This is a genomic window from Pseudomonas sp. LAP_36 (assembly GCF_019456785.1).
Taxonomy (GTDB): domain Bacteria; phylum Pseudomonadota; class Gammaproteobacteria; order Pseudomonadales; family Pseudomonadaceae; genus Aquipseudomonas; species Aquipseudomonas tritici.
Genome location: NZ_JAHZMS010000001.1, coordinates 518,201 through 745,990, shown reverse-complemented (window position 1 = coordinate 745,990; position 227,790 = coordinate 518,201). Strand labels below are relative to the sequence as shown.

213 protein-coding genes (2 of these 213 only partly in view) are annotated in these 227,790 nt (G+C 60.3%); 97 read left to right on the top strand and 116 right to left on the bottom strand.

What is annotated here, in order from left to right:
• Both JBO08_RS03485 and JBO08_RS03480 read left to right on the top strand, forming a co-directional pair.
• Positions 1-1,621: the 3' portion of a TonB-dependent receptor gene (locus JBO08_RS03485; protein ID WP_220074528.1), read on the top strand. 944 nt of this gene lie to the left of the window's left edge; 1,621 of the gene's 2,565 nt are visible here — the last part of the coding sequence; the start codon falls outside the window, past its left edge; the stop codon is at positions 1,619-1,621.
• A gap of 381 nt (positions 1,622-2,002) precedes the next feature.
• Positions 2,003-2,956 (top strand): DMT family transporter, encoded by a 954-nt coding sequence (locus JBO08_RS03480; RefSeq protein WP_225930680.1) that lies wholly within the window; start codon positions 2,003-2,005, stop codon positions 2,954-2,956.
• Here JBO08_RS03480 and JBO08_RS03475 read toward each other — a convergent pair.
• From JBO08_RS03475 to JBO08_RS03460, 4 genes are all read right to left on the bottom strand, one after another.
• Positions 2,904-4,121 (bottom strand): SAM-dependent methyltransferase, encoded by a 1,218-nt coding sequence (locus JBO08_RS03475; protein WP_065874702.1) that lies wholly within the window; start codon positions 4,119-4,121, stop codon positions 2,904-2,906. The genes JBO08_RS03480 and JBO08_RS03475 overlap by 53 nt on opposite strands.
• A 209-nt stretch (positions 4,122-4,330) precedes the next feature.
• Positions 4,331-4,948, bottom strand: coding sequence for a TPM domain-containing protein (locus tag JBO08_RS03470; protein ID WP_065882064.1), 618 nt, complete (start codon positions 4,946-4,948; stop codon positions 4,331-4,333).
• Positions 4,949-4,976: 28 nt separating this feature from the next.
• Positions 4,977-5,705, bottom strand: coding sequence for a YgcG family protein (locus JBO08_RS03465; protein WP_186754352.1), 729 nt, complete (start codon positions 5,703-5,705; stop codon positions 4,977-4,979).
• Between the two features lie 18 nt (positions 5,706-5,723).
• Positions 5,724-6,335: a LemA family protein gene (locus JBO08_RS03460; protein ID WP_049709565.1), complete on the bottom strand. Its 612-nt coding sequence runs from the start codon at positions 6,333-6,335 to the stop codon at positions 5,724-5,726.
• Positions 6,336-6,579: 244 nt separating this feature from the next.
• On the opposite strand from JBO08_RS03460, the gene bglX reads away from it, so the two are divergent.
• The gene (gene bglX, locus JBO08_RS03455) at positions 6,580-8,871 is read left to right on the top strand and encodes a beta-glucosidase BglX (protein WP_220074529.1); all 2,292 of its coding nucleotides are present in this window, start codon (positions 6,580-6,582) and stop codon (positions 8,869-8,871) included.
• Positions 8,872-9,166: 295 nt separating this feature from the next.
• Here the strand turns inward: bglX and JBO08_RS03450 are convergent, their stop codons facing one another.
• The 4 genes from JBO08_RS03450 to JBO08_RS03435 form a co-directional block, all read right to left on the bottom strand.
• Entirely contained in the window at positions 9,167-10,324 is a 1,158-nt protein-coding gene (locus JBO08_RS03450; protein ID WP_065872044.1) for a phosphatidylserine/phosphatidylglycerophosphate/cardiolipin synthase family protein, read from the bottom strand.
• Position 10,325: 1 nt separating this feature from the next.
• Positions 10,326-10,916: a YceI family protein gene (locus JBO08_RS03445; protein WP_065872045.1), complete on the bottom strand. Its 591-nt coding sequence runs from the start codon at positions 10,914-10,916 to the stop codon at positions 10,326-10,328.
• An 83-nt stretch (positions 10,917-10,999) separates the two neighbouring features.
• The gene (locus JBO08_RS03440; RefSeq protein ID WP_065872046.1) at positions 11,000-11,314 is read right to left on the bottom strand and encodes an amidase; all 315 of its coding nucleotides are present in this window, start codon (positions 11,312-11,314) and stop codon (positions 11,000-11,002) included.
• The gene (locus tag JBO08_RS03435; RefSeq protein WP_065890072.1) at positions 11,311-12,384 is read right to left on the bottom strand and encodes a serine hydrolase; all 1,074 of its coding nucleotides are present in this window, start codon (positions 12,382-12,384) and stop codon (positions 11,311-11,313) included. The genes JBO08_RS03440 and JBO08_RS03435 overlap by 4 nt, the downstream gene beginning before the upstream one ends.
• A 185-nt stretch (positions 12,385-12,569) precedes the next feature.
• On the opposite strand from JBO08_RS03435, the gene olsB reads away from it, so the two are divergent.
• Both olsB and JBO08_RS03425 read left to right on the top strand, forming a co-directional pair.
• Entirely contained in the window at positions 12,570-13,325 is a 756-nt protein-coding gene (olsB, locus tag JBO08_RS03430) for an L-ornithine N(alpha)-acyltransferase (RefSeq protein WP_049709576.1), read from the top strand.
• Positions 13,325-14,116, top strand: a complete 792-nt coding sequence (locus tag JBO08_RS03425) for a lysophospholipid acyltransferase family protein (RefSeq protein WP_065872048.1) — start codon at positions 13,325-13,327, stop codon at positions 14,114-14,116. The genes olsB and JBO08_RS03425 overlap by 1 nt, the downstream gene beginning before the upstream one ends.
• 107 nt (positions 14,117-14,223) lie before the next feature.
• Here the strand turns inward: JBO08_RS03425 and JBO08_RS03420 are convergent, their stop codons facing one another.
• Positions 14,224-14,808: an ACP phosphodiesterase gene (locus JBO08_RS03420; RefSeq protein WP_065872049.1), complete on the bottom strand. Its 585-nt coding sequence runs from the start codon at positions 14,806-14,808 to the stop codon at positions 14,224-14,226.
• 154 nt (positions 14,809-14,962) lie between these two features.
• Here JBO08_RS03420 and JBO08_RS03415 point away from each other — a divergent pair, with 154 nt between their 5' ends.
• From JBO08_RS03415 to JBO08_RS03405, 3 genes are read left to right on the top strand one after another with little or no spacing between them, the layout of a single operon-like run.
• Positions 14,963-15,289, top strand: coding sequence for a helix-turn-helix transcriptional regulator (locus JBO08_RS03415; protein WP_065872050.1), 327 nt, complete (start codon positions 14,963-14,965; stop codon positions 15,287-15,289).
• Between the two features lie 13 nt (positions 15,290-15,302).
• Positions 15,303-16,469, top strand: a complete 1,167-nt coding sequence (locus JBO08_RS03410; protein ID WP_065872051.1) for an MFS transporter — start codon at positions 15,303-15,305, stop codon at positions 16,467-16,469.
• Positions 16,470-16,498: 29 nt separating this feature from the next.
• On the top strand, positions 16,499-17,554 hold the full coding sequence (locus JBO08_RS03405; protein ID WP_065880915.1) for an alkene reductase: 1,056 nt from the start codon (positions 16,499-16,501) through the stop codon (positions 17,552-17,554).
• A 360-nt stretch (positions 17,555-17,914) separates the two neighbouring features.
• On the opposite strand, the gene JBO08_RS03400 is transcribed toward JBO08_RS03405, so the two are convergent.
• Positions 17,915-18,547, bottom strand: a complete 633-nt coding sequence (locus JBO08_RS03400) for a TetR family transcriptional regulator (RefSeq protein WP_010212311.1) — start codon at positions 18,545-18,547, stop codon at positions 17,915-17,917.
• 286 nt (positions 18,548-18,833) lie between these two features.
• Between JBO08_RS03400 and JBO08_RS03395 the strand changes: the two genes are divergently transcribed.
• The 7 genes from JBO08_RS03395 (at position 18,834) to JBO08_RS03365 (ending at position 30,830) form a co-directional block, all read left to right on the top strand.
• Entirely contained in the window at positions 18,834-19,982 is a 1,149-nt protein-coding gene (locus JBO08_RS03395) for an efflux RND transporter periplasmic adaptor subunit (RefSeq protein ID WP_065873252.1), read from the top strand.
• A gap of 3 nt (positions 19,983-19,985) precedes the next feature.
• Positions 19,986-23,147 (top strand): efflux RND transporter permease subunit, encoded by a 3,162-nt coding sequence (locus JBO08_RS03390; protein WP_065873253.1) that lies wholly within the window; start codon positions 19,986-19,988, stop codon positions 23,145-23,147.
• Positions 23,144-24,601 (top strand): AdeC/AdeK/OprM family multidrug efflux complex outer membrane factor, encoded by a 1,458-nt coding sequence (gene adeC / locus JBO08_RS03385; protein ID WP_065873254.1) that lies wholly within the window; start codon positions 23,144-23,146, stop codon positions 24,599-24,601. Before JBO08_RS03390 ends, adeC begins: the two co-directional genes overlap by 4 nt.
• A gap of 284 nt (positions 24,602-24,885) precedes the next feature.
• Entirely contained in the window at positions 24,886-26,583 is a 1,698-nt protein-coding gene (locus tag JBO08_RS03380) for a molecular chaperone HscC (RefSeq protein WP_065873255.1), read from the top strand.
• A gap of 11 nt (positions 26,584-26,594) precedes the next feature.
• A complete protein-coding gene (locus tag JBO08_RS03375) occupies positions 26,595-28,205 on the top strand; it encodes a J domain-containing protein (RefSeq protein ID WP_065890076.1) in 1,611 nt (536 codons plus the stop codon).
• Between the two features lie 154 nt (positions 28,206-28,359).
• Positions 28,360-29,610: an OprD family porin gene (locus JBO08_RS03370; protein WP_065873257.1), complete on the top strand. Its 1,251-nt coding sequence runs from the start codon at positions 28,360-28,362 to the stop codon at positions 29,608-29,610.
• A gap of 320 nt (positions 29,611-29,930) precedes the next feature.
• Positions 29,931-30,830 carry a polysaccharide deacetylase family protein gene (locus tag JBO08_RS03365; RefSeq protein ID WP_065873282.1) on the top strand — a complete coding sequence of 300 codons (900 nt, stop codon included), beginning with the start codon at positions 29,931-29,933 and terminating at the stop codon, positions 30,828-30,830.
• 51 nt (positions 30,831-30,881) lie between these two features.
• On the opposite strand, the gene pcaC is transcribed toward JBO08_RS03365, so the two are convergent.
• The 11 genes from pcaC to pcaR form a co-directional block, all read right to left on the bottom strand.
• Complete coding sequence (gene pcaC, locus JBO08_RS03360; protein WP_003189316.1) at positions 30,882-31,280, bottom strand: 4-carboxymuconolactone decarboxylase; 399 nt, start codon at positions 31,278-31,280, stop codon at positions 30,882-30,884.
• A gap of 173 nt (positions 31,281-31,453) precedes the next feature.
• Positions 31,454-32,245, bottom strand: a complete 792-nt coding sequence (gene pcaD / locus JBO08_RS03355; protein ID WP_065873258.1) for a 3-oxoadipate enol-lactonase — start codon at positions 32,243-32,245, stop codon at positions 31,454-31,456.
• A gap of 10 nt (positions 32,246-32,255) precedes the next feature.
• Positions 32,256-33,611, bottom strand: a complete 1,356-nt coding sequence (locus tag JBO08_RS03350; RefSeq protein ID WP_065945398.1) for a 3-carboxy-cis,cis-muconate cycloisomerase — start codon at positions 33,609-33,611, stop codon at positions 32,256-32,258.
• A gap of 10 nt (positions 33,612-33,621) precedes the next feature.
• Positions 33,622-34,917, bottom strand: coding sequence for an MFS family transporter (locus tag JBO08_RS03345; protein WP_220074530.1), 1,296 nt, complete (start codon positions 34,915-34,917; stop codon positions 33,622-33,624).
• Between the two features lie 137 nt (positions 34,918-35,054).
• Positions 35,055-35,621 (bottom strand): protocatechuate 3,4-dioxygenase subunit alpha, encoded by a 567-nt coding sequence (pcaG, locus tag JBO08_RS03340; protein WP_065873261.1) that lies wholly within the window; start codon positions 35,619-35,621, stop codon positions 35,055-35,057.
• Position 35,622: 1 nt separating this feature from the next.
• Entirely contained in the window at positions 35,623-36,327 is a 705-nt protein-coding gene (gene pcaH, locus JBO08_RS03335; RefSeq protein ID WP_065945397.1) for a protocatechuate 3,4-dioxygenase subunit beta, read from the bottom strand.
• Between the two features lie 17 nt (positions 36,328-36,344).
• Positions 36,345-37,547 (bottom strand): 3-oxoadipyl-CoA thiolase, encoded by a 1,203-nt coding sequence (gene pcaF / locus JBO08_RS03330; RefSeq protein WP_175402986.1) that lies wholly within the window; start codon positions 37,545-37,547, stop codon positions 36,345-36,347.
• On the bottom strand, positions 37,544-38,323 hold the full coding sequence (locus JBO08_RS03325; RefSeq protein WP_065880920.1) for a CoA-transferase subunit beta: 780 nt from the start codon (positions 38,321-38,323) through the stop codon (positions 37,544-37,546). Before JBO08_RS03325 ends, pcaF begins: the two co-directional genes overlap by 4 nt.
• Positions 38,323-39,180 carry a CoA transferase subunit A gene (locus JBO08_RS03320; RefSeq protein ID WP_065873265.1) on the bottom strand — a complete coding sequence of 286 codons (858 nt, stop codon included), beginning with the start codon at positions 39,178-39,180 and terminating at the stop codon, positions 38,323-38,325. Before JBO08_RS03320 ends, JBO08_RS03325 begins: the two co-directional genes overlap by 1 nt.
• Positions 39,181-39,377: 197 nt before the next feature.
• On the bottom strand, positions 39,378-40,718 hold the full coding sequence (locus JBO08_RS03315; protein ID WP_065873266.1) for an MFS transporter: 1,341 nt from the start codon (positions 40,716-40,718) through the stop codon (positions 39,378-39,380).
• 142 nt (positions 40,719-40,860) lie between these two features.
• On the bottom strand, positions 40,861-41,703 hold the full coding sequence (gene pcaR, locus JBO08_RS03310) for a pca regulon transcriptional regulator PcaR (RefSeq protein ID WP_065873267.1): 843 nt from the start codon (positions 41,701-41,703) through the stop codon (positions 40,861-40,863).
• A 556-nt stretch (positions 41,704-42,259) separates the two neighbouring features.
• On the opposite strand from pcaR, the gene JBO08_RS03305 reads away from it, so the two are divergent.
• Entirely contained in the window at positions 42,260-42,460 is a 201-nt protein-coding gene (locus JBO08_RS03305) for a hypothetical protein (protein WP_003189295.1), read from the top strand.
• A gap of 314 nt (positions 42,461-42,774) precedes the next feature.
• A complete protein-coding gene (locus JBO08_RS03300) occupies positions 42,775-44,250 on the top strand; it encodes an inorganic phosphate transporter (RefSeq protein ID WP_065873268.1) in 1,476 nt (491 codons plus the stop codon).
• Between the two features lie 163 nt (positions 44,251-44,413).
• On the opposite strand, the gene ccoM is transcribed toward JBO08_RS03300, so the two are convergent.
• Together ccoM and JBO08_RS03295 are read right to left on the bottom strand one after the other, a co-directional pair.
• Positions 44,414-44,530: a cytochrome c oxidase subunit CcoM gene (gene ccoM / locus JBO08_RS28280; RefSeq protein ID WP_305884516.1), complete on the bottom strand. Its 117-nt coding sequence runs from the start codon at positions 44,528-44,530 to the stop codon at positions 44,414-44,416.
• Positions 44,531-44,673: 143 nt separating this feature from the next.
• Positions 44,674-44,835, bottom strand: a complete 162-nt coding sequence (locus JBO08_RS03295; RefSeq protein WP_175406704.1) for a hypothetical protein — start codon at positions 44,833-44,835, stop codon at positions 44,674-44,676.
• A gap of 132 nt (positions 44,836-44,967) precedes the next feature.
• Here JBO08_RS03295 and JBO08_RS03290 point away from each other — a divergent pair, with 132 nt between their 5' ends.
• The 3 genes from JBO08_RS03290 to JBO08_RS03280 all read left to right on the top strand — a co-directional run bounded on the left by JBO08_RS03290 (position 44,968) and on the right by JBO08_RS03280 (position 47,573).
• On the top strand, positions 44,968-45,834 hold the full coding sequence (locus JBO08_RS03290) for a LysR substrate-binding domain-containing protein (protein WP_065910485.1): 867 nt from the start codon (positions 44,968-44,970) through the stop codon (positions 45,832-45,834).
• Between the two features lie 90 nt (positions 45,835-45,924).
• Positions 45,925-46,395: a RidA family protein gene (locus tag JBO08_RS03285; protein ID WP_065873270.1), complete on the top strand. Its 471-nt coding sequence runs from the start codon at positions 45,925-45,927 to the stop codon at positions 46,393-46,395.
• Entirely contained in the window at positions 46,392-47,573 is a 1,182-nt protein-coding gene (locus tag JBO08_RS03280) for an aminotransferase class V-fold PLP-dependent enzyme (RefSeq protein WP_220074531.1), read from the top strand. The genes JBO08_RS03285 and JBO08_RS03280 overlap by 4 nt, the downstream gene beginning before the upstream one ends.
• Here JBO08_RS03280 and JBO08_RS03275 read toward each other — a convergent pair.
• Positions 47,570-47,911, bottom strand: a complete 342-nt coding sequence (locus tag JBO08_RS03275) for an aspartate-semialdehyde dehydrogenase (RefSeq protein WP_065910487.1) — start codon at positions 47,909-47,911, stop codon at positions 47,570-47,572. The two genes, JBO08_RS03280 and JBO08_RS03275, sit on opposite strands and share 4 nt — an antisense overlap.
• Positions 47,912-48,130: 219 nt before the next feature.
• Here JBO08_RS03275 and rapA point away from each other — a divergent pair, with 219 nt between their 5' ends.
• Complete coding sequence (gene rapA, locus JBO08_RS03270; protein WP_065873272.1) at positions 48,131-50,977, top strand: RNA polymerase-associated protein RapA; 2,847 nt, start codon at positions 48,131-48,133, stop codon at positions 50,975-50,977.
• 182 nt (positions 50,978-51,159) lie between these two features.
• Here rapA and JBO08_RS03265 read toward each other — a convergent pair whose 3' ends face one another.
• Positions 51,160-52,506, bottom strand: coding sequence for an MFS transporter (locus JBO08_RS03265; protein ID WP_065880042.1), 1,347 nt, complete (start codon positions 52,504-52,506; stop codon positions 51,160-51,162).
• A 250-nt stretch (positions 52,507-52,756) separates the two neighbouring features.
• Between JBO08_RS03265 and JBO08_RS03260 the strand changes: the two genes are divergently transcribed.
• The 3 genes from JBO08_RS03260 to JBO08_RS03250 all read left to right on the top strand — a co-directional run bounded on the left by JBO08_RS03260 (position 52,757) and on the right by JBO08_RS03250 (position 57,907).
• Positions 52,757-53,122: a YkgJ family cysteine cluster protein gene (locus JBO08_RS03260; RefSeq protein ID WP_186755067.1), complete on the top strand. Its 366-nt coding sequence runs from the start codon at positions 52,757-52,759 to the stop codon at positions 53,120-53,122.
• A 138-nt stretch (positions 53,123-53,260) separates the two neighbouring features.
• A complete protein-coding gene (locus tag JBO08_RS03255; RefSeq protein ID WP_186755065.1) occupies positions 53,261-55,525 on the top strand; it encodes a bifunctional diguanylate cyclase/phosphodiesterase in 2,265 nt (754 codons plus the stop codon).
• 204 nt (positions 55,526-55,729) lie between these two features.
• Positions 55,730-57,907, top strand: coding sequence for a hypothetical protein (locus JBO08_RS03250; protein WP_065880045.1), 2,178 nt, complete (start codon positions 55,730-55,732; stop codon positions 57,905-57,907).
• A 39-nt stretch (positions 57,908-57,946) separates the two neighbouring features.
• Here JBO08_RS03250 and JBO08_RS03245 read toward each other — a convergent pair whose 3' ends face one another.
• Together JBO08_RS03245 and JBO08_RS03240 are read right to left on the bottom strand one after the other, a co-directional pair.
• A complete protein-coding gene (locus JBO08_RS03245; RefSeq protein WP_065873277.1) occupies positions 57,947-59,035 on the bottom strand; it encodes a hypothetical protein in 1,089 nt (362 codons plus the stop codon).
• A gap of 251 nt (positions 59,036-59,286) precedes the next feature.
• A complete protein-coding gene (locus JBO08_RS03240) occupies positions 59,287-59,598 on the bottom strand; it encodes a DUF2288 domain-containing protein (RefSeq protein ID WP_220074532.1) in 312 nt (103 codons plus the stop codon).
• Positions 59,599-59,938: 340 nt separating this feature from the next.
• Here JBO08_RS03240 and JBO08_RS03235 point away from each other — a divergent pair, with 340 nt between their 5' ends.
• The 9 genes from JBO08_RS03235 (at position 59,939) to JBO08_RS03195 (ending at position 67,555) form a co-directional block, all read left to right on the top strand.
• Positions 59,939-61,066: a branched-chain amino acid ABC transporter substrate-binding protein gene (locus JBO08_RS03235; RefSeq protein ID WP_065873279.1), complete on the top strand. Its 1,128-nt coding sequence runs from the start codon at positions 59,939-59,941 to the stop codon at positions 61,064-61,066.
• 226 nt (positions 61,067-61,292) lie between these two features.
• On the top strand, positions 61,293-62,216 hold the full coding sequence (gene livH / locus JBO08_RS03230) for a high-affinity branched-chain amino acid ABC transporter permease LivH (protein WP_003231100.1): 924 nt from the start codon (positions 61,293-61,295) through the stop codon (positions 62,214-62,216).
• Positions 62,213-63,466, top strand: a complete 1,254-nt coding sequence (locus tag JBO08_RS03225) for a high-affinity branched-chain amino acid ABC transporter permease LivM (protein ID WP_065873280.1) — start codon at positions 62,213-62,215, stop codon at positions 63,464-63,466. The genes livH and JBO08_RS03225 overlap by 4 nt, the downstream gene beginning before the upstream one ends.
• Positions 63,463-64,230: a high-affinity branched-chain amino acid ABC transporter ATP-binding protein LivG gene (gene livG, locus JBO08_RS03220; protein ID WP_010212365.1), complete on the top strand. Its 768-nt coding sequence runs from the start codon at positions 63,463-63,465 to the stop codon at positions 64,228-64,230. Before JBO08_RS03225 ends, livG begins: the two co-directional genes overlap by 4 nt.
• Before the next feature lies 1 nt (position 64,231).
• Positions 64,232-64,933 (top strand): ABC transporter ATP-binding protein, encoded by a 702-nt coding sequence (locus tag JBO08_RS03215; protein ID WP_010212366.1) that lies wholly within the window; start codon positions 64,232-64,234, stop codon positions 64,931-64,933.
• A 169-nt stretch (positions 64,934-65,102) separates the two neighbouring features.
• Positions 65,103-65,399 (top strand): DUF2282 domain-containing protein, encoded by a 297-nt coding sequence (locus JBO08_RS03210; RefSeq protein ID WP_012722651.1) that lies wholly within the window; start codon positions 65,103-65,105, stop codon positions 65,397-65,399.
• Positions 65,400-65,421: 22 nt separating this feature from the next.
• Entirely contained in the window at positions 65,422-66,300 is an 879-nt protein-coding gene (locus tag JBO08_RS03205) for a DUF692 domain-containing protein (protein ID WP_065872395.1), read from the top strand.
• Positions 66,297-67,073 carry a DNA-binding domain-containing protein gene (locus JBO08_RS03200; protein ID WP_065872396.1) on the top strand — a complete coding sequence of 259 codons (777 nt, stop codon included), beginning with the start codon at positions 66,297-66,299 and terminating at the stop codon, positions 67,071-67,073. Before JBO08_RS03205 ends, JBO08_RS03200 begins: the two co-directional genes overlap by 4 nt.
• Complete coding sequence (locus JBO08_RS03195) at positions 67,070-67,555, top strand: DoxX family protein (protein WP_065872397.1); 486 nt, start codon at positions 67,070-67,072, stop codon at positions 67,553-67,555. The genes JBO08_RS03200 and JBO08_RS03195 overlap by 4 nt, the downstream gene beginning before the upstream one ends.
• Here JBO08_RS03195 and JBO08_RS03190 read toward each other — a convergent pair.
• Entirely contained in the window at positions 67,552-68,460 is a 909-nt protein-coding gene (locus tag JBO08_RS03190) for a LysR family transcriptional regulator (RefSeq protein ID WP_065872398.1), read from the bottom strand. The two genes, JBO08_RS03195 and JBO08_RS03190, sit on opposite strands and share 4 nt — an antisense overlap.
• 103 nt (positions 68,461-68,563) lie before the next feature.
• Between JBO08_RS03190 and JBO08_RS03185 the strand changes: the two genes are divergently transcribed.
• The 3 genes from JBO08_RS03185 to JBO08_RS03175 all read left to right on the top strand — a co-directional run bounded on the left by JBO08_RS03185 (position 68,564) and on the right by JBO08_RS03175 (position 71,650).
• A complete protein-coding gene (locus tag JBO08_RS03185; protein ID WP_065872399.1) occupies positions 68,564-69,163 on the top strand; it encodes a short chain dehydrogenase in 600 nt (199 codons plus the stop codon).
• Between the two features lie 95 nt (positions 69,164-69,258).
• The gene (locus JBO08_RS03180) at positions 69,259-69,930 is read left to right on the top strand and encodes a COG3650 family protein (protein ID WP_065872400.1); all 672 of its coding nucleotides are present in this window, start codon (positions 69,259-69,261) and stop codon (positions 69,928-69,930) included.
• Positions 69,931-70,036: 106 nt separating this feature from the next.
• A complete protein-coding gene (locus tag JBO08_RS03175; RefSeq protein ID WP_065872401.1) occupies positions 70,037-71,650 on the top strand; it encodes an NAD(P)/FAD-dependent oxidoreductase in 1,614 nt (537 codons plus the stop codon).
• Positions 71,651-71,801: 151 nt separating this feature from the next.
• Here the strand turns inward: JBO08_RS03175 and JBO08_RS03170 are convergent, their stop codons facing one another.
• On the bottom strand, positions 71,802-72,896 hold the full coding sequence (locus JBO08_RS03170; protein ID WP_065872402.1) for a PLP-dependent cysteine synthase family protein: 1,095 nt from the start codon (positions 72,894-72,896) through the stop codon (positions 71,802-71,804).
• A 216-nt stretch (positions 72,897-73,112) separates the two neighbouring features.
• Here JBO08_RS03170 and nhaA point away from each other — a divergent pair, with 216 nt between their 5' ends.
• Entirely contained in the window at positions 73,113-74,306 is a 1,194-nt protein-coding gene (gene nhaA / locus JBO08_RS03165) for a Na+/H+ antiporter NhaA (RefSeq protein WP_065872403.1), read from the top strand.
• Between the two features lie 725 nt (positions 74,307-75,031).
• On the opposite strand, the gene JBO08_RS03160 is transcribed toward nhaA, so the two are convergent.
• On the bottom strand, positions 75,032-75,496 hold the full coding sequence (locus JBO08_RS03160) for a glycine zipper 2TM domain-containing protein (RefSeq protein WP_003189251.1): 465 nt from the start codon (positions 75,494-75,496) through the stop codon (positions 75,032-75,034).
• Between the two features lie 157 nt (positions 75,497-75,653).
• Here JBO08_RS03160 and JBO08_RS03155 point away from each other — a divergent pair, with 157 nt between their 5' ends.
• A complete protein-coding gene (locus JBO08_RS03155) occupies positions 75,654-75,914 on the top strand; it encodes a hypothetical protein (protein ID WP_065872404.1) in 261 nt (86 codons plus the stop codon).
• A gap of 36 nt (positions 75,915-75,950) precedes the next feature.
• Here the strand turns inward: JBO08_RS03155 and pdxH are convergent, their stop codons facing one another.
• The 5 genes from pdxH to dinG form a co-directional block, all read right to left on the bottom strand.
• Positions 75,951-76,598, bottom strand: a complete 648-nt coding sequence (gene pdxH, locus JBO08_RS03150; RefSeq protein WP_065872405.1) for a pyridoxamine 5'-phosphate oxidase — start codon at positions 76,596-76,598, stop codon at positions 75,951-75,953.
• 27 nt (positions 76,599-76,625) lie between these two features.
• Positions 76,626-77,792, bottom strand: coding sequence for an OmpA family protein (locus tag JBO08_RS03145; protein WP_083207064.1), 1,167 nt, complete (start codon positions 77,790-77,792; stop codon positions 76,626-76,628).
• 143 nt (positions 77,793-77,935) lie between these two features.
• Positions 77,936-79,081: a serine hydrolase domain-containing protein gene (locus JBO08_RS03140; protein ID WP_065880126.1), complete on the bottom strand. Its 1,146-nt coding sequence runs from the start codon at positions 79,079-79,081 to the stop codon at positions 77,936-77,938.
• An 82-nt stretch (positions 79,082-79,163) separates the two neighbouring features.
• Complete coding sequence (locus JBO08_RS03135) at positions 79,164-81,461, bottom strand: beta-galactosidase (protein WP_065880049.1); 2,298 nt, start codon at positions 81,459-81,461, stop codon at positions 79,164-79,166.
• An 88-nt stretch (positions 81,462-81,549) separates the two neighbouring features.
• The gene (gene dinG, locus JBO08_RS03130) at positions 81,550-83,694 is read right to left on the bottom strand and encodes an ATP-dependent DNA helicase DinG (protein WP_065880050.1); all 2,145 of its coding nucleotides are present in this window, start codon (positions 83,692-83,694) and stop codon (positions 81,550-81,552) included.
• A gap of 99 nt (positions 83,695-83,793) precedes the next feature.
• On the opposite strand from dinG, the gene JBO08_RS03125 reads away from it, so the two are divergent.
• Entirely contained in the window at positions 83,794-84,258 is a 465-nt protein-coding gene (locus JBO08_RS03125; protein WP_065872409.1) for a CopD family protein, read from the top strand.
• A 113-nt stretch (positions 84,259-84,371) separates the two neighbouring features.
• Here the strand turns inward: JBO08_RS03125 and JBO08_RS03120 are convergent, their stop codons facing one another.
• Both JBO08_RS03120 and JBO08_RS03115 read right to left on the bottom strand, forming a co-directional pair.
• Positions 84,372-85,130, bottom strand: coding sequence for a collagen-like triple helix repeat-containing protein (locus JBO08_RS03120; RefSeq protein WP_065872410.1), 759 nt, complete (start codon positions 85,128-85,130; stop codon positions 84,372-84,374).
• 169 nt (positions 85,131-85,299) lie between these two features.
• Complete coding sequence (locus JBO08_RS03115) at positions 85,300-85,995, bottom strand: OmpA family protein (RefSeq protein WP_220074533.1); 696 nt, start codon at positions 85,993-85,995, stop codon at positions 85,300-85,302.
• 190 nt (positions 85,996-86,185) lie between these two features.
• Here JBO08_RS03115 and JBO08_RS03110 point away from each other — a divergent pair, with 190 nt between their 5' ends.
• The 13 genes from JBO08_RS03110 to JBO08_RS03050 all read left to right on the top strand — a co-directional run bounded on the left by JBO08_RS03110 (position 86,186) and on the right by JBO08_RS03050 (position 98,688).
• Positions 86,186-86,683: a DUF6231 family protein gene (locus tag JBO08_RS03110; protein ID WP_049709632.1), complete on the top strand. Its 498-nt coding sequence runs from the start codon at positions 86,186-86,188 to the stop codon at positions 86,681-86,683.
• 4 nt (positions 86,684-86,687) lie between these two features.
• Positions 86,688-87,158: a YchJ family protein gene (locus tag JBO08_RS03105; protein WP_065872412.1), complete on the top strand. Its 471-nt coding sequence runs from the start codon at positions 86,688-86,690 to the stop codon at positions 87,156-87,158.
• Positions 87,159-87,177: 19 nt separating this feature from the next.
• Positions 87,178-87,660 carry an LEA type 2 family protein gene (locus tag JBO08_RS03100; protein ID WP_065872413.1) on the top strand — a complete coding sequence of 161 codons (483 nt, stop codon included), beginning with the start codon at positions 87,178-87,180 and terminating at the stop codon, positions 87,658-87,660.
• Positions 87,657-87,875 (top strand): SEC-C metal-binding domain-containing protein, encoded by a 219-nt coding sequence (locus JBO08_RS03095; RefSeq protein WP_083224229.1) that lies wholly within the window; start codon positions 87,657-87,659, stop codon positions 87,873-87,875. The genes JBO08_RS03100 and JBO08_RS03095 overlap by 4 nt, the downstream gene beginning before the upstream one ends.
• A 174-nt stretch (positions 87,876-88,049) precedes the next feature.
• On the top strand, positions 88,050-88,694 hold the full coding sequence (locus JBO08_RS03090; RefSeq protein WP_065872414.1) for a glutathione S-transferase N-terminal domain-containing protein: 645 nt from the start codon (positions 88,050-88,052) through the stop codon (positions 88,692-88,694).
• Positions 88,695-88,921: 227 nt separating this feature from the next.
• On the top strand, positions 88,922-91,363 hold the full coding sequence (locus JBO08_RS03085) for a penicillin acylase family protein (RefSeq protein ID WP_220074534.1): 2,442 nt from the start codon (positions 88,922-88,924) through the stop codon (positions 91,361-91,363).
• A 201-nt stretch (positions 91,364-91,564) separates the two neighbouring features.
• Complete coding sequence (locus JBO08_RS03080) at positions 91,565-92,569, top strand: ligase-associated DNA damage response exonuclease (RefSeq protein WP_065872416.1); 1,005 nt, start codon at positions 91,565-91,567, stop codon at positions 92,567-92,569.
• Positions 92,566-94,200 (top strand): ATP-dependent DNA ligase, encoded by a 1,635-nt coding sequence (locus JBO08_RS03075; RefSeq protein ID WP_220074535.1) that lies wholly within the window; start codon positions 92,566-92,568, stop codon positions 94,198-94,200. The genes JBO08_RS03080 and JBO08_RS03075 overlap by 4 nt, the downstream gene beginning before the upstream one ends.
• Before the next feature lie 310 nt (positions 94,201-94,510).
• Positions 94,511-95,290: a transporter substrate-binding domain-containing protein gene (locus JBO08_RS03070; protein WP_065872418.1), complete on the top strand. Its 780-nt coding sequence runs from the start codon at positions 94,511-94,513 to the stop codon at positions 95,288-95,290.
• A gap of 56 nt (positions 95,291-95,346) precedes the next feature.
• On the top strand, positions 95,347-96,075 hold the full coding sequence (locus JBO08_RS03065) for an ABC transporter permease (protein WP_065872419.1): 729 nt from the start codon (positions 95,347-95,349) through the stop codon (positions 96,073-96,075).
• The gene (locus JBO08_RS03060; protein ID WP_065872420.1) at positions 96,072-96,782 is read left to right on the top strand and encodes an ABC transporter permease; all 711 of its coding nucleotides are present in this window, start codon (positions 96,072-96,074) and stop codon (positions 96,780-96,782) included. The genes JBO08_RS03065 and JBO08_RS03060 overlap by 4 nt, the downstream gene beginning before the upstream one ends.
• Before the next feature lie 9 nt (positions 96,783-96,791).
• Positions 96,792-97,910 carry a succinylglutamate desuccinylase/aspartoacylase family protein gene (locus tag JBO08_RS03055; RefSeq protein ID WP_065880054.1) on the top strand — a complete coding sequence of 373 codons (1,119 nt, stop codon included), beginning with the start codon at positions 96,792-96,794 and terminating at the stop codon, positions 97,908-97,910.
• Positions 97,911-97,923: 13 nt separating this feature from the next.
• A complete protein-coding gene (locus JBO08_RS03050; protein WP_065880055.1) occupies positions 97,924-98,688 on the top strand; it encodes an ABC transporter ATP-binding protein in 765 nt (254 codons plus the stop codon).
• On the opposite strand, the gene JBO08_RS03045 is transcribed toward JBO08_RS03050, so the two are convergent.
• Both JBO08_RS03045 and JBO08_RS03040 read right to left on the bottom strand, forming a co-directional pair.
• Positions 98,681-99,829 carry a HAMP domain-containing sensor histidine kinase gene (locus tag JBO08_RS03045; RefSeq protein WP_065880056.1) on the bottom strand — a complete coding sequence of 383 codons (1,149 nt, stop codon included), beginning with the start codon at positions 99,827-99,829 and terminating at the stop codon, positions 98,681-98,683. The two genes, JBO08_RS03050 and JBO08_RS03045, sit on opposite strands and share 8 nt — an antisense overlap.
• Positions 99,830-99,869: 40 nt before the next feature.
• Complete coding sequence (locus JBO08_RS03040) at positions 99,870-100,547, bottom strand: response regulator transcription factor (RefSeq protein WP_065880057.1); 678 nt, start codon at positions 100,545-100,547, stop codon at positions 99,870-99,872.
• 143 nt (positions 100,548-100,690) lie between these two features.
• Here JBO08_RS03040 and JBO08_RS03035 point away from each other — a divergent pair, with 143 nt between their 5' ends.
• The 5 genes from JBO08_RS03035 to pdeM are packed head-to-tail and all read left to right on the top strand — an operon-like array spanning position 100,691 to position 106,569.
• Positions 100,691-101,059 carry a GtrA family protein gene (locus JBO08_RS03035; protein ID WP_220074536.1) on the top strand — a complete coding sequence of 123 codons (369 nt, stop codon included), beginning with the start codon at positions 100,691-100,693 and terminating at the stop codon, positions 101,057-101,059.
• Positions 101,031-101,966 (top strand): glycosyltransferase family 2 protein, encoded by a 936-nt coding sequence (locus JBO08_RS03030; RefSeq protein WP_083224231.1) that lies wholly within the window; start codon positions 101,031-101,033, stop codon positions 101,964-101,966. The genes JBO08_RS03035 and JBO08_RS03030 overlap by 29 nt, the downstream gene beginning before the upstream one ends.
• Positions 101,967-101,989: 23 nt before the next feature.
• Positions 101,990-103,381 (top strand): glycosyltransferase family 39 protein, encoded by a 1,392-nt coding sequence (locus tag JBO08_RS03025; protein ID WP_065880060.1) that lies wholly within the window; start codon positions 101,990-101,992, stop codon positions 103,379-103,381.
• 57 nt (positions 103,382-103,438) lie between these two features.
• The gene (locus JBO08_RS03020) at positions 103,439-105,919 is read left to right on the top strand and encodes a ligase-associated DNA damage response DEXH box helicase (protein WP_220074537.1); all 2,481 of its coding nucleotides are present in this window, start codon (positions 103,439-103,441) and stop codon (positions 105,917-105,919) included.
• Positions 105,919-106,569, top strand: coding sequence for a ligase-associated DNA damage response endonuclease PdeM (pdeM, locus tag JBO08_RS03015; RefSeq protein WP_065945382.1), 651 nt, complete (start codon positions 105,919-105,921; stop codon positions 106,567-106,569). Before JBO08_RS03020 ends, pdeM begins: the two co-directional genes overlap by 1 nt.
• 15 nt (positions 106,570-106,584) lie before the next feature.
• On the opposite strand, the gene JBO08_RS03010 is transcribed toward pdeM, so the two are convergent.
• Both JBO08_RS03010 and dcd read right to left on the bottom strand, forming a co-directional pair.
• Complete coding sequence (locus JBO08_RS03010) at positions 106,585-106,785, bottom strand: hypothetical protein (RefSeq protein ID WP_049709645.1); 201 nt, start codon at positions 106,783-106,785, stop codon at positions 106,585-106,587.
• A 108-nt stretch (positions 106,786-106,893) separates the two neighbouring features.
• Positions 106,894-107,460 carry a dCTP deaminase gene (gene dcd, locus JBO08_RS03005; RefSeq protein WP_010212421.1) on the bottom strand — a complete coding sequence of 189 codons (567 nt, stop codon included), beginning with the start codon at positions 107,458-107,460 and terminating at the stop codon, positions 106,894-106,896.
• A 387-nt stretch (positions 107,461-107,847) separates the two neighbouring features.
• Here dcd and JBO08_RS03000 point away from each other — a divergent pair, with 387 nt between their 5' ends.
• Entirely contained in the window at positions 107,848-108,057 is a 210-nt protein-coding gene (locus JBO08_RS03000; protein ID WP_002554837.1) for a cold-shock protein, read from the top strand.
• A gap of 245 nt (positions 108,058-108,302) precedes the next feature.
• On the opposite strand, the gene rpoS is transcribed toward JBO08_RS03000, so the two are convergent.
• The 8 genes from rpoS to JBO08_RS02960 all read right to left on the bottom strand — a co-directional run bounded on the left by rpoS (position 108,303) and on the right by JBO08_RS02960 (position 115,422).
• On the bottom strand, positions 108,303-109,307 hold the full coding sequence (gene rpoS / locus JBO08_RS02995; RefSeq protein ID WP_025855149.1) for an RNA polymerase sigma factor RpoS: 1,005 nt from the start codon (positions 109,305-109,307) through the stop codon (positions 108,303-108,305).
• 107 nt (positions 109,308-109,414) lie between these two features.
• Positions 109,415-110,251 (bottom strand): peptidoglycan DD-metalloendopeptidase family protein, encoded by an 837-nt coding sequence (locus JBO08_RS02990; RefSeq protein WP_083207061.1) that lies wholly within the window; start codon positions 110,249-110,251, stop codon positions 109,415-109,417.
• 207 nt (positions 110,252-110,458) lie between these two features.
• Positions 110,459-111,094 (bottom strand): protein-L-isoaspartate(D-aspartate) O-methyltransferase, encoded by a 636-nt coding sequence (locus tag JBO08_RS02985; protein WP_010563544.1) that lies wholly within the window; start codon positions 111,092-111,094, stop codon positions 110,459-110,461.
• Positions 111,095-111,135: 41 nt separating this feature from the next.
• The gene (surE, locus tag JBO08_RS02980; RefSeq protein ID WP_065880063.1) at positions 111,136-111,885 is read right to left on the bottom strand and encodes a 5'/3'-nucleotidase SurE; all 750 of its coding nucleotides are present in this window, start codon (positions 111,883-111,885) and stop codon (positions 111,136-111,138) included.
• On the bottom strand, positions 111,873-112,931 hold the full coding sequence (gene truD / locus JBO08_RS02975) for a tRNA pseudouridine(13) synthase TruD (RefSeq protein ID WP_065890103.1): 1,059 nt from the start codon (positions 112,929-112,931) through the stop codon (positions 111,873-111,875). Before truD ends, surE begins: the two co-directional genes overlap by 13 nt.
• Positions 112,928-113,401 carry a 2-C-methyl-D-erythritol 2,4-cyclodiphosphate synthase gene (gene ispF / locus JBO08_RS02970; RefSeq protein WP_025855145.1) on the bottom strand — a complete coding sequence of 158 codons (474 nt, stop codon included), beginning with the start codon at positions 113,399-113,401 and terminating at the stop codon, positions 112,928-112,930. Before ispF ends, truD begins: the two co-directional genes overlap by 4 nt.
• Before the next feature lie 54 nt (positions 113,402-113,455).
• A complete protein-coding gene (gene fghA / locus JBO08_RS02965; protein ID WP_065880065.1) occupies positions 113,456-114,301 on the bottom strand; it encodes an S-formylglutathione hydrolase in 846 nt (281 codons plus the stop codon).
• An 8-nt stretch (positions 114,302-114,309) separates the two neighbouring features.
• The gene (locus JBO08_RS02960) at positions 114,310-115,422 is read right to left on the bottom strand and encodes an S-(hydroxymethyl)glutathione dehydrogenase/class III alcohol dehydrogenase (RefSeq protein WP_065880066.1); all 1,113 of its coding nucleotides are present in this window, start codon (positions 115,420-115,422) and stop codon (positions 114,310-114,312) included.
• Between the two features lie 109 nt (positions 115,423-115,531).
• On the opposite strand from JBO08_RS02960, the gene JBO08_RS02955 reads away from it, so the two are divergent.
• Complete coding sequence (locus tag JBO08_RS02955) at positions 115,532-116,428, top strand: LysR substrate-binding domain-containing protein (protein WP_065880067.1); 897 nt, start codon at positions 115,532-115,534, stop codon at positions 116,426-116,428.
• Between the two features lie 129 nt (positions 116,429-116,557).
• On the opposite strand, the gene ispD is transcribed toward JBO08_RS02955, so the two are convergent.
• From ispD to rpsB, 23 genes are all read right to left on the bottom strand, one after another.
• Positions 116,558-117,265: a 2-C-methyl-D-erythritol 4-phosphate cytidylyltransferase gene (ispD, locus tag JBO08_RS02950; RefSeq protein ID WP_065890107.1), complete on the bottom strand. Its 708-nt coding sequence runs from the start codon at positions 117,263-117,265 to the stop codon at positions 116,558-116,560.
• Complete coding sequence (gene ftsB / locus JBO08_RS02945) at positions 117,262-117,540, bottom strand: cell division protein FtsB (protein WP_049709653.1); 279 nt, start codon at positions 117,538-117,540, stop codon at positions 117,262-117,264. The genes ispD and ftsB overlap by 4 nt, the downstream gene beginning before the upstream one ends.
• 183 nt (positions 117,541-117,723) lie before the next feature.
• Complete coding sequence (eno, locus tag JBO08_RS02940) at positions 117,724-119,013, bottom strand: phosphopyruvate hydratase (protein WP_065880069.1); 1,290 nt, start codon at positions 119,011-119,013, stop codon at positions 117,724-117,726.
• Between the two features lie 157 nt (positions 119,014-119,170).
• Positions 119,171-120,016, bottom strand: coding sequence for a 3-deoxy-8-phosphooctulonate synthase (gene kdsA / locus JBO08_RS02935; protein WP_065880070.1), 846 nt, complete (start codon positions 120,014-120,016; stop codon positions 119,171-119,173).
• 5 nt (positions 120,017-120,021) lie between these two features.
• Complete coding sequence (locus JBO08_RS02930) at positions 120,022-121,653, bottom strand: CTP synthase (RefSeq protein WP_010212443.1); 1,632 nt, start codon at positions 121,651-121,653, stop codon at positions 120,022-120,024.
• Positions 121,654-121,926: 273 nt separating this feature from the next.
• Positions 121,927-123,246 carry a tRNA lysidine(34) synthetase TilS gene (tilS, locus tag JBO08_RS02925; protein WP_065872436.1) on the bottom strand — a complete coding sequence of 440 codons (1,320 nt, stop codon included), beginning with the start codon at positions 123,244-123,246 and terminating at the stop codon, positions 121,927-121,929.
• Positions 123,247-123,424: 178 nt separating this feature from the next.
• Entirely contained in the window at positions 123,425-124,372 is a 948-nt protein-coding gene (locus tag JBO08_RS02920) for an acetyl-CoA carboxylase carboxyltransferase subunit alpha (RefSeq protein ID WP_003172288.1), read from the bottom strand.
• A gap of 138 nt (positions 124,373-124,510) precedes the next feature.
• Positions 124,511-128,032 carry a DNA polymerase III subunit alpha gene (gene dnaE / locus JBO08_RS02915; protein ID WP_065872437.1) on the bottom strand — a complete coding sequence of 1,174 codons (3,522 nt, stop codon included), beginning with the start codon at positions 128,030-128,032 and terminating at the stop codon, positions 124,511-124,513.
• Positions 128,033-128,108: 76 nt separating this feature from the next.
• Positions 128,109-128,741: a ribonuclease HII gene (rnhB, locus tag JBO08_RS02910; RefSeq protein ID WP_065872438.1), complete on the bottom strand. Its 633-nt coding sequence runs from the start codon at positions 128,739-128,741 to the stop codon at positions 128,109-128,111.
• Positions 128,738-129,877, bottom strand: a complete 1,140-nt coding sequence (gene lpxB, locus JBO08_RS02905) for a lipid-A-disaccharide synthase (protein WP_065890111.1) — start codon at positions 129,875-129,877, stop codon at positions 128,738-128,740. The genes rnhB and lpxB overlap by 4 nt, the downstream gene beginning before the upstream one ends.
• Positions 129,878-129,879: 2 nt before the next feature.
• Positions 129,880-130,656, bottom strand: a complete 777-nt coding sequence (gene lpxA / locus JBO08_RS02900) for an acyl-ACP--UDP-N-acetylglucosamine O-acyltransferase (protein WP_065872440.1) — start codon at positions 130,654-130,656, stop codon at positions 129,880-129,882.
• Positions 130,653-131,093 carry a 3-hydroxyacyl-ACP dehydratase FabZ gene (fabZ, locus tag JBO08_RS02895; protein ID WP_003172281.1) on the bottom strand — a complete coding sequence of 147 codons (441 nt, stop codon included), beginning with the start codon at positions 131,091-131,093 and terminating at the stop codon, positions 130,653-130,655. Before fabZ ends, lpxA begins: the two co-directional genes overlap by 4 nt.
• Positions 131,094-131,204: 111 nt before the next feature.
• Positions 131,205-132,260 carry a UDP-3-O-(3-hydroxymyristoyl)glucosamine N-acyltransferase gene (gene lpxD / locus JBO08_RS02890; protein ID WP_065872441.1) on the bottom strand — a complete coding sequence of 352 codons (1,056 nt, stop codon included), beginning with the start codon at positions 132,258-132,260 and terminating at the stop codon, positions 131,205-131,207.
• A 3-nt stretch (positions 132,261-132,263) separates the two neighbouring features.
• A complete protein-coding gene (locus JBO08_RS02885; RefSeq protein ID WP_033902788.1) occupies positions 132,264-132,767 on the bottom strand; it encodes an OmpH family outer membrane protein in 504 nt (167 codons plus the stop codon).
• A 45-nt stretch (positions 132,768-132,812) separates the two neighbouring features.
• A complete protein-coding gene (bamA, locus tag JBO08_RS02880; protein ID WP_049709662.1) occupies positions 132,813-135,200 on the bottom strand; it encodes an outer membrane protein assembly factor BamA in 2,388 nt (795 codons plus the stop codon).
• 74 nt (positions 135,201-135,274) lie between these two features.
• Positions 135,275-136,627 carry a sigma E protease regulator RseP gene (gene rseP, locus JBO08_RS02875; RefSeq protein ID WP_065872442.1) on the bottom strand — a complete coding sequence of 451 codons (1,353 nt, stop codon included), beginning with the start codon at positions 136,625-136,627 and terminating at the stop codon, positions 135,275-135,277.
• Positions 136,628-136,680: 53 nt separating this feature from the next.
• A complete protein-coding gene (gene ispC, locus JBO08_RS02870; protein WP_065872571.1) occupies positions 136,681-137,871 on the bottom strand; it encodes a 1-deoxy-D-xylulose-5-phosphate reductoisomerase in 1,191 nt (396 codons plus the stop codon).
• A complete protein-coding gene (locus JBO08_RS02865) occupies positions 137,868-138,674 on the bottom strand; it encodes a phosphatidate cytidylyltransferase (protein ID WP_065872443.1) in 807 nt (268 codons plus the stop codon). Before JBO08_RS02865 ends, ispC begins: the two co-directional genes overlap by 4 nt.
• Positions 138,675-139,430 carry a polyprenyl diphosphate synthase gene (gene uppS / locus JBO08_RS02860; RefSeq protein ID WP_065872444.1) on the bottom strand — a complete coding sequence of 252 codons (756 nt, stop codon included), beginning with the start codon at positions 139,428-139,430 and terminating at the stop codon, positions 138,675-138,677.
• A 17-nt stretch (positions 139,431-139,447) separates the two neighbouring features.
• The gene (gene frr, locus JBO08_RS02855; RefSeq protein ID WP_049709667.1) at positions 139,448-140,005 is read right to left on the bottom strand and encodes a ribosome recycling factor; all 558 of its coding nucleotides are present in this window, start codon (positions 140,003-140,005) and stop codon (positions 139,448-139,450) included.
• Positions 140,002-140,745 (bottom strand): UMP kinase, encoded by a 744-nt coding sequence (pyrH, locus tag JBO08_RS02850; protein WP_003172271.1) that lies wholly within the window; start codon positions 140,743-140,745, stop codon positions 140,002-140,004. The genes frr and pyrH overlap by 4 nt, the downstream gene beginning before the upstream one ends.
• 210 nt (positions 140,746-140,955) lie before the next feature.
• Positions 140,956-141,819, bottom strand: coding sequence for a translation elongation factor Ts (tsf, locus tag JBO08_RS02845; protein ID WP_065890112.1), 864 nt, complete (start codon positions 141,817-141,819; stop codon positions 140,956-140,958).
• Between the two features lie 192 nt (positions 141,820-142,011).
• Positions 142,012-142,749 carry a 30S ribosomal protein S2 gene (gene rpsB / locus JBO08_RS02840; protein ID WP_049709669.1) on the bottom strand — a complete coding sequence of 246 codons (738 nt, stop codon included), beginning with the start codon at positions 142,747-142,749 and terminating at the stop codon, positions 142,012-142,014.
• 387 nt (positions 142,750-143,136) lie between these two features.
• Here rpsB and map point away from each other — a divergent pair, with 387 nt between their 5' ends.
• From map to dapC, 3 genes are all read left to right on the top strand, one after another.
• Positions 143,137-143,931 carry a type I methionyl aminopeptidase gene (gene map / locus JBO08_RS02835; protein ID WP_065872446.1) on the top strand — a complete coding sequence of 265 codons (795 nt, stop codon included), beginning with the start codon at positions 143,137-143,139 and terminating at the stop codon, positions 143,929-143,931.
• A gap of 64 nt (positions 143,932-143,995) precedes the next feature.
• A complete protein-coding gene (locus tag JBO08_RS02830) occupies positions 143,996-146,698 on the top strand; it encodes a [protein-PII] uridylyltransferase (protein ID WP_065872447.1) in 2,703 nt (900 codons plus the stop codon).
• A gap of 143 nt (positions 146,699-146,841) precedes the next feature.
• On the top strand, positions 146,842-148,041 hold the full coding sequence (dapC, locus tag JBO08_RS02825) for a succinyldiaminopimelate transaminase (RefSeq protein ID WP_065872448.1): 1,200 nt from the start codon (positions 146,842-146,844) through the stop codon (positions 148,039-148,041).
• A 12-nt stretch (positions 148,042-148,053) separates the two neighbouring features.
• On the opposite strand, the gene JBO08_RS02820 is transcribed toward dapC, so the two are convergent.
• Positions 148,054-149,697, bottom strand: a complete 1,644-nt coding sequence (locus JBO08_RS02820) for a Na+/H+ antiporter (protein ID WP_220074538.1) — start codon at positions 149,695-149,697, stop codon at positions 148,054-148,056.
• A 253-nt stretch (positions 149,698-149,950) separates the two neighbouring features.
• Between JBO08_RS02820 and JBO08_RS02815 the strand changes: the two genes are divergently transcribed.
• The 4 genes from JBO08_RS02815 to JBO08_RS02800 all read left to right on the top strand — a co-directional run bounded on the left by JBO08_RS02815 (position 149,951) and on the right by JBO08_RS02800 (position 153,006).
• Positions 149,951-150,259: an arsenate reductase gene (locus JBO08_RS02815; protein ID WP_231984831.1), complete on the top strand. Its 309-nt coding sequence runs from the start codon at positions 149,951-149,953 to the stop codon at positions 150,257-150,259.
• A 32-nt stretch (positions 150,260-150,291) separates the two neighbouring features.
• On the top strand, positions 150,292-151,326 hold the full coding sequence (gene dapD / locus JBO08_RS02810) for a 2,3,4,5-tetrahydropyridine-2,6-dicarboxylate N-succinyltransferase (RefSeq protein ID WP_065872450.1): 1,035 nt from the start codon (positions 150,292-150,294) through the stop codon (positions 151,324-151,326).
• Positions 151,327-151,390: 64 nt separating this feature from the next.
• Positions 151,391-152,596, top strand: a complete 1,206-nt coding sequence (locus JBO08_RS02805; RefSeq protein WP_065872451.1) for an aminotransferase class V-fold PLP-dependent enzyme — start codon at positions 151,391-151,393, stop codon at positions 152,594-152,596.
• Positions 152,593-153,006 (top strand): SufE family protein, encoded by a 414-nt coding sequence (locus tag JBO08_RS02800; RefSeq protein WP_220074539.1) that lies wholly within the window; start codon positions 152,593-152,595, stop codon positions 153,004-153,006. The genes JBO08_RS02805 and JBO08_RS02800 overlap by 4 nt, the downstream gene beginning before the upstream one ends.
• A 44-nt stretch (positions 153,007-153,050) precedes the next feature.
• Here the strand turns inward: JBO08_RS02800 and tcdA are convergent, their stop codons facing one another.
• On the bottom strand, positions 153,051-153,860 hold the full coding sequence (gene tcdA, locus JBO08_RS02795; RefSeq protein WP_405045933.1) for a tRNA cyclic N6-threonylcarbamoyladenosine(37) synthase TcdA: 810 nt from the start codon (positions 153,858-153,860) through the stop codon (positions 153,051-153,053).
• A gap of 217 nt (positions 153,861-154,077) precedes the next feature.
• Here tcdA and JBO08_RS02790 point away from each other — a divergent pair, with 217 nt between their 5' ends.
• The 4 genes from JBO08_RS02790 (at position 154,078) to JBO08_RS02775 (ending at position 159,247) form a co-directional block, all read left to right on the top strand.
• Positions 154,078-156,669 carry a glycosyltransferase gene (locus tag JBO08_RS02790; protein WP_220074541.1) on the top strand — a complete coding sequence of 864 codons (2,592 nt, stop codon included), beginning with the start codon at positions 154,078-154,080 and terminating at the stop codon, positions 156,667-156,669.
• Between the two features lie 191 nt (positions 156,670-156,860).
• Positions 156,861-158,012 carry a succinyl-diaminopimelate desuccinylase gene (gene dapE, locus JBO08_RS02785; RefSeq protein ID WP_065872455.1) on the top strand — a complete coding sequence of 384 codons (1,152 nt, stop codon included), beginning with the start codon at positions 156,861-156,863 and terminating at the stop codon, positions 158,010-158,012.
• Positions 158,012-158,821, top strand: a complete 810-nt coding sequence (locus JBO08_RS02780) for a putative RNA methyltransferase (RefSeq protein WP_065872456.1) — start codon at positions 158,012-158,014, stop codon at positions 158,819-158,821. Before dapE ends, JBO08_RS02780 begins: the two co-directional genes overlap by 1 nt.
• 48 nt (positions 158,822-158,869) lie before the next feature.
• A complete protein-coding gene (locus JBO08_RS02775) occupies positions 158,870-159,247 on the top strand; it encodes a hypothetical protein (RefSeq protein ID WP_220074542.1) in 378 nt (125 codons plus the stop codon).
• A gap of 138 nt (positions 159,248-159,385) precedes the next feature.
• Here JBO08_RS02775 and JBO08_RS02770 read toward each other — a convergent pair whose 3' ends face one another.
• On the bottom strand, positions 159,386-159,595 hold the full coding sequence (locus tag JBO08_RS02770) for a cold-shock protein (protein WP_032891681.1): 210 nt from the start codon (positions 159,593-159,595) through the stop codon (positions 159,386-159,388).
• A 182-nt stretch (positions 159,596-159,777) separates the two neighbouring features.
• Here JBO08_RS02770 and plsB point away from each other — a divergent pair, with 182 nt between their 5' ends.
• Genes plsB through JBO08_RS02755 form a run of 3 tightly spaced genes read left to right on the top strand, consistent with a single transcriptional unit; the run spans position 159,778 to position 163,465 of the window.
• Complete coding sequence (gene plsB, locus JBO08_RS02765) at positions 159,778-162,297, top strand: glycerol-3-phosphate 1-O-acyltransferase PlsB (protein ID WP_065872458.1); 2,520 nt, start codon at positions 159,778-159,780, stop codon at positions 162,295-162,297.
• 51 nt (positions 162,298-162,348) lie between these two features.
• Positions 162,349-162,750 (top strand): YbaY family lipoprotein, encoded by a 402-nt coding sequence (locus tag JBO08_RS02760; protein WP_065872459.1) that lies wholly within the window; start codon positions 162,349-162,351, stop codon positions 162,748-162,750.
• Positions 162,751-162,775: 25 nt separating this feature from the next.
• Positions 162,776-163,465, top strand: a complete 690-nt coding sequence (locus JBO08_RS02755; RefSeq protein ID WP_049713406.1) for a DUF4197 domain-containing protein — start codon at positions 162,776-162,778, stop codon at positions 163,463-163,465.
• A 66-nt stretch (positions 163,466-163,531) separates the two neighbouring features.
• Here JBO08_RS02755 and JBO08_RS02750 read toward each other — a convergent pair whose 3' ends face one another.
• From JBO08_RS02750 to JBO08_RS02740, 3 genes are all read right to left on the bottom strand, one after another.
• Positions 163,532-163,738 carry a hypothetical protein gene (locus tag JBO08_RS02750; protein WP_065880083.1) on the bottom strand — a complete coding sequence of 69 codons (207 nt, stop codon included), beginning with the start codon at positions 163,736-163,738 and terminating at the stop codon, positions 163,532-163,534.
• 153 nt (positions 163,739-163,891) lie between these two features.
• A complete protein-coding gene (locus tag JBO08_RS02745) occupies positions 163,892-166,957 on the bottom strand; it encodes an efflux RND transporter permease subunit (RefSeq protein ID WP_220074543.1) in 3,066 nt (1,021 codons plus the stop codon).
• Positions 166,958-166,963: 6 nt separating this feature from the next.
• Complete coding sequence (locus JBO08_RS02740; protein ID WP_065872462.1) at positions 166,964-168,064, bottom strand: efflux RND transporter periplasmic adaptor subunit; 1,101 nt, start codon at positions 168,062-168,064, stop codon at positions 166,964-166,966.
• A 93-nt stretch (positions 168,065-168,157) separates the two neighbouring features.
• Between JBO08_RS02740 and JBO08_RS02735 the strand changes: the two genes are divergently transcribed.
• Positions 168,158-168,793, top strand: a complete 636-nt coding sequence (locus JBO08_RS02735; RefSeq protein WP_220074544.1) for a TetR/AcrR family transcriptional regulator — start codon at positions 168,158-168,160, stop codon at positions 168,791-168,793.
• Between the two features lie 43 nt (positions 168,794-168,836).
• Here the strand turns inward: JBO08_RS02735 and JBO08_RS02730 are convergent, their stop codons facing one another.
• Entirely contained in the window at positions 168,837-169,619 is a 783-nt protein-coding gene (locus tag JBO08_RS02730; RefSeq protein ID WP_065872464.1) for a class I SAM-dependent methyltransferase, read from the bottom strand.
• Between the two features lie 96 nt (positions 169,620-169,715).
• Between JBO08_RS02730 and JBO08_RS02725 the strand changes: the two genes are divergently transcribed.
• Positions 169,716-170,336 carry an energy transducer TonB gene (locus tag JBO08_RS02725; RefSeq protein ID WP_065872465.1) on the top strand — a complete coding sequence of 207 codons (621 nt, stop codon included), beginning with the start codon at positions 169,716-169,718 and terminating at the stop codon, positions 170,334-170,336.
• A 3-nt stretch (positions 170,337-170,339) separates the two neighbouring features.
• On the opposite strand, the gene JBO08_RS02720 is transcribed toward JBO08_RS02725, so the two are convergent.
• The 7 genes from JBO08_RS02720 to ppc all read right to left on the bottom strand — a co-directional run bounded on the left by JBO08_RS02720 (position 170,340) and on the right by ppc (position 177,565).
• On the bottom strand, positions 170,340-171,038 hold the full coding sequence (locus tag JBO08_RS02720; RefSeq protein WP_065945373.1) for an extensin family protein: 699 nt from the start codon (positions 171,036-171,038) through the stop codon (positions 170,340-170,342).
• A 3-nt stretch (positions 171,039-171,041) separates the two neighbouring features.
• Positions 171,042-171,869, bottom strand: a complete 828-nt coding sequence (locus tag JBO08_RS02715; RefSeq protein WP_065872467.1) for an oxaloacetate decarboxylase — start codon at positions 171,867-171,869, stop codon at positions 171,042-171,044.
• 27 nt (positions 171,870-171,896) lie between these two features.
• Complete coding sequence (locus JBO08_RS02710; RefSeq protein ID WP_065872468.1) at positions 171,897-172,757, bottom strand: DUF72 domain-containing protein; 861 nt, start codon at positions 172,755-172,757, stop codon at positions 171,897-171,899.
• The gene (locus tag JBO08_RS02705; protein WP_049709694.1) at positions 172,757-173,059 is read right to left on the bottom strand and encodes a hypothetical protein; all 303 of its coding nucleotides are present in this window, start codon (positions 173,057-173,059) and stop codon (positions 172,757-172,759) included. The genes JBO08_RS02710 and JBO08_RS02705 overlap by 1 nt, the downstream gene beginning before the upstream one ends.
• A gap of 160 nt (positions 173,060-173,219) precedes the next feature.
• Positions 173,220-173,906 carry a tRNA (adenosine(37)-N6)-threonylcarbamoyltransferase complex dimerization subunit type 1 TsaB gene (gene tsaB, locus JBO08_RS02700; RefSeq protein WP_065872469.1) on the bottom strand — a complete coding sequence of 229 codons (687 nt, stop codon included), beginning with the start codon at positions 173,904-173,906 and terminating at the stop codon, positions 173,220-173,222.
• Positions 173,907-173,996: 90 nt separating this feature from the next.
• Entirely contained in the window at positions 173,997-174,644 is a 648-nt protein-coding gene (gene adk, locus JBO08_RS02695) for an adenylate kinase (RefSeq protein ID WP_049709696.1), read from the bottom strand.
• A 293-nt stretch (positions 174,645-174,937) separates the two neighbouring features.
• Positions 174,938-177,565: a phosphoenolpyruvate carboxylase gene (gene ppc / locus JBO08_RS02690; protein WP_065872470.1), complete on the bottom strand. Its 2,628-nt coding sequence runs from the start codon at positions 177,563-177,565 to the stop codon at positions 174,938-174,940.
• Positions 177,566-177,749: 184 nt separating this feature from the next.
• Between ppc and JBO08_RS02685 the strand changes: the two genes are divergently transcribed.
• From JBO08_RS02685 to JBO08_RS02675, 3 genes are all read left to right on the top strand, one after another.
• On the top strand, positions 177,750-178,094 hold the full coding sequence (locus tag JBO08_RS02685) for a pilin assembly protein (protein WP_065872471.1): 345 nt from the start codon (positions 177,750-177,752) through the stop codon (positions 178,092-178,094).
• A 297-nt stretch (positions 178,095-178,391) separates the two neighbouring features.
• Entirely contained in the window at positions 178,392-178,802 is a 411-nt protein-coding gene (locus tag JBO08_RS02680; RefSeq protein ID WP_175402981.1) for a DUF4398 domain-containing protein, read from the top strand.
• Positions 178,803-178,857: 55 nt separating this feature from the next.
• Positions 178,858-179,643, top strand: coding sequence for an OmpA family protein (locus tag JBO08_RS02675; protein WP_065872473.1), 786 nt, complete (start codon positions 178,858-178,860; stop codon positions 179,641-179,643).
• A gap of 29 nt (positions 179,644-179,672) precedes the next feature.
• Here the strand turns inward: JBO08_RS02675 and JBO08_RS02670 are convergent, their stop codons facing one another.
• From JBO08_RS02670 to JBO08_RS02590, 17 genes are all read right to left on the bottom strand, one after another.
• A complete protein-coding gene (locus tag JBO08_RS02670) occupies positions 179,673-179,867 on the bottom strand; it encodes a hypothetical protein (RefSeq protein ID WP_065872474.1) in 195 nt (64 codons plus the stop codon).
• A 202-nt stretch (positions 179,868-180,069) separates the two neighbouring features.
• A complete protein-coding gene (locus tag JBO08_RS02665) occupies positions 180,070-180,366 on the bottom strand; it encodes a hypothetical protein (protein ID WP_175402980.1) in 297 nt (98 codons plus the stop codon).
• A gap of 205 nt (positions 180,367-180,571) precedes the next feature.
• Positions 180,572-180,898, bottom strand: coding sequence for a hypothetical protein (locus tag JBO08_RS02660; protein ID WP_064451038.1), 327 nt, complete (start codon positions 180,896-180,898; stop codon positions 180,572-180,574).
• Positions 180,895-181,800, bottom strand: coding sequence for an alpha/beta hydrolase (locus tag JBO08_RS02655; protein ID WP_065872476.1), 906 nt, complete (start codon positions 181,798-181,800; stop codon positions 180,895-180,897). The genes JBO08_RS02660 and JBO08_RS02655 overlap by 4 nt, the downstream gene beginning before the upstream one ends.
• Positions 181,801-181,901: 101 nt before the next feature.
• A complete protein-coding gene (locus JBO08_RS02650) occupies positions 181,902-183,179 on the bottom strand; it encodes a flavohemoglobin expression-modulating QEGLA motif protein (protein ID WP_065872477.1) in 1,278 nt (425 codons plus the stop codon).
• 21 nt (positions 183,180-183,200) lie between these two features.
• Positions 183,201-183,749, bottom strand: a complete 549-nt coding sequence (locus JBO08_RS02645) for a hypothetical protein (RefSeq protein ID WP_065872478.1) — start codon at positions 183,747-183,749, stop codon at positions 183,201-183,203.
• Positions 183,750-183,764: 15 nt separating this feature from the next.
• On the bottom strand, positions 183,765-184,481 hold the full coding sequence (locus JBO08_RS02640; protein WP_083207060.1) for a TetR/AcrR family transcriptional regulator: 717 nt from the start codon (positions 184,479-184,481) through the stop codon (positions 183,765-183,767).
• A gap of 105 nt (positions 184,482-184,586) precedes the next feature.
• Positions 184,587-186,089: a lysine--tRNA ligase gene (gene lysS, locus JBO08_RS02635; protein ID WP_220074545.1), complete on the bottom strand. Its 1,503-nt coding sequence runs from the start codon at positions 186,087-186,089 to the stop codon at positions 184,587-184,589.
• Positions 186,090-186,167: 78 nt separating this feature from the next.
• Positions 186,168-187,263, bottom strand: a protein-coding gene (gene prfB, locus JBO08_RS02630; RefSeq protein ID WP_139113184.1) for a peptide chain release factor 2 whose coding sequence is annotated in 2 segments (ribosomal slippage) — positions 186,168-187,190 and positions 187,192-187,263 — 1,095 coding nt in all. Because the reading frame shifts where the segments join, the coding sequence is not laid out codon by codon here.
• 236 nt (positions 187,264-187,499) lie between these two features.
• Positions 187,500-188,501 carry a PleD family two-component system response regulator gene (locus JBO08_RS02625; protein WP_065872481.1) on the bottom strand — a complete coding sequence of 334 codons (1,002 nt, stop codon included), beginning with the start codon at positions 188,499-188,501 and terminating at the stop codon, positions 187,500-187,502.
• 52 nt (positions 188,502-188,553) lie between these two features.
• Positions 188,554-189,564 carry a chemotaxis response regulator protein-glutamate methylesterase gene (locus JBO08_RS02620; RefSeq protein WP_065872482.1) on the bottom strand — a complete coding sequence of 337 codons (1,011 nt, stop codon included), beginning with the start codon at positions 189,562-189,564 and terminating at the stop codon, positions 188,554-188,556.
• Positions 189,561-191,828, bottom strand: a complete 2,268-nt coding sequence (locus JBO08_RS02615) for a hybrid sensor histidine kinase/response regulator (RefSeq protein ID WP_065872483.1) — start codon at positions 191,826-191,828, stop codon at positions 189,561-189,563. The genes JBO08_RS02620 and JBO08_RS02615 overlap by 4 nt, the downstream gene beginning before the upstream one ends.
• Complete coding sequence (locus JBO08_RS02610) at positions 191,825-192,526, bottom strand: chemotaxis protein CheW (RefSeq protein ID WP_065872484.1); 702 nt, start codon at positions 192,524-192,526, stop codon at positions 191,825-191,827. Before JBO08_RS02610 ends, JBO08_RS02615 begins: the two co-directional genes overlap by 4 nt.
• Complete coding sequence (locus JBO08_RS02605) at positions 192,523-193,782, bottom strand: protein-glutamate O-methyltransferase CheR (protein WP_065872485.1); 1,260 nt, start codon at positions 193,780-193,782, stop codon at positions 192,523-192,525. Before JBO08_RS02605 ends, JBO08_RS02610 begins: the two co-directional genes overlap by 4 nt.
• Positions 193,779-194,291 (bottom strand): chemotaxis protein CheW, encoded by a 513-nt coding sequence (locus tag JBO08_RS02600; RefSeq protein ID WP_065880091.1) that lies wholly within the window; start codon positions 194,289-194,291, stop codon positions 193,779-193,781. Before JBO08_RS02600 ends, JBO08_RS02605 begins: the two co-directional genes overlap by 4 nt.
• The gene (locus tag JBO08_RS02595; protein ID WP_065872487.1) at positions 194,291-195,913 is read right to left on the bottom strand and encodes a methyl-accepting chemotaxis protein; all 1,623 of its coding nucleotides are present in this window, start codon (positions 195,911-195,913) and stop codon (positions 194,291-194,293) included. The genes JBO08_RS02600 and JBO08_RS02595 overlap by 1 nt, the downstream gene beginning before the upstream one ends.
• Positions 195,914-196,060: 147 nt before the next feature.
• A complete protein-coding gene (locus JBO08_RS02590) occupies positions 196,061-196,771 on the bottom strand; it encodes a tellurite resistance TerB family protein (RefSeq protein ID WP_065872488.1) in 711 nt (236 codons plus the stop codon).
• 168 nt (positions 196,772-196,939) lie between these two features.
• Here JBO08_RS02590 and JBO08_RS02585 point away from each other — a divergent pair, with 168 nt between their 5' ends.
• From JBO08_RS02585 to JBO08_RS02545, 9 genes are all read left to right on the top strand, one after another.
• Positions 196,940-197,851: a LysR family transcriptional regulator gene (locus JBO08_RS02585; protein ID WP_003209548.1), complete on the top strand. Its 912-nt coding sequence runs from the start codon at positions 196,940-196,942 to the stop codon at positions 197,849-197,851.
• 133 nt (positions 197,852-197,984) lie between these two features.
• Complete coding sequence (locus JBO08_RS02580) at positions 197,985-199,442, top strand: gamma-aminobutyraldehyde dehydrogenase (RefSeq protein WP_065872489.1); 1,458 nt, start codon at positions 197,985-197,987, stop codon at positions 199,440-199,442.
• A gap of 72 nt (positions 199,443-199,514) precedes the next feature.
• Positions 199,515-200,666, top strand: coding sequence for a putative ABC transporter substrate-binding protein YdcS (ydcS, locus tag JBO08_RS02575; RefSeq protein ID WP_065872490.1), 1,152 nt, complete (start codon positions 199,515-199,517; stop codon positions 200,664-200,666).
• A 202-nt stretch (positions 200,667-200,868) separates the two neighbouring features.
• Complete coding sequence (locus tag JBO08_RS02570; protein WP_220074546.1) at positions 200,869-201,903, top strand: ABC transporter ATP-binding protein; 1,035 nt, start codon at positions 200,869-200,871, stop codon at positions 201,901-201,903.
• A 1-nt stretch (position 201,904) separates the two neighbouring features.
• Positions 201,905-202,834, top strand: coding sequence for an ABC transporter permease (locus JBO08_RS02565; RefSeq protein ID WP_016977918.1), 930 nt, complete (start codon positions 201,905-201,907; stop codon positions 202,832-202,834).
• Entirely contained in the window at positions 202,824-203,633 is an 810-nt protein-coding gene (locus JBO08_RS02560) for an ABC transporter permease (RefSeq protein WP_049709717.1), read from the top strand. Before JBO08_RS02565 ends, JBO08_RS02560 begins: the two co-directional genes overlap by 11 nt.
• A gap of 114 nt (positions 203,634-203,747) precedes the next feature.
• On the top strand, positions 203,748-205,172 hold the full coding sequence (locus JBO08_RS02555; protein WP_220074547.1) for a gamma-aminobutyraldehyde dehydrogenase: 1,425 nt from the start codon (positions 203,748-203,750) through the stop codon (positions 205,170-205,172).
• Positions 205,173-205,312: 140 nt separating this feature from the next.
• Complete coding sequence (locus tag JBO08_RS02550) at positions 205,313-207,175, top strand: FAD/NAD(P)-binding protein (protein WP_220074548.1); 1,863 nt, start codon at positions 205,313-205,315, stop codon at positions 207,173-207,175.
• 205 nt (positions 207,176-207,380) lie between these two features.
• Positions 207,381-209,006, top strand: coding sequence for a glucan biosynthesis protein D (locus JBO08_RS02545; RefSeq protein WP_065910507.1), 1,626 nt, complete (start codon positions 207,381-207,383; stop codon positions 209,004-209,006).
• Positions 209,007-209,055: 49 nt separating this feature from the next.
• Here JBO08_RS02545 and JBO08_RS02540 read toward each other — a convergent pair whose 3' ends face one another.
• From JBO08_RS02540 to JBO08_RS02530, 3 genes are all read right to left on the bottom strand, one after another.
• On the bottom strand, positions 209,056-209,241 hold the full coding sequence (locus tag JBO08_RS02540) for a hypothetical protein (RefSeq protein WP_049709721.1): 186 nt from the start codon (positions 209,239-209,241) through the stop codon (positions 209,056-209,058).
• 275 nt (positions 209,242-209,516) lie between these two features.
• Complete coding sequence (locus JBO08_RS02535) at positions 209,517-210,623, bottom strand: NADH:flavin oxidoreductase/NADH oxidase (RefSeq protein ID WP_065880097.1); 1,107 nt, start codon at positions 210,621-210,623, stop codon at positions 209,517-209,519.
• Between the two features lie 126 nt (positions 210,624-210,749).
• Entirely contained in the window at positions 210,750-212,651 is a 1,902-nt protein-coding gene (locus tag JBO08_RS02530) for a potassium transporter Kup (RefSeq protein WP_220074549.1), read from the bottom strand.
• A gap of 412 nt (positions 212,652-213,063) precedes the next feature.
• Here JBO08_RS02530 and JBO08_RS02525 point away from each other — a divergent pair, with 412 nt between their 5' ends.
• The 7 genes from JBO08_RS02525 (at position 213,064) to tsaA (ending at position 217,822) form a co-directional block, all read left to right on the top strand.
• A complete protein-coding gene (locus JBO08_RS02525) occupies positions 213,064-213,387 on the top strand; it encodes a type II toxin-antitoxin system RelE/ParE family toxin (protein WP_220074550.1) in 324 nt (107 codons plus the stop codon).
• The gene (locus JBO08_RS02520) at positions 213,384-213,719 is read left to right on the top strand and encodes an addiction module antidote protein (RefSeq protein WP_049709725.1); all 336 of its coding nucleotides are present in this window, start codon (positions 213,384-213,386) and stop codon (positions 213,717-213,719) included. Before JBO08_RS02525 ends, JBO08_RS02520 begins: the two co-directional genes overlap by 4 nt.
• Positions 213,720-213,899: 180 nt before the next feature.
• Complete coding sequence (rimO, locus tag JBO08_RS02515) at positions 213,900-215,240, top strand: 30S ribosomal protein S12 methylthiotransferase RimO (protein ID WP_046384502.1); 1,341 nt, start codon at positions 213,900-213,902, stop codon at positions 215,238-215,240.
• A gap of 97 nt (positions 215,241-215,337) precedes the next feature.
• The gene (locus JBO08_RS02510) at positions 215,338-215,811 is read left to right on the top strand and encodes a GNAT family N-acetyltransferase (RefSeq protein WP_065872497.1); all 474 of its coding nucleotides are present in this window, start codon (positions 215,338-215,340) and stop codon (positions 215,809-215,811) included.
• Between the two features lie 71 nt (positions 215,812-215,882).
• Complete coding sequence (locus JBO08_RS02505; protein WP_065872498.1) at positions 215,883-216,593, top strand: rRNA pseudouridine synthase; 711 nt, start codon at positions 215,883-215,885, stop codon at positions 216,591-216,593.
• A gap of 68 nt (positions 216,594-216,661) precedes the next feature.
• Positions 216,662-217,123, top strand: a complete 462-nt coding sequence (locus tag JBO08_RS02500) for a DUF1456 family protein (RefSeq protein ID WP_049709728.1) — start codon at positions 216,662-216,664, stop codon at positions 217,121-217,123.
• 3 nt (positions 217,124-217,126) lie between these two features.
• A complete protein-coding gene (gene tsaA, locus JBO08_RS02495) occupies positions 217,127-217,822 on the top strand; it encodes a tRNA (N6-threonylcarbamoyladenosine(37)-N6)-methyltransferase TrmO (RefSeq protein WP_065872499.1) in 696 nt (231 codons plus the stop codon).
• A gap of 147 nt (positions 217,823-217,969) precedes the next feature.
• On the opposite strand, the gene fpr is transcribed toward tsaA, so the two are convergent.
• Positions 217,970-218,749: a ferredoxin-NADP reductase gene (gene fpr, locus JBO08_RS02490; RefSeq protein ID WP_003189055.1), complete on the bottom strand. Its 780-nt coding sequence runs from the start codon at positions 218,747-218,749 to the stop codon at positions 217,970-217,972.
• Positions 218,750-218,874: 125 nt separating this feature from the next.
• Here fpr and JBO08_RS02485 point away from each other — a divergent pair, with 125 nt between their 5' ends.
• Positions 218,875-219,801, top strand: a complete 927-nt coding sequence (locus JBO08_RS02485) for a LysR family transcriptional regulator (RefSeq protein WP_049709730.1) — start codon at positions 218,875-218,877, stop codon at positions 219,799-219,801.
• Positions 219,802-219,804: 3 nt separating this feature from the next.
• Here the strand turns inward: JBO08_RS02485 and JBO08_RS02480 are convergent, their stop codons facing one another.
• From JBO08_RS02480 to JBO08_RS02470, 3 genes are all read right to left on the bottom strand, one after another.
• Positions 219,805-220,167: a diacylglycerol kinase gene (locus tag JBO08_RS02480; protein ID WP_003172176.1), complete on the bottom strand. Its 363-nt coding sequence runs from the start codon at positions 220,165-220,167 to the stop codon at positions 219,805-219,807.
• 75 nt (positions 220,168-220,242) lie between these two features.
• Positions 220,243-220,893 (bottom strand): response regulator transcription factor ErdR, encoded by a 651-nt coding sequence (gene erdR / locus JBO08_RS02475; RefSeq protein WP_220074551.1) that lies wholly within the window; start codon positions 220,891-220,893, stop codon positions 220,243-220,245.
• 252 nt (positions 220,894-221,145) lie between these two features.
• A complete protein-coding gene (locus tag JBO08_RS02470) occupies positions 221,146-221,865 on the bottom strand; it encodes a tRNA-uridine aminocarboxypropyltransferase (RefSeq protein WP_065872501.1) in 720 nt (239 codons plus the stop codon).
• A gap of 179 nt (positions 221,866-222,044) precedes the next feature.
• Here JBO08_RS02470 and JBO08_RS02465 point away from each other — a divergent pair, with 179 nt between their 5' ends.
• Both JBO08_RS02465 and JBO08_RS02460 read left to right on the top strand, forming a co-directional pair.
• Positions 222,045-222,485 carry a PA3611 family quorum-sensing-regulated virulence factor gene (locus JBO08_RS02465; protein ID WP_049709734.1) on the top strand — a complete coding sequence of 147 codons (441 nt, stop codon included), beginning with the start codon at positions 222,045-222,047 and terminating at the stop codon, positions 222,483-222,485.
• A 291-nt stretch (positions 222,486-222,776) separates the two neighbouring features.
• Positions 222,777-223,889 carry a TIGR00730 family Rossman fold protein gene (locus JBO08_RS02460; protein ID WP_065890139.1) on the top strand — a complete coding sequence of 371 codons (1,113 nt, stop codon included), beginning with the start codon at positions 222,777-222,779 and terminating at the stop codon, positions 223,887-223,889.
• Positions 223,890-224,109: 220 nt separating this feature from the next.
• Here JBO08_RS02460 and recX read toward each other — a convergent pair whose 3' ends face one another.
• From recX to JBO08_RS02430, 6 genes are all read right to left on the bottom strand, one after another.
• Positions 224,110-224,577 (bottom strand): recombination regulator RecX, encoded by a 468-nt coding sequence (recX, locus tag JBO08_RS02455; protein WP_220074552.1) that lies wholly within the window; start codon positions 224,575-224,577, stop codon positions 224,110-224,112.
• Between the two features lie 8 nt (positions 224,578-224,585).
• Positions 224,586-225,644 carry a recombinase RecA gene (gene recA, locus JBO08_RS02450; protein ID WP_048720087.1) on the bottom strand — a complete coding sequence of 353 codons (1,059 nt, stop codon included), beginning with the start codon at positions 225,642-225,644 and terminating at the stop codon, positions 224,586-224,588.
• A gap of 84 nt (positions 225,645-225,728) precedes the next feature.
• Positions 225,729-226,229 (bottom strand): CinA family protein, encoded by a 501-nt coding sequence (locus tag JBO08_RS02445; RefSeq protein WP_065945367.1) that lies wholly within the window; start codon positions 226,227-226,229, stop codon positions 225,729-225,731.
• A gap of 81 nt (positions 226,230-226,310) precedes the next feature.
• The gene (locus tag JBO08_RS02440) at positions 226,311-226,781 is read right to left on the bottom strand and encodes a lysis system i-spanin subunit Rz (protein ID WP_065880099.1); all 471 of its coding nucleotides are present in this window, start codon (positions 226,779-226,781) and stop codon (positions 226,311-226,313) included.
• Positions 226,769-227,326 (bottom strand): glycoside hydrolase family 19 protein, encoded by a 558-nt coding sequence (locus JBO08_RS02435; RefSeq protein ID WP_065872505.1) that lies wholly within the window; start codon positions 227,324-227,326, stop codon positions 226,769-226,771. Before JBO08_RS02435 ends, JBO08_RS02440 begins: the two co-directional genes overlap by 13 nt.
• A 330-nt stretch (positions 227,327-227,656) precedes the next feature.
• On the bottom strand, positions 227,657-227,790 hold the final stretch of the coding sequence (locus tag JBO08_RS02430; protein ID WP_139113185.1) for a DUF1983 domain-containing protein. 523 nt of this gene lie beyond the right edge of the window; the window shows 134 of its 657 coding nt (coding positions 524-657); its start codon lies beyond the right edge, outside the window; its stop codon occupies positions 227,657-227,659.

The following is a 227,790-nucleotide window of genomic DNA, read 5'->3' as shown; positions in this document are numbered from 1 at the left end:
GCCCAACAGTGCACAGGATGTAGAGGGCCAACTGTTCAAGGTCAATGCCCACTTTACCGACGAACACAGCATGGGCTTGTCCTACTCCAGTGCCAAAAGCGAGCGCATGGCGCCGTTCTCGGCTAAATCCTACCCGTCACCGCCGACGCAAGCGGCGATCGACCGGTATGGCTACAAAGGCGCGCTGACACGTTTCCTGGCCGACCGTGAAACCGTGGACACCACCTGGTCGGGCAACTACCAGTACCAGCCGCTGAACAACCCATTAATCGACTTGAAGCTCAGCTACTCGTTCTCCAAGACCGACCAGACTGACGAACGCGCCGAAAATGCCGTGATTGGTCTGAGCACCGGTGGACGCAAGATGGAAACGTCTTATGCCGACCGCATCCTTGAGCTGCGCAATATCAGCCTGTTGACCACCGGCCCGCTGGAACACGCAGTGACCACTGGCGTGCAGATCCGCAAGCACGACCGCGAAACCGAAAGCTGGATGCCCGGCGCCACCTACAACACCGCGAGATACAACTATGGGCATTTCCAGCCGTATTTCATGCCCCACGGCAAGGTCGACACAAATTCGTTCTACCTGCAGGACGCGGTCACGCTTGGGGATGTGACCATCACCCCGTCCCTGCGCTATGACCACGTGCGCAACCGCGGCGAAGCCAATGATGCGCCGTACTACAGCAACCCGGACCCGCGCGTCGGCCATGACTACAGCGACCGCACCTACACGGGCTGGTCACCGCGCCTGGCAGCGTTCTGGAGCGTGACCCCGGATGTGGCCTTCTTCGCCAGCTGGAACCGCACGTGGCGTGCGCCGGTCATCGATGAACAGTATGAAGTCCAGGGCGCCGCCAGCACGCGCAGCGCCACAAGCCTCAACCTCAAGCCCGAGCGCATTACGGCGATTACCGCGGGCAACGTCACCAACTTCTCGCGCATTTTCACCCGCGATGACAACCTGCAACTGCGCACCACGCTGTTTCACAACCGCATCGAAGACGAGATCATGAAGGCCACCGGCATCGGCTGCGAACGGCAAATGACCGTGCCGGGCAATATCGATACGGTGTGCAACGACACGGCGTCCAGAACCAACTATCGCAACGTCGGCGGCATGACCATCAAGGGCGTCGAGCTCGAAAGCTACTACGATTCGACATACGTGTTCGGCTCCCTGACTTACTCCTGGGCTACAGGTAAACGCGACAACCCCTACACCAACCCTTGGGCTACCGACCGTCATGTGTGGGCGCGGGATATTCCACCGGCCAAATGGGTGGTGGTGCTGGGTACCAAGATACCGAGCTGGGACGCACAAGTGGGCTGGCAGGGCCAGTTCGTGCGCAAGACCGACCGGGTGCCCACCGACATTTACCCTGGTGGATTCAACTCCAGCATCGGCGACTTTATCTACGACCAAACCGAGAACGCCAGTTACGACACCCAGGGCCTGTTCGCCAATTGGAAACCGCAGCAGGCCGGCCTCAAAGGCACCGAGATCAACTTCACCGTCGACAACCTGTTCAACCGCAGCTACCAGCCGGCGCTCAGCGGCGAGGGTGTCTACAGCGAAGGGCGCAACGCCAAGATCAGCATCACGCGCTTCTTCTAAATGTGGGAGCCGGGCTTGCCCGCGATGCAGACACCTCGGTGGATCACGTAGGCCTAGGTGATGCTATCGCACTTGTAGTGAGCGGGCTTGCCCCGCGCTGGGCTGCGAAGCGGCCCCAACAAAGGCTGCGCCGAGTTCCAGGTAGGACCAGGTCGCCTGGTTTGGGGCCGCTTCGCAGCCCAGCGCGGGGCAAGCCCGCTCACTACAGGGAGATTTTGCAGCCTTGAAAGTTGTGTAGATACCTGTGGCTATCGCAGGCAAGCCAGCCCCCACCGGGACTCAACTGTACGGATAAATCCGCGCCCAGCTGTAGGCCTGCAATCAGCGGGGGTTGTGGCTAGATGGGTTCCCTTGAAGCCCTCCAGATTTCGGTTCTTCCCCATGAGCTCGCGCGAAAACACCGGCATGGCCCTTGGCCTGCTGGGCGTCATCATCTTCAGCCTGACCCTGCCCTTCACCCGCATCGTGGTGCAGGAAATGCACCCGTTGCTCAACGGCCTGGGCCGCGCGCTGTTCGCGGCGATCCCGGCGGCGGCGCTGTTGCTGTGGCGGCGTGAACGCTGGCCGAGCTGGCGTCAGGTGCGCGGGCTGTGCCTGGTAATCGCGGGCGTGATTCTGGGTTTTCCGGTGCTGTCGGCCTGGGCCATGCAAACCTTGCCAGCGTCCCATGGCGCGCTGGTCAATGGCCTGCAACCGTTGTGCGTAGCGCTGTATGCGGCGTGGCTGTCCCATGAGCGACCGTCAAAAGCCTTCTGGGCCTGCGCGGCGCTGGGCAGCGGCCTGGTGTTGAGTTATGCGCTGATCACCGGGGCCGGCAGTATTCAGGCGGGCGACCTGCTGATGCTTGGCGCGATTGCCGTGGGCGGCCTGGGTTATGCCGAAGGCGGACGACTGGCCAAGGAGATGGGTGGCTGGCAGGTGATCTGCTGGGCGCTGGTACTGTCGACGCCGGTGTTGATCGGCCCGGTGTGGTACTTGGCGGCGCAGCATCAAGAGGCGATTTCCATGCGCGCGTGGTGGGCGTTTGGTTATGTGTCGCTGTTCTCGCAGTTTTTGGGGTTCTTCGCCTGGTATGCCGGGTTGGCCATGGGCGGGATTGCGCGGGTCAGTCAGATTCAGCTGTTGCAGATCTTCTTCACCATCGCGTTCTCGGCGCTGTTCTTTGGTGAACACATCGAGCCGATTACCTGGGTGTTTGCGTGCGGGGTGATTGTGACGGTGATGCTGGGGCGCAAGACGGCGGTGCAGCCTGCGCCAGCTCCCACAGGCGACCGTGCTCACTTCAGGTCAGGTACCCATCCGCGCGCAGCAGGGTTTCCAGGCAGTGTTCGGTGATGTGGTAGAACGCCTTCAGCTCCTGGATTTTCTCCAGCAACTGCGCGTTGTCCATCGGCTCTGCACGCTTCACCGCGAGGATCATCTTGTTCTTGTTGGTGTGTTCCAGCGAGATGAACTCGAACACCTTGGTTTCATAACCACAGGCCTCCAGGAACAGCGCGCGCAAACTGTCGGTGACCATTTCCGCCTGCTGGCCCAGGTGCAGGCCGTATTGCAGCATCGGTTTGAGCAGCACCGGGCTCTGGATCTGCAGGCGAATCTGTTTGTGGCAGCACGGCGAGCACATGATGATCGACGCGCCGGAGCGGATGCCGGTGTGGATCGCATAGTCAGTGGCAATGTCGCAGGCATGCAGGGCGATCATCACGTCCAGCTCGCTCGGCGCCACGCTGCGCACATCGCCGCATTTGAACACCAGCCCCGGGTGTTCCAGGCGAGCGGCGGCGGTGTTGCACAGGGTCACCATGTCTTCACGCAGCTCCACGCCCGTCACTTCACCCTCGGCCTTGAGGGTGTTGCGCAGGTAGTCGTGGATGGCGAACGTCAGGTAGCCCTTGCCCGAACCAAAGTCCGCCACGCGCACCGGTTGATCCAGCTTCAAGGGTGACGAGGTCAGCGCATGGCTGAACACTTCGATGAACTTGTTGATCTGCTTCCACTTGCGCGACATCGACGGGATCAGCGCCTGCTTGGCGTCGGTCACACCCAGGTCGGCGAGAAACGGCCGGCTCAGGTCGAGGAAGCGATTTTTCTCGCGGTTATGCTCGGCCGAGGGCGCCTCACGCAGTTGCTGCGGCTTGCTTTTGAACAGCGAGCTTTTGTTCTTCTTGCTGTATTCCAACTGGACTTCGTCGGTCAGCGACAGCAGGTGGGCGTTTTTGAACTGCGCCGGCAGCAGCTCGGCAATCGCCGCCACGGCCTCTGCCAACGGGAAGTTTTTGGTGATGTCACGGGTTTTGTAGCGATAGACGAAGGACAGGCATGCCTGCTCCTTGACCACTACCGGCTTGATGATCAGCCGCTGCAATTCGGCCTCTTCACCGACGTATTTGGCCAGCACCAGCTTGATAAAGGCGTTTTGCGCGAGGCTTGCGCTGAGCAGTTCGATGAACTCGGCGTGATGGTCCGGCGCAGGGCGGGCAGGTTGAGCGGTGACAGACATGAACAAAAACGCCTCGGGCTGGGAATGCCGGGCATTTTAGGGGGGATGGGGGTTTAGGGCACGGGGTTATTTGATCAACGGTTATCTGGTCACCTCAAAACCCTGTGGGAGCTGGCTTGCCTGCGATGGCATCACCTCGGTTTGCCTGGTGGACCGAGTCGTCCGCATCGCAGGCAAGCCAGCTCCCACATAAACCGGTGGTGTCTGGGTTATTCGAGTACGACCAGGCGATTCGGCAGTTCATTACGGGTTTGGGTGACCGGCACATGCACCTTCAACAATTCACCGCAGGCCTCAATGCAACTGATAAACCCGGCCAACGTCTGCCCCTGCTTTACCTGCTGGGTAAACGCCTTGACGATGGCGTCCCAACTGCTGTCATCCAGGTGCCTGGAAATCCCGTCGTCGACCAGAATCTCCACATAGCGCTCGGCCTCGCTGACAAAAATCAGCACCCCGGTGCTGCCCTGCGTGTGGTGCAGGTTCTGCTCCAGGAACTGCCGCCGCGCCAGGTTGGACGCGCGCCAATGGCGCACCGAACGTGGAATCAAGCGCGTGGTGACCTTGGGCAAGCGGAACACCAGGCACAACACGATGAATGTCGCCCATTGCGCCAACAGCAAGGTGTACATGGTCAGGTAACCCGACAAATAATGCACCACGCCCGGCACCACCAACGCGATCAGGCTCGCCCACAGCAGCGGGATATAGGCGTAGTCATCGGCGCGGGCGGCCAGCACAGTCACCAGTTCGGCGTCGGTGGTTTTTTCCACGCGGGCGATCGCTTCGGCGACTTGGCGCTGCTCGTGTTCAGTCAGTAATGCCATGGTTGTAGTTGCTCTCTCATTATTGTCATTACCAGCCGCCCGAGGCCCCGCCGCCGCCGAAGCCGCCGCCGCCACCCCGGAAACCACCACCGCCGCCCCCGCCACCACCGCCGCGCCCGCTGCTGCTGAGAATCGCCAGCAGGATTGCACCGACTGGCAGCCCCATCCGGTTGCACAGCCACAACACGCCGATCAGCAGGACAAACAGGCCGATGGAAAGCCCGGGATTATCCTTGGCAAAGTTGCCATCCGCCACATGGGCTGGCACGGCCAAGGGTTCACCGCCCACCACTTGCACCATCGCAGCCACGCCGTCGCTGATGCCTTTGCTGTAGTTACCGGCCTTGAACGCCGGTGCAATCACCTGATTGATGATCACCCACGACTGCGCATCGGTGAGCACGCCTTCCAGGCCGTAACCGACTTCGATGCGCAATTTGCGCTCATCGCGGGCGACGATCAACAGCGCGCCGTTATCCTTGCCTTTCTGGCCGATACCCCAGTGGCGAGCCAATTGATAACCGAAGTCCTCAATCGGTACGCCCTGCAAGTCAGGCACGGTGACCACTACGATCTGGTCGCCGGACGTCTGTTCCAGCGCCTGCAGCTGCTGTGTCAGTTGCTGGCGCGTGGCCGCGTCGATCATCTGGGCGTTATCCACCACCCGCCCGGTCAGCGCCGGGAAGGTCAGCGCTGCCTGGGCCACGCCCACGCAGGCCAACAGCCACAGCGCCAGGCCTATCCGTAATAAACGCATCGACACCTCAATGCAGCTTTATTTGAACTTCACTTGCGGCGCTTTATCGGCATCGGCACTGGTGGCCTCAAACGTGGCGCGGACCGGCAAGTCGCTGTACATCACGCTGTGCCACAGACGGCCAGGGAAAGTGCGAATCTCGGTGTTGTAGGCCTGTACGGCCTGGATAAAGTCGCGGCGTGCCACGGCGATACGGTTTTCGGTGCCTTCAAGCTGCGATTGCAGGGCCAGGAAATTCTGGTTGGCCTTCAGGTCCGGGTAGCGCTCGGACACCACCATCAAACGGCTGAGTGCGCCACTCAAGCCATCCTGGGCTTGCTGGAACTGCTTGAGTTTTTCCGGGTTGTCGAGGGTGCTGGCATCCACCTGGATCGACGTGGCCTTGGCCCGCGCTTCAATCACGGCGGTGAGCGTGTCCTGCTCATGGGCAGCATAGCCCTTGACCACTTCCACCAGGTTGGGAATCAGATCGGCGCGGCGTTGGTACTGGTTCTGCACCTGGCCCCAGGCGGCCTTGGCCTGTTCGTCCAGGGTCGGGATGTTGTTGATGCCGCAACCGCTCAGCACGCTGCTGATCAATAGCAAAACCGCGGCTTTCAAGCCCCAGCGGTAACCTTGTGCTGCTTGCATGGTGTTTCTCCTGCCCAATCTTGATGGAATGTTACGACTAACCCTATACACCACGCGCTTGGGGCATAATCCGCCACCACTGGAATGCATCGAGCCAATCAGCTACAAAGATGCCCAGCGCGAACAAGAGTTCAGAGTGTGCTGCATTTATCTGAACAACACCCGAACAACAATAGACGCTCCCCACATTTTGGCCGAGCAGCATTTCCTCCAATGCTGTGCAGTGAGCCGAAAAAGGATATTCATGAAAAAGCTGTGTTTGCTCGGCCTTGTTGCCACTCTGGCCAGTCACCCCGTATGGGCAGAAACAAAGCCTGCTGCGCTTAAAGACAAGGACGCGTTTGTCAGCGACCTGCTCAAGCAGATGACCCTGGACGAAAAGATCGGCCAATTGCGCCTGATCAGCATCGGCCCCGAGATGCCCCGCGAGCTGATCCGCAAGGAAATTGCCGCCGGCCGCATCGGTGGCACCTTCAACTCCATCACCCGCCCGGAAAACCGTCCGATGCAGGACGCGGCCATGCGCAGCCGGCTGAAGATCCCGATGTTCTTCGCCTACGACGTGATCCACGGCCACCGCACGATCTTCCCGATCAGCCTGGCCCTGGCATCCAGCTGGGACATGGAGGCCATCAGCCGCTCCGGGCGCGTCGCTGCCCAGGAAGCCGCCGCCGACAGCCTCGACATCACTTTTGCGCCGATGGTCGACATCTCCCGCGACCCGCGCTGGGGCCGTACGTCCGAAGGCTTTGGTGAAGACACGTATCTGGTCTCGCGCATCGCCGAAGTGATGGTCAAGGCGTTCCAGGGCGTGAGCCCCGCGAATGCCGACAGCATCATGGCCAGCGTCAAGCATTTCGCCCTGTATGGCGCGGTGGAAGGCGGTCGCGACTACAACGTGGTCGACATGAGCCCGGTCAAGATGTACCAGGACTACCTGCCGCCGTACCACGCGGCGATCAAGGCCGGCTCCGGCGGCGTGATGGTGGCGCTGAACTCGATCAACGGCGTGCCTGCCACCGCCAACACCTGGCTGATGAATGACCTGCTGCGCCGGGACTGGGGCTTCAAGGGCGTGGCCGTGAGCGACCATGGCGCGATCTTCGAGCTGATCAAGCACGGCGTGGCCAAGGACGGGCGCGAAGCCGCCAAGCTGGCGATCAAGGCCGGCATCGACATGAGCATGAACGACTCGTTGTATGCCAAGGAATTGCCGGGGCTGCTCAAGTCCGGCGAGATCGAACAGAGCGACATCGATAACGCCGTGCGCGAAGTGCTCGGTGCCAAATACGACATGGGCCTGTTCAAGGACCCGTACCTGCGCATCGGCAAGGCCGAGGATGACCCGGCCGACACTTACGCCGAAAGCCGCCTGCACCGTGCCGACGCACGCGACATCGCACGCCGCAGCCTGGTGTTGCTGAAAAACCAGAACAACACCCTGCCGCTGAAAAAATCCGCGACCATCGCCCTGGTCGGCCCGCTGGCCAAGGCGCCTATCGACATGATGGGCAGTTGGGCCGCCGCCGGACGGCCTGCGCAATCGGTGACGCTGCTCGACGGTTTGAACGCGGTGATCGGCGAAAAAGGCAAGATCATCTATGCCCGTGGCGCCAACATCACCAACGACAAGGCCGTGGTCGACTACCTGAACTTCCTCAACTTCGATGCGCCGGAAGTGGTGGATGACACCCGCCCTGCCCAAGTGATGATCGACGAGGCCGTAAAGGCCGCCAAGGATGCCGATGTGGTGGTGGCTGCCGTGGGTGAATCCCGTGGCATGTCGCACGAATCCTCGAGCCGCAACGACCTGAACATCCCGCAAAGCCAGCGCGACCTGATCAAGGCCTTGAAAGCCACCGGCAAGCCGCTGGTACTGGTGCTGATGAACGGCCGCCCCCTGTCGATTGTTGAAGAGAACCAACAGGCCGACGCGATCCTGGAAACCTGGTTCGCCGGCACCGAAGGCGGTAACGCCATTGCCGACGTGCTGTTTGGTGACTACAACCCGTCGGGCAAGCTGCCGATCACGTTCCCACGCTCGGTAGGGCAGATTCCGACGTACTACAACCACCTGACCGTCGGCCGACCGTTCACCCCAGGCAAACCGGGCAACTACACCTCGCAGTACTTCGATGACACCACCGGGCCCCTGTTCCCGTTTGGCTATGGCCTGAGCTACACCACGTTCAACCTGTCGGACATGGCGCTGTCGTCCACTACGCTGAACAAGACCGGCAAGCTCGACGCCAGTGTCACTGTGACCAACACCGGCAAGGTGGATGGCGAAACCGTGGTGCAGCTGTATATCCAGGATGTGGCCGGCTCGATGATCCGCCCGATCAAGGAGTTGAAAAACTTCCAGAAGGTCATGCTCAAGGCGGGTGAGGAGCGCACGCTGCACTTCACCATCACCGAGGAAGACCTGAAGTTCTACAACACCCAGCTCAAGTTCGCGGCGGAGCCGGGTGAGTTCAACGTGCAGATCGGGCTGGATTCCCAGGATGTGCAGCAGCAGACCTTCGAACTGCTCTGATCTAACGCTGTAAACGCAGTCAGTGTGGGAGCTGGCTTGCCTGCGATAGCGGTGGTGAATTCACTACCGCTATCGCAGCATAAGTATCTACATCTTCAAAGTGAAATTGCGTAGCAGCTGTCGAGCCCCGGCGAGGCTGCGTCAGCGGTGTGTCAGACAGCCCGCAAACGCAGCCTCGCCGGGGCTCGACAGCTGCTACGCAGAGGGCTCCCTCAAGATGTGTAGATACCTATGGCTATCGCAGCGGTTCGACGATTCGACAAGCTAGCTCCCACATTTGATCTCAGTGGTCTGGCTAGCCGCGTCGATCCAGCAAATTCACCACCAACCGATCAATCCACCCCCACACCCGCTGCTTCACCCGCCGCCACAACGGCCGCGCCTTCCATGCCTCCAGGCTCACCGCCTGGCTCTGCTCGAAATCCCGCTCAAAACTGCCTTCCACCGCCAGCGTCAACTCAGGGTCCAACGCTTCCAGATTGGCTTCCAGGTTGAAACGCAGGTTCCAGTGATCGAAGTTGCACGAGCCAATGCTGACCCAGTCATCCACCAGCACCATCTTCAGGTGCAAAAAGCACGGCTGGTATTCAAATATCTGCACGCCCGAGCGCAGCAATCGCGGGTAATACCGGTGCCCGGCGTAACGTACAGACGGGTGATCGGTGCGCGGGCCGGTGAGCAGTAAACGCACATCCACCCCGCGCCCGGCCGCACGGCGCAAAGCGCGACGAACGCCCCAGGTTGGCAGAAAATAGGGCGTGGCCAGCCAGATGCGCTGGTGACTGTTATTCAGGGCACGGATCAGCGATTGCAAAATATCGCGATGCTGACGGGCGTCGGCGTAGGCCACGCGGCCCAGGCCCGGCCCAGTCGCCGGCACCTTGGGCAAACGCGGTAAACCAAAGTGGGTGGCGGGCTTCCATTCCCGGCGCGCCGCGTTCGCGTGCCATTGACGGTCGAACAGCGCCTGCCAGTCCAGCACCAGCGGGCCGCTGATTTGCACCATCACTTCATGCCAGTCGGCGGTGTCTTGGCCAGGGGTCCAGAATTCATCCGTCACCCCCGTACCGCCGACCACCGCACTGCTCTGGTCGATCAGCAACAGCTTGCGGTGGTCGCGGTAAAAATTACGCATCCAGCGGCGCCAGCTCAGGCGATTGTAGAAACGCAGTTGTACACCGGCATCGGTCAGGCGTTTACGCAAGCCGAGGGTAAACGCCAGGCTGCCGTAATCATCAAACAGGCAACGCACCTGCACACCACGCTCGGCCGCCAGCACCAGCGCCTGTACCAGCGCTTCGGCGCAGGCTCCGGCCTCCACCAGATAGAGTTCAAGGTCCACTTGCCGCTCGGCACGGGCGATGCCCACCAGCATCTGCGGGAAGAATTGCGGGCCGTCGATCAGCAACTCGAACCGATTGGCGCTGCGCCATGGAAACACCGCGCCGCTCATGTCAGCGTGCCGTAAAGATCAGCACCGCACCCACCGGTACCGACAAACTGATCGACGCAAGCCCCGCCGCCTTGCGCAACGCCGCCACACCCGGCGCCAGATCGAAATCCTCGGCGTGCAGCACCACCGGTTCCAGGGTCACTACTTGGAAACGTCGGTCGTCCAAGCGCGTGGCCAGCAATTCGGCGCTGTAGGTCTGGGTTTTGCCATGCAGGGTCACGGACAGCGGCATGCGCAATTCCAACTGTGCTCCGGGCGCGAGGTCATTGATGGGTTGCAGATTGATCTGTGCGCTGATCAACGCTTCGGGGAAGGTCTTGATCTCGAACAACTGGTTGCGCATGCGCTCATCGCGCAGGGGAATGCCGCTGTTGACCGACTCCATTTCCACTTCCATCTGGGCCGCACCTTTGCTGTCGACCTTGCCGTGCAACACCAGGAAGCGATGGACTTCGGCAATCTCGGTGTTTTTGGTGGTAACGAACGATAGGCGCGAGGATTCGTTATCCAGGTACCAGTCGGCGTGGGCAGGCACAGCGACGGTGGCCAGGAGGGCGAAGGCCAGGGGGTTGAATAGAGAAGCGTTGAACATAAAGACTCGCGGGGGAAAAACCTGAACGAACCTTAAGCGCAATCTCATGAACGGCGCAAATCCAATGTGGGGACGTTTGGGCGTCAGGGCGTCAGGCGGCAGCCCTGGCGGTCGCCCAACCACCGCGCACTGTGGGTACGCCCCAACCCACTCGCCGTCACTTCACTGCGCGCCGGGTTGTCGCTGAATGCGCTGGTCGGCACGTATTGCTTCACATACCCCCGGCAATACTCGGCCGGGTTGTTCGCCACATACCGACACGAGCAATACTCCTTGGCCGTATACGCCGCGATGATGTCGGGGAAGGCTTGCAGGTTGACGCGCTCGTGCCAGATCCACCCCAGCAGGGCGAGAAGCAGCAGGAGAAACAGGCTGGTAAACGGACGACGGCGGATCATGGTTGCACCGCCGCGAGCACGCGTTTGAGCAGTTCGTTGTGGCGGTAGCTGCCGTCGCGGTCGTCGCCATAGCGCACGATCACCAGGCGTTCGTCGGGCATCACATACAGCGCCTGGCCCCAATGGCCGAGGGCGGCAAAGGTGTCGGCGGGGGCGTCGGGCCAGGGCCGTGGGGCGCCTTGATTGAGCCACCAATGGCCGCCGGGGACGGCTTCGTCCTGGCCGGCTTTGTATTTATCGAACGGCTGGCGATTGAAGGTCACCCAATCCTTTGGCAGCAACTGTTGATCCCCCCAACGACCATCCCGCGCCATCAGCAGGCCGACGCGCGCCAGGTCGCGGGCGGTGAGGTAGGCGTAGGACGAGGCGACAAAGGTTTCATCGGCGTCGGTTTCCCACGTGGCACTGCGGATACCCAAGGGCTTGAACAGGGCATCCCAGGGGTAACTCATATAAGCCTTGAGGCCGAGCATGCCTTTGAGAGCGGCGGACAAGATGTTGGTGTCGCCGCTGGAGTAACGAAAGGCCTGGCCGGGTGCGCTGGCCGCCTCCGTGTCCGCGGCAAAGTCAGCCATATCGGCGCGGCCACGGGTGTAGAGCATCGCCACCACTGAAGATTTCAGTGGCGCGTATTCGTAGTCTTCCTGCCAGTCCAGGCCCGAGGCCCAGTGCAGCAAATCGGCCATGGTCACGGTTGGGTGTTGCTTCATCGGCGGGTAGAAGCGCGCGACCGGGTCGGTCAATTTAAAGCGGTTATCGCCATAGGCCACGCCCAGCACGGTGGCCATCAGGCTTTTACTGATGGACCAGGTGAGGTGCGGCGTGCTGGGGGTGGTGGGTGCGGCGTAGCGTTCGTAGATAACCTCGCCGTCGCGGATCACCAGCAACGCGTCGGTGCGAATGCCTTGGCGGGTGGTGTCGTCTCGCGCAGGGAAAGCGTAAGCATCCAAAGCGTCGACGGCAGGACCTGCGAGCGGTGTGCCCTTGGCCCATTCTTTATCGGGCCAGGTTTCAGCGTGGGCAGTCACGGTGACGAGCAGCAAGGCAACGCACAACAAGCCTCTAACCATGGACGCAAACTCAAGGGGGCATTCAAGCCCGCGAGCCTAGCCGAGGGTGATGACAGATTTGCGACAGGGAGGGCTGTCATCCAACCGTCACCGTAACTTCATGGAGATGACACCGAGCCTACATAGCCTGACTTTGGACAACAAAGTCGACCGGCCGAAACGTGGCCGGCACTCGGAGACTCGCCATGACTCAGATCGCCCGCATCAGCGACACCGGCAATGAACGCCGTCTGCAAGCCGAACGCCTGATCGGCGCACAGGCTTTGCAGGAAGCCCAGGCCTTGCGGTTCAACGTGTTCAGCGGCGAGTTCAACGCCAAGCTGAAAGGCGCGGAACTGGGCCTGGACATGGATGACTATGATGTTCACTGCAGCCATATCGGTGTGCGGGATTTGAACAGCGGTCGATTGGTCGCCACCACCCGTTTGCTCGACCACCAGGCCGCCAGCACCCTGGGCCGGTTCTACAGCGAAGAAGAATTCAGCCTGCACGGTTTGCTGCACTTGCAGGGCCCTATCCTAGAAATCGGCCGCACCTGCGTCGACCCCGCCTACCGCAACGGCGGCACGATTGCCGTGTTGTGGGGCGAGTTGGCCGAAGTGTTGAATCAAGGCGGCTACAGCTACCTGATGGGGTGCGCAAGCATTCCGATGCACGACGGCGGCATCCAGGCCCACGCGATCATGCAGCGTCTGCGCGAACGCTACCTGTGCAACGAACACCTGCGTGCCGAACCGAAGAAACCACTGCCGGCACTGGACCTGCCGTCCAACGTAATCGCCGAGATGCCACCGCTGCTCAAGGCCTATATGCGCCTGGGTGCGAAGATCTGCGGCGAGCCGTGCTGGGATGAAGATTTCCAAGTGGCCGACGTGTTCATCCTGCTCAAGCGCGATGAGCTATGCCCGCGTTACGCCCGCCACTTCAAGGCAGCCATGTGATGAGCCGCCTGCGGATCTACGGGCGCATTGCCCGCGTGCTGGTGGTGGTGGCGCTGGGCTTGAGCATGGCCAGCGTGTTTGGCCTGTTTGAGCGTTTGGGCGTGGCCAACTCGATGGTGCGCCGCCAGCGTTGGTCGCGGTTCTTCATGGCGCGCCTGACCAATGCCCTGCCCTTTCGCGTGACGGTGCACGGCGAGTTGCCGACGCAGCCCATGCTGTGGGTGAGCAATCACGTGTCCTGGACCGATATTCCACTGCTGGGCGCTGTGGCGCCGATGTCGTTCCTGTCCAAGGCCGAAGTGCGCACCTGGCCGGTGGCCGGCTGGTTGGCGGCTAAAGCAGGCAGCCTGTTTATCCGCAGGGGTTCGGGTGACAGTCAGTTGATCCGCAAGCAGATGACCCGTCACTTGGAACAACAGCACCCGCTGCTGATGTTCCCGGAAGGCACCACCACCGACGGCCGCAGCCTGCGCACGTTCCACGGGCGCTTGCTGGCCAGTGCGATCGATGCGGATGTGTCGCTGCAACCGGTGGCGATCCGTTATTTGCGCGACGGCCAAGTGGACCCGCTGGCACCGTTTATTGGCGATGATGATTTGCTGTCGCACCTGATGCGTCTGTTTGGCAATGACCAAGGTGATGTGGAGATTCATGTGCTCAAGCCGATTGCCTGTGCCGGGCAGGAGCGCGCGGCGCTGGCGTATCAGGCGCAGCAGGCGGTGCAGAAGGCGTTGTTTGGGCCGTTGCCGGAAGCAGAACAGATCGCGGTTCGGCCGGCATTCGCGGCATAAAGCGGGCACGGTCAAAATGTGGGAGCTGGCTTGCCTGCGATAGCGGTGGGTCAGCAACACAGGTATCAACTGGCAGACTGCAATCGCAGGCAAGCCAGCTCCCACCTTTAAACCCCAGTGGTCAGGTGGTTGCGTGCAAAGGCCTGCAGCTCTGGATAGAACACCCGGAAGTCTTCACTCAAAGGCTCATACAACACCCGCAACTCCTGCATCGCAAACCCCAACGCCTCCGGCTGTGTCAGCCGCCGCGAGATCCCGCGCAACACCTGCTCCATCACCGCAAACTCGCGGTAAGAACCCAACCAATCATCCGCCGCCATATACGGCGCAATCTGCGCCAGCCGCCCTGGCAACTGCGGCTCGGCCGCCAGCACGCGGTACACCTGCGACGTGAAGCGCTCCAGCGGTTGGTCGGCATACAACGCCCAATCCCGCGCCAGGCAGTGGTCGAAAAACACATCGAGGACGATCCCGGCATAGCGCCTGCGGGTCAGGCTGAAGCGTGACAACGCCTCCCCCACCAACGGGTGGCTGTCGGTAAAACGGTCAATCGAGCGGTGCAGCTGGATCGCCGATTCGATTTGCGGGCTGAACTGCCCCTGCAGGCGGCCTTTGACAAAGTCGCCATACAGGCTGCCCAGCAATTGCGCAGGAAGTTGGCCGCCCAGGTGCAGATGTGCGAGATAATTCATGGCGCGCAGTCTATCACTGCCGTCAACGTATCGTTATAACCCGATATACCGATTGAGCCTAGACTCAGATCAAAATCATATTGGTATATCGGGATATAGCGATTTAAAGTTCGCCTCATCGCGATATAACGCTGTAAAAAACCGAGCACCTCCCATGTCCATCGACCTCGACGAAATAATAAAAGCCCTGGCGCACCCAGTACGACGAGACATCCTCACTTGGCTGAAAGACCCGAAAGTGCAGTTCCCCGAGCAACTGCACAACCACGAGTACGGCATCTGCGCCGGGCAGATCGACCAGCGCTGCGGCTTGTCCCAGTCGACCGTGTCGGCCCACCTCGCCACCTTGCAACGCGCAGGGCTGATCAGCAGCCAGAAGGCCGGCCAGTGGCACTTTTTCAAACGCAACGAGGACACCATCCAGGCCTTCCTCGCGGCGCTCATCACTGAACTCAGCGCTGACGAAAACGCAGCGCTGTAACAAGGAAACGATAATGCCCCTCTCGCTACTCATACTGGCCCTCAGCGCCTTCGCCATCGGCACCACCGAGTTCGTCATCATGGGCTTGCTGCCCGATGTAGCGGCGGACCTGGGTGTGTCGATTCCCGGCGCCGGCTGGCTGGTCACCGGCTACGCCCTGGGCGTGGCCATCGGTGCACCTTTCATGGCACTGGCCACCGCCAAGCTGCCACGCAAGGCCGCCCTGGTAGCGTTGATGGGCATCTTCATTATCGGCAACCTGCTCTGCGCCCTGGCCAGTGACTACAACGTGCTGATGTTTGCCCGCGTCGTCACGGCGCTGTGCCACGGTGCTTTCTTTGGGATTGGTTCAGTGGTAGCGGCCAACCTTGTGCCGGCTAACAAGCGTGCTTCGGCCGTAGCCTTGATGTTCACCGGTTTGACCCTGGCCAACGTGCTCGGCGTACCCCTGGGTACCGCGCTGGGCCAGGAAGCCGGCTGGCGCTCGACGTTCTGGGCGGTGACGGTGATTGGTGTGGTGGCGTTGATTGGCCTGATCCGCTTCCTGCCCGCCAAGCGTGATGAAGAGAAACTCGACATGCGCGCCGAACTGGCCGCGCTCAAAGGCGCCGGCATCTGGCTGTCGCTGAGCATGACTGCGCTGTTCGCCGCGTCCATGTTCACCCTCTTCACCTACGTTGCGCCGCTGCTCGGCGATGTCACCGGCGTGTCGCCCAAGGGCGTGACCTGGACCCTGCTGCTGATCGGCCTGGGCCTCACCGTGGGCAATATCATTGGCGGCAAGCTGGCGGATAAACGCCTGGCGGCCACCCTGATCGGCGTGTTCATCAGTATGGCGGTGGTTTCCACCGCGCTGACCTGGACCAGCGTCGCCATCATCCCGACTGAAATCACCTTGTTCCTGTGGGCCACCGCCTCGTTCGCCGCCGTGCCCGCGTTGCAGATCAACGTGGTGACCTTCGGCAAGGCCGCGCCGAACCTGGTGTCCACCCTGAACATCGGCGCCTTCAACATCGGCAACGCGCTGGGTGCCTGGGTTGGCGGCAGTGTGATAGCCCACGGTTTCGGCTTGACCAGTGTGCCGTTAGCCGCAGCGGCCCTGGCGATCCTCGCGCTGGTGGTGACCCTGATTACTTTCCGTCAGAGCGGCGATGCCGGCCTGGCCCCTGCGACCAACTGATCCACTTCAAAGACAAAGGTATTTTCCCGATGACGACTATTTTCGATCCGATCAAACTGGGCGACCTGGAACTGTCGAACCGCATCATCATGGCGCCGCTGACCCGCTGCCGTGCAGACGCCGGTCGCGTACCCAACGCGCTGATGGCCGAGTACTACGTACAACGCGCTTCCGCCGGGCTGATCCTCAGCGAAGCCACCTCCGTGACGCCCCTGGGCGTGGGCTACCCGGACACCCCGGGCATCTGGTCCAACGACCAGGTGCGCGGCTGGGCCAACGTAACCAAGGCGATTCACGGCGCGGGCGGCAAGATCTTCCTGCAACTGTGGCACGTGGGCCGTATTTCCCACGAGTCGTACTTGAACGGCGAAACCCCGGTGGCACCGAGCGCGATCCAGCCTAAAGGCCACGTCAGCCTGGTGCGCCCACTGGCCGACTACCCGACCCCTCGCGCGCTGGAAACCGCTGAAATCGCCGACATCGTCGACGCTTACCGCACCGGTGCCGAGAACGCCAAGGCCGCCGGTTTTGACGGCGTGGAAATCCACGGTGCCAACGGCTACCTGCTCGACCAGTTCCTGCAGAGCAGCACTAATAAGCGCACCGACCAGTACGGCGGCTCCCTGGAAAACCGTGCACGCCTGCTGCTGGAAGTGACTGACGCGGCCATCGAAGTCTGGGGCGCCGGCCGTGTGGGTGTGCACTTGGCACCCCGCGCCGACTCACACGACATGGGCGACGACAACCTGGCGGAAACCTTCACCTACGTGGCCAGCGAACTGGGCAAGCGTGGTATCGCGTTCATCTGCTCGCGTGAAAAGGAAGGCCCTGACAGCCTCGGCCCACACCTCAAAAAGGCCTTTGGCGGCGTCTACATCGCCAACGAACGCTTCACCAAGGACAGCGCCAATGCCTGGCTGGCTGAAGGCAAGGCTGATGCGGTGGCCTGGGGCGTGCCGTTTATTGCCAACCCGGACTTGCCAGCGCGGTTGAAGGCGGATGCTCCGCTGAATGATCCACGCCCGGACACCTTCTACAGCAAGGGCCCGGTCGGTTATATCGACTACCCGACGCTGGCGCTCTGAGGTAACGAGCTGAAATGAAAAAGCCCCGGTTCGCAGGAACCGGGGCTTTTTTACACATATCTTGAATGCATCAGCTGACCCATGTGGGAGCGGGCTTGCTCGCGAATGCAGCGTGTCAGTCACTGAATAATTGACTGAACCACCGCTTTCGCGAGCAAGCCCACACATTTTTGAACGCGTGCCCCCAGGAAAACATTGCTTCACAGAATCGCAACAAAATCGCTACAAAATACTTAGCCGGCTACCTATCAACCACCCGCCAGCCCGTATATAAAGTCACCCCACCAATCAGGCAGAAGGACGATTGACCATCCTTACGCTTTACTGTTGACACAACCTGATGCAATTACGCACTTTGTCTCAATTGCGCAGGCTGGGGCTCCAGCGCAGCATGTCCAGCCCTGCGTCCACCCAGCGCTCGGCTTCCTGATGGAGCTGGAAGCTGTCGGGGACCAGCAGCCACTGGCCGATCAGCCCGTTGATGTAGGCGTGGATACACACCGCGCCACGGGTGGTGTCGAGGTTTTCCGGAAGTTGCCCGCGATGGACCGCGTTACGCAATGTCAGGCCGATGCGCAGGTTGCATTCCAGGCTGTGGGTCTGACGCTGGCGGCGCATGTCGCACATTTCATCGGTGAATTCGCACTTATGGAACAAGATCTCGTTGATGCGCCGGGTTTTCGGGTCCAGGGCCACTTGATGGAACAAATGAATCAGCAGCTTGCGCATGCAGCCCAGCGGGTCAAGTTCGTCCTCGCTTTCACTGGCCCTGGCCAATTCGTCCAGCGGCTCATGCAGCGTATCGAGCAGCGCCTGCAGCAAATCGGATTTGTTGCTGAAATGCCAGTAGATAGCCCCCCGCGTCACACCGGCCAGCGCGGCGATGTCCGCCAGCGTAGTGCGCGCAACGCCGCGCTCATAGAAGGCTTGCTCGGCGGCTTGGAGGATCTGGCTGCGCGTTTCCTGAGCTTCCTCTTTAGTGCGACGAACCATGGCAGTAAAACCTCAATCAGGACACTTGAGACTATCGTTAACGCAGAATTAATAGCCGGTAACGATCATCTGAATATTTGTGGGACGACACCATCATGGGTGCCGAACGTAATGGAATCGAGGCTTTGGGTGTTGCTTTGTCAACAATCCGCAAAGCCTGTCAAGAGTTTACAAACAACCATGAACGTAAGTATATTGCGTAGCAAGCTACTTATCCACTCACCGTTTGTTTTTCACCCTTCCACACTGCTTGTGCGCACTCTGCGCGCCTGACCCGAGGATCTTCATGCAACTTAAGCCAGCTGTTACCGCTCTGGTCACTGCCGTCGCCCTGGCATCGCTGCTCAGCGGATGTAAAAAGGAAGAGGCGGCTCCGCCCGCTCAAATCCCTCAGGTCGGCGTGGTCACCCTTCAACCGCAAGCCTTCACCCTGACGACCGAGCTGCCAGGCCGCACCACCGCCTACCGCATCGCGGAAGTTCGCCCGCAGGTCAACGGCATCATTCTCAAGCGCCTGTTCAAGGAAGGCGCGGACGTGAAGGAAGGGCAACAGCTCTACCAGATCGACCCATCGGTGTATGAAGCCACTCTGAAAAGCGCGCAAGCCACGCTGACCCAGACCAAATCCATCACCGACCGTTACAAGCAGTTGGTCGATGAGCAAGCCGTGAGCCGTCAGGAATACGACACCGCCGTCGCCAATCGCATGACTGCGGAAGCAAACGTTCAAACCGCGCAGATCAACGTGCGCTACACCAAGGTGTACGCGCCGATCGCCGGCCGTATCGGCCGTTCTTCGGTCACCGAAGGCGCACTGGTCAGCAACGGCCAAGCCGACTCCATGGCCGTCATCCAGCAACTTGACCCGATCTACGTCGACGTCACGCAGTCTTCGGCCGAAATGCTGAAACTGCGCCGCGACCTGGAAAGCGGCCAGCTGGAAAAAGCCGGCGCCAATGCCGCCAAGGTTAAGCTGACCCTGGAAGACGGCAGCGACTACGGCCAGGACGGCAAGCTGGAGTTCTCCGAAGTGTCGGTTGACCAGACCACCGGTTCCGTGACCCTGCGCGCCGTGTTCCCCAACCCTGACCACACCCTGCTGCCGGGCATGTTTGTACACGCCCAGTTGCAAGCCGGCGTGAACAGCAAGGCGATCCTGGCTCCGCAGCAAGGCGTAACACGCGACCTCAAAGGCATCCCGACGGCCCTGGTCGTCAATGCCGACAACAAGGTCGAGCAGCGCGTCCTGGTCGCCAACCGCACCGCCGGCGCCTACTGGCTGGTGGAAAAAGGCTTGAACGCCGGTGACCGTGTGATCACCGAAGGCTTGCAGTACGTCAAGCCGGGCGCCGAGGTCAAGGTCAAGGAGGCGGATAACGCCAAGCCTGCCGGAACGGTTGCTGCTCCTGCTGCCACTACGGGCAAAGGGGAGTAATCCATGTCGAAATTTTTTATCGACCGTCCCATTTTTGCCTGGGTAATTGCCCTGGTGATCATGCTGGTCGGGGCACTGTCGATCCTGAAGTTGCCCATCAACCAATACCCGGCCATCGCGCCAACCGCCATCGACATCCAGGTGACCTACCCAGGCGCGTCCGCACAAACCGTGCAGGACACCGTAGTACAGGTGATCGAGCAACAGCTCAACGGTATCGACAACCTGCGTTATGTCGCCTCGGACAGTAACTCCGACGGCAGCATGACCATCACCGCGACGTTCAACCAGGGTACCAACCCGGACATCGCCCAGGTTCAGGTGCAGAACAAGCTGAACCTGGCGACCCCACTGCTGCCGCAAGAAGTGCAGCAGCAGGGTATCCGCGTGACCAAGTCGGTGAAGAACTTCCTGATGGTGATTGGTCTGGTGTCGGAAGACGGCAGCATGACCAAGGACGACCTGTCCAACTACATCGTGTCCAACATCCAGGACCCAATCTCGCGGACCGCGGGTGTCGGTGACTTCCAGGTGTTCGGTTCGCAGTACGCCATGCGTATCTGGCTGGACCCGGCCAAGCTGAACAACTTCCAGTTGACCCCGGTCGACGTCAGCACGGCCATCTCCGCACAGAACGTCCAGGTCGCCACCGGTCAGTTGGGCGGCCTGCCTGCCCTGCCCGGCAACCAGCTGAACGCAACCATCATCGGCAAGACCCGTCTGCAGACGGCCGAGCAATTCGGCAACATCCTGATGAAGGTGAATGCCGACGGTTCCCAGGTTCGCCTGCATGACGTTGCCCGTATCGAACTGGGTGGCCAGAACTACAGCATCAGCGCGCAGTTCAACGGCAACCCGGCTTCCGGTATGGCGATCAAACTGGCTTCCGGCGCCAACGCCCTGGACACCGCCAAGGCTATCCGCGCCACCGTGGCGTCCCTGGAGCCGTTCTTCCCGCCAGGCATGAAGGCGGTGGTGCCGTATGACACCACGCCTGTAGTGACCGAATCGATCTCCGGTGTGGTGCACACCCTGGTCGAAGCGATCGTGCTGGTGTTCCTGGTGATGTTCCTGTTCCTGCAGAACTTCCGCGCCACCATCATCACCACCATGACGGTGCCGGTGGTATTGCTGGGTACCTTCGGGATCCTCGCGGCGTTCGGCTTCACCATCAACACCCTGACCATGTTCGGCATGATCCTGGCCATCGGCTTGCTGGTGGACGATGCCATCGTGGTGGTGGAAAACGTTGAGCGGGTAATGGCCGAGGAACACCTGTCGCCGAAAGAAGCGACGGTCAAGTCCATGGGCCAGATCCAGGGCGCCCTGGTGGGTATTGCCCTGGTACTGTCGGCGGTACTGTTGCCGATGGCCTTCTTTGGCGGCTCCACCGGTGTGATCTACAAACAGTTCTCCATCACCATCGTTTCGGCCATGGCGCTGTCGGTACTGGTTGCCCTGATCTTCACCCCGGCCTTGTGCGCCACCATGCTCAAGCCGATCGACCCTGAAAAACACGGCCAACCCAAGCGCGGTTTCTTCGGCTGGTTCAACCGCACCTTCGACCGTGGCGTACTGAGCTACGAGCGCGGCGTGGGCAACATGATCAAGCATAAGATCCCGGCGTTCCTGGTGTACGCACTGATCTTCGCCGGCATGATCTGGCTGTTCATGCGCATCCCTGCCGCGTTCCTGCCCGATGAGGACCAGGGCGTGATCTTTGCCCAGGTGCAGACGCCTGTGGGCTCTTCGGCTGAACGTACGCAGAAAGTCATCGATGACATGCGTAGCTACCTGCTCAATGACAAGGAAGGCGAGCCTGGCGAAGGCAAAGGCGTGAAATCGGTGTTTACCGTAAACGGCTTCAACTTCGCCGGTCGTGGCCAGAGTTCGGGCCTGGCCTTCGTGATGCTCAAGCCGTGGGATGAACGTGATGCGTCCACCTCCGTGTTTGAAATCGCCAAGCGCGCCCAGGGTTACTTCATGCAGACCTTCCAGGACGCCATGGTATTCGCCATTGTGCCGCCGTCTGTTCTGGAGCTGGGTAACGCCACCGGTTTCGACGTGTTCCTGCAAGACCAGGGCGGTGTCGGCCATGAGAAGTTGATGGCGGCCCGTAACCAGTTCCTGGGCATGGCTGCCCAGAGCAAGATCCTCGCGGGTGTGCGCCCCAACGGCGTGAACGATGAGCCGCAGTATGAGCTCACCGTCGACGACGAGAAGGCCAGCGCCCAGGGCATCACGCTGTCGAACATCAATCAGACCCTGGCAATTGCCTTGGGTGGCAGCTACGTCAACGACTTCATCGACCGTGGTCGGGTGAAGAAAGTCTACGTGCAAGGTGAAGCCGCCAGCCGCATGTCGCCTGAAGACCTGAACAAATGGTACGTGCGCAGCGACTCCGGGAAGATGGTGCCGCTGTCGGCCATCGCCTCGGGCAAGTGGATCTACGGCTCGCCGAAGCTCTCGCGCTATAACGGTGTGGCGGCGATGGAAATCCTCGGTACCCCGGCACCGGGCTACAGCACCGGTGACGCCATGACGGAAGTCGAACGCATCGCCAAGCAATTGCCGGCGGGTATCGGCTACGCCTGGACGGGCTTGTCGTACGAAGAACGCTTGTCCGGCTCCCAGGCGCCTGCGCTGTACGCGTTGTCGCTGCTCGTGGTGTTCCTGTGCCTGGCGGCACTGTACGAAAGCTGGTCGATCCCGATTGCGGTGGTACTCGTCGTGCCGCTGGGCGTGGTGGGTGCGTTGATCGCCACCAGCATGCGCGGGTTGTCCAACGACGTGTTCTTCCAGGTGGGCCTGTTGGTGACGGTGGGCCTGGCGGCGAAAAACGCCATCTTGATCGTGGAGTTCGCCAAAGAGCTGCACGAACAGGGCAAAGGCATCGTCGAGGCGGCCATCGAGGCGTCCCGTATGCGTCTGCGTCCGATCATCATGACCTCCATGGCGTTCATCCTCGGCGTACTGCCGCTGGCGATCTCCTCAGGCGCAGGTTCAGGCAGCCAGCACGCGATCGGCACCGGTGTAATTGGCGGTATGATCACGGCCACAGTGTTGGCGATCTTCTGGGTACCGTTGTTCTTTGCAACCGTGTCCGCCATCGGCGACCGTAAACCGAAAGAAACCAAGCAAACCCCTAAAGAGGCTGGCCAATGAGCAAGTCGCTACTTTCCCTAGCCGTCACAGCATTCGTGCTCAGTGGCTGCTCGCTGATACCTGACTATCAGCGCCCCGAAGCGCCGGTGGCCGCACAGTTCCCGCAGGGGCCGGCGTATTCGTCGGCCCAGGCACCGAGCCAGGCCGCTGCCGAACAGGGCTGGAAGCAGTTTTTCCATGACCCTGCCCTGCAACAGTTGATCCAGACCGCGCTGGTGAACAACCGTGACCTGCGCGTTGCGGCCCTGAACATCGACGCCTACGCGGCGCAGTACCGCATCCAGCGTGCCGACCTGTTCCCGGCCGTGTCGGCCAATGGCAGCGGCAGCCGCCAGCGTGTCCCGGCCCGTGCCTCGCAGACCGGCGAAGCGAACATCACCAGCCAATACTCGGCCACCCTCGGGATCAGCTCTTATGAGCTGGACCTGTTCGGTCGCGTACGCAGCCTGAGTGAAGAAGCGCTGCAGAAGTACTTCGCCACTGAAGAAGCCCGCCGCAGCACCCAGATCAGCCTGGTGGCCAGCGTGGCCAATGCCTACCTGACCTGGCAGGCCGACAAGGAACTGCTCAAGCTGACCCAGGACACCCTGGGCGCGTTCGAGCAGAGCTTCAAGCTCACCTCGCGCAGCAACGAAGTCGGCGTGGCCTCGGCCCTCGACCTGAGCCAGGCACGCACCTCGGTGGAAAACGCCCGCGTGCAGCTGGCCCGGTATACGCGCCAGGTCGCCCAGGACGAAAACAACCTGACCCTACTGCTGGGCACCGGCCTGCCGGCGAATATCGCCAGCAAGCCGCTGTCGGATGACCTGCTCAGCGAAGTGCCGGCCGGGTTACCCTCGGACCTGCTGCAACGTCGCCCAGACATCCTGCAGGCCGAGTACAACCTCAAGGCGGCCAACGCCAATATCGGCGCGGCCCGTGCAGCGTTCTTCCCGAGCATCAGCCTGACGGCCAACGCCGGCACCCTGAGCCCAGACCTCGGCGGCCTATTCAAAGGCGGCTCGGGCACCTGGTCGTTCGCCCCGCAGATCAACATCCCGATCTTCAACGCCGGCAGCCTTCGCGCCAGCCTGGACTACTCGAAGATCCAGAAAGAAATCAACGTAGCGAACTACGAGAAGGCGATCCAGACCGGCTTCCAGGAAGTGTCCGACGGCCTCGCCGCGCGTGAGACCTACAAACAGCAACTGGAGGCCCAGCGGGGCTTCGTCGCGGCCAACCAGGATTACTACCGCCTGGCCGAGCGTCGCTATCGCATTGGTGTCGACAGCAACCTGACCTTCCTCGACGCCCAGCGCCAACTGTTCAGTGCCCAGCAGTCGCTGATCACCGACCGCCTGGCGCAGTTGAACAGCGAGGTCAACCTGTACAAGGCCCTCGGCGGTGGCTGGAACGAGCAAACCGCGAAGAACGAGCCGTTGAAAGAAGAAGCACCGGCACTGAAGTTGTTCTGATGCTGGCGTAAACAAAAAACCGCTTCCCTCATCGGAAGCGGTTTTTTTATGCCGCCTTTTGTAGTGAGCGGGCTTGCCCCGCGCTGGGTTGCGCAGCAATCCAATAGGGCCACACAGATAAGTCAGATTGATTTGAGGCGCCTGGGTTAGGGCCGCTGCGCAGCCCAGCGCGGGGCAAGCCCGCTCACTACATGGCGCGAACGCCCGCTGCCTTGCTTTTCGCCCAACCTTTCAGGATAAAATTGGTCACAGATTCTTACAGACCACAGAGGGAGCTTGTCGTAATGATCGTAGGAATCGACCTGGGGACCACCAACAGTCTCGCCGCGGTCTGGCGCGGTGATGCTGCCGAATTAGTGCCCAATGCCCTTGGCCAGTTGCTGACCCCCAGCGTGGTCGGGCTGGATGATCAAGGCCGTGTCCTGGTCGGCCAGGCGGCCAAAGAGCGCCTGCACACTCACCCGCACCTGACCACGTCGCTGTTCAAGCGCTACATGGGCAGTGCCACCGAAGTGCGCCTGGGCGATCGCTCGTTCCGTCCGGAAGAACTGTCCGCGCTGGTGCTCAAAAGCCTGAAGGAAGACATCGAGCGCACCTACGGCCATACCGTCACCGAAGCCGTCATCAGCGTGCCCGCCTATTTCAGCGACGGCCAGCGCAAAGCCACGCGCATCGCCGGTGAACTGGCCGGGCTCAACGTCGAAAAACTGATCAACGAACCCACCGCTGCCGCCCTCGCCTACGGCCTGCACCAGCGCGACAAGGAAACCTCGTTCCTGGTCTTTGACCTCGGTGGCGGCACCTTCGACGTGTCGATCATCGAGCTGTTCGACGGCGTGATGGAAGTCCGTGCCAGTGCCGGCGACAACTTCCTCGGCGGCGAAGACTTCGACACCCTGCTGCTGGAACACTTCGTCGACAGCCAGCGCAACGCCCAAGGCTTCCCGCCCACCAGCAGCGTACTGCAAGCTCTGCGCCGCGAAGCTGAACGCGTGCGCAAGGCCCTTGGGCAGGACGACAGCGCCGACTTCGCCCTACGCGTCGACGGCCAGCAATGGGTGACGACCATCACCCAACAGGAACTCGCCAAGCTCTACACGCCGCTGCTGGAACGCCTGCGCGCACCGATCGAACGGGCCCTGCGTGATGCGCGGATTCGTGTGGGCGACCTGGATGAAATCCTGCTGGTGGGCGGTACCACGCGCATGCCGCTGGTGCGCAAACTCGCCGCCGGGTTGTTCGGGCGCTTCCCGTCCATCAGCCTCGACCCTGACCAAGTGGTCGCCCATGGCGCTGCGATCCAGGCGGCGCTCAAAGCCCGCTCCGCCGCATTGGAAGAAGTGGTGCTGACCGACGTCTGCCCCTACACCTTGGGCATCGAAACCTCTAACCAGTACGGTAGCCATATCGAGAGCGGCCATTACCTGCCGCTGATCGAACGCAACAGCAGCGTGCCGGTGAGCAGGGTCAAAAGCGTGGTCACCCTGTCTGACGACCAGACCCGCGTACTGCTGAAGATCTACCAAGGCGAAAGCCGCCTGGTCAAAGACAACATCGAGCTGGGCCAACTGGAAATTCCCGTGCCCAAGCGCAAGGCCGGTGAAGTCTCGCTGGACGTGCGCTTCACTTACGACAACAACGGCCTGCTGGAAGCCCAGGTGAGCATCCCGCTGACCGGCGAGCAACATTCGCTGGTGATCGAAAACAACCCTGGCGTGCTCAGCCCCGACGAGATCCAGCAACGCCTGCAAGCCCTGGCGCAGTTGAAGGTTCACCCGCGCGACCAGCAGGTCAATACCGTACTCACCGCGCGCCTCGAGCGGCTCTACCAGGAAAGCCTCGGCGAACTTCGCGAGCAGCTTGGGCACTGGGCCGGGCAGTTCCAACAGGTGCTCGACTCCCAGGATGAACGCCGCATTCGTGAAGCCCGCAGCGAACTGACGCGGCAACTTGAGCAACTCGACAACGGGTTCTGGCGCTGAGGGAACACACCATGGATTGCTGGAACGTGCTGCAACTGTCGGAAGACGCTGACGAGCGCACCATCAAGCGCAGCTATGCGCGGCTGCTGAAAAGCTGCCGGCCGGATGACGATGCCGCAGGCTTCCAGCGGTTGCGCGAAGCCTATGAAGAAGCGCTGGCCTACGCACGCTGGCGAGCCGACTGCGAAGAAGAGCAAAGCAGCGTTACAACGCCCGCCGTCGAACAGGCCTACGGTAACCTCAACGACCTCGCCGAGTTGATGGACGTCAGCGTCCTGCACCCTGCCCCTTTCGAAGCGCCCAAGGCCGACCCGGCGCATGCCCTGCTCAGTGGCCTCAACGCCAGCAACTTCATCGAACGCTGGAACCTGGCCAATCAACAGGACTGCACCGACACTTTCCAGGCTGGCCTGCTGCGCCACTGCTTTGAAGCACCGGGCGAACGCAGCCCCATCGCCCAATGGGCGGTACAACACCTGGAATGGCTGACCCCGTGGCAGCAGGTGGCAATGACCACGTGGCAATACGATGCGCTGACCAGCGAACTGCTGCAGGACTATCGCCACACCTTGCAGGAACGGCTGGAACAAAAGGCCGAACGCGAGTTCATCACACAGCTCACGCAGTACAACAACCAGCCCTGGCTACGGGTGTTCGACCTGCAACAGCAGTGGCAACGCATCATCCTGCACCTGCTCCACGACACCACCTGGAGCGTGCCGCTGTTCGAGCGGGTGTGCCAGGTGTTTGGTTGGGACGACCAGAAAGGCGTCTACCCGGAACCGGCGTGGATGTGGCGCCAGTTGGTGTCGCGCTGCGAGCAGGAAAGCTTCTTCGTCAACCTGCAAGACAAGGCAAACGACACCCGCCGCACCTCTGCCGATGCGTTGGCGGCGCGCCTGTTGCTTACGCCGATGAGCGTGAAGGAACAATACCGCTTGGTCGCAGGCTTTGATGAGAATGCGTGGAATGCCACTCAACACCTGTCTGAAGTCCTGACCTGGCGCTACCCGGACTTGCTCGAACGACTGCCGGATTCGCACGTTTTCTTCTGGCGAAAATTCCTGCCGCGTGGGGTGACCCTGGATAGCTGGATCAGAGTCTGGGCCGGATTAGCCCTGGCCAACGGCCTGGCCTTTCATCAAGTCCTCGACACCTCGCTGCCGGCCAAATTCTTTTTGTTTATCCTGCTGTCGGTCATTCCCGCGCTCTGCGCCCTGCGCGGCGCCCAATTATGGGCCGACTTCACCTCACGCCTGATCGTCCAGGACCTATGGCTCAGCGAACGCCTGTTGCCCAAGCGGCTCAGCGTCCGCCAGTTCAGACTCGTGCTACGCCATGGTATTCCCCAATTGGTGATGCTACTGGTGTTTGGCTACATTCTCGGGGTCATGGGCATGCTGACCTACCTGGGCATGATCCTGATCAGCCTGTTTCACTCGCGGCGAATCGGCAAGGTCAACGAAAACTTCAATGCCAGGATTCCGTGGATCAAAGGGTTGCACTGGGCTTATTGGAGCCCGCTGCAAGTGGTGTTCTTGATGGCAATGGTGGCCGCAACCCTCGCCTGCCAGAAATTTCTGCCCGCCATCCCGTGGACCAGTTTGAACACCCTGCACTGAACCCGGAAAACCGGGCCGGACCTCATGAGTCCGGCCCGGCAACTTGCGTTCGATCATCGCCCACAACCCGCCCTTCCCCGATTGAACCAGTCGCGCACCGCCCCGCACCATGGCCGCCACCTGCATAAACCCAATAACAACAGGTCCTTACGCCATGAGCACTTTCCACCCGCGCCAATTCCTGCTGGCAACCGCTGTCGCCAGCCTTGCCCTGCCCGTCGTCGCCGAAGAACACGGCTTTCTCGAAGACGCCAGCGCCAACCTCAACCTGCGTAACTTCTTCTTCAACCGCAACTTCACCAACCCCACCAAAACCCAGGGCGGCGCGCAGGAGTGGACGCAGAGTTTCATCCTCGACGCCAAGTCCGGTTTCACCCAAGGCACCGTGGGTTTTGGCGTGGATGTGCTGGGGCTGTATTCGTTGAAGCTGGACGGTGGGCGCGGCACCGGGGGTACCCAGTTGCTGCCGTTGGACCATGATGGCCGCCCTGCGGATGAGTTCGGACGCCTCGGTGTAGCGTTCAAGGCGCGCCTCTCCAAGACCGAAGTGAAGGTCGGCGAATGGATGCCGGTGCTGCCTATCCTGCGCTCGGACGATGGTCGCTCCCTGCCGCAAACCTTGCGCGGCGGGCAGATCACCTCCAAGGAAATCGACGGCCTGACTCTCTACGGCGGCCAGTTCCGCGCCAACAGCCCGCGTGACGACAGCAGCATGACCGACATGTCGATGGTCGGTAAAACCGCGTTCACTTCCGACCGTTTCAACTTCCAGGGCGGCGAGTACGCGTTCAACGACAAACGCACGCAGATCGGCCTGTGGAATGCGCAGCTCAAGGACATCTACAGCCAGCAGTTCGTCAACCTGATCCACAGCCAACCGTTGGGCGACTGGACCCTGGGCGCCAACCTTGGCTTTTTCTACGGCAAGGACGACGGCAGCGCCCGCGCAGGCGAGCTGGACAACAAGACTTGGTCCGGCCTGTTCTCGGCCAAGTACGGCGGCAACACCTTTTATGTCGGCCTGCAAAAACTCGCCGGCAACAGCGCCTGGATGCGCGTCAACGGCACCAGCGGCGGCACCCTGGCCAACGACAGCTACAACTCGAGCTACGACAACGCCCAAGAGAAATCCTGGCAGGTGCGTCACGACTACAACTTCGCCGCCCTTGGCGTGCCTGGCCTGACCCTGATGAATCGCTATATCAGTGGCAGCAATGTGCACACCGGGACGATCACCGATGGCAAGGAATGGGGCCGCGAAAGCGAATTGGGCTACACCGTGCAAAGCGGCGCCGCGAAAAACCTGACGGTGCGCCTGCGCAATTCGAGCATGCGGCGTGACTACAGCAACAATGAGTTTGATGAGAATCGGTTGATCATCAGCTATCCAATCAGTCTGCTGTAAACCCGAATTACATTTATGGGGGAACGATCTGGCGCGTCCGACCCATTCCAAGAGAGAGGGTCAACACCTGGCTCCGCGAAAAGGACGACACCTGGACGTTTCAAAACCTGTTACACACGCTCACGCGAGCAACCGAATGTGGCGCACAGTTCGACGACTGCGCGCCCTGCGGTCTTCAGCAACGGCCAATACCTGGGCTGACGCTGATCAGCGCTCGCCTGTCAGACTGTAACCTCACACAGCCGCTCTTGCTGTATCGTGCGCGCCTGCCGCTGCTGATCCCACCCAACAGCGGCCTTCTATTTGAGCCCGCGCCCACCATGAAATCCTTCGCCATCGCATCCGCCATGCTTGCCCTGGCCCTGAGCCTCAGCGGCTGCATCGGCGCGCCCATCGCCCTGACACCGCAGACCGAACAACGCCTGCAAGCCCAGGCGCCGATCCGCTTTCTGCTGACCTTCGATGACGGCCCCAGCGCGTCGGGCTACAACAACCCGAGCCGTTCGGTGGTAGCCGACCTGGCGCAGAACCCGGTGTTGCCGGGGATCAAGGCGGTGTTTTTCCTGCAAACCGAAGCAGCCCGCTCCGGTGGCAGTTCGCGGGGCCGCAAGACCATGGAGCGTGAATACGCGGGCGGGCATATCCTGGCCTTCCACACGGCCACGGCGTTTCATACCAACCATCGTTGGCTGAATGACGCGACACTTGAAAGCACCCTCACCCAGGGCGCCGCCGACATTGCCGCCATCACCGGTGCACCGCCCACGCTGGTACGCCCACCGTTCTGGAACTACGACCGCCGCACCTTCGCCGCCTACAGGCGCCATGGCATGCATGTGTTGTTGACCGACCTGAGCGCCAATGACGGCAAGATCTGGGGCTTCAACGGCAGCCCGCGGCGCCGGGCGAATTTGTATCGGCAACTGTCGGTGGTGCGCGAGCGCATCGCCTTGGGGCAACTGCCGACCGTGGACGGCGTGATACCGGTGGTGGTGACGTTCCACGACATCAACCGCTATACCGCGATCCATATGCAGGAGTACTTGCAGATCCTGCTGGACAGCGCTCGCGTCACCGGCATGAAAACGGCCGCTGAACCGTTCTACACCGATACCGCCCAGCTTCAGCGCGCGGCGCTGGCAAGGACCGTGAAGGATGTGAGTGAAGACGTGCATCTGCCGGGTGTGTGGAACTGGGTGTGGGATGCGGATTCGCACTGATTCCCGGTGCGATGGAGACCGCCAGCTCCCACATTTGATCGTATTTCTGGTTCAGTCTTGCTGGCGCGACTCTACGCCCAGCTCATCCCACACCGATTCAGCCAAATGGAACGTCGCATTCGCCGCCGGAATCCCGCAGTAGATCGCGCTCTGCATCAGCACTTCCTTGATCTCGGCGCGGGTCACGCCATTGCTCGCGGCGGCGCGCAGGTGCAGCTTGAGTTCTTCGCTGCGGTTCATGCCGATCAGCATGGCGATGGTGATCAGGCTGCGGGTGTGCCGAGGCAGGCCGGGGCGGGTCCAGATATCTCCCCAGGCGTGGCGGGTGATCATTTCCTGGAACTCGCTATTGAATTCGGTCAGGGCATTGAGGCTACGGTCGACATGGGCATCACCCAGCACTTCGCGGCGCACCTGCAGGCCTTCGGCATAACGTTGTTTCTCGTCCACAAAAAACTCCTGATTCACTATGAAACGCGACCTGTAGTGAGCGGGCTTGCCCCGCGCGGGGTGGCGAAGCCGCCCCACACCCATTCAACGCGTTCTGTCTGGAAGATTGCGGTGAGTGGGTTAGGGCCGCTACGCGCCCCAGCGCGGGGCAAGCCCGCTCACTACAATGTAGGTCAGCGAGTGAGTAAAAATTCGATAACGCGCTCGCTGAACGCAGCACCGGCCTGGACGTTGGACAAGTGCGCCGCATAGAACTCGGCGTACTCGGCACCCTGTACATGGTTCTGGATAAAGTGGCTGCCGGCCGGCGGTGTGACCGCGTCTTCGGTGCCGGCAATCGCCAGGGTCGGCACTTTGATCAAGGCCAGTTGGTCGCGAAAATCCGCATCCCGCACCGCCGCACAATTGGCGGCATAACCTTCGGGCGATGTGGCCGCCAGCATGTCGGTAATCTGCTTGGCCTGGTGCGGGTTGGCCGCCGCAAAGTCCGCGGTGAACCAGCGTGCAATCGATGCATCGCGCAGCGCTACCATCGCCGCTGCGCCATCACGCAACACCATTTCAATGCGCGGGTTCCATACCTCGGGCGTGCCGATCTTGGCGGCGGTGTTGCACACCACCAGGCGCTGCAAACGCTGCCCAGCATTGATACCAAGCCATTGGCCAATCAGGCCGCCCATGGACAACCCGCAAAAATGCGCGCGTTGGATATCCAGTGCATCCAGCAGCGCGATCACATCCTGACCGAGTTGCTCAATGCTGTAGGGGCCTGGGGTAACCAAGGATTTGCCATGGCCACGGGTGTCAAACCGCAGCACGCGAAAATGTTGGGTGAAGGCCGGGATCTGGATATCCCACATGTGCAGGTCGGTGCCCAGCGAGTTGGAGAGCACCAGTACTGGCGCATCCTCAGGCCCATCCAATTGGTAATGCAGTTCGCCCTCGGCGAGTTGTAAAAATGCCACGGTGGTCTCCTCAAGCAAAGTGTTCGGCTACAGCGCGGGTAACCCAGGTGCGGGCTTGGCCCAGGTAATGGGCGGGATCAAGCAAGCGGTCCAACTCAGCTGCTGACAGCTCGGCGGTGACTTGCGGCTCATCCGCCAATACCGCGCGCAGATGCCGGCCTTCTGCGACGGCGCGCTTGCAGCATTGCTCCAGCAGATGGTGTGCAGTTTCACGGCCAAGGCGCTGGGCGAGCACGATGCTGACGGCTTCGGCCAGCACCAGGCCTTGGGTCAGGTCGAGGTTATGCGTCATGCGTTGCGGGTCGACTTCCAGCCCTTCGCTCACCAGCAAGGCCTGTTGCAACGCGCCGGAGACCAACCGGCAAATCTCCGGCAAGGTTTCCCATTCGGCATGCCACAGGCCCAGGCTGCGCTCGTGCTCCTGGGGCATGGCGCTGAACATTGTCGCCACCAACCCGGGCACGCGGGTCGCGGCGCTGATCAGCACTGCGGCGCCCACCGGGTTACGCTTGTGCGGCATGGTCGATGAGCCGCCTTTGCCCGGCGCGGAGGGCTCAAAGACTTCCGCCGCTTCGGTTTGCATCAGCAGGCTGATATCGCGGCCCAGTTTGCCGAGGCTGCCAGCGACCAGGCCAAGCACGCTCGCGAATTCCACCAGGCGATCCCGTTGGGTGTGCCAAGGCTGTTCGGGCAAGGTCAGTTGCAGCTCTGTTGCCAGCGCCTCGGCCACCGGCATGGCCTGTTCGCCCAGCGCTGCGAGGGTTCCGGAGGCACCGCCGAATTGCAGCACCAGCAAGCGCGGTTTCAGTTCGGCGAGACGTTGCCGACTGCGCGTTACTGCCCCCAGCCAACCGGCGATTTTCATCCCCAGGGTCACCGGCGTCGCATGCTGCAACCAGGTCCGCCCAGCCAGTGGCACAGCAGCATAGCGCTGGGCCTGGGTGGCAAGCATGTCGCCCAGGCGCGCCAAGTCCGTTTCGATCAACGCCACGGCTTGGCGCAGTTGCAGCACCAACCCGGTGTCCATCACATCCTGGCTCGTCGCGCCCAGGTGCACATAACGTTCGGCGCCGGGGTCTTCAGCGGCAATCAACTTGCCCAATGCCTTCACCAACGGAATCGCCGAATTCCCCGCCGTGGCAATCGCCACGCCAAGGGCATCGACGTCATACAGCGACGCCAGGCACGCCTGGGCGATCTGTGCGACCGCGGCCTGGGGGATCAAACCGACCCGAGCCTCGGCCCGGGCCAACCCGGCCTCAAAATCCAGCATGCCCTGCAAGCGTCCCCTGTCGCAGAACACCTCGGCCATGCTGTCCGCCGTGAAATAAGCGTCGAACAATTGATTGCTCGTGCGCAGCGTCATAGCTCATCCCTTAAAGATCGTGATGCAAGTACTCCGCCTGTTTAGGCAGGCGCAAGCTGAACAGGAAAGCCACCGCCATCATGCCGGTGACGTACCAGTAAAAGGTGTTTTCCATGCCCATGGATTTCAGGCCCAAGGCCACGTATTCCGCCGAACCGCCGAAGATCGCATTGGCCACTGCATAGGCCAGGCCCACCCCCAATGCACGTACGTGCGGCGGGAACATTTCTGCTTTCACCAGCCCGCTGATCGAGGTGTAGAAACTCACGATGGCCAGGGCCAGGGAGATCAGCACAAACGCCAGGAACGGGCTGGTCACGGTTTTCAGGGTCAGCAGGATCGGTACCGTGCACAGGGTGCCGAGCGCGCCGAACCAGAGCATCGAGTTACGCCGGCCGATCTTGTCCGAAAGCATGCCGAACAGTGGCTGCATGCACATGTACACGAACAGCGCGCCGGTCATGATGTAGCTGGCGGTCTTGGCATGCATCCCGGCAGTGTTCACCAGGTACTTCTGCATGTAGGTGGTAAAGGTGTAGAAAATCAGCGAGCCGCCGGCGGTGTAGCCGAGCACGGTGATAAACGCCGCCTTATGGTTGCGGAACAGCGCGGCGATGCTGCCGGCGTCCTTGTCCTGGCGCATTTCCTTACTGGTGGTTTCCTTGAGGGTGCGACGCAGCAGCAGCGAGATCACCGCCGCAATCGCGCCGATCACGAACGGAATCCGCCAGCCCCAGGCGCGCAATTCGTCTTCGGTGAGGATCTGCTGCAGGATCACCACCACCAGCACCGCCAGCAATTGCCCGCCGATCAGCGTTACGTACTGGAACGAGGCGAAGAAACCGCGCTGGCCCTTGAGCGCGACTTCACTCATATAGGTCGCGGTGGTGCCGTATTCGCCCCCCACTGACAAGCCTTGGAAAAGTCGCGCAACCAACAGTAACGCCGGGGCCCAGGCGCCGATGTCCTTGTAAGTCGGCAGGAAGGCAATGACCAGCGAGCCGGCGCACATCATCAGCACCGAGATCATCATCGAGTTCTTACGGCCGTGCTTGTCGGCCACCCGACCAAACAGCCAGCCGCCGATAGGCCGCATCAGGAACCCGGCGGCGAACACACCCGCGGTGTTGAGCAGTTGGACCGTGGGGTCGTCCGATGGGAAAAACGCAGGGGCGAAGTAGATGGCGCAGAAGGCGTAGACGTAGAAGTCGAACCATTCGACGAGGTTGCCGGACGAAGCACCGACAATCGCAAAAATCCGTTTGCGGCGTCCTTCTCCGGTGTAGTGACTGGTGGTTGTTGTCATGGTTTTTTCACTCAGTGGGAACGGTTATAGCCTAGACATACTTTGCAACAACCGTGTTCCGCAAGCAGACTTTGGATATGTATCGGCTGAACCGGCCTCATCGGGGGCAAGCCCCCAATGAGGCCCTGACAAGCGACTCAGTAGTCGAAGAACACCGTTTCCTTATCCGTCCCCTGCAACACCACATTCCACTGATGCACACCCGCCGCATCCGGCTTGGTAATCAAGGTGCTACGCCGCTCCGCCGGCACACACGCCAACAACGGGTCATCCCCATTCATCGGCTCACCCTCAAAATAAATCCGCGTCAGCAGGTGCTTCACCAACCCTCGTGCAAACACCAGCACCACCAAATGCGGCGCCTGGGTCGTGCCCATCAACCCCGGCACGGCGCCCGGCTTGATGGTGGTAAAGCGAAATCGCCCTTCGGCATCCACCGGCACCCGGCCGAAACCTTCGAAGTTCGGGTCCAGCGCTTTGTCCTGCTCATCTTCCGGGTGGTCATATTTGCCGGCGGCGTTGGCCTGCCAGACTTCAAGCATGGCGTCGTTGACGACATCGCCGTTGCCATCCACCACTTGCCCGCTGATCGCCACGCGCTCGCCAAGGGTGGCAGCCACGGTCAGGTCTTCGCGGTTCAGCCAGGTCAGGCCAATGTGGTAATACGGCCCGACGGTGTGGGACGTGGTCGCGTTGAGTGTCATCTTATTTCTCCATCGGCGTGGCATCGCGGCCGCGCAGGACGATGTCCCAGCGGTAGCCGAGGGCGTAGTGCGGGATGGTTTTTTCCAGGTCAAAACGGGCGATCAAGCGTTGCTTGGCCGAGGTATCCGGCACGCAGTTGTAGATCGGGTCGTATTCCAACAGCGGGTCGCCGGGGAAGTACATCTGCGTGACCAGGCGCGTCAGCACACTCGGGCCAAACAGCGAAAAGTGGATATGCGCCGGGCGCCAGGCGTTGTGGTGATTGCCCCATGGGTAGGCACCGGGCTTGATGGTCTGGAACTGGTACCAGCCGTCAGCGTCGGTCACGGTGCGCCCGGTGCCGGTAAAATTCGGGTCCAGCGGCGCATCGTGCAGGTCGCGCTTGTGGTTGTAGCGGCCAGCAGCGTTGGCTTGCCAGATTTCTACAAGAATGCCCGGCACCGGCAGGCCGTTTTCGTCCAGCACGCGGCCGTGAATGATGATGCGCTCGCCCTGGGGCTCGCCCTCATGCTGGGCGGTGAGGTCATTGTCCTTCTCATTGATCCGCTCGGCGCCGATGGTCGGGCCGGTGATTTCCGATAAAGAGTGTGGCAAGAACACCAACGGCTGGGACGGCGAGCGCAGGTTCGTCGACTGGTAGGCCGGGTGCAGGTAATCAGGTTGGGTACCCGCTTGCGGGCGCCGGTATCCGGGCTTGTCACTCATGGAACAATCCTCTCTTGTTAGATGCGTTCAATCGCCAGGGCCAAGCCTTGGCCGACGCCCACGCACATGGTCGCCAGGCCTTTGCGGCCGCCGGTTTTTTCCAGTTGATGCAGGGCGGTCAGCACCAGCCGCGCGCCGCTCATGCCCAACGGGTGGCCGAGGGCGATGGCACCACCATTCGGGTTGACCTGCGGCGCGTCGTCGGCGATGCCCAGTTCACGCAGCACCGCCAGGCCTTGGCTGGCGAAGGCTTCGTTGAGTTCGATCACATCAAAGTCGGTGACCGCCAGGCCCAGCCGCTCCACCAGTTTGCGCACCGCCGGCACCGGGCCGATGCCCATCACGCGCGGTGCGACGCCGGCGCTGGCCATGCCCAATACGCGGGCGCGGGCGGTCAAGCCGTGTTTCTTGACGGCGTCGGCGGAGGCCAGGATCAGCGCCGCCGCACCGTCATTCACACCCGAGGCATTGCCAGCGGTGACGGTTTTGTCAGGGCCGTTGACCGGTTTGAGTTTGGCCAGGGCTTCCAACGTGGTGTCACGTGGATGTTCATCCTGCTCGACAACAGTCTCGCCTTTTTTATGGGCGACCCGCACCGGCACGATTTCTTCGGCGAAGAACCCAGCGGCTTGCGCGGCAGCGGTGCGTTGCTGGCTGCGCAGGGCGAAGGCGTCCTGGTCGGCGCGGGATACGTGGTAATCGTCGGCGACGTTATCGGCGGTCTGCGGCATGGCATCCACGCCGTACTGGGCCTTCATCAACGGGTTGATAAAGCGCCAGCCGATGGTGGTGTCTTCCAGCCTCATGTTGCGCGAAAACGCCGCGTCGGCCTTGCCCATCACGAACGGTGCACGGGACATCGACTCGACGCCACCGGCAATCGCCAGCTCCATTTCACCGCTGGCAATGGCGCGGAAGGCCGTGCCGATGGCGTCCATGCCCGAGGCGCACAAGCGGTTGAGCGTCACGCCTGGAATGCTCTCCGGCAGGCCCGCCAGCAACAGCGCCATACGTGCCACGTTACGATTGTCTTCGCCGGCCTGGTTGGCACAGCCGAGGAACACCTCATCAACCGCACGCCAATCCACCGAAGGGTTACGCTCGATCAGCGCCTTGATCGGCAACGCCGCCAAATCATCGGCACGCACGGTGGACAAGCCACCGCCGAAACGGCCGATGGGGGTACGAATGGCGTCACAGATAAATACGTCGCGCATCAGGCTTCTCCCGGCGCTTGGCCATGGGCCGTCGCGGTACGTGCTTCAAGGTCACGCAAAGCGGTCAGCTCTACATCAGTCGGTTCAGCGGTGGTGTCGACCTTGTCGGCAAATCGAATCGCCCAACCGGTGGCCGCCACCACTTGCTCACGGGTAACACCAGGGTGCAGCGCGGTAACCACGAATTCGTGGGTGCCCTCTTCAGGCTCCATGATGCACAGGTCGGTAATAATCCCTACAGGCCCCGCGCCCGGCAGGCCCAGGCGTTTGCGCGAGTCGCCGCCTTCGCCGTGGCCGACCGAGGTGATGAAGTCCAGCTTGTCGACAAACGAACGCGCCGACTGCTTGAGGATGATCAGCACGCTCTTGGCGGAACCGGCGATCTCCGGCGCGCCACCGGCACCCGGCAGGCGCACTTTGGGCTGGTGGTAGTCACCGACCACGGTGGTATTGATATTGCCGAAACGGTCGACCTGGGCCGCACCAAGAAAGCCCACGTCAATGCGCCCGCCCTGCAACCAGTAGCGAAAGATCTCACCGGTCGGCACCACGGTGTCGGCGGTTTCTGCCAGCTCGCCGTCGCCGATGGACAGCGGCAATACGCTGGGCTTGGCGCCAATCGGGCCGGACTCGTAGATCAGCACCACATCCGGCGACGAGGTCAGGCGCGCCAGGTTGGCCGCCTTCGACGGCAGGCCGATGCCAACAAAGCAGACGGAGCCGTTCTTGAGGCGCCGCGCAGCGGCGACGGTCATCATTTCATTGGTCGAGTAAGCCATTACTTGGCCTCCTGCGCGGCGGCCAGCTTGGCCTGGAATTCAGTGAAATCGGCGGTGCCGTGGATGTATTCGTCGATCCAGGCGGTAAAGGTCTCACGGTCGCGGGCGATTGGGTCCCACGCCTGGTAGAAGCGGTTATCACGCTCGTTGTAGCCATGGGCGTAGGACGGGTGGGCGCCACCGGGCACATGGCACACCGCAGTCAGGGCCCAGGTCGGCAACACGCAGCTGTTCATCGGTGCGTTGAGGTCATCGACGATTTCCTCGACGGTGACGATGCAACGCTTCGCCGCCAGTGCCGCCTCCTTCTGCACGCCAAGAATGCCCCAGAGCAACACGTTGCCCTTGCGGTCGGCTTTTTGCGCATGGATCACGGTGACATCCGGACGCACCGACGGCACCGCCGCGAGCACTTCGCCGGTGAACGGACAGGTCACGGTCTTGATCAGCGGGTTGACCTTGGGCAAGTCGGAACCGGCGTAGGCACGCAGTACCGCGAAAGGTAGGCCAGAAGCGCCGGCGACGTAGGCGTTGGCCAGGTCGGCGTGGCTGTGCTCTTCGATCTCCAGCGGTTGCGGCCATTGCTTCTCGACCGCGTCGCGCAGGCGATGCAGGGAGCCCACGCCCGGGTTGCCGCCCCAGGAAAAAATCAGCTTGCGGGCGCAACCGGCACCGATCAACTGGTCGTAGACCAGGTCAGGCGTCATACGCACCAGCGTCAGGTCTTTCTTACCCTGACGAATGATTTCATGACCCGCTGCCGTAGGGATCAGATGGGTGAAGCCTTCCAGAGCGACGGTGTCGCCGTCGTTCACAAATTGCTTCACCGCGTCACGCAGCGCGAGGATTTCAGCCATGGGGTTCGGGCTCCCGGTGTGGATCGAAAAAGGCGCTGAGGTGGCGCCGGAGTGCTTGAAGATTAAGCTGGGGAAGTGGGCCAAACAATCCGATAATCGACTCAGCGTTCGATTATCGAACGGATTGTTGTCTTGCTAATCATCCGGATTAGCACAGTCAATGTGGGAGCTGGCTCCCACATGAAAAGTGATCGGCCTCAGGTCGCGTCGGCGTGGCTGACCATGCCTTTGATCACCACGGCTGACGTCGCCAATGCAGCCGGAATCACCAGCGCGGTGAGCACCTGCTCGAAGTTCCAACCCAGGCCGAGCAAGGTGGCACCCATCCAAGCGCCGAGGATCGCGCCGAAGCGGCCGATGCCGAGCATCCACGACACGCCGGTGGCGCGCCCCTGGGTCGGGTAGAAGCGTGCGGCCAGGGACGGCATTGCCGACTGCGCACCGTTGACGCACATCCCGGCGATCAGCACCAAGGTCGCCAGCACGGTGATATTGCCCAGACTCTGCCCTACCGCGTAGGCAAATACCCCGGCCAGCAAGTAGAAAATGCCGATGACCTTGTGAGGGTTGAACCGGTCCATCGCCCAACCCACGCCCACCGCGCTCAACACGCCACCAAACTGGAACAAGGCGCCGATAAACGCGGCCTGTTCCATGCTGGCGCCGCTGTCGCGCATGAGCGTCGGGAGCCAACTGGTGAGCAGGTACACGATCACCAGGCCCATGAAGTAGGTGAGCCACAGCAATAACGTACCGACGCTGTAGGTGCCGGAGAAAATCACCGCGAACACGTTGCGCGCCTTGACGGTTTTTTGCTCAGGCACGCTGAAGCGGGTGGCCTGGGCAACGATTGAAGGCTCGATGGGTGACAAGGTCTTGCGCACCTTGTCGGTGCCGCGATTGCGCACCACCAGAAAACGCGCCGACTCCGGCAGCCACACCAACAACACCACCGCCAGGATCAACGGCAGGATGCCGCCGATCAGCAGCAGGCTGTGCCAACCGAACGCAGGGATCAGCTTGGCTGAAATAAACCCGCCGCCGGCCATGCCCAGGTTGAAGCCGCAGAACATGCTGGTCACCAGCAGCGACTTATGGCGTTCCGGGGTGTATTCGGACAGCAGCGTGGTGGCATTCGGCATGCCGGCCCCCAGGCCCAGCCCGGTGAGAAAGCGCAGCACCAGCAACTGGTCAACGTTGGCGCTGTAGGCAGACGCCAGGCTGAACGCACCAAACACCAACACCGCGCCTACCAGCACCACCTTGCGCCCAAAGCGATCCGCCAGTGGGCCGGAGCCGAGCGCACCGAAGACCATGCCGATCAACGCGGCGCTCATCACCGGGCCGAGGCTGGCGCGGTCGATGCCCCAATCCTGGGACAGCGCAGGCGCGATAAAGCCCATGGCGGCCGTGTCGAGGCCATCAAGGAAAACAATCAGGAAACACAGGATCACCACGCGCCACTGATAGCGTGACAGTGGCTGGGTGTTGATGAAGGACTGGACGTCCAGCGTGGTACCGACAGAGGGCTGAGTCATTATTTTTATTTCCACACCGATGGCGGGCTGACGACCTGGGGTCGTCGTTATTATGTGGCGCTGACAGCGCTGCCGCACATTAGTAAGCCTGGGGAAACACCGTCAATTGATCAAACCGGGATCTGTGCGGTCACCGAACAGCTTAGGCAAACAGCTGCGCACTCAGCTCGCAGCTGGCACTCAGCATGCTCGGCAAGAAGCGCTGTTCCAGCTCGGCGCGGCTGACCCGTCCGGCGTGGGTGCTGACGTTCAGCGCGGCCAACACCTGGCCCGAAGCGTCATACACCGGCACGGCGATGGAGCGCAGGCCCTGCTCAAGCTCCTGGTCGACGATGCACCAGCCCTGTTGACGCACTTGCTGCAGACATTCGAGCAAGGCCTGTGGCGTGGTCAAGGTGCGGCTGGTCTTGGTTTGCAGGTCGGCGTGGTCGAGATAATCCTGCAGCGAGGCGTCGTCCAGCGCCGCAAGCAATATGCGGCCCATGGAAGTGCAATAGGCCGGCAGCCGCCCGCCCACCGACAGGTCCACGGAAATCAGGCGCTGGGTAGTGGCCGAACGGGCGATATAGAGAATGTCGTCGCCTTCGAGGGTGGCCATGTTGCAGGCTTCGTGAAGCTGCTCACTCATGCGGTCCAGGTAGGGTTGGGCCGAGACCGCCAGTGGCGTGGACGACAGGTAGGCATGGCCCAGGGTCAGGACTTTGGGCAGCAGCGAATAGGTACGCCCGTCGGTCGTGGCGTAACCGAGCTTGATCAAGGTGTGCAGGCAACGGCGCACGGCGGCGCGGGGGATCTCGGTGCGATGACTGATCTGGGCGATGGTGAGATGGCGCTTGCGCTCTTGGAACGCCTGCACCACCGCCAGGCCACGGGCGAGGGAGGTCATGAAGTCCGGATCACCGGTGAACGCCTGGATACGCTTGGCCGGGGACGCAACGATCGGCGGCGCCATTGACGCGAAAGAGTTGCGCAATTGATCGTTCATGTCGGGGTCCTTACTCTTATTGTCAACCGCAGGGGAGGTTTGGCTGCTATTACAAGTCGCGTCAGCCGCGTGCACAAGGCGGGGCCAAGAACATTGTGCGATTATCGGACAGTCATTCGATTATCGCAATTTGTGGGTTCCCTTCCCTGGCCAGCCAGCGGAGCGCAGTAAAATGAAGTCACGCTTAATAACGTCTGAAGTTGGGTTGATTTTATGACGTCAGAATTCATGCAATTACCGGCACGCCCGTGTAACAAAACGCTCACACAAAGTTGACGCTTTTTAACTTTATGCCGATAGTGTTATTCAAATGCGCCGCTATAATGCACCCTATGTGCCGTTCTGCCCGGTTTACTCTCGAGAGCAGCGCTCGCCAGGTGATGCACGTTGTGCATTGTCGACCGCAACTACCTGCTTTGAATGACTGCACTAACAGGTGGCCGCCCGTCCCTATTTCAAACTTGGACGTTTTCACGGTTCAACTTGGAATACCCCAGGAACGGCATTCAGGCATAACGCTGCAACGTATTTACACTCAACTCAATTAGGTAACGATGTGACGAAAGATGAACTGCGCGCGGAACTTGAGCGCCAGGAGCAACGTTACAAGGACGTTTACGGCGGGGAAGTCACCACTTACGCCGCCCAGCCTGAACCTGAACGCAAACCCTGGCGCAAGCGAGCCAGTCTCCTCGACCAGGCGTTCGCCCAGGAAATCCAAAAGATTGAACAGGAACTCAAAACCGAAGAGCCATAAGCGATTCGGTTTGGAACTCAAGGTTTTGGCCTTGGATGCTGGCATATAGCTAGCATCCAGCTACCTTGCATCGCTCCACCAGCGGTAAAATTTCATACAAATGTTTCAGGCGTGACGTTTTTGTGACAATCCCCTGCCCCGCAGCCCCTCTGCTTTATAAATCAAAGACTTGCCAAAGCCCCGAAATCCCTGGGATACGCCCCCTGGCGCCGGTTTTTTTCAAGGAAGATTGTTACCGATGAGCAGCTAGTGCATCGATTACTGAGGTTTTCTGGCATAATCGCGCCCCCTTACGACCGGGTCAGAAAACCTTCATGATCGATTTATTCAGCGGACTGGATGCTTGGGTTCTAGTGAGCCTGTTGCTCGCCCTGGCCTTTGTCCTCGCCTTCGAGTTCATCAATGGCTTTCATGACACCGCTAACGCGGTGGCCACAGTCATCTATACCAAAGCCATGCCGCCGCACCTGGCCGTGTTCTTCTCCGGGGTGTTCAACTTCCTCGGCGTGTTGCTCGGTGGTGTCGGTGTCGCCTACGCCATCGTGCATTTGCTGCCGGTGGAGTTGCTGATTAATGTGAACACCGGCCATGGCTTGGCGATGGTCTTCTCTTTATTGGCGGCGGCGATCACCTGGAACCTGGGCACCTGGTACTTCGGTATTCCCGCGTCCAGCTCCCACACCCTGATCGGCTCGATCCTTGGTGTCGGCCTGGCCAATGCGCTGATCAACGACATCCCCCTGGCTGACGGTGTGAATTGGCAGAAGGCGATCGATATCGGCGCCTCCCTGGTGTTCTCGCCGATGGCCGGCTTTCTGGTCGCGGCCCTTGTGCTGATTGGCCTGAAGTGGTGGCGCCCGCTGTCGAAGATGCACAAGACCCCGGACCAGCGCCGCAAGCTTGATGACAAGAAGCACCCGCCGTTCTGGAACCGCTTGGTATTGGTGATTTCTGCCATGGCGGTGAGCTTCGTGCACGGCTCCAACGACGGTCAGAAAGGTATCGGCCTGATCATGCTGGTGCTGATCGGTATCGTGCCGGCGCAGTTTGTACTCGACCTGGGCAGCACCACTTACCAGATCGAGCGTACCCGCGACGCGACCTTGCACCTGAACCAGTTCTACCAGCGCAACCACGAGACCCTGGGTGAATTCCTGGCCTTGGGTAAAAGCGTGAAGGATGACCTGCCGGGCAAGTTCCGTTGCAACCCGCAGCAGACCGAACCGACCATCAATGCATTGCTGGACACGCTGAAAGGGGTCTCCGACTACCATTCGCTGACCGCCGATCACCGCATTGAAGTGCGCCGCTACCTGCTCTGCCTGGACGATACCGCAAAGAAAGTCGGCAAATTGCCAGGCCTGCCGGCGCGTGAGAAGTCCGACCTCGACAAGCTGCGCAAAGACCTGACCGCCACCACCGAATACGCGCCGTTCTGGGTCATCCTCGCCGTAGCTCTGGCCTTGGGCCTGGGCACCATGGTGGGCTGGAAGCGTGTGGTACTGACCATCGGCGAGAAGATCGGCAAGCAGGGCATGACCTATGCCCAAGGCATGTCGGCACAGATCACCACCGCGACCATGATTGGCTTTGCCAACATCTTCGCGCTGCCGGTGTCCACTACCCACGTGCTCTCTTCGGGCGTGGCCGGCACCATGGTTGCGAACAAAAGCGGCCTGCAAGGCGGCACCGTCAAAACCATCCTGATGGCCTGGGTATTGACCCTGCCGGCAACCGTGGGCCTTTCGGCCGGGTTGTTCTGGCTGGCCTCCTGGGCACTCGGTAGCTGATAACCTAGCAGTAATAAAAAAGGTGCGATCCGCGAGGGTCGCACCTTTTTTTATGCCCCAATTCCATCCCCACAGTTGATCCTCACCGATCAAATAACAGGCAAAAAAAAGGGCGACCGAAGTCGCCCAAAATGCCTTGCGTGCTCATGTAACCCGGAAAAACCTATGATTTTTTACGCTTGTTCGCGTCTTTCCAGATAAAAAATCCAAACCCTACAAAAAACATCACCATGAGGCTCACAGTCAGCACTCCGGCAAACACCACATTATCGAAAAACATGACCGGCCTCCTGCACGTGCCCTGTTGCGATAGGGCTAAGTTAATGGAGAAGGCGGATTGAAAAATTGACGGGGATCAATGTCGCCCACGACGGGGCGTAAAGAAGGGAAATAACTGACCTGCATCAATGGATGCAGGCTGTTTCAACGCTTTTTCGGCTTGTTCTTAGGTTTCTTCTTAACTTTGCCGAGCGGCATTGCCTGTTCAAACGCCTGGCGTACTTCATTCAAGCGCTTGTCATTGAGGTCGTGCACCCGCTTGGCGCGTTCGGCACCCAGGTCGATCAGTTTGGCGTCTTCACTCATGGCTTGGCTTACGTGGTGGCTAGAATGGCTCAATAATGCGGCCTCCCCCGCCCAACGGCAAATCAGCGGGCGACAAAAGGCAGGTCATCCCACAAAATCGGTACTTTTCCCCTAATCAGGAGACGCACTCAGGTGGCACTGCACAAGGACCTTCCGCCGTTGCTGGCGCTGCGCGCCTTTGAAGCGGTGGCGCGGCATTTGAGTTTTATCAAGGCCGCGAACGAGTTGTCGGTGACCCAGAGCGCCCTGAGTCATCAAGTACAGAAGCTTGAGCAACACTTGGGCAAACCGCTGTTTATCCGACGCACGCGTGCGATTGACCTGACTGCCGACGGACAACGTTACTACGACGAAATCAGCCCGGCCCTTGGCGTCATTGCCGCCGCTACCCGTGCCCAACGCGTGACCCCCAGCGCCACGGTATTGCGCATCGGCTTGCTGGCCTCCTTTGCCACCCTGTGGCTGGCACCGCGCCTGGCCGGGTTTCTCAACCGCTACCCGCATATCCAAGTGGAGTTGTTGCCGGCGATCCAGCTGGCGAACGTCGCAGCCGCCGAGGTCGACCTGGCCATCCGCTATGGCAAGGGCGATTGGCCCGATGTGCAGGCCACGCGACTGATGCCGGAAATCCTCTCCCCGGTGTGCAGCCCGGCGTTCAACGCCCGGCATGACGGCCCGCTGCTGATGGCCACTTCGCACCGCCCGTTTGAATGGACCGATTGGTCTGAGCATTACCACGTCGACCTCGCCAACCACCCCCGTGTGATGCTGCACGACTACAACATCGTGGTTGAAGCCGCTGTGGCTGGCCAAGGCATCGCCATGGGCCGTCATCGCCTGATCGAGCGCAAGCTTCTGGACGGCAGCCTGGTACAAGCCTTCGATTGGCCGCCCTATCACAGCGACATTGGCTACTGGCTCATCGCCCCGCAGGGCACTACGAATGAAGCAGCCGCGTGTTTCAGCCAATGGTTGAAGGAAACCTGCGCCGACGCGTGAGTGATTTCGATACGTCGCGTGAGATCTATCCGTTTGTCGCCTTTCTGAGCAACCAACATGCTGAAACCTCCTGACTCAAGAGGATTCATCATGAGCGACTCCATCCGCCAACGCGTGCAAGCTCTCGGCCTCACGCTGCCCGCCCCCAGCCAACCGGCTGCCAACTACATCAGCCATGTCATCAGCCAGCACCAGTTGTTCATTTCCGGGCAAATTCCACTGGTGGACGATAAACCTGCCTACGTGGGCCGGCTGGGTGAATCCTTGAATGATGAAGAAGGCGCCCAAGCGGCGGAACTCGCCGCGTTGAGCCTATTGGCGCAGTTGAGCGATGCGCTGGGTGATGACCTGTCGCGCCTGGTGCGCACGCTGCGCCTGGGGGTCTTTATCGCCTGCAGCGCTGATTTCAAGCAACAGAGCGTGGTCGCCAACGGTGCCTCCAACCTGTTGGTCAACGCCCTCGGCGAAAAAGGTCGGCATGTGCGTACCGCCCTGGGCGTTTCCAGCCTTCCGGCCGGCGTAGCGGTGGAGGTTGATGCGATTTTTGAGTTGCGCCCATGAGCCCGCGCGAAATCCAACAACTGCGGGATGCAACGCCAGGCTGCCAGTCCGGCATCGTGCATTTCAACCATGCAGGCGCCTCCTTGCCCAGCCAGGCAACCCTCGACGCCATCATCGAGCAGCTGCAACGCGAAGCCCGCGACGGCCCGATGGAGGCCGGCGAACACGGCGAGGTGCTGCTAGAAAAAGCCCGCCGAGCCGCCGGGCAGTTACTCAATGCCCCGGCTTCCTCAATTGCCTTTGCCAGCAGCGGCTCGACCGCCTGGAGCATGGCCTTCCAGGCCTTGGGCCGCTGGCAGCCCGGCGACCGCATTCTGGTGGGCCGTCATGAGTGGGGCGGCAACCTGGCGAGCATGGAACTGGCCGTGCAAGCCGGCGCACGGATCGAAGTCATCCCCTGCGATGACAGCGGCGCGGCCTGCCCAGTGGCGCTGGAATCAATGATCGATGCCCATGTGAAGTTGATCGACCTCACTTGGCTGCCGGCCAACGGTGGCCTGATCAACCCCGCCCAGGCCATCGGTGAGGTCGCCAGTCGCCACGCCATCCCCTATTTCATCGATGCAGGCCAAGCCGTCGGCCAGATGCCTGTAGATGTGCACGCGCTGCAGTGTGATGTGCTCAAGTCGGCCGGTCGCAAACACCTGCGCGGGCCACGTGGTACAGCGCTGTTGTATGTGCGGCCGGCGTTTCTCGAGCGATTGAAGCCTGCTCAGCGCGACGTGTTTTCAGCGCCATGGACCGCCCAGGGTTTCGACCTGCGCAACGATGCCCGCCGCTTTGAAACCAGCGAGACATCGTTCGCCTTGCTGGCCGGGCTGGGCAATGCATTGCAGGAGATGAATCGACTGGGCATCGAGCGCGTCTGGGAGCGCGTCTCGCAGACCAGTGAGCGAATTCGCGAAGCGTTGCGTGGGATTCCGGGCATTACCCTGCATGACTTGGGCACCCGTCAATCAGGCTTGATCGCTTTCAACTTGGCCGGTTGGGATGCCTTCGAACTCAAACGGCGCCTGGGCTTGCAGCGCATCAACATCGGCGCCAACGGCGTGGCGTATACCCCGTTGGATATGCAAGCGCGAGGCCTGCAAAGCGTGGCGCGGATCTCAGTCAGCCCGCTGAACAACGAGGACGATATCGCGTTGCTGTCAGCGGCCTTGCGCGAATTGGCCGACTAAACCTCGACGTCGACCCACAAGCCCTGGCGCGGCGCGTCTTCGATCAGCGGAATCACTGGCACGGTGTTGTCGGCGTTGAGCACATCCCCCGGAATGGCCAGGTGCTGTTCCGGATTTTCATCGGCTTCACGCCGGCGCTTCTGTTGTTCCTGCTGGCGGCGTTGTTCTTCGCGCAGCAAAAACGCCGATGTCTCGGCATCGCCCTTTTTCAGGTCGATAGTGCTTTCGTTGGAGCCCGGCTGAACTGGCACCACGGGCGGGATATCCGGCTTCTGTCGCACCGGATCGAGTTGTGACGTCACCGGCACAACGCTGACGGGCAGCATGGGTGGCAGCATAATGATTACTCTCCTGATCAACAGGCTGTCGGCGGGTGGCAGGGCGACTTGAGCATAGGCTCGCCAAGCTGTGACCCAGTCGACACTCGCAAGTGCCCGCCACCCGTCGATTCAGCGCTGGATACGCTCGCCAAAGAGAGTAGTTTTTCTCAGAGTCCTTTGGATGGGGGCCTTGTTCCGTTAAGATAGTCGGCTTTTTCACGGCGGGAGTCAGGCAGCATGGCGCAGCAGTATCAACCGGGGCAACGCTGGATTAGTGACAGCGAAGCAGAGCTGGGGTTAGGCACCGTTCTGGCACAGGACGGCCGCTTGTTGACCGTGCTCTATCCGGCCACTGGCGACACTCGCCAGTATGCGCTACGGAATGCGCCCCTCACCCGCGTGAGGTTTTCGCCGGGCGACACCATCACCCATTTCGAAGGCTGGAAAATGACCGTGCAGGAAGTCGACGATGTCGACGGCTTGCTGGTGTACCACGGCCTCAATGGGCAGCACGAGCAGGTCACCCTGCCGGAAACCCAACTCTCCAACTTTATCCAGTTCCGCCTGGCCAGCGACCGTCTGTTCGCCGGGCAGATCGACCCGCTGGCCTGGTTCTCGCTGCGCTACCACACCCTGGAACACACCAGCCGCCAATTGCAGTCCTCGCTGTGGGGCCTGGGCGGCGTGCGTGCGCAACCTATCGCGCACCAACTGCACATCGCCCGTGAAGTCGCTGACCGTATCGCGCCTCGGGTATTGCTGGCCGACGAAGTAGGCTTGGGCAAGACCATCGAAGCCGGCCTGGTGATCCATCGCCAACTGCTCTCGGGTCGCGCCAACCGCGTTCTGATCCTCGTCCCGGAAAACCTGCAGCACCAATGGCTGGTGGAAATGCGCCGGCGCTTCAACCTGCAAGTCGCGCTGTTCGACGAAGAACGCTTTATCGAAAGCGATGCCGCCAACCCGTTCGAAGACACCCAACTGGCGCTGGTCGCGCTGGAATGGCTGGTGGACGACGAGAAGGCCCAGGACGCACTGTTCGCGGCGGGCTGGGACTTGCTGGTCGTCGACGAAGCCCACCACCTGGTGTGGCATGAAGAGAAAGCCAGCCCCGAATACACACTGGTCGAACAGTTGGCTGAAGTGATTCCCGGCGTGCTGCTGCTCACCGCCACCCCGGAACAACTGGGCCAGGACAGCCACTTCGCGCGCCTGCGTCTGCTGGACCCGAACCGCTTCCACGACCTGGCGGCCTTCCGCGCCGAGAGCGAAAACTATCGCCCGGTGGCCGAAGCCGTGCAGGAGTTGCTGGACAAGGGTCGCCTCTCCCCTGCCGCACACACGACCATCCAGGGTTTCCTCGGCAACGAAGGCGAAGCCCTGCTGACCGCCGTCAACGATGGCGACACCGAAGCCAGTGCGCGCCTGGTGCGTGAGTTGCTCGACCGCCACGGCACTGGCCGCGTGCTGTTTCGCAACACCCGCGCCGCTGTGCAAGGCTTCCCGGAGCGCAAGCTGCACGCCTACCCGCTGCCAAACCCGGACGAATACCTGGAGTTGCCGCTGGGCGAACACGCCGAGCTGTACCCGGAAGTCAGCTTCCAGTCGCAGCCGGACATCGAAGAAGAAAACCGCTGGTGGCGCTTCGACCCACGGGTCGAGTGGCTGATCGACCAGCTGAAAATGCTCAAGCGCACCAAGGTCCTGGTGATCTGCGCCCACGCCGAAACCGCCATGGACCTGGAAGACGCCCTGCGCGTGCGCTCCGGCATCCCGGCCACGGTGTTCCATGAGGGCATGAACATCCTCGAGCGTGACCGCGCCGCCGCTTACTTCGCCGATGAAGAGTTTGGCGCCCAAGTGCTGATCTGCTCCGAGATCGGCAGTGAAGGCCGTAACTTCCAGTTCTCCCACCATTTGGTGCTGTTCGACCTGCCGTCCCACCCTGACTTGCTGGAACAGCGGATCGGCCGTCTGGACCGGATCGGCCAGAAGCATGTGATCGAACTGCACGTGCCTTACCTGGAAACCAGCCCGCAAGAGCGTCTGTTCCAGTGGTACCACGAAGCGCTGAACGCGTTTCTCAATACCTGCCCGACCGGCAACGCCTTGCAGCACCAGTTCGGCCCACGCCTGCTGCCGCTGCTGGAAAACGCCGACGACGGCGAGTGGCAAGCCCTGGTCGACGAGGCCCGCGTCGAACGCGAGCGCCTGGAGCAGGAACTGCACACCGGTCGAGACCGCTTGCTGGAGCTCAATTCCGGCGGCGCGGGTGAAGGCGATGCGCTGGTCGAAGACATCCTTGAGCAAGACGACCAGTTCGCCCTGCCGATCTACATGGAAACCCTGTTCGACGCGTTTGGCATCGACAGCGAAGACCATTCGGAAAACGCGCTGATCCTCAAGCCCAGCGAAAAAATGCTCGACGCCAGCTTCCCCCTGGGTGACGACGAAGGTGTGACCATCACCTACGACCGCAACCAGGCACTGTCGCGCGAAGACATGCAGTTCATCACCTGGGAACACCCGATGGTGCAGGGTGGCATGGACCTGGTGCTGTCCGGTTCCATGGGCAACACCGCCGTGGCGCTGATCAAGAACAAGGCGCTCAAGCCGGGCACCGTGTTGCTGGAGCTGCTTTACGTCAGCGAAGTGGTCGCGCCGCGCGCGCTGCAACTGGGTCGTTACCTGCCGCCGGCGGCACTGCGCTGCCTGCTGGACGCCAATGGCAACGACCTGTCGGGCCGCGTGTCGTTCGAAACCCTCAACGACCAGTTGGAAAGCGTGCCTCGGGCCAGCGCCAACAAGTTTATCCAGGCCCAGCGCGACCATCTGACGCCACGGATCAACGCCGGTGAAGAGAAGATCACCCCGCGCCACGCCGAGCGCGTAGCCGAGGCCAAACGTCGCCTGGCGGCGGACACCGACGAAGAGCTGGCGCGCCTGACCGCGTTGCAAGCGGTCAACCCGACCGTGCGTGACAGCGAGCTGGTTGCCCTGCGCAACCAGCGCGAGCAAGGCTTGGCCATGCTGGATAAAGCGGCGCTGCGACTGGAAGCGATTCGAGTCCTGGTAGCGGGTTGATTACCACCCTGCTCCGCTAAAAAGAAGGCCCGCGCAATGCGGGCCTTTTTTATTCGCTTGAGAATATCTGTGGCATTAATAGCGCCTTCGCGAGCAAGCCCGCTCCCACATTTGACCGAGTTGTCATGTCGATCACCGATCAATGTGGGAGCGGGCTTGCTCGCGAAAGGGTCCACTCGGTCTCAAGCCGTAGCCACAGCAGCCGGCACCTCAACCGCCACCAACCCCTCTTTCATCCGTTTGGCATCCCGCACAAAACAGCGCGACGCCTGAAACAAAAACAACAGGGTCAAGAACAGCGCCACCGGAATCAGGTACATGGCGTCATGTAACCCCACCGCCTTATAGGCCTCCGTCATCTGCTCCGCCCCCGCCGCGTACATAGCCGAATGGGCAAAATGATCGGAAAGCCCACCCACGACGATCGGCCCCATCCCCCCACCCAGCAAGTACAACCCGGCAAAAAACAGCGCCATCGCCGTGGCCCGCAGGCGCGGTTCCACCACGTCCTGAATCGCCGTGTACACGCAGGTGTAGAAGTTATAGGCAAACAACCAGCCCACACTGAACAACGCCACAAACACACCAATCTCAATGCGCCCGGCGTGCAACGCCCAGGCAGTGGTCACGGTGGAGATGATCAGGCTGAACGCGGCGAACAACAGCCGGCCATTGGCTACGCGTTGATGGATCTTGTCGGCGATCCAGCCGCCTAGGGTCAGGCCCACCAGGCCGGTCAGGCCGACGATCACCCCGGTGGCCACGGCGGCGTCCTGCAGCGGCATCAGGAAGTAACGCTGCAACATCGGCACCAGGAACGAGTTACAGGCGTAGGTGGCAAAGTTAAAGCACAGCCCGGCCAGCACCAGCCACAGGAAGGTAGGCACCGCCAGCACGCGACGAATCGGGCGGTCGACGCGTTCCTGGGAAACCTGCACGGTTTCCGCCGCGCCACGCTTGGGCTCCTTGATATAGAACATGAACACCGCAAGGATCAGCCCCGGCACTGCCGCGATAAAGAACGGTGCGCGCCAGCTGTCAAACGCCTTGACCATCCAACCGATGGTGAAAAACGCCAGCAATAGCCCCAAGGGCAGGCCCAGCATGAAAATGCCCATGGCCCGCGCGCGACGGTGCGCCGGGAACAGGTCGCCAATCAGCGAGTTGGCCGCTGGCGCATAGCTGGCCTCGCCGATGCCGACGCCCATGCGCACCAGCAAAAACGTCCAGAAACTGCCGACCAGGCCGTTGACCGCCGTCAGCCCGCTCCAGGCGAACAGGCCCCATCCCATCAGCTTGCTGCGCGAGCCGGTGTCGGCCATACGCCCCAGGGGCAAGCCGGCGATGGCGTAGACGAGGGTAAAGGCGGTGCCGATGATGCCGAGCTGGAAGTCGCTCAGGTGCCATTCCATACGGATTGGCTCAATGATGATCGCCGGAATGGTGCGGTCGAAGAAGTTGAACAGGTTGGCCAGGAACAGCAGGAACAGAATGCGCCAGGCATTCGCCGCTTGGGTCGAGTTCTGCATGGGTCCGTCTCTTTTATTGTTATGAGAGCTGCGATGCCCGCTGCATCCTGCCCGGTACCTGCAACATAGTCAGGCGGGCGGCGGTTGTCTGTAATGATTCGTAAAGCTGATAGGGCATGATTTCACCCGGTGCTGCGGGACTTTGCCTACGAAAATATAAGTCCGCGCCCCCCTTCCCAACAGCCATGGCGCGGATAGAATGGCGAGCCTTCCCGTAGTCCCCCCTCTACTTATCCTATTGATGACGCCCATGTCCGAAGCCAGTCCGTGTCTGAGTTGCGGTGCCTGCTGTTCATACTTTCGTGTGTCTTTCTTCTGGGGAGAGTGCGCCTCATCGGGGGGCACGGTGCCCGACGACCTGGTGGTGCAAATCAACCCAACGCGCGTGGCGATGATCGGTACCGACCAGAAACCCGCCCGCTGCTGCAGCCTTGAAGGTGAAGTGGGTAAAGGGACGAGTTGCTCGATCTATGAGCAACGCTCAAGCCCCTGCCGCGAGTTTGAAGCGTCGTGGAGCCAGGGTGTGCAGAACGTCGATTGCGATGCCGCACGCGCCGAGTTTGGCTTGGCGCCGTTGCATGCGCCATTCGAATTGGAGCTGCCCATCAGCGCTTAGCATCAAACGCTATGAGCAGCATGCAAAAATAATTCAGAGCAAAGTGCCATCATTCCTGGCAAATTCCGTAAGGCTTCTATACTTGACCTCATAGGTCATCGCCGTAGGCAGTGACGTGACGCTATGACGGGACATGCTATGGAATGGCTGGGTCTGCATTTGTTCACCGGGCTTCCGGAAAGCGGGCATTTATTACTCAATTGCAGTCATAACCCCTTTTTGGTGCTGCTGGCCTACCTCGTCGCTTGCGCGGCAGGCTTTGGCACGCTCGACATGGCTGAACGCGTAGGTCATGTCGAGAACCCGACCGCGCAGCGCCATTGGCGCTGGCTCGGCGCCAGTTGCCTGGCGGGCGGGATCTGGTCCACCCACTTCATCAGCATGCTGGCCTTCCAGGCGCCTATCGCGATTCACTACGACCTGTTGATGACGTTCGCGTCCTTGCTCATCGCGCTGATCGCCTCGTTGATCGCCATGCAGACCCTCAGCCATCCTCACCTGCGGTTCCACCAATATGGGCTGGCCTCCCTATGGATGGGTGTCGGCATCGCCTTGATGCATTACGTTGGCATGTCGGCCATGCGTTCCCAGGCCCAGCTGTATTTTGAGACCGAGTTGTTCATAGCCTCGGTGGCCATCGCCATGGGCGCAAGCCTGGCTGCGTTGTTGCTGTCGAGCTACCTGCGCACCGGCACCGGCGTGTTTCATCAACTGCTCAAATACGCCGCCAGCCTGGTCTTGGGTGCGGGAATCCTGAGCATGCATTTTACCGGCATGGCCGCGATGCAATTAATTGTTCCCACTGGGGCTGACCTCTCATTGCCTTCGGATAACAACCCTATCCAGCTGGGTTTGTCGGTGGCGGTCATCACCCTGCTGGTGATTGGCAGCAGCATCAGTGCTGCCCTGGCCGACAAGAAACTGCAGCATAAGGAACGCGACCTGCGCCGGGTTAATGCGTTGCTCAGCGAACTGGATCAGGCGCGCGCTTCATTGCAACAAGTGGCCCATTACGACGCCCTGACCAGCCTGCTCAATCGACGGGGCTTCAACCAAATCTTTGCAGAGAAGCTTGCCGAAAAAACCGCCTCCCACGGCATGATGGCGGTGATTTTTCTTGATATCGACCACTTCAAACGCATCAACGACAGCCTCGGGCATGACGCAGGTGACCAGTTGCTCACCGTGCTGGCCGCGCATATCAAGGGCTCGGTGCGCAGCCATGCCGACGTGGTTGCGCGGTTCGGCGGCGATGAGTTCTGCATCTTGATCAGCATCCACCACCGCGACGAAGCCCGGCACCTGGCCCAGCGCATCATGCAACAGATGAAAGAACCCATCGAGCTGGCCGGTCGACGCATGGTAATGACCACCAGCATCGGCATCAGCCTGTTCCCCGATGACGGCCTCACCTGCGAGGAGCTGCTGAAAACTGCCGACCTGGCGCTGTATCAGTCCAAGGACACTGGGCGCAACACCCTGAACTTCTTCAGCTCCAACCTGAAAACCCGCGCCTTTCTCGAACTGCAATTGGAAGAGGAACTGCGCGGCGCTTTGCGCACCCACGACCAACTGGTGCTGTTCTATCAACCGATCTTTGACATGAAGCTGGGCAAAGTTACGCGGCTAGAGGCCCTCGTACGCTGGCAACACCCAAAGCACGGCCTGCTGGCACCAGATCGGTTTATCGGCATCGCCGAAAGCAATGGGCTGATTGCCGAATTGGACCACTGGGTGTTGCGCCAAGCCTGTCATGACCTGAGCATGCTTTCTGACAGAGGCTATACCGAACTGACGATGTCAGTGAACTGCTCGGCCCTGAACCTGGCCCGTGACGAGCTGGCGGATGAAATCGAAGATGCGCTGCGCTTCAGCGGCGTCGCCGCCAACCGCCTGGAGCTGGAAGTCACCGAAAATGCGCTGATGGGCAATATCAGCAGCACCCTGACGCTGCTGCGGCAAATTCGCGCGCTGGGCGTGTCGCTGGCCATCGACGACTTTGGCACCGGCTACTCGTCCCTCGCCTACCTCAAGCGCCTGCCGCTCAATACCTTGAAGATCGACCGCTCGTTTATCCAGGATATTCCCAAGTCCACTGCGGATATCGAGATCGTTCAGGCGATTATCGGGATGGCCCACACCCTGCACTTGCAGGTAGTCACTGAAGGCGTCGAAACCCAGGCGCAATTCGAGCTGCTGCTCAAGCATGACTGCGATTTCGTCCAGGGTTACCTGCTGAGCCCGGCAGTGGCGGCCAGTGACATCATGGGTGTGATCCAGAGCATCAACATGCGTAACCCGCTCTACCCGCACAGCGTGGTGGGCGCCAAAGACAACAGCTCGCCGAAAGAAACGTCCTCAAGCCGCGGTGGCTCTACGTCCATCGTCAGGCCAATTCGCTGACGCCCAATATTTGGCATTTCGCCATCATTCGCCTAAAGAACACCGACGAACGGCCGATTCATCAGAGTCCGGCCGGGTTTTCCCTGAAGAAACCAGGGTTATCCCCCTTCGGCCAGGACAAGGACGCACTGCAAAGTCGCGAACACCCATTCCGTGATGGCCCTTTGATTTGTTTCAGCCATCCGTTCAGGCACATGGCGCACAATGACCTCTAAAAATAACTCTGCCACCGTGGTATCCGACGTGTTGCTCCCAGCTCCTGCGGACAAGCCCTCAGGCTCAAAGTCATTGAGCACCGCCCGGCCGCTGGCCACCCAGCAATACCTGTACTTCACCGAAACCAATACCGACCGCATCCTCGACAACCTCGATGGCCTGCGCGACATGGTGTTCCCGCGCCCGCCCCACCTGGAAGGCGACAGCGATCCGCGCAACGAGCAGGAATTCCCCTCGGTGTGCCTGATCGGCCTGGGCCGCTGCGGTTCGAACATCGCGCTGGACGTGGCGGAGCTGGTGTACAACGCGCGCAAGTTCTATTTGAACGAGTTCAGCAACGAAGACAAGTCGCAGGACAAGGGCTACAGCCCGGCCCAGTGGATCCGCAACAACCTGCGCCTGGGCAGTGGCAAGGCGAGCAAACCGGTGTTCCTGGTGGAACCGCTGGTGATGCTCGGCGACCTGGACAAGGACATCGCCGGGCGCATCCGCTTCTCGCGCAAGGGCGAAAAAAGCGGCTTCCTGCGCGATTACAGCAAGATGAAAATCATGGACCTCTCGGAAGTCCATGCCGGCGGCGCCGGTAACGCGCCGATCCTCGGCCAGTACCTGGCCAAGATCATCCTCAATAAAGACACCCAGCGTTTTTCCAGCCCCGATTGGAAGATGATCCACTCGTACCTGATCGACTCCTGCGGCATCAAGGCCAACCAGTCGCGCCTGTACTTCTCGATCTTCAGCGCCGGCGGCGGCACCGGCTCGGGCATGGCCTCGGAATTCGGCCTGGCTCAGCAACACTCGTACATGAACAAGACGTTCGACACCAAGCCCGCCGACGAGCATGACAGCAAAAGCGGCCACGCCTTTGTGTTTGAGCCGATCTTCACCAGCGGCATCTGCGTGCTGCCGAATATCTCCGACCACCGCAGCGAAATGTCCGAGGCGTTGCACATCAACGCCGGGCGACTGCTGTGCAAATACCTGTCGGAAGAATGGGACTTCTCTTACAACTTCGACAACGAAGACAGCAGCGAAGCCAGTGTGAAGGGCCGCATCCGGCCGTGGAACGCGATGATGCTGATCTCCAACGACATCATGCGTTACGCCGAAGAAAGCGATGACGGCAATATCCAGAACATTGACGTCAATGCCATGGAAAAACACGCCAACCAATACATTTCCCAGCAGATCTTCAACATCCTCACGGCCCAGGCCGTCACCACCGACTACGACCAGAACTACTTCCGCCGCGCCGGTATCGACATCGGCGAAACCATTCGCCTGGATGCCAACGACCTGTTCATGAGCCTGGCCGGACCGGTAGCGATTGCCTACGCCGAGTCAGTGGTTCCGGAAACACCGGCACCGTCGAATGACAAATTCAAGGTCTTCGAGAAAGAGCCACAGCGCCTGAACATCGACGACCTGTTCTTCCGTTCCATCGACCTGCCGCACTTCAACAAGGTCACCCAGGCCATCGAAGGCATCAGCCTGTTGCCGATCGAATCGAAGCGTTACAAGGCTTCCTTGGAGCAGTACAAGAACTCCGGCTACGACGCGGCGGCGCTGCATGACCTGCACTTCTTCAAAAATTGCTCGTCAGTGGTGTCGATCGTGTCCCTGCCCAAGGACTACAAGCTGTCCTACATGGACCTGAACCGGCTCAAGACCCACCTTAACAGCCTGTTCCCCAACACCACCCTCAAGCGCTACGCCTTGGTGATCGGCGCCTCAGCCAACTTATCCCTGACCACCCTGATCGCGAAAAGCCCGTGCCTGTCGGATGACTTCCTGACGTTGATCGTGGCGTTCATCAAACGCTGCTTTGCGCGCAACCCGTACCGTTTCGACGACACGCTGGACAACTCGATCCTGGACTTCATCATCCACGAAGACTTCGACGAAGACCGTATCGATGAGCTGCTCAACGAGTTCGAGAACCCGGCGAAGATCCTCGATACCAACTGGTACGCGATCAAGCCGATGTATGAGAAGAAGTACCGCGAGTTGATCAACGACAAAGACAAGTTCGTGTCAATCAATGACATCCGCCTGTCGCGGGATTGTGTGAAGAAGGCGATCAAGTACTTGCGTGAGATTTATCGTCACCGGATCGGGAAGACCAAGGTTATTTCGTTGAATAACCACACCGGTAAGACCGGCTGAGGCATTGCGACGGTACCGCTCGGTACCGTTACTGTTTCATCAGGCTCTTCGTTTCTGCAGATAATCGACGATGACTTGTTCGTCTGCAGGCTTAGCTGGCCGGGGCAGCTGCTCTGGCCAACCGGCACCCTGCGTGCCGAAAAACTGCTTCTGCTCAGCCTCATCCCAGCCGCGGATTTCACGCGAAGCCGACTCCCACCAGCCCTGCCGGCACACGTCGTAATAGGGGTTCTCTGGTGCCGCGCTGCCGTAGAGCAAGTCGCGGCCGACTCTTTTCAGGTGTTTGCGCTGATTGCGCAGTTTCCATTTGATGAGCAGCCGCTGCCAGGCTGATGGCAAGGGCTTGACCTGCGGCACGTCCAGGCAACGCATGACCAACTCAGGCCCGAAGGTTTCACCGTGAAGGCTGAAAAAATGCGCCTGCATGGCGTGAAAGAAGCGTTTTTCGGCGTAATAGTGATGAACGATTTTCTTCGACTCGCGCACCGTCTTGCCACGCATCGCAAAGGAAATCGCGATTTGCTCGATGGTGTGGATATCAAAGGAACCCTGGGTCCACTCGTCGATCAAGCGGATCGACGTTTCGAGCAGCGCGGTATCACTGGCGCACACACCGCACAGGCCACTGTTGTAGAGCTTGAAGCTGTTGCTGGCAGAGACTCCATGGGAGTGCAGGTGCTGGCCCAGCTTGAGGTAGTCCGGGCGTTTGCAGACGTAACGCCAGTCGTACTCGAGCTCGTCCATCACATACTGGCCAGGCTTGATGAGTTCAAACACGCAATGGGGGGATTTGAGGAACAACGTGTCGGTGTCGACGAACAGGGTTTTGTCCGCCAGCTTCAACCCTTGTGCGATTGCACATGCCTTGCGCCGGTGGAGGTAGCCGTTTTCGCCCTGCCATTGGGTCAGGGTCTGCTCATCCAGCTCGATGGTTTCCACCGGCCAGCCGATGAAGTCCTGGGGACGATCAGTCATGACCCGGATGCACAGCGACTCACCCTGCTTGAGCTGCGCCAGGGCAGTGAGAATGCTGAATTTGGCCTCACGCCGGTAAACATCCTGTTTACCGTAGATAAGGTAAAGCAACTGGTGCGAGGGTTTCGCTGAGAGGGGCAGCGTTGAAGGCATGACTGGCTCCGAGTAACAAGCCGCGGACTTTACCGGATTTCAGTCTTTCCTACCCTGCGATCTGACAGCTGCCGGGCATATATTCACACCGAGAAACAATTCTCCGGCCTGTTCGGTCATCGGAAAACTGTTCCCATGACGTGCCCGTCACCCTGCGCTGTGACCTTTCTCCACGGCAAGGTGCCATCACCGCGCCAGCGGTTACCCCGCTACACACTTTCAAACGGGCAAAGCACGCACCATTTCGGTGCTCAGCCTGCGGGCACTGCCCTTTCCTGGATCAGGATCCAGGGCGAAACCACCACCGCCCATAAGCTCGGGTCGCGCTCCACCAAGTCCAATGCCCGCGTCGCAGACACTTCGCCAAGGCTCCCGGCAGCCAGCCAGGCAGCGACTTTGTCGCGGTTGTCCTCAGCCACTCCCTCGGCAGCCTCGATCAAATCCAGGCCGGCATCGACCCACAATAGGGCACCCTTGGCAAAGAACGGTTCAAGCTCCTTCCAGGATATTTCGGCGGTTTCACCGAGCAGCTTGGCATAGAGGGTGCTAGGTTCTTGCGTCATGGGACTTCACCTGAAGAAAAAAACGGCGCAATCATAACGTCACGCATCAGGTAGAAAAACCCAGTTGCAAATGAGTCATCGATAGAAAGTGTCAGGAAAGCCAAGGATTGCCCGGAACTCTGGCATCACCTCGCCGCAATTCTGTCTTTTTCTTTCATTTATGCGACACCCCCGGGTTTTGCCCCCAGCAGCCAGCTTTTCAAGCGATCAACCGGCGCTCTACACTGTACCGGTACAGTTGCCAGGGCACTGCCGGGGGATATCCGAGATATCTGATCCGGTTCTGCAGCTCACAAGGCCGCTAGAACTATAAAAAATACAACAGTAAGAGTGGAGCACTATGAATAAGGCTACTAAGCAGATTTCCAAACTGTTTGCCGCTATGGTCCTGGCTGGGGTTGCCGGCCATTCGTTCGCAGCCGACACCATCAAGATCGGTATCGCAGGCCCTAAAACCGGCCCAGTGACGCAATACGGCGATATGCAATTCATGGGTGCCAAGCAGGCAATCGCCGACATCAACGCCAAAGGCGGCGTCGATGGCAAAATGCTCGAAGCCAAGGAATACGACGACGCTTGCGACCCTAAACAAGCCGTGGCTGTCGCCAACAAAGTGGTCAACGACGGCGTCAAGTTTGTGGTCGGCCACCTCTGCTCCAGCTCCACTCAGCCAGCCTCCGACATCTATGAAGACGAAGGCGTGATCATGATTACCCCGGCTGCCACCAGCCCGGAAATCACTGCACGTGGCTACAAGCTGATCTTCCGCACCATTGGCCTGGACAGCGCACAAGGCCCAGCGGCCGGCAACTACATCGCCGACCACGTCAAGCCGAAAATCGTTGCCGTACTGCACGACAAACAGCAATACGGTGAAGGCATCGCCACCGCCGTTAAACAGACCCTCGAGAAAAAAGGCACCAAGGTTGCCGTCTTTGAAGGCCTGAACGCCGGCGACAAAGACTTCTCCTCGGTCATCCAGAAACTCAAGCAAGCCAACGTCGACTTCGTCTACTACGGCGGCTACCACCCTGAGCTGGGCCTGATCCTGCGCCAAGCCAAGGAAAAAGGCCTGAACGCCAAGTTCATGGGCCCAGAGGGCGTCGGCAACGACTCCATCTCGCAAATCGCCCAGGGCGCTTCCGAAGGCCTGCTGGTGACTCTGCCTAAATCCTTCGACACCGATCCGGCCAACAAAGCCATCGTTGAAGAGTTCGCCAAGAACAAGCAGGACCCAACCGGTCCATTCGTGTTCCCAGCCTACTCGGCTATCGAAGTGATCGCCGGCGGTATTGCCGCAGCGAAGAGCGAAGACACCGCCAAAGTGGCAGCCGCCATCCACGCGGGCACCTTCAAGACCCCTACCGGCGAGCTGAGCTTCGACGCCAAGGGCGACCTGAAAGACTTCAAATTCGTGGTCTACGAATGGCACTTCGGTAAGCCAAAAACCGAAGTTTCCCCTCAGTAAGCCAGGCATTACTGGTCCAACAAGCCCACTGTGAGAGCAGTGGGCTTTGTTTTACGAGGTTTATGGGCCTGTCACCCGCGATCCGGGCGCTGGCTCACCTGAAAATCTTAAAACCGTCACCAGCGGTTCGCTGGCAAACGCTTTGTGCAACCTGCTCACAGAACAGGGCACAGGCCGGAAATGACTCCACCAGTGAAATGCGTATCGGGTTTTTAGGAGCGCTGTAATGCCTGAGATCTATCATTTTTTCCAACAGCTGGTTAATGGCCTGACCATTGGCAGCACCTATGCCTTGATAGCCATTGGCTACACAATGGTTTACGGCATCATTGGAATGATTAACTTCGCCCATGGCGAGGTGTACATGATTGGCTCCTACGTGGCCTTTATCGCCCTTGCCGGGTTGGCCATGATGGGTATCCATTCCCTGCCGCTGTTGATGACCGCCGCGTTCCTTGCGTCGATCGTCGTGACCAGTGCCTATGGCTACAGTATCGAGCGCGTTGCCTATCGCCCCTTGCGTGGCAGCAACCGTTTGATCCCGCTGATTTCCGCCATCGGCATGTCGATTTTCCTGCAGAACACCGTATTGCTGTCCCAGGACTCCAAGGACAAGTCCATTCCCAACCTGATTCCGGGGAGCTTCTCCTTCGGCCCAGGTGGCGCACAAGAAGTGCTGATTTCGTATATGCAGATCCTGGTCTTCGTCGTCACCCTGGTGGCCATGCTGGGCCTGACCCTGTTCATCTCTCGCTCCCGTCTGGGGCGCGCCTGCCGGGCCTGCGCCGAAGACATCAAGATGGCCAACCTGCTGGGCATCAACACCAACAACATCATCGCCCTGACCTTCGTGATCGGCGCCGCATTGGCGGCCGTCGCGGCGGTGCTGCTGAGCATGCAGTACGGCGTGATCAACCCTAACGCCGGCTTCCTGGTAGGCCTCAAGGCCTTTACCGCGGCGGTGTTGGGCGGCATCGGCAGCATCCCGGGCGCGATGCTCGGCGGGCTGGTGCTGGGCGTGGCCGAAGCCTTTGGCGCCGATATCTTCGGCGACCAGTACAAGGACGTCGTGGCGTTCGGCCTGTTGGTTCTGGTGCTGTTGTTCCGTCCGACCGGCATCCTGGGCCGTCCGGAGGTTGAGAAAGTATGAGCAGATATCTTAAATCGGCGTTTTTCAGCGCCTTGCTGGTGTGGGCCGTGGCCTTCCCGGTACTCGGCCTCAAGCTGAGCATTGTCGGCATCAACCTGGAAGTGCATGGCACCGGTCCCGTGACCCTGACCATCATCGCCCTGTGTTCGGTGCTGATGTTCCTGCGCGTGCTGTTCACCCAGCAGGTCGGCGCCTTGCTCAAGGGCAACCGTGCGCCGTTGGTGTCGCCCAAGGTCAGCCAATTCCTGACCCTACCGCGCACCCAGCGCTACATCATCATCGGCCTGATCGTGGCCGCGTTGATCTGGCCGTTCTTCGGCTCGCGCGGCGCGGTCGACATCGCCACCCTGATCCTGATCTACGTGTTGTTGGGCCTGGGCCTGAACATCGTGGTGGGCCTGGCCGGCCTGCTCGACCTGGGTTATGTGGGTTTTTATGCGGTGGGTGCCTACACCTACGCGCTGCTGTCGCACTACCTGGGCTGGAGCTTCTGGATCTGCCTGCCGCTGGCCGGCATGGCGGCGGCCACGTTCGGCTTCCTGCTGGGCTTTCCGGTATTGCGGTTGCGCGGTGACTACCTGGCCATCGTGACCCTGGGCTTCGGTGAAATCATCCGCTTGTTCCTGCGTAACCTCACCGATATCACCGGCGGCCCCAACGGCATCAGCAGCATCCCCAAGCCGACCTTCTTCGGGCTGTCGTTCGACCGCACCGCCGCAGAGGGCATGCAGACGTTCCACGAGTACTTCGGGATTGCCTACAACCCGGTGAGCAAAGTGGTGTTCCTGTACCTGGTGGCGCTGTTGCTGGCACTGGCAGCCTTGTTCGTGATCAACCGCCTGTTGCGCATGCCGATAGGCCGCGCTTGGGAAGCATTGCGCGAAGACGAGATCGCCTGCCGTGCACTGGGCCTGAACCCGACCATCATCAAACTCTCCGCCTTTACCCTGGGTGCTGCATTCGCCGGTTTCGCCGGTAGCTTCTTTGCCGCTCGCCAAGGTCTGGTGACGCCGGAGTCGTTCACCTTCATCGAGTCGGCGATCATCCTCGCCATCGTGGTACTGGGTGGCATGGGCTCGCAACTGGGTGTGATTTTGGCCGCGATCGTGATGATCCTGTTGCCGGAAATGATGCGTGAGTTCAGCGAATACCGCATGTTGATGTTCGGCGCCATGATGGTGCTGATGATGATCTGGCGTCCTCAAGGCCTGCTGCCCATGCAACGTCCACACATGGAGCTGCGCAAATGAGCCGCGAGATCCTGAAAGTCGAAAATCTGAGCATGCGTTTCGGCGGTTTGCTGGCGGTCAACGGCGTGGCCCTGACCGTGAAAGAGAAACAGGTTGTAGCGTTGATCGGCCCGAACGGCGCCGGCAAGACCACGGTGTTCAACTGCCTCACCGGTTTCTACAAGCCGAGTGGCGGCAGCATCCTGCTGGACGGTCAGCCGATCCAGGGCCTGGCCGGTCACGAGATTGCCCGCAAGGGCGTGGTGCGGACCTTCCAGAACGTGCGGTTGTTCAAGGACATGACGGCGGTCGAGAACCTGCTGATCGCCCAGCACCGTCACTTGAACACCAACTTCTTCGCGGGCCTGTTCAAGACCCCGGCGTTCCGCAAGAGCGAACGCGAGGCCATGGAGTACGCCGAGTACTGGCTGGACAAGGTCAACCTCACCGAGTTTGCCAACCGCCCCGCCGGCACCTTGGCCTATGGTCAGCAACGTCGCCTGGAGATCGCCCGCTGCATGATGACCCGCCCGCGGATCCTCATGCTCGACGAACCGGCCGCCGGCCTGAACCCCAAGGAAACCGAAGACCTCAAAGCGCTGATCAGCGTGTTGCGTGAAGAAAACAACGCCACCGTGCTGTTGATCGAACACGACATGAAACTGGTCATGAGCATTTCCGACCACATCGTGGTGATCAACCAGGGCACGCCTTTGGCCAACGGGACACCGGAGCAGATCCGCGACAATCCTGAAGTGATCAAAGCCTATTTGGGGGAAGCGTAAAATGCTGCAATTCGAAAACGTTTCCACTTTCTACGGCAAGATCCAGGCCCTGCACAGCGTCAACGTGGAAGTGCGCCAAGGCGAGATCGTGACGCTGATCGGCGCCAACGGTGCCGGCAAGTCGACCTTGCTGATGACCCTCTGCGGTTCACCGCAGGCCCACAGCGGCAGCATCCGCTACATGGGTGAAGAACTGGTGGGCCAGCAGTCGTCGCAGATCATGCGCAAGAGCATTGCGGTAGTACCGGAAGGCCGTCGCGTGTTCTCGCGCCTGACCGTCGAAGAGAACCTCGCCATGGGCGGGTTCTTCACCGACAAGGGCGACTACCAGGAGCAGATGGACAAGGTGCTGCACCTGTTCCCTCGGCTCAAGGAACGCTTCAGCCAGCGCGGCGGCACCATGTCCGGCGGCGAGCAGCAAATGCTCGCCATCGGCCGGGCGCTGATGAGCAAGCCCAAGCTGTTGCTACTCGACGAACCTTCGCTTGGCCTGGCGCCGATCATCATCCAGCAGATCTTCGACATCATCGAACAACTGCGCAAGGACGGTGTGACGGTGTTCCTGGTGGAGCAGAACGCCAACCAGGCGCTGAAGATTGCTGACCGTGCCTACGTGCTGGAAAACGGCCGGGTGGTGATGCAGGGTACGGGCGAGCAGTTGTTGACGGACCCTAAGGTGCGCGAGGCATACCTCGGCGGCTGATCAGCTTTCAATGTGTGTGCAAGCCAGCTCCCACATTTGCTTCGTGTGATCTCTGGAATGGCGTTGCTTGAAACTATTTTCGGCTGATTTGTAACGAACCCCACCCCCCTCTCTCTAGTGGTACAAGCAGGCATTCAAGCCCGCCAACCCACCCCACTGGAGAGACACCATGACCACCAAACTGTCCGCTGCCACCCTCGTCCTGGCCCTCGGTTCCGCGCTGAGCCTGTCGGCCCTGACCACCACCGCTCACGCCGCCGACGACATGCAAAAGTGCTTCGGTGTCGCCGAAGCCGGCAAGAACGATTGCGCCGCAGGTGCTGGCACTTCCTGCGCCGGCACCTCGAAAACCAAGGACCAGGCCAACGCCTGGAAACTGGTTCCGGCCGGCACCTGCCTCAAGACCCCAAGCTCCACCTCGCCGACCGGCTTCGGCCAGGAAGCAGCCTTCACTGCCAAGTCCTGATCCTCGAAAAACCTGAGTACTGATGATGACCCTTTCATCCCTGCAAGCCGTCTCCCAGGCTCAGGCGCCCGGCCTCCCACGCCGGGCCGGGCTGGGGCTCAAGCATGAGCACTTCATTGCAGTGCTGCAGACCTCGCCCGACATCGGTTTTTTTGAAGTGCACGCCGAAAACTACATGGTGGATGGCGGCCCGTTTCATTACTACCTGGGGTTGATCCGCGAACAGTACCCGCTGTCATTGCACGGCGTAGGCCTGTCCATCGGCGGAGAAGGCCCGCCGGACCGTGAGCACCTTGCACGGTTGGCAACGCTGATCGAACGCTATCAACCCCACTCTTTTTCCGAACACCTGGCCTGGTCAAGCCACGGCCCGGTGTTTCTCAATGACCTGCTGCCCTTGGCCTATGACAGCGCGACCCTGCAACGGGTGTGCGAACACATTGACCACGTGCAAAATACCCTCAAGCGACCAATGTTGCTGGAGAACCCGTCGACTTACCTGCAATTCCAGCGCTCAACCCTGGATGAGACCGACTTCATCAGTGAGATCATCCGCCGTACTGGCTGCGGTTTGCTGCTGGACGTGAATAACGTCTATGTGTCGTGCATCAACCATCAACGCGATCCGGTTGCCTACATCGACCGCCTGCCGATGCATGCGGTGGGCGAGATTCATCTGGCCGGTTTTGCCGAAGACACTGACAGCCTCGGTGATCGCTTGTTGATCGACGATCACGGCGCGCCTATCGATAACGCCGTATGGCAGCTGTACGAAAAAGTATTGGCGCACGTAGGCCCAATAGCCACGCTGATCGAACGGGACAACCAAGTGCCCGCGCTCAGTGTATTGCTGGCCGAGGCTCAACAGGCTCAATGGCACCTGTCGCAGGTGACTTCATGAGCCTTCATGACGACTTTGCCGCAGCGCTGCTGGCGCCGAACCAGGCGTGCCCCAATGGCCTGTACAGCAGCAACGGTGCCGACCCGAGCAGTCGTTTTGCGGTGTATCGCAACAATGTGCACAGCTCGTTGATCAACGCACTCGCAACGGCCTACCCCGTGACATTGCAATTGGTGGGCGAGGACTTCTTCCGTGCGATGACCGGCCTGTTTATCCAGGCTTGCCCACCCACCAGCCCGCTGATCAGCGGGTACGGCAGTGCGCTCGCCGCATTTATCCAGGACTTTGAGCCCGCCGCCAGCGTGCCCTACCTAGCCGATATGGCGCGTTTGGAACGACTGCGTGTGCGCGCTTATCACGCGGCGGACACCCAGCCACTCGACCAACCGACTGTTCTTCAAGCACTGCAAGGCCAAACAGCCCTGGGGAAATTGCGCCTGCAGCTGCATCCCTCCCTTGCCACCTTGAATTCTGCCTACGCGGTGGTGGCGGTATGGGCCGCGCACCAGACCGAAGGCGGCCTGGCCACCCTGAATCCCTGGCACGCCCAGAGTGCGCTGGTAATACGTCAGGGGCTGGAGGTCAGGGTATTTGCCACCGACAGTGGCTCAGTGGCGTTTATCAACAGCCTCGCCCATGGCAATACCTTAGAAAAAGCCGTGGAGCATGCGCTTGACGCAGCGGCCGAGTTCGACCTGCACCAATGCCTGACGCTGCTGATCAGCCACAACGCCATTACTCATTTGCATCCAGAACAAAAGGTATCGCCATGAACACTCGTCCATCAGGCCTGATCAATCGGGCCATCGCGCTTTTCGAACAAATCCCTTACAGCTTGACTGCCTTTCTTGCGCGTTTTTCGATTGCTGCGGTGTTCTGGAAATCCGGGCAAACCAAGGTCGAAGGATTCGTCATTGATTTGGTCAGCGGCACCTTCCAACTGGGCGAACCGAAACTGGCCGCCTCGACATTGCCGTTGTTTCGCAGCGAATACCACGTGCCGCTGCTATCACCGGAGGTGGCGGCGCATATGGCGGCGTTTGCCGAGCACTTCTTCCCAGTGTTGATCCTGGTGGGCTTCGCCACGCGCTTCTCGGCCTTGGCCCTGATCGGCATGACCCTGGTGATTCAGCTGTTCGTCTACCCGGACGCCTACCCGACCCATGGCACCTGGATTGCGCTGCTTTTGCTACTCGTAGCCAAAGGACCGGGGCGCCTGTCCATCGATCACTTGATCGCGCGTCGCTACGCTTAGAGTCGGTCGAGGGCCTCGCCGCTGCGCTTGAACCAGTCCACCAAGTAGTCAGCCAGCACCTGGGTGCGACGCGGCAGGCCGCCCTGGTAGGGATGCACCAGGTACATTGGCATGCTCCGCGTCTGATAATCACGCAGGAGCCAGCGCAAGCGGCCGTCAGCCAATTCCGCAGGCAGAACGTAGGACGGCAGGCGCGCGATACCAGCGCCCACTAACGCGGCCTTTTTCAACAAATTGTAGTGATTGGAGGCAAAGGTACCGCTGACCCGCACCCGCAGCAATTCGTGCTGCTGGTGGTACAACCACTCTTCACGGCCGCTGTAGTGGCTGTTGAGCAGGCAGGTGTGGGCGGCCAAATCGGCCGGCGTCTCTGGTTCGCCATGCTTCTCAAGGTACGCCGGGCTGGCGCAGGTCATTTCATGCCAGGCCAGCAGAGGCTTGACCACCAGGCGCTCGTTTTCAATCGCGCCTGAGCGTACCCCCAAATCAAAGCCATCCCGCGCCAGGTCGCGGTAATTGTTGTTGAGCTCCAGCTCGATCTGCACCTGCGGGTACTGCTTGGAAAACTCCAGCAACAAGCCATCGAAGAAGGTTTCGCCCAAGGAGACCGGAACCGTCATACGCACCGGCCCGGCCAGATCGTCCTTTAGCCGGGCCAACGCCTGACGGGCGCGATCCACCTGCACCACCAATGCCTGAGCCTGGGGCAGCAATGCCGCACCGGCTGCAGTCAGGCTGAGCTTGCGCGTCGTGCGGTGCAGCAGCACCACGGCATGCTGTGCTTCCAGCTGGCTGATTCGCTTGGACAACTGCCCTTTGCTACAGCCCAGTTTCTCCGCGGCCACGGTAAAACTTCCGGCGTCGATCAGCACGGCGAAGGCCGCCAAGTCATCCATTTCGCTCATGGATTGTTTCCATTTTAAAACCAAAGGTTGCCCATTAGTACGTTTATCTGCCTAAAAAGCCACTCTACACTGAACCCTCACTTACCCTTGGAGGAACAGCACCATGAAAATCCTATTGATTGGCGCCAGCGGCACCGTCGGCTCGGCAGTCAAGGCGGAACTGGCTCAGCGTCACGAAGTGATCAGCATCGGCCGCAGCAGCGGCGACTTCCAGGTGGATATCAGCGACAGCGCGTCGATCCGCCAACTGTTCGAACAGACCGGTAAGTTCGACGCGCTGATCTGTGCGGCGGGCCGTGTGAACTTCGTCGCGCTGGGCGACATGAGCGAAAGCGATTTCGAGCTGGGCCTGCGTGACAAGCTGATGGGCCAGGTCAACCTGCTGTTGATCGGTAGTGAATACGCCAACGATGGCGCCTCGTTTACCTTCACCAGTGGCATTCTGAATCGCGACCCCATCCGCACCGGCGCCTCGGCTGCGCTGGTCAACGGCGCCATTGACGCCTTTGTCAAAGCGACGGCAATTGAATTGCCGCGCGGCCTGCGCATCAACTCCGTGAGCCCGACGGTCCTGCTGGAAGCCATGGACAGTTACGCGCCATATTTCCGCGGCTACAAACCAGCTCCAGCCGCCGACGTGGCGCTGGCCTACGCAAAAAGTGTTGAAGGTTTACAGACCGGTCAGACCTTTATCGTGGGTTGAATCGGATACCTGTCAGATTTGACTGAAGCTGGCAGCCGGGGTTGTGATGAAACGCCAGCCTGCGTAACGTGGCGGCACTTGTCTGGAGACCGATAATGCGCGCCGCTCATACCCTTACTCTACTTGCCTTGTTTCCCCTGTTCGCCGCCTGCCAGATGTTCGACAGCGACCCAGCCAAGCCTTCTCTTGCCGGGCTGACCCGCATGCAGGGCGAACTCACGGCGGTCGGCGACAAACTGCTGTTCCAGCCGTGCAACGACAAGCGCAACTACGTGGTCAACGATACCGGGGGCACCAGCATCCTGCAGGAAGCGGCCTCCCTGGCCGGCCAGCAAGGCGCGTTGTTTGCCGACCTGCGCGGCAAATTTTCCGGCGTTGCCAGCGGCACCCAGGGCAGCGTGGACCTGCAACAGCTGTATCGCGTCGAACGCTCGACCTCGGCCTGCAACGATCCGGACTTCAAGCGCATGATCCTGCGTGCCAACGGTCACAAGCCGACCTGGATAATGAACGTCACCGCCAAGGGCCTGGTACTGGAGCGCGAAGGCCAGCCGCCACTGGCAGTGCCTTATGTGGAAGAGCAGATCGGTGACGGCCGCTTCAACCTGATGACTGAAGCCAACAACCAGCGCGTCGAACTGTGGGTGGCCCCACAACGTTGCATCGACAGCGCGAGCGGCAGCCTGCAACACATGACCGCCGAGTTGCGCGTCAACGGTCAGGTACAGCGCGGTTGCGCGTCGTTCGGCGGTTCACGCGACGACTGACTCCACGCTGCGCTGTTTTAACATGACGGGAAACCGCCTTTGGGGCTTATAATCGCCGGTTTGCAAAACAGCCGGCCTCCGAGCCCGCCGCCTACCGGATCCTGTCATGTTACGAATCACCGAACTCAAGCTGCCCATCGACCATCCCGAAGAAGACCTGCGGCCTGCCATCGTGCAGCGCCTGGGCATCGCCAGTGATGACCTGCTCGATTTCACCCTGTTCAAGCGCAGCTACGACGCCCGCAAGAAATCGTCGGAGCTGTGTTTCATCTACACCATCGATCTGAACGTGAAAGGCGAAGCCGCCCTGTTGCTCAAGTTCGCTGATGACCGCAACGTCAACCCGGCGCCGGATGTCAGCTACACCGTGGTCGGCCAGGCGCCGGAAGGCCTGACAGAACGTCCAATCGTCGTGGGCTTTGGCCCGTGCGGCATTTTCGCCGGGCTGTTGCTCGCGCAGATGGGCTTCAAGCCGATCATCCTCGAACGCGGCAAGGAAGTGCGTCAGCGCACCAAGGACACCTGGGGCCTGTGGCGCAAAAACGTGCTCAACCCCGAATCCAACGTGCAATTCGGTGAAGGCGGCGCCGGGACCTTTTCCGATGGCAAGCTGTACAGCCAGATCAAGGACCCGAAGTTCCACGGTCGCAAAGTCCTGCACGAGTTCGTCAAGGCCGGTGCGCCGGAAGAAATCCTCTACGTCAGCAAGCCGCATATCGGTACATTCCGCCTGACCGGCGTCGTGGAGAACATGCGCGAGCAGATCATCGCCCTGGGCGGTGAAGTGCGCTTCGAGCAGCGGGTTACCGACGTGCTGATCGAAGACGGCCAGTTGAACGGCGTGGTGGTCGATGGCGGCGAGCAGATCCTGTCCAGGCATGTGATCCTGGCTCTCGGCCACAGCGCCCGCGATACCTTCCGCATGCTCCACGGCCGTGGGGTTTACATGGAAGCCAAGCCGTTCTCGGTGGGCTTCCGTATTGAACACCCACAGTCGCTGATCGACGCCGCGCGCCTGGGCAAATACGCCGGGCACCCAAAACTCGGCGCCGCCGACTACAAGCTGGTGCACCACGCCAAGAACGGCCGCTCGGTCTACAGCTTCTGCATGTGCCCAGGCGGCACCGTGGTTGCCGCGACCTCCGAGCCAGGTCGCGTCGTCACCAACGGTATGAGCCAGTACTCGCGTAACGAGCGCAATGCCAACTCCGGCATCGTGGTCGGCATCACGCCTGAAGTGGATTACCCGGGTGGCCCGCTGGCGGGTATCGAGTTGCAGGAACGCCTGGAGTCCCACGCCTACATCCTCGGCGGCAGCAACTACGAGGCCCCGGCGCAATTGGTGGGTGATTTCATCGCCGGTAAGCCATCGACCGCTATCGGCAGTGTGGAACCGTCCTACAAGCCTGGCGTTGCTCTCGGTGACCTGGCCCTGGCGTTGCCGGACTTCGCTATCGAGGCGATCCGCGAAGCGTTGCCGGCGTTCGAGAAACAGATCAAGGGCTATTCGCTGCACGACGCGGTGTTGACCGGTATCGAGACGCGCACCTCGTCGCCACTGCGGATAACCCGTAACGAATCGATGCAGAGCTTGAACGTGAAAGGCCTGTTCCCGGCCGGTGAAGGCGCCGGTTATGCCGGGGGGATTCTGTCAGCGGGTGTGGATGGGATTCGGATTGCCGAGGCGTTGGCGCGAGATATGTTGGGCATCGAGGCCTGACATTCTCTCCCTGCCAGCCCCCATTCAAAGGTGGGAGCTGGCTTGCCGGATCACCGCATCGCTGCGATTGTGATGGTTCAGTCGATAAATTCGGCGACTGACAGTCTGTAATCGCAGGCGAGCCAGCTCCCACATTGGTTGTTGTGTCGGGTCAGATATTTGCGCGCAAGATCGTTTCGGGCAATGGCTCACCCCGCTCCACACTGGCCGCAACGGCCGCCATTAACCCGACCAATTCATAGCCTTGCCCCGCCAGCCACGCCTGATCGTAATAGGTGGTGGCATACCGCTCACCCCCATCACACAAAATCGCCACGATCGAGCCCGACTCCCCCGCCGCTTTCATCTGCTGCGCCGCCACCAGCGCGCCAATCAGGTTGGTCCCGCTGGAACCGCCGACCCGCCGTCCAAGCCGTGCAGCAAGGTAATGCATGGCCGCCAGCGAGAGCGCATCCGGCACCTTGACCATCGCATCAATCACCTTTGGCAAAAAGGATGCCTCGACCCGTGGCCGACCAATCCCTTCGATGCGCGAACCACAGTCCAGGCGCAAACTCGCGTCGCCACTCTGATAGAAATCAAAGAACACGGAGCGTTCGGCATCGGCACACAACACACGGGTGCAATGCTGGCGATAGCGCACATAACGGCCGAGAGTTGCTGTGGTGCCGCCGGTACCGGGGCTGGAGATCAGCCAGCTCGGTTCCGGATGCTGCTCGAAACGCATCTGCTGGAAGATCGACTCGGCGATGTTGTTGTTCGCACGCCAGTCGGTGGCGCGCTCGGCGTAGGTGAACTGGTCCATGAAATGACCACCGCTTTCCAGTGCCAGCCGCTCGGACTCCGCATAGATCTGTGTCGGGTCCTGTACCAGGTGGCTTTTACCGCCGTAGAAAGCAATCTGCGCGATTTTTTCCTGGGAGGTGGTGGCCGGCATCACCGCAATAAATGGCAAGCCGAGCAGACCGGCAAAGTAAGCTTCGGAAATCGCCGTTGACCCGCTGGACGCTTCGATCACCGGCGCGCCAGGCTTGAGCCAGCCGTTGCACAACGCATACAGGAACAGCGAGCGAGCCAGCCGATGCTTGAGGCTGCCAGTGGGGTGGCTGGACTCGTCCTTGAAGTACAACTCAATACCCGGCAACCCCGGCAGAGGCAAGGGAATCAGGTGCGTGTCGGCGCTGCGCTGGAAGTCTGCTTCAATGATACGAATGGCTTCGCGGGCCCAGGGACGTTGGTCGTTCATGGAGAGTTTCTCTAAAGGTGTAAGCCCTGATTTTAGGGGGTTTCCTACTCACCACACAGATACAGTACCGGCTCAATTGAGGGCGTAATTGCTAGGCTTCGACGTAACGTCAACGCGAACCGCCGCTTATAACAAATAAGAATATAACTTTTGTTTTAACAACCAACGGTACGGGTTAGGGTACCCACCTATTGAACCTGGATTGGAGAGCATCCCTTGCCTCTGCGTAGCACTTTCACCCGTTTCTTCCAGCTGGAAGCCGCCAGCGGTCTGTTGTTGATCGCGGCAGCCGCCCTGGCCCTGATCGTCAACAATTCACCTTTGTCGCACCTGTACAGCGCGTTTCTCGACGTACCGGTAGTGGCGCAGATTGGCGCGTTGAAAATCGCCAAGCCCGCCTTGCTTTGGATCAACGATGGCCTGATGGCCTTGTTCTTCCTGCTGATCGGCCTTGAGGTCAAGCGCGAGCTGCTCGACGGCCACCTGTCAAAGCCCTCGCAAGTGGTGCTGCCCGGCGCAGCGGCCATCGGCGGCATGGTGGTGCCAGCGCTGATCTACTGGGCGATCAACAAGGACTACCCCGCGGCACTTTCGGGCTGGGCGATCCCGATGGCCACCGACATTGCCTTCGCCCTCGGCGTGCTGGCCCTGCTGGGCAAACGCGTACCGGTGTCGCTGAAGCTGTTCCTGATGACCCTGGCGATTATTGACGACCTGGGCGCGATCATCGTGATCGCCATTTTCTATTCCGCCGACCTGTCCGGCGCCGCCCTGGCAGGTGCAGGTGCCTGCTTGATTGCCCTGATCGCGATGAACCGCCTGGGTGTTATCAAACTTGGACCGTACCTGATCATTGGTCTGATCCTGTGGGTGTGTGTGCTCAAGAGCGGCGTACACGCGACGCTCGCCGGTGTGACGTTGGCATTCTGCATCCCGATGCGCACCAAGAACGCCGAGCCGTCACCGTTGCTCACGCTGGAGCACGCCCTGCACCCGTGGGTGGCCTACGCCATCCTGCCACTGTTCGCCTTCGCCAACGCCGGGGTCTCGCTGACAGGTGTCAGCCTGGAAAGCTTCACCCACCATGTGCCTATGGGCATCGCTGCGGGCCTGTTGATTGGTAAGACTGTCGGCGTGTTCGGGCTCACTTGGCTGGCGATCAAGACCGGCATTGCTGCCCTACCGAACGGCGCAAATTGGGGCCAGGTGTTTGGTGTGGCAATCCTGTGCGGCATTGGCTTCACCATGAGCTTGTTTGTGGGGTCACTGGCATTCGTGCCGGGTGCCAGTGAGTTCGCGGGGGAGGACCGGATGGGAATTTTGACCGGCTCGATATTGGCGGCGTGTATTGGTTATGCGGTGACGGCAATGGCGAGTCGCAAGAAGGCTGTAACTTCAGATTTGAACTGACAGCCCCTAAAACCAAAAAGCCGCCTCGGATTAAACCGAGGCGGCTCCACTTCTCAGACCTTACAGGTCATCGAAGCTGTCCCGCAGGAATACCCACACGTGATAAACACGCAGGATATTCACTACGAGGTTCCACGTACGTCGTGCAAACTTCGACATACTCGGCCCTCCTAACGTTGGGCCTTACCTCCAGCGCACTTACCGGAACACGTGAGCCTTTGGATGCAGGTCAATGCATCTTTGAGGCGGCCGGGTTGATGGGCTTCCCGCATGAATCCGGCACGGATTACTAGCCCGTGGCGATCAGTCCAAAAATTCGCGCGCGTACCCGGCTCGCCTAGAAGCAACAAACGTAGAACAGGGGGGAGCCTAACGAATATCCCGAATAAAGGTGTGACGAAAAGTGGTTAAATATCCAGTATTGCTTATGAGATCTATTGCAATTTTTTGCAGTAGAAATCGAAACAGAAAAGCTTCAGGAATGGCCGTCGTCGACTTTCTCTCAACCTTGCATGAGAGTGTGACCGGGGGTACTATCCCGGCTGCAGGTCAATGCATCTTTGAAGTCGCAGCCCCGTCAATAATGGGGTTCGCAATAAAAAACCGCCCTACTAAGGCGGTTTTTTATTGCCTGCATTTTTTGCAGTTCAACCCGGCCACACCCCATAAAACCAAAAACCCCAGCCGGTCACCCGGCTGGGGTTTTGTAGTTCTACAACCAGCGCTTAACGCGTAACGCGGCTAGTACCATCAACGGTCATGATGCGTACACGGTCACCAATGCGGAAGATTTCATTCTCCTGCACAGCCTGCACGTAGGCGCGCATGCTGCCGTCGTCTTCGCGTACGGTGATTTCCACACCCTGGGTCCGGGTCAGGCCTTCTTCGGTGGCCGAGCCCAGCAGGCCGCCAGCAACGGCGCCGATCACGGCAGTCACGATGCTGCCACGGCCGCCGCCGATAGCGCTGCCGCCAACGCCGCCGATGACTGCGCCAGCAGCGCCGCCGATTGGGGTCTTGGTGCCTTCGATTTTCACGGGGCGCAGGGATTCGATGGTCCCCATGCGCACGGTCTGAACACGACGCGCTTCGTCGCGGGAGTACGAGTCGCCGGTCAGACTCGAGGCGCAGCCACCCAGCAGCAACGACAGGGTGGTAAAGCAGGCAACCAGTAAAACGGACTTACGCATAGCATCAACTCCAAAGGACAGGTGTTCATTAAACGCTGCAGCTTGACGCCTGTCACGGCAAGCGCCGCAGAAAATTGCTTTCATTCAGCCTGAGTACAGACAGCCCGTACCAGGAAACTCGACGAACGGTAGCACTCCACTCCTAGCCAGGACCTCCATGGATTACTTCATCATTGTAGTCACAACGCTTGCCGGCCTGTATTTCCACGGCTGGCTGTACCTGCGTATCAGGCGCTGGATCGACCGTGACCTGGCGCTATCGCTGGCGGGCAATGACCTGCACAAGCGCGCATTTATGCTGCAACAGCTGGAGCAGGCTCGCGCGCTGAAAATCAGGCGGTCCGATTTGCCGCTCTGGTTGAAAAAAGCCGCGCAGCAGCACACGCCCGAAGCCTCTGTGATAGAGACTTCGGCGTGATCGGCAACATTCAGGTGAGGTGACGAAAGGTGTGGCTCAGGGCGCCAGGCGTTCGCGGGTCCAGTCGGCCCCTTGCAAGCGATAGTTCAAGCGGTCATGCAAGCGGCTGGCGCGACCTTGCCAGAACTCGATGCGCTCCGGCAGCAAACGATAGCCACCCCAATGCTCGGGGCAATCGGGCTGGGTATCGCTGAAACGCTGTTCGGTGGCCTTGAGCAGGTCCTGCAGTTCTTCGCGGTCACGGATGACCTGGCTCTGCGGGGACGCCCAGGCCCCCAGACGGCTGCCCAGCGGACGGACCTGGTAATAAGCGTCCGACTCCTCAGGCGTGACCTTGACCACCCGCCCCTCGATGCGCACTTGGCGTTCCAGGGTCGGCCAGAAAAAGGTCATGGCCGCAAACGGCCGAGCCGCGAGCTGTTGGCCCTTGGCACTCTGATAATTGGTGAAGAAGGTAAAGCCCTGCGCATCCAGGCCCTTGAGCAACAGGATGCGGCAGTGCGGGCGACCGTCCTGGTCGACCGTGGCCAAGGTCATGGCATTGGCTTCCACCGGGGGCTGCTCGGTTGTCACTGCATCAGCAAACCACTGGTGGAACAAGGCAAACGGCTCACTCGGGGCCTGGGCCTCGCTCAAACCATCCCGTGTGTAGTCACGGCGCATATCGGCCAGTGCCTGGGTCATGCGGCTTTATCCTTCTGGTTCAGCAGATCAGTTTTTCGCCTGGTCGTTTGCCGGTGCAGCGGCCTTGGCTTTGGCGGGAGCAGGCTTTTTGGCAGCAGGCTTGGCCGGTGCTTTTTTAGCGGCTGGCTTGGCAGCGGCTTTCTTGGCGGCTGTAGCTTTCTTGGCCGGGGCTTTCGCAGCCGGGGCCGGGGCTGGAACGTTCTGTACTGCAACCATTTCAGCCACAGGTGGAGTCTTGCCCGACTGATACTTGCTCAGCAAAGCCAGCATGGTGGTGCGCTGGGTGAACATGATTTCCATACGACGGTTCAGGGCGCGACCCTGGTTGCTGTCGTTGGCGGCACGTGGCATCAGGTCGCCCATGCCGCGCAGCATCAGGCGGTCTTGCTTGAGGCCGCTGAGGCTGAAGATCGAGGCGATGGATTGTGCACGTTCCTTGGTCAGCGCCTGGCTGGCCGGGGCGGTGCCGGTGGCATCGACGTGGCCCAATACCAGTACGGCGGTCTTTGGATCGGCTTCAACGGCCTTGGCAACGCGGGTGAACGGGCCGAGGGTGACGGGCAGCAGCATCGCTGGGCGTTTCGGGTTGTAGGAGCCGTCTACCGGGGCAATCACCACCAGCACATTGTCACGACGCTCCAGTTGCAGGTTGCTGTCCTTGATGGCGGCGCGCAGGCGTGGCTCATAGTCGTCCAGCCAGGCCTGAGTGATTTTCGGATCAGGCATTGGTACGTTGGTCACGTCGACCTTGGCCAATGGCTTAGGTTTGCTTTCGAAAGGCCACCACCATTTGGTGTCGGTGTCGGTCTTGGCGACGACTGGGGCGGCGGCAGGTGCTGGCTCCGCGGCCTTGAGGTCGGCTTTCAGGTCAGCCTTGGCATCGGCCGCCTTTTCGTCGGCGCTTTTGGACGAGAACGGCCACCAGCTGGAGCCGGTGTCAGCCTTGGCGGTTGGCGCTGGGGCTGGCGCAGCAGCGGCGGCCGCTACTGGTGCTGCAGGCTTGGCGCCCGCAGCGGGCTTGGCATCCGGCTTCGCATCCGGCTTGGCGTCGGTTTGGGTCACTGCGTCCTTGGTAGCGGCCTTATCAGATCCAAATGACCACCAATGCCCGCCCTCGGCATCATTTTGTGGAGTTTGTGCGCAGCCGGTAATAGTGAGGCATAGGGCCAGTGCCAAGGACTTGTTCGATAACATGAGATATCCACAAAATGAGAAAAGAAACGGGGGTCTGGGTGACCCGTTAAACAGACGCTTACAGAACATTAAAGTTACGTCATTTCGTTCAGCGTCTTCTTATAGTTGCCTTTGTAACAAAAAAACGTGAAACAGCAAGGGGTTTACAGACAACCGGCCAATATTCCGACCAACTTCTGCGCCCGCGGGTCCATTAGTACATAAGGCCCCAATGTATTAGTCACGAAACCAAACGCTACATCATGCTCGGGATCGGCAAACCCGACCGAACCACCCGCGCCGGGATGCCCGAAAGCACGCGGGCCAAGGCCGAAGGTGGCGTTGGGCAACTGCGGTTGGTCCAACATGCAGCCCAGGCCAAAACGGGTTTGTGTCAATAATGTTTTATCCGGCCCGATACTGTGTTCACGGGTCAATTGTTCAAGCATGTCGGCTTCCAGCAAACTACCGTCCAACAATCCACTATAAAAACCCGCCAGGCTACGTGCATTACCGTGACCATTTGCCGCTGGCTGCTGCATACGCCGCCATTCGGGTTTATTAGTGCTGGTCAGAATAGACGGTGGATTGGCAAAAGCCCGTGTAGTCATGGCCTCAGGTTCACGCATCATTACTTGCAGTAAACGTTGTGCGGCCTCATCGCCCCTATTGCCTTTGCTGCGCGCTATATGCGCGACGCGATAAAACTCTTCATCGGCCAGGCCCACATGAAAGTCCAGCCCCAATGGCCGTGCAACCCGCGCCACGATGGACTCTCCCGGCCCGCGCCCATCGGCGCGACGCAGCAACTCACCCACCAGCCAGCCGTAGGTGATCGCCTCGTAGCCATGGCCTTGGCCCGGCGTCCACCACGGTGCTTCGGCCGCCAGTGTGTCGACCATCAGTTGCCAATCGTACAGGGCTTCAGTAGGCAGCATCTGGCGGATCGCCGGCAACCCGGCCTGGTGGCAGAGCAACTGGCGCAGGGTGATGGCTTCTTTGCCTGCCGCCGCAAATTCCGGCCAGTAGTTGGCAACCGGTGCATCCAGTTGCAATTTGCCTTCGGCCACCAGCTGCAGGGCCGTAACGGCAGTAAAGGTCTTGGTGCAGGAGAACAGGTTGACGATCGTATCGCTGTGCCAGGCCTCGCTACCGTCCTTGTCGGCGGTACCGGCCCACAGGTCGACGACGGTTTCACCGCCGATCTGGATGCAGAGCCCGGCCCCGCGCTCCTGGGGGTCATCGAACAACGCGGCAAAGGCTTCACGTACCGCTTCGAACTGGAGTTCGTAATGACCCTGGATCTGCACCTGAACACCCTCGGACAACACAGCAAAAAGTGGCCGACATTGTTCCAGCCCTTGTGGGTTTTGTGAACCCGTCAGCACTCAATCAATGACCATTTCCGGAGTGCCCACCGGCATGCCCGGCGCCCTGCCCCGGGCCTTTGCCTTCGTGCCCGGCCCTGCCCCCTTCGCTTTCGCGCACGGCACCGGCCGCCTTGGCCTTTTCGGCCTCTTTGCCGAGTTGATCGACCGCCGCCAGGTTACTTTTGCGCACGCTTTCAACAAAACCCTGGAACGGTACGTCGGTGATGCCCACCAGGCCAAAGTGGCCGTTTTCACCGTCGAGCAATCGACCGGTCACCGGCTGGTCCAGGTACTGGAACCAATGCACGCCGACAATCGACGGCTCGGCCATGGCCTGCTTCAAGAAGTTGCCGTAAGCCGCGCCACGGTCGTCTTCCTTGGCCAACTGCGTCACGCCACCCCAGAACGGCCCACGGTCGGCCGAGCCGAAGTTGAATTCGGTGATCAGCACCGGCTTGTCCAGCGCACGCAAAGCGGCAAAATCATAGCCGTCCTGCGGCTTAAGCGTGTACATGTTGAAGCTCAGCACATCGCAATACTGCGCGCAGGAGGCCACGGCTTCCGGCGTGCTGACCGCATACCGGCCGCCCAACAGCAGTTGGTTGGGGGCGTGCCATTTCAGCGAGTCGGAGATGGTCTTGAAGTAGGCATCCGCAAACGTCTTCTGGAAGTATCGGAAATCAGCTTCGATTTCCGGGTGCTCAGGGTTGGGAATCGGCGGTTCGAAGCCCGGGTCTTCCATCAATTCCCAGCCCTTCAACTCGATGCCCCAGGCTTTCGACAGGCCCTCTTCGTTACGGTACTTGTCACGCAGTTGTTTGAGGAAGGCGCGCTTGGCCGGTACGTCGGTGGTCATGCGCAAGGTGCCGTAGGCCAAGGCGTAGCGGGATTTAGCATCATCGCCGGGGCCGGCCCAGGCCAGCTCGTTGTCGGCAAAGAAACCGACCAACCACGGGTCGTCACGGTGATCGCGGGCGGCGATAGCCACGGCGCGTTCGGTGGCCATGGCGAAACGCGGGTCGAACGGGTCGGGCATGCCACCCCACCAGTCGGTGCCGGTGCTGATGCTGGCGTAGTCGCCGACGATCGACAGCGGCAAGGTGTAGGGCACACGATCGGCAGTGGTCAAACCCTCGTCGCTCCAGTTGCCTACGGTGTTGAAACCCCAGGCTTGCAGGCGGTCAAGGGTATGGGTGACCCAGCGTTTTTGGTCGAAACCGTCACCGCCATACGTGCGTTGCAAGTTGGCGCCGTAAAAGTCATACCAACGGCCGGCACCAAAGCTACGCCCTTCGCCTGCACCGTTACCGGTACGGTTGTCGCCGCTGCCGTAGTACTTGTCGAAGGGTTCGCCGCCTTTAGGCAACGCCGCGAACATCCATTCACGCCCGGCCACATAAGTCTGGCTGTTGTCCGGGGCCACAGTATTGACGCCCAGGGAGTAGAACGGATGCCCCTCCGGCGTCACCAGGTACCAGCGGCCGTCGCGTTTTTCGGTGCGGAAAAACCCGCTGGCGTCGAACGCCGGGCCTTTGTTCCAGCCGCCGTACTGGTCCAGGGCGGACTTATCCCGCGTGGCCAGCCAGCCCTGAAGTTGCTGTTGTTCCTTGGCCGCAGCGGCTTTGAGTTGCTCGTCGCTGCTGACTTTTTCCGGCCAGCGCGCCCGGGTGGATTGACCATAGGCATCCACCAACTCGCTGTAGGCCGCCTTCAATACAGGCGCGCTGTCCTGCACGCCAAAGCGCTCCAGCAAGATGCTCTGGGCGGCGTTGGGCTTGAGCATCGACAAGGTCACCGAAACCACCTGGCTGCGGTCGATTTCACCCGCGCTGCTGGCGAGCAATACGCGCTGGCCGTCCACGGTGATCGGCATCGGCGGGCCGGCCTTCATGCCCTGGCTCAACGGCGAATTGGCTTGCAACGGGATCAACAAGGTCTGGGCCGGACCGGCCGGCAAGTCAATGCGACTGATCAGGGTGCGGCCATCGCTGCTCTGCACCTTGACATAGAGGGTTAACGCCCAGTCCATCGCACTCTGGATACGCAAGCTCATGGCGCTCGATTGCGCCCAGTCCCAGGTGCCGGTCTGCGGGCTGAGCACCAGGCTCGGTTCGGCCGCCGGGTTGAAGGTGATGCGGCGCAGCACTTCGCCTTCGGCGGTCTGTTCGGCGTTGTATTGCGGCAGGCTGGCGTCCTGGGTCGCCACCTTGACCACATCGGCAGGCCGGACAAAGTTGAACAAGGTCTGTTGCCCGGCGGGCGCGGCCATCAAGGGCGCGGTAAACAGCAGGGCAAAAAGAGCGGGCAGCGTGCGAATCATACGAGCAAGGTTCTCCCAGACGGCCGGTGAATGGCCTGATGACATAATTGAGATAGACCACGAAGTGGGCGAATCCGCCCACGGTGGCTTAAGAAATTTCGCGCCTGAACGGCGGCAAGGCATTGAGGATAGCCTTGCCATAGCGTTGGGTGACCAAACGGCGGTCGAGCAAGGTGATGGTGCCCCGGTCTTCTTCGGTACGCAGCAAGCGACCGCAGGCCTGGACCAGCTTCAAGGAAGCATCCGGCACCGAGATTTCCATGAACGGATTACCACCCCGTGCTTCGATCCACTCGGCCAGTGCCGCCTCGACCGGATCATCCGGCACCGAAAACGGGATCTTGGCGATCACCACGTGTTCGCAGTAGGCACCGGGCAAGTCCACACCCTCGGCGAAACTCGCCAGGCCGAACAGCACGCTGGAGTCTCCACCGTCGACCCGCGCCTTGTGCTTGTTCAGGGTTTCCTGTTTGGACAGGTTGCCCTGGATAAACACTTGCTTGCGCCAGTCGCGGTCGAGGCCGTCGAACACGTCCTGCATCTGTTTGCGTGACGAGAACAGCACCAGGGTGCCCCGCGAGCCTTCTACCAGCTCCGGCAGGTCGCGGATGATCGCGGCCGTGTGGGCGGGTGCATCCCGTGGGTCGGCCTTGAGGTCCGGCACCCGCAACACACCCGCGTCGGCGTGATGGAACGGGCTTGGCACTACCGCCGTAACGGCTTTTTTCGGCAGGCCGGCGCGCATGCGGAAGCGATCAAAAGTACCCAGCGCGGTCAGCGTGGCCGAGGTCACCAGGCAGCCGTAGGCCACGTTCCAGAGGTTGCGCCGCAGCATCTCGGCCGCCAGGATCGGGCTGGCGTTGACCTCGATATCAAACAGTGCGCCGCTTTCGGACAGGGTCAGCCAGCGCGCCATGGGCGGATTGTCTTCCGGGTCTTCGACGGTGAAAGCGGTCCACAACTCCCAGTTGCCCTGGGAACGGGAAAGCAGACTGCCGAACAGCGGATACCATTCTTCGGCCTGGTTGCTGGCGATGCCAATGTTGACCTCGCCGTCCATGCCCTCCTTGAGCAGGTCAGTAAGGCGGGTGAACAGGTCGGTCAGGCGCGAGAAGCCCTTCTTTAACTCGATGCCCATTTCGCGCATGTGTTCGGGGATCAACCCACCGACGAAACGATGACGGGGTCGCTCACGGCCCTCGACGTCTTCACCGGGCTTGAAGTCAGCCACCTGCTCGCAGGCGCTGAACATGAATTGCTGTTGGGTCTTGATCTCCCGCGCCAGCTCCGGCACTTGTTCGATCAGCTTGCCCAGGTCGCCGGGCAGCGGATGCTGGGCCAACAACTTGGTGAGGTTCTTCGCGGTGGTTTCCAGCCAGTCGGCAGTGGAACGCAGCCGCGTGTAGTGGGCGAAGTGGCCGATGGCCTTGTCGGGCAGGTGATGGCCTTCGTCGAATACATAGAGGGTGTCGCGCGGGTCAGGCAGCACGGCGCCACCGCCCAAGGCCAGGTCGGCCAGGACCATGTCGTGGTTAGTGACGATCACATCGACCTTGCCCATGCCTTCGCGCGCTTTGTAGAAGGCGCACTGGCCGAAGTTGGGGCAATGGCGATTGGTGCACTGGCTGTGGTCGGTGGTCAGGCGCGCCCAGTCGGCGTCTTCCAGCGCGGTGGGCCAGCTGTCGCGGTCGCCGTCCCATTTATTGCCGGCCAGCTTCTCGATCATGCTGGTGAACAGCTTCTGGCTGACTTCATCCACTTCGATCTTGAAGCCTTCTTCTTCAAACAGCGACGCGGTGGCGGTTTGCGCGTGGCCTTCCTGCAACAGCACGTCGAGCTTGGACAGGCACATGTAGCGGCCACGGCCCTTGGCCAGGGCGAAGGTGAAGTTCAGGCCGCTGTTGCGCATCAGGTCAGGCAGGTCTTTGTAGACGATCTGCTCTTGCAGGGCGACGGTCGCGGTGGCAATCACCAGGCGTTTGCCGGCGGCCTTGGCGGTAGGGATCGCGGCCAGGCTGTAGGCTACAGTCTTGCCGGTACCGGTGCCGGCCTCGACGGCCACGATCGCGGGGTCGCCACTGCGCCGGCCTTCGTCGTCGGTGTCGATATCCCCGAGGACCTTGGCCACTTCGGCGATCATCAGGCGTTGGCCGTAGCGCGGTTTCAAGCTCTTGGCTTCGAGAAAACGCGTGTAGGCGCCCTGGATCGTAGTTTTGAGTTCAGTGCTGATCATGGATAGTCGGGCGCAAAAAACGCTGGATAAATTTTCAGTGGTTCGGATCGGCCGCTATCATACCCCGCTAATTAATCCCGCGCAGAACGGAGTACCTCAATGACTGTGTTTAGCCTCGTTTATACCCTGCATGTACTGGCTGCCCTGATCTGGGTCGGCGGCATGTTTTTCGCCTGGATGATCCTGCGCCCCGCCGCTGTGGCGGCGCTTGAAGGCCCTGCCCGGCTCAAGCTGTGGGCAAATGTGTTTCAACGTTTTTTCGTTTGGGTGTGGGTCGCGGTGGCGGTTTTGCCGATCAGCGGCATTGGCCTGTTGCAGTTGCGCTTCAGCGGGTTTGAGACAGCACCGCGCTATGTGCAGGTGATGATGGGGTTGTATCTGGTGATGACGGCGCTGTTTATCCGTATCCAGGCGTTGAAACTCCCGGAATTGCGCACGGCAGTGGCGGCTGAAGATTGGCCGGCGGGTGCGGCTGCGTTGGGTCAGATTCGCAAGCTGGTGGGAATCAATCTGATCGTGGGGTTGGGGGTGGTGGCAATTGCTTCGGCCCGACCGATGTTCTAAAACCCTCGCGAATCGACGTAGCAGCTGTCGAGCCCTGGCGAGGCTGCGTCCGCGGTGCGTCAGATACACCGCGGACGCAGCCTCGCCAGGGCTCGACAGCTGCTACGGGGTTTCTACAGGCGTTGGATGGTCACTGTACCCGCTGGCCCCGTAGGCCCCGGCTGCCCTTCCAACCCTGGGCGGCCTTTCTCGCCACCGTCTGCGCGGTACACCAGGCAGCCCTTGGACTCGCCGCCGCGACCTGGTTTACCCGCCGTGCCCGCCAGGCCACCGGGGCCACCGTCCACCCACACCTTGATCTGCTGCGCGGGGAAGTCCTGCGGCAACTCAACCCGCACCTGTGCACCTGCCGCGCCGGGCAAACCATCCCCGCCGTTATCGCCATTGAAGCCCCGGCCCGCCGAACCCCAGGTGCAACCCGGGTCCTCACCGTTGGCACCATCCAGCCCGGCATAACCTTGGGCACCGGCGCCGCCACGGGCGTCCACCGAGAGTTCTTCAGCGTTCAGCGAATTGATGCGCAAGATCAAATCACGCCCAGCCTTGGCCGGCTTTTCATGGGTACCGGGAGCGCCGCGTGAGGTGATCTGGCTGCCGTGGTCCAACTGCGCATGGCGCACCTGCAATTGCAGCGCGGTGCCGCCGGGCACGATGGCGATACGGGCGTCACGCCCCAGGTGCAACTCATCCACCGTGACTTGGCTGATGGTGGAAGGCACCAGCAAGGTGCCGTAGTCCGCCACGTCCAGGCGCTCCAGTTGCAACACGCTGGTGCTGCTGGGCAGGCGCATCAACGAGTTGGTTTCAACACTGACGCTTTGCGCCAGGGCAACGGGGCTGACCAACACGGCCAACAGTAAAACCTTACGCATATGAAGCTCCCCGGAATTATTACAAAAGCTATTTCAAATTATTCTTTGGACGCACAGTAACGACTTCTACCGGCGTTTTGCCAGTGAAGGATCAAAAAAGTTAACAAAGGGGAGACTTCAGCGAAAGTTGCCAGCAATGCCCCTGTGGAACCCACAGGGGCAAGGGCCGTCAGCGGTTGATCTGGATTTCCGTGCGACGGTTCAAGGCACGGCCTTCAGCGGTTTTATTGTCAGCCACCGGCTGGCTCTCACCCGCGCCCGTCACCGCCACGAAGGCGCTGCGAGGCACACCGGAGCCGACCAGGTAATCCGTCACCGAATGCGCGCGCTTATCCGAGAGCCGTTGGTTGTAGGCGTCTTTGCCCACGCTGTCGGTATGGCCGGTGACGCGCAGTTGAGCGCTTGGGGCTTCCTGTTTCAGGCGGGTGGCGATGATGTCGAGCTTGGTTTTATCCGCCGCGGTCAGCCTGGCCGAGTCGAATTCAAAATGCACATCGCGAATCACGATGGTTTCTTCCTTGACCACCACGACCTCCTCAACCACGGCCGCTGGCGGCGCAGGCGGACACCCATCGGCATTTACCTGCACACCTTTTGGCGTGCCCGGGCACTTGTCGCGGCTGTCTGGCTCACCATCGCCGTCTTCGTCGCCATCGCCGTGCACCCAGCAATAGGCGCCGGCCATGCCACCGATCAGCAACGCACCATAGCCTGCATAGGCCGAGCTTTCAGTGGCACCGATCGCCGCGCCGGTCACACCGCCAACGGCGGCGCAGGTGGGCCAATCGGTTTTTTGCAAACCTGCGCAACCTGTCAATACTCCGGTTAGCAGAACCAAGGGTAGAGCTGTCCGCATGATGCTCATCTGATTTCTCCTGAGGGGATCGGCGGGGGCCGATGGGTGGAGTAAAGACGGCTCTTTTCATCTGCGCCACTGCGCCGCCCCCCTGTATTCATTGAGGTTCGTTGCTCTTGTCGGACTTTTCGCTGCCGCCCGCTCTAGGCCCGCACGCTCAGCCGCGCTAGTCTCTACGGTCCTGATGTGAGGATCTCTGATGACCGCTGGTATTTCTGCCCGTACACCCCAGCAAGCCTTGGCCGCCTTGCTTGATTTGCACCAGCCAAAACGCCTGTTGTTGTTGGGCGCCAGCCAGTTCCCGGCGCTGGAAGCGTTTCAAAAGGCGCACCCGGATACCCAGGTGTCTGTCGCGGCACCGGGAGCCTTGCCGGCGGAGCTTGCCGCACAGCGGTTTGACCTGGCGCTGGTGGTGGACTGCCTGGAGCACCTGTCAAAACCACAAGGCCTGACGCTGCTTGGCGGCATCCGCAACCTCAATGCCAGCCGCATTGCGGTGCTGGTGGACCTGGGCGCCTGCGACTGGAAGGACACCGACTTCTTCTCGCTGGCCCTGCAGGCTGGTGAGCGTTTCCAGCGTGATGAGCAGGTTCTGACGCTGTTTACCTATGATCTGCTTGACTATAAACAAGTACCGGACTGGCTCAACGCCCGCTTTTGGGCCAACCCGGAAAACTTCGGAAAGTACTGGTGGTAACCCCATGAGCACACCCATTTGCCCCTGCGGCAGTGGCAACCTGCTGGATGCCTGCTGCGGCCATTATCACGCCGGGCACCCGGCACCTTGCGCGAGCGCGCTGATGCGCTCGCGCTACAGCGCCTACGTGCTGGGCCTGGTGGACTATCTGGTCGCCACCACCCTGCCCGCCCAACAGCCGAACCTGGACCGCAATGCCATCGGCACCTGGAGCGCACAGAGCACCTGGCTCGGCCTTGAAGTGGAAAGCTCCGAGGTGTTTGGCGGCCAGCCGGAACATGCCTTTGTGACGTTCACTGCGCGCTGGCATGACAGCACCGGCGAACATAGCCACCGCGAGCAGTCCTCTTTCGTACAGAATGACGGGCGCTGGTACTTCATCGACCCGACAGTGGAAGTGAAGGCCGGACGCAACGATCCGTGCCTGTGCGGCAGTGGGCAGAAATTCAAGAAGTGTTGTTCCAGCTATCTCTAGCCACCACAGGGCTCACGCCATGCTCCGGATGTACAGCTTGATGCTGGCGTTAACCCTTGGCCTGACCGGCTGCGCGTCGTGGTTCGAAGACGACTCACCGCCGCCGCACGTGTCCCTGGTGAAAGTCGAAGTGGTGCGCGCCAAGCTGCTGGAGCAGAAGTTCAAGCTGTTCTTTCGCGTGGACAACCGTGACGACGCCGACCTGACCGTGCGCGGCCTGATCTACAAGGTCAGCCTGGGCGACTTCGTGTTGACCGAGGGCGAGTCCGACGAGTGGCTCACCGTACCGCCGCGCAGTCATAAGTTTTTCCGGGTGTCGGTACGCACCAACCTCTGGCCGCAGATCCGTGATGTGGTGCAGATGCTGAAAAACCCCAACAAGCCTGTGCCGTATCGCCTGGAAGGTGAGCTGAAAACCGGATTATTCATCGGTTATGACGTGCAGGTGAACCACAATGGCGAGATAATCCCCGGCGATTTTATTCCGGAGCGACATCGATGACTCAGCAACCCCATGTCCATGGTCCTGACTGCAACCATGATCACGATCACCACGATCACCACGATCACCATGATCACGACCACGGCCATGTCCACGGTCCGAACTGCGGCCACGCTCACCAGGAGCCGGTGCGCAATGCGTTGAAGGACGTGGGTCGCAATGACCCTTGCCCGTGCGGCAGCGAGAAGAAATTCAAGAAGTGCCACGGGGCGTAAGCCACGCTGAAGATCCAAATGTGGGAGCAGGCCCGCTCCCACATTGGGTTGGTGGATAGGGCCGTATAAATTGCTTCTAAGGTTATGCGCAAATATTTCATTGAATTTTCGCGCGCTGAACATCACCTATACCTACAGGCATCCGCTCAAGCATCCCCCTTTTTGGAGAGCTTCATGATCGACCTGTATTACTGGACCACCCCCAACGGTCACAAAATATCGCTGTTCCTGGAAGAAGCCGGCCTCCCCTACGAGGTGCACCCGATCAATATCGGCCAGGGCGAACAGTTCAAGCCTGACTTCCTGAAGATAGCCCCCAACAACCGCATTCCGGCGATCGTCGATCAGAACCCTGCCGACGGCGGCGCGCCGATTTCGCTGTTTGAATCCGGAGCAATCCTGCTGTACCTCGCGGAAAAAACTGGCCAGTTCATTCCAAAAGACCTGCGCGGTCGTCAGGAAGCCTTGCAATGGCTGTTCTGGCAAATGGGCGGATTGGGGCCAATGGCCGGTCAGAATCATCACTTCAGCCAGTTCGCGCCGGAGAAGATTCCCTACGCAATCAAGCGTTATATAGATGAGACCGCCCGGCTTTACGGCGTGCTGGACCGGCGCTTGGCGGATCGGCCGTTCGTGGCAGGCGAGGCCTACAGCATCGCGGATATGGCGATCTACCCGTGGGTTGTTTCCCACAAGTGGCAGAGCCAGCGGCTGGAAGATTTCCCACACCTGCAGCGCTGGTTCAACAGCATCAAGGAACGGCCTGCGACGGTCCGCGCCTATGAACTGGTGCAGAAGGTCAACCCGCCCAAATCCTGATCTCAAGGCAACTGAGACCTCAGTGTGGGAGCGGGCTTGCTCGCGAAAGCGGTGGGTCAGTCAACCGTACAGGCACTGATACACCGCCTTCGCGAGCAAGCTCGCTCCCACATTTGTCTGCGCAAGACTCAAGATCTCACGCTTTCCCCAAACTCCCGCTTGCGTCGTTTCGCCGCGCTCACTAACGTAGCGCCTTTACTGACGCTACCCCCCGCAGGAGCTTTGCCATGGCCTCGCCAGCCCTCTCACATTTTCTTCCCCGGTTCGGCGTTGCCGCGGCAGTGGCCAGTGCGTTAAGCCTGGCCGGTTGCCAGCTCCAGAACACCCAGGACACCCTGCCGCCGGTCGCCGGCGTGCTGCCGATCAAAGGCCTGGCTCAAAACGTTTCCGTGCGCCGCAATGCCCAGGGCATGCCGCTGATCGAAAGCAATACCTTCCATGACGCGCTGTTCAGCCTCGGTTACGTGCACGCCAGCGATCGCATCACCCAGATGGTCACCCTGCGCCTGCTGGCCCAGGGTCGCTTGGCGGAAATGGCGGGTGCTGAAGTGCTGGACGTCGACCGTTTCATGCGTGCGGTCAACCTGAAAAAAAGTGCCGGCGAGCTGTATAACGCTTCGTCGCCGCGCCTTAAACGCTTCTTTGAAGTGTATGCCCGAGGCGTCAACGCCTACCTGTTCCGCTACCGCGACAAGCTACCGCCAGACCTGGCCCAGACTGGCTACAAGCCGGAATACTGGAAGCCGGAAGATTCGGCGCTGCTGTTCTGCCTGCTGAATTTCAGCGAGTCGGCCAACCTGCAGGAAGAAATTTCATCCCTGGTGCTGGCGCAGAAAGTCGGCGTCGACAAACTCGCCTGGCTGACCCCAAGCGCGCCGGATGAAGCGGTCCCGCTGGCTGAAGCCGAGAAACTCAAGGGTGTGAACCTGGGCCAGATCACCGGCCTGGCCGGGCTGGACGCGGTCAGCCAGCAACTGAGCAGCTTCAACTCACTGGCGGTCACCACCTCGAGCAACTGGGCGATTGGCCCGCAACGCAGCCGCAGCGGTAAAAGCCTGTTGGCCAACGACCTCGCCGCCCAGCCGCAAGCGCCGTCGCCATGGAGCTACGTGCAGATCCGCGCACCGAAATACCAGGCCGTGGGCGCCTCGATTGCCGGCTTGCCGACGCTGCTGTCCGGCTTCAACGGCAAAGTCGCGTGGAGCATGAGCACCGTCAAGGGCGACACCCAGGACCTGTTCCTGGAAAAGGTCAAACGCCAGGGCAACGCGCTGTACTACGAGAACAACGGCAAATGGCTACCAGCAGGTGTGCGTAACGAAACCTTCTTCGTCAAAGGCCAGCGCTCGATTCGTGAAGTGGTGTACGAAACCCGCCACGGTGCCTTGCTCAACAGCAGCCAGGCGCTGACCACCGGCCTGGGCCTGGCGCTGCAAACCGCCGACTTCAAGGACGACAAGAGCCTGGATGCGTTCTTCGACCTGTCACGCGCGCAAAACGCCGCCAAGGCCTCGGACGCAACCCGCGAGATTCGCGCCATTGCGCTGAACATGGTCTTCGCCGACGCCAGCAACATTGGCTGGCAAGTCACCGGCCGCTTCCCCAACCGTCGCGAAGGCGAAGGTTTGCTGCCGTCGCCGGGCTGGGACACGCGTTTCGACTGGGACGGTTACGCCGACGCGATGTTGCACCCCTATGACCAGGACCCGGCCCAAGGCTGGATAGGCACTGCCAACCAGCGCACCGCGCCACGCGGTTATGGCATGCAACTGTCCAACTCCTGGGATGCACCGGAGCGCAGCGAACGCCTGGCGCAACTGGCCAATGCGGGCAAACATGACAGCCGCAGCATGATCGCCATGCAATACGACCAGACCACCACGTTTGCTGCCAAGCTAAAGACCATGTTCCAGGCGCCAGGCATGGCCCAGCCACTGAAACAGGCGATCGATGCGTTGCCGGCGGCTGAGCAGGTCAAGGCACGGGAAGCACTGAATCGCTTGATGACCTTCGATGGTCGACTGGTGACAACGTCCGCCGACGCCGCCATCTACGAACTGTTCCTGCAGGAAAGCACTCGGCAGATCTTCCTCGACGAACTCGGCCCGGAAAACAGCGCCAGCTGGAAGGCTTTCGTCAGCAATGCCAGCCTGTCCTACGCCGCCCAGGCCGATCACTTGCTGGGCCGCGAAGACAGCCCATTCTGGGACGACGTGCACACCCCGCAGAAAGAAGACAAACCTTTGATCCTCGCCCGCAGCCTGGCCGCGGCGATCAGCGCCGGTGACAGCCAACTGGATACCGATCACAAGGCCTGGCAGTGGGGCAAGCTGCACACGACTACCTGGAAAAACACCAATGGCCAGGTGATTCGTGGCCCACTGGCGTCAGGCGGCGACCACAACACCTTGAACCCGGCACCGTACAACTGGGGCCAGGATTTCACCACCACCCAAGTGCCGGCGCTGCGCATGATTGTCGATTTCGGCCAGGTGGAACCGATGATGGGCCAGGGTGGCATCGGCCAGTCCGGCAACCCGGCCAGCCCGAACTATGCCAATGGCATCGACCCGGCGCTCAAGGCGCAATACCTGAGCTTCCCGATGCAGCCGCAGAACTTTGAGAAGGTGTATGGGAAAACAAGGTTGACCCTGACGCCTGGTAAGTAACCCGGGGCCTTACTGAAGAAACCGAACCAGAATGTGGGAGCTGGCTTGCCTGCGATGACGCCTTTTCAGTCACTCTTTCAGTGGCTGATACACCGCCATCGCAGGCAAGCCAGCTCCCACATTTGTTCTGTGTACATTCCGATAGAACTTCTGCGCTCAGCCCCGCCTCATAAGTAACAAGCCCACTTCCCCGGTCATTCCATGGACCTTGTCATCGCCCGCCCCGAAGGCCTGTATTGCCCCGCCGGAGATTTCTACATCGACCCCTGGCGCCCGGTGGAACGTTCGGTCATCACCCACGCCCACGGCGACCATGCCCGCACCGGCAACCAGCACTACCTGGCGGCGGCTCCCGGCGAAGGCATCCTGCGCTCGCGGCTGGGCCAGGACATCAACCTGCAAACCTTGGCCTACGGCGAACAACTGGTCCATCACGGCGTCACCCTGAGCTTCCACCCGGCCGGGCATGTATTGGGATCGGCCCAAGTGCGCCTGGAATATCAAGGCGAAGTCTGGGTCGCATCCGGCGATTACAAAGTCGAGCCCGACGGCACCTGCGCCCCCTTCGAACCGGTGCGTTGCCATACCTTCATCACCGAATCCACCTTCGGCCTGCCGATCTACCGCTGGCAACCCCAGGCGCAGATCTTTGCCGGGATCAACGATTGGTGGCAGGCGAACATCGCCGCCGGCAAGGCCAGCGTGTTGTTCTGTTATTCCTTTGGCAAAGCCCAGCGCATCCTGCATGGGATCGACGCCAGCATCGGCCCGATCCTCAGCCATGGCGCGGTCGAGCCGCTGAACCGGGTGTACCGCGAGGCCGGGATCTACATCCCCGAAACCCTGTATGCCGGTGACTTCAAAAAGACCGACCCGTTGTTGCGCCAGGCCTTGATCATCGCCCCGCCCTCTGCCGGCGGCAGCAGTTGGATAAAGCGCTTTGGCGACTATAGCGATGCCTTTGCCAGCGGCTGGATGCGCCTGCGCGGTACCCGTCGGCGGCGGGGTGTGGACAGAGGTTTTGTGCTGTCAGACCACGCCGACTGGCCCGGTTTGTTGTGGGCCGTCGAGCAAACCGGCGCCGAGCGGGTGATGGTCACCCACGGCTCTGTCGGTGTATTGGTGCGCCATCTGCGGGAAAAAGGTTTGGATGCCCAAGGCTTCACCACTGAATACGGCGATGACGAAGAGGAGGCCAGCGCATGAAGGCCTTCGCCGAGCTGTACGCCAACCTCGACGCCACCACCTCCAGCAACGCCAAGCTTGCTGCACTGCAAGCCTACTTTCTGCAAGCGCCACCGGACGATGCCGCCTGGGCGGTGTACTTTCTGTCCGGGGGGCGCCCTCGCCAGTTGGTCCCCACGCGCCTACTGCGGGACATGGCCACCGAAGCGTCGGGCATCGAACCCTGGCTGTTCGAAGAAAGCTACCAGTCGGTGGGTGACTTGGCGGAGACGATTTCCCTACTGTTACCGGAATCCACCTACACCTCAGAAGACGGCCTTGCAGTGTGGCTGGAGGAAAAACTCCTACCCCTGCGTGGCTTGCCTCCGTTGGAATTGGCTGAGCGCCTACCGGCGTTATGGGCGCAACTGGATCAACCCAGCCTGATGGTGTGCATCAAGTTGATCACCGGCAGTTTTCGCGTGGGCGTGTCCAAGTTGCTGGTCACGCGAGCCCTCGCTGCCATGGCCGACCTCGACAGCAAGCGCGTGGCGCAGCGGCTAGTGGGCTACACCGACTTGTCCAACCGTCCTACGCCTGAGGGCTACCTCAAGCTGATCGCCGCTGAATCTTCCGACGAGCATGCGCAAAGGGGCGGGCAGCCCTATCCGTTTTTTCTCGCCCACGGTTTGGCGCAACCGGTGGAGCAGTTCGACACCTTGCTCGGCTCGCCCGCCGACTGGCAGGTGGAATGGAAGTGGGATGGCATCCGTGCGCAACTGGTCAAGCGTGAGGGCCGCCTGTGGATCTGGTCCCGGGGTGAAGAACTGGTCACCGAGCGTTTCCCCGAACTTCACAGCCTGGTCAGTGGCTTGCCCGATGGCACGGTGATCGATGGCGAAATCGTAGTGTGGAAGGACGCGGTGCAACCTTTCGCGCTGCTGCAACAGCGCATTGGTCGCAAGACCCTGAGCAAAAAAGTACTTGAGGACGCCCCGGTCGCAGTCCTGGCCTACGACCTGCTGGAACATCAGGGTAACGACTGGCGCAACCACACTCAGGCTGAGCGCCGCGCGCAACTTGAGCAGGTGATTGCCCAGTGCAACCAATCCTCGTTGCAGGCATCACCGTTGCTGACTGGGAGCAGTTGGCAGGACCTCGCCGAACAACGCGAAGCCTCTCGCAGCCTCGGGGTGGAAGGCATGATGCTCAAGGACCGCAAAGGCCTCTACGGCGTGGGCCGCACCAAGGACATGGGTCTATGGTGGAAGTGGAAGGTGGACCCGTTCAGCATCGACGCGGTGTTGATCTATGCCCAGCGCGGTCATGGTCGACGCGCCAGCCTGTATAGCGACTACACCTTTGCGGTATGGGACGGGCCGCCCGGTACCGAACGCACGCTGGTGCCGTTTGCCAAGGCGTATTCAGGGCTGACGGACGAGGAAATGCGCAAGGTCGACGCCATCGTGCGCAAGACCACGGTGGAAAAGTTCGGGCCGGTCAGCAGCGTCACGCCGAGCATGGTGTTTGAGCTGGGGTTTGAGGGGATTGCCCTGTCCAAGCGGCATAAAAGCGGGATTGCGGTGAGGTTTCCGCGAATGTTGCGCTGGCGACAGGATAAGGCGGTGGAAGAAGCCGATAACCTCGCCACGTTGCAGGACCTTCTGGCCTGACTCAAAACACCTGTGGGAGCTGGCTTGCCTGCGATGGCGGCGGGTCAGCTAATGCATCTGTAATTGACCCACCGCTCTCGCAGGCAAGCCAGCTCCCACCTTTTTGATCTGCATCAGTTCCAAATTGGTGCGATGAATTTTCCATGCCCATTTCCGGGCATCTCCTACACTCAAACTTCCCTCATCCCACCTTTTAAAACGCTCATTCGGAACTATGGTGCAGAAATTGCTACCTGTGATCCGTCTGACACCGTTCAGTAACAGTCTAAACGCGCCACAAGCGCTTATCTTGGTTTCCAGGGATTACATAATGAAAAAAGCATTGCTGACCCTTTCTGCACTGGCTCTGTGCATGGCCGCCGGTTCCGCGCTGGCCAAGGAATACAAGGAACTGCGTTTTGGTGTCGATCCGTCCTATGCACCGTTTGAATCCAAGGCCGCCGACGGCAGCCTGGTCGGCTTCGATATCGACCTGGGCAATGCGATCTGCGCCGAGCTGAAAGTGAAGTGCAAGTGGGTCGAAAGTGATTTCGACGGCATGATTCCAGGCCTGAAAGCCAACAAATTCGACGGCGTGATTTCGTCCATGACCGTGACCCCGGTGCGTGAAAAGGCCATCGACTTCTCTAACGAGCTGTTCTCCGGCCCAACCTCGCTGGTGTTCAAGAAGGGTGCTGGCTTCTCGACGCCCGAGTCCCTCAAGGGTAAATCCGTGGGCTACGAGCAAGGCACCATCCAGGAGGCCTACGCCAAGGCGGTACTGGATAAAGCCGGTGTGACCACCAAGGCCTACGCCAACCAGGACCAAGTGTATGCCGACCTGACCTCCGGCCGTCTCGACGCTTCCGTGCAGGACATGCTGCAAGCCGAACTGGGCTTTTTGAAGTCGCCAGCCGGTGCGGGCTACGAAGTCAGCGCCGCCATTGACGACCCACTGCTGCCGTCGAAAACCGCCATCGGTATCAAAAAAGGTAACACTGAACTGAAGGCGCTTTTGGATAAAGGTATCAAAGCGTTACACGATGATGGCACCTACGCCACCATCCAGAAGAAACACTTTGGCGATCTGAACCTGTACAGCGGCAAATAATGCCTGGAGCGCCCTTCCCTGGAAGGGCGCTTTTTTATCGCCATAGGTCCTGATTTATGCTCGAAGAATTATTGCAAACCCTCGGGCTGAGCGCGCTCAGTTTGAAGGGTTTCGGCCCGCTGTTGCTGCAAGGCACGTGGATGACGATCAAGTTGTCAGTGCTGTCCCTGGCCGTCAGCGTCGTGCTCGGCTTGCTCGGTGCCAGCGCCAAATTGTCCAGCCTGCCCTTTTTGCGCATCCCCGCCCAGCTCTACACCACGCTGATTCGCGGTGTACCCGACTTGGTCCTGATGCTGCTGATTTTCTACAGCCTGCAAACCTGGCTCACCGGTTTCACCGACTTCATGGAATGGGAATACATCGAGATCGACCCATTCAGCGCCGGGGTGATCACCCTGGGCTTTATCTACGGTGCTTATTTCACCGAAACCTTTCGCGGCGCAATCCTCGCCGTGCCCCGTGGCCAACTGGAAGCCGCCACGGCCTACGGCCTCAAGCGCGGGCAACGGTTTCGCTACGTGACCTTCCCGCAGATGATGCGCTTTGCCCTGCCGGGTATCGGCAACAACTGGATGGTGATGCTCAAGGCCACGGCGCTGGTGTCGATCATCGGCCTGGCCGACTTGGTCAAGGCTGCCCAGGACGCGGGCAAGAGCACCTATCAGCTGTTCTACTTCCTGGTGCTCGCCGCGTTGATCTACCTGATGATCACCAGCGCGTCCAACTTCGTCTTGCGTCGCCTTGAACGGCGCTACTCCGCAGGCGCCCGGGAGGCAGTGCGATGATCGAACTCTTGCAGGAATACTGGCGCCCCTTCCTTTATAGCGACGGCCAGCACATCACCGGTCTGGCCATGACGATGTGGCTGCTCAGCGCCGCGCTGGTCATCGGCTTTCTGGTGTCGATTCCGCTGTCCATTGCGCGTGTCTCGCGCAATCGTGCCGTGCGTTGGCCGGTGCAGTTCTACACCTACCTGTTCCGGGGCACGCCGCTCTATATCCAGTTGCTGATCTGCTACACCGGCATCTACAGCATCGCCGCCGTGCGCGAACAACCGCTGCTGGACGCATTCTTTCGCGATGCGATGAACTGCACCATCCTGGCCTTCGCCCTCAACACCTGCGCCTACACCACGGAGATTTTCGCCGGGGCGATCCGCAGCATGGCCCATGGCGAAGTCGAAGCGGCCAAGGCCTATGGCTTGAGCGGCTGGAAGCTGTACGCCTACGTGATCATGCCGTCCGCGCTGCGTCGCTCGCTGCCCTACTACAGTAATGAAGTGATCCTGATGCTGCACTCGACCACGGTGGCCTTCACCGCGACGATTCCAGACATCCTCAAAGTGGCGCGGGACGCTAACTCGGCCACCTTCATGACCTTTCAATCATTCGGTATCGCTGCGCTGATCTACCTGACCGTGACCTTCGCGCTGGTCGGTCTGTTTCGTCTGGCGGAGCGCCGCTGGCTGGCGTTTCTCGGGCCGAGCCATTAAGGAGTTTGTATGCGTCATCAGGTTCATGAACTGATCGCGCCAGTGCCAGGTACGGCGCGGCAGATTCACAGTTTTCACTTCGGCCCGGAGCAGGCCGAGGGCAAGATTTACATCCAGTCGTCGCTGCACGCCGATGAGTTGCCGGGCATGCTGGTGGCCTGGCACCTCAAAGTGCAATTGGCGAAGCTGGCCGCGGCCGGTCGCCTGCGCAGCGAGATCGTGCTGGTGCCTATCGCCAACCCGGTGGGTCTGGAACAGGTGTTGATGGATATCCCGCTGGGTCGCTATGAGCTGGAGAGCGGGCAGAACTTCAATCGCCTGTTTGTCGACCTCAGTGAAGCGGTCGGCAACCAGGTCGAAGATTTGCTCGGGGATGATCCTCGGCACAACGTCGAACTGATCCGCGCCGCGCTGTCCACCGCCCTCGCCGCACAAAATGCCGACACCCAGCTGCAATCCCAGCGCCTGGTGCTGCAACGCCTGGCCTGTGACGCCGACATAGTACTGGACCTGCATTGCGATTTCGAAGCCGTGGCGCACTTGTACACCACGCCCGAGGCCTGGCCGCAGGTGGAACCGCTCGCGCGGTATATCGGTTCGGAGGCTAATTTGCTCGCGACCGACTCCGGTGGACAATCCTTCGATGAGTGTTTCACCCTGGTCTGGTGGCAATTGCAGCAACGCTTCGACGAGCGCTTCCCGATCCCCATGGGCAGTTTTTCGGTGACCGTCGAACTGCGCGGGCAAGGCGACGTCAACCACGGCCTGGCCAGTCTCGACTGCCAGGCAATCATCGATTACCTGATTCACTTCGGCGCCATCACCGGTGATGCGGCACCGCTGCCCGACCTGCCCTACCCGGCCACACCGCTGGCCGGCGTTGAACCGGTGGCGACGCCAGTGGGTGGCCTGCTGGTGTTCAGCGCCCTGCCCGGTGAATACCTGGAGGCCGGGCAACTGATCGCCGAAATCATCGACCCCATTTCCGACCGCGTAACGCCGGTGCACTGCCAGAAGGCCGGCCTGCTTTACGCTCGTTCGCTACGCCGCATGGCCACTGCCGGGATGGTCATCGGCCATGTCGCGGGCAGCGAAGCCTACCGTAGCGGCTACCTACTTTCGCCTTGAGGATGCACGCCCCATGTACAAATTGACCGTTGAAGGCCTGCATAAAAGCTATGGCGACAATGAGGTGCTCAAAGGTGTTTCGCTCAAGGCCAAGACCGGTGACGTGATCAGCCTGATCGGCGCCAGCGGCTCGGGCAAGAGCACCTTTTTGCGCTGCATCAACTTCCTGGAAACCCCCAACGACGGCGCCATGACCCTGGACGGCCAGTCGATCCGCATGGTCAGCGATCGCCACGGCATGCGCGTGGCCGACGACGCCGAACTGCAGCGCCTGCGCACGCGCCTGGCGATGGTGTTCCAGCACTTCAACCTGTGGAGCCACATGAGTGTACTGGAAAACATCACCATGGCCCCGCGCCGGGTGCTGGGTTGCAGCAAGAAAGACGCCGAAGACCGCGCCCGTCGCTACCTCGACAAGGTAGGGTTGCCGGCGCGTGTGGCCGATCAATACCCGGCGTTCCTGTCCGGCGGCCAGCAGCAACGGGTCGCCATCGCCCGCGCCTTGGCCATGGAACCCGAGGTGATGCTGTTCGACGAGCCCACCTCGGCCCTCGACCCGGAACTGGTGGGCGAAGTGCTCAAGGTGATCCAGGGCCTGGCCGAGGAAGGCCGCACCATGATCATGGTGACCCACGAGATGAGCTTTGCGCGCAAGGTGTCGAGCCAGGTGCTGTTCCTGCACAAGGGCCTGGTGGAAGAGCAAGGTGCGCCTGCGGATGTGTTGGGCAATCCCAAGAGTGAGCGCTTGCAGCAGTTTCTAAGTGGCAATCTCAAGTGAAGCAGATGCGCGCATGAAACGTATGGCGTGTGCGTCGGGTTTCAAAGCGCCAGCCTGCCTGCGTGCAGGCACGCGAGACGATTTCCAGGCCAAAGCCGAACCCCGGCGACACGCGCTGTTCCACACGGTTATTGATGATCACCAGTTGCTGCTCAGTGAGGACAACCCGGACTTTACCGGCGCCATGCTGAACAGCGTTGCCCAGCAGGTTCTGCACCACACTGCGGGCTATCGCCTCATTGGCCTTCACGCAGATCGTTGATGCCCCCGTCAGCACCCGCGCATCAGCCGCGAGAGGGTAAAGCAGCTGGTATTTTTCGATCTGCTCGGCGACGACAGCGGACAGGTCAATCGCCGCATGGGGCAATTGACGCGGTTCACGGGCCAGGGACAAAAACAGCTCAATGGTCATTTTCATTCCGGACAACGCGCCCTCCATGCGTAGCAGGCTGCGTGCGGATTTTTCGGCGTTGCAGCCGGGCAAACGCAGGATCGCCAGGCTGTTGTTCAAGATCCCCAAGGGGGTGCGTAGCTCGTGGCTCACGTGCCGGGTAAATGCCTGCTCGCGCAGCAGCGCGGCATTTTGCTGGGTCACCAGAGCCGACAGCGTACGGCTCAACGTGCCGATTTCGTCCTGGCGCTCGAACCCGCTGAATCTGCACGGCCCACGCGGTTCAGAGGCCACGTCCTCCACCAATTGGCTGACGGGCTGGGCAATGGCGCGGGCAATCGCGATGGCCAGGATGGTACCCAGGATCAGGATCAATCCGGCCACCGCGCACAACAGCCCGAAAATCTGAGCGCCGTAGCCTTCGGTCTGGCTGAGTTCAGACTCGTTCAGCATCAGTATCAGCCGCTGCGACGCACCCGGTACAACACTCACGAACACATGGACATCCTCTCCCTCCAGTTCATGGTGACCGGCTGGCAATTGGCGAATGACGGCGGGAAGTTCAGCGTCTCCCGACCAGTAGCCTTGCAGGTAAATGCTGTTGGGCATCGCCGTCGCTGCCCCTTGCAGGCTATGCCGTTCCTCGAACGCCTGTGCCTCAAGCTTCAAATAGCTGGCAATGATGTAGTCCTCTGTCACGTTGACAGTGGCCCAGATCAGCACACTGTAGAACAACGTAATCGTTGCCATGAACGGCAGCAGTGCAGAGAGGATTCGCGCAAAAAAGGAATCAGTAAGGAATCGCAAGACGATAGCCCTTACCGTGAACCGTCCGGATCAGCTCGTTACCGTATGGCTTGCCCAAGGCTTGGCGGAGCCGGTAGATATACGTGCGCAGTGCATCACTGTCTGGCGGATCACCCCCTGGCCACAACGCGGCCTCCAGTTTGCGCCGGCTGACGGGCTCCGGTGCCCCATCGGCAAGCAGGTTCAGCAAGGTGAATTGGAGGGCGGGTAACACCGTGATGACGCCGTTGTAGCGCAACGCCTGCGAGACCGGATCAATCACCAGGTCGCCCAGTTGTTTCACACGGCGTGGCTGGCGCGGGGAGCCCCGGCGGATCAGCGCGCGGATACGCCATAGCAACTCTTGAGGCTCAAAGGGTTTGACCAGGTAATCGTCGCCGCCTGCGTCGTAACCCTCTTGTTTATCGGGCAGTGCGTCACGTGCCGTCAGGAATATAACGGGCGTGTGGTTCTGCTCGCACCGCAACTGGCGACAGGTGTCAAAACCGCTCATGCGAGGCATTGCCACATCCATGACGATGAGGTCGTACTCATGGTGCTGGACACGCTCCAGGCAACTTCGCCCATCGCGGGCAAAATCTACATCGAAACCAAATTCACCGAGATAATCCCCCAACGAACCCGCCAACGCATGATCATCTTCAACTAGTAATATTTCCATCAGGACAAACTCCAAATTCTTACAAACAACTAAGAACATCCCTTCAGCAAACAAATAAAAACTGACAACAAATATCGTTTCGCGACGTTACATTTGATTCACACTTCATCTTATACATTCTTGTCATGCAAAAAATACTTCGAGTGTTCATCCGTTATCTGGGCGCAGGCTTCTTCGCGACACTGGTGCATTTCGTAGTGTTCGTCTGCTTGCTGCCTTACTACGGCCCAACGCCATCCACCTTCTGTGCAGCCGTTACGGGGGCGCTGGTCGCCTATTGCCTGTCCAGGCATTGGGTATTTGTGAAGCGAGACTGCAATAGAGGGCGATTTTTCATAACGGCCACCAGTCAGGTTTTATCTAACACGCTTATTGTCACGCTACTGATCCACTGGGGCGTACCTGCACAACTTGCACAGCTCATGACAATGGTCGCCGTGACTCTTCAAGGCTTTACGATTAATCACTTCTGGGTATTCAAACATGACAGCAAACGCGAACCTCTTCAGTGAGTCCTTGCCTGCCACGAAACTTACAATATTGGTGCCTTGCTTTAACGAGCAGTGCGTAATAACGCAATTCCATTTGCGCCTGATGGCGATCATTGAACGCGTAAGAATCCGCACAGAAGTGTTCTACATCAATGACGGCAGTCAAGACCAGACAGCGGCCATGATCGATCAATTTTCTCAGGACCCGCGTGTCAGGTGCCTGCACTTGAGTCGCAACTTCGGCAAAGAAGCGGCCATGCGCGCAGGCATCAACGACATAGACGGCGGCGCAGTAATCATCATGGACTGCGACCTGCAAGACCCACCGGAGCTGATCCCCCTTATGGTGCAGGAATGGCACAAGGGCTATGAGATCGTGAACATGCAGCGCCGCTCACGGCACTGTGATTCCTGGACAAAACGCACGGCCGCAAGGCTCTATTACGCCACGCTGGACCAACTGATCGACGACTTCGAAGTCCCCCAGCAAGTCAGTGATTTCAGACTCATAGGGCCCAACGCACTCGCGGCCATTCGCGCCATGGACGACAACGCCGGCGTATTGAAACTGCTGGTCAGCTGGCTCGGCTACCCAAGTACCGAAGTGAACTACGACCGCAAGCCACGCCAAGCAGGCACAACCAAGTGGACGCCGCTGTCATTGCTGGACCTGTGTGCGGACTCGATTCTTGCTTTCTCTACTCGCCCGCTGCGCATGTACAGCTACTTGAGTGCCATGAGCTTTCTGGTTGGCTCACTGTGGGTTGCAGCCACCGCGACATTCGGTGAACTGACCCATGCGCATCTGCTGGTGCAATCGATTCTGTTGTTGTGCCTGGGTACCGCCGTGGTCGGCGAGTATGTCGGCCGGGTGCTGACGGTGGTGAGCCCCAGGCCCAACTCCCTGCATAAGCGCGATCTATCTTGAATCCCTTCATAAAGGCTGACGGCATGAATCATTCCACGTCCATGCGTTTGCTCTGGGGCATCCTGTTCACGGTGCTGCTGGCGCGCCTGCTCACACTCGGGCTCTATCCAATCATGGATACCTCAGAGGCCCGCTATGCCGAAATTGCCCGAAAAATGCTCGTCTCCAATGACTGGATCACGCCGATGTTCGATCACGGAGTGCCGTTCTGGGGCAAGCCGCCGTTGTCATTCTGGCTACAGGCACTGAGCATGAAAGCGTTCGGCATCAACGAGTTCTCCAGCCGTTTTTCAACCTGGCTGCTGCATGTCGCCAGCTGCGCGCTGATCGTGCACTTCGCTTGCGGCGAGCGCAGCCTGCGAGTCGGGTTGACGGCAGCGATTATCTACTCGACTTGCACACTCGGGCTCCTTTCCAGCGGTGCCGTGTTGACCGACGGCGCATTGGCGTTCGCCCTTTTGCTCGCCCACCTGGGCGTGTGGCGCGGTTTGATGCACGGTGACCGCAGGTGGGCCATGGCGGGTTTTCTCGGGCTTGGCCTGGGCCTGCTCGCAAAAGGCCCGCTGGCGCTTGTGTTGCTGGCGATGCCCGCGTCAATCTGGCTGGCGCTTACCGGCCATTGGCGGCGATTGCTGGGGCTGCCATGGTTGCCGGGGTTGGCACTGATGCTCGCGGTGGCCATGCCTTGGTATTGGCTGGCCGAACTGAAAACCCCGGGTTTTCTGGAGTACTTCATCGTCGGCGAACATTTCAGTCGCTACGTCATCAGCAAATGGCAAGGCGATCTATACGGCAGCGCACATGCGCAACCCTTGGCGATGATTTGGGGGCACCTGCTGGGCGGGCTTTTGCCCTGGACGCTGTTTTTACCGATGCTGGTCAAGCTGCGCGGGCAATTTGAAGGTCAGCGAGAGTACTTGATCTTTGTGCTGGGCTGGGCTGTTTCAGCGCCCTTGTTCTTTACCATGTCCACCAACATCCTCTGGACCTACGTACTGCCCGCGCTGCCAGCCTGGGCGTTATTACTGGCTGAGGTGCTCTGCCGCAAAACACGCGGGACCGTCATCGCAGCCATGGCGTTGGCCTTGCCCCTACTGGGCTGCATCTTGATCATCAGTGGCGAGATTGCCGACCGCCCACAAAACCAGAAAAACATGGTTGCGCTTTGGAAAGCGCAACAAGCCGCTGCGCCGGGCGACTTGATCTACCTGGGATCACGCTCCTATTCGGCCGAGTTCTATAGCAGCGGCTGGGCACGGCACACCAAAAGCCCACAACAACTGCCGCTGTCGAAAGACTTTTACCTGGTCCGACGCAAAAACAACCAGCAACCGCTGCCGCCAACCTTGACCTGCTACGCAGTGGCCCAGGCCAATACATCCCAATTGCATTACTGTCGTGCCGCACCCGGTTAAACCTTTGGCAGGCGTTAAGGGTCTGTGCAATAAGCCCTTCAGAGCGTCAGCGCCCGCATGGCAAAACCTCTCGACTTCGCCCGGCAATGGTTCGCCGCCAAAGGCTGGAAGCCGTTCGCCTTTCAAAAAGAAGTCTGGGCGGCGGTCAAGGAAGGCCGATCAGGTTTGCTGCATGCCAGCACCGGCGCCGGTAAAACCTATGCACTGTGGTTTGCCGCGCTCAATCGCTTCGCCATCACTCGCCCAGCGACAACCGGTAAACGCAAACCACCGGCTGAACCGCTGACGGTGCTGTGGATCACGCCCATGCGTGCGTTGGCCGCCGACACCGCCCGCGCCCTTGAAGCGCCGCTCGAGGCGTTACAGATTCCCTGGAGTGTCGGCCTGCGCACCGGCGACACCAGCAGCAGCGAACGCGCGCGGCAGACCCGCCGCCAGCCCACCGCACTGGTCACCACCCCGGAAAGCCTGACGTTAATGCTGGCCCGCGCCGATAGCGAAGCCAGCCTGGGAAACCTGCGCATGGTGGTCGTGGATGAGTGGCACGAACTGATCGGTAATAAACGCGGCGTGCAACTGCAACTGGCGCTGGCACGCTTGCGGCGCTGGCATCCAGAGTTGATGGTGTGGGGTATTTCGGCAACCTTGGGTAATCAGTCTCACGCATTGGAAGTGCTGATCCCACAGGGTGACGGGATCAATGTGCAGGGGCTAACGGCCAAGCAGTTGATCATCGACACATTATTGCCACCCGTTACAGAACGTTTTCCCTGGGCCGGGCATATCGGCTTGAAGATGCTGCCCCAAGTGGTGGCCGAGGTGGAAAGTAGCAGCAGTTGCCTGGTCTTTACCAACACGCGAGCGCAATCGGAAATTTGGTACCAGGCATTGCTTGAAGCCCGTCCCGACTGGGCCGGGGTGATTGCCCTGCACCATGGTTCGCTGTCGCGAGAGACCCGTGACTGGGTGGAGCGGGCTTTGAAAGACGGCCAGCTCAAGGCGGTGGTGTGTACGTCAAGCCTGGACCTGGGGGTGGATTTCCTGCCGGTGGAGCGCGTACTGCAGATCGGCTCGGCCAAAGGCGTGGCCCGCCTGATGCAACGCGCCGGTCGCTCGGGGCACGCGCCGGGGCGGCCCTCGCGGGTGACATTGGTGCCGACCCACAGCCTGGAGTTGGTGGAGGCCGCGGCGGCGCAGGATGCGATTGCGCAGCGGCGCATTGAAGCGCGCGAGTCGCCGCACAAATCGTTGGATGTACTCGTCCAGCATCTTGTCAGCATGGCATTGGGCGGTGGCTTTACACCGCAAGCGCTGCTGGCCGAGGTACGCGGCGCCTGGGCTTATCGCGATCTGACGGATGAAGACTGGGCCTGGGCGCTGGGGTTTGTGCGCCATGGTGGCCTTTCGTTGACGGCTTATCCGGATTACCGTCGCGTCGAGCCGGACGAGCACGGCATCTGGCGCGTCCCGGACGCAAGGCTGGCACGTCGACATCGCATGAGCGTCGGCACCATCGTCAGCGACGCAAGCATCCAGTTGAAGTTCTGGAGCAAGGGCGGCGGCGGCAAAAACCTCGGCAGCGTCGAGGAAGGTTTTATTGCGCGGCTCAAGCCGGGAGATGGCTTCCTGTTCGCCGGGCGCTTGCTGGAGCTGGTGCGGGTCGAAAACATGACCGCCTATGTACGTCGCAGCACCGCGAAAAAAGCCGCCGTACCGCGCTGGAATGGTGGGCGCATGCCGCTTTCCAATGAGCTGGCCCAGGCCGTCGTCGTGCGCTTGGATGAAGCGGCCCACGGACACTTCGAAGGGCCGGAGATGCAGGCGGTTCGGCCCCTCTTGCAAACACAATTGCGCTGGTCCGGCTTGCCGACGCGCGAGCACTTGCTGGCTGAGGCCTTGAAATCGCGGGAGGGATGGCACCTGTTCCTCTACCCCTTCACCGGGCGCCAGGTGCACCTGGGGCTGGCGAGTGTGTTGGCGTGGCGGGTGAGCCGAGGGCAGGCGGTCACCTTCTCCATTGCGGTGAATGATTACGGGCTGGAGTTATTGAGTGCCACCGAAGTGGATTGGCCAGCGCTGTTGAACGACGCGCTGTTGAGTCCTGAAAACCTGCTGGATGATGTGGTGGCCAGCCTGAATGCCGGGGAGTTGGCCCTGCGCCGTTTTCGTGAAATCGCACGTATCGCCGGGCTGGTGTTCGCCGGTTACCCTGGCGCGCCGAAAAGCACCCGGCAGGTGCAGGCGTCCAGCGGGTTGTTCTTTGAGGTGTTCAAGCAATATGACCCGCAGAACCTGCTGCTGACCCAGGCAGGGGAAGAAGTCCTGCGTGATGAGTTGGATATTCGCCGGCTGGAAGAGACATTACGTCATCTGTCGGCGCTGAAACTGGACCTGCATAAGATCGAACGGCCTACGCCGTTGGCCTTTCCCCTGCTGGTTGAGCGGATGCGCGAAAGCATGAGTTCGGAAAAACTTTCTGAGCGCATTGCGCGGATGGTCAAGGACCTGGAAAAAGTCGCGGATAACGGGAAGCGTTGATGGTTTGTTCGGTAATGCTCGAGGGTGAAGAACTGTGGCTGCTGGCAGACAAGGCCGTCTATTGGCCTGCGCGTCAGTGTCTGTTGATTGCGGATGCGCATTTCGGCAAGGCGTCGGCATATCGAAGCCTGGGGCAACCGGTGCCGCAGGGAACCACGACCGAGAATTTGCAACGACTGGACCGGTTGCTATCGACGCTACCGTGTACGCAGGTGATCTTTCTAGGCGATTTCCTGCACGGCACAGGCTCTCACGCCAGCGGCACGCTGAGCGCATTGAGAACCTGGCGAGCACGCCATCCTGACCTGCCTATGACCTTGATTCGAGGCAATCACGATAAACGTGCGGGTGACCCACCTGCGGATCTGAGGATCGAGGTTGTTGCGGAGCCGCTGCTGATGGCCCCGTTTGCATTGCAACACGAACCGGATGCCCATGCGACCCACCATGTATTGGCAGGGCACGTGCATCCGGTGTATCGCTTGCGCGGCAGGGGACGGCAAAGTCTGCGCCTACCGTGCTTCCAGATCGGAACGCAGGTCAGCTTGCTGCCGGCGTTTGGCGCGTTTACCGGTGGCTTTGCAGTGGAACAGGCCAATGACCGCCGAATATTTGTCATCGGCGACCATCAAGTTTGGCCAGTGCATTAACTGGCTGGCGAAGTGTCAGGCTACAGGCGCGGGAGGTGGCTCATCTGGAACAGTGGGCGAGCCCGGTTCTTCAATGGGTTGCGGGGAATCCGGATCTGGCTGGCCGGGAATACCACCCGCATAAGCGGGATCGGCCATCAGGGACCAGGCCAGAACGCCAATCTGGTTGGGTTCAAGCCGGGCAATTTCTGCGCTGATTCGCGGGTCGATCTTCATAAAGTACTCCTCAAGCGTGGCTCGACGCGTTTTACACGCGCCGAGGCAGTACACCTAGATAGAGTCACTTTCTTCAGACTAATTCCCTTTACGCGTAAGACCTTTCTATCAAGCGCGTGGGAGAGTGACGCCGCGCTGGCCCTGATACTTGCCCGCGCGGTCTTTATAGGACACTTCACAGGCCTCGTCAGACTGCAGGAACAGCATCTGCGCCACGCCTTCGTTGGCGTAGATTTTCGCCGGTAGCGTAGTGGTGTTGGAGAATTCCAGGGTCACGTGACCTTCCCACTCAGGCTCAAGCGGCGTCACGTTGACGATAATGCCGCAACGCGCGTAGGTACTTTTACCCAGGCAGATGGTCAGCACGTCGCGGGGGATACGGAAGAACTCCACGGTGCGCGCCAGGGCGAAGGAGTTCGGTGGGATGATGCACACGTCGCTCTTGACGTCGACGAAGCTCTTTTCGTCGAAGTTCTTTGGATCGACGATGGCCGAGTTGATGTTGGTGAACACCTTGAATTCATCGGCACAGCGCACGTCGTATCCATAGCTGGAAACGCCGTAGGAAATCACCGGGGCATCACCTTGGCCGCGGATCTGCCGCTCGACGAACGGTTCGATCATGCCGTGCTCTTGCGCCATGCGGCGAATCCACTTGTCCGATTTGATGCTCATGGCGGTGTCCTGAATAGCGAGGTGAAAAATCTGTTGGGCATCTTACCGGGGCCGGCGTTGGGGTTCAAAGGCCACGGGGCTTTTCTTAAAAAAAACGCCGGTTGCTCACACGTCGTAGCCAACGGAGCCGGGCCCCGTATAGCTGTGCGAGGCGAATAGAAATACCACCGCCAGTCACGAAAATAGAGAAACCTTCGGAAATATCATTGGCACGTCCGAGAAAAACAGTTAAGGTGACGTCACTGTGTTGCTTGTGTCACTGAGAATCTCTACACGATATGTTGAATTTCGATCCAACCATCTCCAAGAATTTTTCCTGCTCTTTGCACTCAGTCTCGGCCAGGGCTTTTCCTGAGTCGCAGTTAACTTTGTTCAAGGAGTTACACCATGTCTAATCGCCAAACTGGTACCGTTAAGTGGTTCAACGATGAAAAAGGCTTCGGCTTCATCACTCCACAATCCGGTGACGACCTGTTCGTTCACTTCAAAGCTATCCAATCCGACGGCTTCAAAAGCCTGAAAGAAGGCCAACAGGTCTCTTTCATCGCTACCCGCGGTCAGAAAGGCATGCAAGCTGAAGAAGTTCAAGTTATCTAACTTGTACTGACTTAGTCGAAAAGACCCCGCCCTTAAAAGCGGGGTTTTTTTATGCCTGGGATTTCATGCCGTATGACTCTGCGTGGCGTAGCAGCTGTCGAGCCTTGGCGAGGCTGCGTTCGCGGTACGTCAGATATACCGTTGACGCAGCCTCGCCAAGGCTCGACAGTTGCTAACGCAGTAGAAAGCAAAACGCCCGGCGCACTCTCATGCACCGGGCGTTTTAATAGCTGCCTTAGGAGACGTTACTGAAACAACGACTCGCTCGACAAGCCATTCTTCTCCAAGATCTCGCGCAAGCGCTTGAGCCCCTCCACCTGGATCTGCCGCACCCGCTCACGGGTCAGACCGATCTCCAGGCCTACGTCTTCCAAGGTACTGCTCTCATGGCCGCGCAGGCCGAAGCGGCGAATCACCACTTCACGCTGCTTGTCAGTGAGCTCTGACAACCACTGGTCAATGCTTTGGGAAAGATCATCGTCCTGTAACAGCTCACAAGGATCTGTAGGGCGATCATCCGTCAGAGTGTCCAGCAGGGTTTTATCCGAATCCGGACCCAACGAGACGTCGACCGAAGACACACGCTCGTTAAGACCAAGCATGCGCTTGACCTCCCCTACCGGCTTCTCCAGCAGGTTGGCGATTTCTTCGGGCGAAGGTTCATGATCGAGTTTTTGGGTAAGCTCACGCGCTGCCCGCAGGTAGACGTTGAGCTCTTTGACCACATGGATCGGCAACCGGATCGTGCGGGTCTGATTCATGATCGCCCGTTCGATTGTCTGACGAATCCACCAGGTGGCATAGGTCGAAAAGCGGAAGCCCCGCTCAGGGTCGAACTTCTCTACCGCCCGGATCAAGCCCAGGTTGCCCTCCTCGATCAAGTCCAACAAGGAAAGCCCACGATTGACGTAGCGTCGGGCGATTTTCACCACCAGGCGCAGGTTGCTTTCAATCATGCGCTTGCGCCCAGCCGGATCACCCTTTTGCGACAAGCGCGCAAAATGGACTTCTTCTTCGGGGGTAAGCAGAGGGGAAAAGCCGATTTCATTGAGATACAGCTGGGTCGCATCGAGCGCCCGTGTGTAGTCAATGTACTTGTGTTGCTTTAACGCGGTGGAGTTCTTGGATTTGGTGCGAACTGAAGGTACAGCAGGTCCCTCATTCGACATCGATTCCGTAGCAATGCCGGTCTCCATAAGGAGAACCTCATCGTCGATGTCAAACTCCGGCGCTTCTTTACTGAGAGCCATTGTTATAGTCCTTTGGTGAGTTCGACCTCAAGCTCAAGCGGCGCCTTTATCCTTGGCAACGCTGGAGCCTGTTCCTTCTACGTGAAGGGAACAGGCTGTGCAACATATCAACGCCGGGGCAAGAATTGCAGCGGATCTACAGGCTTCCCTTGTCGGCGAATCTCAAAGTGCAGTTTCACCCGGTCTGTACCAGTTGATCCCATTTCGGCAATTGTCTGTCCGACTTTGACCTGCTGCCCCTCCCGAACCAACAGCCTACGGTTATGACCGTAGGCACTGACGTAGGTATCGCTGTGTTTGATGATGACAAGCTCGCCGTAGCCCCGTAAACCACTCCCGGCGTACACCACCGTCCCATCAGACGCAGCTAAAACAGGCTGTCCCAAATCTCCGGCGATATCAATGCCTTTATTCAAACTACCGTTTGAAGAGAATTTTCCAATCAACACGCCGTTGGAAGGCCATCCCCAACCGGTCGGCGCGGGCCCTGCAGGTGGCAACGGCGCAGGTGCCGGCTTGTTCGCAGGGGCAGGCGCGGCAGTACCAGCAGGCCGGGTGAAGACGGTGGTTTTGCTTGAGGACGACGGCGAAGAACCACTGTTTGTCACGACTGCCGTAGGCGTTGATCCTGTGCGACCGTCGAAGCGAATCGTCTGACCCGGATGTATCGTGTAAGGCACAGGAATATTGTTACGCGCTGCGAGGGCCTTGTAGTCCCAGCCATAACGGAAGGCGATCGAAAACATCGTATCGCCCTTTCGCACCACATATTGCCCGGTGGTTACCGTCGGCTTTTGCGGTGCCGCACTATTACGATCAACCACCCGCGCGCCGCTGCTTGGCGAGCTGGAGCACCCTACCAACACAGAACTGAAGACGAGGCCAAGCACCAGTCGATGAAAGCTTGTTTTACTCATACGCTGCGCAAGACCTGTGAGACTCACCCGCCGCTCCCTTTGTGCTGGCTGAACATGAATGCCTGTACCAGGCTTGAAATATGACGCAAGTATAACTGGGCATTGGAGTTTTACCGGCACACGTCTGAAACGAATCGTTCAGCGTGTTGAATCGTCGCGCCAGTGATGTTGATTCAATAGACCCCGCTGTAAGACACATCCCCGCCAGCAGAATTCACCGCCGGAAAAAATTGATCAGGCCAGCGGGCCATTGAGCAGCGGTACAAAACGAACAGCGCCCAGTACATGCCGTGAAAAGCCTTCGTCCTCACGGATAATGAGCATCAATTGTTGCACTTCACCGGAGCCGACCGGGATCACCAGGCGCCCACCGGGGGCGAGTTGATCAAGCAGCGCTTGCGGAACATCGGTGGCCACGGCGGTAACAATGATGCCGTTGTACGGTGCCAGCGCCGGCCAACCTTCCCAGCCATCGCCCCAGCGAAACACCACATTGCGCAGGTTCAACTCCACCAGGCGCTCCTTGGCGCGGTCTTGCAGCACTTTGATGCGCTCCACCGAGAACACCCGCTCCACCAACTGCGCCAGCACGGCGGTCTGGTAGCCGGAGCCCGTGCCGATTTCCAGCACCTTGTCCAACGGCCCCGCCGCCAGCAGCAGCTCGCTCATGCGCGCCACCATGTAAGGCTGGGAAATGGTCTGGTTATGGCCGATAGGCAGCGCCGTGTCTTCATAGGCACGGTGGGCCAGGGCTTCATCGACAAACAGATGCCGAGGCGTGCGCCGGATCACTTCCAGCACCTGGGCGTTGGACAAGCCCTCTTCGTACAGGCGCTGTATCAGGCGTTCGCGGGTACGCTGGGAAGTCATCCCGATGCCCCGGCGCAGCAAGTCGTCTTGTTCACGGCCCATCAGCGAAGCCTCTCCAGCCAGCCATCGAGACCACTGAAGGCATCACTGAAGGTGCGATCAAATTGCAATGGGGTAATCGATACATAACCTTGCATCACCGCATGAAAGTCCGTGCCCGGGCCGCCATCTTCGGCGTCACCCGCAGCAGCGATCCAGTAGCCTTCCTTGCCGCGCGGATCAACCACCTTCAACGGCGCCGCCGCGCGGGCGCGATGGCCCAGGCGCGTGAGCTGGATGCCGCGAATATGATCAAGGGGCAAGTTGGGAATATTGACGTTGAGCACCGTGCGCGGCGGCAAGTCCAGGGAGCCATGGGCCTCTACCAGCTTGCGCGCGAAATAGGCCGCGGTCGGCAGGTTATCCAATTGGCGCGAGGCGAACGAAAAGGCGAACGCGGTTTGCCCCAGGAAACGCCCTTCAAGGGCTGCCGCCACGGTACCGGAATACAGCACGTCATCCCCCAGGTTCGCACCAAGATTGATGCCCGACACCACCAGGTCCGGCTGCGGATCCAACAGGCTGTTGATCGCCAGGTGGACGCAGTCGGTAGGAGTGCCGTTCACGCTGATAAAGCCATTGGCCAGGACCTGCGGGTGCAGCGGACGGTCGAGCGTCAACGAACTGCTGGCGCCGCTCTTGTCCTGGTCGGGGGCAACCACCACGCACTCGGCATAATCTTCCAGCGCAGCATAGAGCGCGGCAAGACCGGGTGCGGTGGCACCGTCATCGTTTGATATCAGAATACGCATGGGTTGTCCGTCTGCCCCACCGGCACCAGATCAACAAGCTCGCGCACCAAGACAGTGGCGAAGCATCCGGCCGGCAGGACGAATTCCAATTGCAGAATGTCCAGCGAGGGATAATGCCACGTCAAACCGCCAATGGGCAGTCGCAGAATGCGACGTTCCTGGCTCATGCCGGCATTCACCAGCCAATCGCGCAGGTCGGCTTCACCGGCGGCGACCGCCTGTTCCAGTTCGAAGGTTGCGCCGCTGGCAGGTGAATCACCTTCGCCCCACTGCGGCCCGGTCGGGTGCAGGTCCAGAATGGCCAGGCGCGGGTCGCTGCACTCCGCCTCCCCCGCCGGGAAAAAGCTGCGGCTGTCGGTAAACGCCAACAGGTCGCCGACCTGCGCACGCTGCCAGGAACCGTCAGCCACACGCGCCGCCAGCACCTTGTTGAACAGGTAGCTGCGCGCCGTCGACAGCAGCCGCGAACGCACGTTGCGCTGTTCCGGCAAAGCCTTGCGCGCGGCCCACTCGCGGGCGTCAACCACGTTGCCGCCATTGTGACCAAAACGCTGGGCACCGAAATAGTTGGGGATGCCCTGCTGTGCAATCAATTGCAAACGCGCGTCGATGGCGGCGGTATCACCGGCCAGCTGGGTCAGGCGCAAGGTGAAACCATTGGCCGAATGTGCGCCGCGCTGCAATTTGCGTTTATGACGGGCGGTCTTGAGAACCTTGAGGCTGTCGTTTTCCGCAGCGCTCATGTCCGGATCGGCTTTGCCTGGCAACTGCACGCTGAACCATTGGCGGGTCAACGCCTGGCGATCCTTGAGCCCGGCATAGCTGACCGTGCGCAACGGCACGCCGGCCGCCTTGGCGATGCGCCGCGCGGCTTCTTCTGTATTGAGGCCACGCTTCTCAACCCACAACCACAGGTGCTCACCCTCGCCGGTCAGCGGGATATCCAGCACTTCATCAACCTGGAAGTCTTCGGCGGTCGCCTTCAGGACCGCGCTGCCCAAGGCCTCGCCATAGGCCCGAGGGCCCAGCAGTTGCAGATCATTCATGCGCGCAGCAACAAGGCAACGGAGTGCACGGCGATGCCCTCTTCACGACCGGTGAACCCGAGCTTTTCGGTGGTGGTGGCTTTCACGTTCACTTGATCCAATTCAATGTGCAGGTCTGCGGCAATCAGTGCGCGCATCGATTCAATATGGGGCGCCATTTTTGGCGCCTGGGCCACGATGGTGTTGTCGACGTTGCCGACCTTCCAGCCTTTGGCATGGATCAGGCCAACCACGTGGCGCAGCAATACACGGCTGTCCGCACCCTTGAAGGTCGGGTCGGTGTCCGGAAAGTGCTTGCCGATATCGCCCAACGCCGCCGCGCCGAGCAAGGCATCGCTCAAGGCATGCAACACAACGTCGCCGTCGGAATGAGCCAGCAACCCATGGTGATGTGCAATGCGCACGCCGCCCAAGGTGATGAAATCGCCTTCAGCGAAACGGTGCACATCGTAGCCGTGGCCAATACGCATAAAAAAACGCCCCGATTTAATTCAGGGCGTGATTCTACCTACTTTTGCCTCACATTAACCGAGCAAAGCACGACCATGGTGTCGCAAATGGTCTTCGATGAAGCTGGCGATAAAGAAGTAGCTGTGGTCGTAGCCAGGTTGCAGCCGCAGTTCCAACGGATGGTTAGCCGCCTTGGCCGCTTGCTGCAAGGCTTCAGGCTTGAGTTGCACGGCAAGGAAATCGTCGCGGTCACCTTGGTCCACCAGCAGTGGCAGCTTTTCCGCGGCTTCGCTGATCAGCACGCAGGCGTCCCACTCACGCCATTTCGAACGCTCTTCGCCCAGGTAGCGGGAAAAGGCCTTCTGACCCCATGGGCAGTCCATCGGGTTACTGATGGGCGAAAACGCCGACACCGACAGGTAACGCCCGGGATTGCGCAACGCACACACCAGTGCACCGTGGCCGCCCATGGAGTGACCGCTGATGCCACGTTTATCTGAAGCCGGGAAATGCGCTTCAACCAACGCAGGCAATTCCTTCACCACGTAGTCATGCATCCGATAGTGCTTGGCCCAGGGCTCCTGCGTGGCATTCAGATAGAAGCCGGCGCCAAGGCCAAAATCCCACGCGTTATCGGGATCACCCGGAACACCCGGCCCACGAGGGCTGGTGTCCGGCGCCACGATGATCAACCCCAGCTCGGCGGCCATGCGCTGCGCGCCGGCCTTCTGCATGAAGTTCTCATCAGTGCAGGTGAGACCGGACAGCCAGTACAACACCGGCAACTTGCCGCCCTGCTCCGCTTGCGGCGGCAGGTAGACGGCGAAGGTCATGTCGCAGCCGAGCACATCGGAGTGATGCTTGTAGCGTTTGTGCCAGCCGCCGAAGCTCTTCTGGCACGACAGGTTTTCCAGACTCATGGCCGACCTCAGAAGTGGATGACGGTACGAATGCTTTTGCCTTCATGCATCAGGTCAAACGCTTTGTTGATGTCTTCCAGGCCCATGGTATGGGTGATGAAGGTGTCCAGCGGGATCTCGCCGGTCTGGGCCATTTCCACGTAGCTTGGCAGCTCAGTACGACCGCGCACGCCACCGAAGGCCGAACCGCGCCAGACGCGACCGGTCACCAGTTGGAAGGGACGCGTGGCAATTTCCTGACCGGCACCGGCCACGCCGATGATCACCGACTCACCCCAACCTTTGTGGCAGCACTCGAGGGCAGCGCGCATCAGCTGAACGTTGCCGATGCATTCAAAAGAGAAGTCCACGCCGCCATCGGTCAGGTCGACAATCACGTCCTGGATCGGGCGGTCGTAGTCTTTCGGGTTGATGCAGTCAGTCGCACCCAGCTGCTTGGCGATTTCAAATTTGGCAGGGTTGATGTCGATGGCAATGATGCGCCCAGCCTTGGCCTTGACTGCACCGATGACGGCCGACAGGCCGATACCGCCGAGACCGAAGATGGCCACGGTGTCGCCCGGCTTGACCTTGGCAGTGTTGATCACTGCACCAATGCCGGTGGTGACGCCGCAACCCAACAGGCAGACTTTTTCCAGTGGCGCTTCTTTAGGAATCTTGGCCACGGAAATTTCCGGCAACACGGTGTATTCGGAGAAGGTCGAAGTGCCCATGTAGTGGAAAATTGGCTGGCCCTTGTAGGAAAACCGAGTGGTGCCATCCGGCATCAAGCCTTTGCCCTGAGTGGAGCGAATGGCCTGGCACAGGTTGGTCTTGCCCGACAGGCAGAATTTGCACTGGCCGCATTCCGGGGTGTACAGCGGGATCACATGATCGCCAACGGCGACCGAAGTCACGCCTTCGCCGATCGCTTCAACCACTGCACCGCCTTCATGGCCGAGGATCGACGGAAAGATACCTTCCGGGTCAGCGCCCGACAGCGTGTAAGCGTCGGTATGGCATACACCGGACGCGACCACGCGCAACAGCACCTCGCCAGCCTTGGGCATGGCGACATCCACTTCAACGATCTCAAGGGGCTTCTTGGCTTCGAAGGCTACGGCGGCGCGGGACTTGATCATCCGGGTTTCTCCAGGGAATTGAATACTGAGGCGGTGAGTGTAAAACATGGCTGATTGATTAATAATCCAAGCGAAAGCAAAACTTTATTGCTGTACAGGGATAATCACCGTGCTTGAAAACCGCTGGGAAGGCATTGATGAATTTGTCGCGGTGGCCGAATGCAGCCAATTCACTGCGGCAGCGGAACGCCTGGGCGTTTCTTCGTCGCATATCAGCCGGCAGGTGGCGCGCCTGGAAGAACGCCTGCAAACGCGGCTGCTGTATCGCAGCACGCGCAAGGTTACCTTGACGGAAGCCGGCCAGACCTTTCTGCAACATTGCCAACGTTTACAGGACGGTCGCGAAGAAGCCCTGCGTGCGGTGGGTGACCTCACCAGCGAACCCAAAGGCATGTTGCGCATGACCTGTGCCGTGGCCTACGGCGAGCGGTTTATCGTGCCGCTGGTAACGCGGTTCATGGGCCTCTACCCGCAGTTGCGCGTGGATATCGAGCTGAGCAACCGTCAACTGGACCTCGTGCACGAAGGCCTGGATCTGGCGATTCGCCTGGGGCGCTTACAGGATTCACGCATGGTCGCCAGCAGGCTGGCACCGAGGCGCATGTACCTGTGCGCGTCGCCGTCCTACCTGGCGCGGTATGGTCGGCCACATAGTTTGTCGGAGTTGAGCCGGCATAACTGCCTGATTGGTAGCTCGGATATCTGGCAACTGGCCCAGGACGGACGCGAGTTTTCCCAGCGGGTGCAGGGAAACTGGCGCTGCAACAGTGGGCAAGCGGTGCTGGATGCGGCGTTGCAGGGCGTCGGGTTGTGCCAGTTGCCGGATTATTACGTGCTGGAGCATTTGCACAGTGGCGCGCTGGTGTCGCTGCTGGAGGCGCATCAGCCGCCGAATACGGCGGTGTGGGCGCTGTATCCGCAGCAGCGGCACTTGTCGCCGAAGGTCAGGAAGTTGGTGGATTTTTTGAAGGTGGGGTTGGCTGAGAGGCCGGAGTACAGCCAGTAATTATTGGCTGTTTGTGCCGGCCTCTTCGCAGGCAAGCCAGCTCCCACCTTTAACCGCGTTTATCCTGTAGTAACGCGGTTAAAGGTGGGAGCTGGCTTGCTCGCGAAGGGGTCGACTCGGTGCAACTGACTACCGCCGATTCGCCCACCGCAACCTGAGCCACTCCAGATCCTCCGGCCGCGTCACCTTGATATTGTCCGACCGCCCTTCGATCAGCCGCGGCGCCTGGCCGGACCATTCCATGGCAGAAGCCTCATCAGTGATGACGGCGTCCGCCACCAGGCTGTCAGCCAAAGCACGATGCAGCGGACCCAGGCGGAACATCTGCGGCGTGTAGGCTTGCCAGATCAGGCTACGGTCGACGGTTTCGACGACACGCCCGTGCTTATCGACGCGCTTGAGGGTGTCGCGTGCCGGCACGGCCAGCAGACCGCCCACCGGGTCGTCCGCCAGTTCAGTCAGCAGTTTGTCGAGGTCATCGCGACTCAGGTTCGGCCGCGCCGCATCATGCACCAGTACCCAATCATCATCACTGGCCCCCAAAGCGTTCAGCTGCAACAGTGCGTTGAGCACCGACCCGGAACGTTCCGAACCGCCGTCCGCACGGTGAATGCGCGGGTCCATGGCACACGCCAAGTCAGGCCAATAAGGATCATCAGAAGCAAGGCTGACCACCAGGCCTTTAAGCGAGGGGTGGTCGAGAAAACAGCCAAGGCTGTGTTCGAGAATGGTGCGTCCGCCCAGTTGCAGGTATTGCTTGGGACGGTCCGCGGCCATGCGGGCACCAATGCCCGCGGCAGGAATCACGGCCCAGAAGGCCGGCAAGCTGTTGCTCATTGGGCCAACTGGTAGAGGGTTTCGCCCTCCTTGACCATGCCCAACTCATGACGAGCCCGCTCTTCAACGGTCTCGGTACCCTTTTTCAGCTCAAGCACTTCCGCATCAAGGACGCGGTTGCGCTCCAGCAGGACCTCGTTTTCGGCGTGCTGTGCAGCGATTTGCTCGGTCAGGTCTTTTACCTGCGCAAAGCTGCCATTACCGACCCATAGGCGGTACTGCAGGCCAGCCAGCAACAAGAGCAAGACGAGAAACAACCAATTGGGACTGCGCATCGAAATCCGGGTATCCAGTGAAAAAAGACAGCCATGCGAAACTTTTAAAGTAACTGATAGCACGAAGCCTGGAAAAACCAGGCTTGTGCTTGATAGCCATCAGATTAGCGTCGAAACCCACACTATCGTGAGTTTTCCGACGCAATCCGTCGACTTTTTACCATGCCTTACCATCAAGAGCGATCAGCCGCGAAACTCGCCGCGACCGTTGTACTTGGCTTTGCCGGCCAGTTGCTCTTCGATACGCAGCAATTGGTTGTACTTGGAAACGCGGTCGGAGCGGCACAGGGAACCGGTCTTGATCTGGCCAGCCGAAGTGCCCACGGCCAGGTCGGCAATGGTCGAATCTTCGGTTTCGCCGGAGCGGTGCGAGATCACGGCGGTGTAGCCCGCAGCCTTGGCCATCTGGATGGCTTCCAGGGTTTCGGTCAGGGTACCGATCTGGTTGAACTTGATCAGGATCGAGTTGGCGATCTTTTTATCGATGCCTTCTTTCAGGATCTTGGTGTTGGTGACGAACAGGTCGTCGCCCACCAGCTGGATTTTCTCGCCGATCTTGTCGGTGAGGATTTTCCAGCCATCCCAGTCGGACTCGTCCAGGCCGTCTTCGATCGAGATGATCGGGTAACGCTCGGTCAAGCCTTTGAGGTAGTCAGCAAAACCTTCGGAGTTGAACACTTGGCCTTCGCCGGACAGGTTGTATTTACCGTCCTCGTAGAACTCGCTGGCCGCGCAGTCCAGGGCCAGGGTCACGTCGGTGCCCAGCTTGTAGCCAGCGTTGGCTACGGCTTCGGAGATCACTTTGAGTGCATCTTCGTTGGACGCCAGGTTCGGTGCGAAACCACCTTCGTCACCCACCGCAGTGCTCAGGCCACGGGCCTTCAGCACAGCCTTGAGGTGATGGAAAATCTCGGTACCCATGCGCAGGCCTTCGGAGAAGGTCTTGGCGCCGACCGGCTGTACCATGAATTCCTGGATGTCGACGTTGTTATCGGCGTGCTCGCCACCGTTGATGATGTTCATCATCGGGACCGGCATCGAGTACACACCCGGGGTGCCGTTCAGGTTGGCAATGTGTGCGTACAGCGGCAGGTCCTGATCCTGGGCAGCAGCCTTGGCAGCAGCCAGGGACACGGCGAGGATGGCGTTGGCGCCCAGGCTGCCTTTGTTTTCGGTGCCGTCGAGCTTGATCATCGCGTGGTCCAGGGCTTTCTGGTCCAGCGGGTCTTTGCCCAGCAACAGGTCACGGATCGGGCCGTTGATGTTGGCTACAGCCTTGAGTACACCCTTGCCCAGGTAACGGCTCTTGTCGCCATCACGCAGTTCCAGCGCTTCGCGCGAACCGGTGGAAGCACCGGACGGCGCGCAGGCGCTGCCGATGATGCCGTTATCGAGAAGCACGTCGGCTTCGACGGTGGGGTTGCCACGGGAGTCGAGAACTTCACGACCTTTGATGTCGACGATTTTTGCCATTGTTGTAAACACTCCAAAGTTGACGAAAACGACGCAGCTGAAGGAAATCTTTTGACCGACCGCAAGGGTGGAACAACGGGGCAGGCTTGCAGGCGACATGGCTCAGGCCCGTAGGCCTGAGCGTAAAGCGTGGGAAAGTCTACCGGAGAAATGGCGCTTACGCGGTCTCTACCGTCGGAAAACTCTTGACCAGTTCGTCCAACTGCTTGAGCTGGGCCAGGAATGGCTCCAGTTTGTCCAGGCGCAGGGCGCACGGACCGTCGCATTTGGCGTTGTCCGGGTCCGGGTGGGCTTCGAGGAACAGCCCCGCCAAAGACTGGCTGATACCGGCCTTGGCCAGGTCCAGCACCTGGGCACGCCGCCCGCCCGCGGAATCGGCGCGACCACCGGGCATTTGCAGCGCGTGGGTCACGTCGAAGAACACCGGGTATTCGAACTGTTTCATGATGCCGAAACCGAGCATGTCCACCACGAGGTTGTTATAGCCGAAGCTCGAACCGCGCTCGCAGAGGATCAACTGGTCGTTACCCGCTTCCACGCACTTGTTCAGGATGTGTTTCATCTCCTGGGGCGCGAGGAACTGGGCTTTCTTGATATTGATCACAGCGCCGGTCTTGGCCATCGCGACGACCAGGTCGGTCTGGCGCGACAGGAAGGCCGGCAACTGGATGATGTCGCACACCTCGGCGACCACGGCAGCCTGTTCAGGCTCGTGGACGTCGGTGATGATCGGCACGCCGAAGGCTTGCTTGATGTCCTGGAAGATCCGCATGCCTTCTTCAAGGCCCGGGCCGCGATAGGAGGTCACGGACGAACGGTTGGCCTTGTCGAAGCTGGCCTTGAACACGTAAGGGATACCCAGTTTCTGGGTCACCTTCACGTACGCTTCACAGACCTGCATCGCCATGTCGCGGCTTTCCAGCACGTTCATGCCGCCAAACAGCACCATGGGCTTGTCGTTGGCAATCTCGATGTCGCCTACGCGAATGATCTTCTGGGCCATCAGGGTTACGCCTTCTTCTGATGTTGCGTCAGTGCTGCTTTAACGAAACCGCTGAACAACGGGTGACCGTCGCGCGGCGTCGAGGTGAACTCCGGGTGGAACTGGCACGCCACGAACCATGGATGATCCGGTGCCTCGACCACTTCAACCAGCGCGCCATCACCGGAGCGACCGGAAATTTTCAGGCCGGCCTCTTTGATTTGTGGCAGCAGGTTGTTGTTCACTTCGTAGCGGTGACGGTGACGCTCGACGATCACGTCCTTGCCGTAGCAATCGTGGACCAGCGAACCCGGCTCCAGCAGGCAATCCTGCGCGCCAAGGCGCATGGTGCCGCCCAGGTCGGAGGCTTCGGTACGGGTCTCGACGGCACCGGTGGCATCTTCCCACTCGGTGATCAGGCCCACGACCGGGTGACCGCTCTTGCTGTCGAACTCGGTGGAGTTGGCGTCTTTCCAGCCCAGCACGTTACGGGCGAACTCGATAACGGCCACTTGCATGCCCAGGCAGATACCCAGGTATGGCACCTTGTTTTCACGAGCGTATTGCACGGCAGTGATCTTGCCTTCCACGCCACGCAGGCCGAAACCGCCGGGTACGAGGATCGCGTCGACACCTTCAAGCAGCGCGGTGCCTTGGTTCTCGATGTCTTCGGAGTCGATGTAGCGCAGGTTGACCTTGGTACGGTTGCTGATGCCCGCGTGACTCATCGCTTCGATCAGCGACTTGTAGGCGTCCAGCAGTTCCATGTACTTGCCGACCATGGCGATGGTGACTTCGTGCTCAGGGTTGAGCTTGGCGTCGACCACGGCTTCCCACTCGGACAGGTCCGCGCCGTTGCATTGCAGGCCGAAACGCTCGACCACAAAATCGTCCAGGCCTTGCGAGTGCAGGATGCCCGGGATCTTGTAGATGGTGTCGGCGTCTTCCAGCGCGATCACCGCACGTTCTTCAACGTTGGTGAATTGCGCGATCTTGCGACGCGAGGAAATGTCGATCGGGTGATCGGAGCGGCACACCAGCACATCCGGCTGCAGGCCGATGGAACGCAGTTCCTTGACCGAGTGCTGGGTAGGCTTGGTTTTGGTTTCGCCGGCGGTGGCGATGTACGGCACCAGGGTCAGGTGCATCAGCATCGCACGCTTGGCGCCGACTTCGAAACGCAGCTGGCGGATGGCTTCGAGGAACGGTTGGGACTCGATGTCACCGACGGTGCCACCAATCTCGACCATCGCCACGTCGGCATCGCCTGCACCCTTGATGATGCGGCGCTTGATTTCGTCGGTGATGTGCGGGATCACCTGGATGGTTGCACCCAGGTAGTCACCACGGCGCTCCTTGCGCAGCACGTGTTCGTAGACACGGCCGGTGGTGAAGTTGTTGTTCTGGGTCATGGTCGTGCGGATGAACCGCTCGTAGTGGCCCAGGTCCAGGTCGGTCTCGGCGCCGTCGTGAGTGACGAACACTTCACCGTGCTGGAACGGGCTCATGGTGCCCGGGTCGACGTTGATGTACGGGTCCAGCTTGAGCATGGTGACCTTAAGTCCCCGCGCCTCCAGGATGGCCGCCAATGAAGCGGAGGCAATGCCTTTCCCCAATGAAGAAACAACACCGCCCGTGACGAATATGTAGCGCGTCATGAAAAACCCTAGAAGTCTGCGTTAAAGCGGTCCGAGCCGCCGGGGAGAGCGAAGAGAGGCCGAAGCCCCCGATCACCTGCATTAATCACAGTGCACCTTTCAAAAAAACCGCCGCGTGATGACAGACCGGCACTGAAACACCAGTACGTTGATCGCTACACATTTTTTGGAATCGCCCAGCAAAGACTGCTTGGTAATCGGCAACTGCTGCGATTCAGGCGAATCCACAGAAGTTGTATCAAGAAGGGAGCGTAGTCTACCGGAAAGGCGCTATCAGCTCAAACCTTGATCGCAGGTCTGTGGCATCCAATCTAATTGCCAGTCGCACGGCCCTGTGTTCCACAGTCCCGCCAGGCTAGGCCCCCCCAGCAATTGCTCACCCTGATACAGCAGCGGCAATCTGCCACGGACGAAGCTCGGAAGCCCACTTTCATTAAGCAGGCGCTTCAGGTCCCGCCGCCCGCGACGTGGCACGTCGATGATTTCGCCGCCATGACGGTAGCGAACCTCCAGCGGACCTTCAGGCGCCTTGCCAGTGAGTTTCAGCCGGCCATTGCCGGGTAACTCTAGTGGATTTTGCGGATCGGGCCAGCTCAGCGATGCGTCGGAAAAATCCGACCATGTGGAGGGCAGCCACCACAGGCGTTCGCCGCTACGGTGCAACTCACCGTCGGCCAGGCACCATAGGGGCTGTGCGTCGCCTTTGGCATCGCGCAGGGAATGCCAACTGGCCCAGTGCTCGCTGGCGGGTAGACGGGTCAGTGGGGCCAGCCAATGACGCAGGGCGTTACGCTGGCGGGCGTCAGAAAGTTCGCGCAGCGGCGCAAGGGCCAAGGATGGCAGGTGCAGCCAGGGAAAAGGTGCAGGCTGGTCGGCGGCTTGCAGGTCCATTTGCGCCAATTCATCGAGCAGGCCCTGGGCTTCACTCAGGTGCTCGGCAGTGCGGGCAAGGCGGATGACAGCTTGAGGCCAGCGTTTTGTGAGCGTTGGGAACACGTGATGGCGCAGGTAATTGCGTGAGAACCGCGGGTCGGCGTTGGACGGGTCTTCGATCCATTTGAGCTGATGCTCGTGGGCGTAGGCTTCCAACTCCCCCTTCGCTACATCCAATAAAGGCCGAACCAGATAACCAGCCGCCAACGGGCGCTGTGCAGGCATTGCCGACAGCCCGCGCACGCCTGCGCCACGCAACAGGCGGAATAACAGGGTTTCGGCCTGATCATCGCGATGCTGGCCTGTCAGCAGCACCTCCCCTGCTCCGATCACCTCGGTGAACGCCTGGTAACGCGCGTCACGGGCAGCCCGCTCAAGACTGGCGCCGGGTTGTACTCGCACGCGCATGACGCGCAGGGGGATGCCCAAGCTGTCGCATATCGACTGGCAATGGCTTGGCCAGGCGTCGGCGGCGGCTTGCAGGCCATGGTGGACATGGATTGCGCCGAGGGGTGGGAGCGTTTCGGTTTCTGGCAGGGAGGCCAGGAGATGGAGCAGGACGGTGGAATCCAGTCCGCCAGAGAAAGCGATATGCCAGGCCGGGGCATTTTGCCACGGACTCAGGGCTTGCAGCAGTTTGGCGGTCAGCGTTCGTTTCATCACACATTGTCGCCGCATACTTGGAACACGATAGACCAGCATACACAAAGCAAATGTGGGAGCGGGCTTGCTCGCGAAAGCGTGGTGTCAGTCACTGAATATATTGACTGATTCACCGCTTTCGCGAGCAAGCCCGCTCCCACACTAGTACAGCATTGTCTGCCAGATCAGTATTTGATCAGAGACCGTAGCTCATCAAACGCTCATAACGACGGGCCAACAGCGCTTCGTTATCCAGCTTCTTAAGCATCGCCAGTTGCGAACCCAGCTCGGCACGAATAGTCGCGGCAGCAGCCGCCGGATCACGGTGGGCGCCGCCCAATGGCTCGGCAATCACTTTGTCGACAATGCCCAGGCCCTTGAGGCGATCAGCAGTGATACCCATCGCTTCAGCGGCGTCCGGCGCTTTTTCGGCGGTTTTCCACAGAATCGAAGCGCAACCTTCCGGCGAGATCACCGCGTAGGTCGAGTATTGCAGCATGTTCAGCTGATCGCACACGCCAATGGCCAGTGCACCACCGGACCCACCTTCACCAATCACGGTAGCGATGATCGGGGTTTTCAGGCGCGACATGACGCGCAGGTTCCAGGCGATTGCTTCGCTCTGGTTGCGCTCTTCAGCGTCGATACCCGGGTAGGCGCCCGGCGTGTCGATGAAGGTCAGGATCGGCATCTTGAAGCGCTCGGCCATTTCCATCAGGCGGCACGCCTTGCGGTAGCCTTCCGGACGCGGCATGCCGAAGTTGCGGCGCACTTTCTCGCGCACTTCACGGCCTTTCTGGTGACCGATCACCATCACCGGCTGGTCGTCCAGGCGAGCGATACCGCCCACGATGGCCGCGTCGTCGGAGAAGTGGCGATCGCCGTGCAGCTCGTCGAACTCGGTGAAGATGTGCTGAATGTAGTCCAGGGTGTACGGACGGCGCGGGTGGCGGGCCAGGCGCGCGATCTGCCAACTGGTCAACTTGCCGAAGATGTCTTCGGTGAGCGTACTGCTCTTGTCTTGCAGGCGAGCGATTTCATCGCCGATATTCAGCGAATTGTCATTGCCGACCAGGCGCAGCTCTTCGATCTTGGCTTGCAGGTCAGCGATCGGCTGTTCGAAATCAAGAAAATTCGGGTTCATAAGCGTCCGTCTTGGGTCGACGGCCAAGGAGTGCCTGGCCAGCCGGTTGTCTATTCGCGCCCTACCTTAAGGGAGAGGCGCGTCTAGGTCGAGATTAAATGTTTCGCCGAGATCGGGCTAAATATTAATGCCTGACCGTCAACGGTATTGGAGAAAGACGTTGTCACGGCCGAACTGGTCACGCAATGCTTGAATCAAGCCATCAGCAGGATCAATTCGCCAGGTCTCGCCAAACTGCAACATGGCCTTGGCGTCATTGCCGGTGTACTCCATGGTCACCGGGCACGCGCCACGGTGGCGTTTGAGCAGGTCGCCCAACCAGCGTAGCTGATCGCCCTTGAGCGCTTCGGTTTTCACCTTCAAGCGCAGGCTCTCGGCCAAATTGGTGCGCGCATCTTCCATGCTCATCACGCGTTTGATGCGCAGGCGCAGGCCGCCGGAGAAGTCATCGTTACTGACCTCCCCTTCCACCACCACCATGGCGTCAGTCTGCAGCAGCGACTGCGCGGAGTGGAACGCATCGGCAAACAGCGACGCTTCGATGCGGCCCGAGCGGTCGTCGAGGGTGATAAAGCCCATCTTGTCGCCCTTTTTGTTTTTCATCACCCGCAGGGCGATGATCATGCCGGCGACGGTCTGCGTATCCCGCGCCGGTTTCAGGTCGATGATGCGCTGGCGGGCGAACCGCCGGATTTCACCTTCGTATTCATCAATCGGGTGACCGGTCAGGTACAGGCCCAAGGTGTCTTTCTCACCCTTGAGGCGCTCCTTCAGGGTCAGGTCCTTGGCCTTGCGGTGGTTGGCGTACACATCCGCGTCTTCCTCGACGAACAATCCGCCAAACAGGTCGGCGTGGCCACTGTCGTGGGTGCGCGCGGTCTGTTCGGCAGCCTTGATCGCCTCTTCCATCGCGGTGAGCAACACGGCGCGGTTACGGTCGATATTTGCCTGGTAAGCCTTCGGCTCATCATGGAAATACGGACCGAGACGGTCGAGCGCACCACTGCGGATCAAGCCATCGAGGGTTCGCTTGTTGATGCGCTTGAGGTCAACCCGTGCGCAGAAGTCGAACAGGTCCTTGAAAGGGCCGTCCTGGCGCGCTTCGGTGATGGCTTCCACCGGACCTTCGCCCACGCCTTTGATCGCGCCCAGGCCATAAATGATGCGGCCTTCGTCGTTCACCGTGAACTTGAACTCCGAGGCGTTCACGTCCGGTGCGTCGAGGCGCAGTTTCATGGTGCGCACTTCCTCGATCAAGGTCACGACCTTGTCGGTGTTGTGCATATCCGCCGACAGTACCGCAGCCATGAACGGCGCCGGGTAGTGAGCCTTCAGCCAGGCGGTCTGGTACGACACCAGGCCGTAGGCAGCGGAGTGGGATTTGTTAAAGCCGTAACCGGCGAATTTCTCTACCAGGTCGAAAATGTTACCGGCCAGGTCAGCGTCAATATTGTTGGTGGCGCAACCTTCAATGAAACCGCCGCGCTGCTTGGCCATTTCCTCGGGTTTCTTCTTACCCATGGCGCGACGCAGCATGTCCGCACCACCGAGGGTGTAACCGGCCATCACCTGGGCGATCTGCATCACCTGTTCCTGATACAGGATGATGCCGTAGGTCGGCGCCAATACCGGCTTGAGGCCTTCGTATTGGTAGTCGGAGTGCGGGTATGCCAGCTCGGCGCGACCGTGCTTACGGTTGATGAAGTCGTCCACCATGCCCGATTGCAGCGGGCCCGGACGGAACAGCGCCACCAGTGCGATCAAGTCTTCCAGGCAGTCGGGCTTGAGCTTTTTGATCAGCTCTTTCATACCGCGCGACTCAAGCTGGAACACCGCCGTGGTTTCGGCCTTTTGCAGCAACTGGTAGGTCGGCTTGTCGTCCAACGGGATAAACGCAATATCCAGCGGCTCTTCGTTGACCTTGGCACGCTCACGGTTGATCGTCTTGAGCGCCCAATCGATGATCGTCAGCGTGCGCAGGCCGAGGAAGTCGAACTTCACCAGGCCGGCCGCCTCCACGTCGTCCTTGTCGAACTGGGTGACCAGGCCGCCGCCTTCTTCATCGCAATAGATCGGCGAAAAGTCGGTGAGCTTTGTAGGCGCGATAACCACACCACCGGCGTGTTTACCGACGTTACGCACCACGCCTTCGAGCTTGCGCGCCATGTCCCAGATTTCGGCGGCTTCTTCATCGATTTTGATGAAGTCACGCAGGATCTCTTCCTGCTCGTAGGCCTTTTCCAGGGTCATGCCGACTTCAAACGGAATCATCTTCGACAGGCGATCAGCCAGGCCGTAGGACTTGCCCTGCACCCGCGCAACGTCGCGGATTACCGCTTTCGCGGCCATGGAACCGAAGGTGATGATCTGGCTTACCGCGTTACGGCCGTATTTCTCAGCCACGTATTCAATGACGCGGTCGCGCCCGTCCATGCAGAAGTCGACGTCGAAGTCGGGCATGGAAACCCGTTCCGGGTTCAGGAACCGTTCGAACAGCAGGTCATATTCCAGCGGGTCGAGATCGGTAATCTTCTGTACGTAAGCAACCAGCGAGCCAGCACCCGACCCCCGGCCCGGGCCTACCGGCACGCCGTTGCTTTTGGCCCACTGGATAAAGTCCATTACGATCAGGAAGTAACCGGGGAACCCCATCTGGATGATGATATCCAGTTCGAAATTCAGCCGGTCGACATAGACCTGGCGCTTGGCGTCGTAATCCTCAGTGGTGTCCTTGGGCAACAGCACGCTGAGGCGCTCTTCCAAGCCGTCGAACGACACTTTGCGGAAGTACTCATCGATGGTCATGCCATCGGGAATCGGGAAGTTGGGCAGGAAGTGCTTGCCCAGCTTCACTTCAATGTTGCAACGCTTGGCAATTTCGACAGAGTTTTCCAGGGCCTCGGGCAGGTCGCTGAACAGCTCGGCCATCTCGTCGGCACTTTTGAGGTATTGCTCCTCGCTGTAGTTCTTCGAGCGACGCGGGTCATCCAGGGCCCGGCCTTCGCCGATGCACACGCGAGTTTCGTGGGCTTCGAAATCTTCTTTCTTGATAAAGCGCACATCGTTGGTCGCGACCAACGGCGCGCCCAGCTTGTCGGCCAGGGCCACAGCGGCGTGCAGGTGCTCTTCGTCGTTGGGGCGGTTGGTGCGCTGGACTTCCAGGTAGAAACGGTCGGGGAAAACCTGCATCCACTCGCGGGCCAGCCCTTCAGCCTCTTGAGGATTGCCGCCGAGTAGCGCAAGACCGATCTCACCCTCTTTAGCGGCCGACAGCATGATCAGCCCTTCGCTGGCCTCGGCGACCCACTCGCGCTCGATGATGATCGAGCCGTTGCGCTGGCCGTCGATAAAGCCACGGGAAATCAGTTCGGTGAGGTTGCGATAACCCACGCCGTTCATCGCCAGCAGACTGATACGGCTAAGGGCGTTATCCGGATCTTTGTTGGACAACCACAGGTCGGCGCCGCAGATCGGCTTGATGCCGGCGCCCATGGCGTTTTTATAGAATTTGACCAGGGAACACATGTTGTTCTGATCGGTAACCGCCACGGCAGGCATGTTCATGCCCACCAGGGTTTTGACCAGCGGTTTGATCCGTACCAGGCCGTCAACCAGGGAGTATTCAGTGTGCAGGCGCAGGTGAACGAATGAAGCCGGCATAGTGATCCTGTCTTAAACGTAGAAACAACAAGGCCCGGGATTGTACCGGGCCTTGGCAAAAACATCAGCCTCGCGACTACACCTCGCTGAGACTCTCGCGCAGCTCATAAGCCTGGCGTACGGGGGCGAACGAGCGGCGGTGGATCGGCGTCGGGCCGAGGCGAGCCAGGGCTTCCAGATGAACGGGCGTCGGGTAGCCTTTATGGCCGCCGATCCCGTAGCCGGGGTAGATCAATTCGAAAGCAGCCATTTCACGATCGCGGCTGACCTTAGCCAGGATTGAAGCTGCCGCAATCGCAGGCACCTTGCTATCGCCCTTCACCACCGCTTCCGCCGGCATGGCCAATTTTGGGCAGCGGTTGCCGTCGATCATGGCCATTTTTGGCGTGATGTGCAGGCCTTCTACTGCACGCTGCATGGCAAGCATGGTGGCGTGGAGGATGTTCAACGCGTCGATTTCCTCGACTTCGGCCCGAGCAATATGCCAGCTGAGGGCCTTCTCAATAATCTCGTCGTAGAGCTTTTCGCGCCGCGCTTCGGTGAGTTTTTTCGAGTCGTTGAGGCCGAGAATCGGGCGGCTCGGGTCGAGAATCACCGCCGCCGTGACGACAGCGCCGCACAGAGGCCCGCGCCCGACTTCGTCAACACCGGCCACCAGTTCGTGGGCTTCGGCAACCAGGCTGAAATCCAGGCCCATTTGCTTGATCATAAAGTTTCCTGTTTCTTGCCGATCAAGGTCAACACGGCGTCCGCCGCCTGGTTCGAGGCATCACGGCGCAAGGTGCGGTGAATGTCGTCAAAACCGCGTGTCTGCTCTTCGCCGCCGTCGATCAAGGGTAGTAGAGTTTGCGCCAAGGCCTCAGGCGTTGCATCGTCCTGCAACAACTCCGGCACCAACAGGCGCTGGGCCAGCAGGTTGGGCAGGGAGATGTAAGGGCTTTTGACCATGCGCTTGAGAATCCAGAAGGTCAGCGGCGCCAGGCGATAGGCCACGACCATCGGACGCTTGTACAGCAAGGCCTCCAGGGTGGCCGTACCCGAGGCGATCAGCACCGCATCACAGGCCGCCAGGGCCAGGTGCGATTGGCCGTCGAGCAAGGTCACCGGCAGGTTGCGACCGTCCAGCAGGGTTTCGATCTGCGCACGACGCTGCGGGCTCGCGCAGGGCAGCACGAAACGTACGCCTGGCTTCAACGCTTGCAGGCGCTCGGCAGCATCGAAGAACACCGCAGCCAGGCGGCCGACTTCGCCGCCACGGCTGCCCGGCATCAACGCCACCAGCGGACCGTCAGGCAAGCCCAACTCGGCACGCGCGGCTGCGCGGTCAGCCTGCAAAGGGATGGTGTCGGCCAGGGTGTGCCCGACAAACCGCACCGGCACGCCCTTTTCTTCGTAGAACCTGGCTTCGAACGGTAGCAGGGTCAGCATCAAGTCACAGCCTTCGCGGATCTTCAATACGCGCTTCTGGCGCCATGCCCACACGGAGGGGCTGACGTAGTGCACGGTCTTGATCCCGGCCTGACGCAACTTGAGTTCGATATTAAGGGTGAAGTCCGGTGCGTCGATCCCGATGAAAACATCGGGCTTCTCTTCGATCAGGGTCTGGATCAGCAGCTTGCGGCGAGCCAACAGCTCACGCAGACGGCCCAGCACTTCCACCAACCCCATGACCGATAGCCGCTCCATGGGGAAGTAGGACGTGAGCCCTTCGGCCTGCATCAGCGGGCCGCCGACCCCAATAAATTCCACCGCAGGGTGCTGGGCCTTGAGGGCCCGCATAAGACCTGCGCCCAGAATGTCACCGGAAGCTTCTCCGGCCACCAGCGCAATACGCAGATTAGCCATGATCAGCGGGTAATGCCGCGAGTCGACGCCTGGATCGAGTCACGGAACACCGCGACTTCCGGGAACAACGCCGACGGCTCGGCCAATTGGGTCAACGCCTGGTCCACCGTAAGCCCCTGGCGATAAACCACCTTGTAGGCACGGCGCAGGGCGTGGATGGCCTCTTCGCTGAAACCACGACGGCGCATGCCTTCGAAGTTCATGCTGCGGGCTTCGGCCGGGTTACCGAATACTGTGACGAACGCCGGAACATCCTTGCCGATGGCGGTACCCATGCCGGAAAAGCTGTGGGCGCCGATATGGCAGTACTGATGCACCAGGGTGAATCCGGAGAGGATCGCCCAATCGTCGACGTGCACATGGCCGGCCAACGCGGTGTTGTTGACCAGAATGCAGTGGTTGCCGATGACGCTGTCGTGGCCGATGTGCGCGTAGGCCATGACCAGGTTGTGATCACCCAGGGTGGTCTCGGCCCGATCTTGCACGGTGCCACGGTGAATGGTCACGCCTTCACGAATGATGTTGTGATCACCGATTACCAGGCGTGTTTCTTCACCCTTGTACTTCATGTCCGGGGTGTCTTCGCCTACCGAGGAAAACTGGTAGATACGATTGTGCTTGCCAATACGGGTCGGACCTTTAAGGATCACGTGCGGCCCGATGACAGTCCCCTCGCCGATTTCCACACCTGCGCCGATGATCGACCAGGGGCCGACCTCAACGTCGGCGGCCAGTACGGCCGACGGATCGATGATTGCGCGAGGGTCAATCAAACTCATAGTTTGCGTTCCGCACAGATGATTTCGGCGGAGCACACAGGTTTGCCGTCCACCGAAGCCTGGCATTCGAACTTCCAGATCTGGCGTTTGCAGCTGATGAACTTGGCTTCCAGGATCAACTGGTCACCCGGGGTGACCGGGTTGCGGAAACGCAACTTATCGGAGCCCACGAAATAGTAGAGCGTGCCGTCGGCAGGCTTGAGGTCGAGCATTTTGAAACCAAGGATACCGGCAGCCTGGGCCATCGCTTCGATGATCAACACGCCCGGCATGATTGGATGCGCGGGAAAGTGACCGTTGAAGAACGGTTCGTTGATGCTGACATTCTTGTAGGCACGAATGCGCTTTTCCTCGACGTTGAGGTCCACTACGCGGTCCACCAGCAGGAACGGGTAACGGTGAGGCAGGTATTCGCGAATCTCGTTGATGTCCATCATTTCGGGGGGAAGCCTGTAATAAAGATTGGGGGCGGGCGAACTAAAAGCACGCCCCGCTAGCAAATCAAGGAGGCAGTCTAGCGGCTGTGCACACTTGATATGGAAATGGTATCAGCCTTCTGATGAAGCATTACCGCCAGGGGTCACGTCCCCAACACGCTTTTCCAGCTGTTTGAGACGTCGAGCCATGTCGTCGAGCTGCCTCAACCGTGCTGCGCTCTTGCGCCATTCAGCTGCAGGCTGCATGGCGGTACCGGATGAGTAGGCCCCTGGCTCGGTAATCGAGTGGGTAACCATGGTCATGCCGGTGATGAAGACGTTGTCGCAAATATCGATATGCCCCACCAGCCCTACGCCACCGGCGAGCATGCAATGCTTGCCGATCCTGGTGCTGCCGGAAATACCCACACACGCCGCCATGGCGGTGTGATCACCAATCTGCACGTTGTGGGCGATCTGAATCTGGTTGTCGAGCTTCACGCCGTTGCCGATCACGGTATCGGCCAGGGCCCCGCGATCAACAGCCGTGTTGACGCCAATTTCCACGTCGTCGCCGATCAATACGCCGCCGACCTGGGCAATCTTGTTCCAGATGCCCTTGGCGTTGGCGAAGCCGAAGCCTTCCCCCCCGATCACCGCACCCGATTGGATGACCACACGCTCACCGATACGCACATCGTGGTACAGGGTTACGCGCGGTGCGAGCCAACCGTCAGCGCCAATCTCGCAGCGCGCACCGATAAAGCAATGAGCACCAACGGTCACACCTGCCGCAATGCGCGCACCGCTCTCGATCACCGCAAAGGCGCCAATGCTGGCCGCAGGATCAACCTGGGCATCATCGGCGATGACCGCAGACGGATGAATACCGGCTGCGGCCTTGGGTTTCGGATCGAACAGGTGCGACACCCGGGCATAAGCCAGGTACGGGTCGGCCACCACCAGCGAATCCCCGGCAAACCCTTCGGCGTCAGCAGCTTTCAGCAACACGGCGGCGGCTTGGCTGTCGACCAGGTATTTACGGTATTGAGGGTTTGCGAGGAAGCTCAACTGAGCTGGGCCAGCCTCCTGCAAGGTGGCTAGCCCAGTGATTTCTTTCTCCGGGGAGCCATTTAAGGTGGCCCCCAGGAACTCGGCCAACTCGCCGAGCTTGATAGTCGCGGTCATGGCTTACTTCAGCTGGTTCATGCGCTCGATCACCTGGCGGGTGATGTCGTATTGAGGCTTGACGTCGATAACCGCGCCACGCTCGAACACCAGGTCAAAGGCACCTTTCTTGATGACTTCTTCAACGGCGCTGTCGAGTTTCGGCTTCAGCTGTTTAAGCATTTCACGGTCAGCAACCGCTTTGGCTTCGTTCAGCTCTTTGGACTGGAACTGGTAGTCACGGGCCTTTTGCTTGAATTCAAGCTCCAGACGCTCGCGCTCGCCTTGCTGCATCTTGTCGCCACCGGCTACCAGACGATCCTGGATGCCCTTGGCGCTGCTTTCCAGCGTCTTGAGTTTGGTCAGTTGCGGACCGAATTTTTTCTCGGCATCCACGGCATAACGCTTGGCCGCATCGGATTCCAGCAGGGCCATCTGATAGTTCAGCACGGCAATTTTCATTTCGGCAAAGGCCGGGGTCGCTACCAGCACGGTTGCCAGCAGAACCAATTGAGTCAACTTACGCACGATGCACTCCTACAGAATCCGTTGTCGTTATCTTGGGTCAGACGCTTAGAACGTCTGGCCGAGGGAGAATTGGAAAATCTGGGTTTCAGCGTTATCCGGTTTCTTGATCGGCATGGCCAGAGCAAAGCTCAATGGGCCAAGCGCAGTTACCCAAGTCACACCCACACCCACGGAGCTTGCCAGGTTGCTCAGGCTCACGTCGTTGCACTGGGTGTCGGACTTCACGCCACTCGGGTTACGGATCTGCTCGCACTTGGAGTCGAACACGTTACCCACGTCCCAGAATACAGAGGTACGCAGGGAACGCTGATCTTTTACGAACGGCAGCGGGAACAGGATTTCCGCACCACCTTGGATCAACACGTTACCACCGAACGGCAGCGGGTCGTTGTCGGAGTCAGCCACAGTGCCTTGGTTACCGGTTACGCCAACACCACGGCTTGGGGTACCACGTGGGCCCAAGGTGCTGTCTTTGAAACCACGTACGGAGTTGAAGCCACCCGCGTAGTAGTTCTCGTAGAACGGTAGACCGTTGGTGGAGCCATAACCATCGCCATAACCCAATTCAGTGTGCAGGCGCATGGTGTAGTTGTCGCTCAACGGCGTGAACAGTTGGCCACGGTAGTCAAGCTTGAAGAACGACAGGTCGCTGCCCGGCGTGGTGGTTTCCAGGGTCAAGCTCTGGGAGTGACCACGGGTCGCCAGTACACCTTTGTTCAGGGTCGACTCGGACCAGCCGGCAGACGCCTTGAAGTTCAGGAACTTGTCACCTTCACGACGGGTGAAGTCAAAGATCTCATCCACGGTGTAGACACCGGTCTTGATCTCATCTTGTTGCGCAGTCAGGCCAAAGGTCAGGCGCGACGTCTCGCTGATCGGGTAACCAACGTTGACACCGGCACCGAGGCTGTCGATTGCATAGCTTGCAACGTCAACGTCGAGGTCTTTGTAGTCGGTGGTGCGGTAGAAGGCGTTGTAGCCCAGGCTCACACCATCAGCAGTCCAGTAGGGGTCGGTATAACCGAAGTTATATCGGCTCTGGTATTCGCTTCGGGTCAGGCCGATAGACACGCGGTTACCGGTACCCAGGAAGTTGTTCTGGGTGATGGAGCCACCAAGGATCAGACCGGCACTTTGTGCGAAGCCGACACTGGCGGTGATCGAGCCCGAGGCTTGTTCTTCCACGGCGTAGTTCACGTCAACCTGGTCATCCACACCCGGTACGGCCGGGGTTTCGACGTTGACTTCCTTGAAAAAGCCCAGGCGCTCAAGACGGGTCTTGGACTGGTCGATCAGGTAAGTCGACGCCCAGCCACCTTCCATCTGACGCATTTCACGACGCAGTACTTCGTCCGCCGACTTGGTGTTGCCACGGAAGTTGATGCGGTTCACGTAGGCACGCTTGCCGGGATCGACGACGAATGTGATGTCCACGGTGTGGTCATCATCATGCGGGGTCGGCACGCCGTTGACGTTGGCGAAGGTATAGCCTTCGTTACCCAGGCGGCGAGTGATCAGTTCTGACGTGGTGGTCATCAGCTTGCGCGAGAACACCTGGTCTTTCTGCACCAGCAGCAGCGCCTTGACCTGGTCTTCAGGCACTTTCAGGTCGCCGCTCAGCTTAACGTCACGAACCTTGTACTTCTCGCCTTCGTTGACGTTGACTGTGATGTAGACGTGTTTCTTGTCCGGGGTGATGGACACCTGGGTCGAGGCGATATCCATGTTGATATAGCCACGGTCCAGGTAGTAGGAGCGCAGGCGTTCCAGGTCACCAGACAGTTTTTCGCGGGCGTACTTGTCATCGTTCTTGAAGAACGACAGCCAGTTGGTGGTCTTGAGTTCGAACAGGTCGATCAGGTCTTCATCAGCGAACTTGGTATTACCCACCACGTTGATGTGCTGGATCGCCGCCACGGTGCCTTCGTTGATGTTGACCTTGAGGCCCACACGGTTGCGCGGCTGCGGCACCACTTCCGTTTCCACGGTCGCGGAGTAGCGGCCCTGGGCAACGTACTGGCGTTGCAGTTCGTTACGCACACCTTCAAGGGTGGCGCGTTGGAAGATCTCGCCTTCGGCCAGGCCGGATTGCTTCAGACCTTTCATCAAGTCTTCAGTAGAGATCGCCTTGTTGCCTTCGATCTCGATACTGGCGACGGAAGGTCGCTCGACAACGGTGATGACCAGGACGTTGCCTTCACGCCCCAGTTGGATGTCTTGAAAGAAACCGGTTTTGAACAGCGCACGAGTGGACTCCACCAGGCGACGGTCATCAGCCTGTTCACCGACGTTCAACGGTAATGCACCAAAGACGCTACCGGCGGAAACCCGCTGGAGGCCGTTGACGCGAATATCGGAGATGGTGAAGGACTCGGCGTGAACTTCGGCGATCATCAATACGGTGAGAACCGCAGTTAGCAGCAGACGTTTCATGAAGTCCTTTCTTATTCCAACTGGCAATAAACAAACTGCCGCAAAATGCGGCAGATTCGCAATTCAGCGAAGCGTTACAGTCGACCCAGATCGTTGACCAAGGCTAATAACATCACCCCGACCACCAAACTGATACCGATCTGTATCCCCCAACCCTGCACCCGATCCGACAAGGGGCGACCACGCACCCACTCGACCAGATAAAACAACAGATGCCCCCCATCCAATACTGGAATGGGCAACAAATTCAGAACACCCAGGCTAATACTCAGATAAGCCAGGAAATTCAGGAAATCCGCGACACCCGACTGGGCAGAAGCGCCCGCCACTTTAGCAATGGTTATCGGTCCACTCAAGTTTTTTACCGAGAGCTCGCCGAACAACATTTTCTTGAGGGATTCCAGGGTCAGCACGCTCATGGTCCAAGTGCGTTTTGCACCCTCGCCAATTGCTGCCAACGGCCCGAAGCTGACCTCACGCACCATCGACGGCGGCCATTCGACACCTTTGACCCCGGCACCGAGGTAACCCCCGGCCGCCTTGGCTTCCCCGCGAACCGACAAGGTCACTGGGACGTCGATTTGAGCACCGTCGCGCTCAACTTTCAGCAGAATTTTAGTATCAGGACGTACACGAACCAGGTCGACCACCTGCTGCCAGTCGCCCAGCGCCTGTCCATCGAGGGCCAACAGCCGATCGCCGGTTTTCAGGCCAGCGGCCTGGGCCGGACCTTTCGGATCGAGCTCCGCCAGGACCGGCGGCAAGGCCGGACGCCATGGACGTATGCCCAGGGACTTGATCGGATCAGGTTCATCAGCGCCCTTGAGCCAGTGGTCGAGGGTCAGATCACGCGGGGTTTCGGTAGTCGAGTCCTGTTCACGCACCACCACATTGACGATGCCGCTTTCGCCCAGGCGGCGCACCAACTGCAGATTGACCGCGCCCCAACCTGTGGTGGGCTCGCCATCAATGGAAACAATTTCCTGCCCGGCAACCAGGCCGGCCTTGGCGGCAATACTGTCCGACTCGACCGCTCCGATGACCGGACGCACCTGCTGGCTGCCCAGCATGGCCAGGACCCAGAAGAACACCATCGCCAACAGGAAGTTGGCGATCGGGCCAGCGGCAACAATGGCGATACGCTGACGAACGGTCTTGCGATTGAAGGATTGGTCCAATTGATCTGCAGGCACTTCGCCTTCGCGCTCATCGAGCATCTTGACGTAGCCACCCAGCGGGATGGCCGCAATCACGAATTCGGTGCCTTGGCGGTCATGCCAGCGCAACAGCGGCATGCCGAAACCGACGGAAAAGCGCAGTACCTTGACGCCGCAACGACGCGCGACCCAGAAATGGCCGAATTCGTGGAAGGTAACCAGCACACCCAGAGCAACCAGGGTGCCGACGATCATGTAAAGCGCACTCATCTAATTTCTCCGCATTCCAATCCAGCGCCTAGAGGCTCAAACCCGCCCAAAGACTAACGCGCGTTCCGGCTCAACCATTGCCCAGCCAGGGCTCGAGCCTTGGTATCAGCCTCGAATACCGCCCCCAGATCATTCACCGCCACGACAGGTTCAAGCGCCAGGACGTCCTCGATGATACTCGCGATCTGCGGAAAGCGGATGCGCCGTTCGAGAAACGCTGCCACAGCCACTTCGTTGGCTGCATTAAGCATCGCCGGCGCGCTGTTACCCGCTTCGGCAGCTTGCCGCGCCAGGCGCAGGCAAGGAAAGCGCTGCTCGTCCGGCGCTTCGAAGTCCAGGCGGGCCACGGCAAACAGGTCCAAAGGCGCCACGCCGGAATCAATCCGCTCCGGCCAGGCCAGGGCATTGGCGATAGGGGTGCGCATATCGGGATTGCCCAACTGCGCCAACACCGAACCGTCCACGTAATCAACCAGCGAATGAATCACACTTTGCGGGTGAATCACCACCTCGACCTGATCCGGGCGCGCATCGAACAGCCAGCACGCCTCGATCAACTCAAGGCCCTTGTTCATCATGCTCGCCGAATCCACCGAGATCTTTCGCCCCATGGACCAGTTCGGATGAGCGCACGCCTGATCGGGCGAGACATGCTCCAGCTCAGCCAACGGAGTTTGCCGGAACGGACCACCAGAGGCCGTCAGCAGGATCCGGCGCACGCCAACCTGGCTCAAGCCGCGCGCATAGTCACCGGGCATGCACTGGAAGATTGCATTGTGCTCACTGTCCAGGGGTAGCAATACGGCGCCGCTTTTGCGCACCGCCTGCATAAACAGTGCGCCGGACATCACCAGCGCTTCTTTATTGGCCAGCAGGATCTTCTTGCCGGCATCGACGGCAGCCAGGGTCGGACGCAAACCGGCTGCACCGACAATAGCGGCGACTACGGTATCCACGTCAGCGTCAGCCGAGACCTGGCACAACCCCTCCTCCCCCACCAACACCTGAGTGGCAAGCCCGGCAGCCCGCAGGTCATCCTGCAGCCCCCGAGCCAGAGCGGCTTCGGGCACTACGGCAAAGCGCGGCGAATGACGCACGCACAAGGCCAGCAGCTCGCTCAAGCGGGTAAACCCGGTGAGGGCGAAGACTTGATAGCGATCAGGATGACGCGCAATCACGTCAAGGGTACTCAGCCCTACCGAGCCGGTTGCACCCAGCACGGTTACTTGTTGCAGGCGGCTCACGAAGCCGTCATCCACAACAGCACGGCGAAGATTGGAATGGCCGCGGTCAAGCTGTCGATGCGGTCCAGCACGCCGCCATGGCCCGGCAGCAGGTTGCTGCTGTCCTTGATCCCGGCCTGGCGCTTGAACATGCTTTCAGTGAGGTCGCCCACCACCGAAATGAACACCACGATGGCCGTGGCCACCAGCGCCAGCAAAATTTCCTTCACCGACCAGCCACGCACAACGCCGACGACCAGCGCGATCACCAGCGTCAACGCGAGACCACCATAAACGCCTTCCCAGCTTTTGCCAGGGCTGACTGCCGGCGCCAACTTGCGCTTGCCGAAGGCCCGGCCCGAGAAGTAGGCACCGATATCCGCCCCCCAGACCAGCACCATCACGGCCAGGATCAGCCAGTTACCCATAGGGTAACGCTTGATTTCAACCAGCCCTTGCCACGCCGGTAAGAGGATCAACACGCCAATCACCAGCTTGCAGGCAACGCTGGACCACTTGCCGCTGGTACGCGGGTAAGTCAACACAAGGAACGTCGCCAGCGCCCACCACAGCACCGCCGCCCCCAACACCCAGGGCGCAATGTCCGGCAGGATGTACAAGAGAAACGCCAAGGCAGCCACGACAGCGGCATACACCACACGCGGCAACTGCGCGCTGAAACCCGCCAGGCGCGCCCATTCCCAGGCACCCAGCGTCACGACCAGGCCGATAAACAGCGCAAAGCCGGAACCCTCGAGCAGGAAAAACCCACACAAGGCGATCGGCAACAGGATCAGTGCTGTGATGATTCGTTGTTTAAGCATTTAAACCCGGGCTCCAGCTTCGATCTGCTCGCTCGTTTTACCGAAGCGACGTTGACGGGAAGCGAAATCAGCCAGTGCTTTACGCATGGCATCGTGTTTGAAGTCCGGCCAGAACAGGTCGGAGAAGTACAGCTCGGTATAGGCCAGCTGCCACAACAGGAAATTGCTGATGCGGTGCTCACCACCGGTACGGATGCACAAGTCAGGCAACGGCAGGTCGCCGGTAACCAGGCAGGTTTGCAACAGTTCGGGCGTGATGTCGTCGGGACGCAGATGACCGGCCTGCACTTCGCGGGCGAGCCGCTGTGCAGCCTGGGCGATGTCCCACTGGCCACCGTAGTTGGCTGCGATCTGCAGCACAAAACGGTCGGCGCCGGCGGTAATAGCCTCGGCTTCGCGCATGGCGGCTTGCAGCTCCGGGTGGAAGCGCGAGCGATCACCGATGATACGCAGGCTGATATTGTTGTCGTTGAGGCGCTTGGCCTCACGACGCAAGGCCTTGAAGAACAGATCCATCAAGGCACTGACTTCTTCGGCGGGCCGCTGCCAGTTCTCACTGGAGAAGGCGAACAAGGTCAACACTTCGACCTTGGCCTCGGCACACACCTCAATTACAGCCCGTACCGCATCGACACCCGCTTTATGCCCGGCGACACCCGGCATAAAGCGTTTCTTCGCCCAGCGATTATTCCCATCCATGATGATCGCGACATGGCGCGGCACCACGGAGGGTACAGTCTGCTTGGTCTTTTCCATGAAGGCGTCCTGACCCCTTATACGGCCATCAGGTCCTTTTCTTTTTCTTCCGTGGCCTTAGTGATCTGGGCCTCGGCATCTTTGGTCAGCTTGTCGATATCGGCAACGGCACGGCGCTCTTCGTCTTCGCTGATTTCCTTGTCCTTGACCAGCTTCTTCAGATCACCCAAGGCATCACGGCGAATGTTGCGCACGGCAACCCGCGCATCTTCAGCTGCGCTGCGCGCCTGCTTGGTGAAGCCCTTGCGGGTTTCTTCAGTCAGGGCTGGCATGGAGATCAGCAGCAACTCGCCCAGGTTGGTCGGGTTGAGGTTCAGACCGGCGCTCTGGATGGCCTTGTCGACGGCGCCGAGCATGTTGCGCTCAAAGGCGACGACTTGCAGGGTGCGCGAGTCTTTTACAGTGATGTTGGCCACTTGGGTGATGGAGGTATCTGCGCCGTAATACGGCACCATCACGCTGCCCAGAATGCTTGGGTGAGCCTTGCCTGTACGAATCTGACCAAATGCATGGTTCAGGGAGTCCAGGGATTTCTGCATACGCTCTTGAGCGTCTTTCTTGATTTCGTTGATCATTGTTGGCCTTCCTCGATCAGAGTCCCTTCTGCGCCGCCGTGTACGATATTCAGCAGGGCACCGGGTTTGTTCATGTTAAATACGCGTAGTGGCATCTTGTGGTCGCGGCACAGGCAAATAGCCGTCAGGTCCATCACGCCCAGTTTGCGATCCAGCACTTCATCGTAGGTCAGATGATCGAACTTCTCGGCATGCGGGTCTTTGAATGGATCTGCGGTGTAAACGCCGTCTACCTTGGTCGCCTTGAGCACCACGTCAGCATCGATTTCGATGGCGCGCAGGCACGCTGCCGAGTCGGTGGTGAAGAACGGGTTACCTGTGCCAGCGGCGAAGATCACCACTTCCTTGGCGTTCAGGTGGCGCATGGCTTTGCGGCGGTCATAGTGATCGGTCACGCCGACCATGGAAATAGCCGACATCACGATAGCCGAGATATTGGCGCGCTCCAGGGCGTCGCGCATAGCCAAGGCGTTCATCACAGTGGCCAGCATGCCCATGTGGTCGCCCGTGACCCGATCCATGCCGGCCGCACTCAGTGCCGCGCCGCGGAACAGGTTACCGCCGCCGATCACCAGGCCGACCTGAACGCCGATACCGACCAGTTGGCCGACTTCCAGCGCCATGCGGTCGAGCACTTTGGGATCGATCCCGAACTCTTCCGAGCCCATGAGGGCCTCGCCGCTAAGCTTGAGTAGAATGCGTTTATAGCGAGCCTGATAACCACTGCCCTGCTGAGCCATTGCGAATCTCTCCTGCGGCGTATTTTTAAAAATTCTTGGCGAGCCGTTTACGGCTTGCGTTCACTCTAGCTGGACGCTGCTACAGCGCCATCGGAACACGGCTTTGTAAGCCAGTTCCGAAGGGATGCCAATCAAAATCGGCCTTCCCATTTGAAAAGAGGCTGCGCGCGTGAGCGGGCAGCCTCTTTCGGGCGACAGTTGAAAACTGTCTTATTGCTTGGCGGCAGCCAGCTGGGCAGCAACTTCTTCAGCGAAGTTGTCGACCGGCTTCTCGATGCCTTCGCCTACTTTGAAGTAGGTGAAGGAAACGATTTCAGCACCGGCTTTCTTAGCCAGCTCGCCAACCTTGATTTCAGGGTTCTTGACGAACGCCTGCTCAACCAGGCTCGCTTCAGCCAGGAACTTGCTGATACGGCCTTTGACCATGTTCTCAACAATGTTTTCTGGCTTGCCTTTGATTTTTTCTTCGTTCAGCTGCAGGAAAACAGCCTTTTCACGCTCGATGGCTTCGGCAGAAACTTCCGAAGGCAGCAGGAACTCAGGGTTGCTGGCCGCTACGTGCATAGCGATGTCTTTGGCCAGCTCAACGTCGCCGCCTTTGAGGACAACAGCAACGCCGATTTTGTTACCGTGCAGGTAACCACCAACCACATCACCTTCAACGCGGGTCAGGCGACGGATGTTGACGTTTTCGCCAACCTTGCCGACCAGTACCAGGCGATCAGCTTCCTGAGCAGCGATCAGCGGAGCGACGTCAGTCAGTTTGTCGGCGAACGCTTTATCAACGCTGGCGGCAACAAATGCCTTGAAGTCGTCCTGCAGGGCCAGGAAGTCGGTCTGCGAGTTCACTTCCAGCAGAACAGCAGATTTGCCGTCTTCTTTCAGAGCGATAGCGCCTTCAGCAGCCACGTTGCCTGCTTTCTTGGCAGCCTTGATGGCGCCGGAAGCACGCATGTCATCAATGGCTTTTTCGATGTCGCCGTCAGCCTTTTCCAGGGCTTTCTTGCAATCCATCATGCCTTCGCCGGTACGCTCACGCAGTTCTTTAACCAACGCTGCAGTAATTGCTGCCATTTTCAAATTCCTCTTGGATAGGTTTTCAACCACTCCACCCGATCGAACGGGGGATCAATTCTTCCCGAACCACCCTTGTTAGCCGCTGCACGTTACAGATGTTGTAGCTGCGCTGCCGACAAATGGTTTTCGAGGTGGCAAAAAGGGGGCCAAGCCCCCTTTTTGCTTACTGAGTCAACGCCAGGGCGTCAATTACTCAGCTGCGGCTACCGGAGCTTCTTCAACGAACTGCTCGGCACCACCAGCAACGTGGTTGCGACCACGGATTACAGCGTCAGCCATCGAACCCATGTACAGCTGGATAGCGCGGATTGCGTCATCGTTGCCTGGGATGATGTAGTCAACGCCTTCCGGGCTGCTGTTGGTATCGACTACGCCGATAACAGGGATGCCCAGCTTGTTGGCTTCGGTGATCGCGATGCGCTCGTGATCAACGTCGATAACGAACAGTGCGTCAGGCAGACCGCCCATGTCCTTGATACCACCCAGGGAACGATCGAGCTTTTCCAGGTCGCGAGTGCGCATCAGCGCCTCTTTCTTGGTCAGCTTGGCGAAAGTACCGTCTTCGGCTTGCACTTCAAGGTCACGCAGACGCTTGATGGAAGCACGGATGGTTTTGAAGTTGGTGAGCATGCCGCCCAACCAGCGGTGATCGACGTACGGCGAACCGCAACGTGCTGCTTCTTCAGCAACGATCTTGCCAGCGGAACGCTTGGTGCCGACGAACAGAATCTTGTTTTTGCCCTGGGCCAGGCGCTCTACGAAAGTCAAAGCTTCGTTGAACATTGGCAGGGTTTTTTCAAGGTTGATAATGTGGATCTTGTTACGCGCGCCGAAAATGTATTTACCCATTTTCGGGTTCCAGTAACGGGTCTGGTGACCGAAGTGCACACCGGCCTTCAGCATATCGCGCATGTTGACTTGGGACATGATAGTTCCTTAATAAGTCGGGTTTGGCCTCCACGTATCCCAATGACCAACCAGCGGCTTCAAGGCCTCCGGCACCCAGGTCATCGTGTCGACACGTGTGTGGATTTAAGCTCTGCGGGGTATCCCCGGAAAGCGGCGCATTTTATACCACAGCATCGGCAAAAACGGAACACGCAATCACATTTGCCGCAGGGTGCTTTCGTGTAACCCCTTGAATAGAGCTCACATAGCCCTACCTTATAGAGAGAAGCGATCATCAGAGGCTCATGATTTGACGCCATCGTCTGTTAGAATCGCGTTTTTTGTGGCTTGTGCGAATTCTGTAACCTTTTGTCGCACGCCCGTAAACCGTATTGATTTCAGCGCGTCGCGCTAGAGAGAGCCTGTATGACCGTTAGTTTGAAAACCGCCGAAGACATCGCCGGCATGCGCATCGCCGGCAAACTGGCTGCCGACGTGCTGGAAATGATCGCCGAGCACGTCAAGCCCGGCGTGACCACCGAGACCCTGAACCAGATCTGCCATGACTATATCGTCAACGTGCAGGGCGCTATCCCTGCGCCGTTGAACTACAAGGGCTTCCCCAAGTCGATCTGCACCTCGGTCAACCACGTGGTCTGCCACGGGATTCCGGGTGACAAACCGTTGAAGGACGGCGACACCCTGAACATCGACGTTACCGTGATCAAGGACCGCTACTTCGGCGACACCAGCCGCATGTTCCACGTCGGCACTGTGCCGGTCTGGGCCGAGCGCCTGTCCCAGGTGACCCAGGAATGCATGTACAAGGCCATCGAAATCGTCAAACCCGGTTGCCGCCTGGGCGACATCGGCGAAGTGATCCAGAAGCACGCTGAAAAGAACGGCTTCTCGGTGGTGCGCGAATTCTGCGGCCACGGTATCGGCACCGTGTTCCACGAAGAGCCACAGATCCTGCACTACGGCCGCGCCGGCACTGGCATGGAGCTCAAGGCAGGCATGACCTTCACCATCGAGCCGATGATCAACCAAGGCAAGGCCGATACCAAAGTGCTGGGCGACGGCTGGACCGCCATCACCAAGGACCGCAAGCTCTCGGCCCAGTGGGAACACACCCTGCTGGTCACCGAAACCGGCTACGAGATCTTCACCCTGCGCGCCGACGACACAATCCCGCGCACTTCCGGTGCTGCGTCGGCGTAACGGTTGCTCAGGTTTTCCCCCACTGTGTTGTGACTGACTGATAGATAGAAAGGAAAGCCGATCGATGCCCCAGGTGGATCCCGAACTCTTCGACCGTGGCCAGTTCCAGGCCGAACTGGCCCTGAAGGCGAGCCCCATCGCCGCGTTCAAGAAAGCTATCCGCCAGGCCCGCGAGGTGCTCGATGCGCGCTTTCGCAGCGGCCGGGACATCCGTCGGTTGATCGAGGACCGCGCCTGGTTTGTCGATAACATCCTGCAAAAGGCATGGGAACAGTTCAACTGGAGCGAAGACGCCGACATCGCCCTGGTGGCGGTCGGCGGCTACGGACGTGGCGAGTTGCACCCCTACTCCGACATTGACCTGCTGATCCTGCTGGACAGCGCCGACCATGAGATCTTTCGCGATTCCATCGAGCGTTTTCTGACGCTGTTGTGGGACATAGGCTTGGAAGTCGGCCAGAGCGTGCGCTCGGTCGACGAATGCGCCGAAGAGGCCCGCGCCGACCTCACGGTGATCACCAACCTGATGGAAAGCCGCACCATTGCCGGCCCCGAGCGCCTGCGCCAGCGCATGCTCGAAGTCACCAGCACCGCGCACATGTGGCCGAGCAAGGACTTCTTCCTGGCCAAGCGCGCCGAGCAAAAGGCCCGGCATCACAAGTACAACGACACCGAATACAACCTGGAACCCAACGTCAAAGGCTCACCGGGCGGGCTGCGGGATATCCAGACGATTTTGTGGGTTGCCCGCCGCCAATACGGCACCTTGAACCTGCGGGCACTGGCCGGCGAAGGTTTCCTGGTAGAAAGCGAGAACGCCCTGCTGGCCTCCTCCCAGGAGTTCCTGTGGAAGGTGCGCTACGCCCTGCACATGCTCGCGGGGCGCTCCGAAGACCGCCTGCTGTTCGATCATCAGCGCTCCATCGCCACCTTGCTGGGGTTTGAAGGCGAGGACGCAAAGACCAGCATCGAAAGCTTCATGCAGCAGTATTACCGGGTGGTCATGAGCATTGCCCAGCTCAGCGACCTGATCATCCAGCACTTCGAAGAGGTGATCCTGGCCCCTGAAGACGAAGCGCCGCCGCAACCGATCAACTCGCGTTTCCAACTGCACGACGGCTATATCGAAGCGCGCAACGACAATGTGTTCCGCCGCACGCCGTTCGCCATGCTGGAAATCTTCGTGCTGATGGCCCAGCAGCCGGAGATAAAAGGCGTGCGCGCCGACACCATTCGCCTGCTGCGGGAAAACCGTCACCTGATCGACGACGATTTCCGTAACGATATCCGCAATACCAGCCTGTTTATCGAGCTGTTCAAGTGCAAGATCGGCATCCACCGCAACCTGCGCCGGATGAACCGTTACGGCATCCTTGGGCGCTATCTGCCTGAGTTCGGCTTTATCGTCGGGCAAATGCAGCACGACCTGTTCCACATCTATACCGTGGATGCGCACACCCTGAACCTGATCAAGCACCTGCGTAAGTTGCAGTACACCCAGGTGTCAGAGAAATTCCCGCTGGCCAGTAAGCTGATGGCCAAGTTGCCCAAGCCCGAGCTGATCTACCTGGCCGGCTTGTACCATGACATTGGCAAGGGCCGGCATGGCGACCATTCCGAGATTGGTGCGGTGGATGCCGAGGCGTTCTGCCAGCGCCACCAGTTGCCGCTGTGGGACAGCCGCCTGATCGTGTGGCTGGTGCAGAACCATTTGGTGATGTCGACCACCGCCCAACGCAAGGACCTGTCCGACCCGCAGGTGATCCACGACTTCGCACAGACCGTCGGCGATGAAACCCACCTCGACTACCTGTACGTCTTGACCGTCTCCGACATCAACGCCACCAACCCGACGCTGTGGAACTCCTGGCGCGCCAGCCTGCTGCGCCAGCTGTACACCGAGACCAAGCGCGCCCTGCGCCGCGGCCTGGAAAACCCGGTGGACCGCGAAGAGCAGATCCGCCGCACCCAAAGCGCGGCGCTGGACATATTGGTGCGCGGCGGCAACGACCCGGACGACGTCGAGCAGCTGTGGTCGCAACTGGGTGACGATTATTTCCTGCGCCACACCGCTGGCGACGTGGCCTGGCACACTGACGCGATCCTGCAGCAGCCGGCCGATGGCGGCCCGCTGGTGCTGATCAAGGAAACCACCCAGCGCGAATTCGAGGGCGGTACGCAGATCTTCATTTATGCGCCGGACCAGCATGACTTCTTCGCTGTGACGGTGGCCGCCATGGACCAGCTCAACCTGAACATCCATGACGCCCGCGTGATTACCTCCAGCAGTCAGTTCACTCTTGACACTTATATCGTGCTCGACACCGATGGCGACTCCATTGGTGACAACCCAGCACGCGTGAAAAAGATCCGCGAAGGCCTTACCGAGGCCCTGCGCAACCCTGACGACTACCCGACCATCATCCAGCGCCGGGTGCCGCGCCAGCTCAAGCATTTTGCGTTTGCGCCCCAGGTGACCATCTCCAACGACGCCCAGCGCCCGGTGACGGTGCTGGAACTCAGCGCCCCGGATCGCCCGGGCCTGCTGGCGCGGATCGGTGGGATTTTCCTGGAGTTCGACCTGTCGTTGCAGAATGCCAAGATTGCAACCCTCGGCGAGCGCGTGGAAGACGTGTTCTTCATCACCGACGCCGACAACCAGCCGCTGTCCGACCCGGAGCTGTGCCGCCGCTTGCAGGAAGCCATCGAGCAGCAATTAAGCGTGACCCAGGAACCGAACGTCGAGCTGACGCGCCTGACTATTTGAATTTTTAACTTTGTAAACACGATCCCTGTGGGAGCTGGCTTGCCTGCGATGGCATCGCTGCGGAGTCTCTGGTGTACCGCGGCGTCCCCATCGCAGGCAAGCCAGCTCCCACAAAGTCCGTGTTCACCGTGATAGAGGCTTACATGAACAACGCCCTGAACCAGCTGCAGCCCTACCCGTTCGAGAAACTGCGCGCCCTGCTGGGCAGTGTTACGCCGACCCCGGATAAGCGCCCGATCGCGCTGTCCATCGGCGAGCCGAAGCACAAATCCCCGACCTTCGTGGCCGAAGCGCTGAGCAATAACCTTGACCAGATGGCCGTGTACCCGACCACCCTGGGCATCCCCGCGCTGCGCGAGGCCATCGGCGCCTGGTGCGAGCGCCGCTTCGATGTGCCCGAGGGCTGGCTCGACCCGGCGCGCAACATCTTGCCGGTCAACGGCACGCGTGAAGCGCTGTTCGCCTTCACCCAAACCGTGGTCAATCGCGGCGACGACGCGCTGGTGGTGAGCCCGAACCCGTTCTACCAGATCTACGAAGGCGCCGCGTTCCTGGCCGGGGCCAAGCCGCACTACCTGCCGTGCCTGGACGCCAATGGCTTCAACCCGGATTTCGACGCCGTGACGCCGGACGTCTGGAAACGCTGCCAGATCCTGTTCCTGTGCTCCCCCGGCAACCCGACCGGCGCGCTGATACCGGTCGACACCCTGAAAAAACTCATCGCCCTGGCCGACGAATACGACTTCGTGATCGCTGCCGACGAATGCTACAGCGAACTCTACTTCGACGAGCACACCCCGCCGCCGGGCCTGTTGAGTGCCTGCGTCGAGCTGGGTCGCCAGGACTTCAAGCGTTGCGTGGTGTTCCACAGCCTGTCCAAGCGCTCCAACCTGCCAGGCCTACGCTCCGGTTTTGTGGCCGGCGACGCCGACATCCTCAAGGCTTTCCTGCTGTACCGCACCTACCACGGTTGCGCGATGCCGGTGCAAACCCAACTGGCGAGCATTGCTGCCTGGCAGGACGAAGCCCACGTGCAGGCCAACCGTGATCTGTACCGCGAGAAATTCGATGCGGTGCTGGCGATCCTCAAGCCAGTACTGGACGTGCAAAACCCCGACGGCGGTTTCTACCTGTGGCCGAATGTCGAAGGTGATGACGCCGCTTTCTGCCGGGATCTGTTCGTAGAGGAACATGTCACTGTGGTGCCAGGTTCGTACCTGTCGCGGGAAGTCGACGGCTTCAACCCCGGCGCCGGGCGTGTGCGCATGGCGTTGGTTGCCCCCTTGGCGGAGTGTGTGGAAGCGGCGGAGCGGATTCGCGATTTTATTCAGCGTCGCCGCTAATGGCCTTATGGGTCATTTCACATGACCCAGATTAGCCTCACTCATATCCAGCTCGGCCAACACCTCCCTCAAGACGTCGTCACCAATCTGGCGATGACGGCTCAAGCTATACAACTCCAAGCGCTGCGCGCGCAGGGCCTTCAGACGCAATTTGCGCTCAAGCAGGTCCATCTGCCGCGCCAGCGCCTGGGCTTCAGCTGAATCATTGAACACCTCCAACTGATGGCGGTATTCCGACATCAGGCGAGCCTTGAGTTCGGTCGCCAGCGCAGCCTGGGCGGCGTCCTGGGTTTCGCTTTGCGCCGAGTCTTCGGCCTCCAGCGCGTGGATTGCAGCCACTGCGGTCTTTTTCCAGGCCTCGCGCACTTCGTTGTGGCGCTTTTCATCGGGGCTTTTTTCGATGCCGCGCAACAACAGGGGCAAGGCGATGCACGCGGCGATCAGCGACAGCAGGATCACTCCGGCAGCAATAAAGATCAGCAAGTCGCGCTCGGGGAAATCCTGGCCCGGCGCCAGCAGCAACGGCACTGACATCACACCCGCCAGCGTCACCGCACCGCGCACACCACCGACGGTCAGCAGCCAGCAGGAGCGCGCAGTCGGCACCAGCGTCAATTCACTTTTCCCACGAATCCGGCGCAATAAACCCGACAGCCGCCAGATGCTCCGCACCCAGATGAAACGCAACACCACCAGCACCAAAAAGATCGCGACCACATCCAGGCAGCGATAAAACAATGTGGGCCACAGCGTCGGTTCGTGACTCACCACGGCCTTAATGATGTCCGGCAGTTGCAGGCCTAGCAGCAGGAAAATCAAGCCGTTGAAGGCAAACTCCAGCAACGACCACACACTGCGATTGAGCAAGCGGGTGCTGGTCTGGCGGGGTAGCAGGTCGAGCCAGCTTTGCATCATGCCCGCCGCCACCGCCGACAAAATGCCCGATGCGCCCAAGCGCTCAGCCAGCACATAGGCGGCGAACGGTAGCAGCAGCATAAACACCACGTGAGTCGCCGGGTCGTCCCAGCCTCGCGCGATCATCCACGCACGTAGTCGCCCGACCAGCCAGCTCAACGCCACCCCCACGGCCAGGCCGCCTAAGGCGACCAACACAAATGTCAGGCTGGCATCCGCCAGGGAAAACACGCCAGTCAACGCCGCCGCCAGGGCAAATTTGAAGGTCACCAGGCCCGACGCATCGTTCATCAGGGCCTCGCCCTGGAGCATATGCATCAGCGGCGTGGGCAGGCGGTTCTGGGAAATGGCCGACACCGCCACGGCGTCCGTCGGTGACAACACAGCCGCCAGGGCGAAGGCCACGGGCAACGGGATCGTAGGCAAAATCCAGTGAATGAAGTAACCGGCACCCACCACGGTGAACAGCACCAGCCCCACCGCCAACGTCAGGATCGGCCCACGCAGGCGCCACAACTCACGCTTGGGCATGCGCCAGCCATCCGAGAACAGCAGCGGCGGCAGGAACAGAAACAGGAACAGCTCCGGGTCCAGCGCCACGTGCAACCCCAACGTGGGCCAGGCCGACAAGGCGCCCGCTGCGATCTGCACCAAGGGTAACGGTAGGGGGATGACACGCCCGACCAGGCGCGAAACGCTGACCAACATCAGTAGGATAAGAACGGTGTAAGCGGTTTGCATAACGCGGGTTTCCCGGACAATCGACTCGCAACGACACATGAGGCAACAACTCGCCGTTGAAGTGCCATATTACGCACCTATGCTGCCGGCTGGCATTTGCACATAAGTCGCACGCCAGCATGACGAGGGGCACCAGAGGCCGCTGGTCGTGGCATAATCCGTAACCTTTCCATTTCATTCGCTCAAAGGGGGCAATTCCTTGACCGCTTCAAGCAAAACGTTGCACCTTTTCGGCATCAAAGCGTGCGACACCATGAAAAAGGCCCGCACCTGGCTCGATGAGCACGCTGTGAGCTATGAGTTCCACGACTATAAAACGGCCGGTATCGACCGCGAGCACTTGACCCAATGGTGCAACGAGCACGGTTGGCAGGTGGTTTTGAACCGTGCGGGCACCACCTTTCGCAAACTCGAAGACGAACGCAAAGCCGATCTCGATCAGTCGAAAGCCATTGAATTGATGCTCGCACAACCCTCGATGATCAAGCGCCCGGTGCTCGATCTCGGTGACAGAACCCTGATTGGCTTCAAGCCAGAAAGTTATTCGGCGGCCCTCAAGTAGGCCAGCCTTCCATTTTTTGTAGAGGTAACACCATGTCCCATTCCCTGTTCAGCCTGGGCTTCGGCGTCGGCACTCAGAACCGCCAAGGTGCTTGGCTGGAAGTGTTTTACGCACAACCGTTGCTCAACCCATCGGCTGAAATCGTCGCGGCCATCGCGCCGATCCTGGGTTACACCGAAGGCAATCAAGCGATCACGTTCACCATCAGCCAAGCACTGCAACTGGCTGATGCGCTCAAAAATGTCGATGCGACCCAAGCCGCGCTGCTCAATCGGCTCGCCGAGAGCCACACCCCGCTGGTCGCCACGTTGCTGGCCGAAGACACCGCACTGACCTCCACGCCTGAGGCTTACCTCAAGCTGCACCTGCTGTCTCACCGCCTGGTCAAGCCACACGGCCTGAGCCTGGCCGGTGTGTTCCCGCAGTTGCCGAACGTAGCCTGGACCAGCCAAGGTGCGATCGACATCAATGAGCTGGCCGAACGCCAGCTGGAAGCCCGCCTGCGCGGCGAACTGCTGGAAGTGTTCTCGGTGGACAAGTTCCCGAAAATGACCGACTACGTGGTGCCGAGCGGTGTGCGTATCGCTGATGCGGCGCGTATCCGCCTGGGCGCCTACGTGGGCGAAGGCACCACCGTGATGCACGAAGGTTTCGTCAACTTCAACGCCGGCACCGAAGGCCCGGGCATGATCGAAGGCCGGGTATCGGCGGGCGTGTTCGTCGGCAAAGGTTCTGACCTGGGCGGCGGTTGCTCCACCATGGGCACCCTGTCGGGTGGCGGCAACATTGTGATCAAGGTCGGCGAAGGCTGCCTGATCGGCGCCAACGCCGGTATTGGTATCCCATTGGGCGACCGCAACACCGTGGAATCGGGCCTGTACGTGACGGCCGGGACCAAGGTTGCGCTGCTGGACGAGCAGAACCAATTGGTCAAAGTGGTCAAGGCGCGCGAGCTGGCCGGCCAGCCAGACCTGCTGTTCCGCCGTAACTCCGAGACCGGTGCCGTGGAGTGCAAAACCCACAAATCGGCTATCGAACTGAACGAAGCGCTGCACGCTCACAACTAAGCAGCCACTCGATGCCACTAGCGGGCCCCTCCCCTGGGGCTCGCTTATACGAGTCTTGATCACCATGCTTGTGCCCTCCCCCTGGCGCGCCGATTTCCCAGCCATCGCCACCCTGCAACGGCAAGACCAGACTTACCTGGACAACGCCGCCACCACGCAAAAACCCCAGGCCTTGTTGGATGCCATCAGCCATTACTACACCAACGGCGCAGCCAATGTGCACCGCGCCCAGCATTTGCCGGGGGCCCATGCGACACAGGCGTTCGAAGACAGTCGCAGCAAGGTCGCGCAATGGTTGAATGCAGGTGACAGCGGGCAGATTGTGTTTACCCACGGCGCGACCTCTGCGCTGAACCTCCTGGCTTATGGCCTGGAGCATTTATTCAATGCGGGCGATGAGATTGTCATCAGCGCCCTCGAGCACCACGCCAACCTGTTGCCGTGGCAGCAATTGGCCAAACGTCGCGCGCTGACGCTGGTGGTATTGCCACTTGGCGAGGACGGCGTGATCGACCTGCAAGCCGCCGCCGAGCTGATCGGCCCGCGCACACGCCTGCTGGCGGTGAGCCAGCTGTCCAACGTACTCGGCGCCTGGCAGCCGCTGGAGGCCCTGCTGGCACTGGCCCAGCCACACGGCGCCCTGACCGTCGTGGACGGCGCCCAAGGCATCGTCCATGGCCGCCACGACGTGCAGGCCCTGGGTTGCGACTTCTACGTATTCTCCAGCCACAAACTGTACGGCCCGGACGGCGTCGGCGTGCTGTTTGGGCGCAATGACGCCCTGCATCACCTGCGCCACTGGCAGTTTGGAGGAGAAATGGTGCAACAAGCCGACTACCACAGCGCCAGTTTCCGTCCCGCGCCGCTGGGTTTCGAGGCCGGCACACCGCCGATTGCCAGCGTGATTGGCCTGGGCGCCAGCCTGGATTACTTGAGTTCGCTGGATCAACAAGCGGTCATCGCCCATGAAGCAGCCCTGCATGACTACCTGTTGCGTGGGCTCAAGGCACGCAATGGCGTGCGCGTGCTGGGTTCGCCGCAGGTGGCGTTGGTCAGTTTTGTGGTCGACGGCGTGCATAACGCCGACCTTGCGCACCTGCTGACCGAACAAGGCATTGCCGTGCGCGCGGGTCATCACTGCGCGATGCCGTTGCTCAAGGCCATGCATCTGTCGGGGGCGATCCGCGTGTCCCTGGCGCTGTATAACGATTCCGATGACCTGGAACGCTTTTTTGAAGCGCTGGACCAGGCCCTGGATATGTTGCGATGAGTGTGCCGGTGGATGCGGTCAGCGCGCTTGAAGCCTTTCAAGCCGTCGGTAGCTGGGAGCAACGCGCGCGGATGTTGATGCAGTGGGGCGAGCGTATGCCGGCCCTGGCGGATGAGGACAAGGTCGACGCCAACCTGGTGCAGGGCTGCGAAAGCCTGGTGTGGTTGGTGGGGCGTTTGCAGGATGGGCATTGGCAGTTTGCGGCGAGCAGCGATGCGCGGATGATTCGCGGGCTGGTGGCGTTGCTGCTGGCGCGGATCAATGGGTTGTCGGCGGCCGAGTTGCAGGCGGTGGATCTGCCTGACTGGTTCAACCAGTTGGGCCTTTCCCGTCAACTGTCACCGTCGCGCAGCAATGGCCTCAATGCGGTATTGCAGCGCATGCGAGCGTTGAGCCGTACACAAAACTAGCTGTGGGAGCGGGCTTGTGTGGGAGCGGTGCACGGCATTAAGGTTTAAGCAGGCTTGACCCGCTCCGACGGCCGCCGCACCCCAGCCACAATCTTGTCCACTGCCTTGGTCGCCGCCACCATGCCGAACGTGGCCGTGACCATCATCACCGCGCCAAACCCACCGGCGCAGTCCAGCTTCACCCCATCCCCGACAAAACTCTTCTGCAAACAAATACTGCCATCCGGCTTGGGATAGCGCAGTTGCTCGGTGGAAAACACGCACGGCACGCTGTAATGGCGGGTCACGGTGCGTGAAAAGCCGTAATCACGACGCAAGGTAGAGCGCACTTTCGACGCCAGCGGGTCATTGAAGGTGCGGTTCAGGTCGCAGACCTGGATCAGCGTCGGGTCGATCTGCCCGCCGGCGCCGCCAGTGGTGATGATCTGGATCTTGCGGCGCTTGCACCAGGCAATCAATGCCGCCTTGGCGTTAACGGCGTCAATGCAGTCGATCACGCAGTCGATATCCGGCGTGATGTACTCGGCCATAGTGTCGCGGGTCACAAAGTCCGCCACCGCATGCACGGTGCAATCCGGGTTGATGCCCTTCAGGCGCTCGGCCATCACCTCGACCTTGGGCTTGCCCACGGTGCTGTCCAGCGCGTGCAACTGGCGGTTGCTGTTGCTGACGCAGACATCGTCCAGATCAAACAGCGAAATTTCGCCCACTCCGCAACGGGCCATGGCTTCCGCCGCCCACGAGCCCACGCCGCCGACGCCGACGATTGCCACATGGGCCGCTTTCAAGCGTTCCAGGCCTTCAATGCCATACAAGCGGGCGACGCCTGCAAACCGTGGATCTTTTGTGCTCATGACCATTACCCCAAAAACCGGCGCGCATTATGGACTACGCAGCGACAAGTTCGAAGCGACAAGCTACAAGTAAAGAACTTAGATGGCCTTTCGCTGACTAATGTCCGGTTTTTCTCTGCTTGCTGTACGGTCAGGGAAGGGCCGGTGTAGGATGCGCGCCGTTCGGCGCAGGCCGACACCTCTTTTCGTTCCACACCTTTTGGAACCTGACATAACCATGGCATCGCGTAAATTTGGACTCAACCTGGTGATCGTGCTGGCAATTGCCGCGCTGTTCACCGGTTTCTGGGCGCTGATCAACCGCCCGGTCACTGCTCCCAACTGGCCTGAGCAGATCTCCGGTTTTTCCTACTCGCCGTTCCAGCAAGGCCAGTACCCACAGAAAAACCAGTTCCCGACCGACGATCAGATGCGTCGTGACCTTGAGATCATGAGCAAGCTGACGGACAACATCCGTACCTACTCGGTCGACGGCACCCTGGGCGACATTCCCAAGTTGGCGGAAGAATTCGGCCTGCGCGTGACATTAGGGATCTGGATCAGCCCGGACCTTGAGCGTAACGAGCGGGAAATCCAGCGCGCCATCGAAATCGCCAACACCTCGCGCAGCGTGGTGCGGGTGGTGGTCGGTAACGAGGCGGTGTTCCGTAAGGACATCACGCCAGAAGCGCTGATCGTGCTGCTGGATCGGGTGCGCGCCGCTGTGAAAGTACCGGTGACGACATCCGAGCAATGGGACATCTGGGAGAAGAACCCACAACTGGCCAAGCACGTCGACCTGATCGCCGCGCACATCCTGCCGTTCTGGGAATACATTCCGATGGACAAGGCCGGCCAGTACGTACTCGACCGCGCCAAGGATCTGAAGAAACTGTTCCCGAAAAAGCCGCTGCTGCTGTCGGAGGTTGGCTGGCCGAGCAACGGGCGCATGCGCGGCGGCAATGAAACGTCGCCGGCCGACCAGGCGATTTACCTGCGTACGCTGGTGAACAAGCTGAACCGTCAGGGCTACAACTACTTCGTGATCGAGGCGTTCGATCAGCCGTGGAAAGTCAGCGACGAAGGCTCGGCCGGCGCTTACTGGGGTGTGTTCAACGGCGCACGCCAGCAGAAATTCAACTTTGAAGGGCCGGTGGTCGCGATCCCGCAATGGCGCGTACTGGCCATCGGCTCGGTCGTACTCGCGCTGCTGTCCTTGACCCTGTTGATGATCGACGGCTCGGCCCTGCGCCAACGTGGCCGGACCTTCCTGACGTTTATCGCGTTCCTGTGCGGTTCGGTGCTGGTGTGGATCGGTTACGACTACAGCCAGCAATACAGCACCTGGTTCAGTGTCACCGTGGGCATCCTCTTGGCCCTTGGCGCCCTGGGCGTGTTTATCGTGTTGCTGACCGAAGCCCACGAACTCGCGGAAGCGGTATGGACTCACAAGCGCCGGCGTGAATTCCTGCCGGTGGAGGGCGAGTCGGACTACCGCCCGAAAGTCTCGATCCATGTGCCGTGCTACAACGAGCCGCCGGAGATGGTCAAACAGACCCTCGACGCCCTGGCCGCCCTCGATTACCCGGACTACGAAGTCCTGATCATCGACAACAACACCAAGGACCCGGCCGTTTGGGAACCGGTGCGTGATTACTGCGAAACCCTGGGCCCACGCTTTAAGTTCTTCCACGTCGCGCCCCTGGCCGGTTTCAAGGGTGGCGCGCTGAACTACCTGATCCCGCACACCGCCAAGGATGCCGAAGTGATCGCGGTGATCGACTCCGACTACTGCGTGTCGCCAAACTGGCTCAAGCACATGGTGCCGCATTTCGCCGACCCGAAAATCGCCGTGGTGCAGTCTCCGCAGGATTACCGCGACCAGAACGAAAGCACCTTCAAGAAGCTCTGCTACGCGGAATACAAAGGCTTCTTCCATATCGGCATGGTCACCCGCAACGACCGCGACGCGATCATCCAGCACGGCACCATGACCATGACCCGTCGCTCGGTGCTCGAAGAACTGGGCTGGGCCGACTGGTGCATCTGTGAAGACGCCGAACTCGGCCTACGTGTATTCGAGAAAGGCCTGTCGGCGGCGTATTACCACGACAGCTACGGCAAGGGCTTGATGCCGGATACCTTTATCGACTTCAAGAAGCAGCGTTTCCGCTGGGCCTACGGTGCGATTCAGATCATCAAGCGTCACACCGCGAGCCTGTTGCGCGGCAAAGACACCGAGCTGACCCGTGGCCAGCGCTACCACTTCCTCGCGGGCTGGTTGCCGTGGGTGGCGGACGGCATGAACATCTTCTTCACCGTTGGCGCGCTGTTGTGGTCGGCGGCGATGATCATCGTGCCGACGCGGGTCGACCCGCCGTTGCTGATTTTCGCGATCCCGCCGTTGGCGCTGTTTGTGTTCAAAGTCGGCAAGATCATCTTCCTGTACCGCCGCGCCGTGGGTGTGAACCTCAAGGATGCGTTCTGTGCAGCCCTGGCCGGTCTGGCGTTGTCACACACCATCGCCAAAGCGGTGTTGTATGGTTTCTTCACCACCAGTATTCCGTTCTTTCGTACACCGAAAAACGCGGATAACCACGGCTTCTGGGTAGCGATTTCCGAAGCCCGTGAAGAGATGTTCATCATGCTGCTGTTGTGGGGCGCGGCGCTGGGGATTTACCTGGTGCAGGGCCTGCCAAGCAATGACATCCGCTTCTGGGTAGTGATGCTGCTGGTGCAGTCGCTGCCGTATGTGGCGGCGCTGATCATGGCGTTCCTGTCTTCGCTGCCGAAACCTTCGGTGAAGGCTGAGCCTGTCACAGCGGTGTAAAAACTTGCGCAATGCACTAAACGGCGGCCTCTGGCCGCCGTTTTGCTATAAGATAACGGCCGTTTTGTTGGATCAGGCAAGCGCCGATTGCCTTATGTGGGAGCAAGCCCGCTCCCACATTAGAATCTCGCCGTTTCAAGTTCTGTATTCCACATTCGTCCTGCGCCCCTTACACGCTTCCGGAGTTTTTCATGACGGCCCATGCCGACCTTTCGCCGACCCTTCAACTTGCCATCGACCTGATCCGTCGCCCCTCGGTGACGCCGATCGACGCCGATTGCCAGAAGCTGATGATGCAGCGCCTGGGCGACGCCGGTTTTGCGCTGGAACCGATGCGCATCGAAGACGTGGACAATTTCTGGGCCACTCACGGCAAGCATGACGGCCCGGTGCTGTGCTTTGCCGGCCATACCGACGTGGTGCCGACCGGCCCGGTGCAGGCGTGGCAGAACGACCCGTTCGACGCGCTGATCGACGAAAACGGCATGCTCTGCGGACGTGGCGCGGCGGACATGAAAGGCAGCCTGGCAGCCATGTTGGTGGCGGCTGAACGTTTCGTCACCGATTACCCTGACCACAAGGGGTCGGTCGCTTTCCTGATCACCAGCGATGAAGAAGGCCCCGCGCACCACGGCACCAAGGCGGTAATCGAACGCCTGGCCGCGCGCAAGGAGCGCCTGGACTGGTGCATCGTCGGTGAACCGTCAAGCACCACACTGGTGGGCGATGTGGTCAAGAACGGCCGTCGTGGCTCCCTCGGCGCCACCCTGACCGTACGCGGTGTGCAAGGTCACGTGGCCTACCCGCACCTGGCGAAAAACCCGATCCATCTGGCCGCTCCGGCACTGGCCGAACTGGCCGCCGAGCATTGGGATGACGGCAACACGTTCTTCCCGCCGACCAGCTTCCAGATCTCCAACCTCAACTCGGGCACTGGCGCGACCAACGTGATCCCCGGTGAGCTGACAGCGGTGTTCAACTTCCGCTTCTCCACCGAATCCACCGTGGAAGGCCTGCAGCAACGGGTTGCGGCGATTCTCGACAAGCATGGCCTGGACTGGCACGTGGAGTGGGCGCTGTCGGGCCTGCCGTTCCTGACCGAACCGGGTGCGTTGCTGGATGCGGTCTCCGCGAGCATCAAGGCAATCACCGGCCGTGAGACCAAGGCGTCCACCAGTGGCGGCACCTCCGACGGGCGCTTCATTGCGACCCTCGGCACTCAAGTGGTAGAGCTGGGTCCGGTCAACGCAACGATCCACCAGGTCAACGAACGCATCCTCGCCAGCGACCTCGATGTGCTGACCGAAATCTATTACCAGACCCTGATCAAGTTGCTCGCCTGATGCTCGCGTGCCCCATTTGCAGCGCACCGCTGAACGCGGTCGACAATGGCGTGGCTTGCCCCGCCGGGCACCGTTTCGACCGTGCGCGCCAGGGTTACTTGAACCTGTTGCCGGTGCAGCACAAGAACAGCCGCGACCCAGGCGATAACCTGGCGATGGTGGAAGCGCGCCGCGACTTCCTCAACGCCGGGCACTACGCTCCCGTGGCCAAACGCCTGGCCGAACTGGCCGCTGAACGCGCCCCGGCGCGCTGGGTCGACATCGGTTGTGGCGAGGGTTACTACACCGCGCAAATCGCCGACGCCCTGCCCCACGCTGATGGCTACGCGCTGGATATCTCCAAAGAAGCGGTCAAGCGCGCCTGCAAGCGCAACCCGGCGCTCACCTGGTTGATCGCCAGCATGGCCCGTGTGCCCTTGGCCGATGCCAGTTGCCAGTTCCTCGCCAGCGTGTTCAGCCCATTGGACTGGCAGGAGGCCAAGCGCCTGCTCAGCCCTGGCGGCGGCTTGATGAAGGTCGGTCCTACCAGCGGCCACCTGATGGAACTGCGCGAACGCCTGTACGACGAAGTGCGCGAATACACCGACGACAAGCATCTGGCCCTGGTGCCGGACGGCATGAGCCTGGCGCACAGCGAGACGCTGGCATTCACGCTGAGCCTGGCCGAGCCCCAGGACCGCGCCAACCTGCTGGCCATGACACCCCACGGCTGGCGCGCCAGTGCCGAGCGCCGCGCGCAAGTGATCGAGGCGGCCGAGCCGCTGCTGGTCACTGTGTCGATGCGCTACGATTATTTCGTGCTTAACTAACCGACTTTTCCGCGAATGGATTTTCGAATCCCGCAACGAGGAACATCCATGCGCCAACCCGATATCGAGATTTACCTGAAGGACGCTGACGTCGACCACAAGGCCATTGCCGCCTGGCTGGGCGCCGCCCTGGGCCCGTGCACCGACTGGGTCCAACGGGGTCAGACCTACAAGTGCAAGGCCGGCAACGTGCCGGTGACCTGGCTACCGAAAGCCGTAGGCAAATGGAACAGCCTGTTCCTGGAAAGCGACCAGACCCCATGGGATGACGACATCGCCTGCGCCCACGCCGCGTTTGCCGCGCTGAACGTGGAAGTGCGCTGTGCACCGGGGACTTGGGTTGAAGAGGAAGGTGAAGAAAGCGCTGACACCTGGATTCGTATCAGCGAAGACGGTGAAGAGCAGATCACCTGGAAAACGGCCTGATCTAAACCTGCAAACCCAATCAATGTGGGAGCTGGCTTGCCTGCAATGCAGACACCTCGGTCTATTCAGTCAGACCGCAGTGATGCTATCGCAGGCAAGCCAGCTCCCACAGTTGATTAGGTTACCAAGCCAGCGTCTTTATAGACCGACCACATCCTCCGCCTGCAACCCCTTCTCGCCGGTCACCACGGCGTACTCCACCTGCTGGCCCTCGGCCAGAGAACGGTGACCATCACCGCGAATGGCGCGGTAGTGCACAAACACATCCTTGCCATCCTCGCGTTGAATAAACCCATAGCCCTTTGCATCGTTGAACCACTTCACATTGCCGGTTTCGCGCGTTGCCATCTGTCTTACTCCCACATGCATTTTTATTGTTGAGTCGCTCGCATTGAACTGCCGAGTATAAGACAGGCTCAAAAACGATCAACTCAAGTTTACATCGCTGCTTTTTTGCCGATTTTCGGCGAATACGGCACACTACCCGCCCGAGCGTCTGCTCGGTTTTTTCCACTCAAAGCAGAAGCCGTATGACCCGCTCCCCGTTTCGCCGTCTGGTATTTGGCACCTTGCGCCGGCTGTTGTACCTCTGGGTTCGCTCGGAGACGATCAACCAGTCGTCCCTAACCCTTAACCTGGACCGCAGCCGGCCGGTGTTCTACGTCCTGCAATCACCTTCCCTCAGCGAATTGGCCGTGGTCGACGCCGAGTGCACCAAGGCCGGCTTGCCGCGCCCGGTGCTGCCGGTAGCGGTCGGCCCGTTGATGGAAGCGGCGGCGTTCTTCTACCTCACGCCAGAGCCCGACTGGCTTGGCCGCCAGGACAAGCGCGGCGCGCCGCCGACCCTGACCCGCCTGGTCAACACCCTCAGCGAACACGCCGAAGAGAATGCACAAATCATTCCGGTCAGCGTGTTCTGGGGCCAATCCCCCGAGAGCGAGTCCAGCCCGTGGAAATTGTTATTTGCCGACAGCTGGGCGGTGACAGGTCGTCTGCGTCGGTTCTTGAGCATCCTGATCCTCGGTCGCAAGACCCGTGTGCAATTCTCTGCGCCAATCAACCTGCGTGAATTGATCGAGCACAATAAAGGCCACGAACGTACGGTGCGCATGGCCCAACGCATCCTGCGTGTGCACTTTCGTAACCTGAAGACCGCCGTGATCGGCCCTGACCTGTCCCACCGCCGCAATCTGGTGAAAGGCCTGGTCAACATGCCGCTGGTACGCCAAGCCATTGCCGACGAGGCTGAGCGGGAAAAAATCTCCCCGGAAAAAGCCAAGGCCCAGGCCCTGCGTTACGGCAACGAGATCGCCTCGGACTACACCTACACCGCGATCCGCTTCCTGGAAGTGGTACTGAGCTGGTTCTGGAACAAGATCTACGACGGCATCAAGGTCAATAACATCGAAGGTGTGCAAAAGGTTGCCCAGGGTTACGAGGTGATCTACGTACCTTGCCACCGCAGCCATATCGACTACCTGTTGCTGTCTTACCTGTTGTTCAAAAATGGCCTGACGCCGCCGCATATCGCCGCCGGTATCAACCTGAACATGCCCGTCATCGGCAGCCTGCTGCGCCGTGGCGGTGCGTTTTTCATGCGCCGCACCTTCAAGGGCAACCCGCTGTACACCTCGGTGTTCAACGAATACCTGCATACCCTGTTCACCAAGGGTTTCCCGGTGGAGTACTTCGTCGAAGGCGGACGCTCGCGCACCGGTCGCATGCTGCAACCGAAGACCGGGATGCTGGCAATTACCCTGCGCAGTTTCTTGCGCTCCTCGCGTATGCCGATCGTGTTTGTGCCGGTGTACATCGGCTACGAACGCGTGCTCGAAGGCCGCACCTACCTCGGCGAGCTGCGCGGCGCGACCAAGAAGAAAGAATCGATCTTCGATATTTTCAAGGTGGTCGGCGCGCTCAAGCAGCGCTTTGGCCAAGTCGCGGTCAACTTCGGCGAGCCGATCAAGCTGACCGAGTTCCTCGACAGCGAACAGCCGGATTGGCGCTCCCAGGAACTGGGCCCGAACTACAAACCAGCCTGGCTCAACGAAACCACCCACCGTCTTGGCGAACAGGTGGCGCGCCACCTGAACGAAGCTGCGGCAGTGAACCCAGTGAACCTGGTAGCGCTGGCACTGCTGTCCACCACGCGCCTGGCGCTCGACGAACAAGCCATGGCGCGCCAGTTGGACCTGTACCTGGCGCTGCTGCGCCGCGTGCCCTACTCGCCTCACACCACGTTGCCCGAAGGCGATGGCCTGGCACTGATCAAGCACGTCAAGGACATGGACCTGCTGTCGGAACAGAGCGACGCCCTCGGTAAGATTCTGTACCTGGACGAGCAAAACGCCGTCCTGATGACGTACTACCGCAACAACGTTTTGCACATCTTTGCCCTGCCGGCGCTGCTGGCGAGTTTCTTCCAGAGCAGCTCGCGCATGAGCCGCGACCAGATCCTGCGTTACACCCACGCGCTGTATCCGTACCTGCAATCGGAGCTGTTTATCCGCTGGTCGCTGGAAGAGCTGGACACGGTGGTTGACCAATGGCTGGAGGCTTTTGTCGAACAGGGCCTGCTGCGTTTCGAGAAAGACGTGTTCCTGCGCCCGGCCCCGAGTTCGCGGCACTTCGTACTGCTGACGCTGCTGTCCAAGAGCATCGCCCAGACCTTGCAACGCTTCTACATGGCGATTTCGCTGCTGCTCAACAGTGGCCAGAGCAGCATCAGCGCCGAAGAGCTGGAAGACCTGTGCACGATCATGGCCCAGCGCCTGTCGATCCTGCATGGCCTCAACGCCCCGGAATTCTTCGACAAGAGCCTTTTCCGACATTTCATCCAGACCTTGTTGGAGCAAGATGTGCTGCGTCGCGACGAAGCCGGCAAGCTGAGCTACCACGACCTGCTGGGTGAGCTGGCTGAAGGCGCAGCCAAGCGCGTGTTGCCGGCGGAGATTCGCCTGTCGATCCGTCAGGTGGCCCTGCATCGTGTAGATGGCGCTGCCGAAGCGCCCGTCGAACCCGAAGCCCCGACACCTGAAGAAACCCGCTAGATTTAAACAGGCGCCGGTTGGATGCCGGCGCCGTTGAAAAGGAGCTGTACCATGAAAAAGATCATTCTCCTGGGCCTCACCGCCCTGCTTGGAGCCTGCCAGTCCATGAGCCCCACCCCCAAGGCCAGCCTTGATGGCGAAGTGTTCTACCTGCAACGTATTGCCCTGCCGCCGACCGCGATCTTGAGCGTCAGCCTGCAAGACGTGTCGCTGATGGACGCCCCGGCCGTCACCCTGGCCGAACAGAAAGGCCCGGTCAAAGGCCAAGTGCCGCTGCCGTTTCACCTGAGCTACGACCCGGCGCACGTCAAACCTGGCCACAGTTACTCGGTGAGCGCTCGCATCGAGCTGGATGGCAAGCTACTGTTTATCACCACCGAACGGCATTCTGTGCAGCTCAACGGCCAGGACCCACAACCGTTGCGTCTGCGGGTTGATGCTGTCGCCCACTGAATTCGAACATCATAAGGAAGCGTCCATGCTCCGTAACTCCCTTCGTTTTACTGCCCTGTGTGCCGGCTTGCTGCTCGGTGCCAATGCCATGGCCCTGGATCTTGGCAGCCTGTCCCAAGGCGACGCCGCCGGTGGCCTCAAGGATGCACTGACCCAAGGCGCGCAGATCGCCGTGAAGCAACTGGGCGTCCCCGGTGGTTTCAGCGATAACCCCGAAGTGAAGATCGGCCTGCCGGGCAAGTTGGGCAAAGTCGCCGACAAACTGAAAATGTTCGGCATGGGTGATCAAGTCACTCAGCTGGAAACCAGCATGAACAAGGCCGCCGAAACCGCCGTGACCCAGGCCCAACCGATCCTGGTCAACGCCGTGAAAAACATGAGCGTGACTGACGCCAAGGGCATTCTCAGTGGGGGTCAGGACTCGGCAACCCAGTACCTGAACAAAAGCAGCCGCGAACAAATTCGCGCCAAGTTCCTGCCGATCGTCAAGGCGGCTACCGACAAGGTCGGCGTGGCCCAACAGTACAACGCCCTGGCCGGCAAGGCTGCGGCCTTTGGCGCAGTGGACGCCAAGAGCGCCAACGTCGAAAACTACGTGACCGAGCAGGCGCTGGATGGGTTGTTCAAGATGATTGCCAAGCAGGAAGAAACCATTCGCGAGAACCCTGCAGCTGCCGCGACCAGCCTGGCGAAGAAAGTCTTCGGCGCGCTGTAAAGCCGCACATGAATCCGGGCAGGTGTGGGGGGCTCACCTGCCCGGAACCAAGAAGTCCTCGTGTGATTAGAAGATCTTCCCTAAACCAAGACCAAGACCGCCAAAAGCGATCGCCCCCAAGGGCATGACACCAAAGCCTATCGCGAAACCCTTGCGGGGCTTGCAAGCCTCTTTGCAAGGGTCACTGGGCTTGGCAGGTTCAGGCTTGCCAGGCCCGCATGGGTTGCTGCTGCAGGCGGGTTTGAAAGCGCTGACATTGATATCAATTTTCATAAACACTCCTTGAATCATCAGATTTAAGCTTCTACCAGCAGGTATGGAGCCTGCTGGTAGAAGACCTGGCAATCAGGTAATTCATGTGTGGCCCGCGTCTCTGAAACGTTCCCGCCTCCGTATTGCCTTTGTGAAAAACCCTACGACAAACTTTTACACGGACTGTGGTTTGACTCGGAACCACGCCGCGTACAACGCCGGCAAAAACAACAACGTCAACGCCGTCGCCACGATCAAGCCGCCCATGATCGCCACGGCCATTGGTCCGAAGAACACACTGCGTGACAGTGGAATCATTGCCAGCACGGCCGCCAGGGCTGTCAGCACAATCGGGCGGAAACGTCGCACGGTGGCTTCGATGATCGCCTGCCAGGGCGCCAGGCCCGCCTTGATGTCCTGTTCGATCTGATCGACCAGGATCACTGAGTTCCGCATGATCATCCCGGACAGTGCAATGGTCCCCAGCATGGCCACGAAGCCAAACGGCTGGCGGAATACCAGCAGGAATAACGTCACACCGATCAACCCCAGCGGCGCTGTCAGAAACACCATGGCCGTGCGCGAGAAGCTGCGCAGTTGCAGCATCAGCAGGGTCAGTACCACCACGATAAACAGCGGCACGCCGGCCTTGACCGAGTTCTGGCCACGGGCCGAGTCCTCGACCGTACCGCCGACGTCCAGCAGGTAGCCATCCGGCAGTTCGGCACGCACGCCTGCAAGGGTTGGCAAGATCTGTTGGACCAATGTCGCCGGCTGCTCCTTGCCATAGATGTCGGCGCGGATGGTCACCGTCGGCAGACGGTTGCGGTGCCAGATAATGCCTTCTTCGAAGCCGTATTCGAGGGTAGCGATTTGCGACAGCGCTACACTTTTACCGTTATCGGTGGGCACCGCCAGGCTTGGCAGCAATGACAGCTCGGTGCGTTCATGCACCGTGCCGCGCAGGAGGATCTCGATCAACTCGTTGTCCTCCCGGTATTGACTGACGCTGGAACCGGTCAACGAACTCTGCAGGAATTTCGACAAGTTGGCCGTGCTCACGCCAAGGGCACGGGCGCGGTCCTGGTCGATATTGAGGTAGACGATCTTGCTCGGCTCTTCCCAGTCCAGGTGCACGTTGACCACGTGGGTATTTTCGCGAACCTTGGCTGCGACTTTGCGTGCCAGGGCGCGGACTTCTTCGATGTGCTCGCCGGTCACGCGGAACTGTACCGGGTAGCCCACGGGCGGGCCGTTTTCCAGGCGTGTGACCCGTGAGCGCAGGTCCGGGAATTGTTCGTTGAGGGTTTCGATCAGCCAGGTGCGCAGGCTTTCACGTTCTTCAATGGTTCTGGCCAGCACCACAAACTGCGCGAAGCTGGCGGCCGGCAGTTGCTGATCCAGGGGCAAGTAAAAGCGCGGCGAACCGGTACCGACATAGGCCACGTAATTGTCGATGCTTTCGTGCTGCTTGAGCAGCGCCTCCAGGCGTTTGACCTGATCAGCGGTGTTGCTCAAAGAGGCACCTTCGGCCAGCTTCAGGTCGACCATCAGCTCCAGTCGGCCAGAGGCTGGGAAGAACTGTTGAGGCACAAAACGGAACAACGCCACCGAGCCGATAAACAACAACAGGGTCAGTACGATCACGGTCTTGCGCCGACGCACACACCATTCCACCAATCGCCTTACACGCTGATAGAACGGCGTGCCGTAGGGATCAGGGCCATCGGTGCCGTGCTTGGCTGCGTGAATCTTCGCCAGGTCCGGCAGGAGTTTTTCCCCCAGGTAGGGCACAAACACCACGGCAGCCACCCACGAGGCGAGCAACGCAATGGTCACCACCTGGAAAATCGAACGGGTGTATTCGCCGGTGCTCGATTGCGCCGTGGCGATCGGCAGGAAGCCCGCCGCCGTGATCAGCGTACCGGTGAGCATCGGGAATGCGGTGCTGGTCCAGGCAAAGCTGGCGGCCTTGAGCCGGTCATAACCCTGCTCCATTTTGATCGCCATCATTTCTACCGCGATGATCGCGTCATCCACCAGCAAACCCAAGGCCAGTACCAGGGCACCGAGGGAAATCTTGTGCAGGCCGATGCCGAGGTAATACATGGTGGCAAAGGTCATCGCCAGCACCAGCGGAATCGCCAGGGCCACCACCATGCCCGTACGCACACCAAGGGAAAAGAAGCTCACCAGCAACACGATGGCCAGCGCTTCGGCCAGCACCTGCACGAATTCGCCGACGCTGGTTTTCACCGCCGCCGGTTGGTCCGACACCTTGCGCAGTTCCATGCCTGCCGGAAGGTTCTTCTGCAGGCGTGAGAATTCGCTCTCCAAGGCTTTGCCCAGTACCAGAATATCGCCGCCGTCACGCATGGCCACGGCCAGGCCAATGGCATCTGCGCCCATGAAGCGCATACGCGGTGCCGGTGGGTCGTTGAAGCCGCGGTGGATGTCGGCTACATCGCCGATGCGGAAGGTGCGGTCACCCACGCGAATCGGGAAGTTACGGATCTCTTCCACGCTCTTGAAGTTGCCCGACACCCGCAGTTGCACGCGCTCGCTAGGGGTTTCAAAGAAGCCCGCAGTGGACACCGCATTTTGCTCCTGCAATGCCTGCTGCACCGCCGCCAATGGCAGGCCGAGCGTGGCCAGCTTGAGGTTGGACAGTTCGATCCAGATCTTTTCATCCTGCAGGCCGAGCAGCTCGACCTTGCCCACATCCGCCACCCGCTGCAGTTGAATCTGGATGCGGTCGGCATAGTCCTTAAGCACGGCGTAGTCAAAACCATCACCGGTCAGCGCGTAGATATTGCCAAAGGTGGTGCCGAACTCATCGTTGAAAAACGGCCCTTGGATATCCGGTGGCAAGGTCTGGCGGATGTCGCTGATCTTCTTGCGCACCTGGTACCACAGGTCGGGGATCTGCGCCGAATGCATGGAATCACGGGCAATGAAAGTGACCTGGGATTCGCCGGGCCGCGAGAAGGAGACGATGCGCTCGTACTCACCCGTCTCCATGAGTTTTTTCTCGATGCGCTCGGTGACTTGCCGCGAAACTTCCTGGGCCGTGGCCCCCGGCCAGTTGGTCTTGATCACCATGGCCTTGAAGGTGAACGGCGGGTCTTCACTTTGTCCCAGCTTGGAGTAGGACAAGGTGCCAACCACCGCCAGCAGGATCATCAGGAACAGTACGATCTGGCGATTACGCAGCGCCCATTCGGAAAGATTGAAACCCATCGGGGACTACTCCTTGGCCGCCAGATTCACCACACGGTTGGCACGATCCACCGGGCGCACTTGCTGGCCCTCGTGGAGCACATGGACTCCCGCGGCGATTACCCAATCGGTCGGGGTCAGGCCTTCCAGTACCGGGACGGTTTTTTCACCAAAGGCGCCGATGCGTACCGGCGTGCGCTTGAGCGTATTGTCGGGCTGCACACGCCAGACGTAGGACTCACCGTTCTCCGCACTGAGGGCCGACAGCGGCACCGACAACGGAATAACACCATCGGCCTGTATGAAAACCCGGGCGCTTTGGCCAAGCTCGGCCGGCACCTTGCCGCTAGTGAACGCCACGCGGGCCGCGAACGTACGCGACTTCGGATCGGCCGCCGGTGACAGCTCACGAATACGCCCGGTGAAGCGTTGATCGGGCTGGCTCCACAGCTCCACCGAGACCGGCTGGCCAAGCTTGAAACGGCCAAAACCCTGCTCCGGCAAGCTGATCAGCACTTCGCGCTCGCCATCGGTGGCGAGGGTGAACACGGTCTGGCCGGCGGACACCACTTGCCCAACTTCCACTGCGCGCTTGGCGACCACACCGTCCTGTGGCGCACGCAGCACGGCATAGCCGGCCTGGTTGCTGGCCACGTCGAACTCAGCCTTGATCTGCTTGAGGCGGGCAACACCGGAACGATAGAGGTTTTCGGAATTGTCGTACTGGGAACGGCTGACCATCTGACGGTCCATCAGGGTCTTGTAGCGGTCGCGCTCGGCACGTACCAGGCTCAGGTTGGCCTCGGCGGCGGCAACCTGGGCACGGGTGGCTTCCAGTTGCAGGCGCACGTCCTGTGGGTCGAGCTCTGCCAGCGGTTGGTTGGCCTTGACTCGCTCGCCCTCTTCCACCAGCCGCTTGCTGATCTTGCCGCCGATGCGGAATGCCAGGTCTGGCTCATAGCGCGCGCGCACTTCGCCGGGGTAGCTGTCCATCGACTGCGAAGAAGGCTGTGGCTGCACCACCATGGCCGGGCGGATGGTGGTCTGGACCGCTTCTTCATGGCCGCAGGCAGCCAACAAGAACACCAGACTGACAGGCAACGCAAAGGGCAGGAAAGTGCTGCGCATGCTGTAGGACCTTTCGCAAATGAAGCTAAGAATAATTATACTGGCCGGTATGTTATTAATACCAAACTCGCCAGTCCAGTATTAAAGGTGAAAATGTCCGACAATCCTGTAAACACCAATAGCCCCGGGCGCCCCAAGGACATGGCAAAACGCCAGGCTATCCTCGAAGCAGCGAAATTCCTGTTCTTGAGCAATGGCTACGCCAGCACTAGCATGGATGCCGTGGCCCTTGAGGCCGGCGTGTCAAAACTGACCGTCTACAGCCACTTCAATGACAAAGAGACGCTGTTCACCGCCGCCGTGGTGGCCAAGTGCGAGGAACAGCTGCCGGTGATGTACTTCGAGCTGCCCGAAGGCGTGCCCGTGGAAACTGTGTTGTTGAACATCGCGCGGGGGTTCCATCGTCTGATCAACAGCGAAGAGTCGATAAACCTGCATCGTCTGATGATGACCACCGGCAGCCAGGACGTGAAACTCTCGCAGATCTTCTTCGAGGCCGGCCCCATGCGCATGCTGCAAGGCATGGAACGCCTGCTCGGCAAGATCGACCAGGGCGGCGCCCTGAGCATCGGCAAGCCCTTCACGGCAGCCGAGCACTTTTTTTGCCTGCTCAAGGGCACGGCGAATTTTTGCCTGTTGTATGGCTGCGGCGGGCAACTGAGCGAAGAAGCCGCCGAAGCGCATGTGCAGGAAGTGGTGGGGTTGTTTATGCGGGCTTATCGACCCTGAAGCCTTGTGCTGCCGCGATGAGGCCCTAAGACTCAATGAAGAGTCAGGCCTTTAGCGCTTTCTTGGGGTAAATATCATACCGGCTGGACTTACCATCCAGCGCATGGCTCGGCTTCGGCCCTTCAATGCACGGCGCCTTGCGCGGACGCTTGACCACCACGCGGTGGCTGGCCAGGGCCAGGGCAGCGGCCAGTAGCGCCGGTGCGTCCGGATCATCGCCCACCAGCGGGCGGAACAGGCGCATTTCCTTCTTCACCAATGCCGTCTTCTCACGGTGCGGGAACATCGGGTCGAGGTAGATCACCTGGGGTGGCTCGCCTTCCCAGTTGCGCATCACGTCAATGGAGTTGCCCTTGAGCAACTTCATACGCGCCACGATCGGCGCCACCTCAAAATCATCCGCGCCGCGCGCCAGGCCATCTTCGAGCAGGGCGCCGATCAGCGGCTGGCGCTCGATCAGGCTCATTTCGCAGCCCAGGCTGGCAAGCACGAAGGCGTCCTTACCCAGGCCCGCCGTGGCGTCCAGCACCCGCGGGCGTACGCCTTGGGCGACCCCCACGGCCTTGGCAATCATCTGCCCGCTGCCACCGCCGTACAGCCGTCGATGCGCCGCGCCGCCCTCGACAAAGTCCACCCGCACCGGCCCAGGCGCGTCAGGCCCAAGTTGTTGTAGCTGTAGGCCATGCTCCCCGAACTGCAGGGCAAAGTCCGCATCCGCCAGGTGTAACGGCAAACCCAGCAGTGAAGCCCACTGCTCGGCACGGTCCTTGAAACCTTCGCCCAAGGCCTCGACCCTGATGCGGCTGGCCGCTGGTTGTTCGCTCATCAATCGCTACGCTCAAAAATATTAAGGATCGGCCAAAACCGGCCGATAAAAACAACAGTCAGGTATTTTGCCAGAGCTGAGCGTCGACCGAGAAAAATGTCAGACATTCTTCCCCTAACCATCGGTGTACTGCCGACCCATAACCACTACGGCCTGCGCAATACTCAAGCGCTGGCCGGGGTGAGTCATGTGTGGCAGGACTTCTTCGCCCGGGCATTGGCCGAGCAGCTCGGCGATACGCCTGGCGCGCTGGCGGTCCAGGCGCCTGCACCTGCGGACCCAGCGGTAGAACCCAACGCCGGCGCCGACCTGTTGTCGCAGATCCTCACCCAGCGTGAGTGTGACGTGAAAGACACCGAGATCGCCCCTCCTGAGCCGCTGTTCCTGCCGATCGCCGAGTTCGAAACCGAACTGCTGCCACCCGCCGCCGAGCCGTTCCCGGACGAAGAAATCGTCGCCCAGCAACGCCAGCAGAATTTCGAAAGTGGCTGGGTACGCCCGATCGTGCTGACCGCCGGCCAGCCGCTGCCGGAGCCAGGCCCTGCGCCGGAACCACGCCCACTGCACCTGCCCATTGCCGAATTCGAGCTGGACCTGCTGCCACCGGCCGCCACGCCGTACCCTACCGAAGAACTGGTCGCGCAACAAAAGGCCCTGGACTTCGATTACTACTGGGCACGCCCGCTGATCGCCAACAACCTGCGTCTGGCCGCTTAAACCCTAGCGACACACCCACCAACGCCCCATGTCCAGATGGAAATGGTTGCGGTGCGCGGCGTTGTAGTCCGGGCTCAGTACCACATTGAAATCATCGCAGGCACTGTCGCGCACCTGACGCAGGAACCGTGCATCAGCGCCCTCCCCCGGCCAATCCTTGAGCACACTGATGCTACGTCCATCCGCCAGGCGAAAGCCGGCAATGTCCAGCGCATTGGCGGAGGCATGCTGGCTGAGACGCCCTTCAGCGCGGTTATACATGTTGCGGCAGGCGAAGCTGCCCAGGTGATCGACCCGCGTCACCGCCTGGCCAAACACCGCCTGGGCCGCCGGCTGCAAGCTGTGCCGCTCAAACAAGGCGAACGCGACCGCGAGTGGGCAACTGGCGAGAAAGCTACTGCTGAGCCCAACCGCAGCGCCCTGCACACGCAAGGTATTGCGCAAAGGGCAGGCGGCATCGGCGGGGGAATCGGCCTGACGGCTGACGCGCAGGCCGGAGGTTTGCAGCACTTTGTCGCACAGCGCCGGATCATCCTGCAGACGTCCCAATTTATAACGCGTCAAAAAGTTGGGGCTGGCGCGCACATCCAACGGCGCCCAGGGGTTCCACTCAGCCGGCAACGGCACCCAGCCACGCCAGACACCGACGGCAAACACCCCGCCCAGAACCAGCAGTACGCCGATAACTTTGAAGAAACGCACCGCTTAGTCCTTAAAGAACTGGTTGGCCTGACTGAACGGCATTTTGCGGTCGGTGAAGGTGAACGTGCCCAGCTCATAGACTTCCTGGGCCGCGCGGTAGAACTCACCATAGGCGGCCAACGCCAGCGCCGAGCCGACGCTGATACGCCGCACGCCCATCTCGCTCAACTGCGCCACGCTGAGGTTCAAGCCGCCGGACATCAACACATTCACCGGCTTGGGCGCGACCGCCTTGACCACCGCCAGCACTTCCTCGGCAGTGCGCAGGGCTGGGGCATACAGCACGTCGGCACCGGCTTCGGCGTAGGCTTGCAGGCGGCGGATGGTGTCAGGCAAATCCAGACGACCATGCAGGAGGTTTTCCGCGCGGGCAGTCAGGGTGAAGGGGAATGGCAGGCTGCGCGCGGCGGCAACGGCAGCTTCCACGCGCTCGACGGAAAGGTCGAAGGGATAGATCGGGTCGGCGGCAATACCGGTGGCATCCTCGATGGAACCGCCAACGATACCCGTGGCCGCGGCACGCAGGATCGTCTGGGCGCAACCTTCGGGGGTGTCACTGAAGCCGTTTTCCAGATCGGCCGCCACCGGCAACGCTGTGGCTTTGACGATCATACTGGCGTTGATCAACGTGTCATCCAGGGACAGCGCCCCTTCCGCATCCGGGCGCCCCAGGCTGAACGCATACCCCGCACTGGTGGTGGCCAGCGCCTCAAACCCCAGGCTGGCGAGCATCACAGCGGAACCTGCATCCCACGGGTTGGGCATCACAAACGCACGGTCGCGCTCATGCAAGGCCTTGAAGGTTTCGGCGCGAAGGGTTTGGGCATCCATGTCTGGCTCCAGGCGGAAAAAGGTGCCCTAGAGTAACCCCAGTTGCTCCGCTACGGGAGCTCGATCCAGGGTTGCCAGCGCTGGCAGGCCAGGCAGGCGCACCCTCAACTGGTCGTGAAACCGCAGCGCCAATTGCGCGGCGAGGCGGTTGTCCGAGGTGTGCAGGAACACGTAGGGCGTGCGGCCTTCTTCAATCCAACCGGCAACTTTCTCCACCCAGGGGACCAGGAACGGGTCATTGGCTTCCAATTCGGGATGGCCGATAAAACGCACTTGGGGAAACTGCGTCAGCGCCGCCGGACGCGGTGGCACCTTGGGCTTCTTGGATTGCGCGTGCAGCACGGCCGCCGAGGTGGACGTGCAACTGAACAAAGCGCGCGGGTCAAGGCAGACCCGCTCGACCCCGCGATCACGCAACAAACGGTTGAGCCGGCGCTCGGCATCTCCCTTGGCGAAAAACTCAAGGTGCCGCACCTCGACAGCCATCGGACGCTCGAGCCCATCAATAAAACCTGCCAACTCACCCAGACGCTGCGGCGTGAACGTCGCGGGCAGCTGCAACCACAATGGCGATACCCGCTCACCCAGCGGGCTCATCAAGCCAACAAAGCTTTCTGCCGCCGGCAGTTGTTCGATCAGGTTGCCGCTATGGCTGATATCACCGGGAAATTTGGCCGTGAAGCGGAAATCGTCAGGCATGATTTCGGCCCAGCGTTGCACCGTCGCAGCTGAAGGGCGGGCATAAAAGGTGGTATTGCCTTCAACCGCGTTGAAGACCTGGGAATAGAGCGCAAGGTAGTCGCTGGAACGGGCATCGGCGGGGTACAGGTACTCGCGCCAAGCGTTTTCGCTCCAGGACGGGCAACCGAGGTAGTAAGGCAGACGCATCAGATGTGGATGTCGAGGCCCAGCACTTCCATATCCCATTCGACAAAACCGGCAGTGGTCAGGTAGCTGGCCAGGGCGGTGGCGACGCTTTTGCTCATGGAGCGCGGGAAGACCATGTCTTGCTGACGGGCTGGAAGACCGCTGATACGAGCGCCTGCGGAACCCTGGGCATTTTGCTGTGCTTCGGACTGGACTTCGATAAAGTCCGGCGAATCTTCGACGGACTCGTCTACCGTAACGTTTGCCTTGCGTGGCTTACGCTTGATGGGATAGGACGGTGAGGAAAATCCATCTATACGCATGTATGCGAACTCGGTATCGGTGATGGCATTTTAGTGGCGCAATCCATAACGCGCAAATGCTCTGGTGATAACTAGAACACATAATTTGAAAAAGGTTTAAAAGCGGGGGCAAATTCTGACGATTGGTGAATTTAGCCCCAAAGTGCCAGCATTTTTGACGTCAAATAATCCCGCGTTCAGCTTTAGTCTGCGCAACCTTATCGCGCAGATAAACCGGAGCAGCCTGGTCCGCCGGAATCGCTTCACCCCGCTCGAACGCGAAGCGCGCGAGGGTCAATAAGTCTTCGGCATGAGGCAACATCGCAGCGTCCTGGCCGGCCACCGACACGGCAATGCGTTCGCCATACCCCCAGCCGGTGCCGGCGCCGAACCAATCACCGCTGGCATCCAACGGCAACGCAGACGACTCCGGCGGCTGCACTGCTTCCACGCCCACCAGGCGCATCTCGCCCGCCGTTGCGCGATAGCAACCCCAATACACTTCATCCATCCGCGCATCGATAGCGGCCGCCACCTGCTGCGCGCCGTGTTCGCGCAAGGCACGCTGCGCCAGTACCGCCAGGTTGGACACCGGCAACACCGGGCGCTCCAACGCGAACGCCAGCCCCTGCACCACGCCGATGGCGATGCGCACACCGGTAAACGCGCCCGGGCCACGGCCGAAGGCGATGGCATCGACCGCAGCCAACGTAGTACCTGCGTCTTCAAGCAGTTGCTTGATCATTGGCAGCAGCTTCTGCGCATGCAGGCGCGGGATCACCTCGTAGTGGCTCGTTACCTTGCCATCGTGCAGCAAGGCAACGGAGCAAGCTTCAGTCGCGGTGTCCAGGGCCAGCAGGGTGCTCATCGTTGTGGGTGTCCAAGTCGAAAAAAAGTGCGCCAGTATAAACAACAACGGCCCGCAAGCGGGCCGTTATCCGTGAAGCCAGTCGAGGGATCAGCTCAGTGCTTGCAGCACTTTGGCAGTGATCGCTTCAACCGAGCCGACGCCAGGAATGTGGCTGTACTTCGGCTTGCCGTTAGCGGCGGACAGCTTCTGGTAAAAATCCACCAGCGGTTTGGTCTGGGAATGGTAGACCGACAGGCGATGACGCACGGTTTCTTCGGTGTCGTCTTTACGCTGCACCAGGTCTTCGCCAGTCACATCGTCCTTGCCTTCAACCTTTGGCGGGTTGTAGACGGTGTGGTACACGCGGCCAGAAGCTTCGTGAACGCGACGGCCAGCAATGCGCTGGACGATTTCTTCGTCTTCAACCGCGATTTCGACGACGGCATCCAGCTCGACGCCGGCCTTCACCAGGGCTTCGGCCTGGGGAATGGTGCGCGGGAAGCCGTCGAACAGGAAACCGTTCTTGCAGTCTTCCTGGCTGATGCGTTCCTTGACCAGGTTGATGATCAGGTCATCAGAAACCAGGCCACCGCTGTCCATCACGCTCTTGGCGATCAGGCCCAGCTCGGTGCCGGCCTTGACGGCCGCACGCAGCATGTCGCCGGTGGAGATTTGTGGAATGCCGAATTTTTCAGTGATGAACTTTGCCTGAGTACCTTTACCGGCCCCCGGAGCTCCCAGCAGAATGACGCGCATTGATGTGCTCCTCAATTTTTTATAGAGATGACGCTCGGATTCGCCGCGTGGGGCCAATCTCGTAAAATAGGGTTTGTAACTGTATGAGCCCAGCCGTCCAAAACGGCCAAAGGCTGATCAAGATACACAGCAGGCCCTAACCACACAAGCCGCCGAAAGTCGCAGGAACCGTGCCCGGCTTACGTCATAGGTAGGGTGTGCCTGAGTGCAACCCGGCCGCATAAACGCCAGCCGCCCTTTTCAGGACGGCCGACGTGCTTTATCTGCAAGCCATTGAGAACACGCAAAAAACCTTAGCCGGTGTTACGCAAACCAGCGGCAATACCGGCCACAGACACCAGCAGCGCCTGTTCCAGAGGGCTGTCCTGCGCCGCTTCCTGCTGGCGCGAGCGTGCCAGCAGCTCGGCTTGCAGCAAGTGCAAGGGGTCGAGGTAGGTGTTGCGCAGGCGGATGAACTCAAGGGTGTCAGGGCTATGGGCCAGCAGTTGCGACTGACCGGTCAGGCCAAGCACCACGCTGCACGCCTGCGACAATAGGTCGCGCAGGTGCGCACCCAATGGCAGCAGGTCTGGCTGCACCAGCCGCTCGTCATACAGACGGGCGATATCGGCATCGGCCTTGGCCAGCACCATTTCCAGCATGTCGATGCGGGTACGGAAGAACGGCCATTGCTCACGCATCTGCCCCAGCAGTTCGCCTTCGCCGCGCTCCAGCGCCTTGCTCAGCGCCGCTTCCCAACCAAGCCAGGCCGGCAGCATCAGGCGGGTCTGGGTCCAACCGAAGATCCATGGGATCGCACGCAGGCTTTCAATCCCGCCCGCACGGCGCTTGGCCGGGCGACTGCCCAATGGCAAACGGCCCAGTTCCTGTTCCGGCGTGGACTGGCGGAAGTACTCAACGAACTGCGGATTTTCCCGCACAACGGCGCGGTAAGCGCTGACACCGTCTGCCGCCAATTCATCCATCAAATGGCGCCAGGCCGGTTCAGGCGGCGGCGGTGGCAACAGCGTGGCTTCGAGTACCGCCGCCAGGTAAAGATTGAGGTTCTGTTCGGCGATATCCGGCAGGCCGAATTTAAAGCGAATCATCTCGCCCTGCTCAGTGGTACGGAACCGCCCCGCCACCGAACCCGGTGGCTGCGACAGGATCGCCGCGTGCGCCGGGCCGCCGCCACGGCCGACCGTGCCGCCACGACCGTGGAACAACAGCAATTCCACTTGTTGTTCGCGGCATATATCCACCAGCCGTTCCTGCGCCCGGTACTGCGCCCAGGCAGCGGCGGTGGTGCCGGCGTCCTTGGCTGAGTCCGAGTAGCCAATCATCACTTCTTGCGGGCCCTGCAAACGCGCGCGATAGCCCGGCAGCAGCAACAGTTGCTCGATCACAGGACCGGCGTTATCCAAGTCGGTCAGGGTTTCGAACAGCGGCACCACGCGCATCGGCCGTTGCACGCCTGACTCTTTAAGCAGCAGTTGCACTGCCAGCACGTCGGACGCCGCGCCCGCCATGGAAATGACATACGAACCCAAGGAGGCAGCCGGGGCGGCGGCGACTTCCTTGCAAGTGTTAAGCACCTCGGCGGTATCGGCTGACGGTTTGAAATAGCTCGGCAATAGCGGTCGACGGTTGGCCAGCTCCTTCATCAGGAAGCTGATGCGCGCGTCTTCGTCCCAGTCTTCGTAACGTCCCAGCCCCAGATAATCGGTGATCTCGGTCATCGCCGCCGAATGGCGACTGGAGTCCTGGCGCACGTCCAAGCGTACAAGGAATAAGCCAAAGGTCACGGCCCGACGCAGGCAGTCGAGCAGCGGGCCATCGGCGATCACGCCCATGCCGCACTCATGCAGCGACTGGTAGCACAATTCCAGCGGCTCCAGCAGGTCATGGTTGTTCTGCAACACCTCGGCCGGCGCCGGGGTGCTGCTGCTCAACGCCGCGTGTGCCCATTGGCGCGTGGCGCGCAGGCGTTCGCGCAGTTGCTTGAGCAACGCACGATAAGGCTCGACGCTGTCACCGACCTTGGCCTGCAACGCCGGGCTGGCCTGTTGCATCGATAGCTCCGAGGCCAGGTGATCGATATCACGCAGGTACAAGTCGGCCGCCATCCAGCGCGCCAACAACAACACTTCGCGGGTGACCGGCGCAGTGACATTCGGGTTGCCGTCACGGTCGCCGCCCATCCAGGACGCAAAGCGGATCGGCGCCGCTTCCAGGGGCAGGCGCAGGCCGGTGGCGGCGTGCAACGCCTGGTCAGCCTTGCGCAGGTAATTAGGGATGGCGTGCCACAGCGAATGCTCGATCACCGCAAAGCCCCACTTGGCCTCGTCCACCGGGGTGGGCCGGGTACGGCGGATTTCTTCGGTGTGCCAGGCTTCAGCGATCAGCCGTTGCAGGCGCTGGCGGATCTGCTCGCGCTCGGCGGTCGTGAGGTCGCGGTGATCCTGCAGGGCCAGTTGGGCAGCAATGGCATCGTATTTCTGGATCAGGGTACGGCGCGCCACTTCCGTAGGGTGAGCGGTGAGGACCAGTTCAATCTCCAGGCGCCCCAACTGGCGGGCCAGGGATTCGTTGCTATGGCCTTCGCTTTGCAGGCGGGCGAGCAACTCCGGCAATACGCGGGATTCAAACGGCGCGGGTTGCGACTCATCGCGTCGGTGAATCAGTTGGTATTGCTCGGCGATGTTGGCGAGGTTGAGGAATTGATTGAACGCACGGGCCACCGGCAACAGTTCGTTTTCCTGCAGCTGATTCACGCGGGTACTCAGTTCATCGCCAGCGCCGCGGCGATCAGCCTTTGCGCCTTTGCGGATCTGCTCGATCTTGTCGAGGAAATCATCGCCGTACTGCTCTCGAATGGTGTTGCCCAACAGCTCACCCAGCAGGTGAACATCCTCACGCAAGCGTGCATCGATATCACTCATCAGCCAATCTCCAGCCAGAAATCCGGGACGCACAGGTCTGCCAGAGTGCCGCCAGCGTCCATTTATGACAAGACTTTAAACCTTGTGAGTTGCAGCTAGTCTCAAGGTTGAGTCGTCGCGTTTACCTACGCAGGCGACTGGTTGCTCATCACCGCCTGCCAACGCAGGCTTTATTGAGGTTGCCATGAAAATCCGAGAATTGGCCCAGCATTGGGAAGAGAACGCCAAGGGTCGCCTGACCAAAACCGAGTACGCGATTCATCTGGATGTAGAGGCGGCCGCGAGGCTGGCGGCCATCGCCGAAATGTACCCCAAGCGTCAGACCGAAGAATTACTGGGCGAGTTGATCGGCGCGGCCCTGGAAGAGCTTGAAGAGAGCTTTCCGTACGTCAAGGGCGAGCATGTGATTGCCACCGACGAAGAGGGCGACCCCCTTTACGAAGATGTCGGTCCAACCCCTCGCTTCCTGTCACTTTCGCGGCGGTTTCTGCACGACCAGTCTGCCAGCGACGAAGACCCGCAACGCTGACCCCCTCTTCAAAACTTCCTTTTCACCCAAGTATTCCGGGCTTTTATCGAGCCCGGCATACCGTTCGTGCAGCAGAAAGTTCCAACTTTTTGCCCTGACCAATCAGTCAAAAAAAATTTTTAGGCAATTCGCCATCTTTGCTGAACTATTCAAAAAAGCCTCGGGTCACACCGAGTAAGCCATCACTTGGAACAGCCGTTTGAATAGGCGTCCGCAGCTTTAAAGCTAGTCCGCCGCCGCTGACCACCTGAGATGGATTTTGATGTTATTAGGAGTTATCTAATGGAGTTGAAGACGATGAAGACCAGCACTGCCAAATCCTCGTTTAACCCTCTGCGCGGGCTCAAGTTGGCCGCGCTGGCAATCGGCACCAGCTTCGTTTTGGCTGGCTGCGCCGGCAACCCTCCGACCGAGCAATATGCAGTCACCCAGTCTGCGGTGAACAGCGCTGTCAGCGCCGGCGGCACCGAGTACGCGGCTGTAGAAATGAAGTCGGCCCAGGACAAGCTCAAGCAAGCTGAGATTGCCATGCACGACAAAAATTACGACGAAGCCCGTCGCCTGGCCGAACAAGCCGAGTGGGACGCTCGCGTTGCAGAGCGCAAATCCCAGGCTGCCAAGGCTGAACAGGCTGTGAAGGATTCCCAGAAGGCTGTTGATGAGTTGCGTAAGGAAGGCATGCGCCCGGCTGCTATCCAGCAGAAGTAAGACGCTTCCTGTGACCGAATCGCACCCGATAAAGAATTGAAAGGACGACACGACTATGCGTAAACAATTGATGATCCCTGCCCTGCTGGCGATGAGCGTTGCACTGGCGGCTTGCTCCACTCCGCCGAACGCGAACCTGGAAAATGCACGGACCAACTTCTCGTCCCTGCAAACCAACCCGCAAGCGACCAAGCTCGCGGCGCTGGAAACCAAGGACGCCAGCGAATGGCTGGACAAGGCTGACAAGGCTTACCGCGACAACGAAGACCAGAAGAAAGTCGACCAACTGGCCTACCTGACCAACCAGCGTGTTGAAGTGGCCAAAGACACCATCGTGCTGCGCGAATCCGAAGCCAAGCTGAAAAACGCCGGCGACGAACGCGCTCGCGCTTTGCTGGATGCTCGTGATGCGCAGATCAAGCAGCTGCAAGACAGCTTGAACGCCAAGCAGACCGATCGCGGCACCCTGGTGACCTTCGGTGACGTGCTGTTCGCCACCAACAAATCTGATCTGAAATCCAGCGGCCTGGTTAACATCACCAAGCTGGCTCAGTTCCTGCGCGACAACCCGGACCGTAAGGTGATCGTCGAAGGCTACACCGACAGCACCGGTTCCGACTCGTACAACCAGAGCCTGTCGGAGCGCCGTGCAGCCTCCGTGCAACGCGCACTGGCTCAGCAAGGCGTGGACATCTCGCGCATCGTGACTCAAGGCTATGGCAAGGAATACCCGGTTGCCGACAACACCAGCGTGTCGGGCCGTGCCATGAACCGCCGCGTTGAAGTGACCATCTCCAACGACAACCAACCGGTCAAGCCACGGTCTTCCGTTGCTAACTGATTGATTGGCGCCGCATAAAAAAACCCACCTCACGGTGGGTTTTTTTTCGGCTCGTCAAACTGAATGGTGCGATTCGTATCCTCGGCTGGCAGTTCAATCTTTGCGCTGGCCGGTTCATCCATCCGTTGATCGCGCTTGTACCTGCGAGCAGCTTCCTGTTCCAGCGCCACATGCTGTCTTGCCATGGCCAACATGTTTTCCAATACAGGAATATGTATTTTCATCCTCGACCCAATCTGAGTAGGTTGCACCTTTTTATGTGGGAGCTTGAGCCGAAACGGTTCCAGACATTTCCTCTGCGAATGTCCCATGCCGCTACGTGACTTGCGTGTGCCACGCGTCACACCGCCTGCTCCGTTGCGGATTGTCGGTCTAACTCAACATGAAAAACCGCCCAATAGAGGCGGTTTTTTGAGGGAGCGCGAATTACCCGCCGACCTTGCCTGAGCCCTGTGTCTCCGGCATTTGGATTTGGCCCTGACTGCCAGCCTGACCCTCTTGTGCGCCTTGATCGCCTTGCGCGCCCTGTGCACCCTGAGCCTTCTGTGCCAGCAGCTTCTCCAGCAGTTTCATCAGTTCGTCGAGGCCAGCTCCGCCCTCGCTACCTTGACCGCCTTTAGCACCTTGTGCCTGCATTTCTTTGATTTTATTTTGAACGTCTCGGATCTGCTGATCGAGGCCTTGGTTTGATTGGGCGCCCCCAACATTGGCACCAGCGCCCATGCTCCCTACGCCCGACACTCCGTTTATACCCGCCATATATGCTCACTCCAGACTAATGAAAAAAATGGGCCGATCAGCATCGCCAATCAGCCCATAATCTGTGGTGAGCGCGCCAGGCTGGTTCCGGCCGGCTGAACGCCTGACAGGCGTTAAATCATTAAACGGTACGCAAAACGGAGCTTTCCCACAGCGCTGAAAACAGCGTTCACTCCTGCAATTGCGGGGTTTCTTGCCCCATGCATCGCACGGCCTGCTTCTTGTTGTTCACCAGCACACCGCTGAGGCCTTTCTGCTCGGTGTCGAACATCACCAGCACGCCATCCACGCATTGCGCCACTTGCGCGGCCGGGGTCAGGGAGATCTTGTAGTCCTCGCCGGGCACGGTCTTGAGCAGGGTGAAATCGCTGAGCAGCAATGCATCTTCGGGTTTGGCAAAGTGCAGGTAACCGTAGAACCACAGGCAACCGACGGTACCGATGATAGTGCCAATACCGGTGAGGATCAGCGGGATCATATTGCGTTCTTCGCTCATTGCGGGCTCTCTGATGAATCAACTTTTCGAGTGGGATAGTTCGGAATTTCGCCCAGGCGACGTAGGCCGTTGAAGTGTTGCGGGTCGTCCAGATAGCGCAGCATCACGGTTTGCCAGGTCTTGTCGGCAAAGGTTTGCACATGGCCGCCCCGGGTCAACTGCAGCACCCTTGGCGGCGGCGCGGCCTGGTACAGGCGGATGCCATTGGCCACTGGCACAATGGGGTCATCCAGACTGTGGAACAACAGTTTCGGCACACCCGTCAGCTGAGGCATGGCGCGGATCGCACTGTCGGCGTCCGGTACCAGCCAGGACAGGGGCACTTGAAACGGCCATGTTAACCAGGAAGTACTGAGGGCGAATTGTCCTACGTCACGATAACTGGCGGGCACGCCGTCCAGCACCAGCGCCTTGAGCCGGGATTGACGTTCCGGATGGGCTGCCAGGTAGTGCACCGCCAGCGCGCCACCCAGGCTTTGGCCCAGAACGATCAGCGGCTGGCCCTGGGTTTCGGGCGCCTTGTCGATCCAGCTGAACGCCGCATCAACATCCTGATAGACCGCGGGTAATGATGGCTTACCTTCCGACAGCCCATAACCGCGATAGTCCAGCAGCAGTACTTGGTAACCCTGCTCAGGCAACCACCAACTGCCGCCCAGGTGCCAGGCGAGGTTGCCGCCGTTGCCGTGCAAGTGCAGCACCGTGCCCTTGAGCGGCACGCCGGGCTTGGCCGGTAGCCACCAGGCGTGAAGCTTCACGCCATCGGCGGTGGTCAAGGTGACGTCGCGGTATTGCAGGCGGGCTTTTTCCGGCGTGAACGGCAGGCCGGGCTCGGGGTAGAACAGCAGGGAGCTGCAGCCGTTCAAAGTGAGTAGCAGGCACAAAATGCCGAGGATTCTCATCCGTTGAAGCCTCGCTGGAAGGTTGTACTCATTTCTCAAAAACAAATGAGATCAAATGTGGGAGCTGGTTCGCCTGCTCCCACCTGTTTGATCCGGTTTCCTCAAAGGATATTCGAATAATCTGCCTCGATCCGATCCAGGCTCAAGTGGTTGAGGAAGTTGGAGAAGCACATCCACGCCGCCAGCGCGTTCATATCGCGGAACTGCTCCGGCAAGTACTTGGGCGGCACCACCAGGCCTTCGTCGACCAGCTGACGCAGGGTGCGCATGTCTTCCAGGGTGGTCTTGCCGCAGAACAGCAGCGGCACTTGCTCCAGCTTGCCTTTACGCACGGCGAGCTGAATGTAGTTGTAGACCATGATAAAGCCCTTGAGGTAGGACAGATCCTTGGTAAACGGCAGACCGTTCGGCACCGAGCCACGGAATACGCGACTGGCGTTGCCATAGCTTTCGCCCATCTCAAAGCCTTGCTCGCGGAAGAACTCAAACACCTGCAGGAAGTCGGCGCCCTCCTCCACCATGTGGATGGCACGGGTGCGGTTGGTCAGTTTGCGCAGGCGGCTCGGGTAGGAGGCAAAGGTGATGATTTCCATCAGGATCGCCAGGCCTTCCTGGGTCACGGTGGAGGACGGCGGGCCCTTGGACAGGAATGTGCAGATCGGTTGGTTCTGCCCGTTTAGCGTGGTGCCAACATGCACCAGGCCTTCATGCACTTCCAAGGCGCGCACGTCGCGGTCATTGAACATCGCGTCGGCGCGGATCTTGATGTAGTCGGCGCCCGCCGCGGCGTCGGCGACAATACCGTCGGACTCGAACACGCGGATAGTCTCTTCGGCCTCGCCAAATACCTTGTTCAGGCGTGTTTGCAGCAGCGCCACGGCGTCCTTGGCGGTGAGGGTCTTGGCTTCATCCTTCAAATCGCCACGGCCGTCGATGTTGTTCAGATAGTCAGAAAGCATCAGGCCCAGGTCCGCCAGGGTCGGGTCGCCAGCGTGGAACGCATCGGAGGCGGCGCCGTACAGTTCCTGGGATATCAGGCCGAAATCCTCGGTACCGCGCGCTTCGAGCATGCGCACAACCATGCGATATTCCCGGCACATGCGGCGCATGATCTGCCCCACGGGGCTGAACTGGCCGAGGCGACGGGTAATGTCGCGCTCGATGTTCTGGAACTCCAGCTTTACCGCGCTGGAATCAAACGACAGCGGTCGGTTCCGGTAGTAGTCGCGGTCCACCGCGGGCATTTCCTTGCCCTTGGCCTTGAGGAATCCCTGGCGAATGTTGTCGTCCCACTTCACGGCGTCGAGGACGCGAATCGGTGTCTGCGCCAGCACAATGCGATCAGACAAGGTGCGTATCGTCTGCTGGTAATCGTCCACCCGGTGCTTCCTCTTTAAACGTTATTTGCCCGTGCGCTGGTAGCGCACGGCTTCCACGAATACATCGGCGTTGGCCGGGTCATCCAGGTAGGCAAACACTTGGTCCATGGGGCTGTCGACCAATACCCCATCGCCTTCGACGGTTTCCACGGTGTCGCCGTGCAGCACCTGTTGCCCGATGGCCTGGTGAATCTGTTCCAGATCGAGGTTATAGACCACCAATTCGTGCTTATCGTCGAACTCGAATCCTGCCAGGAAGTAATGCCCTCCGAACTTGGCCGGCAACGGTGCCGACAGATACCAGCGGCTGCCATGACGCGAAACCGTAAACAGGTATTCATCGCGCTGGGCCGGTGTGGCTTTAGGGTAGCTCACCGCCTTATAGCGATGCTCACCAGCACCGCTGATTTGCAGATTGAGCGGTTCGCCCCAGGCATTCCTGCTGGTCCAATGGCCCAGCAATTCATCCGGCGCCGCCTCATGAGCCGGCAGCGGGTCCTTGAACGTCACCAAGCAACCGCTGAGCAACAGGAACGACAAGGCGATTACCGCCACACGCCAGGTTTTCATTGGACTCCCCCGGTGTCAGACCGAGGCCAACACCAAATGCATATAACGCTTGAGAATTTCAAGCATCTCTTCACCGGTCAGAGGCTCTGCGCCGCCCAGCAGGCCCTGATATTCCATCCGACTGATTATCGCCGTCAACACTTTGGCATCCTGTTGCGGCTCGCGGGAGCCCAGTACCTGGAAAAACTGCCCTGTGCCCTGCAACAGAATCTGCTGATGGGAACGCACCAGCTCAGCCAACCGCGGGTTCAGCAGCGCTTCCTGGCGAAAGGCCTGCTCGGCCATCAGGTGCTCACGGCGGTTGGTCAGTTGGCGCAACACGTAGTCAGCGGTCAAACGCGCAATATCATCGGCCAGTTGCGAGCGTGACTGCGGGCTGCCGTCGCCATAGGCGACCATTTCACGCAGCAGACCCTCGTTACGCACCCACAGCTTGCCCATGAACGCGGCACTGCGTTCGACGTATTGGGCGAAGGTATCGGTGAGCAAGTCATCGATATCCTTGAAATAGTAGGTGGTGGCCGACAACGGCACCCCCGCCTCTGCCGCGACTGCCCGATGGCGCACGGCCCGTACGCCATCACGCACCACGATGCGCATCGCCGCATCGAGAATGTCTTGCCTGCGTTGCTCACTGCCCCGTCGACTGGCCTTACGGCCCTGGTACTGGACGCTTTCAGCCACGGCAGCAGCAATGCCGGCGGCGCCTTCTTGAGCCATTACGCGGTTCACGACACACATCCTTGAATAGAACAAAACCTGGCGCTGTTTGCTTGACGCTTATAAACGCCGCATAAAAAAGCCGCCTTATAAAGGCGGCTCTGGATTTCGCTACGGTTACGCTTGTGGCCGCATGTGCGGGAACAAGATCACATCGCGGATCGACGGCGAGTTAGTCAACAGCATCACCAGGCGGTCGATGCCGATCCCTTCACCGGCGGTTGGCGGCATGCCGTATTCCAGGGCGCGCACGAAGTCGGCATCGTAGTGCATGGCTTCGTCGTCGCCGGCGTCCTTGTCAGCCACCTGGGCCATGAAGCGCTCGGCCTGGTCTTCCGCGTCGTTCAACTCGGAGTAGGCGTTGGCGATTTCGCGGCCGCCGATGAACAGTTCGAAACGGTCGGTGACGTTCGGGTTGTCATCGTTGCGACGGGCCAGCGGCGACACTTCGAACGGGTACTGGGTAATGAAGTGCGGCTGTTCCAGCTTGTGCTCCACCAGCTCTTCGAAAATCATCACCTGCAACTTGCCCAGGCCTTCGAAACCCAGCACCTTGGCGCCGGCTTTCTTGGCAATGGCGCGGGCCTTGTCGATGTCGGTCAAGTCGTCAGCGGTCAACTCGGGGTTGTACTTGAGGATCGAATCGAACACCGACAGGCGCACGAACGGCTCGCCGAAGTGGAACACTTTGTCGCCGTACGGCACGTCAGTGCTGCCCAGGACCAACTGTGCCAGTTCGCGGAACAGTTCTTCGGTCAGGTCCATGTTGTCTTCGTAGTCGGCGTAGGCCTGGTAGAACTCCAACATGGTGAATTCTGGGTTGTGACGCGTCGAAACGCCTTCGTTACGGAAGTTGCGGTTGATCTCGAACACTTTCTCAAACCCGCCAACCACCAGACGCTTGAGGTAAAGCTCAGGCGCGATACGCAGGAACATTTCCAGGTCCAGCGCGTTGTGGTGGGTTTCGAACGGCTTGGCGGCTGCGCCACCCGGGATGGTTTGCAGCATCGGGGTTTCGACTTCGAGGAAGTCACGCTGCATCAGGAAGCTGCGAATGTGCGCAATCACTTGCGAACGCACGCGGAAGGTGTGGCGCACCTCTTCGTTGACGATCAGGTCAACGTAGCGCTGGCGGTAGCGCTGCTCGGTGTCGGTCAGGCCGTGGTGCTTGTCCGGCAGCGGGCGCAGGGATTTGGTCAGCAGGCGTACGCTGGTCATTTCAACGTACAGGTCGCCCTTGCCGGAACGGGCCAGGGTGCCTTCGGCGGCGATGATGTCGCCCATGTCCCAGGTTTTCACCGAGGCCAGGGTGTCTTCAGGCAGGGTCTTGCGGTTGACGTAGACCTGGATACGCCCGGTCATGTCCTGGATCACCATGAACGAGCCACGGTTGAGCATGATGCGACCTGCCACCTTGACCGGGATCGCCGCTTCTGCCAGCTCTTCCTTGGTCTTGTCCGCGTATTGCTTCTGCAAGGCATCGCAGTAGTTTTCGCGGCGGAAGTCGTTCGGGAAGGCATTGCCCTTGGCGCGCTCGGCAGCCAGCTTTTCCTTGCGCAGGGCGATCAGGGAGTTTTCTTCCTGTTGCAGGGCTTGCGGGTCGAGTTGTTGGTCGCTCATGTCTTTAAATATTCCATCAGGTTCGTTGCCCCCGGCCTGCGGCCGGGGATCGCCGGCATGCCGGCTCCTAAAACGGGGTTACAGGCCTGACTTCAGGCTGGCTTCCAGGTATTCGTCGATATCGCCGTCGAGCACCTTGTCGCAGTCGCTGCGTTCGATGTTAGTGCGCAAATCCTTGATCCGCGACGCATCAAGCACATAAGAACGGATCTGGTGACCCCAGCCGATATCCGACTTGGTGTCTTCCAGCGCCTGGGAAGCGGCGTTGCGCTTCTGCATTTCCTGCTCGTACAACTTGGCCCGCAGCATTTTCATGGCGGTGTCCTTGTTCGCGTGCTGGGAGCGTTCGTTCTGGCAGCTCACCACGGTGTTGGTCGGTACGTGGGTAATACGTACGGCCGAGTCGGTGGTGTTTACGTGCTGGCCACCGGCACCGGAGGAGCGGTAGGTATCGATGCGGAGGTCGGCCGGGTTGATCTCGATTTCGACCTTGTCGTCGATCTCTGGCGAGACGAACACAGCAGAGAACGAGGTGTGCCGACGGTTGCCGGAGTCAAACGGGCTCTTGCGCACCAGGCGATGCACGCCGATCTCGGTCCGCAGCCAACCAAAGGCGTATTCGCCCTTGATGTGTACGGTCGCGCCCTTGATACCGGCGACTTCACCGGCGGACAGCTCCATGATGGTCGCTTCGAAACCGCGCTTGTCAGCCCAGCGCAGGTACATGCGCAGCAGGATGTTGGCCCAGTCCTGGGCCTCGGTGCCGCCGGAACCGGCCTGGATGTCCAGGTAGGCGTTGTTCGGGTCCATTTCGTGGCTGAACATGCGACGGAATTCAAGCTTGGCGAGGTTGTCCTCGAGACGGGCCAGCTCGGCGACGACATCGCCCACTGCGCCTTCGTCGTTTTCTTCGACGGCCATGTCCAGCAGGTCACGGCAATCGGCCAGACCGGTGTTCAACTCGTCGAGGGTATCGACGATCTGCGCCAGCGCAGCGCGCTCGCGGCCCAGTTCCTGAGCGTATTCAGGTTTGTTCCAGACAGCAGGATCTTCAAGCTCGCGATTGACTTCGGTCAGACGCTCATGCTTTTGATCGTAGTCAAAGATACCCCCGAATAGTTTCGGAGCGCTCGGACAGGTCCTTGATGGTGTTAAGGATCGGGTTGATTTCCATGGCGGGCAGCACTCGTTGGCGAACTTTTGAAAGCCGGCGAGTATAACGGCAAACGTCCGGAAACGGCAGTCCGCTTGGCCGAAAAGGCGGGGTTTGTAGGCTATCGACAGAACAATGGAGATCAAATGTGGGAGCTGGCTTGCCTGCGATTGCGGTCCGTCAGTTACCACATCTGTATCTGATACACCGCTATCGCAGGCAAGCCAGCTCCCACAGGGGTTTTACGGTGCTTCGAGTTATTCGATACACACCTGATTGCGCCCATTGTGCTTGGCCGTATACAACCCCTTGTCCGCCGCCATGATCAACTGTCGGCAATCCGTGCCCTGCACCGGTGTCATGGTCGACAGGCCGATACTGATGGTCAGGCTCGCCCCCTCAGCCGGCGCTATGTGCGGGATTTTCAGCGCGGCAACGGCCATGCGTAGCTTTTCAGCCACCAGGCGTGCGCCGCCCGGCGACGTATTCGGCAGTACCAAGGCGAACTCTTCACCGCCGTAGCGCGCTGGCAGGTCCGAGGGGCGACTGCTGGCTTCGCGGATGGTGGTGGCGACTTTGCGCAGGGCTTCGTCGCCTTCGACGTGGCCGAAGCTGTCGTTGTAGGTTTTGAAAAAATCCACGTCGATCATCAGCAGCGACAGCTGGGTCTGGTCGCGCATGGCACGACGCCATTCCAGTTCCAGGTATTCGTCGAAGTGGCGGCGGTTGGACAGCCCGGTGAGGCCGTCGGAGTTCATCAAGCGTTGCAGCACCAAATTGGTGTCTAGCAGTTGCTGCTGGCTGACTCGCAGCGCTCGATAAGCCGCGTCCCGTTGCAACAAGGTCATGTAGGAGCGCGAGTGATAGCGGATGCGCGCCACCAGTTCGATATTGTCCGGCAGCTTGACCAGGTAGTCGTTGGCGCCGGCCGAAAATGCCGCGCTCTTGATCAGCGGGTCTTCCTTGGTGGAAAGCACGATGATCGGAATATTTTGCGTGGCCGGGTGGTTGCGGTATTCGCGCACCAGCGTCAGGCCGTCGAGGCCAGGCATCACCAAGTCTTGCAGGATCACGGTCGGTTTGATGCGGATCGCCTGGGCAATCGCCTGGTGCGGGTCGGCGCAGAAGTGGAAGTCGATGTTTTCTTCATGGGCCAGGCCACGTCGCACGGCTTCTCCGATCATGGCCTGGTCGTCGACCAGCAACACCATGGCAGCATTTTCATCGGTCTTGATGTCGTCGATCTGTAAATCATTCATGTGCAATCACCTGAATTACTTTCCTGCTGGCCAGCACCCTGGAGGGTCTTGATCATTTTGCGAAGACCTCCAGTAATCGGGGCGCAATTCTGTCCAGTGGGCGAATTTCAACAGCAGCATCAATCGCCGCCGCCGCTTTGGGCATGCCATACACCGCCGAGCTCTGCTGATCCTGGGCGATGGTTAAATAACCTTGTTCACGCAGCAACTTGAGGCCTTGGGCCCCGTCGCGCCCCATACCTGTCAGCAAGACGCCAACGGCGTCACCATTCCAATGGCTGGCCACGCTTTCGAAAAACACGTCGATCGAAGGCCGGTAAATCTCGTTCACTGGCTCTGCGGTATAGGCTAGCGTGCCATTCTTCAACAGACGAATATGGTGGTTGGTGCCGGCCAGCAGCACTACACCGCTTTGCGGTGCCTCACCCTCGCGGGCCAGGCGCACCGGCAGGCCAGAGGCGCTGCTCAGCCACTCGGCCATGCCGGCGGCAAACACCTGGTCCACATGCTGCACCAATACAATGGCGGCCGGAAAGTCTTGAGGCAAACCCTTGAGCAGGATTTCCAGGGCCGCCGGGCCACCTGCCGAGGACCCGATAGCCACCAGGCTCTGGCGCTTGCCGGTGGCGCGCGGTGGTGCGGCGTCGGCACGCAGGCGGCTGCCACGCTGGCCGATCAACCAGCCGATATTGAGGATCTTGCGCAGCAGCGGCGCCGCCGCATCCTTGGGGTTGCCCACGCCCAGCGGCGGCGTGTCCACCACATCCAGGGCGCCATGGCCCATGGCTTCGAACACGCGGCTGACATTGGCCTGGCGGTCGACGGTGACGATAACAATGGCACAGGGGGTCTCGGCCATGATCTGCCGAGTGGCTTCCACACCGTCCATTACGGGCATGATCAAGTCCATCAGGATCAGGTCCGGGGTCAGCTCAGCGCAGCGCTGCACCGCTTCCAGGCCATTGGCTGCCACCCACACAACCTGGTGAGCAGGTTCGAAACTCAAGGCACGGCGAAGGGCCTCAACCGCGAGGGGCATGTCATTGACGATTGCGATCCTCATGCGCGCGCGCCTCCGATCAGTTCCACCACCGCGTCGAGCAACGCGTCATCATGGAAACTGGCTTTGGCTAAATAATAGTCGGCGCCGGCGTCCAGTCCACGACGTCGGTCTTCTTCGCGATCCTTGTAGGACACCACCATCACCGGCAACGATTGCAGGCGACTGTCACGGCGCAAGAGTGTGACCAATTCAATACCGTCCATTCGAGGCATATCAATGTCTGTGATCAGCAGGTCAAAGTCTTCGGAACGCAGGGCGTTCCAGCCGTCCATGCCATCAACCGCGACGGCCACTTCATAACCACGATTAAGTAACAATTTGCGTTGCAGCTCACGCACGGTCAGCGAGTCATCCACCACCAGCACCCGTTTACGCGGCGCCTCGGTGGTTTGTTGGCTACGCCGGGCAATACGTTCCAAACGTCCGGTGTTGAGCAACTTGTCCACCGAACGCAGCATGTCTTCAACGTCGACGATCAACACCACCGAGCCGTCGTCCAGCAAGGCGCCGGCGGAGATGTCCTGGACCTTGCCCAGGCGATCATCCAGCGGTAACACCACCAGCGTGCGCTCGCCGATAAAACGCTCCACAGCAATCCCGTACACGGCATCGCGCTCGCGGATCACCACCACTTTCAACGTGTCTGACTGACTCTGCCCCGCCGGGCGCTGCAACAACTGGCTGGCGGCGACCAGGCCGACATGCCGGCCTTCGTGCCAGAAATGCTGGCGGCCTTCGAGTTGCACAATATCGTCGGGCGCCAGGTCGCACATGCGCTCGATATGGGCCAGCGGGAACGCGTAGGCTTCTTCACCGACTTCCACCACCAGGCTGCGTACCACCGACAAGGTCAACGGCACTTCCAGGTGGAAACGACTGCCCTGCCCCGCCGTCTGCTCCAGCACCACGGCACCACGCAGTTGGCGGACCATATGCTGCACCGCATCCAGCCCGACTCCACGCCCGGACACTTCGGTGACCTTGTCGCGCAGGCTGAACCCCGGCAGGAACAGGAACGTCAGCAACTCTTCTTCGCTCAGGCGCAGGGCGGTTTCAACCGGCGACAGATGGCGGTCGACGATGGTGCCGCGCAAGCGCTCCAAGTCGACGCCATTGCCGTCATCGCTCAATTCCAGTACCAGCAAACCGGCTTGATGAGAGGCGCGCAGGCGGATCAGGCCTTCAGCCGGCTTGCCTGCGAGCAGGCGTTGCTCAGGCATTTCGATGCCGTGGTCGACGGCATTGCGCAATAAATGGGTGAGTGGAGCTTCGAGCTTTTCCAGCACGTCGCGGTCGACCTGGGTCTTTTCACCCTCGATTTCCAGGCGCACCTGCTTGCCCAGGCTGCGGCCAAGGTCGCGCACCATGCGCACCTGCCCAGCGAGGACATCGGCAAACGGTCGCATGCGGCAGGCCAGGGCGGTGTCATACAGCACTTGGGCGCGCTGCCCGGCCTGCCAGCCGAATTCGTCCAGTTCAGCATGTTTTTCCGCCAGCAAGGCCTGGGCTTCGCTCAACAAGCGGCGGGTGTCGGCCAGGGCTTCCTGGGCTTCGAGGTTCAAACCCACGGTTTTGAGCTGGCCGTCCAGCGTATCGAGGGCGCGGACACTTTGACTCTGAATGCGTTTTAGGCGCTGCAGGCTGGCCAAGTAGGGCTTGAGCCGCTGGGTTTCCACCAGGGATTTGCTCGACAGGTCGAGCAGGCTGTTCAAGCGCTCGGCGGTCACCCGCAGTACGCGCTCGCCGCCTTCGGTCATGCGTTTGTTCTGACGCGGCGGCTCGGCGGCAACTGGCGGCGCGGGCTCGGGTTCCGGCGGCAGTTCTTCAACAACCGGTGCCGGCGCTGGCGGCGGCGTAGCCTTGACCGGCGCCTGGGACGGGTCCAGCAGGCGCTCCATCAACGCCACATAAGCTTCGATGTCGGCCGACCCCACGTCATTGCCCGGCGTGGCGATGCGCATCAGCAGATCAGTGCCTTGCAGCAACGCATCAATATGTTCGGGTTGCAGGTACAGGCGGCTTTCCTGGGCGCTCACCAGGCAATCCTCCATGACGTGGGACACGCTGACCCCGGCGTCCACCCCAACGATGCGCGCGGCGCCCTTGAGCGAGTGCGCCGCACGCATGCACGCTTCAAGCTGGTCGGCCTGGGTCGGGTTGCGTTCCAGGGCCAGCAGGCCCGCGCTGAGTACCTGGGTCTGCGCATCGGCTTCCAGGCTGAACAGTTCCAGCAGCGAGGCGTCGCGCATCTGGTCGGGGGTCATGTGAGGCTCCGGGTCACGGCGGACAACAATTGCGCCTCGTCCAGCCAACGCAGGCTGCGGCCTTTCCACTGCAACACGCCCTGGGTGAAGCGGCCGCTGGCCTGGGTGCCGGAGGCCGATGCGGCCTTCAGGGTGCGCTCATCGATAGCATGGATACCGTCGACTTCATCCACCGGCACCACCACCGGGCCATCCTGGGCGGCGATGATCAACATGCGCGGCATGATGCGCCCACCGCTGGCGCCCTGGGTGGTGGCGTCCAGGCCCAGCAACTCGACCAGCGACAGGCACGCCACCAGCGCGCCGCGCACGTTGGCCACGCCAAGCAAGGCGCGGGAGCGCTGGTGTGGCAGGGAGTGAATCGGTTGCAACGGCGCCACTTCCACCAGACAACGGGTGGCAATGCCCAGCCATTCTTCGCCGAGGCGGAACATCAGCAGGGAACGTGTGACCACCTCCTCGCCCAATTCGACCGCGTTGTACGCGCGATGCGCGTCCTGCTGCAATGCGTAGCGATCCAGCAAGCGCGTGGCCGCCGCCGAGTACACCGAGCAGTTGCGGCAATGGATATGGTCCGCCAGCAACGGGCAGGACTTGTCGCCATGGATGCCGATGCGGTTCCAACAGTCATCGATGGCCTGGGTGTCGGCCAGGGTCAGGTCCAGGCCTGCGGTGTCGAGCGCCTCGGTGTTATTCATCGCTTGGACTCACTGTCAGCTCGCTCGCTCCGCGCGGCCCGCGCTTGCAAGCGGCGCGCCCCCGCACTGTCACCCTGAGACTCAAGCAACGCGGCCAGGTGCATCAAGGCCTGCGGGTGCTGGGGTTCCAGGTACAAGGCTTTTCGATAATAGCCCTGGGCCTCCAGGGCGCTGCCGGCCACGTCGCTGAGCAGCCCCAGCCAGTAGAACACTTGGGCGGCCGGCGGGTGGTTGTTCAGGTATTGCTCGCAAGCGGCGCGAGCATCAAGGCTTTTGCCTTCATTGGCCAGCGTGGCGATCCGACTGAGCAGATCAGCCGCGTCGGAATGCGCCACCTTGATTGGCATCACTTGGGCGCTGACCGTGCTGAACGGCCGCGGCTTGGTAGGAATCGGTGCCGCACTGCGCTGCGGGATGGGCGCGGCGATAGGCACAAACGCTGGCTCCGGCTTGACCGGCTCAGCCTGCCGACTGAACGCAAAGGACTGCGGCACACCAATCGAACGCATGCCATGGCGCCCCAGCAGGCTGCCCTCGGCCGGGCCGATAAACAGCACGCCGTCCTCATGGGTCAGGCCCTTGAGTACAGCAAACACTTGCTTCTGGGTCGGCTGGTCGAAATAGATCAGCAGGTTGCGACAGAACACAAAGTCGTAGCTCGCCTCATTGGCCAGCAGCGCCGGGTCAAGCAGGTTGCCGACTTGCAGGCGCACCTGTTCGCGCACACGGTCGGCGATGTGGTAGCCGTCGCCGAATTCGGTGAAATGTCGGTCGCGAAACGCCAGATCGCCGCCGCGAAACGAGTTCTTGCCATACACCCCGCGTCGCGCGCGCTCAACCGACAGTGGGCTGACATCCAGGCCCAGCACCTTGAACTGGTGCGGCGCCAAACCGGCATCCAGCAGCGCCATGGCAATCGAATAAGGTTCTTCGCCGGTGGAGCACGGCAGGCTGAGGATGCGCAGTGCGCGCATCTGCTTGATGTCGAGCAGGCGGGCCTTGGCCAGGCGGGCCAGGGTTGCAAAGGATTCGGGGTAACGGAAAAACCAGGTCTCGGGGACGATTACCGCCTCGATCAGCGCTTGCTGTTCATCCTCGGAGCTTTGCAGGTGCTGCCAGTATTCGCCGGCCGCTTGGGCATTGACGGCCTGGCTGCGTTGGCGCACCGCACGCTCGATGATGGCTTCGCCCACAGACGCGACGTCCAGGCCGATGCGCTCTTTCAGGAAGGCAAAAAAACGCGGGTCGTGGCTCATGGGCTCGGCTCTGCAGAAAACAGCAAGGCGCGCACTTCGTCGGTGAGCAATTCGTTAACCCCAATCCACTGCATCAAGCCCAAGGCATCTTCACGCACCAGCCCCAGGTACGGCGCCTCGCGGTTATCCAGGCCATAAGGCTTGAACTCGCCAAGGTCGCAACGCAGGGTGTCGGTGGCTTGTTCCAGGATCAGCCCCAGCCAATGCGCTTGAACCCAAGGCTGCGGCTGGTAATTGACCAGCACCAGGCGCGTGCTGGTGCGCGCCTGGGCCGGCGTGCCGAAGGCCAGGGCGCTGAGGTCGATGACCGGCACCAGCGCGCCACGATGGGCAAAAATGCCCGACACCCACTGCGGTGCATGGGCAATCGGCTTGAGCGGCAAGCGCGGCAGTACCTCGGCGACTTCCGTGGCCCTGAGGGCAAAACGCTCGTCGCCAATGTGGAACACCAGGAACAACGCCTTTTTCGCTGCCGGGACGGCACCGCGTTTAGCCGCGAGATCGCTCATCAGACTTTGAAACGCGACACGCCGCTGCGCAGACCGACCGCAACCTGGCTCAGCTCATCAATGGCAAAGCTGGCCTGGCGCAGCGAGTCGACAGTCTGGCTGCTGGCATCGCCCAGTTGCACCAGCGCGTGGTTGATCTGCTCGGCGCCGGTAGCCTGGGCCTGCATGCCTTCGTTGACCATCAACACCCGCGGCGCCAGCGCCTGTACCTGATGGATGATCTGCGACAGCTGCTCGCCCACTTGCTGCACTTCAAACATGCCGCGACGTACTTCTTCGGAGAACTTGTCCATGCCCATCACCCCTGCGGACACCGCCGACTGGATCTCGCGCACCATCTGCTCGATGTCGTAGGTGGCCACGGCGGTCTGGTCGGCAAGGCGGCGAACTTCGGTGGCAACCACGGCAAAGCCGCGACCGTATTCACCGGCCTTCTCGGCCTCGATGGCCGCGTTGAGCGACAGCAGGTTGGTCTGGTCGGCAACCTTGACGATGGTCACCACCACCTGATTGATGTTGCCGGCCTTCTCATTGAGGATCGCCAGCTTGGCGTTCACCAGGTCGGCGGCGCCCATGACCGAGTGCATGGTTTCTTCCATGCGCGCCAGGCCTTGCTGGCCAGAGCCGGCGGCGACCGACGCCTGGTCGGCAGCGGTGGACACTTCGGTCATGGTGCGCACCAGGTCCTTGGACGTGGCAGCGATTTCGCGGGACGTGGCGCCGATCTCAGTGGTAGTCGCAGCGGTTTCAGTGGCGGTGGCCTGTTGTTGCTTGGACGTGGCGGCAATCTCGGTGACCGAGGTGGTCACCTGCACCGACGAGCGCTGGGCCTGGGACACGAGGGCGGTGAGCTCGGTCATCATGTCGTTGAAGCCGGTCTCTACCGCACCGAATTCGTCCTTGCGCTCCAGGTTCAGGCGTTTGCTCAGGTCACCAGTGCGCATGGTTTCAAGGATGTCGACGATGCGCTGCATCGGCGCCATGATCGCGCGCATCAGCAGCAGGCCACACAGGCCAGCGGCAAGGATGGCGATAAGCAGCGACACGGCCATGCTGATCTTGGCAGACAGGACTGCCTCGTCGATCGCCGCCGTGGCGCGGTCAGACACGTTCTTGTTTTCAGTGATGATGTCGTTGAGCTTCATGCGCCCTTCAGTCCAGATCGGCGTCAATTGCTCCTCGACCAATACGCTCGCGCCCGGCAGGTCGTTGGCTTCGACGCGCTCCAGCACCTGGGCGAGGACTTTGTTGTACGTCGTGTGCGCCGCCTTGAAGTTATCGAATTCCATGCGGTCAGCTTGGCTATGAATGGTTTTTTCATAGTTGGCCATCTGCTGTTCGATACGCGCTTCGAAGGACTTGTAGTTCGACCTGTCGGTGTTGCTGAGCGTTTTTTCGTCGCGCAGACCAATGATATCGACGGTTTCAAGGTAGCTGTCGACCCACGCGCTGCGGATCATCGAGCTGAGGTAAACGCCCGGTACCGCGTCGTCACGCACCAATTCCTGGCTGGTTTCGATCTTCAGCAACCGTGAGTAGGAGACCACAACCATTAACAGCATGATGGCGATAATGACCGCAAAGCTTGCCAAGATCCGTTGGCGCAAGGTCCAGTTCTTCACAGTAATTCCTCGAAGGGCCATTCAAATGGAGGGAGTATAGCTGAGCGGGTGCCCTCATTTATCAATGGGTTTTGACGCAGCGCGCACGGAATGCAAAAACACCCCGGACCGCCAAGGCAGCCGGGGTGCTTGTATTAACAAGCGCGTTTAAAGTGTGGCCTGGCGCACCTGTTTTTCCAGCTCCAACTTCAAGCCAGGCTCCAGTTTCAACTGACGGGCCAGTTCATCGAGGTAGGACTTCTCCATGAAGTTCTCCTCATCCACCAGCATCACACTGGCGATGTACATTTCGGCGGCCATTTCCGGAGTGCCGGCCGCCCGCGCCACATCGGCAGGGTCCAGGGGTTTGTTCAGTTCGGCATGCAGCCAGCTTTGCAGCTCGCGGTCGTTATCCAGCTTGGTGAACTCGCCTTCGATCAGCGCGCGCTCGCGCTCGTCCACATGGCCGTCAGCCTTGGCTGCCGCGACCAGCGCCTTGAGAATGCCTTGGCTGTGTTGCTCAACCTGAGCCGGTGGCAGGCGGTCGATGGTTTGCGGCTCACCCTGGGGGGCATTGGCCTGTTGCGCTTGCCAGTTACCGTAAGCTTTGTAGGCAATCACCCCCAACGCCGCCAACCCACCGTAAGTCAGGGCCTTGCCGCCGAAATTGCGCGCCTTCTTATTGCCCAGCAACAGGCCCATCGCGCCGGCTGCCAGCGCGCCGCCACCCGCACCACCGAGCAGGCTGCCCAGGCCGCCACCGCCGAGCAAGCCGCCAAGAGCGCCTTTATCGTCCTGTTTCCGCTGGCCGCCGGCCTTGTTTTGCAACATGTCCTGGCCAGACTTGAGCAACTGATCGAGCAATCCACGGGTATTCATTCAAAGCCTCCAGACACTTGGGTTCGTAGGACCAATAGGCCTCCAGCGTAAAACTAAGTGCCAAAAAGCCTTTGCCTAGAGTGCTTCCAGATGTAACGCGGCTACCCTTCGCTTAAATCGATATACACTTGAGCAAATCTATAAAAACACCCCACTGGTAATTCCAGCATGATGACCTTGCGTCAAATCCGGCACTTCATTGCCGTGGCCGAGACCGGCTCGATCTCCGCCGCCGCGCAAACTGCGTTCATTTCCCAGTCCACACTGACCCTGGCGATCCAGCAACTGGAACAGGAAATCGGCGTGAACCTGTTCAACCGTCACGCCAAGGGCATGACACTCACGCATCAAGGCCATCAATTCCTGCGCCAGGCGCACCTGATCCTCGCCACCGTCGACAACGCCAAGCGCAGCCTGCAACAGAGCACCGACCAAGTCGCCGGGCAGTTGATCATCGGCGTGACCAGCTTGGTGGCCGGCTATTACCTCGCAGATTTGCTGACACGCTTCCAGCGCGCCTACCCCAATGTAGAAATCCGCGTGATGGAGGATGAGCGCCCGTATATCGAGCATTTGCTGGTCAGCGGCGAGATCGACGTGGGCGTGCTGATCCTGTCCAACCTCGAAGACCGTCACGCCCTGCAAACCGAAGTACTCACCCATTCGCCTCACCGGCTATGGCTGCCGGCGCAACATCCGTTGCTGGAACACGACAGCATCAACCTGGCCGATGTGGCGCGCGAGCCGTTGATTCAGTTGAACGTCGACGAAATGGGCCACAACGCCCAGCGCATGTGGACCGGTGCGGGTCTGCAGCCGCGCGTGACCCTGCGCACCGCCTCCACCGAAGCCGTGCGAAGCCTGGTAGCGGCCGGCCTGGGCGTGTCGATCCAGCCGGACATGACCTACCGCCCCTGGTCCCTTGAAGGCGACATTATCGAAGCGCGGCCGATTGCCGACCTCAGCCAAACCCTCGATGTAGGCCTGGCCTGGCGTCGTGGCACGGCGCGGCCGGCACTGGTCGACCCGTTCCTGACGGTTGCGCGTGAACAGCCGCACCCACGCAAGCCATCTATTTAATCGAATGCTGCATTCAGTATTTAGTATTTGTTGACCTCGCGCCTGACCTCTACTCTCGGCTCATCCATAAGAGAAAGGTCAGGTGCCTCGTAAGAGAACGCCCATGGCCATACAAGAAAAGAGATCGCGAAAAATGTCCGGCGCGCCCACCCCGCTGCTTACTGCGTTGCTGATCGACGGCGAACTGGTCCAAGGCCAGGGTTTTGTCGAGCCGATCCTCAACCCGGCCACCGGCGAAGTCCTCACCCAGATCGCCGAAGCCAGCACCGAGCAAGTGGAGGCTGCGATCCTCGCCGCCCACCGCGCCTTTACCGGCTGGTCACGCACCACACCGCAGCAACGTTCGAACGTCTTGCTGGGCATCGCCGATGCCATCGAAAAACAAGCCGACTACCTGGCCCGCCTGGAATCCCTGAACTGCGGCAAGCCCTTGCACCTGGCGCGCCAGGATGACTTGAGCGCCACTGTCGATGTGTTCCGCTTCTTCGCCGGCGCCGTGCGCTGCCAGACCGGGCAACTGAGCGGCGAATACCTGCCGGGCTACACCAGCATGGTGCGCCGTGACCCCATCGGCGTCGTGGCCTCGATTGCACCGTGGAACTACCCGCTGATGATGGCCGCGTGGAAAATCGCTCCAGCCCTGGCCGCCGGTAATACGCTGGTGTTCAAACCATCGGAGCACACGCCGCTGTCGATCCTGGCGCTGGCCCCTGTGCTTAAAGCGCTCTTGCCACGTGGTGTGATCAACATTCTGTGTGGCGGCGGCGAAGGCGTCGGCAGTCATCTGGTCAGCCACCCCAAGGTGCGTATGGTGTCGCTGACCGGCGATATCGTTACCGGGCAGAAAATCCTGCAAGCGGCATCCAAAACCCTTAAACGCACGCACCTGGAGCTGGGCGGCAAAGCGCCGGTGATCGTGTGCAACGATGCTGACCTGCAAGCCGTGGTCGAGGGCGTACGCGCCTATGGTTACTACAATGCCGGCCAGGACTGCACTGCCGCCTGCCGCATCTACGCCCAGGCCGGCATTCACGACAAATTGGTTGCCGAACTTGGCGCAGCGGTCAGCAGCCTGCGCTTTGCCGGTAAACGCGACGCGGACAATGAACTGGGCCCGTTGATCAGCACGCGCCAGCGCGACCGCGTCGCCAGTTTTGTCGAACGCGCCCTCGGCCAGCCGCATATCGAACGCATCACCGGCGCCGCCGTGCATTCCGGCGCGGGCTTCTATTACCAGCCCACCCTGCTGGCCGGCTGTAAACAGAACGATGAAATCGTGCAGCGCGAAGTGTTCGGACCGGTGGTTACGGTGACGCGCTTCGACGAACTGGAACAGGCGGTGGACTGGGCCAACGACTCGGAATACGGCCTGGCGTCCTCGGTGTGGACCCAGAACCTGGACAAGGCCATGCAAGTGGCGGCGCGCCTGCAATACGGCTGCACCTGGATCAACAGCCATTTCATGCTGGTCAGCGAAATGCCCCACGGCGGCTTGAAGCGCTCGGGGTATGGGAAGGATCTGTCCAGCGATTCACTCCAGGACTACAGCGTGGTGCGCCACATCATGGCGCGCCACGGCCAGCATCTTTAAAACAACAACTAAGCTCTTGCGTTACCGGCTACACACACTGCCCCGACCATAATTAAAGAAGAGGGAACCCCCATGTCTGCGCACAAGACCGCACTGCTCAGTGCCCTGACCACCGCGCTGCTGGCCAGTGCCAGCCTACAGGCCGCCGAACCGCTCAAGGCTGTTGGCGCGGGTGAAGGCCAACTGGATATCGTCGCCTGGCCCGGCTACATCGAACGTGGCGAAAGCGACAAGGCCTACGACTGGGTCACAGGTTTCGAGAAGGAAACCGGCTGCAAGGTGAATGTGAAAACCGCCGCCACCTCTGACGAAATGGTCAGCCTGATGGCCAAGGGTGGGTATGACCTGGTCACCGCGTCGGGCGATGCCTCGCTGCGCCTGATCGTCGGCAAACGCGTGCAGCCGATCAACACCGCGCTGATCCCCAATTGGAAAAATATCGACCCGCGCCTGAAGGATGCGCCGTGGTACGTGGTCGGTCAGCAAACCTACGGCACCCCGTACCAGTGGGGCCCGAACGTGTTGATGTACAACACCAACGTGTTCAAGACCGCGCCCACCAGCTGGGACGTGCTGTTCAACGCCCAGAACCTGCCGGACGGCAAGCCGAACAAAGGCCGCGTGCAGGCGTATGACGGCCCGATCTATATCGCCGACGCGGCGCTGTACCTCAAGTCGACCAAGCCGGAGCTGGGCATTCAAAGCCCGTATGAACTGACCGAAACCCAGTACAAGGCCGTGCTCGAACTGTTGCGCGCCCAGCAACCGCTGATCCACCGCTACTGGCACGACACCACCGTGCAAATGAGTGACTTCAAGAACGAAGGCGTGGTCGCCTCCAGCGCCTGGCCGTACCAGGTCAACGGTTTGCAGAACGAGAAACAGCCGATTGCCTCGACCATTCCCAAGGAAGGCGCCACCGGCTGGGCGGACACCACCATGCTGCACACCGAGGCCAAGCACCCGAATTGCGCCTACAAGTGGATGGATTGGTCGCTGCAACCCAAAGTCCAGGGCGATGTAGCCGCCTGGTTCGGCTCGCTGCCGGCGGTGCCGGCGGCTTGCAAGGAAAGCGAACTGCTTGGCGCCGAAGGCTGCAAGACCAATGGCTTTGACCAGTTCGAAAAGATCGCCTTCTGGAAAACCCCGCAGGCTGAAGGCGGCAAGTTCGTGCCGTACAGCCGCTGGACCCAGGATTACATTGCGATCATGGGCGGCCGCTAAGCCTTCCTGACAACGCAGGACAACATGTGGGAGCGGGCTTGCTCGCGAATGCGGTGTGTCAACCAACACATCTGTAACTGATCCACCGCTTTCGCGAGCAAGCCCGCTCCCACATTTTTGACCGCGCTCACAGATTCCCCGTTTTTTCAGAAGTCCAGGCCGGGCCGCTGCGACGACCCGCGCCTTTTTGGAGCACCGCACCATGACCCTTGCAGTCCAATTCACCCACGTTTCCCGTCAGTTCGGCGAAGTGAAAGCCGTTGACCGGGTTTCCATCGACATCCAGGACGGCGAGTTCTTTTCCATGCTCGGCCCTTCCGGCTCAGGCAAGACCACCTGCCTGCGCCTGATCGCCGGGTTCGAACACCCGAGCGCAGGCTCGATCCGTATCCACGGCGAGGAAGCCGCCGGCTTGCCGCCGTATCAGCGCGATGTAAACACTGTGTTCCAGGACTACGCGCTGTTCCCCCATATGAATGTGCGCGACAACGTCGCCTACGGCCTCAAGGTCAAGGGCGTCGGCAAGGCCGAACGCCTCAATCGCGCCGAAGAAGCCTTGGCCATGGTCGCCCTCGGCGGTTATGGCGAGCGCAAGCCGGTGCAGCTTTCCGGTGGGCAGCGTCAGCGCGTAGCCCTGGCCCGCGCCCTGGTCAATCGCCCACGCGTATTGCTGCTGGATGAGCCGTTGGGCGCCCTCGACCTCAAGCTGCGTGAGCAGATGCAGAGCGAGCTGAAAAAACTGCAACGCCAGCTCGGCATCACCTTTATTTTCGTGACTCACGACCAGACTGAAGCGCTGTCGATGTCTGACCGTGTGGCGGTGTTCAACAAAGGTCGCATCGAGCAAGTCGACACCCCGCGCAACCTGTACATGAAGCCCGCCACTGCCTTTGTCGCCGAGTTCGTCGGCACGTCTAACGTGATTCGCGGCGAACTGGCCCAGCGCCTCAGCGGCAACCCGCAGTCCTTCTCGATCCGCCCGGAACACGTACGTTTTGCCGAAGGTCCGCTGGGTGCCGGCGACGTGGAAGTCAGCGGTGTGCTGCACGATATCCAGTACCAGGGCAGCGCCACGCGCTATGAGCTGAAGCTGGAAAACGGCCAGGCGCTGAACATCAGCCAGGCCAACAACCAGTGGCTGGACATCAGCAGCGGCCATCAGGTCGGCCAGTCCATCACCGCCCGCTGGGCGCGGGAAGCCATGACGCCGCTGACCGACATCGCAGGCGAGGTGTGACATGAGCCTGGCCCTATCCCAACCGCCGATGCGCAGGTTTTCCAACCTGCTGTACCGCAAGCCCAACCTCTACCTGGCGATGCTGCTGGTGCCGCCGCTGATCTGGTTTGGCGCGATCTACCTGGGCTCGCTGCTGACCCTGCTGTGGCAAGGCTTCTATACGTTTGACGACTTCACCATGGCGGTCACGCCGGACTTGACCCTGGCCAACTTCGCCGCGCTGTTCCAGCCGTCGAACTTCGACATCATCGTGCGCACCTTGAGCATGGCGATTGTGGTGTCGATTGCCAGTGCGGTGGTCGCGTTCCCGATTGCCTATTACATGGCGCGCTACACCACGGGCAAGACCAAGGCGTTTTTCTACATCGCAGTGATGATGCCAATGTGGGCCAGCTACATTGTCAAGGCGTACGCCTGGACCTTGCTGCTGGCCAAGGGCGGCGTGGCGCAGTGGTTCGTGCAGCATTTGGGGCTGGAGCCCGTGTTGCAGTTCGTGCTGGGCATTCCCGGCGTGGGCGGCAGCACCTTGAGCACCTCGCACCTGGGGCGGTTCATGGTCTTCGTTTATATCTGGCTGCCGTTCATGATTCTGCCGATCCAGGCGTCCCTGGAGCGTTTACCGCCGTCGCTGCTACAGGCTTCGGCCGACCTTGGCGCCAAGCCGCGCCAGACCTTCATGCAGGTGATTCTGCCGCTGTCGATTCCGGGGATTGCCGCCGGTTCCATCTTCACGTTCTCGCTGACCCTGGGCGATTTCATCGTGCCGCAACTGGTGGGCCCACCGGGTTACTTCGTCGGCGGCATGGTGTACGCGCAGCAAGGCGCCATCGGCAATATGCCCATGGCCGCAGCGTTCACGTTGGTGCCCATCGTGCTGATCGCGGTTTACCTGTCCATCGTCAAACGCCTGGGGGCCTTCGATGCACTCTGAAAAATCCAGTTTGAGTTTGAAGATCGCAGCCTGGGGCGGCCTGGTGTTTTTGCACTTCCCGATCCTGATCATCTTCCTCTACGCCTTCAACACCGAAGAAGCCGCGTTCAGCTTCCCGCCCCAAGGCTTTACCTTGAAGTGGTTCAGCGTGGCCTTCGCCCGGCCGGACGTGCTGGAGTCGATCAAGTTGTCCTTGCAGATCGCCGCCATCGCCACGCTGATTGCGATGGTGCTTGGCACGTTGGCGTCGGCGGCGTTGTATCGCCGCGAGTTCTTCGGCAAGCAAGGCGTGTCGTTGATGTTGATCCTGCCAATTGCGCTGCCGGGGATCATCACCGGTATCGCGCTGCTGGCGACGTTCAAGACGTTGGGTATTGAGCCGGGGATGTTCACCATCATCGTCGGCCACGCGACGTTCTGCGTGGTGATCGTCTACAACAACGTCATCGCGCGCTTGCGCCGCACCTCCCACAGCCTGATCGAAGCCTCGATGGACCTGGGCGCCGACGGCTGGCAGACCTTTCGCTACATCATCATGCCCAACCTCGGCTCGGCGCTGCTGGCTGGCGGCATGCTCGCGTTTGCGCTGTCCTTCGACGAAATCATCGTCACCACCTTCACCGCCGGCCACGAGCGCACCTTGCCGCTGTGGCTGCTCAACCAGCTCAGCCGCCCACGCGACGTGCCGGTGACCAACGTGGTGGCGATGCTGGTGATGCTGGTGACGATGGTGCCGATTCTCGGTGCGTATTACCTGACGCGCGGCGGTGAAAGCGTGGCGGGGAGTGGCGGTAAATAACTGACAAGACCCTGCCTCTGAAGAAACACGGTCAATGTGGGAGCTGGCAAGCCAGCTCCCACATTTGAATCGCATTTATTCAGGGGTAAACACTCGCTTTAGGAGAGCTGAACCATGCAAACCAAGCTACTGATCAACGGCCAACTGGTAGAAGGCGAAGGCCCGGCCCAAGCCATATTCAACCCGGCACTCGGCCGCGTGCTGGTGGAAATCAAGGAAGCCAGCGAAGCCCAGGTCGACGCCGCCGTGCGCGCTGCCGATGCCGCCTTCGAAGGCTGGTCGCAAACCGCGCCCAAGGATCGCTCGCTGTTGCTGCTGAAGCTGGCGGACGTGATCGAAGCCCATGGCGAAGAGCTGGCCAAGCTGGAATCGGACAACTGCGGCAAGCCTTACAGCGCCGCGCTGAACGATGAAATCCCGGCGATTGCCGACGTGTTCCGCTTCTTTGCCGGTGCCAGCCGTTGCATGAGCGGCTCGGCCGGCGGTGAGTACTTGCCCGGGCACACCTCGATGATCCGCCGCGACCCGGTGGGCGTGATTGCCTCCATCGCACCCTGGAACTACCCACTGATGATGGTCGCCTGGAAAATCGCCCCGGCCCTCGCCGCCGGTAATACCGTGGTGCTCAAGCCGTCAGAACAAACCCCGCTGACCGCGTTGCGCATGGTCGAACTGGCCGCTGAAATTTTCCCGGCCGGTGTACTCAATCTGGTGTTCGGGCGTGGGCCAACCGTCGGCAGCCCACTGGTGAATCATCCGAAAGTGCGCATGGTCTCGCTGACCGGCTCCATCGCCACCGGTGCAAACATCATTTCCAGCACCGCCGACAGCGTTAAGCGCATGCACATGGAGCTGGGCGGCAAGGCGCCGGTGATCATCTTCAACGATGCCGATATCGATGCTGCCGTGGAAGGCATTCGCACCTTTGCCTTCTACAACGCCGGGCAGGATTGCACCGCTGCGTGCCGGATCTACGCGCAAGCGGACATCTACGATGCGTTTGTCGAGAAGCTCGGCGCCGCGGTCGCCAGCATCAAGTACGGTTTGCAGGATGATCCGGCCACCGAACTGGGCCCGCTGATTACCGCTCAGCATCGCGACCGTGTCGCCGGGTTTGTCGAACGCGCCGTGGCACAACCGCATATTCGCCTGGTCACCGGCGGCAAGGCGGTGGAAGGCAATGGTTTCTTCTTTGAGCCGACCGTGCTGGCCGACGCGCAGCAGGACGACGAGATCGTGCGCCGCGAGGTATTCGGGCCCGTGGTGTCGGTGACCAAGTTCACCGATGAAGCGCAAGTGCTGGGCTGGGCCAATGATTCGGACTACGGCCTGGCGTCATCCGTATGGACCGCCGATGTAGGACGCGCCCATCGTTTGGCCGCGCGCTTGCAGTACGGCTGCACCTGGGTGAACACCCACTTCATGCTCGTCAGCGAAATGCCTCACGGCGGTCAGAAACTGTCCGGCTACGGCAAGGACATGTCCATGTACGGGCTGGAGGACTACACCACCGTTCGCCATGTGATGTTCAAGCACTAATGCTGTGCCCCCTGTGGGCGCAGGCTTGCTCGCGAATGCGGTACATCCGGCACACATGTGTCGACTGACACACCGTATTCGCGAGCAAGCCCGCTCCCACAGGGGATCTCCTTATAACAATAAATAATTCGCAGGTTCCCATGGATATCACCCGCCGCGACTTCCTCAACGGCGTCGCTGTCACCATTGCCGCGGGTATGACCCCGCTGCAACTGCTTCAAGCCGCTCCCGATGGTCGTTACTACCCACCCGCCCTTACCGGCTTGCGCGGCAGCCATGTCGGCTCGTTTGAAGTGGCGCACCAGATGGGCTGGGAAAAGAAGGTGTTCGACACCGAAAAACTACCGATCACCGAGGATTACGATCTAGTGGTCGTGGGTGGCGGCTTGAGTGGGTTGTCGGCGGCGTGGTTCTACCGCGAGAAACACCCCAAGGCGAAGATCCTGATCCTGGAAAACCACGACGACTTCGGCGGCCACGCCAAGCGCAACGAGTTCCAGGCCGGCGGCCGCATGATCATCGGCTACGGTGGCAGCGAGGCGTTCCAGTCGTCCAACCACCTTTACAGCCAGCACGTGAACGGGCTGTTGAAAAAGCTCGGGGTGAACATCAAGCGCTTCGAAACCGCCTTCGACCGCCAGTTCTACCCTGGCCTCGGCCTGTCGCGCGGGGTGTTTTTCGACAAGGAAAACTTCGGCGAAGACAAACTGGTGACCGGCGACCCAACGCCGATGGTGGCCGACGACATCGCCCCGGACCGACTGAATGCGCGCGCCATCGGCGATTTCATCAATGACTTTCCGTTGCCAGCCGCGGACCGCCAGGCCCTGATCGAGCTGCACACAGCGCCCAAGGATTACCTGCTGGGCAAGACCGCCAACGAAAAAGCCGCCTACCTGGCAGCCACCAGCTACCGGGATTTTTTACGCAAGAACGTAGGACTTTCCGAAGGCGCAGTGAAGTACTTCCAGAGCCGCACCAATGACTTCATGGCCCTGAGCATTGATGCGGTGGCGTCGTCCGACGCTTATAACGTGGGTTTCCCTGGCTTTGCCGGGATGAATCTGGCGCCAATCAGTGAAGAAGCGGCGGCGGAAATGGAAGAGCCCTACATCTACCATTTCCCGGACGGCAATGCGTCGGTGGCGCGGTTGCTGGTGCGCAGCCTGATCCCAGGTGTGGCGCCGGGCCATACCATGGACGATATCGTGCTGGCGGCCTTTGATTACGCCAGGCTCGATCAACCCAAGGCGGCGGTGCGGCTGCGTTTGAACAGCACGGCGGTGAGTGTGCGTAACGTCGGTGACGGCGTGCACATCGGCTACAGCCGTGGCGGACAACTCGCACAGGTGCGCGGCAAACGCTGCATCCTGGCCTGCTACAACATGATGATTCCTTACCTGTTGAAGGACCTGCCCGCGCCCCAAGCCCATGCCCTGAGCCAGAACGTCAAATACCCGCTGGTGTACACCAAGGTGGTGATCCGCAATTGGCAGTCGTTCCAGAAACTGGGCGTGCACGAAATTTACGCGGCAACCCAGCCTTACAGCCGGATCAAACTGGACTACCCGGTGAGGATGGGCGGCTACGACCACCCGCGCGACCCGACGCAGCCGATTGGCTTGCATATGGTCTACGTACCCACCAGCCCCAACAGCGGCATGAACGCCCGCGACCAGGCACGCGCCGGGCGAGGCAAGTTATATGGGCAGACGTTCGAGCAACTGGAAGCGCAGTTGCGTGACCAGTTGCAACGCATGCTCGGGCCGGGTGGGTTCAACCACCAGACCGATATTCTGGCGATCACTGTCAACCGCTGGTCACATGGTTATGCGAGCTTCTCCAACAGTTTGTTTGATGATGCCGATGAGAACGAAGCATGGATGAAGCTGGCGAGAAAGCCGGTGGGGCATGTGAGCATTGCCAATTCGGACGCGGCGTGGAGTGCGTATGCGCATGCGGCGATTGATGAGGCATATCGAGCAGTCGCTGAAGTGAGCTGACCTGAGAAGGACCTGGAAATGTCTTGTTTCACATGCAACGCCATCACCCCGCTATCAATCAATTTTCCTGCGTCATCGAACCGCTTAAGCTATCCGGCGTCTGTTTAATGTCCGTTGCGTTTGGCCGAAGGCATGTCCGAACCGTAATTTCTGATCCGCTACGTGCCAGGAACGGCGCGGGATTTGCTCACGACAGGTTGTCTCTATGCACCGCAGGAATTTGCTCAAAGCGTCCATGGCCATTGCGGCTTACACCGGTTTGTCGGCCAGCGGCCTGCTTGCCGCCCAGGCCTGGGCCGGGAACCGTGCCGCCGATGGCAAGGCCGTGGCGTTCGATTTCGAATCGCTGAAGGCCCAGGCCAAGCAACTCGCCGGGACCGCTTACAAAGACACGAAACAAGTGCTGCCGCCCACCCTGGCGACCATGACCCCGCAGAATTTCAACGCCATCGGCTACGACGGCAACCACTCGTTGTGGAAGGAATTGAACGGCCAGCTCGACGTGCAGTTCTTCCACGTCGGCATGGGGTTCAAGACGCCGGTGCGCATGCACAGCGTCGACCCCAAGACCCGCGAAGCCCGTGAGGTGCATTTCCGCCCTTCGCTGTTCAACTATGAAAAAACCACGGTCGACACCAAACAGCTGACCGGCGACCTGGGTTTCTCCGGCTTCAAGCTGTTCAAGGCGCCGGAACTGGACCGCCATGATGTGCTGTCATTTCTCGGCGCGAGCTACTTTCGCGCAGTGGATTCCACCGGCCAGTACGGCCTCTCCGCCCGTGGCCTGGCCATCGACACCTACGCAAAAAAACGCGAGGAATTCCCCGATTTCACGCAGTTCTGGTTCGAAACCCCGGACAAGAACGCCACCCGCTTCGTGGTCTACGCCCTGCTCGACTCGCCGAGCGCCACCGGCGCCTACCGCTTCGATATCGACTGCCAGGCCAACCAGGTGGTGATGGCGATCGATGCGCACATCAATGCGCGTACCGCCATCGAACAACTGGGCATCGCGCCGATGACCAGCATGTTCAGTTGCGGTACCCATGAGCGCCGCATGTGCGACACCATCCACCCGCAAATCCACGACTCGGACCGCCTGGCGATGTGGCGCGGCAATGGCGAATGGATCTGCCGCCCGCTGAACAACCCGGCCAAGCTGCAGTTCAACGCGTTTGCCGACATCGACCCCAAAGGCTTTGGCCTGGTGCAGACCGACCATGAGTTCGCCAGTTACCAAGACACCGTGGACTGGTACAGCAAGCGCCCGAGCCTATGGGTTGAACCCACCACGGCTTGGGGTGAAGGCTCCATCGACCTGTTGGAAATTCCTACAACCGGCGAGACCCTCGATAACATCGTGGCCTTCTGGACCCCAAAAAAACCCGTGGCAGCCGGCGAATCACTGAACTACGGCTACAAGCTGTACTGGAGCGCCCTGCCACCGGTGAGCACGCCGTTGGCCCAGGTAGACGCGACCCGCTCAGGCATGGGTGGCTTTATCGAAGGTTGGGCACCGGGTGAGCACTACCCTGAGGTGTGGGCGCGCCGTTTCGCCGTAGACTTCAAGGGCGGTGGCCTGGACCGCCTGCCACCCGGCACGGGGATTGAGCCAGTGGTGACGTGCTCCCATGGCCAGGTCAAGGATTTCAGCGTGCTGGTGCTGGATAACATCAAGGGCTACCGCATCCTGTTCGACTGGTACCCGACCAGCGACAGCGTGGAGCCGGTGGAACTGCGCCTGTTTATCCGTACCCAGGACCGCACCTTGAGTGAAACCTGGTTGTATCAGTACTTCCCGCCGGCACCGGACCAGCGTAAGTACACGTGATACCGGTGGGAGCTGGCTTGCCAGCTCCCGCCTTGTTTAACGACGATCCTCAGAACCGCGACACACTCTTCATCGCCCCAATCAAATAGCGCATTGCCATCTGATCGTTCTCGGTCAGGGCGCGGTACTGCGCCAGCAATTCCACTTCATCTGAGCTCAACCTTCGCCCCCGCAACGACATCCTGCGGGTCAGAAAAGACGTCACCACACCCGCTACACCATAGGACTTGGCCATGGACTGGTTCTCCTGATATGCATCGAATACTCCTGTTGCCCATTACCCGTCTCCCATGAAGCGCAATGCCTCAGTGAGCAAACCCACTGACTTCCTGGGCCAGAAATCAGGCTTACCCTAAGGGTAGAAAAAATCTGGTCTCGTGTGGGATTTTTTTAGAGTATTAACTTAAATAATTGCTTAGGTAACAAATACCTACAGACATATCCGACACCTGCGCGCGTAAAAAACCCACCGGGTCAGGGTGGGTTTCAGTCAGCGAGTCCAACAGCGGATTAATCGCGCAGATCAGACTCATGAATCGGCTGGTCGCGATGGGTCGCCCTTTGATACTGCGCCGGCCAAATCGCCTTGCGACCGCCCAGGTCGTCGTCGGCATGCAGCGGCCAGTAAGGGTCACGCAGCAGTTCACGCGCCAGGAAGATGATGTCGGCCTGGCAGGTGCGCAGGATGTGCTCGGCCTGGGCCGGCTCGGTGATCATGCCAACGGTGCCGGTAGCCATGCCCGACTCTTTGCGCACCCGCTCGGCGAAACGGGTCTGGTAGCCCGGGCCGGTAGGGATCTCGGCGTTAGCGGCCGTGCCACCGGACGATACGTCAATCAGGTCCACGCCAAGGTCTTTCAGGCGACGCGCCAGTTCCACGGTTTCGTCCGGGTTCCAGCCATCTTCCACCCAGTCGGTGGCCGACACCCGCACAAACAACGGCAGCTCCTGGGGCCAAGCTTCACGCACGGCCTCTGTGACCTGCAGCACCAGGCGGATACGGTTTTCAAACGAGCCGCCGTACCTGTCCTGACGCTGATTGCTGATCGGCGACAGGAATTGATGCAACAGGTAACCATGCGCTGCGTGGATTTCCACCACTTCAAAACCCGCGGTCAACGCACGCTTGGCGGCGGCGACAAAATCGGCGATCACTTGTTGGATCTGCCCCTCATCCAACTGCTTGGGTTGAGTGTGCTGAGGATCGAAGGCAATCGGCGAGGGCCCTACCGGCACCCAGCCGCCCTCCTCCGCCTGGACACTGCCGTGCTTGCCGATCCAGGGCCGATGGGTGCTCGCCTTGCGCCCGGCGTGAGCCAATTGAATGCCGGCCACAGCGCCCTGTGCCGCAATAAAGCGCGTGATGCGTCGCAACGGTTCGATCTGTGCGTCGTTCCACAAGCCCAGGTCCTGAGCGGTGATGCGGCCATCAGCGGTGACAGCGGTGGCTTCGGTAAAAATCAGCCCCGCACCGCCGACCGCACGGCTGCCAAGGTGTACCAAGTGCCAATCATTGGCCAGGCCGTCGACCGCCGAATACTGGCACATCGGCGAGACCGCGATGCGATTGAGCAGGGTCAATTGGCGCAGGGTATAGGGTTCGAGCAGCTGACTCATGGCGCACCTCTTCTGGGTTCTATGGGCACTGTTCAACAGTGCTTAGAGCCTAGTCGACAACGGTGGAATGCACAGGGTTCAGAAAGAGAAGCGGGAGCCGATTGCCGGCTCCCGTGTTGCAAAAGCTTACATTTCGACCTGGGTACCCAGCTCGATCACCCGGTTTACCGGGAGTTTGAAGAAGCGCAGGTTGCCGTTGGCATTCTTCAACATGAACGCGAACAACGCCTCGCGCCAGCGCGCCATGCCCTTGATGCGAGAGGCGATCACCGTCTCGCGGCTGAGGAAGTACGTGGTGCGCATCGGGCTGAAGTCCAGGTCATCCAAGTGACACAACTTCAGCGCTTCAGGCACGTCCGGCTCGTCGGTAAAACCAAAGTGCAGGATCACCCGGAAGAAGCCTTCGCCGTAGGCATCCACTTCGAAGCGCCGTGCCGCCGGTACGCGAGGAATGTCCTCATAGACCACCGTCAGCAACACCACTTGCTCATGCAACACCTGGTTATGCAGCAGGTTGTGCAACAGCGCGTGGGGCACAGCGTCCGGGCGCGCGGTGAGGAACACGGCGGTGCCCTGGACCCGATGGGGTGGCTGCACGCGGATACTGCTGATAAAGATCGGCAGCGGCAGGCCGCCTTCGTCGAGACGCTCCACCAGCAATTGTTTGCCGCGCTTCCAGGTGGTCATCAGCACGAACAACACAATCCCCGCCAAAACCGGGAAGGCGCCGCCCTGGATGATCTTCGGCACGTTGGCGGCGAAGTAGAGCCCGTCCACCAGCAGGCAGCAGACCAAGACCGGTACTGCCAGGATCGGCGGCCATTTCCACAGCAGCAACATCACCGCCGACACCAGGATGGTCGTCATCAGCATGGTGCCGGTTACTGCCACGCCGTAAGCCGACGCCAATGCGTTGGAGGATTCGAACCCCAGCACCAGCAGGATCACGCCCACCATCAGCGACCAGTTCACCGCGCCGATGTAGATCTGGCCCTGCTCGGCACTGGAGGTGTGCTGGATATGCATGCGCGGGATGTAGCCCAGTTGGATCGCCTGGCGCGTCAACGAGAACGCACCGGAAATCACCGCCTGGGACGCAATCACCGTGGCCAGGGTGGACAACACCACCAGCGGGATCAACGCCCAGCTGGGTGCCAGCAGGTAGAACGGGTTGCGCGCGGCTTCCGGGTCACCCAGCAGCATCGCGCCTTGGCCGAAATAATTGAGTACCAGCGCCGGCAGCACCAGGATGAACCAGGCGCGGGCAATGGGTTTGCGGCCGAAGTGGCCCATGTCGGCGTACAGTGCTTCGGCGCCGGTCAGTGCCAGCACCACCGCGCCAAGGATGGCCACGCCAATGCCCGGGTGAGCCTGGAAGAAGCGCACGGCCCATACCGGGTTCATGGCGTGGAGCACTTCAGGGTGCTGGACGATGCCATACACGCCGAGGCCACCCAACACCAGGAACCACGTCACCATCACCGGTCCGAACAGCTTGCCGATGTGGTCCGTGCCGTGCTTCTGGATCAGGAACAACGCCACCAGCACAACAAGGGCGATGGGCACGACCCATTTTTCCAGGCCGTCGAACGCCAGCTCCAGGCCTTCAACCGCGGATAACACCGAAATCGCCGGTGTGATCATGCTGTCGCCGTAGAACAGCGCCGCGCCGCACAGGCCACACACCACCAGGAAGCTGCGCAGCTTCTTGCGCTCCCCCGCCGCCCGTCGCGCCAGTGCAGTCAGAGCCATGATGCCGCCCTCGCCCTGGTTGTCGGCGCGCAGCACAAACAGCATGTATTTGATCGAGACGACCCAGATCAGCGACCAGAAGATCAGCGCCAGGATCCCCAGCACACCGTCATGGTTGACCTGAACCCCATAGCCGCCGTTGAACACCTCTTTAAGGGTGTAGAGCGGGCTGGTCCCGATATCGCCGTAAACCACCCCGACCGCTGCCACCAGCATGCCAATCGGCTTTGCGGTGGAATGCTCGGCGCCTGCCGCCGGACTACTTGCCTGACCCATCAACCACTCCTGCCCTTATGACCTGCGGTCTTTATAAACAACGCCTCTAATCTGACCCTAGCATGCGCTGTTTTACTTCTCGTAACAGACGTTTTATTGACCTTAGGATTTTACCTACGCGCAACGGCGCGAAGCATAGCGCAGCACTCGTCGCTTTTCGCTGTTCAAGTGATTCAGGTGTCGGTTTATGCAGTGAGTAAAAGATGACACGGCACTTTGGAGCCTTTCTGCCTGCATTGATCACATTTAAGACCGACCGTATATTTTGGCCCGGCTCAGTCGTGGTGCCTAAGCGGTGTGAGCGGGAACTCTTTGGCCGGCTTACCTGATCAATAAAACATGCCCCTGCATGACCCGCGCTATCGATATAGAAACTCAATCATCGACCTGTCTCTTTTAAGGTACATTCCTCATGTACGAAGTGAAACACGTGCTGTCAGCCAACGGCGTGGATATCTACCAGGCTTGGCTAGACACCGTGCAAGACACGCGTTCAAAAGCCAGGATCACCACCCGAGTGGACCGAGCCTCCCTTGGTCACTTTGGCGTTACCGAGCCGGTGGGTGATGGAGTCTTTGAGATGAAACTCGACTTCGGTCCTGGGTTTCGCGTGTATTACGCCATCCAGGATCGAAAGATTGTTTTCCTGTTGGGCGGTGGTTCAAAGGCCAGACAGCAGCACGACATCGATCAGGCCAAGGTTCTCTGGAAATCTTACAAGGTGCAGCAAAAATGACCATTCGTACTCGCTCTCATGAAGATAGCGTTCTTGAAATGCTCCGGGACGACGAAGCATTTGCCCTCGAATATCTATCTGTCGCGCTTGAGGAAATCGATGAAGCGGGTGGTGAGGACGCCTTCCTTGTCGCTATCCGTCGAGTGGCGGAAGCGCGTGGCGGAATGCTCAGCTTGTCGCAGAACACAGGGCTCAATAGAGCAAATCTCTACAGATCCATCGCCGTCGGCGGCGACCCCAAGCTCTCCACTCTCCTGAAAGTGCTTCAGGCGTTAGGTGTGGGCATGTCTAAAGTTGTATCGCACCGCACAGAGCAAGACGTCCGGGCTTAGCGGTGTGAGTGCTGGGCGAATAACCCAGCGCAGCACTCGTCGCTTTTCCCTGCATAAAGCTGGTCAAGTGCGCTGCCCGTCGCTAGAATTGCGCACTTTTTGATCAGAGGCACACTTCAAGTGCCCATCCGTTGTCTCGTCGTGCACGACCGGCAGCGTCATTCAATACCGAGGTTAGACATGTCCACCACCATCGCAAAAGCCAACCCCAAGGTTGGCTTTGTTTCCCTGGGTTGCCCGAAGGCTCTGGTTGACTCCGAGCGCATCCTTACGCAACTGCGCATGGAAGGCTATGACGTTGTGTCCACCTACCAGGACGCTGACGTGGTGGTGGTCAACACCTGCGGCTTCATTGACTCGGCCAAGGCAGAGTCGCTGGAAGTGATCGGCGAAGCGATCAAGGAAAACGGCAAGGTCATCGTGACCGGCTGCATGGGTGTGGAAGAAGGCAATATCCGCAATGTGCACCCAAGCGTGCTCGCGGTGACCGGCCCGCAGCAGTACGAGCAGGTGGTCAACGCCGTGCACCAGGTGGTGCCGCCACGCCAGGACCACAACCCGCTGATCGACCTGGTGCCGCCGCAAGGCATCAAGCTGACCCCGCGCCACTACGCGTACCTGAAGATCTCCGAAGGCTGCAACCACAGCTGCAGCTTCTGCATCATCCCGTCGATGCGCGGCAAGCTGGTCAGCCGCCCGGTGGGTGACGTACTGGACGAGGCCCAGCGCCTGGTCAAATCCGGCGTGAAAGAGCTGCTGGTGATCTCCCAGGACACCAGCGCCTACGGCGTCGACGTGAAATACCGCACCGGCTTCTGGAACGGCGCGCCGGTGAAAACCCGCATGACCGAACTCTGCGAAGCCTTGAGCAGCCTGGGTGTGTGGGTGCGCCTGCACTACGTTTACCCGTACCCGCACGTGGACGAGCTGATCCCGCTGATGGCCGCCGGCAAGATCCTGCCGTACCTGGACATCCCGTTCCAGCACGCCAGCCCGAAAGTGCTCAAGGCCATGAAACGCCCGGCATTCGAAGACAAGACCCTGGCGCGCATCAAGAACTGGCGCGAGATCTGCCCGGAGCTGATCATCCGTTCGACCTTCATCGTCGGCTTCCCCGGCGAAACCGAAGAAGACTTCCAGTACCTGCTGGACTGGCTGACAGAAGCCCAACTGGATCGCGTCGGCTGCTTCCAGTACTCACCGGTTGAAGGCGCCCCGGCCAACCTGCTGGACCTGGCCGTAGTGCCGGACGACGTCAAGCAGGACCGTTGGGAGCGTTTCATGGCGCACCAGCAGGCTATCAGCTCGGCGCGCCTGCAACTGCGCATCGGCAAGGAAATCGAAGTGCTGATCGACGAAGTCGACGAGCAAGGCGCGGTTGGCCGCTGCTTCTTCGATGCACCGGAAATCGACGGTAACGTGTTTATCGACGATGCCAGCGGCTTGAAGCCGGGTGACAAGGTCTGGTGCACCGTGACGGACGCCGACGAGTACGATTTGTGGGCTGAAAAGCGCGACTGATCGGCGACAAAATCAAAAGCCCTGCATCTGATCAAGATGTGGGGCTTTTTTAGGTCTATCGTTTGCCCATCGCCCCTCACTGGCAGGAAGCAGCGGCATGCGTCAGCATTCGGTTATCCATACCCCCAAAACCAGCGATTATCAAAAACTGACTGAAATCTGGGAGTCCTCAGTGCGGGCCACCCACGATTTTTTGCCGGAGAGCTACATCGAGCGACTGAGGCATCTGGTGCTGACGCACTATTTGGACACAGTGATGCTGATCTGCACCAAGGACTCGCATCAATGCATCACCGGGTTCGCTGGCGTGGCCGCGGGCAAGGTCGAAATGCTGTTTATCGACCCGCAGCACCGGGGCCAGGGCCTTGGCCGGCAATTGCTGCGCTATGCCATTGAACGCATGAACGCCGACGAACTCGAGGTGAACGAACAGAACCCCCAGGCCCTGGGCTTTTACCTCAAGCAAGGCTTCGAGGTGGTCGGACGCACGGAGCATGATGGCCTGGGCCAGCCTTATCCGTTGCTGCGTCTGCGTTTGCGCCAGGCGCAACAGCAGTCCCGCCAGGGTTAAATGAAATGGGGCCGGGATTAACCGGCTCCAGGCAGGTACAATAGCCGCCCCCTTTTGTTACGGCCCTTGTCATGACTGACCCCATACGCCTCTCCAAACGCCTTATCGAACTGGTCGGTTGCTCCCGTCGGGAGGCTGAGCTGTTCATTGAAGGCGGCTGGGTCTCGGTGGACGGTGAAGTGATCGACGAGCCGCAGTTCAAGGTCACCACCCAGAAGGTCGAACTCGACCCCGAGGCCAAGGCCACCGTGCCCGAGCCGGTGACCATCCTGCTGCACGCCCCTGTCGGCGTGGATGCCGAAACGGCCATGGCGTCGATCAGCGCCGAAACACTCTCGGAAGAACATCGCTTCAGCAAGCGCCCGCTCAAGGGCCACTTCCTGCGCCTGACCGCCAGCGCCGACCTGCAAGCCAAGGCCAGCGGCCTTCTGGTGTTCACGCAGGATTGGAAGATCCTGCGCAAGCTGACCGCCGATGCCGCCAAGATCGAGCAGGAATACGTGGTGGAAGTCGAGGGTGACATGGTTGCCCACGGCCTCAACCGCCTGAACCACGGCCTGACCTACAAAGGCAAGGAGCTGCCGGCCGTCAAAGCCAGCTGGCAGAACGAAAACCGCCTGCGTTTTGCAATGAAAAACCCGCAGCCGGGCGTGATTGCACTGTTTTGCGAAGCGGTTGGCCTCAAGGTCATCGCCATTCGTCGTATCCGCATCGGCGGCGTGTCCATCGGCAAAGTGCCGGTTGGCCAATGGCGTTACCTGTCCGGCAAAGAGAAGTTCTAAGCCGCTCCCCTATTATCGACACCGCCTGCCTGGGCGGTGTCCACCGTTGAAAACCAGGATTGCCCACCATGATTCACAATGACGTACTGCGCAGCGTGCGCTACATGCTCGACATCAGCGACAACAAAATGGTCGAGATCACCAAGCTCGGCGGCATGGACGTAACCAAGGAAGACCTGCTGACCTACCTCAAGAAAGATGAGGAAGAAGGCTTCGTGTTCTGCCCGGATGAAGTCATGGCGCACTTCCTTGATGGCCTGGTGATCTTCAAGCGCGGCAAGGACGAAAGCCGTCCGCCGCAGCCGATCGAAACCCCGATCACCAACAACATCATCCTCAAGAAGCTGCGCGTGGCCTTTGAACTGAAGGAAGACGACATGCACGCCATCCTCAAGGCGGCCGAGTTCCCGGTGTCCAAGCCTGAGTTGAGCGCGCTGTTCCGCAAGTTCGGCCACACCAACTACCGGACCTGCGGTGACCAGTTGCTGCGCAACTTCCTCAAGGGCCTGACGCTGCGGGTTCGTGCGTAAGCCATGAATTACCATGTCTCGCCCGTCGGTTTCGTGCGCTCCTGCTTCAAGGAGAAGTTCGCGATCCCGCGCCAACCGCAGCTGGCACCCGCCGCTCGGGGCGTGCTGGAATTGGTGGCGCCGTTCGACGGGGGTGAGGCGGTGCAGGGCCTGGAGCAGGTCAGTCATGTGTGGCTGCTGTTTCTGTTCCACCAGGCCCTGGAAGACAAGCCACGCCTGAAAGTGCGCCCGCCGCGCTTGGGTGGCAACACCTCCATGGGCGTGTTTGCTACCCGCGCGACCCATCGCCCCAATGGTATTGGCCAGTCGGTGGTGAAACTGGACAAGGTCGAGCCAGGACGGTTGTGGATTTCCGGGATAGACCTGCTCGACGGCACGCCGGTGCTGGATATCAAGCCATATGTGCCGTATGCCGACATTGTCGACACGGCCACCAACGGGATCGCCAGCGCTGCGCCGCAGCTGATTCCCGTGCAATGGCTGAAGACTGCGCTGCATCAGGCGCAAAGCCATGCTCAGCGCTTGGATGAGCCGTTGGTGGCGTTGATTGAGCAGTGCCTGGCGCAGGACCCACGGCCGGCGTATCAAACGCCGGGGCCGGAGCGAGAGTATGGCGCGCAGTTCTGGGACGTGGATGTGCGTTGGCACTACCCCGAGGCTGGGCTGATTTGTGTGTTGGAAGTGCTTCCAGCCAGCTAAACGCCGAAAACAACTGTGGGAGCTGCTTCTGTGGTAGCTGGCTTGCCTGCGATGCAGACGCCTCGGTCATTCAGTTGAACCGAGGTGATGCTATCGCAGGCAAGCCAGCTCCCACAGAAACCAGCTCCCACATTTTTTGATCTGTGTTTATTTCTCGACGAACGCTCGCTCGATCAGGTAATCACCCGGCTCACGCATGCGTGGCGACACTTTCAGGCCGAAGCTGTTCAACACTTCACTGGTTTCATCCAGCATGCTCGGGCTGCCGCACAGCATGGCGCGGTCGTCCTCGGGGTTGATCGGTGGCAGACCGATGTCGCTGAACAACTTACCGCTGCGCATCAGGTCGGTCAGGCGGCCTTCGTTTTCGAACGGCTCGCGGGTCACGGTTGGGTAGTAGATCAACTTGTCACGCAGGGCCTCGCCGAAGAATTCGTTCTGCGGCAGGTGCTCGGTGATGAATTCGCGGTAAGCGACCTCGTTGACGTAACGCACGCCGTGGCACAGGATCACTTTTTCAAAGCGCTCGTAGGTTTCCGGGTCCTGGATCACGCTCATGAACGGAGCAAGGCCGGTACCGGTGCTGAGCAGGTACAGGTGTTTGCCCGGCTTCAAATCGTCAAGCACGAGGGTGCCTGTCGGTTTTTTGCTGATGATGATCTCGTCGCCTTCCTTCAAGTGCTGCAATTGGGAAGTCAGCGGGCCATCTGGCACCTTGATACTGAAGAACTCCAGATGCTCTTCCCAGTTCGGGCTGGCAATGGAGTAAGCGCGCATGAGCGGGCGGCCGTTGGGCTGTTGCAGGCCGATCATCACGAACTGACCGTTCTCGAAGCGCAGGCCCGGATCACGGGTGCACTTGAAGCTGAACAGAGTGTCGTTCCAGTGATGAACACTGAGGACACGCTCGTGGTTCATGTTGCTCATGTACGGGGAACTCCTGGAAATGGGTCTGCGCCAAAGGTGTAGATGCGCAATTGCACAGCATTCTAATGGCGGCGACAATATCTGTTAACTGGATTATTAAGATAAGGGTTATCGGTTATATCGATATGCGATTTACTCTCCGTCAACTGCAAGTCTTCGTCGCCGTCGCCCAGCAGGAAAGCGTCTCACGCGCTGCTGGCCTTCTGGCCTTATCTCAATCCGCCGCCAGCACCTCGATCACCGAGCTGGAGCGTCAATCCAGCTGCCAATTATTCGACCGCGCGGGCAAGCGCCTGAGCCTCAACGCCCTCGGTCATCAGCTGTTGCCCCAGGCCGTGGCGCTTTTGGACCAGGCCAAGGAGATCGAGGACCTGCTCAACGGCAAGTCCGGCTTTGGCTCCCTGGCGGTCGGCGCCACCCTGACCATCGGAAATTACCTGGCCACACTGCTGATCGGCAGCTTCATGCAGCAACATCCCGAGAGCCAGGTGAAGCTGCATGTGCAGAACACTGCACATATCGTGCACCAAGTCGCGCACTACGAAATTGACTTGGGTCTAATCGAAGGCGACTGCAGCCACCCGGACATCGAGGTGCAAACCTGGGTGGAAGATGAGCTGGTGGTGTTTTGCGCGCCGCAGCATCACTTGGCCAAGCGGGGCGTGGCGACCATGGCAGAGTTGACTCATGAAGCCTGGATTTTGCGCGAACAAGGCTCGGGCACGCGCTTGACGTTTGACCAGGCCATGCGCCATCACCGCAGCGCGCTGAATATCCGCCTGGAGCTGGAACACACTGAGGCCATCAAACGAGCTGTGGAGTCAGGGTTGGGGATTGGCTGTATTTCCCGGCTGGCGCTGCGTGACGCGTTCCGCCGTGGCAGTTTAGTACCCGTGGAAACCCCGGACCTGGACCTGGCCCGGCAGTTCTACTTCATCTGGCATAAACAGAAGTACCAGACCTCAGCGATGCGCGAGTTCCTGGAGCTTTGCCGCGCCTTTACCGCTGGGGTCCAGCGCAGCGACGAGATCGTGCTGCCGAGCATTGCCTGAGCCTTAGATCAGGATCACAGCCCACACCAGCGTGATCATGGTCAGCGCGACAAACTGCGCAGCGCTGCCCATGTCCTTGGCGTTCTTCGACAGCGGGTGGCGGTCCAGGGAGATGCGGTCGATGGCGGCTTCAACCGCCGAGTTGAGCAGCTCGACAATCAGGGCCAGCAGGCACACGGCGATCAACAACGCGCGTTCGACGCGGCTGACATTCAGGAAAAAGCTCAGCGGGATCAGGATGACGTTCAGCAACACCAATTGGCGGAATGCTGCCTCGCCCGTGAAAGCCGCGCGCAGGCCATCCAGGGAATAGCCACCTGCGTTAAAGATACGTTTGATACCGGTTTGACCCTTGAAAGGCGACATAGACGTAGGCAACTGAACCAAAGAAGTGGGGAAACTAGATCACGCCAAGTCAAAAAAGCGTGAACCGCTGAACGCTTAATGCTGCGAAATTGACTCAAGTTGTTGCAGGAGCAATGCCGCCTGGGTGCGCGTACGCACGCCCAGCTTGCGGAAGATCGCCGTGACATGGGCCTTGATGGTCGCTTCCGATACGCTCAGCTCGTAAGCAATCTGCTTGTTCAACAAACCTTCGCAAACCATGGTCAGCACACGAAACTGCTGCGGCGTCAGGCTGGCCAGTCCATCGCGGGCGGCCTTGGCTTCGTCGGACACGTTAATTTCTTCAAACGCTTGCGGCGGCCAGGACACATCGCCATCCAGCACGGTGCGCACGGCTTTCTGGATATCTTCCATGGCACTGGACTTGGGGATGAAACCGCTGGCGCCAAACTCCTTGGAGCGCACCACCACATCGGCGTCTTCCTGGGCCGAAACCATCACCACGGGGATCTGCGGGTATTGCCCGCGCAACAGCACCAGCCCGGAAAAACCATAGGCGCCGGGCATGTTCAGGTCGAGCAGCACCAAGTCCCAGTCGGACTTTTCGGCAAGGCAGGCTTCCAGTTCGGCAATGCTGGCCACCTCGACCAGGCGCACGTCCGGGCCAAGGCCTAGGGTCACGGCTTGATGCAGCGCACTGCGAAACAGCGGGTGGTCATCGGCTATCAGGATTTCGTATGTGGCCATTGATTAAATGATCCTGTTTTTTATGGGAGTCCTGATGGGTTCAGGGCTCGCCAGTACACAAGGCGGCAGCCAGGCAGCTGTCGCCACAGGGCACGCTCAACGTCAAAAGCACCTGAAACGACGTCGAAAATTCACGGTTGCACCCCAATCGGCGCTCAGCATGCCCAGCGTAGCCTGGGGGGTCAAGCACTACGCCCACGGGCATTTTAGCGACGTGCGGGTTTAGGGGGCCATCATGCAAACGTCGTGTGGCTATCCCGCGTGTATATAGGGCGCAAGACGAGTATGGACGATGTCCGTCGGGTCCAGGGGTAACTGGAATTTGGCCGCCAGGTAATGCGTGCTGAACACGTCGAGGTAGGCATCGAGTACTTCGCAGGCAGCCTGGTCATCGGCCAGTTCAAGGCACAGGGCGGCGACTTCGGCGGTGCAAAAATGATCATCACGCTTGGACCGGCGCAGTTTGTAGCGCGACAGTTGCTCCGGCGCCAGGCTGAGTACCGGCAAATGCTCAAGGTAGGGGCTTTTGCGGAACATCTTGCGTGCTTCACTCCAAGTGCCATCCAGTAAGATGAACAACGGGCGCTTGCCCTCCTCCACCTTTACTTCGCTGACCACGCGCTCGGGCGCCACAAATTCACCGGGGAACACGATGTAGGGCTGCCACTGCGGGTCGGCCAACAAGGTGAGCAAGTCCGGATCGACTTCGGTGCGCGACCAGGCGAATGCGGTGGTGTCCTCGATTACGTCGGCGATCAGCCAGCCGGTGTTGCTGGGCTTCATCGGTTCCACGTCATGCATCAGTAGACACATGGCAGATCGGGCCTCGACCTTGGGGCGCCAGGCACACAGACAGTATTGCGGGATAACCCGGCAACCGGGGCAGCGTTCGGCACGCGAGCCACGATTGAGGAACGGCCGCACGGCGCGAGCCAGACGTTGGGTACGCAGGCGGGAGACGGCGTGGCTCATCGGATGCGCCGGTGAAACGAGTAAATCGACACGGTGGAAACTCGTGGGAGGCTGAAGTGGCCGCAGTTTACCAGCGATACGCCTGGCTGTAGTGGCAAGGGCTCACCTATAATTGCGCGCCACTGAACGCACAGCCCAGTGGCTGGTCTATGCACCAGTAACCGAATCAGGAGAGTTTCATGCTGCGTTCCATGCTGCGTCTTGTCGCCCCATCCGTCGCCCTCGCGCTGGTATTGCCCGTGTGCGCCCAGGCGGCCTCGCTGCTGGAGGCCCAAATGAACAGGAAGCTGCAAAGCGTCGCGGCTGAGAGCAATAAGGACCTGCCCCGGGAAATCGACGAAAAAACCCTGGAAGTGGCCTACACCGTTGAAGGCATGCAACTGATCGATCACCTGAGCGTGATGTCCGACCGCGCCGAACAGATGCGCGCCAACCCCAAAGCTGTGTACTTCCAGCTTGGCCAAAGCGTATGCCTGAACAAAGGCTACCGCGAGCTGATGGCCAAAGGTGCAGTGATGCGCTACGAAATCACCGAGAACAAGACCAACCGTCCCGTGGCGTCGGTCAAATTCGTTGAAGCAGATTGCCCGGCACCGGCTGCGGCGAAAAAGAAAAAGTAACTGTTTTACCTTCGCGCGCTGCTGTCCGGCAGCGCGCACTCCCCCCGCGTCAACTCCTTCCAGGCAACCAAGTGCCCTATTGAGCGACCAATAAGTGGTTGCCAGCCAAGGGTTTTTCGGCCCATGATCAAGTCATTCCAGCCATTTATTCTCAGCATTTTTCATGCTGTTCTGTAACATTTTCAGGGCAAAAGAAGGTTGCCCCCTGCGGCAAGCAGCGACACATGCAGTGTCGTAGCCTCCGGCGAACCTCTCGTCGGCCACCCGGGCCCTGCAAGAAGGAGACGTTGAATGCCTTACGAACCGAATGACCGCCTGCTTCGACATTTTGAAGAGAATGGGGCCGACCTCACGCAGCAGGTCGAAGCTCAACTACAACTGATCGCTCCCAACAGCCCGAATATCCCCCTGTATCGCGACATGATCCTCACCGTGCTGCGCATGGCTCAGGACGACCGCAACCGCTGGAACGCCAAGATCACCCTCCAAGCCATCCGCGAATTGGACCATGCCTTCCGCGTGCTCGAACAGTTCAAGGGCCGCCGCAAAGTGACAGTGTTCGGCTCGGCACGCACCCCGGTGGAAAGCCCGCTGTACGCCCTGGCCCGCGAAGTCGGCGCAGCGCTGGCACGCTCGGACCTGATGGTGATCACCGGCGGTGGCGGCGGCATCATGGCCGCCGCCCATGAAGGCGCCGGCTTGGAACACAGCCTGGGGTTCAACATCACCCTGCCGTTTGAACAGCATGCCAACCCGACCATTGATGGCACTGAGAACCTGCTGTCCTTCCACTTCTTCTTTACCCGCAAGCTGTTCTTCGTCAAGGAAGCCGACGCATTGGTGTTGTGCCCAGGCGGTTTCGGCACGCTGGATGAAGCGTTGGAAGTGTTGACCCTGATTCAGACCGGCAAGAGCCCGCTGGTACCGGTAGTGCTGTTGGACGCGCCAGGCGGCGGGTTCTGGCAGGGTGCCCTGGACTTCATCCGCAGTCAGTTGGAAGCCAACCGCTATATCCTGCCTACCGACCTCAAGCTGGTACGCCTGGTGTACAGCGCCGAAGAGGCAGTGGAAGAGATCAACCAGTTTTATGCCAACTTCCACTCCACGCGCTGGTTGAAACGTGAGTTTGTGGTACGCATGAATCATCCGCTCAGTGAGCGGGCATTGGCCCATTTGCAGAGCGAGTTTGCCAGCTTGCGGCTGAGTGGGGACTTCCAGCAGCTCGGGTATACCGGCGAGGAACATGATGAGCCGAGGTTCAGCCACTTGACGCGACTGGTATTCAACTTCAACGGGCGCGATCAGGGCCGGCTGCGGGAACTGGTGGATTACATCAATTTGCCGGAGAACTGGGCACAGGCTCAGGGGAAGGCTCAGCAGCGGGTGGCGCCGGAGCCGGCGTGATTTTTTAAGCAAAAAAAAAGGCCCACTATTTTCATAGTGGGCCTTTCTTATGGCGGCTTAGGTATCTACACAATATTGTAGTGAGCGGGCTTGTCCCGCGCTGGGTGGCAAAGCCACCCCAATAAAGACACTGCCAAGTTCCAGATAAAACCAAGTCGCCTGGTTTGGGGCGGCTTCGCCACCCAGCGCGGGACAAGCCCGCTCACTACACCAACTGTGTTCAGTCGTCCATATCCCGACCGCTCAACAAGCGACTGATCATCTCCATCGAAAACCCGCGATAACTCAGGAAGCGTCCCTGCTTCGCACGCTCTCTGGCATCAATCGGAAGATGGCCAGAAAACTTGCGCCGCCAGGTGTCTTCCAACTGTGCCTGCCAGCTGATACCGCACTCACGCAGGGCAAGGTCGATATCCGCACGCTGCAATCCACGTTGGCTCAGTTCTTCGCGAATACGCGCCGGGCCATAGCCGGAGCGGGCTCGATAGGAGACAAAACTTTCGAGGTAACGGGCTTCTGAAAGCAGCCCCTCTTCCGTCAAACGGTCGAGGGCAGTTTCGATCATCTCGGGTTCCGCGCCGCGCTGACGCAATTTACGCGTCAGCTCGACTCGACCATGCTCGCGTCGAGCGAGCAGGTCCATCGCGGTGCGCCGAACAGCGACGAGTGTATCCAGTGCAACTGTCATCGTTTGCTTCAGATATCAGTGTCGGCTTCTTCCACTTCTTCAACCGGCTCGCGGTTGGCGGCAGCTTTCACGTCTGGCGCTGGGGTCAGCAGCTTGTCGCGGATCTGCTTCTCAAGCGTGGCGGCGATGTCCGGGTTGTCTGCCAGGAACTTGGCCGAGTTGGCCTTGCCTTGGCCGATCTTGCTGCCGTTGTAGGCATACCATGCACCGGATTTTTCGACGAAACCGTGCAGCACGCCCAGGTCGATCATCTCGCCGTTCAGGTAGATACCCTTGCCGTAGAGAATCTGGAACTCAGCCTGACGGAAAGGCGGAGCCACCTTGTTCTTCACGACTTTAACGCGGGTTTCGCTACCCACAACCTCGTCACCTTCTTTCACCGCGCCGGTACGGCGGATATCCAGACGGACCGAAGCGTAGAACTTCAACGCGTTACCACCGGTGGTGGTTTCCGGGCTGCCGAACATCACGCCGATCTTCATACGGATCTGGTTGATGAAGATCACCAGGCAGTTGGCGTTCTTGATGTTACCGGTGATTTTACGCAGCGCCTGGGACATCAGACGGGCTTGCAGGCCCACGTGCATGTCGCCCATTTCGCCTTCGATTTCAGCCTTGGGAACCAGGGCAGCCACGGAGTCGACCACGATCACGTCGATGGCGTTGGAGCGCACCAGCATGTCGGTGATTTCCAGGGCTTGCTCACCGGTGTCCGGCTGGGAAACCAGCAGGTCGTCAACGTTGACGCCCAGTTTGCCAGCGTATTCAGGGTCCAGTGCGTGCTCGGCGTCGACGAACGCGCAGGTGGCGCCCATTTTCTGCGCCTGGGCAATCACCGACAGGGTCAGGGTAGTTTTACCGGAAGATTCAGGACCGTAGATTTCAACGATACGGCCTTTTGGCAGGCCGCCAATGCCGAGCGCGATGTCCAGACCCAGAGAGCCAGTGGAAATAGCCGGGATCGCCTGACGGTCGTGATCGCCCATACGCATTACGGCACCCTTGCCGAATTGACGTTCGATCTGACCCAGGGCCGCAGCCAAGGCTTTCTTCTTGTTGTCGTCCATTAAAGTCCTCACGTAATCAATAAGGCCGGGGCGGCCAACACCTGTATAAGTAGACAGTATTGTTCCACAAAGATCGGAGATCGCCTACCCCTGATTTTCTATTTCTGCTGCAGCTCGTCGCAACAACCCCTCTAGCGCAGCCTTTACCGTTTGTCGGCGGACCTCGTCGCGGTTGCCAGGGAAGTGTTCCAGTTCGGCCGTGACGTCCTCGCCCACGCCAAAGGCCAGCCAGACAGTGCCCACCGGTTTGTCCCGGGAACCGCCATCCGGCCCCGCCACACCGCTGACCGCGACGGCAAATCGCGCCAGGCTCTTTTCCTGTGCGCCACGCACCATGGCTTCCACCACTTCCTGGCTGACGGCGCCAACTTTTGGAAACAACGTTTCCGGCACATTCAATTGCCGCGTCTTCTGTCGATTGGAATAGGTGACATAACCCGCCTCGAACCAGGCAGAACTCCCCGGAATCCGCGTGATAGCTTCCGCGATACCGCCGCCGGTGCAGGACTCGGCAGTGGTGACATGGGCGTTGAGCACCTGTAGACGGCGACCCAGTTCAGCAGCCAGTTGAGTGATTTCCTTCACGGTCGTCTCCAGACGTAGGCGGGGGTTTGCCTACCCTACAGGAGCCAATCGCACGCGCAAGTGACGGACTGTCTCAAGAAGCTAGCGGGCGACGGCGCGCACGTACGCCTGACAGGCGCGCAAGGCGATCAGGGCGTTATCACCGTCGTCGGTGATCCCGATAATTCGCTGAGCATGCGCCGGGTCAAGTCGGGCTCGCGGGGCTGCATGAACCACGCCGCCGGGGGGGGTGGTGGCTGGCACTGAACAGTCACTGGAAGCGTCGAGAAGGACTGACAACCGCACATCAGCAGTGGCCAGCCGATCGCGCAGAACAGCCTGGTGATGGTGCGCATCGCTCAACTCCCGAGCATGTTGTGTGTCGCTGGCGCTGAGTTGTTGCTCCAGGGCCAGCCGTTGCTCTTGCTCAAACTGTTGCTGGTGCAGAGCGGCCTGGATCTGTGTTGCCGACAAATGTTCAATCCGCGCCGAGTACCGCCATGCCTGCACCTGCCAGACAACTGCCACCAGCAGGCCCACGCCTATCAGCCGGCACACATTTAGGAAACGCATAACACCGCCTTCGCCCGCGCCCACAGCCGCAGGCGATCCTCCAGCCCATTGAGCCCGCCGTTGATGCGCCGCGTGATGGTGGTGAACTGCCCCTTGTCAGCCAGCTCGTTCAGGCCATTGCTCTGCCAGAACCAGCCGGCCGAGGCGGCGGCCCATTGGGGCAACTCGAGCAGCATCGGCTCGCGCAACAAACGGTCATCGCCGAACAATGCCCGGCTGCAGGCCAGATAATTGTGACTACCGGTAATCTGGATCAGCCCCCTGCCCCGGTATGCCTGGCCGTCGCCATCGGCTTGCGGGGTATTGCCCAGGCGCGCGGCCAACGGGCCGGTGTCGTACCTGCTCAGGTACGCATCACTGCCCAGTTCGCGCACATGGCGCAACTCGGCGGATTCGTGGCCGACCTGGGCGAGGAAGGCGGCGATGCGTAGTGGGCGGTCGATCTCGTAGCGAACGAACGCTGCATTCAGGGCGGTTAAAAACAGGCCCGCACGCGCACGGGCGCCAGGCATCACCTGAAGCAGTTGGGGAAGCGTCATGAGCATGGGTTTGACTCTTGGTGATCACGCCATCTTTGTAGGCAATGGTCGTCATTGGCACACCATCTGGCGGGTGTGTGCATCTGCGTGGCCGTGGAGCAACACCACAGACCACCAGCAACACAGTGCCGGTACCACCATCGCCACTTCATAGAGAAAAGTGGCCGAGGTACGACCTGTACAAATAAGTCAGCTCCAGCAGAACTCCCAGCTCGGAGCAATGGGTGTGGTGGAGTCGAAAACGAAAAGGCTCGCTCAGTGGCAGGCCGTGAATTAGCGTGAACGCCAGAGCAGTCCGCCCTGGCGAAGCTCGGAGCGGATCACCTCTTTGACCTGTTAGTCCAGGTTAAACTCGAAGCCCTCAAGCTCGCCCATGCCAAAACCGGCTGCGTATGGTCGGCCATATGAGCCTAACTTAACTCGAATAGACCAATTCGCTGCGAGACTGTTGTCGATTGTTGCGTCAGAGA

Excerpts from the sequence above, each read along its gene's own strand:
- JBO08_RS03395 (WP_065873252.1), top strand. The coding sequence starts at position 18,834 with ATGCAACTTAAGCCAGCTGTTACCGCTCTGGTCACTGCCGTCGCCCTG.
- ispF (WP_025855145.1), bottom strand. The coding sequence starts at position 113,401 with ATGCGTATTGGCCACGGCTACGATGTGCACCGTTTCGCTGAAGGCGAT.
- JBO08_RS02665 (WP_175402980.1), bottom strand. The coding sequence starts at position 180,366 with ATGGGCGCTGGTGCCAATGTTGGGGGCGCCCAATCAAACCAAGGCCTC.
- JBO08_RS03460 (WP_049709565.1), bottom strand. The coding sequence starts at position 6,335 with ATGCAAGCAGCACAAGGTTACCGCTGGGGCTTGAAAGCCGCGGTTTTG.
- JBO08_RS03050 (WP_065880055.1), top strand. The coding sequence starts at position 97,924 with ATGTACAAATTGACCGTTGAAGGCCTGCATAAAAGCTATGGCGACAAT.
- pcaH (WP_065945397.1), bottom strand. The coding sequence starts at position 36,327 with ATGAGTGACAAGCCCGGATACCGGCGCCCGCAAGCGGGTACCCAACCT.
- lpxD (WP_065872441.1), bottom strand. The coding sequence starts at position 132,260 with ATGACCGCGACTATCAAGCTCGGCGAGTTGGCCGAGTTCCTGGGGGCC.
- JBO08_RS03420 (WP_065872049.1), bottom strand. The coding sequence starts at position 14,808 with ATGAATTATCTCGCACATCTGCACCTGGGCGGCCAACTTCCTGCGCAA.
- JBO08_RS02790 (WP_220074541.1), top strand. The coding sequence starts at position 154,078 with ATGGCATCGCGTAAATTTGGACTCAACCTGGTGATCGTGCTGGCAATT.
- JBO08_RS02610 (WP_065872484.1), bottom strand. The coding sequence starts at position 192,526 with ATGAATAACACCGAGGCGCTCGACACCGCAGGCCTGGACCTGACCCTG.
- JBO08_RS02465 (WP_049709734.1), top strand. The coding sequence starts at position 222,045 with ATGCTGCGTTCCATGCTGCGTCTTGTCGCCCCATCCGTCGCCCTCGCG.
- JBO08_RS03440 (WP_065872046.1), bottom strand. The coding sequence starts at position 11,314 with ATGATCCGCCGTCGTCCGTTTACCAGCCTGTTTCTCCTGCTGCTTCTC.
- dapD (WP_065872450.1), top strand. The coding sequence starts at position 150,292 with ATGTCCCATTCCCTGTTCAGCCTGGGCTTCGGCGTCGGCACTCAGAAC.
- uppS (WP_065872444.1), bottom strand. The coding sequence starts at position 139,430 with ATGGAAAAGACCAAGCAGACTGTACCCTCCGTGGTGCCGCGCCATGTC.
- ftsB (WP_049709653.1), bottom strand. The coding sequence starts at position 117,540 with ATGCGCAGTCCCAATTGGTTGTTTCTCGTCTTGCTCTTGTTGCTGGCT.
- frr (WP_049709667.1), bottom strand. The coding sequence starts at position 140,005 with ATGATCAACGAAATCAAGAAAGACGCTCAAGAGCGTATGCAGAAATCC.
- JBO08_RS03255 (WP_186755065.1), top strand. The coding sequence starts at position 53,261 with ATGGAATGGCTGGGTCTGCATTTGTTCACCGGGCTTCCGGAAAGCGGG.
- rnhB (WP_065872438.1), bottom strand. The coding sequence starts at position 128,741 with ATGATCAAGCAAATGGGCCTGGATTTCAGCCTGGTTGCCGAAGCCCAC.
- JBO08_RS03155 (WP_065872404.1), top strand. The coding sequence starts at position 75,654 with ATGGATTACTTCATCATTGTAGTCACAACGCTTGCCGGCCTGTATTTC.
- JBO08_RS03065 (WP_065872419.1), top strand. The coding sequence starts at position 95,347 with ATGCTCGAAGAATTATTGCAAACCCTCGGGCTGAGCGCGCTCAGTTTG.
- JBO08_RS02920 (WP_003172288.1), bottom strand. The coding sequence starts at position 124,372 with ATGAACCCGAATTTTCTTGATTTCGAACAGCCGATCGCTGACCTGCAA.
- livG (WP_010212365.1), top strand. The coding sequence starts at position 63,463 with ATGAGCCGCGAGATCCTGAAAGTCGAAAATCTGAGCATGCGTTTCGGC.
- JBO08_RS02590 (WP_065872488.1), bottom strand. The coding sequence starts at position 196,771 with ATGAATACCCGTGGATTGCTCGATCAGTTGCTCAAGTCTGGCCAGGAC.
- JBO08_RS02615 (WP_065872483.1), bottom strand. The coding sequence starts at position 191,828 with ATGACCCCCGACCAGATGCGCGACGCCTCGCTGCTGGAACTGTTCAGC.
- JBO08_RS03070 (WP_065872418.1), top strand. The coding sequence starts at position 94,511 with ATGAAAAAAGCATTGCTGACCCTTTCTGCACTGGCTCTGTGCATGGCC.
- JBO08_RS03285 (WP_065873270.1), top strand. The coding sequence starts at position 45,925 with ATGAGCGACTCCATCCGCCAACGCGTGCAAGCTCTCGGCCTCACGCTG.
- JBO08_RS02740 (WP_065872462.1), bottom strand. The coding sequence starts at position 168,064 with ATGCGCAGCACTTTCCTGCCCTTTGCGTTGCCTGTCAGTCTGGTGTTC.
- JBO08_RS02565 (WP_016977918.1), top strand. The coding sequence starts at position 201,905 with ATGAGCCTGGCCCTATCCCAACCGCCGATGCGCAGGTTTTCCAACCTG.
- rimO (WP_046384502.1), top strand. The coding sequence starts at position 213,900 with ATGTCCACCACCATCGCAAAAGCCAACCCCAAGGTTGGCTTTGTTTCC.
- rapA (WP_065873272.1), top strand. The coding sequence starts at position 48,131 with ATGGCGCAGCAGTATCAACCGGGGCAACGCTGGATTAGTGACAGCGAA.
- JBO08_RS03175 (WP_065872401.1), top strand. The coding sequence starts at position 70,037 with ATGTTACGAATCACCGAACTCAAGCTGCCCATCGACCATCCCGAAGAA.
- JBO08_RS02710 (WP_065872468.1), bottom strand. The coding sequence starts at position 172,757 with ATGCGTCTGCCTTACTACCTCGGTTGCCCGTCCTGGAGCGAAAACGCT.
- JBO08_RS02985 (WP_010563544.1), bottom strand. The coding sequence starts at position 111,094 with ATGACTTCCCAGCGTACCCGCGAACGCCTGATACAGCGCCTGTACGAA.
- JBO08_RS02525 (WP_220074550.1), top strand. The coding sequence starts at position 213,064 with ATGTACGAAGTGAAACACGTGCTGTCAGCCAACGGCGTGGATATCTAC.
- adk (WP_049709696.1), bottom strand. The coding sequence starts at position 174,644 with ATGCGCGTCATTCTGCTGGGAGCTCCGGGGGCCGGTAAAGGTACTCAG.
- JBO08_RS03410 (WP_065872051.1), top strand. The coding sequence starts at position 15,303 with ATGCCCCTCTCGCTACTCATACTGGCCCTCAGCGCCTTCGCCATCGGC.
- JBO08_RS02535 (WP_065880097.1), bottom strand. The coding sequence starts at position 210,623 with ATGAGTCAGCTGCTCGAACCCTATACCCTGCGCCAATTGACCCTGCTC.
- JBO08_RS03450 (WP_065872044.1), bottom strand. The coding sequence starts at position 10,324 with ATGAGCGGCGCGGTGTTTCCATGGCGCAGCGCCAATCGGTTCGAGTTG.
- JBO08_RS02645 (WP_065872478.1), bottom strand. The coding sequence starts at position 183,749 with ATGAAAACCTGGCGTGTGGCGGTAATCGCCTTGTCGTTCCTGTTGCTC.
- JBO08_RS03345 (WP_220074530.1), bottom strand. The coding sequence starts at position 34,917 with ATGACAACAACCACCAGTCACTACACCGGAGAAGGACGCCGCAAACGG.
- JBO08_RS02505 (WP_065872498.1), top strand. The coding sequence starts at position 215,883 with ATGACTGACCCCATACGCCTCTCCAAACGCCTTATCGAACTGGTCGGT.
- JBO08_RS02725 (WP_065872465.1), top strand. The coding sequence starts at position 169,716 with ATGTCAGACATTCTTCCCCTAACCATCGGTGTACTGCCGACCCATAAC.
- JBO08_RS02440 (WP_065880099.1), bottom strand. The coding sequence starts at position 226,781 with ATGCGTTTCCTAAATGTGTGCCGGCTGATAGGCGTGGGCCTGCTGGTG.
- erdR (WP_220074551.1), bottom strand. The coding sequence starts at position 220,893 with ATGGCCACATACGAAATCCTGATAGCCGATGACCACCCGCTGTTTCGC.
- JBO08_RS03325 (WP_065880920.1), bottom strand. The coding sequence starts at position 38,323 with ATGGCTTACTCGACCAATGAAATGATGACCGTCGCCGCTGCGCGGCGC.
- JBO08_RS03320 (WP_065873265.1), bottom strand. The coding sequence starts at position 39,180 with ATGGCTGAAATCCTCGCGCTGCGTGACGCGGTGAAGCAATTTGTGAAC.
- adeC (WP_065873254.1), top strand. The coding sequence starts at position 23,144 with ATGAGCAAGTCGCTACTTTCCCTAGCCGTCACAGCATTCGTGCTCAGT.
- JBO08_RS02865 (WP_065872443.1), bottom strand. The coding sequence starts at position 138,674 with ATGCTTAAACAACGAATCATCACAGCACTGATCCTGTTGCCGATCGCC.
- tcdA (WP_405045933.1), bottom strand. The coding sequence starts at position 153,860 with ATGAGCACAAAAGATCCACGGTTTGCAGGCGTCGCCCGCTTGTATGGC.
- JBO08_RS03265 (WP_065880042.1), bottom strand. The coding sequence starts at position 52,506 with ATGCAGAACTCGACCCAAGCGGCGAATGCCTGGCGCATTCTGTTCCTG.
- JBO08_RS02745 (WP_220074543.1), bottom strand. The coding sequence starts at position 166,957 with ATGGGTTTCAATCTTTCCGAATGGGCGCTGCGTAATCGCCAGATCGTA.
- JBO08_RS02655 (WP_065872476.1), bottom strand. The coding sequence starts at position 181,800 with ATGAGAATCCTCGGCATTTTGTGCCTGCTACTCACTTTGAACGGCTGC.
- JBO08_RS03105 (WP_065872412.1), top strand. The coding sequence starts at position 86,688 with ATGAGCACACCCATTTGCCCCTGCGGCAGTGGCAACCTGCTGGATGCC.
- livH (WP_003231100.1), top strand. The coding sequence starts at position 61,293 with ATGCCTGAGATCTATCATTTTTTCCAACAGCTGGTTAATGGCCTGACC.
- JBO08_RS02800 (WP_220074539.1), top strand. The coding sequence starts at position 152,593 with ATGAGTGTGCCGGTGGATGCGGTCAGCGCGCTTGAAGCCTTTCAAGCC.
- JBO08_RS02715 (WP_065872467.1), bottom strand. The coding sequence starts at position 171,869 with ATGGATGCCCAAACCCTTCGCGCCGAAACCTTCAAGGCCTTGCATGAG.
- JBO08_RS02660 (WP_064451038.1), bottom strand. The coding sequence starts at position 180,898 with ATGAGCGAAGAACGCAATATGATCCCGCTGATCCTCACCGGTATTGGC.
- JBO08_RS03415 (WP_065872050.1), top strand. The coding sequence starts at position 14,963 with ATGTCCATCGACCTCGACGAAATAATAAAAGCCCTGGCGCACCCAGTA.
- lysS (WP_220074545.1), bottom strand. The coding sequence starts at position 186,089 with ATGAGCGACCAACAACTCGACCCGCAAGCCCTGCAACAGGAAGAAAAC.
- JBO08_RS02550 (WP_220074548.1), top strand. The coding sequence starts at position 205,313 with ATGGATATCACCCGCCGCGACTTCCTCAACGGCGTCGCTGTCACCATT.
- JBO08_RS02555 (WP_220074547.1), top strand. The coding sequence starts at position 203,748 with ATGCAAACCAAGCTACTGATCAACGGCCAACTGGTAGAAGGCGAAGGC.
- JBO08_RS02750 (WP_065880083.1), bottom strand. The coding sequence starts at position 163,738 with ATGAAAATTGATATCAATGTCAGCGCTTTCAAACCCGCCTGCAGCAGC.
- JBO08_RS03030 (WP_083224231.1), top strand. The coding sequence starts at position 101,031 with ATGACAGCAAACGCGAACCTCTTCAGTGAGTCCTTGCCTGCCACGAAA.
- rpsB (WP_049709669.1), bottom strand. The coding sequence starts at position 142,749 with ATGTCCCAAGTCAACATGCGCGATATGCTGAAGGCCGGTGTGCACTTC.
- JBO08_RS03465 (WP_186754352.1), bottom strand. The coding sequence starts at position 5,705 with ATGCGTTTATTACGGATAGGCCTGGCGCTGTGGCTGTTGGCCTGCGTG.
- kdsA (WP_065880070.1), bottom strand. The coding sequence starts at position 120,016 with ATGGCCCAGAAGATCATTCGCGTAGGCGACATCGAGATTGCCAACGAC.
- JBO08_RS02680 (WP_175402981.1), top strand. The coding sequence starts at position 178,392 with ATGAAGACCAGCACTGCCAAATCCTCGTTTAACCCTCTGCGCGGGCTC.
- JBO08_RS03470 (WP_065882064.1), bottom strand. The coding sequence starts at position 4,948 with ATGGCATTACTGACTGAACACGAGCAGCGCCAAGTCGCCGAAGCGATC.
- ccoM (WP_305884516.1), bottom strand. The coding sequence starts at position 44,530 with ATGTTTTTCGATAATGTGGTGTTTGCCGGAGTGCTGACTGTGAGCCTC.
- JBO08_RS03400 (WP_010212311.1), bottom strand. The coding sequence starts at position 18,547 with ATGGTTCGTCGCACTAAAGAGGAAGCTCAGGAAACGCGCAGCCAGATC.
- JBO08_RS03280 (WP_220074531.1), top strand. The coding sequence starts at position 46,392 with ATGAGCCCGCGCGAAATCCAACAACTGCGGGATGCAACGCCAGGCTGC.
- lpxB (WP_065890111.1), bottom strand. The coding sequence starts at position 129,877 with ATGGCTAATCTGCGTATTGCGCTGGTGGCCGGAGAAGCTTCCGGTGAC.
- JBO08_RS02620 (WP_065872482.1), bottom strand. The coding sequence starts at position 189,564 with ATGAGGATCGCAATCGTCAATGACATGCCCCTCGCGGTTGAGGCCCTT.
- JBO08_RS03405 (WP_065880915.1), top strand. The coding sequence starts at position 16,499 with ATGACGACTATTTTCGATCCGATCAAACTGGGCGACCTGGAACTGTCG.
- JBO08_RS03160 (WP_003189251.1), bottom strand. The coding sequence starts at position 75,496 with ATGCGTAAGTCCGTTTTACTGGTTGCCTGCTTTACCACCCTGTCGTTG.
- JBO08_RS02520 (WP_049709725.1), top strand. The coding sequence starts at position 213,384 with ATGACCATTCGTACTCGCTCTCATGAAGATAGCGTTCTTGAAATGCTC.
- bglX (WP_220074529.1), top strand. The coding sequence starts at position 6,580 with ATGAAAAAGCTGTGTTTGCTCGGCCTTGTTGCCACTCTGGCCAGTCAC.
- JBO08_RS03135 (WP_065880049.1), bottom strand. The coding sequence starts at position 81,461 with ATGATTCGCACGCTGCCCGCTCTTTTTGCCCTGCTGTTTACCGCGCCC.
- tilS (WP_065872436.1), bottom strand. The coding sequence starts at position 123,246 with ATGAAACGAACGCTGACCGCCAAACTGCTGCAAGCCCTGAGTCCGTGG.
- fpr (WP_003189055.1), bottom strand. The coding sequence starts at position 218,749 with ATGAGCAACATGAACCACGAGCGTGTCCTCAGTGTTCATCACTGGAAC.
- JBO08_RS03205 (WP_065872395.1), top strand. The coding sequence starts at position 65,422 with ATGATGACCCTTTCATCCCTGCAAGCCGTCTCCCAGGCTCAGGCGCCC.
- JBO08_RS03120 (WP_065872410.1), bottom strand. The coding sequence starts at position 85,130 with ATGCGTAAGGTTTTACTGTTGGCCGTGTTGGTCAGCCCCGTTGCCCTG.
- recX (WP_220074552.1), bottom strand. The coding sequence starts at position 224,577 with ATGACAGTTGCACTGGATACACTCGTCGCTGTTCGGCGCACCGCGATG.
- JBO08_RS03190 (WP_065872398.1), bottom strand. The coding sequence starts at position 68,460 with ATGAGCGAAATGGATGACTTGGCGGCCTTCGCCGTGCTGATCGACGCC.
- olsB (WP_049709576.1), top strand. The coding sequence starts at position 12,570 with ATGACTCAGATCGCCCGCATCAGCGACACCGGCAATGAACGCCGTCTG.
- JBO08_RS02730 (WP_065872464.1), bottom strand. The coding sequence starts at position 169,619 with ATGAGCGAACAACCAGCGGCCAGCCGCATCAGGGTCGAGGCCTTGGGC.
- JBO08_RS03185 (WP_065872399.1), top strand. The coding sequence starts at position 68,564 with ATGAAAATCCTATTGATTGGCGCCAGCGGCACCGTCGGCTCGGCAGTC.
- JBO08_RS03425 (WP_065872048.1), top strand. The coding sequence starts at position 13,325 with ATGAGCCGCCTGCGGATCTACGGGCGCATTGCCCGCGTGCTGGTGGTG.
- rseP (WP_065872442.1), bottom strand. The coding sequence starts at position 136,627 with ATGAGTGCGCTTTACATGATCGTCGGCACCCTGGTTGCTCTGGGTGTG.
- JBO08_RS02510 (WP_065872497.1), top strand. The coding sequence starts at position 215,338 with ATGCGTCAGCATTCGGTTATCCATACCCCCAAAACCAGCGATTATCAA.
- JBO08_RS02820 (WP_220074538.1), bottom strand. The coding sequence starts at position 149,697 with ATGCAAACCGCTTACACCGTTCTTATCCTACTGATGTTGGTCAGCGTT.
- JBO08_RS03235 (WP_065873279.1), top strand. The coding sequence starts at position 59,939 with ATGAATAAGGCTACTAAGCAGATTTCCAAACTGTTTGCCGCTATGGTC.
- JBO08_RS02485 (WP_049709730.1), top strand. The coding sequence starts at position 218,875 with ATGCGATTTACTCTCCGTCAACTGCAAGTCTTCGTCGCCGTCGCCCAG.
- JBO08_RS02760 (WP_065872459.1), top strand. The coding sequence starts at position 162,349 with ATGAAAAAGATCATTCTCCTGGGCCTCACCGCCCTGCTTGGAGCCTGC.
- JBO08_RS03475 (WP_065874702.1), bottom strand. The coding sequence starts at position 4,121 with ATGTCTGTCACCGCTCAACCTGCCCGCCCTGCGCCGGACCATCACGCC.
- eno (WP_065880069.1), bottom strand. The coding sequence starts at position 119,013 with ATGGCAAAAATCGTCGACATCAAAGGTCGTGAAGTTCTCGACTCCCGT.
- JBO08_RS03250 (WP_065880045.1), top strand. The coding sequence starts at position 55,730 with ATGACCTCTAAAAATAACTCTGCCACCGTGGTATCCGACGTGTTGCTC.
- JBO08_RS03060 (WP_065872420.1), top strand. The coding sequence starts at position 96,072 with ATGATCGAACTCTTGCAGGAATACTGGCGCCCCTTCCTTTATAGCGAC.
- dapC (WP_065872448.1), top strand. The coding sequence starts at position 146,842 with ATGAACAACGCCCTGAACCAGCTGCAGCCCTACCCGTTCGAGAAACTG.
- JBO08_RS02435 (WP_065872505.1), bottom strand. The coding sequence starts at position 227,326 with ATGCTCATGACGCTTCCCCAACTGCTTCAGGTGATGCCTGGCGCCCGT.
- pdxH (WP_065872405.1), bottom strand. The coding sequence starts at position 76,598 with ATGACCCAGGCACTGGCCGATATGCGCCGTGACTACACACGGGATGGT.
- JBO08_RS02675 (WP_065872473.1), top strand. The coding sequence starts at position 178,858 with ATGCGTAAACAATTGATGATCCCTGCCCTGCTGGCGATGAGCGTTGCA.
- JBO08_RS02600 (WP_065880091.1), bottom strand. The coding sequence starts at position 194,291 with ATGAGCGATCTCGCGGCTAAACGCGGTGCCGTCCCGGCAGCGAAAAAG.
- JBO08_RS03100 (WP_065872413.1), top strand. The coding sequence starts at position 87,178 with ATGCTCCGGATGTACAGCTTGATGCTGGCGTTAACCCTTGGCCTGACC.
- fabZ (WP_003172281.1), bottom strand. The coding sequence starts at position 131,093 with ATGATGGACATCAACGAGATTCGCGAATACCTGCCTCACCGTTACCCG.
- JBO08_RS02580 (WP_065872489.1), top strand. The coding sequence starts at position 197,985 with ATGTCCGGCGCGCCCACCCCGCTGCTTACTGCGTTGCTGATCGACGGC.
- JBO08_RS03435 (WP_065890072.1), bottom strand. The coding sequence starts at position 12,384 with ATGGTTAGAGGCTTGTTGTGCGTTGCCTTGCTGCTCGTCACCGTGACT.
- JBO08_RS03260 (WP_186755067.1), top strand. The coding sequence starts at position 52,757 with ATGTCCGAAGCCAGTCCGTGTCTGAGTTGCGGTGCCTGCTGTTCATAC.
- JBO08_RS02500 (WP_049709728.1), top strand. The coding sequence starts at position 216,662 with ATGATTCACAATGACGTACTGCGCAGCGTGCGCTACATGCTCGACATC.
- JBO08_RS03380 (WP_065873255.1), top strand. The coding sequence starts at position 24,886 with ATGATCGTAGGAATCGACCTGGGGACCACCAACAGTCTCGCCGCGGTC.
- JBO08_RS03215 (WP_010212366.1), top strand. The coding sequence starts at position 64,232 with ATGCTGCAATTCGAAAACGTTTCCACTTTCTACGGCAAGATCCAGGCC.
- pcaR (WP_065873267.1), bottom strand. The coding sequence starts at position 41,703 with ATGAACGATCAATTGCGCAACTCTTTCGCGTCAATGGCGCCGCCGATC.
- JBO08_RS02560 (WP_049709717.1), top strand. The coding sequence starts at position 202,824 with ATGCACTCTGAAAAATCCAGTTTGAGTTTGAAGATCGCAGCCTGGGGC.
- bamA (WP_049709662.1), bottom strand. The coding sequence starts at position 135,200 with ATGAAACGTCTGCTGCTAACTGCGGTTCTCACCGTATTGATGATCGCC.
- JBO08_RS03210 (WP_012722651.1), top strand. The coding sequence starts at position 65,103 with ATGACCACCAAACTGTCCGCTGCCACCCTCGTCCTGGCCCTCGGTTCC.
- ydcS (WP_065872490.1), top strand. The coding sequence starts at position 199,515 with ATGTCTGCGCACAAGACCGCACTGCTCAGTGCCCTGACCACCGCGCTG.
- rpoS (WP_025855149.1), bottom strand. The coding sequence starts at position 109,307 with ATGGCTCTCAGTAAAGAAGCGCCGGAGTTTGACATCGACGATGAGGTT.
- JBO08_RS03295 (WP_175406704.1), bottom strand. The coding sequence starts at position 44,835 with ATGAGTGAAGACGCCAAACTGATCGACCTGGGTGCCGAACGCGCCAAG.
- pyrH (WP_003172271.1), bottom strand. The coding sequence starts at position 140,745 with ATGGCTCAGCAGGGCAGTGGTTATCAGGCTCGCTATAAACGCATTCTA.
- JBO08_RS03195 (WP_065872397.1), top strand. The coding sequence starts at position 67,070 with ATGAACACTCGTCCATCAGGCCTGATCAATCGGGCCATCGCGCTTTTC.
- JBO08_RS03350 (WP_065945398.1), bottom strand. The coding sequence starts at position 33,611 with ATGACGCTGCGCACGAGCAATCAATTGTTCGACGCTTATTTCACGGCG.
- JBO08_RS02960 (WP_065880066.1), bottom strand. The coding sequence starts at position 115,422 with ATGATCAAGTCCCGCGCCGCCGTAGCCTTCGAAGCCAAGAAGCCCCTT.
- JBO08_RS02460 (WP_065890139.1), top strand. The coding sequence starts at position 222,777 with ATGCCTTACGAACCGAATGACCGCCTGCTTCGACATTTTGAAGAGAAT.
- JBO08_RS03240 (WP_220074532.1), bottom strand. The coding sequence starts at position 59,598 with ATGACGCAAGAACCTAGCACCCTCTATGCCAAGCTGCTCGGTGAAACC.
- JBO08_RS02780 (WP_065872456.1), top strand. The coding sequence starts at position 158,012 with ATGCTCGCGTGCCCCATTTGCAGCGCACCGCTGAACGCGGTCGACAAT.
- JBO08_RS03000 (WP_002554837.1), top strand. The coding sequence starts at position 107,848 with ATGTCTAATCGCCAAACTGGTACCGTTAAGTGGTTCAACGATGAAAAA.
- JBO08_RS03390 (WP_065873253.1), top strand. The coding sequence starts at position 19,986 with ATGTCGAAATTTTTTATCGACCGTCCCATTTTTGCCTGGGTAATTGCC.
- JBO08_RS02705 (WP_049709694.1), bottom strand. The coding sequence starts at position 173,059 with ATGCGTATAGATGGATTTTCCTCACCGTCCTATCCCATCAAGCGTAAG.
- JBO08_RS03090 (WP_065872414.1), top strand. The coding sequence starts at position 88,050 with ATGATCGACCTGTATTACTGGACCACCCCCAACGGTCACAAAATATCG.
- ppc (WP_065872470.1), bottom strand. The coding sequence starts at position 177,565 with ATGAGTGATATCGATGCACGCTTGCGTGAGGATGTTCACCTGCTGGGT.
- JBO08_RS03040 (WP_065880057.1), bottom strand. The coding sequence starts at position 100,547 with ATGGAAATATTACTAGTTGAAGATGATCATGCGTTGGCGGGTTCGTTG.
- JBO08_RS03020 (WP_220074537.1), top strand. The coding sequence starts at position 103,439 with ATGGCAAAACCTCTCGACTTCGCCCGGCAATGGTTCGCCGCCAAAGGC.
- lpxA (WP_065872440.1), bottom strand. The coding sequence starts at position 130,656 with ATGAGTTTGATTGACCCTCGCGCAATCATCGATCCGTCGGCCGTACTG.
- map (WP_065872446.1), top strand. The coding sequence starts at position 143,137 with ATGACCGTTAGTTTGAAAACCGCCGAAGACATCGCCGGCATGCGCATC.
- JBO08_RS03055 (WP_065880054.1), top strand. The coding sequence starts at position 96,792 with ATGCGTCATCAGGTTCATGAACTGATCGCGCCAGTGCCAGGTACGGCG.
- JBO08_RS02605 (WP_065872485.1), bottom strand. The coding sequence starts at position 193,782 with ATGAGCCACGACCCGCGTTTTTTTGCCTTCCTGAAAGAGCGCATCGGC.
- JBO08_RS02530 (WP_220074549.1), bottom strand. The coding sequence starts at position 212,651 with ATGGGTCAGGCAAGTAGTCCGGCGGCAGGCGCCGAGCATTCCACCGCA.
- JBO08_RS03145 (WP_083207064.1), bottom strand. The coding sequence starts at position 77,792 with ATGTTATCGAACAAGTCCTTGGCACTGGCCCTATGCCTCACTATTACC.
- JBO08_RS03480 (WP_225930680.1), top strand. The coding sequence starts at position 2,003 with ATGAGCTCGCGCGAAAACACCGGCATGGCCCTTGGCCTGCTGGGCGTC.
- JBO08_RS02805 (WP_065872451.1), top strand. The coding sequence starts at position 151,391 with ATGCTTGTGCCCTCCCCCTGGCGCGCCGATTTCCCAGCCATCGCCACC.
- plsB (WP_065872458.1), top strand. The coding sequence starts at position 159,778 with ATGACCCGCTCCCCGTTTCGCCGTCTGGTATTTGGCACCTTGCGCCGG.
- JBO08_RS03370 (WP_065873257.1), top strand. The coding sequence starts at position 28,360 with ATGAGCACTTTCCACCCGCGCCAATTCCTGCTGGCAACCGCTGTCGCC.
- JBO08_RS02770 (WP_032891681.1), bottom strand. The coding sequence starts at position 159,595 with ATGGCAACGCGCGAAACCGGCAATGTGAAGTGGTTCAACGATGCAAAG.
- surE (WP_065880063.1), bottom strand. The coding sequence starts at position 111,885 with ATGCGTATTCTGATATCAAACGATGACGGTGCCACCGCACCCGGTCTT.
- dinG (WP_065880050.1), bottom strand. The coding sequence starts at position 83,694 with ATGATCAGCACTGAACTCAAAACTACGATCCAGGGCGCCTACACGCGT.
- JBO08_RS03300 (WP_065873268.1), top strand. The coding sequence starts at position 42,775 with ATGATCGATTTATTCAGCGGACTGGATGCTTGGGTTCTAGTGAGCCTG.
- truD (WP_065890103.1), bottom strand. The coding sequence starts at position 112,931 with ATGAATGATCTGCAACTGCTGGGCCCTCGGGCCTATGGCGAGGCCTTG.
- JBO08_RS03025 (WP_065880060.1), top strand. The coding sequence starts at position 101,990 with ATGAATCATTCCACGTCCATGCGTTTGCTCTGGGGCATCCTGTTCACG.
- JBO08_RS03245 (WP_065873277.1), bottom strand. The coding sequence starts at position 59,035 with ATGCCTTCAACGCTGCCCCTCTCAGCGAAACCCTCGCACCAGTTGCTT.
- JBO08_RS03365 (WP_065873282.1), top strand. The coding sequence starts at position 29,931 with ATGAAATCCTTCGCCATCGCATCCGCCATGCTTGCCCTGGCCCTGAGC.
- JBO08_RS02830 (WP_065872447.1), top strand. The coding sequence starts at position 143,996 with ATGCCCCAGGTGGATCCCGAACTCTTCGACCGTGGCCAGTTCCAGGCC.
- fghA (WP_065880065.1), bottom strand. The coding sequence starts at position 114,301 with ATGAGTCTGGAAAACCTGTCGTGCCAGAAGAGCTTCGGCGGCTGGCAC.
- JBO08_RS02685 (WP_065872471.1), top strand. The coding sequence starts at position 177,750 with ATGAAAATCCGAGAATTGGCCCAGCATTGGGAAGAGAACGCCAAGGGT.
- JBO08_RS03110 (WP_049709632.1), top strand. The coding sequence starts at position 86,186 with ATGACCGCTGGTATTTCTGCCCGTACACCCCAGCAAGCCTTGGCCGCC.
- JBO08_RS03315 (WP_065873266.1), bottom strand. The coding sequence starts at position 40,718 with ATGACTCAGCCCTCTGTCGGTACCACGCTGGACGTCCAGTCCTTCATC.
- dapE (WP_065872455.1), top strand. The coding sequence starts at position 156,861 with ATGACGGCCCATGCCGACCTTTCGCCGACCCTTCAACTTGCCATCGAC.
- ispD (WP_065890107.1), bottom strand. The coding sequence starts at position 117,265 with ATGAGCAACAGCTTGCCGGCCTTCTGGGCCGTGATTCCTGCCGCGGGC.
- JBO08_RS03225 (WP_065873280.1), top strand. The coding sequence starts at position 62,213 with ATGAGCAGATATCTTAAATCGGCGTTTTTCAGCGCCTTGCTGGTGTGG.
- JBO08_RS03085 (WP_220074534.1), top strand. The coding sequence starts at position 88,922 with ATGGCCTCGCCAGCCCTCTCACATTTTCTTCCCCGGTTCGGCGTTGCC.
- JBO08_RS03115 (WP_220074533.1), bottom strand. The coding sequence starts at position 85,995 with ATGAGCATCATGCGGACAGCTCTACCCTTGGTTCTGCTAACCGGAGTA.
- JBO08_RS02585 (WP_003209548.1), top strand. The coding sequence starts at position 196,940 with ATGATGACCTTGCGTCAAATCCGGCACTTCATTGCCGTGGCCGAGACC.
- tsaA (WP_065872499.1), top strand. The coding sequence starts at position 217,127 with ATGAATTACCATGTCTCGCCCGTCGGTTTCGTGCGCTCCTGCTTCAAG.
- JBO08_RS03075 (WP_220074535.1), top strand. The coding sequence starts at position 92,566 with ATGAAGGCCTTCGCCGAGCTGTACGCCAACCTCGACGCCACCACCTCC.
- JBO08_RS03275 (WP_065910487.1), bottom strand. The coding sequence starts at position 47,911 with ATGCTGCCACCCATGCTGCCCGTCAGCGTTGTGCCGGTGACGTCACAA.
- JBO08_RS03125 (WP_065872409.1), top strand. The coding sequence starts at position 83,794 with ATGACTGTGTTTAGCCTCGTTTATACCCTGCATGTACTGGCTGCCCTG.
- JBO08_RS03010 (WP_049709645.1), bottom strand. The coding sequence starts at position 106,785 with ATGAAGATCGACCCGCGAATCAGCGCAGAAATTGCCCGGCTTGAACCC.
- JBO08_RS03375 (WP_065890076.1), top strand. The coding sequence starts at position 26,595 with ATGGATTGCTGGAACGTGCTGCAACTGTCGGAAGACGCTGACGAGCGC.
- JBO08_RS02570 (WP_220074546.1), top strand. The coding sequence starts at position 200,869 with ATGACCCTTGCAGTCCAATTCACCCACGTTTCCCGTCAGTTCGGCGAA.
- JBO08_RS02540 (WP_049709721.1), bottom strand. The coding sequence starts at position 209,241 with ATGGCCAAGTCCTATGGTGTAGCGGGTGTGGTGACGTCTTTTCTGACC.
- JBO08_RS02625 (WP_065872481.1), bottom strand. The coding sequence starts at position 188,501 with ATGAATGATTTACAGATCGACGACATCAAGACCGATGAAAATGCTGCC.
- JBO08_RS03095 (WP_083224229.1), top strand. The coding sequence starts at position 87,657 with ATGACTCAGCAACCCCATGTCCATGGTCCTGACTGCAACCATGATCAC.
- JBO08_RS03045 (WP_065880056.1), bottom strand. The coding sequence starts at position 99,829 with ATGGCAACGATTACGTTGTTCTACAGTGTGCTGATCTGGGCCACTGTC.
- JBO08_RS02755 (WP_049713406.1), top strand. The coding sequence starts at position 162,776 with ATGCTCCGTAACTCCCTTCGTTTTACTGCCCTGTGTGCCGGCTTGCTG.
- dnaE (WP_065872437.1), bottom strand. The coding sequence starts at position 128,032 with ATGCCGGCTTCATTCGTTCACCTGCGCCTGCACACTGAATACTCCCTG.
- JBO08_RS02815 (WP_231984831.1), top strand. The coding sequence starts at position 149,951 with ATGAAAAAGGCCCGCACCTGGCTCGATGAGCACGCTGTGAGCTATGAG.
- JBO08_RS02545 (WP_065910507.1), top strand. The coding sequence starts at position 207,381 with ATGCACCGCAGGAATTTGCTCAAAGCGTCCATGGCCATTGCGGCTTAC.
- JBO08_RS02470 (WP_065872501.1), bottom strand. The coding sequence starts at position 221,865 with ATGAGCCACGCCGTCTCCCGCCTGCGTACCCAACGTCTGGCTCGCGCC.
- JBO08_RS02735 (WP_220074544.1), top strand. The coding sequence starts at position 168,158 with ATGTCCGACAATCCTGTAAACACCAATAGCCCCGGGCGCCCCAAGGAC.
- JBO08_RS02480 (WP_003172176.1), bottom strand. The coding sequence starts at position 220,167 with ATGTCGCCTTTCAAGGGTCAAACCGGTATCAAACGTATCTTTAACGCA.
- JBO08_RS03200 (WP_065872396.1), top strand. The coding sequence starts at position 66,297 with ATGAGCCTTCATGACGACTTTGCCGCAGCGCTGCTGGCGCCGAACCAG.
- recA (WP_048720087.1), bottom strand. The coding sequence starts at position 225,644 with ATGGACGACAACAAGAAGAAAGCCTTGGCTGCGGCCCTGGGTCAGATC.
- tsf (WP_065890112.1), bottom strand. The coding sequence starts at position 141,819 with ATGGCAGCAATTACTGCAGCGTTGGTTAAAGAACTGCGTGAGCGTACC.
- JBO08_RS03080 (WP_065872416.1), top strand. The coding sequence starts at position 91,565 with ATGGACCTTGTCATCGCCCGCCCCGAAGGCCTGTATTGCCCCGCCGGA.
- JBO08_RS02670 (WP_065872474.1), bottom strand. The coding sequence starts at position 179,867 with ATGAAAATACATATTCCTGTATTGGAAAACATGTTGGCCATGGCAAGA.
- pdeM (WP_065945382.1), top strand. The coding sequence starts at position 105,919 with ATGGTTTGTTCGGTAATGCTCGAGGGTGAAGAACTGTGGCTGCTGGCA.
- pcaG (WP_065873261.1), bottom strand. The coding sequence starts at position 35,621 with ATGACACTCAACGCGACCACGTCCCACACCGTCGGGCCGTATTACCAC.
- JBO08_RS02775 (WP_220074542.1), top strand. The coding sequence starts at position 158,870 with ATGCGCCAACCCGATATCGAGATTTACCTGAAGGACGCTGACGTCGAC.
- JBO08_RS03170 (WP_065872402.1), bottom strand. The coding sequence starts at position 72,896 with ATGAACGACCAACGTCCCTGGGCCCGCGAAGCCATTCGTATCATTGAA.
- JBO08_RS02930 (WP_010212443.1), bottom strand. The coding sequence starts at position 121,653 with ATGACGCGCTACATATTCGTCACGGGCGGTGTTGTTTCTTCATTGGGG.
- dcd (WP_010212421.1), bottom strand. The coding sequence starts at position 107,460 with ATGAGCATCAAATCGGACAAGTGGATTCGCCGCATGGCGCAAGAGCAC.
- JBO08_RS03180 (WP_065872400.1), top strand. The coding sequence starts at position 69,259 with ATGCGCGCCGCTCATACCCTTACTCTACTTGCCTTGTTTCCCCTGTTC.
- JBO08_RS03445 (WP_065872045.1), bottom strand. The coding sequence starts at position 10,916 with ATGTTCAACGCTTCTCTATTCAACCCCCTGGCCTTCGCCCTCCTGGCC.
- tsaB (WP_065872469.1), bottom strand. The coding sequence starts at position 173,906 with ATGAGCACCCTGCTGGCCCTGGACACCGCGACTGAAGCTTGCTCCGTT.